Origin of the sequence: Pseudomonas sp. Leaf15 (assembly GCF_001421425.1) — a bacterium.
Taxonomy (GTDB): Bacteria; Pseudomonadota; Gammaproteobacteria; order Pseudomonadales; family Pseudomonadaceae; genus Aquipseudomonas; species Aquipseudomonas salomonii.
The window spans coordinates 1-178,875 of record NZ_LMKI01000015.1 but is presented as its reverse complement, the minus strand read 5'-3'; the positions used below and the strand labels follow the sequence as shown (position 1 = coordinate 178,875).

The following is a 178,875-nucleotide window of genomic DNA, read 5'->3' as shown; positions in this document are numbered from 1 at the left end:
TGCATGCGGATACTACTGATCAGACTAAATGCCATGCTGCGAGACGGTACAGAATGGCGCTGACGGACGGTAGGTTAAGACAGTTGCTCCCACATTTAGACTATGTTGCATCAGGTAGACAGGCTTTTGCTTTGCGCTTGATCTGGCTTTTGCTTCAACCACTCAGGTCGGCTTTCAGGCCGCCGTGCTGTAGATCTTGATCTTGATTTTGATCTGAGTCGCCCCGTCAACCACGATGGCCGAACGCAGGCTTGAATCCGTGGGAAACCCGGCAGGACGCCGGGTTAGCCGCGCTGGGCCAAGGATGGCCCATCGCGGCGGCCCACGGATTCAAGCCGGAGTGCGGGCATGCCGAGCCTAGGCGTTAGCCGCGCTGGGCCAAGGATGGCCCATCGCGGCGGCCCACGGATTCAAGCCGGAGTGCGGGCATGCCGAGCCTAGGCGAGGCACCGAGTGGTGGGGCGAAGACTTTTTGGTTACTTTTGTGTCTTTACAAAAGTGACCCGCCGTCAGGGCGGAACCCTAAGTAGCCATCACCGCAGCAACGGATATACACGCCAAAATCCCAGACAAACCAACTCCCACATCGCTTTTGCGTACGCTTGAAATACAGATCTTGTAATAGTTTTGCAGTGTGGGAAGTTTGAGTTTCGACTGTACGATTCAAGTCCTTTTCTCACTGCAGGACTTGCATGAACACCCTCTCGGAGCCTCCCAGTCGTCTTTCTCCAAGACATTCACTGTCGCCGTTCCTGCTCAAGCACCCCGTATTCCGACTGCTAACCTTGTCCCGGTCCACTGACCGCGCCTTGCCGTGCCCGGCATTCTGAAATCAACTACGAGACTTTTATAAATGGAATGGTTAGCGGATCCAACGGCCTGGCTCGGCCTGTTGACCTTGATTGTGCTGGAACTGGTGCTGGGCATCGACAACCTGGTGTTTATCGCGATTTTGGCGGACAAATTGCCGCCGGAGCAGCGCGACCGCGCGCGGTTGATCGGGCTGTCCCTGGCATTGCTGATGCGCCTGGGCTTGCTGGCGAGTATTTCGTGGATGGTAACGCTCACCCAGCCGTTGTTCGAAGTGTTCGGCAAAGGCTTCTCCGGGCGTGACCTGATCATGCTGTTCGGTGGTGTGTTCCTGCTGTTCAAGGCCACCATGGAATTGCATGAACGCCTTGAGGGGCATGTGGCGCAACGCACGGGCAATGCCACTTATGCGATGTTCTGGCCGATCGTCGCGCAGATCGTGGTGCTCGACGCGGTGTTCTCCCTGGATGCGGTGGTCACGGCCGTGGGCATGGTCGATGAGCTGGCGGTGATGATGATCGCCGTGGTCTTCTCCATCGGCCTGATGATCGTGGCGAGCAAGCCGCTGACGCGTTTCGTCAACTCGCACCCGACGGTGATCATGCTGTGCCTGAGCTTCCTGATGATGATCGGCCTGGTGCTGACCGCCGAAGGCTTGGGCTTCCATGTGCCTAAAGGCTATCTGTATGCGGCCATGGGCTTCTCGATTGTGGTGGAGTTGTTCAACCAGTTGGCGCGTGCGCGTCGCAAGAAGTCGGCGCAAGGCACCTTGCCAGTGCGCCAGCGCACCGCCCATGCGGTGATGCGTTTGCTCGGCGGCCGCAGTTTGGCGGTGGAGGGCGTGGATGATGACGTCGCTGACCTGCTGGGCGAACCGGATGCCGGCCAAGGCCCGCTGTTTGATCGACGTGAGCGCGTGATGATCAGCGGTGTATTGCAATTGGCCGAGCGGCCGATCCGTTCCTTGATGACGCCACGGGCCAAGGTCGACTGTATTGATCTGGCGGACGACGCCGACACCATCCGGCAAAAACTGATGCATTCGTCCTACTCGCGCCTGCCATTGATCCGCAACGGCGCTGTGGATGAGCCTTTAGGGTTTGTGCATAAAAAGGAGCTGCTCAAGGAATACCTGGCCGGTAACGAGCCGAACCTTGAGCACCTGGCGCGCCGGGCGGTCAATTTGCTGGAGAGCTTCTCAATCCTTAACGCCTTGGAGCAGATGCGCCAGGAGTCGACCCATATTGCCTTCGTGATCAACGAATTCGGTGACTTCATGGGCGTGTTGAGCATGACCGACATTCTCGAGTCCATCGCCGGTGAATTGCCCGATGCCAGTGAAATCGAAGGCCCGGATATTGTCGAGGAGGGCGAGGGGTTTCGCGTCAATGGCGCCTTGAACCTCAACCTGGTGTGCCAGCGCACCGGCTTCAAGGCTGCCGCGACCGAGGATTATCAAACCCTCGCCGGGTTGGTGATGAGCCTGCTCGACCGCCTGCCCGTGGTGGGTGATAGCCTGGAGCATGAGGGCTGGCGCCTGACCGTCGCGGCGGTTGAGGAGCGGCGGGTGACGCAGGTGTTGCTGGTGCGTAGTCGCTGAACACGCCCTCCAGGAATTCTTCCTGATATTGCGGCTCACCGATGCCCTTGAGGTTTTCAACCTCAAGGGCATTTTTGTACACCACCAGTGTGGGCGTGCCGTCTACGCCATTGATTTGGGGGGTTTGGGTCGTGTCCAACAGCAGGCTTTTCACGCGGCCGGCGTATTTGTCGGCAATGCGATTGAAGGGGCGGCCAGCTCCCATACACGCTTGGCAGTAAGGGGAAGTAAACAGCACGATAACCAGCGGGTGTGCTTTCAGGATGCGTTGGTATTCGTCAAGGTCATGAATAACCGTCTGTGCAGCGCCCATGATGATCTCCTAGTGTGCCCGGCCAACAGCTTGCGGGTACGCTAAAACGAGAGATCACCAGCGTCTACTGTCAACCTTCACAGGTAGACATGCTCACGCATCCTTGCCGCGCTCCACGCGCTCGCGGGCCTTGCGCGCCTGACTTGCACACTTCCTGTATTCCTCGTTATCCCTGGAAGCCTTGGCCCGGCGATAGCCGTGGTGGTTCTGGCTGGTGTAGTCAGTACCGAAGGCTTCCTTGAGCTTTTGCAGTTCTTCCTTGCATTCGTGCCGATCGTTGGCGGCCCAGGCGTTGCCGGCAGCCAGCAATGAAAGCAAAACCAGAGCGAGACTGAGCTTCATGGGCAAGGGCGTCCTTGTTGGCGTGGATGTGCAAAGGCTAGTCCAGTGTGAGGATTTATCCACGGCGCGCGCGCACTGCAAGGGGGCGCGGTAACACCGTTGGGGCGCACTCGATTGGGGCCTGTCACCGGTGTGTGGGGCCTTGGGTAGCAAGCCGATTCGCAATGCTGGCGTAGCGCCGCATCCTGACCTGTTAACTATCCACCTGATTTAAAACGAATTTATCCCGGTCATGTTTTTCTGTTACGGCGTGTGGCACACTTTCTGCTGTCTATTCCGTTGTTACATACTAAGTTCCGGTATAGCGGAATACACAACTCCTGGAGTGCTTGTCATGCATCACCGACCTTCCGTGTTTAAAGCGTGTGTTTTTCTCTTCGCCGCATCGGCTTCCCTCGCAAGCGTTGTGCACGCGGCGGACAGCAAGCTCGATGATGTGCTCAAACGTGGGCATCTCATCGTGGGTACAGGCAGTACCAATGCGCCGTGGCACTTCCAGGGAGCGGATGGCAAGTTGCAGGGTTTTGATATCGACATCGGCCGCATCGTGGCTAAAGGATTGTTCAACGACCCGAGCAAGGTCGAGTTTGTGGTGCAGTCCTCCGACGCACGTATTCCCAACCTGCTGACCGACAAGGTCGACATGAGTTGCCAGTTCATCACCGTCACCGCCAGCCGTGCGCAGCAGGTTGCCTTTACCCTGCCGTACTACCGCGAAGGCGTAGGCCTGCTGCTGCCGAACAACAGCAAATACAAGGAAATCGAAGACCTGCAAGCGGCGGGTGATGGCGTGACCGTGGCCGTGCTGCAAAACGTGTACGCCGAAGAGCTGGTGCACCAGGCCCTGCCAAAAGCCAAGGTTGACCAGTACGACAGCGTCGACCTGATGTACCAGGCGGTGAACTCCGGCCGTGCCGATGCCGCCGCCACCGACCAGTCCTCGGTCAAGTACCTGATGGTGCAAAACCCGGGCCGCTACCGCAGCCCGACCTACGCCTGGAGCCCGCAAACCTATGCGTGCGCGGTCAAGCGTGGCGATCAGGACTGGCTGAACTTCGTCAATACCGCGCTGCATGAAGCCATGACCGGTGTGGAATTCCCGGCCTACAAAGCCTCGTTCAAACAATGGTTCGGTGTGGATTTGCCGGAACCTGCGATCGGTTTCCCGGTTGAGTTCAAGTAAATCGTAAATCCTGGGGCGTCGCTGACGGCGCCCCGATCAGGTACTGCCGACCATGAACTATCAGTTGAATTTTGCCGCCGTGTGGCGTGATTTCCCCAGCTTGCTGGCGGGGCTCGGCCTGGGCCTTGAACTGGCCTTGCTGTCGATCGCCATCGGTTGCGTGATCGGCCTGATGATGGCATTTGCGATGCTGTCCAAACACCGCGCGTTGCGAATCTTTGCCTCGGTGTATGTGACGGTGATCCGCAATACGCCGATCCTCGTGCTGATCCTGTTGATCTACTTTGCACTGCCCTCGCTTGGGATTCGGCTCGACAAGATCCCCTCGTTCATCATCACCCTGTCGCTGTATGCCGGTGCTTACCTGACCGAAGTGTTCCGCGCCGGGCTGCTGAATATTCCCAAGGGCTTGCGTGAAGCCGGCTTGGCCATCGGTTTGGGTGAGTGGCGGATCCGCGCCTACATCACGGTGCCGGTGATGCTGCGCAACGTGTTGCCGGCGCTGTCGAACAACTTTATTTCGCTGTTCAAGGACACGTCGCTGGCGGCCGCGATTGCGGTGCCGGAGCTGACCTATTACGCCCGCAAGATCAACGTCGAAAGCTACCGGGTGATTGAAACCTGGATGGTCACGACCGCGCTCTACGTGGCGGCCTGTTACTTCATTGCCATGCTGCTCCGTTACCTGGAACAGCGTCTGGCGATCCGTCGTTAAGGAGGGTTTGCATGTACGAGTCCCCAAGCTGGCTGCATGAGTTGTGGATCGCCCGGGATACCCTCTGGGCGGGGTTTCAAACCAGTATTTATTGCTCGGTGCTGGCGATTATCTTTGGCACGCTGATCGGCATTTTTGCCGGGTTGATCCTCACCTACGGCAAGTTCTGGATGCGCGCGCCGTTTCGTCTGTACGTCGACCTGGTGCGCGGTACGCCGGTGTTTGTGCTGGTGCTGGCGTGTTTTTACATGCTGCCGGCGCTGGGTTGGCAGATCAGCGCGTTCCAGGCCGGTGCCGTCGGGTTGACGCTGTTCTGCGGCTCCCACGTGGCGGAAATCGTGCGCGGTGCGCTGCAAGCCATTCCCCGTGGGCAACTGGAAGCGGGCCGGGCGATTGGCCTGACGTTCAAACAGTCACTGACCTACGTGCTGCTGCCCCAGGCGTTGCGCCAGATCCTGCCGACCTGGGTCAATTCCTCCACCGAAATCGTCAAGGCCTCGACCTTGCTCTCGGTGATCGGCGTGGCCGAATTGCTGCTCAGCACCCAGCAAGTCATTGCACGTACCTTCATGACCCTGGAGTTCTACCTGTTCGCCGGGTTTCTGTTCTTTGTCATCAACTACGCCATCGAGTTATTCGGGCGCTACATTGAAAAGCGGGTGGCCTTGCCATGAACCAACCTCAAACCAACCAACCGCTGCTGAACATTCGGGGCCTGCGCAAACAATATGGCCAGGTCGAGGTGCTCAAGGGCGTCGACCTGTCCATGCAGCGCGGCAACGTGGTGACGTTGATCGGCTCCAGCGGCTCGGGCAAGACCACCTTGCTGCGTTGCGTCAACCTGCTCGAAGAGTTCCAGGGCGGGCAGATCAGCCTGGACGGCGAGTCCATCGGCTACAGCGAAATCGCCGGCAAGCGCGTGCGTCACCCCGAACGGGTGATTGCCCAGCACCGCGCTATGACTGGCATGGCCTTCCAGCAATTCAACCTGTTTCCGCATCTGACCGCGTTGCAAAATGTCACCCTCGGCCTGCTCAAGGTCAAGAAGATGGGCAAGGACGAGGCTGTGGCCCTGGCCGAAAAATGGCTGGACCGTGTGGGCCTGCTGGAGCGGCGCAATCACTTCCCCGGTCAACTTTCCGGCGGTCAGCAACAGCGTGTGGCGATTGCCCGCGCGATTGCCATGAACCCCAGCCTGATGCTCTTTGATGAAGTCACCTCGGCCCTCGACCCGGAACTGGTCGGGGAGGTGCTCAGTGTGATCAAGGGGCTGGCGGAAGAGGGCATGACCATGTTGCTGGTCACCCACGAAATGCGCTTTGCCTATGAAGTGTCGGACAAGATCGTCTTCATGAACCAGGGCCGCATTGAAGAGCAGGGCGCGCCGAAGGAAATCTTCGAACGCCCGCAATCGCCGCGCCTGGCGGAATTTTTGAAGAACATTCGTTTTTAATCAGGAGCAATTTTATGAGCATTACTCGTTACGGCGCCGGCAGCACCGCCGGTGGTGGCCAGCCGCGTCCTTTCGCCCGTGCCGTGGAAGCCGACGGCTGGCTCTACGTGTCGGGCCAGGTACCGGCGGTGGACGGTGAAATCATCACCGGCGGCATCATCGAGCAAACCCGCCAGACCCTGCGCAACGTGGTGGCGATTCTGGAAGAGGCCGGTTACGAACTCAAAGACGTGGTGCGCGTTGGTGTTTGGCTGGAAGACCCTCGGGACTTCTGGAGTTTCAACAAGGTATTCGGCGAGTACTTCACCCCCGAACACGCCCCGGCACGTGCCTGTGTGCAGGCCAACATGATGGTGGACTGCAAGGTCGAGATCGATTGCGTGGCCTACAAGAAAAAAGGCTAAATGATCGTTCCCACGCTCCGCGTGGGAACGCCGCCCTGGACGCTCTGCGTCCGCTTGTGTGACGCAGAGCGTCACGGTATGCATTCCCACGCAGAGCGTGGGAACGATCAATAGAGACCGACGACTGCCATGACCGAAGACACCATCAAACGCCGCGCCAAAGGATTGGACCGTGCATTCGATATCCTCGATTTTCTCAAGGAGATCGGCCAGCCCCTGCGCCCGAATGATATTGCCAGCGGCATCGGCAGCCCCAAGTCCACGGTCTATGAACTGGTTGCGTCGTTGCTGGAGCGGCGCATTCTGGAGACGGTGGGCAAGGACGGTCACGTCTACCTCGGCCGCCAGCTGTACTTTCTCGGCCAGGCGCACCTGCGCCATTTCGACCTGACCCGCGAGGCCGACCACGCCTTGCAGGAGATCGTCAGCCAGACCCATGAAACCGCGCAGATGTGCCTGCTCAACGGGCGCAAATACACGGTGGCGCTGATGCGCGAAGGCGAGCGGCATTTTCGAATTTCCTCGGACATCGGCGAAAACGCGCCAATCCCCTGGACCGCTTCCGGGCGCTTGTTGCTGGGGCACTTGAGCGACCAGCAGATCATCGACCTGATCGACCACGACGACTTCATTTTGCCGGACGGCCAGCGGCTGCCACTGGAAACCTTCCTGGCGCAAATTCGTCAGGCCACCCTCGATGGGTTTTTCTCCTTCGACAGCGTGGCCGACACCTTCACCCATTGCTTTGCCGCCCCGGTGCGGGACGCGCAGGGCATCAGCATCGCGACCTTGTGCATCGTTGCACCGCGCGCCGATGCGATTAAAAACTACAACGACTATCGCCGGGTGTTGATCGACAGCGCCAATAACCTGGCCCGACGTATCAACGAATAGGAGTACTTCATGTCTGCCCTCAATGCCGTTGAAAAAGGCGCCGCCGCCGTCGGTGCCCACCTGGTGCGCGACGTCAGCCTGCCGGCCCTGGTGCTGCACCGTGACGCCCTGGAACACAACATCCGCTGGATGCAGGCATTTGTCAGCAACAGCGGTGCAGAGCTCGCGCCCCACGGCAAAACCAGCATGATGCCGGCGCTGTTCCAGCGTCAGATCGAGGCGGGCGCCTGGGGCATCACCCTGGCCAATGCCGTGCAGACCCGCGCCGCCTATGCCGGTGGCGTGCGCCGCATGTTGATGGCCAACCAGTTGGTGGGCGCGCCGAACATGGCGCTGATCGCCGACCTGCTGGCCGACCCGGAGTTTGACTTTCACTGCATGGTCGATCACCCGGACAACGTCGCCGACCTGGGCCTGTTCTTCGCCGCCCGTGGCCTGCGCCTGAACGTGATGATCGAATACGGCGTGGTCGGCGGCCGTTGCGGGTGCCGCAGCGAGCAGCAAGTGCGCGAGTTGGCCAAGGCGATCAAGGCCCAACCGGCCCTGGCCCTGACCGGTATTGAAGGCTACGAAGGCGTGATCCACGGCGAACACGCCGTCAGCGGCATCCGTGACTTTGCCGCCAGCCTGGTACGCCTGGCCGTGGACCTGCAAAACAATGGCGCGTTCGACTTGCCCAAGCCGATCATCACCGCCTCGGGTTCGGCCTGGTACGACCTGATCGCCGAGTCGTTTGAAGCGCAAAACGCCGCCGGCCGCTTCCTCAGCGTGTTGCGCCCCGGCAGCTATGTGGCCCACGACCATGGCATCTACAAAGAGGCGCAATGCTGCGTGCTCGACCGTCGCAGCGACCTCAACGAAGGTCTGCGCCCGGCCCTGGAAGTCTGGGCCCACGTGCAATCGATGCCCGAGCCTGGCTTTGCGGTGGTTGCCCTGGGCAAGCGCGACGTGGCCTACGACGCCGGTTTGCCGGTGCCGCTCAAGCGCTACAAGGCCGGGATTGTGCCGGCCGAAGGCGATGATGTGACGGCGTGCAAAGTCACGGCGGTGATGGACCAGCATGCGTTCATGACGGTGGCGCCGGGGGTTGAGTTGCGTATCGGCGACATCATCTCCTTTGGCACTTCGCACCCGTGCCTGACCTTTGACAAGTGGCAAGTGGGCTGCCTGGTGGATGAGCGGTTGCAGGTCGTTGAATCCTTGCAGACCTGCTTCTAGACCGCGTCGTGGCTATCGCAGGCAAGCCAGCTCCCACAGTTGAAATGCATTCCAACTGTGGGAGCTGGCTTGCCTGCGATGAGGCCCTCCCACACACCCAGAGTCCCCAGGCATGAACACAACTCCCCGCATCGCCCTGATCGGCGAATGCATGATCGAACTGCAACACCGCGCCGATGGCAGCCTGCAACAGAGCTTCGGCGGCGACACCTTGAACGCGGCGGTGTACCTGCGCCGCGAGTTGGGCGCCGTCGGCACGGTCGACTACGTGACCGCACTGGGCGATGACAGTTTCAGCGATGCCATGTGCCAGCAATGGACCGCCGAAGGCCTCGGGCTGGGCATGGTCCAGCGCCTGCCCGGGCGTCTACCGGGGTTGTACTGCATCCAGACGGATGCCAAAGGCGAACGCAAATTTCTCTACTGGCGCAACGAAGCTGCTGTGCGCGACTGCTTCACCACATCGGCAGCCGAGCCGATCCTGGCGGCGTTGCCGCACTACGACGTGGTGTATTTCAGCGGCATCACTCTGGCGGTATTGGGTGAAGTCGGGCGTGAGCGCTTGCTGCAAACCCTGATCGAAACGCGCCGGCGCGGTGGCAAGGTGGTGTTCGACAACAACTATCGTCCGCGCCTGTGGGCGAGTGTCGACGCGGCGCGCGCGGCGTATCACCAGGTGCTGGCCGAGGTGGATATCGCCTTGCTGACCGAGGATGACGAGCGCGCATTGTTTGGTTATGCCGACAGCGAGCAGGTGTTCGCTGCGTACCCGGCGATTGCAGAAGTGGTGCTCAAGCGCGGTGCGGATGCGTGTTTGATCCGCTGTGATGGCGAGCGCTTTGCGGTGCCGGCGCTGACGGTCGAGAAGGTGGTGGACACCACGGCGGCGGGGGATTCGTTCAGCGCGGCGTATTTAGCCAGTCGGCTCACGGGCGGCTCGCCTGAACAGGCGGCGTTGGCTGGGCATCGGTTGGCGAGCCGGGTGATCCAGGTGCCGGGGGCTTTGATCCCTCGGTGAATGGCCGCCTGCGATAGCGGCCCTGAGCCAACCCCTCAGTCGCGGTAAAACACCTGCACCAGGTGATACCCGAACTTGCTCTTGATCGGCCCGTGCACCACCTTCACCGGCTTCTTGAAGATCACCGCATCAATCGCCCCCACCATCTGCCCAGGCCGCACTTCACCCAAATCACCGCCGCGCTTGCCGGACGGGCAGGTGGAGTACTTTTTGGCCAGCACATCAAACGCTTCGCCCTTGGCAATGCGCTGCTTGAGCTGTTCGGCTTCTTCACTGGTTTTCACCAGAATATGACGGGCTTGGGCTTTCATAACGTTCTACCAGGTGTGCGACGGCGCGCGATTATGCCTGAACTCATTCGTCAACGTTGATCATGCTGCGGATTTTAGTCGCCAGCAGGTCAATGGAAAACGGCTTGGCCACCATGTCCATGCCGTCCTCTAGGAAGCCCTGGCGCTCGGCAGCTTGTTCGGCGTAACCGGTCATGAACAATACGCGCAGGCCCGGCCGGTGCTGACGGGCGATTTCCGCCAACTGTCGGCCGTTCATGCCCGGCAGGCCGACATCGGTGACCAGCAGGTCCACGCGCAGGTCCGACTCCAGCAGCGGCAGCGCGGTGCGCGCATCCGCCGCCTGATGGGCGGTGTAGCCCAGCTCACCGAGCACGTTGACCACCAGCATGCGCACCGCCGGGTCATCCTCGACCACCACCACCGCTTCACCGGCGAGTGCCAGCGGCGCATCGCCCAAGTGCGGCGGCAAGCTGCTTTCCAATGCGGTGCCATGCAGGCGCGGCAAGTACAGGCGCACGCAGGTGCCCTGGCCGGGTTCGCTTTGAATGGTCACATGGCCGCCGGATTGCTGGGCGAAGCCGTAGATCATCGACAACCCCAGGCCGGTGCCCTGGCCGATGGGCTTGGTGGTGAAGAACGGGTCGAACGCCTTGGCCAGAATCTTCGGCGCCATGCCGGTGCCGTTGTCGCAGACGCCGAGCATCACGTAGTCGCCGGCCTTGACCGGCTCCAGGGTAGTGATATCGGTGCCGTCCAGGTAACTGTTGGCGGTTTCGATGCGCAATTGGCCGCCGTCGGGCATCGCGTCGCGGGCGTTGATCACCAGGTTGAGCAAGGCGTTTTCCAGCTGGCTGGCATCGGTGTTGACCGGCCAGATATCCTTGCCCAATTGCACCTTGAGCTCGATATGTGCGCCTTTGGTGCGGCGGAACAAATCTTCCAGGGACGCCACCAGCTCGTTCGGGTCCAGTGGCCGGCGGTCCAGCGACTGCCTGCGGGAGAACGCCAGCAGCCGGTGGGTGAGGGCGGCCGCGCGGTGCGCGGACGACACCGCCGCGTCGGTAAAGCGGCCGATTTCGTCGCTGCGCCCGGCGGCGATATAGCGCTGCATCAAGTCCAGGCTGCCGATGATGCCGGTGAGCATATTGTTGAAGTCATGGGCGATGCCCCCCGTGAGCTGGCCGACCGCCTCCATTTTTTGTGCATGGCGCAGTGCGTCTTCGGCGCGCTCACGCTCGAACATCTCGTTTTGCAGGCGCTGGTTGGCCTCGGCCAGTGCCTGGGTGCGCTGGGCCACGCGTTCTTCAAGGTTTTCGTTGAGGTGGCGCAGGGCTTCTTCGGTGAGTTTGCGTTCGGTCTCATCGATCACAAATATGTAGAAACCATTCACCGAGCCATCATTGCTGAAGCGCGGCAAGTACTTCATCAGCGCGTGGCGCGGCCGGCCATCGCGGTGCGGGGTGATGGTCATGAAACTGCAGGCCTTGCCGCGCAGCGCGGCGTCGATCTTGTCCACGCGCCCGGCATACACCTCGTCACCCAGCACTTCGCGGATGCTCTTGCCGTACAGCTCCTGGGGCGTCATGCCGTACCACTCCAGGTAGGCGCTGTTGTTGAGGCGAAAGCGCTGCTCATGGTCGACGTAGCCGATCAGCACCGGCATGGCGTTGATGATCAGTTGCAGCTCGGTCTGGCTTTGGCGCAGTGCCTGTTCGGTCTGTTTGCGCTCGGTCAGGTCCAGCGCGGCGCCCAGGAACCGCGCGGGGCGGCCTTGATGGTCCTTGTAGCAGCGGCCGCGGGCAAACACCCAGCGCACCTGGCCGTCGGCTTGCAGCAGGCGGTATTCCTCGGCGTATTCGGTGCCGAAGGTGATGCAATGCTTGATGCTGCGCGCGACCATGCCGCGGTCTTCGGGGTGAACGCCGTGCAGGTAGTCGCTGATTGGCAGCAGGCCGGCGTCTTGCGGGTCGACACCGTGCAAGTGGGCAAAGTGGGCGTCGGCAATAAAGCGGTCCTCACCAATGTCCCAGTCCCAGGTGCCCACCGCATCGGTTGCCGCCAGGGCCAGTTGCAGGCGTTGTTCGCTGTTGTGCTGGGCCTTGAGGCTGTCTTCGGAGCGCTGTTGCAGTTCGAGGGTTTTGCTGCGCCGCTCATTGGTCTCGATGGCGGTGACCAGGATCCCGGCCACGCTGCCGCCTTCATCGCGCACCGGGCTGTAGGTGAGGTCGAGCCAGATGTCGGTGTCGCGGTTATTGCGTTGCAGCACAAAGCGCTGTTCGCTGAAGGTGCGCACCTGGCCGCCGAACACCGCGTCATAGATCGGCGCAGTAAAACTTTCAAGCTCCGGCCAGGTGTCATGAGCCGGTTGGCCCAGCGCCTCAGGATGTTTGTTGCCCGCGAGCACCGCGAAGCTGTCGTTGTAGAGCTGGGTGAGCTGGCGGCCCCACAACAGCAGCATCGGCATCGGTGAATGGACGACGATATCGACGGCTGTGCGCAGGCTCTGCGGCCAGTCACCGGCCTCACCGAGCGGGCTTTGCGCCCAGTCCAGCCGCGCAATCAATGCGGCGGCTTCGCTACCGGTGGATGTTCCATTCATGAAAAAGCCCTGCACCTGACACTTTGAAATACGACAACAGCCGATTATCCCGCGAGACGGGAACGGCTGACTACCCCTCGAAAAATAGCATGCCTTGAGGGTTTGTCTTCAATTGCGTGCGTCAGAGCTGAAACCTTTCATCCGTCCGCCAGTTCAGGCCGGTTGCGAAACTGTTCCAGTGCCTGCGGATTGGCCAGGGCATCGGTGTTTTTGACCGGCTCACCATGCACCACATTGCGCACCGCCAGTTCGACGATCTTGCCGCTGATGGTGCGCGGTATATCGCTGACCGCGAGGATCTTCGCCGGAACATGGCGCGGCGTGGTGTTGGCGCGGATGACCTGGCGAATCTGCTGCTCCAGGGCGTCATCCAGCGTGATGCCGTCGTTGAGCCGCACAAACAGCACCACCCGCACATCGTCCTGCCAGCGTTGGCCGATGGCCAGGCTTTCCAGCACTTGCGGGACTTTTTCCACCTGGCGATAAATCTCTGCCGTGCCGATGCGCACACCGCCGGGGTTGAGCACCGCGTCGGAGCGCCCGTGAATCAGCAAGCTGCCATTGGCGCGCTGTTCGGCGTAGTCGCCCTGGGCCCACACGCCGGGAAACTGGCTGAAATACGAGGCGCGCAGTTTTTTCTGGTCGGGGTCATTCCACAGGCCAATCGGCATGGCCGGAAAATGCCGGGTACACACCAGTTCGCCTTTTTCCCCGATCAGCGGCCGGCCCTGGTCGTCCCACACTTCGATGGCCATGGCCAGGCTCTTGCACTGCATTTCGCCGCGCCGCACCGGCAGCACCGGGTTGCCGATCACAAAGCAGGAGACGATATCGGTGCCGCCCGACATGGACGACAGGCACAACTCGGCCTTGATCTCGCGGTACACATAGTCGTAACTCTGCGGCGACAGCGGCGAGCCGGTCGAGATCAGGCCTTTGAGGCTGCCCAAGTCGTGGCTCAGGCGCGGTTGCAGGCCGGCCTTTTCCAGGGTGGCGAGAAACTTGGGGCTGGTGCCGAACACGCTGATTTTTTCCGCGTCGATCAGGTCGATCAGCCGCTCGGGGCCGGGGTGAAACGGCGAGCCGTCATACAACACTGCCGTGGCGCCCAGGGCCAGCACCGACACCAGCCAGTTCCACATCATCCAGCCGCAGGTGGTGTAGTAGAACAGGCAGTCTTCGCGCGACAGGTCGGCGTGCAGGCCGTGTTCCTTGAGGTGGGTGAGCAACACGCCGCCGGTGCCGTGGATGATGCACTTGGGCACGCCGGTGGTGCCGCTGGAGTAAAGAATATACAGCGGATGATCGAACGGCACCGGGACAAATTCAGGCTCGCCGCCGGGTGAGTAGAAGTCGTTCCACAGTGCGACCCTGGCGTGGGTGCGGTAGTCCTCGCTGCGCGCCTGGGGCCGGGCATACGGCACGATGATCAACTGTTCCAGGGACGGCAGGCGTTCGAGGATTTCATTGAGTTTGGCGCTTTGGTCGATGTCCTTGCCGGCATAGCGGTAGCCCGCGCAGGTGATCAACACCTTGGGCTCTATCTGGCCGAAACGGTCGATCACGCCTTGGGTGCCGAAGTCCGGCGAGGAGCACGACCAGATTGCGCCCAGGCTGGTGGTGGCAAGCATGCCGACCAGGGTTTGCCAGGTGTTGGGCATGCACGCGGCCACGCGGTCGCCCCGGGTGACACCGGCTGCCCGCAAGCTGCGCTGCAAGCCTGCGACATGCAGGGCCAGTTCGGCATACGTCAGCTGTTCGCGCTGGCCGTCTTCACTGACCGCCACCACCGCCGGGTGGTCATCCCGACGGCGCAGCAGGTGTTCGGCAAAGTTCAGGGTTGCGCCTGGGAACCACTCGGCGCTGGGCATTGCCGCGCCTTCGATCAGCGTGGTGCTGGGCGGGCTGCGAAACTGCACCTCAAAAAATGAGACGATCGCCTGCCAGAAGTCGGCGCGCTGGTCGATGCTCCATTGGTGCAGGGCGGGGTAGTCGCGCAGCTGCAGGCTGTAGCGTTGGTTGATGTAGCGCCGGAACTGGTCCATTCGCGTGTTGGCGATGCGTTCGGGGGAGGGTTGCCAGAGGATCTCGGACATACAGTTGCCTCTTCTCGTTCCCATGCTCTGCGTGGGAATGCCTCTATGGACGCTCTGCGTCCGCTCTTGGGACGCGGAGCGTCCTGGGCTGCATTCCCACGCAGAGCGTGGGAACGATCATCTTCAGTGCCTGATTTACTGGGCCAGCCAGCCGCCATCGATGTTCCACGCGGCGCCGCGCACTTGGGCGCCAGCTTCACTGCACAGGAACAACACCAACTCACCCAGCTGCGGCGGCGTCACAAACTCCAGCGACGGCTGTTTTTCCGCGAGCAAATCATGCTGCGCCTGCTGCGGATCAATGCCCTTGGCCGCACGATCATCAATCTGCTTTTGCACCAGCGGCGTCAACACCCAGCCGGGGCAGATGGCGTTGCAAGTGACGTTACCGGTGGCGGTCTCCAGGCCCACCACCTTGGTCAGGCCGATGACACCGTGTTTGGCCGCCACATATGCGGCCTTGCCCACCGAGCCGACCAAGCCATGCACCGACGCGATATTGACGATGCGCCCCCAGCCCTTGGCCTTCATGCCCGGCAAACTCAGACGCGTGCTGTGGAACACCGACGACAGGTTGATCGCGATGATCGAATCCCAGCGCTCCACCGGAAAGTCTTCCACGGCCGCCACGTGCTGAATGCCGGCGTTGTTGACCAGAATGTCGACGCCGCCAAACTCGCGCTCGGCGTAGGCAAACATGTCGGCAATTTGCGCCGGGTCGCTGACGTCGGCCGGGTGATGCCCGACCTTGCCGCCAAACGCCTGCACCTGGGCGATCACCGCGCTGGCATCGCCAAAACCGTTGAGGATCAGGTTGGCACCGGCCTTGGCCAGGCTCAGTGCGATGCCCAAGCCAATGCCGCTGGTGGAGCCGGTAACCAGGGCGGTCTTGCCATTCAAAGTCGTCATGAAAACCTCACACAATGCCGGTGGCGTAGAAAGTACCGATCACCACGAACACCGCGAGGGTCTTGATGATCGTGATGCCGAAAATGTCCTTGTAGGCTTCGCGGTGGGTCAGCCCGGTGACCGCCAGCAGGGTGATCACCGCGCCGTTGTGGGGCAGGGTGTCCATGCCGCCGCTGGCCATCGCCGCGACCCGGTGCAGCACTTCAAGGGGGATATTGGCCGCATGGGCCGCCGAAATAAAGCTCTCGGACATTGCTGCCAGGGCGATGCTCATGCCGCCTGACGCGGAGCCGGTGATACCGGCCAGCAGGGTCACGGTAATCGCTTCGTTGACCAGCGGGTTGGGGATGCCCTTGAGCCAGTCCGCCAGCACCAGAAAGCCTGGCAGCGAGGCGATCACCGCGCCGAAGCCGTATTCCGAGGCGGTGTTCATGGCCGCCAGCAGCGCGCCGCTGACCGCGCTTTTACTGCCTTCGGCCAGCTTGCTTCTGATCGCCGACCAGCCGAACACCAGCACCATGACGATGCCCACCAGCAACGCCGCCTGCACCGCCCAAATCGCCGTGAGCTTGGCGATATCGGTGGTCACCGGCGTGCTCATGCCGGGCAGGCTGAGGCTGTGGGTCTTGCCATACCACTGCGGGATCCAGTGGGTGAACAGCAGGTTCATCACGCCCACCAGAATCAGCGGCGACAGCGCGACCCACGGGTTGGGCAGCGGCAGGTTGTCGGCGGTTTCCGGCTCGTTGCGCAGCTCGGTGCCATACCCTTCACCGGCGCGTTGTGCCTTGTTGCGCTGGCGCGCCAGGTAGAGCATGCCGGTGCAGAACACGAAGACCGTGCCGATCAAGCCCAGCCACGGCGCCGCCCAGGCGGTGGTGTTGAAGAAGGTGCTGGGGATGATGTTCTGGATCTGCGGCGTGCCGGGCAGGGCGTCCATGGTGAACGAGAATGCACCGAGGGCGATGGTTGCCGGAATCAGGCGCTTGGGAATGTTGCTCTGGCGGAACATCTCCGCCGCAAACGGGTACACCGCAAACACCACCACAAACAGCGACACGCCGCCGTAGGTGAGCAGGGCGCAGACCAGCACAATCACCAGCATCGCCTGGCGCGTGCCGAGCAAGCGGATGGCGGCAGCCACGATCGAGCGCGAAAAGCCCGACAGCTCAATCAGCTTGCCGAACACCGCGCCGAGCAGGAACACCGGGAAATACAGTTTGATAAAGCCGACCATTTTTTCCATGAACACCCCGGTAAACGCAGGGGCGACGGCGGACGGGTCGGTGAGCAGCACGGCGCCAAGGGCGGCGATGGGGGCAAACAGGATAACGCTGTAGCCACGGTAGGCAGCCAGCATCAGCAGCGCGAGGGCTGCCAGGGCAATGATCACACTCATGGTGTGTCTCCAGATCGAATTGTTATTTTTGTGGGGGTGGTGCGTTGGAGAGGGCTATAGCGAGATGTGTGCCAATTGGCTAAGCTGTTGAAATATATAGATATTATTATTTTGTGCGGGTGCAATTCTTGAGATTGTCTCTTTTTTGAGACTGACAAGGATCAAAAGTGGGAGCTGGCTTGCCTGCGATAGCGGTGGTTCAGTTCAATAGGTATTGACTGATGGTCCGCTATCGCAGGCAAGCCAGCTCCCACAGTGGACTGTCTTTGTTTGTGGAGTTGAGTCTATTTATTGAGACTCGCGCATGTCCAATGCCACCATTTTTTTGTACAGGGTCGATCTACCCAGCCCCAACCGCTGGGCCGCTTCCACCACATTGCCTTCACAGGCCTTGAGTGCCGCCGCAATCACCTGCCGATCAAAGCGCTCCCGCGCCGCCGCAAATGTCTCGCCCTCGACCGTCTCCACCCGCCCACGCGCCACCGGGCTGAACGTGCCGATTGCCGCGCGAATCTCTTCGGCATCGAGCACCAGGTCATCACTCAACAACGCCGCGCGTTCCAGTACGTTGCGCAGTTCACGGATATTCCCCGGCCACGCGTGCTGCGCCAGCAACGCCAGGGCTTCGCGGTCAAGCTCATGCTGGCTGCGCAACTCTTCAAGAATCGCCTCGCTCAACGCCGGAATATCTTCGAGGCGCTCACGCAACGGCGGCACCTGGATCGGCAGCACGTTCAGGCGGTAATACAAGTCTGCCCGGAATTCGCCGCGCTTGATCGCCGCTTCCAGGTCCATGGACGTGGCGGCAATCACCCGCACATCGCTGTGCACCATTTCGTTGGAGCCCACCGGCTCGTATTCCTTTTCCTGCAACACCCGCAGCAGTTTGCTTTGCAGCGGCAGTGGCATGTCGCCGATTTCATCGAGGAACAGCGTGCCGCCCTGGGCGATCTGCAATTTGCCGGGGCGGCCCTTGCGGTCGGCACCGGTGAAGGCGCCTGGCGCGGTGCCGAAGAACTCGGCTTCGAGCAAGTCGCCGGGAATGGCCGCGCTGTTGATGCTGACAAACGCTTTATGGGCGCGCGTTGATGCGCCGTGGATGGCCTGGGCCAGCAACTCTTTACCGGTGCCGGTTTCGCCCAGCAGCAACACTGGCGACTCCGCGCTCGCACTGCGTCGTGCCCGGCGTTTGACTTCCAGGCTGGCCGCGCTGGTGCCGATAAAATGCGCGAAGTTGTATTTGCTCTGCCGCGAGCGCAGCAGCGAACGCGTGGAGGCCAGTTCCTGCTGCATGCTCAGGTAGCGCTCGATCAGCGGCGACAAGTTGCGCAGCTCATCAAACAGCGCAAACCCGATCGCGCCGATCACCGCGCCTGCGTCATCGTGGATCGGCAGGCGCATCACCACCAACGGGCCTTTGGGCGTGTCCTGGATATCCAGCAGAATCGGTTGGTCGTTGCGCACCACCTGGCGTAGCAGGCTGTTGGAAATCACCTGCTCGCACGGCTGGCCGATGGCTTCATCGGCGCTTTTAAGGCCGAAACGCTTGGCGTAACGCTCGTTCATCCACACGATATTCGCGTCGCGATCGACAATCACCGTGCCTTCGCTGGACTGCTCGATGATCTCGAACAGCGACTGGATGGCCAGGCCGCGAACCTGCTGGTAGTCCTTGAGGCTGTCGCTGATGTTCATGTGTGCCGAATCCTGTGATGTGATCGTTCCCACGCTCTGCGTGGGAATGCCTCCCGTGACGCTCCGCGTCACTTGGCGAGCGGGACGCGGAGCGTCCCAGGCTGTGTTCCCACGCGGAGCGTGGGAACAATCTCATAAAGGGATGTGCGCCGCCGCCAGCAGCTCTTTGGTGTAAGGATGTTGCGGCGCATCGAACACCACATGGCTCGCGCCGCGCTCCACCACCTTGCCGTCCTTGATCACGATCATGTCATGGGCCATGGCCCGCACCACCGCCAGGTCGTGGCTGATAAACAGGTAGGTCAGGCCGTATTTTTCCTGCAGTTCACGCAACAGCGCCACTACTTGTTTCTGCACGGTGCGGTCGAGGGCCGAGGTGGGTTCATCCAGCAGCATCAGCGCCGGCTTGAGCACCAGGGCGCGGGCGATGGCGATGCGTTGGCGCTGACCGCCGGAAAATTCATGCGGGTAACGGTGGCGGCTTTCGGGGTCGAGCCCCACATCCTTGAGCACCTGGATCACTTGCGCATCACGCTCGGCCAGGCTGCACGGCGCATGCACTTCCAGGCCCTCGCTGATGATCTGCTGCACCGACATGCGCGGGCTGAGGCTGCCGAACGGGTCCTGGAATACCACCTGCATCTGTTTGCGCCACGGGCGCATCTGCTGGTTGTTCAGCGGGTCGAGGGCTTCACCCTGAAAACGGATGCTGCCGGTGGAATCGAGCAAGCGCAGGATCGCCTGGCCGAGGGTGGATTTGCCCGAGCCGGACTCGCCGACAATCCCCAGGGTCTTGCCACGTTGCACGCTAAGGCTGATGCCGTCGACTGCGCGCAACCAGGTTTTGCGCCGGAACAGCCCGCCGCCGAGGGGGAATTGCACGCTCAGGTCGTCGACTTGCAACACGGTTTCGCGTCCATCACTGCACAGCGCATCACCGGCCGGCTCGGCGTCCAGCAGCAGGCGGCTGTAAGGGTGTTGCGGCGCCGTGAACAGCGTCTCGCAGTCGGCCTGCTCGACAATTTCCCCGGCACGCATCACGCACACGCGCTGGGCAATGCTGCGCACCAGGTTGAGGTCGTGGCTGATCAGCAGCAGCGACATGCCCAGGCGCTGCTGCAAGGACTTGAGCAGCAGCAGGATTTTGCGCTGCACGGTCACGTCCAGCGCAGTGGTGGGCTCGTCGGCAATCAGCAGCTCCGGCTCGCAGGCCAGGGCCATGGCGATCATCACCCGTTGGCGCTGGCCGCCGGAGAGTTGATGCGGGTAAGCCTTGAGGCGCTCCTGGGGTTTCTGGATGCCCACCAGTTCGAGCAGTTCCAGAATGCGCGCCTGTGCCGCCTTGCCGCCCAGGCCCTTGTGCAGCAGCAGGGTTTCGCCGATCTGTTTTTCGATGCTGTGCAGCGGGTTGAGCGAGGTCATCGGCTCCTGGAAAATCATCGCAATGCGGTTGCCGCGCAGCTTTTGCAAGGTGGCCGCCGAGGCGCCGATCAGCTCCTGGCCGCGATACTTCACCGAGCCGGTGGTGTGCGTACCGGCCTCGGGCAGCAGTTGCAGAATCGAGTGGGCCGTCACCGACTTGCCCGAACCCGACTCGCCCACCAATGCCAGGCATTCGCCAGGGCGTACGTCCAGGCACAGCTTGCTCACTACGGTCTGGCCGCTGAAGGCGACGCTGAGGTCGCGGATCTCGATCAGGTTCATACGCAATTACTCATGAGCGTGGGTCGAAGGCATCACGCAATGCCTCGCCGATAAAGACCAGCAGCGACAGGATCAGCGCCAGGGTGAAAAACGCCGTCAGGCCCAGCCAGGGCGCTTGCAGGTTCTGCTTGCCCTGGGCGATCAGCTCGCCCAGGGAGGCACTGCCGGCGGGCATGCCGAACCCGAGAAAATCCAGGGCGCTAAGGGTCGAAATCGCCCCGGTCAGGATAAACGGCAGGTAGCTCAAGGTGGCGGTCATGGCATTGGGCAGGATATGCCGGCGAATGATCTTGCCGTCGCCCAGGCCCAGGGCGCGTGCGGCCTTGACGTATTCCAGGTTGCGCCCGCGCAGGAACTCCGCGCGCACCACGTCCACCAGGGCGAGCCAGGAAAACAACGCCATGATCCCCAATAGCCACCAGAAATTCGGCTCGACAAAACCCGACAGGATGATCAACAGGTACAGCACCGGCAGCCCGGACCACACTTCCAGAATGCGCTGGCCGAGCAGGTCGACCCAGCCGCCGTAGTAACCCTGCAAGGCGCCGGCGGCAATGCCGATGGCGGCGCTGATGGCCGTGAGCGCCAGGGCAAACAGGATCGACACCCGTGCGCCAAAGATCACGCGCGCCAGCACATCGCGGGATTGATCGTCAGTGCCCAGCCAGTTCACCGTCGAGGGCGGGCTGGGGGCAGGGCGGGTCAGTTCGTAGTTGGGCGTGTCGTCGCTGAACGGGATCGGCGGGAACAGCATCCAGCCGCCGTCCTGCTTGATCAGCTTTTGCACGTAGTCACTGCGGTAGTCGGCCTGGAACGGCAGCTGGCCGCCGAACTGCTGCTCGGTGTAGCGCTTGAACACCGGGAAATACAGTTCGTTCTTGAAGCTCAGCACCAAGGGTTTGTCATTGGCGATCAACTCGCCGCCCAGGGTCAGGATAAACAGGCCGATAAACAGCCACAGTGACCACCAGCCACGGCGGTTCTTCTTGAAGCGCTCGAAACGCCGACGGGCCACCGGAGACAGATTAAGCATCAGGCGTTCCTCGCGGCGAAGTCGATACGCGGGTCCACCAGGGTGTAGCAGAGGTCACCGATGAGTTTTATCAAGAGCCCGAACAGGGTGAAGATAAACAACGAACCAAAGACTACCGGGTAGTCGCGGGATACGGCGGCTTCGTAGCTCATGCGGCCCAGGCCATCGAGGGAAAAGATCACCTCGATCAGCAGGGAGCCGGCAAAAAACACGCTGATAAAGGCCTGGGGAATCCCCGAGATTACCAACAGCATGGCGTTGCGAAACACATGGCCGTAGAGCACACGGCGTTCACTCAAACCCTTGGCGCGGGCGGTGACCACGTACTGGCGTGTGATTTCATTGAGAAATGAGTTTTTGGTCAGGATGGTCAGCGTGGCGAAACCGCCGATCACCAACGCGCTGACAGGCAACACCAGGTGCCAGAAATAGTCGGCAATTTTGCCGATTGTGCTGAGTTCGTCGAAGTTCTCCGAGACCAGCCCACGCACCGGGAACCAGTTCAGCGAGGTGCCACCGGCGAACAGCACGATCAGGAACATCGCAAACAGGAAGGCCGGCATGGCATAGCCGATGACGATCGCGGTGCTGCTCCATACGTCAAAACTGCTGCCGTGGCGCACCGCCTTGCGAATCCCCAAGGGGATCGACACCAGGTAGGTGATCAGGGTGGCCCATAAACCGAGGGAAATGGTCACCGGCATTTTTTCCAGGATCAGGTCGATCACGCTTTTGCCGCGAAAGAAGCTGTTGCCGAAATCCAGCCGGGCGTAGTTCTTGAGCATCAGCCACAGGCGTTCCGGCGCGGGCTTGTCGAAGCCGTATTGCTTTTCGATGTCCTTGATCAATTTGGGGTCCAGGCCACGGCTGGCGCGCGAGCCGTTGACGGCTTCGCCGCCACCACCGCCGATGCCGCCGCCACCGATGCCTTGCAGGTGGGCAATGGCCTGTTCCACCGGGCCGCCGGGCGCGGCCTGCACGATCACGAAGTTGACCAGCAGGATGATCACCAGCGTGGGGATGATCAGCAGCAGGCGCCGCACGATATAGGCAAACATCAGCGGGCACCTCCACGTTTTTTCAGCTCGGCGTTCATCTGTTCATTGGTCAGTGGGGTGGGGCTGATTTCCCACCAGGTTTCCAGCGCTTCGTCGTTCTTGGCCTCGATGGCCGGGCGACCGAAACGGTTCCACCAGGCAGCGGAAGTGCCGGGCGGGTAATAGTTGGGGATCCACAGGTAGTTCCATTGCAGCACGCGGTCCAGGGCATGGGCATAGGTGAGCATCTGCGCCTGGGTGTTGGCTTTGACCAGCCCGCTGATCAGGCTGTCGACGGCGGGGTCTTTAAGCACCATGTAGTTGTTCGCGCCAGGGTCGTAGGCGGCCTGCGAGCCGAAGTAGTTATACAGCTCCATGCCCGGCGAGGTGGTGACCGGGAAGCCGATGACGATCATGTCGTAGTCGCGGGCCATGATGCGGTTGACGTACTGGGACGAGTCGATGCGGCGGATATTGAGGGTGATGCCGATCTGCGCCAGGTTGCGCTTGTACGGCAGCAACAGGCGCTCAAGGCCGGCCTGGGCGTTGAGGAAGGTGAACTCCAGTGGCTCGCCGTCGGCGTTGACCAGCTTGTCGCCCTTGGGTGTCCAGCCGGCGGCTTCCAGCAGTGCCAGGGCTTGCAGCTGTTTGTCGCGGATCATGCCGCTGCCGTCGGTGACCGGCGCCTTGAACACTTGGGTGAATACTTCGTCGGGCACCTGGCCGCGCAGTGGCTCAAGAATCGCCAGTTCGTCCTGGGTCGGCAGTTGGCTGGCGGCCAGCGGGCTGTTGGAGAAGAAGCTCTGCTGGCGGATGTACATATTGCGCATCATCTGCCGGTTGGCCCATTCGAAATCCCACAACATCGCCAGGGCCTGGCGCACGCGGCGGTCCTTGAACATCGGCTTTTGCACGTTGAACACATAGCCCTGGGCCGGTTGCGGCATCTCCTTGGCCAGGTGCGCACGTTGCAGGCGGCCATCGTCGAGGGCCGGGCCGTTGTAGCCGATGGAGTAGCCGGTGGCGGAGAACTCGCGGTTGAAGTCATAGGCGCCGCCACGCAGCACCTGGCGGGCCACCTCGGTGTCGCCGAAGTACTCCAGGCTCAGGTGATCGAAGTTGTACAGGCCACGGCTGACGGGCAAGTCCTTGCCCCACCAGTCGGGGTCGCGGGTGAAGGTGATGGTGCTGCCGGAGTCGATCTTGCTGATTTTATACGGGCCGCTGCCCAGCGGCGCTTCGTAGCCGCCACCGTTGGCGAAGTCGCGGGTTTTCCACCAGTGCTCGGGGAACACCGGCAGGGTGGCGATATCCAGCGGCAGGGTGCGGTTTTCATTGCTGGAAAAGTCGAAGCGCACTTGGCGTTCGCCTTCGACTTCGACGTGTTTGACGTCGGCGAACAGCGTGCGAAAGCGCAGGCTGCCTTGGGTCATCAGCAGGTCGAAGCTGTAGCGCACGTCTTCGGCGTTGATCGGCGTGCCATCGGCGAAACGTGCCTTGGGGTTGAGGTAGAAGCGCAACGACAGGCCGTCGTCGGCGCGTTCCATTTTTTCGGCGACCAGGCCGTAAACCGTGTAGGGCTCATCCAGGGAGCGCTGGGCCAGCGGGGCGTAGAGCCAGCCGTCGACCTGGGAGACGCCGATGCCTTTGTCTATGTACGGCAATACATGGTCGAAGCGCCCGATTTCGATGGCTGAGCGTCGCAGGCTGCCGCCTTTGGGCGCGCTGGGGTTGGCGTAGTCGAAATGGGTGAAGCCGGTGGGGTATTTGGCCGGTTCGCCGTAGACCGTGAGGTAGGTTTGCGGGGCCGCGATCACGGCGGTGCTGGCCAGTAGCAGGGCCAGGGTGGAGCTGAAGAGTTTTGTGGAAAAAACCAATCGCATTATCAGCCTTGAGCGCCGGGTGAACAGTAATAGGGGTTTGTACGTTAACGGCTTATGGGTTGCCAGTCACTTGATGCACAACGGCCCACCAAAAGGCGGGCCGTTGTTTATAGCATCAGCGCGGACGGGATCAGTCCTGGCGGCTGGTGACTTCCAGCAGGTGGTAGCCGAACTGGGTTTTTACCGGGCCTTGCACGGTGTTGACGGGGGCGCTGAAGACGACGGTGTCGAATTCCTTGACCATCTGGCCTGGACCGAACGAACCCAGGTTGCCACCGTCGCGGCTGGATGGGCAGCTGGAGTTGGCTTTGGCGATTTCTGCGAAATCGGCGCCGCCTTCGATCTGGGCCTTGAGTTCGTTGCACTTGTCTTCGGTGGAAACGAGGATGTGACGGGCGGTGGCTTTGGCCATGGGGGTAACTCCTTGAAGTAAAAAGGGTGAGCCTACCGGATTCAGGTGGTTTTTTGTTGGCAAAGTTCCATCTTGTGGTGGAGTAGGGTAATTGAGGTGATCTGCTTCTCTGTGGGAGCTGGCTTGCCTGCGATAGCATCAACTCGGTGTACCTGACACACCGAGGTGTCTGCATCGCAGGCAAGCCAGCTCCCACAGTTGATCGAGTATGGCTCTGCAGTTGCCGTTACCTAAATAACGGATATGTACACGATCAAACCACACCAGCAGGCACCAAAAACGCCGCTTCCAACAACTGCCGGGTATAAGCATGCTGCGGATCTGCAAAGATCCCCGCCGCGTCGCCCTGTTCCACCACTTGCCCCTGCTTGACCACCATCAACTGGTGACTCAACGCCTTCACCACCGCCAAATCATGGCTGATGAACAGGTAGGTCAGGTTGTATTTGGCCTGCAAGCCCCGCAGCAACTCCACCACTTGCCGCTGCACCGTGCGGTCGAGTGCGGATGTCGGTTCATCGAGCAGTATCAAGCGGGGCTTGAGCACCAAGGCGCGGGCGATGGCGATGCGTTGACGTTGCCCGCCGGAAAACTCATGGGGGTAACGATGCCGCGACTCCGGGTCCAGGCCGACTTCCTTGAGTGCTGCAATAATCGCCAGTTCCTGCTCGGCCGGCGTGCCCATTTTGTGGATACGCAAGCCTTCGCCAACAATCTCGCTCACACACATTCGCGGGCTCAAGCTGCCGAACGGGTCTTGAAACACCACCTGCATCTCCCGCCGCAGCGGGCGCACCTGTTGCTGAGTCAGGCGGTCGAGTTGCTGGCCTTCAAAGCGAATCCCGCCCTTGCTGGCGATCAGGCGCAAAATCGCCAGGCCCAGGGTGGATTTGCCCGAGCCGCTTTCACCGACAATGCCCAGCGTCTGGCCCTGGGGCAGGCTGAAGTTGATGCCGTCCACCGCCTTGACGTAATCGACGGTGTTGCGCAAAAAGCCCTTTTTGATCGGGAACCAGACCTTCAGGTCGTCGACTTCCAGGAGGGGCGGCCCGACCTCATTACTGGCTGGCCCACCGCTGGGCTCCGCAGCCAATAATTCCTGGGTGTAAGGGTGCTGGGGCGACTGAAACAGGGTCTCGCAATCAGCCTGTTCAACGATGCAACCCTGCTGCATCACACACACACGATGGGCGATGCGCCGCACCAGGTTCAGGTCATGGCTGATCAGCAGCAATGCCATGCCCAGCCGGGCCTGCAGCTCTTTGAGCAGCTCCAGGATCTTCAATTGCACGGTGACGTCGAGGGCCGTGGTCGGCTCGTCGGCGATCAGCAGTTCGGGCTCGTTGGCCAGGGCCATGGCGATCATCACCCGCTGGCGCTGGCCGCCGGACAGTTCGTGGGGCAGAGCCTTGAGGCGCTTGTGCGGCTCGGGGATGCCCACCAGTTCAAGCAGTTCCAGGGTGCGCCGGGTCGCGACTTTGCCGGTGAGGCCTTTGTGCAGGCCGAGCACTTCGTTGATCTGCTTCTCGATCGAATGCAGCGGGTTCAGCGAGGTCATTGGCTCCTGAAAGATCATCGCTATGCGGTTGCCGCGAATATGCCGGATGGTTTTCTCTTTGAGGGTCAGCAGATCATGCCCGGAATAGCTGATGGTGCCGGCCGGGTGCCGCGCCAGCGGGTAGGGCAGCAGGCGCAGGATCGAGTGGGCGGTCACCGATTTGCCCGAGCCGCTTTCGCCGACCAGCGCCAGGGTTTCGCCGCGCTTGATATCGAAGCTGATGTGGTTGACCACGCGGTGTTGGTGTTCGCCGGTGACGAACTCGACGCAGAGGTCGCGGACTTCGATCAGATTGTCCTGGTTCATCTCATTTCCTCGGGTCGAAGGCATCGCGAGCGGACTCGCCGATAAACACCAGCAAACTCAACATGATCGCCAGCACGGCAAAGGCACTCATGCCCAGCCACGGCGCTTGCAGGTTGGATTTGCCCTGGGCCACCAGTTCGCCCAGGGACGGCGAACCGGCTGGCAAGCCAAACCCAAGGAAGTCCAGGGCGGTGAGGGTGCCGATGGCGCCGGTAAGGATGAACGGCATGAAGGTCATGGTCGAGACCATCGCATTGGGCAGGATATGCCGGAACATGATCGCGCCGTTCTGCATGCCCAGCGCTCGGGCGGCACGCACGTATTCCAGGTTGCGCCCGCGCAGGAACTCGGCGCGCACCACGTCCACCAGGCTCATCCACGAAAACAGAAGCATGATGCCCAGCAGCCACCAGAAGTTGGGCTGCACAAAGCTGGCGAGGATGATCAGCAGGTACAGCACCGGCAGACCCGACCAGATCTCCAGGAAACGCTGGCCGGCCAGGTCGACCCAGCCGCCGTAGAAGCCCTGCAAGGCGCCGGCGATGACGCCGATGATCGAGCTGAGCACGGTCAGCGTCAGGGCAAACAGCACCGACACACGAAAGCCGTAGATCACCCGCGCCAGCACATCGCGGCCCTGGTCGTCGGTGCCCAGCAGGTTCACCGAAGACGGCGGCGCTGGCGCGGGGACTTTCAGGTCGTAGTTGATGCTCTGGTAGCTGAACGGGATGGGCGCCCACAGCGTCCAGGCGTCCTTGGCCTTGAGCAGTTCCTGGATATACGGGCTTTTGTAGTTGGCTTCCAGCGGGAATTCGCCGCCGAAGGTGGTCTCCGGGTAGCGTTTAAGCGCCGGGAAATACCAGCCACCGTCAAAGTGCACGGCCAGCGGTTTGTCGTTGGCGATCAACTCGGCGCCCAGGCTGAGCACGAACAGAATCAGGAACAGCCACAGCGACCACCAGCCACGCTTGTTGGCCTTGAAGCGCTCGAACCGGCGGCGATTGAGGGGGGACAGGTTCATCTCAATGCTCCCGGCTGGCGAAGTCGATGCGCGGATCGACCAGGGTGTAAGTGAGGTCGCCGATCAGTTTCACGATCAGCCCCAGCAGGGTGAAGATAAACAGCGTGCCGAACACCACCGGGTAATCGCGGTTGATCGCCGCTTCAAAGCTCATCAGGCCCAGGCCGTCGAGGGAAAAGATCACCTCGACCAGCAACGAGCCGGTGAAGAAGATCCCGATAAACGCCGAGGGGAAGCCGGCAATTACCAGCAGCATGGCGTTACGAAACACGTGGCCGTAAAGCACGCGGTGGTTGGTCAGGCCCTTGGCTTTGGCGGTGACCACATACTGTTTGTTGATTTCGTCGAGGAAGCTGTTTTTGGTCAGCAGGGTCATGGTTGCAAAGTTGCCGATCACCAACGCAGTGACGGGCAGGGCCAGGTGCCAGAAGTAATCGAGAATCTTGCCGCCCCAGCTCAGTTCTTCGAAGTTGTTGGAGGTCAGCCCGCGCAAGGGGAACCAGTCCAGGTAACTGCCGCCTGCAAACACCACGATCAGCAAAATCGCGAACAAAAACGCCGGGATGGCATAGCCGACGATGATCGCCGAGCTGGTCCACACGTCAAAGTGGCTGCCGTGCCGCGTGGCCTTGGCGATGCCCAGCGGGATCGACACCAGGTACATGATCAGCGTGCTCCATAACCCGAGGGAAATGGACACCGGCATCTTTTCCTTGATCAGGTCGATGACCTTGGCGTCGCGAAAGAAGCTGTCGCCAAAATCCAGTCGCGCATAGTTCTTGACCATGATCCACAAGCGTTCCGGCGCCGACTTGTCGAAGCCGTACATCTTTTCGATTTCCTTGATCAGCGCCGGGTCCAGGCCCTGGGCGCCGCGGTAGCTGGAACCGGCCACCGAGACCTCGGCGCCGCCACCGGCAATGCGGCTGGTGGCGCCGTCGAACCCTTCGAGCTTGGCGATCATCTGCTCCACCGGGCCACCGGGGGCGGCCTGGATGATGATGAAGTTGATCAGCAAGATCCCGAACAGTGTGGGGATGATCAGCAACAGGCGGCGAACAATATAGGCCAGCATTTAATCGCCTCCGCTCGCCGGATCGGCGCTCTGGACAGTGTCGACGGCAGGTTTGACTTCAGGTTTGGCCCACCAGGTGGCCGTGCCGACGTCGTAACGTGGCGGGACCTTGGGGTGGCCCAAGTGATCCCAGTACGCCACGCGGTAAGTCTTGATGTGCCAGTTGGGAATCACGTAGTAGCCAAACTGCAAGACCCGATCCAGCGCCTTGGCATGGTCGACCAGGCTTTGGCGCGAGTCGGCGTTGATCAGTTCTTCGACGAGCTGGTCGACCACCGGGTCCTTGAGGCCCATGTAGTTGCGGCTGCCGGATTTGTCGGCGGCGGCGGACGACCAGAATTCGCGCTGCTCGTTACCCGGCGAGGTGGACTGCGGGAAGCTGCCTACCAGCATGTCGAAGTCCCGTGAGCGCAGGCGGTTGATGTATTGCGAAACGTCAACACGGCGGATTACCAGGTTGATCCCAAGGTCTGCCAGGTTGCGCTTGAAGGGCAGCAGCACCCGTTCGAAATCGGTCTGGGTCAACAGAAACTCGATGTTTACCGGCTTGCCGGTGGTGTCGACCATCTTGTCGTCGACGATCTTCCAGCCAGCCTCCTGCAACAGCTGGTAAGCCTCACGCTGCTGGGTGCGGATCATGCCGCTGCCGTCGGTCTTGGCCGGCTCGAAGGCTTGGGTGAAGACTTCGGCAGGGATCTTGTCGCGAAACGGCGCCAGGATGGCGGTTTCCGCCGGGCCGGGCAGGCCAGTGGCGGCCATCTCCGAGTTTTCGAAGTAGCTGCGGGTGCGGGTGTAGGCGCCATTGAACAGCTGTTTGTTGCTCCACTCGAAATCCAACAGCAGGCTGATGGCCTTGCGTACCCGCACATCCTGGAACATCGGCTTGCGCGTATTGAACACAAACCCTTGCATGCCGGTGGGATTGCCGTTGGGAATTTCTTCCTTGATCAACCGGCCCTGGGCCACGGCCGGGATGTTGTAGGCGTTGGCCCAGTTCTTGGCGCTGAACTCCAGCCAATAGTCGAACTGCCCGGCTTTCAAGGCTTCCAGCGCCACGGTGCTATCACGGTAGTAGTCGGTGATGCGGTTATCGAAGTTGTAGAAGCCCTGGGTCACCGGCAGGTCTTTGGCCCAGTAATCCTTGACCCGCTCATAGCGCACCATGCGCCCCGGTTTGACCTCGGCAACCTTGTACGGGCCACTGCCCAGCGGTATTTCCAGGTTGCCCTTGGCAAAGTCGCGCGTTGCCCACCAATGCTTGGGCAATACCGGCAGTTGGCCGAGGATCAGCGGTAATTCACGGTTATTGGTGCGCTTGAACTTGAACAGCACACGCAGCGGGTCTTCGGCGACCACTTCGTCGACGTCGGCGTAGTAGTTGCGGTAGAGCGGCGAACCGTCCTTGATCAGCGCCTGGAAGGTGAATACCACGTCTTCGGCCCGGATCGGGTGGCCATCATGGAAGCGCGCTTCGGGGCGCAGGTAGAAGCGCACCCAACTGTTATCCGGAGCCTTTTCGATCTTGCCGGCCACCAGGCCGTACTCGGTGACGGGCTCGTCCAGGCTTTGCATAGCCAGGGTGTCGTAGATCAGCGGCAGGTTGTCTGCGGGCACGCCCTTGCTGATGTAAGGGTTGAGGCTGTCGAAGCCGCCCATGCTCGATTCACGGAAGGTGCCGCCCTTGGGCGCGTCGGGGTTTACGTAATCGAAATGCTTGAAGTTGGCGGGGTACTTGGGTGGCTCGCTGTACAGGGTCAGCGCATGTTGCGGCGCGGCGTTGGCCGCGCCGCACGCTAACAGCGCGCCAAACAGGGCGGTGCGCAAAGTCATCATTGGGCTTTCTCCGCAGCTTTCAGCCACCACGCACTCAAACCCAGGCTGTAGGGCGGCGTGGTGACAAAGGCGAACCGGTTGCGGTACGCCAAGCGATGATAGTTGAGGTACCAGTTGGGAATACTGTAGTGCTGCCACAGCAGCACCCGGTCGAGGGCGCGGCCGGCGGCCAATTGTTCTTCGCGGGTCTGCGCCGCCAGCAGTTGGTCGAGCAGGTGATCGACCACCGGGTTGGTGATGCCGGCGTAGTTTTTGCTGCCCTTGATGGCCGCCTGGCTGGAGTGGAAGTACTGCCACTGCTCAAGGCCGGGGCTCAAGGTCTGGTTGAGGGTGATCAGGACCATGTCGTAGTCGAACTGATCCAGGCGCTGCTTGTATTGCGCGCGGTCAACGGTGCGCAGGCGGGCGTCGATGCCGATGCTTTTAAGGTTCTCGACGTAGGGCTGCAGGATGCGTTCAAGGTTCGGGTTGACCAGCAGGATCTCGAAGCGCAGCGGTTGGCCCTTACTGTCCAGCAGGCGCTGGTCGGAGAGTTTCCAGCCGGCTTCGCCGAGCAGCGCCAGGGCGCGGCGCAGGGTCTCGCGGGGAATGCCCCGCCCGTCGGTCTGCGGCAGGCTGAAGGCTTGGGTGAACAGGTTGGGCGGCAACTGATCGCGGTAGGGCGAGAGCATCAGCCATTCATGCCCCACCGGTACGCCCGTCGCAGCAAACTCGCTGTTGGGGTAGTAACTGAGCGTGCGTTTATAGGCGTTGCTGAACAGGGTGCGGTTGGTCCATTCAAAATCGAACATCAGCCCCAGCGCCTCACGCACTTTGGTCTGGCTGAAGATCGGCCGCCGCGCGTTCATGAACAGGCCCTGGCTTTGGGTCGGGATCTGGTGGGCGATCTGCGCCTTGATCACGTCGCCGCGGTTAACCGCCGGAAAGTTGTAGCCGGTGGCCCAGTTCTTGGCCTGGTGTTCGATATAGATATCGAATTCACCGGCCTTGAAGGCTTCGAAGGCCACGTCGCTGTCGCGATAGAACTCCACTTCGACCTTGTCGTAGTTGTAGAACCCCTGGTTGACCGGCAGGTCTTTGCCCCAGTAATCCTTGACCCGCTCGAACATCAGTTGGCGGCCTGGGGTGACCTTGGTGATGCGATACGGCCCGCTGCCCAAGGGCGGCTCGAAGGTGGTGGCCTTGAAATCGCGGTTCTTCCAGTAATGCTGGGGCAATACCGGCAGTTCGCCCAGACGCAGGATCAGCAGTGGGTTGCCGGCGCGCTTGAACACAAAACGGATGCGATGGCGGTTGAGGATGTCGACCCGTGCGACTTCCTGCAGGTTGGTGCGGTACTGCGGGTGGCCTTCTGTGAGCAGGGTGCGATAGGAGAACGCCACGTCGTAGGCGGTGATCGGCTTGCCATCATGGAAACGCGCTTCCGGGCGCAGGTTGAACACCACCCAGCTGCGGTCCTCGCTGTACTCCACCGATTGGGCAATCAGCCCGTAGCTGGAGGTGGGTTCGTCACCGGACGGCGCATACTGGCCGGTGCCGACCATCAGCGGCTCGTTCAACTCGTTGACGCCGTATTGCAGGAAATTGGGCGTGGAAACCGGGCTGGTGCCCTTGAAGGTGTAGGGGTTGAGGGTATCGAAGGTGCCAAATGCCATGACCCGCAATGTCCCACCTTTGGGCGCTGCAGGGTTTACCCAATCGAAGTGGGTGAATTTGGCCGGGTACTTGAGTGTGCCGAACTGCGTGTAACCGTGGCTCTCGGTAATCGTCGCGTTCGCAGCAAAGCTCAAGGCCAGACTTATTAGTAGAAGGAGGGGACGCTTCAAGTCAGAGATCCGATCCAGGCGGCTTGGGCTTTATGATCGGTACAGTAACAGCTTGTTCCGGTTGGAAAAAGGTGGTTGAAACCACTGGGGTCAGGGTTGGGAAGGTATCGGATTGGGTGACGATCAAATGTGGGAGCTGGCTTGCCTGCGATAGCATCAACTCGGTGTGCCTGACACACCGAGGTGTTTGCATCGCAGGCAAGCCGGCTCCCACACAAGCCAGTCTCCACGGGACTTTATCTAGGCCCGGAAACCACCAGCATCTGCCCCGGCTTCAACGCCTGGCCAGTACGCGGGTTCCAACGCTTGAGATGTTGCATCTCAACGTTGAAGCGCTTGGCGACGATATACAGCGAGTCGCCTTTCTTGACCTTGTACTGCACCGGCTTCTTGCTGCTGGCCACCAGTTTGCGGGTGTCCTGCATCACCAGGGTCTGGCCGACCTTGAGGGCCTGGCCGTTGAGCTTGTTCCAGCGCTGCAGGTCATGCACATCGACCTTGTTCGCCTTGGCGATCAGCGTGAGGTTGTCGCCACTGCGCACCTTGTAGTTGCGGGTACGCCCGGCCACCCGTGTGCTCTCAACTTCGTCGAACACTTGCTTTTTAGGACGCATCGCCAGCAATTCTTCCGGCTTCATCGTCGAAAGGGTGCTGGTGAGCAACTGCGCCTTGGAGCTGGGCACCAGCAAATGTTGCGGGCCGTCCAGGGTGGTGCGTTGTTTCAGGGCCGGGTTGAGCTGGAACAGTTCGTCTTCGTCTATCTCGGCCAGCGCGGCAACCCGGGACAGGTCCATGCTTTGCTTGACTTCAACCACTTCGAAGTACGGCGTGTTGGCAATCGGGCTCAGGTTGACGCCGTAGGCCTCGGGGGCCAGCACCACTTGGGACAGCGCCAGGAACTTGGGCACGTAGTCCTTGGTTTCCTGGGGCAGGGGCAGGTTCCAGTAGTCGGTAGGCAGGCCGAGCTTTTCGTTGCGCTCGATCGCCCGGCTGACCGTGCCTTCGCCGGCATTGTAGGCCGCCAGGGCCAGCAGCCAGTCGCCGTTGAACATGTCATGCAGACGCGTCAGATAGTCCAGGGCGGCGGTGGTGGAGGCGGTGATATCGCGGCGGCCGTCGTAGGCGCGGGTCTGGCGCAGGTTGAAGTAGCGCCCGGTGGAGGGGATGAACTGCCACAAGCCGACCGCATCGCTGCGCGAATAGGCCATCGGGTTGTAGGCACTTTCGATCACTGGCAGCAGCGCCAGCTCCAGGGGCATATTGCGTTCTTCAAGGCGTTCGACGATGTAATGAATGTAGAGGCTGCCGCGTTCTCCGGCGTTCTCTAAAAAGGACGGGTTGCTGGCGAACCACAAGCGTTGTTGCTCGATGCGCGGGTTCACACCCAGGCCGTCCTGCAATTGAAAGCCCCGGCGCATGCGTTCCCAGACATCCTGGGGCACTTCGGGGCTAGGCTTCTCTGAGAGCCAAATAGGTTTTTGCTTGATCTTGGCAGCAAGATTCGGTTTGGGTTGCACGGTGGATTGTGCAGCGAAATTTGTCGATTGGCAGCCCGCCAGAGTCGCGGAAACGGCCACCGCCACGGCTTGAGCCAGGCGGGTCAATGCGTCTGAAGAAATGGATTTACGAATAGATGACGACATTGGCTGGAAGTAAGTTCCGGGCAAAAATGTCGGGCGATTCTAGAAAGCGCTTTGGTTCCGGTCAACCATTCAGAAATTCCGTATCAGATTGCATCCGCTTAGAACTTATCTTTCCAAGCCCTCAAGCTAGCAAACACCTCGGCCCCAGTGCGGTTGTCGCGACCATTCCGTTCGTCCGCTTTTTGTTTAACGGATGTTTCGGCGGTACGCAGAAAAGGGTTAGTACGTTTTTCCAGGGCCAGGTTGGACGGCAGCGTCATCTCGCCACGGGCGCGCAATTGCTTGACGCTTTCGACGCGTTCGGCAATATCGGCATTGTCCGGCTCCACGGCCTGGGCAAATTTAAGGTTACTTTGCGTGTACTCGTGGGTGCAGTACACCAGCGTGTCGGCCGGCAGGGCGGCCAGGCGCTCAAGGGAGGTGTGCATCTGTTGCGGGGTGCCTTCGAACAGGCGCCCGCAGCCGGCGGCAAACAGGGTGTCGCCACAAAACAGCACGCCCTGGTGGTAATAGGCGATATGGCCAAGGGTGTGGCCGGGCACGCTATAAATGTCGAAGTCCCAGCCGAGTGCGCTGATGCGCTCATTATCGTGCAGGGCCACGTCGCGCGCGGGGATCTTCTCGTTCGCCGGGCCGTAGACCGTGGCGTCAGTGACCTGTTTGAGCTGTTCGACGCCGCCGACATGATCAGCGTGATGGTGGGTGATCAGGATGTCGCTGAGCGTCCACCCGGGGTTTTGCTTGAGCCAGGCCAGCACCGGCGCGGCATCGCCGGGGTCGACCACGGCGCAGCGTTGGGTATCAGGGTCTTGTAACAACCAGATGTAGTTATCGGTGAAGGCGGGCAGGGCACTGATCTGTATCATTCTTCGATTCGCCAAGCTGAACACATTGGTGCATCTTAGAACGTCTAGGCGAATTGGAGAATGCAATGACTGATAAAGCGTTCGCCCAGGCCGATCCTGAATGGCTGGCCCTGATCAGCGCAGCCCGTGATTGGCTGTCCGGGCCGATCGGGCAATTTTTGCTGGATGAAGAGCGGCGCATGCTCGAAGACGAGCTGGGCCGGTTCTTTGGTGGCTACCTGGTGCACTACGGCCCGTCGGCGCAGACGCCGCCCGCTGCGCCGCAGGTGCAACGCAATGTGCGCCTGGGCGCGCCGTTGCCTGGCGTCGAGATCGTTTGCGAGGAACAGGCCTGGCCGCTGAGCGAACATGCCGCCGACGTGGTGGTGCTGCAGCATGGCCTGGATTTCTGCCTGTCGCCCCACGGTTTGCTGCGCGAGGCCGCCAGCAGCGTGCGCCCAGGTGGCCATTTGCTGATTATCGGCATCAACCCCTGGAGCAGTTGGGGCCTGCGCCATGTGTTCGCCCATGACGGCCTGCGCCAGGCGCGCTGCATCGCGCCGTCGCGAGTGGGCGACTGGTTGAACCTGCTGGGCTTCGCGCTGGAGAAACGCCGCTTCGGGTGCTATCGTCCGCCGCTTGCATCTGCCAAGTGGCAAGGTCGTCTGGCCGGCTGGGAACGCCGGGCGGGTGCCTGGCAACTGTCGGGCGGCGGCTTCTATTTATTGGTGGCGCGCAAGATCGTGGTCGGGCTGCGGCCGGTGCGCCAGGTCGCGCGTCAGCCCATGGGCAAGCTGGTGCCGATGCCGATGGCCAAGGTCAACCGCAAGCAAAGCGAACCGTAAAACCCTTTTTCCGATTGAAGACCGAGCAACTGATGACCGATACCGTAGAACTCTTCACCGATGGCGCCTGCAAGGGCAACCCTGGCCCCGGCGGCTGGGGCGCGTTGCTGGTGTGCAAAGGCGTGGAGAAGGAGCTGTGGGGCGGCGAAGCCAACACCACCAATAACCGCATGGAGCTGATGGGCGCCATTCGCGGCCTGGAAGAACTCAAGCGTCGCTGTGACGTGCTGTTGGTGACCGACTCGCAATACGTGATGAAGGGCATCAACGAGTGGATGGTCAACTGGAAGAAGCGCGGCTGGAAAACCGCGGCCAAGGAGCCGGTAAAGAATGCCGACCTGTGGCAACTGCTCGATGAGCAATGCAATCGCCATAACATCACCTGGAAATGGGTACGCGGGCATATCGGCCACCCTGGCAACGAGCGCGCCGACCAGTTGGCCAATCGTGGCGTGGATGAAGTGCGGGGCTACAAACAGAGCTGAGCCGGCTGACGTGTTAACATCGCGCACCTTGATTCACACCACACTGCACACCACCGTTGAGAGCTGAACCCTGATGGCCATCCGATCTGTTGTACTCGATACCGAAACCACCGGCATGCCGGTGACCGATGGTCACCGGATCATTGAAATCGGCTGTGTCGAATTGATGGGTCGCCGTCTCACCGGGCGTCACTTTCACGTCTACCTGCAACCAGATCGTGACAGTGACGAGGGCGCGATTGGCGTCCACGGTATCACTGATGAATTCCTCAAGGGCAAGCCGCGTTTCGCTGAAGTGGCGGACGAGTTTTTCGAGTTCATCAACGGCGCCCAGCTGATCATCCATAACGCGGCGTTCGACGTCGGCTTCATCAATAACGAATTTGCCCTGATGGGGCAGACCGAGCGTGCGGATATCTCCCGGCACTGCTCGATCCTCGATACCTTGATGATGGCCCGTGAGCGTCACCCCGGCCAGCGCAACAGCCTGGATGCCCTGTGCAAGCGTTACGGCGTCGACAACTCCGGCCGTGAACTGCACGGCGCCTTGCTCGACTCCGAGATTCTCGCCGACGTTTACCTGACCATGACCGGCGGGCAAACCAGCCTGTCCCTGGCCGGTAACGCTTCCGATGGCAGCGGCTCGGCGGAAGGCTCGGGCAACCGGCCTTCGGAAATCCGTCGTTTGGCGGCGGACCGCAAGCCGACTACCATCATCCGTGCCAGCGAGCAGGATCTGGCCGAGCATGCGGCGCGCCTGGAAGCGATTGCCAAGTCGGCGGGTGCGCCGGCGTTGTGGTCGCAATTGACTCAGCAATAGTCACGGCTGAACGCAATTAAACAATGTGGGAGCTGGCTTGCCTGCGATAGCGGTGTATCAGTCACAGCTGAGCCAGCTGACCCACCGCTATCGCAGGCAAGCCAGCTCCCACAGTCGATTTGCGTCGTCTGTAAAATCTTCATTCGCCACATCCGCTCCCAGCTTCTACCCTGAGTGCATAGCCCTCAGGACTCCAAGCACTCATGTACAAAGACCTGAAGTTCCCTGTTCTAATCGTGCACCGTGACATCAAGGCCGACACCGTTGCCGGTGATCGGGTCAGAGGCATCGCCAGGGAGTTGGAACAAGAGGGCTTCAGTATTTTTTCCGCGGTGGATTACGCCGAAGGCCGGTTGGTGGCCTCTACGCATCATGGGCTGGCGTGCATGTTGATCGCCGCCGAGGGCGCTGGCGAAAACACCCACCTGCTGCAAAACATGGTCGAGCTGATTCGCCTGGCGCGGGTGAGGGCGCCCAACCTGCCGATCTTTGCCCTGGGCGAGCAGGTCACCCTGGAAAACGCGCCGGCCGACGCCATGAGCGAGCTCAACCAACTGCGCGGCATTCTGTACCTGTTCGAAGACACCGTGCCGTTTCTGGCCCGCCAAGTCGCACGCGCCGCGCGCGCCTACCTTGATGGCTTGTTGCCGCCGTTCTTCAAGGCGCTGGTGCAGCATACGGCCGACTCCAACTATTCCTGGCACACCCCCGGCCATGGCGGCGGCGTGGCGTATCGCAAAAGCCCGGTGGGCCAGGCGTTTCACCAGTTCTTCGGTGAAAACACCCTGCGTTCGGACCTGTCCGTGTCGGTGCCGGAGTTGGGGTCGCTGCTCGACCATACTGGGCCCTTGGCCGAAGCCGAGGCCCGTGCGGCGCGTAACTTTGGTGCCGATCACACGTTCTTCGTGATCAATGGCACCTCGACTGCCAACAAGATCGTCTGGCACTCCATGGTGGCACGCGACGACTTGGTGTTGGTGGATCGAAACTGCCACAAGTCGGTGCTGCATTCGATCATCATGACCGGCGCCATCCCGCTGTATTTGTGCCCGGAGCGCAACGAGCTGGGGATTATCGGCCCGATCCCCTTAAGCGAATTCAGCCCTGAATCGATCCGCGCCAAAATCGACGCCAGCCCCTTGACCCGTGGCCGGCCGGCGAAAGTGAAGCTGGCGGTGGTCACCAACTCCACCTACGACGGCCTGTGCTACAACGCCGAGCTGATCAAGCAGCAATTGGGCAACAGTGTCGAGGTGTTGCACTTCGACGAGGCCTGGTACGCCTACGCGGCCTTTCACGAATTCTTCGCCGGGCGTTATGGCATGGGCACTTCGCGCACCCCGGACAGCCCGCTGGTGTTCACCACCCACTCGACGCACAAATTGCTCGCGGCCTTCAGCCAGGCTTCGATGATTCATGTGCAGGATGGCGGCGCGCGCCAGCTGGACCGCGACCGCTTCAACGAAGCCTTCATGATGCACATCTCCACGTCCCCGCAATACAGCATCATCGCCTCGCTGGACGTGGCCTCGGCGATGATGGAAGGCCCGGCCGGGCGCTCGCTGCTGCAGGAGATGTTCGACGAAGCCCTGAGCTTTCGCCGTGCGCTGGCCAACCTGCGCCAGCATATTGCCGCCGAAGACTGGTGGTTCTCGATCTGGCAGCCGCCGTCGGTGGCCGGCATCGACCGGGTCGCCACGGCGGATTGGCTGTTGCACCCGCAGGACGACTGGCACGGCTTTGGCGATGTGGCCGAAGACTACGTGTTGCTGGACCCGATCAAAGTCACCCTGGTGATGCCCGGACTTAACGCCGGTGGCGCCTTGAGCGACTGCGGGATTCCCGCCGCAGTGGTCAGCAAGTTCCTTTGGGAGCGCGGGCTGGTGGTGGAAAAGACCGGCTTGTATTCCTTCCTCGTGTTGTTTTCCATGGGCATCACCAAGGGCAAATGGAGCACCTTGCTCACCGAATTGCTCGAGTTCAAGCGCAACTACGACGCCAATGCCAGCCTGGCCAGCTGTTTGCCCTCGGTGTTCAAAGAGGGCCCGGCGCGCTATCAAGGCCTGGGTTTGCGTGACCTGTGCGACCAGTTGCATAGTTGTTACCGCAGCAACGCCACGGCCAAACACCTCAAGCGGATGTACACGGTGCTGCCGGACATTGCGATGAAACCGGCCGATGCCTACGACCATCTGGTCAGGGGGGAAGTCGAAGCCGTTTCCATTGATGCCTTGCCAGGACGCATCGCAGCCGTGATGCTGGTGCCTTATCCGCCGGGCATCCCGTTGATCATGCCGGGCGAGCGCTTTACCGAATCAACCCGTTCAATCATCGATTACCTGGCATTTGCCCGCACGTTCGATAGCAGTTTCCCCGGTTTTGTCGCTGATGTGCATGGGTTGCAGCACGAAGATGACGGCAGTGGTCGTTGTTACACCGTCGATTGCATCAAGGGTTAAGTATGTTTATGCAAGCTGTAATGAACCCGAAGTATCCGGGGCTCAGCGTTCGAGTCGCCGATGAAGGTTTTGACGCCTACGTGTGGGGCAATGACTTCAGCTTTGAGGTCGGCGCCTACGGCGTGCCGGAGATGGGCAAGCGCGTCGACCAATGGGTGGTGGAGCACATCCTGCCGTACCGCAAATGTTATGGCATCGACCCGCAAGAGTTCGCCAGTTTCCGCGATGTTCCCGACAGTGCGATTTTTATGGCGTATTTGGATGATCGCGCGGTGGGGCACGTTGTGGTCAGCACCAACTGGAACGGTTTTGCCCATGTCGACGAACTGGCGGTGGCCTTGCCTGCGCGGCGCCATGGGGTGGCCAAGGCGTTGCTGGATGTGGCGCAGTTCTGGGCGCGCAAGAAAAACCTGCCGGGCATGATGCTTGAAACCCAGAACAACAACCTCGGTGCCTGCCGCCTGTATGAGCGTTGCGGGTACGTGATGGGCGGGATCGATCAATTGCGCTATCGCGGGATAGATCCACAAACCCGCGAAGTGGCGATTTTCTGGTACCGGTTGTTCAAGTCGGAGTTGCAAATGGCCTGAACCCCCTCACGGCTGATGTTCAGGCCAAGTTGACGTGCGGCAGATCAGGTCAGGAATTGATCCACGAATGTTCGGCGCCGATGTTGATCTGTAACTGGTCACGGAGCGCGCGGTAGTGCGCCTTGGCCTGGGCCACACGCTGTTTGAGCCCATCCGGCTCAGCCAGGCCTTTATCGAGATAATACTGGCAAGTGTCATCTTCCAGTTTGAACGGCTCGCCGGGCAAGAACCTGTTATTGCGCGTTTGCATTTTTTCTTTGCTCATCCCATCAAAGCCGGCATCGTAAATGTCGGGTCGCTTGGTTTTCAGTACCTCGTCAAACATGCTCGGGCCGACGGTTTCAAAGACCTTGCCTTCGTATTCCAGAAAATCTTCGGTGTAGGTGAGTCCGCCGTTTGCCTCTCTGGAAAGTGTTGGGCGATTGGCCTCAAAGTACGCTTTGTTTTTAGTGAAGCGCCGGTTCATCTCGGCGATCATTTCGGTCACGACCGGGTTATCGGGTTGCGTGGCGAAGTTACTGGTATTGAAGAAGGGTTTGTAGTCGGTGATTTTGTGCGTGACCGGTTTGCTCAGCAGCATATCCGAGTCGCCCGCGTTCAAACCGGCGGTTCCCACGGCGCCTTTGATTGTGTCGTCGGTGTCGAGGTAAATACCGCCATATTTGTTCATCAACGGATAGCGAGCCACATCAGAAGTGGCGGCAAGGTTTTTTCCCTGGCCCCTGCGGAAGTAGGTGTACAGCTCGGTGTTTTTCAATGGCTGGAAAAAGTCTTCGTCATGCAAGTTCATGACCGTTACGCCGGGTGCATCCTTCTCCAGCTTGAGCTTGATGGCCTGGAGTAACTCTGGAGTGTCGGCGTCAACGTGCACAATGGATGTGAAGCCCGGCATTTTTTCCGCATTGGTCGCGATGTTCTTGACCAGCTTGTCGGGTATTTCGCCGCCGGCCCAGAAGTAGTGAATGTTGGTAGGGATGGGCTTGATATTACTGGGCATCTGCAAGATGGCCGGCGGGGTTATCTCGATGAACCTGAAATTGTGCTCGGGGATCTTCGGGGCTTTTTTAAGTTCATCCAGTGGTCCCATCTGCCACTTGTTCTTTGCGGTTCTCCAGAAGTATTGGGTGGTCGTTGCGTCGGCGCTGCCCGAACCGGCCTTCCAGGCGCCCGCCTTGGGATCAAAGGTGGTGATATAGTTCATGCCCCGGTAGTTGATCGTGTAGGGGGATGAAGGGCCCGGGCTTATTTTTACGTCGTCTACCGGCACGACGTAGGTGTTTTCGTTGAGTTTCCAGGGGGTGAGTGAGTTACCACCGAATAAGCGATTGGCGCTGGCGGCAGGCTCCCAACCGGCGCTGCCCAGGTCCTTGACCACAATGTCGTCGCGTGGCGCGCCGGGGTGTTGGATAACCCGCTGGCCGTCCTTGACGCTGGACTGATAGAGCTTGCCATCGACTTTTATATATTCTTTGTTGTTTGGGCCTATGTAGACATTGCCCTGCAGGCCTTTGACCTGCAATAAGTCGGGCGATACGGCGGCCTCATACTCGAGCAGAATGGGTTTGTTGAGGACTTTGACTTCGCCGTTCGCCGCTGCCACGGTGGGTTGGAAATTTTTCAGCGGCGCGCCATAGGGCACCCCCTTGGCTGCGTCGAAGGCGTGCCAGTTGCCGCCGCGAAATACCGCACCCATTTCCAGGTCGTGCCCGGCAACCTTTGAGGTACCCATGGCCACCAGCCCATGCTGTGTGCTGGCCGTTTTGAGCAGGTCGTAGCTGCCGCTGGCGCCCCTGAGTGCGTTGAATGCTTTGGTGCCCTTGGACCAGGCCCAGCGACTGATGCCTTTGAGCACGTCGCCCGCACCGCCCAACGGATTGAGTGCTTCGATCGCGACGGTCCCCAGGAACCGCGCCGTTCTCGCTGCGCCCTTCAGGCCGGTCAGGCCCTTGGTGAGCAATTTGCTGGCCTGAGCGGCCTTGCCTGCGCCCAGAGTCACCAGGCCCATCACATCCAGCCCGAGGTCAAGCAAACCATCGCCGATATTACCCTGCATGAAGTTAATGATTGCCGACCTGAAGGGGATCATATTCAGGAAAAATTCGCCGATCGCCTTGTCAGCGGCACGGGTGGTGTCATAGGCGGTGGTTCCGCGGGCATGTTCGAGCAGGTCGTCGCCGTGCAAATCCAGGCGCTTGGTGAGTACCTTGGCGATGTAGCGGGTGCGCTCGGAATCGAAGACCTGTGGCGTTTCACGGGTCGTCGGTTTTTCCTTGGCTTGCTCACTGTGCTCGTCTTCGAAGGGGTTGAATCGCACGGTTCTGTGCAGTGTGTTGGCGTCTCTGCTATCGAGCCTGGAGTAGGGCGGCGAGTAAATATTGCGCAAGTAGTCGTGTTTTGAAATGGTCCCGGCGCGCGTATCGATGCGGTAAATACTGACCTGGCCTTCACGGGTGATTTTTACATCCAGGGTATGGCCCTTTTGGGTCAGGGTTTTTGTCGAGAAGTCCAAACCGATGAGGTAGTCGTCGGTATGAAAAAATTCGAGTTTTCCGTATTCGAAATTTTTCCGATCCTCGGGTGGCAAGCTTGAGACAAGGTGCTGGGTCATGCCCGCATGGCCCTTCTCCAGCGCCGCGATGGCCGGCGTGTAGCGCTGCGTAAAGGTGTCTGCCACAGACAGTGCGCCGCTATCGGAAAGCGTGCAAAACTCAACGATGGGGATGCGCTTGTCACGGGTGACCCAATGTTCAAGGTCGTCATTTCTGACCTTATCGCCGTGCATCACCACATCCAGCATTGAATACGTTCCGGGGAAGCGGCCAGGCCGCCCGGGGAGCAACCAGGCTTTGGTGAGGTTTTTTGCCCGGAACACCTCGTCCGCAACGCCTGGAAATTTGGTCCTGAGCAATTCCATGCCCATCTCTTCACGCATCGGGATGGGGGTTGCGAGTGCCAGGGCGGTCGCCTGCAACGCTTCTTGCTGGGGGATAAAGGCGTCCTGCACGGTGCGCATTTGAGCCACGGTGGGCGTTGTGTCGGCCGTCAGGTGGCCATTGACTACTCCCCAGTTGTGCAAGGCTTCGCGTTGGATATGTTGCGCGAGCGAGGCGCCGACGTCGGTCGTATCCGCAGCGGCGAGTACTTCGCGATAGCTCATGGTGAGCACGCGGCCGGGTGATTCGACTTCCAGCTTGGCTGCAGCGATTGCCAGTTGGGTCCAGGGGACGCTGCCGTACGTCACGGTGGGCGGAATGTCTTTGACCAGGTATTCAGGCGCGTTGCGTGCCAGCAACATAAGGGCCGCCAGGTCTGCCGATGCTGCAGAGGCGCGGCCTTCCTTTACCAAGTGCTGGCCCAAACCCTTGATCACGACGTTGGCGGGTTGGTTCCAGTACTGTCGTTGACCAAGATCAAGGCCGGCCACGTGGTTGCGGGCAGGTGAGCCCGCAGACTCCGGGTTCAGCCCCAGATGAATCGCTGCCAGCAAGTAGTCGTTGACACTGGTATTCGTTGCAATGCCACCCAATCGGGTTTGAATGGCCTGGCCCAGCGCTTGCGCCTTGGCCGATCCGAGCAGCGTCTCGACTGCGCTGCTGGTGAATGTAAAGTCATTGGCGGACAGGCTGCAGGCGGACAACAGATAACCCAGTACGCTGGTTTTATCTGTCAGCGGCAGGTCCGGCAGGGCAGGGTCAGGCGCGTTCAACAGGTCGACGATGGCTTGTTTGTCCTGCGTCGACAGCGGAATCGGCCAGGACAGCGCGCCGCTGAAATCCCCCAGCGGCAGGGTCTGGAAGTGTCGGGTTGCCTCCTGATAAAGGGCAAGCAGCGCATCCAGGGTTTTGGGGACAGGCAAACCGCTGCCGCTGAGGAATGTGCCGAGTTTGACGATGCTGGTGGGTGCCAGGTTATGTTTCTGGTAATAGCTGGAGCCTTCGCAGACCGGCACTGAGGTGCTGTTCAAATGCGCTGCCAGTTGCGCTTCCAACAGGGTTTGCTGGCCGCTGGCGGTATCGTCAGGGAAGGCCGTGTGCAGCGTTTCAATAACCGTGCGCAGTTTTGTGGTGAGGGTTTCCCAGTTACAGTGCTCTGCAAAGGCTTTCTTAAGCGCCGCCGGGTTGTCGAGCTCATCAGGGGGCGCATCGTTGGCCGGGGTGGCAGTCAAAGGCGGTGGATTACTATTTAACGCACTGGCGTCCTGTGCCGGGAGCAAACTGATGGGGTTGAGTAACGGCGGTTGAGTCAGGGCGTGCTGGAGATGGGTCATAAAAAACGCTGTCCTTGATTAGAGTCTGTCGTCCGGCAGAAAGCGCGCGGCTGCGCTTTCTGCCTCTGTGAGTGCGACGTCTCTGGAGCAAGGTTCCACGCTGACTTTTTAGGAGTTGTGTCAGTGAAAGGGCCATACAAGGGCAGGATGCGCGATTATTCTGCCGGTGTACCCGGTGCTGTGCCGGTCAGCAAGGCTTGAGCCTTGTGTGCGACGATTTCCAGCAGTGCGTTCAGCGCTGAGTTGGGTTCAGATTCCTTCAGCGTCAGTGCGTAAAGGGCTACAGGCACAGGCGGCGATAACGGACACGCATCCAGCCCGGCTTCCCGTGCACCCAAGGCGGTGAACGGGTCGACAATCGCCAAGCCTTCCCCGGCTTCGACCATGCTGCGCATCATCTGATAAGTCTGTACCCGCGTCTGCACCACCGGCAGCGGGCGCAGGGCTTGCAGCTTGCTGTCCAGCAGACGGCTTAGCGGATCGTGGCCCTCCAGCCCGATCATCGATTGCCCGGCCAGATCCTGCAGCGCAATGTACTTTTGCTTGGGTTTGAGCCAGCCATGGGGCGCGAGCAGTTGCAGCTTGCCCTGGGCCAGTACGGTGCTCTGAATTTGCGGGTGTTGCGGGTCATGCAGGCTCAGGCCCACGTCGGCCTCGTGCAACAACAGGCTTCTGACGATCTCCCGGGTCGGCTGGCTCGACAGGTTGCACGGTGTGTCCTGGAAGCGTCGGCGCAGCAGCGCCAGGCTTTGTGGCAAAAGTTGATTGGCCAGCGGCGGTGTGCACAACGCGCGCAGGGTCGGCGCATGATGGTGTTTGAGGCGGCTGGCCAGGCGTTGCACCGGCTCCAGCGCCTCATAAAGCAGGGCAATATCGGCCTGCAACTCAAGGGTTTCGCGCGTCGCTTGCAAACGCCCGCGCACGCTGGCAAACAGCATGAAGCCCAGTTGCTGCTCGGCCTCCTTGAGCGTCGCGTCCACATCGCCCACGGAGAGTTGCAACCACTCGGCGGCCAAGCCAGGGTTTCCGGTCTGCAAAATGGCCTGAATCACTTCGATATGACGTAAACGCATCGCCGGAGTCTATGTTCAGTGCCGTGGGGTTTCAATGGCTGGGTAAAAAAGAGCACAGGCCTGGGTGCGTGTTGGCTACCGTCAGTGTGTATGTCACTGTCATGGCCAGGGTATACAAAGATTGTATCAATCGAGGGAAAGGGGGAGCCTCATCATGCCGGCAAGTCTTGTAACCGCAAAAATACCCACCCAGCGTGGCTTTACGCGCTGGGCCGTGCTGGTGGTGCTGGTCATCGTTGGCTTGTTGGCCCTGGCGCTGGGGCCACGCCTGTTCGGGGATGTGACGCTGGCAGAGATCGCTACCGCCAAGGCTCAGGTGGCTGAGCTGGGCAAGGCCGTCGAGCAGTTTCATCAGGACACCGGCCGCTACCCTACGGATGAGGAGGGCCTGGAGGTGTTGACCGCGCAATCTGCGCCGTCGGCCAACGGCAAAGGCCCCTATGTCAAGGAAGCGCTATTGACCGACCCGTGGGGCATCGCCTACCAGTACCACTACCCGGGGACCCAGCCCAACACCGCCTTCGATCTGTTTTCATTCGGCAAGGACCGGACCCTGGGCGGCGTCGGCGATAACAAGGATATTACCTACGGCGACCACTGAATCACCTGGCATTCCCCATCGACCCGATTAGAATGACGCAGCTGATCATCAACGACCAATGCCGCTCGCACGGCACTTAAAACAACAACAGGTCTGGTCTCACATGCCTCTACCCTCGACGTTTTTCGGGGTAAGGGCCAAACAACTGCTGGTCTTGGTGACCATTGGTTGCGTGGCTGCTTATCTCTTCAATAATCAAGACGAACGCACCCCGGAAAACCACGCCCTTGAGGCGTTTATCCGTTCCCAGGAACAGGTGAGCGAGCAGGTGGGGGCGGTGCTGGAGATTGCGCTGGTCAGGCAAGTGGTGGCGTATCCCGCCTACGGCACGCCAGGCTACAAGCGTTCGCTGTATGCCGTTGAAGGCGAACGGGGGCGGTTGCTGGTAACGCTCAAGCAACTGGACGGCGAGCAGGACGTGGAGGTGACGCAAATGCGCCGCCCGTGATCCCCCCCGGCCCAGTCAACGCCAGTAATGGCCAGGACTGAGCAGGTCGATAAGGCGGGATCTTATGAAGCGAGGATGGTTTGCGATTCGCGGGTGATGATGGTCCCCGACTGGATCAATTTGAATTCATCGCCTTCCAATTTCTCTACACGGTCGCCAATGGCCAGCTTGTAGGTGGTGGTAGGCAGCGAGCCAGCCTGGCTGTCCTGCGCCGGGTTGGATTCCTGGAACTCATGCACGGAATACACGCGTCCTTCCGCGTCTCTGGCATGGAACTGTCCGACAAGTACTGCAGCCATCTGTTTAGAACCTCTGGAGATAAACACTCGATTTGCGGTTCTGTAGACCGTCATGGAGCGGGGTAGTTTACCTATGGAAAAAAAATACTATTCTTTGATGTTTTCCGACGTTTCCTACGCTGGTGAGTGCGTGGCAAGCGGCGTTGTGATTTTCAAAACTCACTGGTGAAGCTGTCGTGAAGTCTCTATAACTACAAGCTCCTTTAGTCAGACGTCGGGAAAACCTCATGAGCAAGGTCTACACGATTGCCGTCCTGGTTGGCAGCCTTAGAAAAGACTCGATCAACCGTAAGGTCGCGTTGGCACTGGCCGAACTGGCCCCTGCCAATCTCAAGTTGAGCATTGTGGAAATTGGCGATTTGCCGCTCTACAACGAGGACATCGACGGTACCTCGCCGCCCGCAGCCTACAGTACTTTCCGTCAGCAAGTACGTTCATCCGACGCGGTGTTGTTTGTGACCCCGGAATACAACCGTTCCGTGCCCGCCCCGCTGAAGAATGCCATTGACGTTGGGTCGCGTCCTTATGGGCAGAGTGCCTATGGGGGTAAGCCTGGGGCGATCATCAGCGTGTCGCCGGGGGCCATTGGTGGGTTTGGTGCCAACCACCATCTGCGCCAGTCGCTGGTGTTTCTGGATGTGCCTTGTATGCAGCAGCCTGAGGCGTATCTGGGTGGGGCGGGGAGTGTGTTTGACGAGGCGGGTAAGGTGTCGGAGAAGACCCGGCCGTTTTTGCAGGCGTTTATTGATGGGTATGGTAAGTGGGTTGAGAAACAGTTGGGTTGATGGCTATGGGAGGGCGGTGTACATATCCGTTGCTGCGGTAACGGCTACTTAGGGTTCCGCCCTGACGGCGGGTCACTTTTGGCAAACGCCCCAAAAGTAACCAAAAGGTCTGTGCCCCACCACTTGGCACCTCGCTAATGCTCGGTGTGCCCTCACTCCGGCCATCGTGGTTGACGGGGCGCCTCAGATCAAAAGCAAGATCAAAAGCAGAGCACGGCGGCCTAGTAGCCGACCTGAGTGGTTAGATCAAAAGCGAAAAGCGGATTTGCATACACCTGGGATCTGCTTTTCTGTGGGAGCTGGCTTGCCTGCGATGCAGACACCGCGGTGTATCAGGCGCACCGAGTTGATGCCATCGCAGGCAAGCCAGCTCCCACAGTTGACCGAGTATGGCTTTGCTGTTGCTGTTGCTGTTGCTGTTGCTGTTGCTGTTGCTGTTGCTGTTGCTGTTGCTCCGGCTCTTACATCCTTTTCGATGACGAAGTCAGCGGTCTTTTGATCTGCGCTTTTGATCTTGATCTTGATCTGAAATCGCCCCGTCAAACACGATGGCCGGAATTCGACAGGGATTNCGATGACGAAGTCAGCGGTCTTTTGATCTGCGCTTTTGATCTTGATCTTGATCTGAAATCGCCCCGTCAAACACGATGGCCGGAATTCGACAGGGATTGCGGGCATGCCGAGCCATAGCGAGGCACCGAGTGTTGGGGCGAGGACCTTTTGGTTACTTTTGACTGGGCCGGCATTCCGGTCCTTGCAAAAGTGACCCGCCGTCAGGGCGGAACCNGAGGCACCGAGTGTTGGGGCGAGGACCTTTTGGTTACTTTTGACTGGGCCGGCATTCCGGTCCTTGCAAAAGTGACCCGCCGTCAGGGCGGAACCCTACTCAGCCATCACCCAAATAACGGATATACACTCAGCAGACCCTAACCCCCAACCAACCCCAATCGATCAGCAAGCTTCAGCGCCACCCCCACACTTTCAAGACGCGACACCTGATCCACCTCCGCCCCCAAAATAGTTTTTTCCACATAAAGCGAGTGCACATCGGTCACCCCGATAAACCCCAGCCAAGCCTCCATATAGGGCTTCTGAAAGTCCATCGCCTGCGCGCCAGGCGCAGAAAAATCCATCCCCCGGGCATACACATTCACCGCGATCTTGTTGTGCAGCAAGCCCCGCACCCCGTGCTCCGGGCTGAACTCAAACAGCACGTCCTTCTGCGACACCACGTCGATAAAGTGCTTGAGCTTGTAGGGAATCGCGAAATTCCACAACGGCACCGAGAACACCAGCACATCGGCCTGATGCAGGTGAGCCGCCAGCGCTTTGAGGGTGGTCCACGCCGCGCTTTGCTCATCGCTTAATGGCGTACCCGCAATGCCCGCGTATTTGGCGTCCATCACCGGCCCGGCAAACTCCGGCAAGTCCAGCGCCCATAAATCCAGGGTCACCACTTGGGTGTCCGGGGCGTTCTGCTGGTAGCGGGCAATAAACTGGCGAGCGATTTCCAGCGACGCGGAGCGCTGTTTGCGCGGCGAACATTCGATGTGCAGGAGCGTGGTCATGGCGGGGCCTCAGGGAAAGTTGACCTGGGCATTGCAACATAGCGCTCATTGAAATATAAATCGTATTTAAATCATCTATTGATCACCAATCAGAATATGTTCGACGCCTTGTTGCTCAAAACCTTTGTCGCTGTGGTCGATGAAGGCGGTTTCAGCCGCGCCGCAGAGCGCCTGCACCTGACGCAATCGGCCGTCAGCGGGCATTTGCGCCGCTTGGAAGAGCAGGTGGGCAAACCGTTGCTCACCCGCACCACGCGCTCCCAGCAATTGACGCCCGATGGCGAACGGCTGATGGCCTATGCCCGTGGCATCCTCGCCCTGAACCGGGACGCCTGGGCCGAGCTGACGCGTTCGGCGTTTGAAGGAAACCTGCGGGTAGGCGTGTCGGAAGAGTTCGCGGACGCGCGCCTGTTGCGTGAGCTGCAAAACGTCGCGGCGCAATACCCTGGCATGCATATCAGCGTGCAGGTGGGCATTCCCGGTTCGTTGTTGAGTTTGATGAAGCAGGGTGAGCTGGATGTGGTGGTCGGCTCGTTGTGCGAATCCAGTGAGCCAGGTTTGGCGCTGTGGCGTGAGCCATTAGTCTGGGCCTGGTCCGGGCAGCCGCTGGTGGCCTTGCCGAACCCGTTGCCACTGGCCTTGTTCCCTGAGCCTTGCCCTTACCGCGAGGCGGCGCTGAGCCGTCTGGCCCAGGCCGGCATCGCCCAGCGCAGCGCCATGCAGTGCAGCAGTTATGCGGCGCTGCATGCCGCCGCGTTGGCCGGGTTTGCGATTGCTCCGATGGCGCAGAGCCAAGTCGGGCCGGGCTTGACGGTACTCGGCGCTGAACACGGTTTACCCGCATTGCCCGATGCCGAGTTCCGCCTGTTCAGCGCCCCGGAGGCGGACCCGCGCCTGGTTGAGATAATCACCCAGGTGGTGGTCCGCTATGGCGCTGTTCGTCGCCACTGAGGCTCAGCGCAACCAGTTGGTGCGCGCCAGTTCGATCACTTCGTCGCCACGTCCGCTCATCACCGCCTTGAGCATGTACAGGCTGAAACCCTTGGCCTGTTCCAGCTTGATGGTCGGCGGCATCACCAGCTCCTGGGTGGCTGTGACCACGTCCACCAGCACCGGGCCGTCATGGGCCAGGGCGCGGCGCAAGGCCGGTTCCAGGTCTTCGGACTGTTCCACGCGAATGCCGAGGATGCCCATGGCGTTGGACATGGCGGCAAAGTCCGGGTTTTTCAGCTCGGTACCGGTATCCAGGTAACCGGCGGCCTTCATCTCCATGGCGACAAACCCGAGTGACGAGTTATCAAACACGATGACCTTCACCGGCAATTTCAACTGCGCCAGCGAGATGAAGTCGCCCATCAACATGGCAAAGCCGCCGTCGCCGGACATCGAGATCACCTGCCGACCGGGGAACGCGGCCTGCGCGCCAACCGCCTGAGGCATGGCATTGGCCATCGAGCCGTGGTTGAACGAGCCGATCAGGCGACGTTTGCCGTTCATCTTCAAATAGCGTGCAGCCCACACGGTGGGCGAGCCGACGTCGGCGGTGAAGATCGCATCGTCATCGGCCAGCTCGCAGAGCAAGCGCGCCACGTACTGTGGGTGAATCGGTCGATCGGCCTTCGATGGCTGCGCCAGGTCATCCAGACCTTGGCGGGCTTTCTCATAGTGCTTGAGCGAGGTGTCGAGGAAGCTGCGGTCGGTCTTGCGTGTCAGGCGTGGCAACAGCGCGTCGATGGTTTCGCTCACATCGGCGGCGATGCCCAGGTCCAGGGTGGCGCGACGGCCCAGCGCCTGCGGGTTGCGATCGACCTGGATGATCTTGGCATCGGTCGGGTAGAACTGGCGATACGGGAAGTCGGTGCCGAGCATGATCAGCGTGTCGCAGTTGAGCATCGCGTGGTAGCCGGAGCTGAAGCCGATCAGGCCGGTCATGCCCACGTCAAACGGGTTGTCCCATTCCACATGCTCCTTACCGCGCAAGGCGTGCACCACCGGCGCGCCCAGCGCATCGGCCAGGGCTACCACCTGGTCGTGGGCGCCGGCGCAGCCGCTGCCGCACAACAGGGTGACTTTCTCGCTGCTGTGCAGGATCTCGCTGAGGCGCTGCAGGTCTTGTTCGGCCGGCAAGGTGCGCGGCGCGTGCAGGGCCGGCCAGGGCTTGAGTTTGTCTTCCACTTCCAGCAGCGAGATATCGCCCGGGATCACCACCACCGCCACGCCACGGTTGAGGATCGCCGAGCGCATGGCGCGGTGCAGCACCTGGGGCATCTGCGCCGGGTTGGTGACCAGCTCGATAAAGTGGCTGCACTCTTTGAACAGTTCCTGCGGATGGGTTTCCTGAAAGTAGTTCAGGCCGATCTCGGAGGAGGGGATTTGCGCGGCGATGGCCAATACCGGTACATGGTTGCGATGGCAGTCGAACAGGCCATTGATCAAATGCAGGTTGCCCGGCCCGCAGCTGCCGGCACACACCGTCAACTCGCCGGTGGCAGCGGCCTCGGCGCCGGCGGCGAAGGCGGCCACTTCTTCGTGGCGCACGTGCATCCACTCGATGCTGTCCATGGTGCGCAGGGCGTCGGTCAGGCCATTGAGGCTGTCGCCGGTCAGGCCCCAGATGCGCTTGATGCCCGCCTGTTCAAGGGTGGTCGCCAACTGCTGGGCCAGGTTGATTTTCGCCATGAAGAACTCCAATCGTCAGTGAGGTTAAAGGCTGCTGATCAGTAGAGGACAGTTCGAACACCGCGGATGTTCACCCTTAAATGTGAAGATTGCGTCATGGGGCCGACTAAACGCCGCCCATAAAAAAACCCTGGCAAGCCAGGGTTTTTCACAGCAGCAGGCTCAGCGGCGACGGAACAGCGGCAACGGTTCATCCGTGGCGGCCTGGTACGTGACCGAGAAGTCCTTGAGGCTTTCCAGCGCTTCATACGGGTCTTTGTCGGCGCGCAAGGCGAAGGCATCGAACCCGCAACGGCGCAGGTAGAACAGCTGGTCGCGCAGCACATCGCCAATCGCGCGCAATTCGCCCTTGTAACCATAACGGTCACGCAGCAGGCGCGCGTTGGAGTAGTTGCGCCCGTCGGTGAAGGCCGGGAAGTTCAGGGCGATGACCTGGAAGTGCTGCACGTCGTCGCCGATCTCTTCGGCTTCCTCGTCGGCGTCCAGCCACACACCCAGGCCGCCGTCGCGGGCCTTGAGGGCGTGCCCGTGTTCGCGCCACAGGGCCAGCGGCACAATCAGGTCGTCGCAGTTGGAAATGCCGTCGAAGCTCGCGTCCTTGGGCAGCAGGTGCCAGGTTTCGTCGAGAACTTCGTTGTTCTTAATGATTCGCTGCATAGACGCGCTCCTTGAACAGGTCGATGCCAATACGCTGGTAGGTGTCGATGAAACGCTCATCTTCGGTGCGCTGTTCGATGTACACGTCGATCAGCTTGCCGATCACCTCGGGCATGGCTTCCTGGGCGAAGGACGGGCCGAGGATCTTGCCCAGGCTCGCATCGCGGCTGGCGCTGCCACCCAGGGACACTTGGTAGAATTCCTCGCCTTTCTTGTCCACGCCCAGGATGCCGATGTGGCCGACGTGGTGGTGACCACAGGCGTTCATGCAACCGGAGATGTTCAGGTCCAGCTCGCCGATGTCGAACAGGTAGTCCAGGTCGTCGAAACGGCGCTGGATCGATTCGGCAATCGGGATCGACTTGGCGTTGGCCAGGGAGCAGAAATCGCCGCCCGGGCAGCAGATGATGTCGGTCAGCAGGCCGATGTTCGGCGTGGCAAAACCGCCTTCGCGCAGCTCGCCCCACAGGGTGAACAGTTGGCTCTGCTCAACGTCCGCGAGGATGATGTTCTGCTCGTGGGAGGTGCGCAGTTGGCCATAGCTGTAGCGGTCGGCCAGGTCGGCGACGGCGTCCAGCTGCTTGTCGGTGATATCACCCGGTGCCACACCGGTGGGTTTCAGCGACAGGGTCACGGCCACATAGCCCGGCTTTTTGTGCGCCAGGGTGTTGCGGCCACGCCAGCGGGCAAAGCCTGGGTGCTCTTTATCCAGCGCTGCGAGCTCGGCATCCTGATTGCTCAGGGCTTTGTACTCAGGGTCGACGAAGTGCTTGGCCACACGGTGGACTTCGGCTTCGGTCAGGGTGGTCTGGCCGCCGCGCAGGTGTTCCATCTCGGCGTCGACTTTCTGGGCAAATACCTCAGGGGTCAGCGCCTTGACCAGGATCTTGATCCGGGCCTTGTACTTGTTGTCACGACGGCCGTAGCGGTTGTAGACCCGCAGGATGGCGTCGAGGTAGCTCAACAGGTCCTGCCATGGCAGGAACTCATTGATGAACGCACCGACCACTGGCGTACGGCCGAGGCCGCCACCCACCAGCACGCGGAAACCCAACTCGCCGGCGGCGTTGTGCACCGGCTCAAGGCCAATATCGTGCACTTCGATCGCTGCGCGGTCCGAGGTCGAGCCATTGATGGCGATCTTGAACTTGCGCGGCAGGTAGGCGAATTCCGGGTGGAAGGTGGTCCACTGGCGCACGATTTCGCACCACGGGCGTGGGTCGATCAGTTCGTCAGCGGCAACGCCGGCGAATTGGTCGGTGGTCACGTTGCGCAGGCAGTTACCGCTGGTCTGAATGGCGTGCATCTGCACGGTCGCCAGCTCAGCGAGGATGTCCGGCACGTCTTCCAGCGCCGGCCAGTTGAACTGTACGTTCTGGCGGGTACTGATGTGGGCGTAGCCTTTGTCGAAGTCGCGGGCGATCTTGGCCATCATGCGCGTCTGACGCGAGGTCAGTTGGCCATAAGGCACGGCAACCCGCAGCATCGGCGCAAAGCGCTGAACATAAAGGCCATTTTGCAGGCGCAGAGGGCGGAACTCTTCTTCGCTCAGTTCACCTGCTAGGTAGCGTCGGGTCTGATCACGGAACTGCTTGACGCGGTCCTCGATGATGCGCTGATCGTATTCGTCGTATACGTACATATAGGTCCTGTTCTCGGCAAATCTGCGCGCACGGCCGCGCACTCCCAACGGAGCCGGCGCACGATACCAGTTTGCGTTTATGCGCAAAAGTGATGTTTGAGTATATGTAAATAACCAAATTGACTAATGAGAACCGTTATCGCGATACCCACACTTGTCATGCGGGCAATCATCAACTTTACTGTGCTCGTGTCTTCGTGCAATCACCTATAAAACCGACAAGAGGCGATGCGATGAGCAACTCCACCAAAGCCCGTAAACCTGACAGTACCGTTGATGCCTGGGCCATTCTGTTTCTGATAATCCTGGTGGTTGGAACCGCCGTGTTCTGGGTTAGCCACCAATAAAGAAGGTTGATTGAACCTCGATTGACTGTCGCATTGCCACTATGATGGCGATCAATATTCGAGGCACAAACAACCATGTTGAAGGTTCTGATTGCGTGTGTGGGGTTGCTGGGGTCGGCTTACGGGGCGATGGCCCAGGCGACGTCAGTGGTGTTTCTCAACCCGGGCGCGTCCACGGAAACCTTTTGGGTCAGCTACGCGCAATTCATGCAGGCCGCCGCCAAGGACCTCGGCCTGGATTTGCGCGTGCGTTATTCCGAGCGCAGCGCAAATAACACGCTGGTTCATGCCCGTGAGGCGCTGCAAGGCGGCGAGCGGCCCGATTACCTGATGCTGGTGAACGAGCAATATGTCGCCCCGCAGATCCTGCGCATGGCCCAGGGCAGTGGGGTCAAGTTGCTGATCGTCAATAACGCGCTCACCGCTGACCAGCTGCAGTTGCTCGATGCGCATAAAGATGCCCAATGGATCGGCAGCCTGGTCGCCGACGACGAGCAGGCCGGTTACCTGATGCTCACCGACCTGCTGCAAAAGCACGGCCCGGTTGCCCCCGGCGAGTCACTCGACCTGCTGGCGTTTTCCGGCGCCAAGAACACCCCGGCTGCGCAACTGCGCGAACGAGGTTTGCACCGCGCCCTGGCCGAGCATCCCGAAGTGCGCCTGCGCCAATTGGTCTACGGTGAGTGGAATCGCCAGCGCGCGTTTGAACAGGCCACACAGCTGTTCAAGCGTTACCCGCACACCGCGCTGGTGTGGTCGGCCAACGATGAGATGGCGTTGGGGGCCATGCAGGCCCTGCAAGACAGCGGGCGAGTGCCGGGCAAGGACGCGTTGTTCAGTGCGGTCAACAGCTCGCCGACCATACTCAAGGCGCGCCTGGATGGGCGCCTGAGCACTTTGGTCGCGGGGCACTTCACCCTGGGCGGCTGGGCGATGGTGCTGATCAATGATGATGCCAGGGGCGTTGATATCGGCGCCTATGGCGGGCGCGACCGCCAGCTGGCGCTGTTCCAACTGATCGACGCCGCCCAGGCACAGCGCTTGCTCGGGCCTGCGCCATCGGTGGATTTTCGTGCACTGTCGGCCGCCGGCAAGCCTGCCACTTACCGTTACCCGTTCAGCCTGCAACTGCTGTTGCGTTAACGCCGAGGTAGGTATGCACCACCGCCCACCGGTTGAGCGGTGATGTGCTGTCACTCCCATTCACTGGAGTGACAGCATGTCTGATTTATCCTCGCAAAGCAGCGCTGCCAAGCCGCCAGCGGCTAGCTTGAGTATCCACGGCGATTTTCTTGAAAAGACCTTGCCCCAATGGCTGGTCGATGCCACGCCCGCGCGCCGATCGGCACTCAAACACGCCAAACCGGACTTGCCTGCGGTTTACCGGAACGCCACACCTGCCCAACGTAAAAACCTCAACGCAAGCGTCAAGGCCAGCGCTATCGCCCAGGTTGCGCTGGATACGGCCATGGCGACGTTCAAGGATGTCGATGCATTCGCCAGGCCGCTGTTGCTCAAAGCCTTGAAAGACCAGTACCAGGTCGACGTCGATGTCGACAAGACCTTGCTCTGCCTGCGGCGTACGCTGGCGGTCAGTGTTCTGGAGATTGAGGTCGACTCGTTCGAATTTCTGAAGCTGTCGATGCTGCAAGCGTGTTTGCATAACTTTGAAGACTGGGAGTGCAAGCCAGGTGCTTACCATAAGGCCTCCGGTTTTATGCGGGAGACGGCCACCGCCGGCACCTTTGAGTCAACGACCGTCAACCTGACGGTCAGCCAGTTCATGCGCTTGTGCCGCAGCCTCGACGTTGGCGCGCAGTATCAGACGTACCTGAAGTCATTCTTTGCAGCGGTCGATGCCAGCCCTGAACCGCCGCTTCGCCAACGTTTTATCGCCAGTCAGAAGGCGACCCTCAAAGCCGCCGCCGACTACGCGGTATTGACCGGGGATATCGAACCTGCGGATCACGCCATGGTTCTTTCGGTGGTCAACGGCAGTGTTTATCCCAGGCTGGGCGACAAGCGGGTGTGGCTGCTCGACATGAGCCTGATGAAAAAAAGGCTCACAGGCTGCGTCTATTTTGCAATCGATGGCTGGCAGGGTGATGAGTTGATTCTGTATGTCCCTCATTGCCCGGTTCACCCGCTCAAACGCTATACCAGGGCGCAGATGCCCAACGCGTTCAAGCGCCTGTTCACGGCACGCGAGGGCATGGCGGCTGACGATCCGGCGCCCACCGCCTATCAGCGGTTTTTCAGCCAGTTCGTGCCCTATGATCAGCGGCCCTACTATTTCAGCCAGTTCACGCAAAAGTCTGCCGACTCGCCGAGCAGCCCATTGAGTTCCCCTTGGCGAACGTTCGTGGAGATCCTGTTCGGTTTGTCGCCGGTGACCCAGGTCAAAGAACTGCCGCCTGCAACGCCTGCGAAGATGGCGCCGGTCAGCGACCCTTATCTGGCCCCCGGCAGCCTGATGCCCTATCGCGGTACAGGCACCTTTACCGGGCAGCTGGACCTGTGGCCTTACCTTTACGAAAAGCACCGTGACAAGGTGCTGGCCGATGCCCGCGCCCATGCGGTCGCCACTGCCGAGGTCGATGCCAAGGCGCGTGAGGCCAAACTGGCGCACTTGTTCGAAATTGGCATGCTGGCGCTCAACGCGGTGTCGATGTTCGTGCCCGTTCTGGGTGAAGTCATGCTGGCGGTGATGGCCGAGCAATTACTCGCCGAAACCGTGGAAGGCACGGTCGAGTGGGCCGAGGGCGACAAGCGTGCGGCCAAGGATCACTTGATCGATGTGGCAGAGAACCTGGCGCAGATTGCCGTGATGTCGGGCGTTGGGGCGGCGGTGGGCAAATATCGGGCGTTGAAGGCGCCGCCGTTGCTCGAAAACCTCAGCCCTGTGACCCTGCCCAACGGTGAAACCCGGCTGTGGAAGCCGGACCTCAAGGGTTATGAAAGCCCCGTGACGCTGGGGGCCGACGCAGTGCCCAACGCGCAGGGGCAATACTCGCTCGACGGCAAGACCTATATTCGCCTGGGTGGCCAGGTCTACGAGCAGGTATTTGACGAGACCCTCAAGCAATGGCGGATCAAGCACCCGACCCAGGCCGAGGTTTACCAACCCCTTCTGCAAAGCAACGGCCGGGGGGCCTGGCGTCACAGCCTTGAGCGGCCCGCCGAGTGGGACCGCCTGACCCTCTTGCGCCGCATTGGCCACGAAACCGAGAGCTTTACCGATACCCAGTTGCTCAAGGTGGCAGAGGTCAGTGGCGTCAGTGACAACGCTCTGCGCAAGATGCACATGGACCTCGCGGCGCCACCGCCGGAACTGCTGGATGCCCTGCGTCTGTTCAAGGCCGATGCAGGCTGCGAGCAGGTCATCGACCAATGGCGCGGCAGCCAGCCGATCGATGAGCGTTACCTGGCTGGATTGCCGCTGGTGGTGGACATGCCACGTTGGCCAACGACACGGGTGCTTGAGGTGTTCAGGGGCGCTGAGTTTTCCGGTGAGTCGATGCGCTACGGCGGCGGGCGCGTGCCTCGGGGCGGTACCGCGCAGGCGCCCATCCGCATCACCCGCGCGGATGTGCTGCAAGGGCGCTTGCCCGAGGTGATTCTGGCGGCCCTGGATGAATCGCAAGTCACTAGCTTGCTCGGCGCAGAGGGTGCGCGCGTGGCTGATACGAGGCTGCAAGCGTTTCGCAAGCAAATCGCCGATTATGCGCAGCTGCGTAAACCGACGATTTTCGACAGCCTTTACGCCGGCACCGAACCGGTCGACAGCGAGGTCAGGTTGCTGCAGCGCACCTGCCCCGGGCTCAGCGAAGCCGCCGCTCAGGAGGTTCTGGCCCACGCGTCCCCGGATGACCTCAAACGCCTGCAGGCAACGCGCCGTGTGCCGTTGACGCTGCTGGAGGAAGCGCGCTGGTACGCCGTTCAAGGTCGACAGGTTCGCGCGTATGCAGGTCTGCGCAGTGAGACCATGGCCACGGCGGGCAGTCGCCGGCTGGCACTGCGCGCCCTGGAAAAGCTGCCGGGTTGGCCCGACACGGTGCGCCTGGAAGTTCGTGAGGGCAGTGTCCAGGGGGCGTTGCTGGACAGCGTTGGCCGTGACACCGCGCCGGACAAGCATTACCTGGTCAAAAAAGGCCCGCGCTTTCAGGCGTTCGATGCGCGTGGGCAGGCACTCAGCCTGCCCAGCGAGGGCGATAGTTTTTATACTGCGCTGATGCACGCCATGCCCGATGGCGTGCGTCAAAGCCTGGGCGTGCCAGAGGTCAGTCAGAGCGCCGAACTGCAAGCGAAAATTATCGCGTGTGCAGACCGTTATCGCGGTGAAGCGCGGCAATGGCTGCAACCCCAACGTAAAGGGTTCAAGCCGCCGGTGCGGGTCAACGACCAGTTGGTGGGGTACTACGCCAGCGGACGTGCCCCGGCCGAGGGCGCCAATCTGGAGGCGCGCGCACAAGAACTCTACGGCCTTAACGAGGATCAAGCCCGCGAGTACATTTTGCAGTTGAAAACCCAGGGCAAGGACAACAAGGCAATCTTCACCCAACTGCAAAATCGCGCACGCGAATATGCCGCCATGGTGGCGGAACTTGATGAGTGGGCCGGGCCTGTAAACATTGCGACGGGTACTTACGCGGCCACCTATAAACACTACATCACGTCTCAGCTCAAGGCGGCCTGGCGGATGCAACCCCTGGCAGGGAAGCTGGCGAGCGCGGAGCGCTTGCACATGACTGTCGATGAACACTTGCCGCCATTGAGCGCTGATTTTTCGCATATTCGCGATTTGTCGTTGATCGGACGCAGGATGAGCGATGCCGACGTAGAGGCTTTTCTGGCACGCTTTCCCAATGTGCACACCCTGGCGATTGGCGACAGCGCCCGTTTTTGGGAGCCGACCCCGATTCGCAGCGGCTTGGCGCTGACAACGCTGCCACCTGCAGTGACCAGGATGGCCAGCCTCAAACGCTTGAGGTTTGGTACGGCAGCCGAGCAACTGGCCGCGGATTTTTCCTCAAGGCTCAACTCACTGACCTCGCTGGAGGAGCTGCACCTGGATTACCGCGGGTTTTCCGGCAACGTACTCAACGGGCTGGACCTGTCCGCGCTGGTGCAGTTGAAACGGCTGCAAATCGAGGCTGCAGGTGGCATGACGCAGTGGCCGGCCAGTGTTGAGCATCTTCCACTCCTGGAGCGTCTGGATTTGAGCCACACCGCGATCGCTGCGCTGCCCGCCAGGCTGTACAGCGGGCATGAAAAGCTGTGGGCGGGGCTGTCGCTGGACTGGTCAAGGTTTTCCCTCGAAGCGTTCAAGCCTGCCTATGAATACGTCAGGACCTATGTGGGTGAACGTGGGCACCTGGTTGATCTGCATGAGATGGTCAGCGGCTACACCAAGGGCAGGCTGGCGTCGCTGAACGTTTATTCAGGACTGGCCGATGCACTGCATGCGCAAATAATGATGACTGCGCAAACCGCCGAGGCACGGTTTGCTGTGATCGAGGCCCTTAGAGACGAGTATGCCGGCATCTTTTCGGCGTTTTACGCCTCGACTGCCGATGCGGCAAGGCCGTTCAGGTCACGTATGGTTGAATGGGAAACGGGGATGAATGCCCGCTTGATCACGACCCTTGAAGCCAATTGGTGGGCGGCGGTGGGCGAACGCTATGGCATAAGCGGCCAAGCGTCGGAGCTTGAAGTGCCTCAGTGGTTGTTTCAAGTGACCCTGCAATCCGCGCCGCGCATCACCCTGGAACTGCCCCGGTTACCCGCCGCAAGTTTTGCCCACGTACGCACATTGCGCTTGCGCAGTCCGGGCGTATCCACCGAGCAGACACGCGGGTTTATCCGCGCCTTCAGCGGTGTGCAAACCCTTGAGCTTAACGGGCTGGGCTTGAGCGAAATACCCATCGATGCGGGCGATCTTCCGGCCTTGAATCGGCTTGACCTTGCCAATAACAGCCTGGCGCTGCCGGCGCTCCAGGCGCAACTCAATGACTTGGGCAGCCTGCACGTGTTGGACTTGAGCCTTAACACCCAACCGCTCACGGCGCTGGATGTCAGCGCCTTGACGCAGCTCAAGGCGCTGAACCTGCGCGGGACAGGTTTGCAGGCCTGGCCGACCGGCGCCGAGCGCCTGCCGCACTTGGCCTGCCTGGACCTGCGGGACAATCAGCTGACGAGCTTGCCACCTCAAGTGCTGGCCAATGATGCAGCATTGATGGCAACCAACTTGGCGGGTAACCGTTTCAGTACGGCGGGTGAGGGGGACTTGCGAACAGCGCGCTACCGGGTCGAGTGCCTTTATGGCCTGCCAGAGCACGCGTTGGCTCGGTTCGAGCGGCAAAGTGTCTCGACCGTTTTCCCCCCGGCGCAAACGGGCCTTGGCATGGTCGATTATTTGCTGGCATTGCCTCAACCCATCGTGGCGGCCGAAGGCGCGGCGGGCTTTGTCAGGCGTTTGCAGCAACTGACCCCGAGGGTGACCGAGGAAAACGCGCTGCGGTGGTTCGAGCAACTGCGTGGCACCGGGATGACTGACCTGCAAATTGATACCCTGTTGACCAACTGGCACCAGGAGTACAGGGCCCTGATACGTGACCTCAACGGTTGGCTGTACACCATCGAGTTACCCGGGCCCGACCTAAGACGAGTGCACGACGAACGTCGGCTCGTCGCCCTCAATATCGTTGAGTGCTGGCAAACCGGCGTGTCGGCTGACGCCGGCTATGAACTGAGCCTGCACGGCCTGCAAACCGCCGATCTGCCGGAGTTGTCGGTGCAGTTCACCCAGGTCCACAGCCTGAATTTAACCGGTATGAAGTGCTCTGCAGCGGGTGCCGAAGGCTTTCTCAAAAGCTTTCCCGCGCTGCGCAAGCTGGTCTTGAGTGGTAATGAGCTGGCGAGCATCCCTGAGGCGGTAGGGCGCATGCCCGAGCTTGAAGAGCTGGTGCTCGACTCCAATGCCATTACCGAACCTGAACCGTTGTATCGTCTGCTGGGCGGGCATCGTTTGCGTCGGTTGAATCTGAGCAGAAACGGCCTGTTCAATTTCAATGCCCAAGCCTTCAGTCGGCTTGAGACCCTGGACCTGAGTTACAACAGCCTTGGGGAGTGGCCCAACGGTACGTTGCAAGCCAGGCACCTGCGAACCTTGAACCTGTGTGGCAATGACCTCGAAGAGTTGCCACTCGCGTTGTTCGATGGCAGGCACGACGCATTGGTGGAAGGCACAGACCTTTCGGAAAACATCGGGCTTACGCGCCAATCGTTTGAGCAGCTCAGGGACTATGGCCCGGGGACGGTGATGGGATGGAGCCGGGAAGCAATCGATAGCAACATCGCGAGTTTTGAGGAGAGCGGCCAGTCGGATTCGGACAGTGACGGTGACGACGATGATTCCGGTGCAGACGAACCCCTGGAAACTATTGCTGACGCGCAAGGGGATGCAGGAGCGTCGGAGCTCACCTCCTGGCTCGGGCGCTCAACTGGTGCCGAGGCTGCCACGCGGCGCCAGTGGTAGCAGCAATTGGCTCAGGAACCGGACCATGAACGGTTTTTCCATTTACTGGAACGACTGCGTGATACCAGTGAATACCGATTCAGCGCGGCAGACCTTACCCGGCGGGTATGGAGGGTGATCGAAAGCGCCGTCGGCAGCGCGCAGACGCGAGCATCGTTGTTTGCCGCCTCGGCAACCCACGGAACCTGCATCGACGGGCGCATCCTCACGTTCAGCTCAATGGAGGTGCTGGTGTTCGTCGAGCAGGTGCTGCGTGATGTTCCGGCGTATGCGCTCAGGCTCAAAGGTCAGCGTTTGCTTGAGCTGTCCCGGCAATTGTTCCGGTTGGAGCAGGTCGACACCCTGGCCATGCGCAATGCCAGAGGCCGAGACGAGGCCGAGGTGCGCCTGGAGTATCGGATTGGGCTGACCCGTGGCTGGCCTGACGGGCTGGAACTGCCTGGGCAACCCACACACATGGCCTATGGTAACCCGATCAGAGGGCAAACCTTGACGCGCGCGCGCAGTCAGGTGCTTGAGGCGGAAGCGTCCGAGGTGTTTTATGAACGCCTGGTTGCTCACGATTACTGGGTCGACTACTTGAAAGAGCGCTATCCCGATGAGTTCCTGGCGCTCGAGCGCGATGCTGCCCGACGCCACGAGACGGTAGAGGATGAATACGCGGACAGAGAGCCCGGCAGCGACACCGAGCAACGCTACAACGCCGCCATAATCCAATTGGAGGTGGAACGAGGCACTGCGCGGGCGCAGTTGCTGCTGACGTTGTCACGCAAGGAGGTGCAGGCGGCGGGTGCCGCTGAGGCGGCACACCCCAGGCCTGAATCGCCGCAGCCAGGCCCCTCGACGCGCCAGTAGTCAGCGCAAGGGAGCGGGCATGCCCGCTTCCTTGTTCAAGGTCGTTACGCTAAACCCCGGCCAGAAGCAGCACCAGCTTGACGATGCCAAATAACGTCAGGGCAAACACCGCAGTGAACAGAATGCCCAGCAGCACAAAGTGGCTGGGCTTGCCGTGGGTAAAGTCGCGGGCGCGATTCTTGCCGCTTTGCACGCCGAAGGCGGCCGCCATCACGCTGTGCAGCATTTGCCAGAAGGTGGGCGGCGTGTTGTTTGGATCGTCCATAGGTCCCTCGTGAGCCGAGTCATCCTACAGAGCATAGACACTCGTGGGGTTTACTGCCGTGAGCGTGCTGTCGTGGCGAACGGGCTTGCCCGCTCGCCACCAGGGAATGCGGCTGCGTTCCACACTGCGATGACAGGTCCGCAGCCTGAGCACGTACCTACGCGCCCGCACTCTCATCGCCTTCCAGACCCAAAAACAGTTTCTGGTCCAATGGCGCCTCGATCAACGCCTTGTCCAGATTCACCACCGCCCGGTTATTGGCCCTGGCCTGTTCGATCAACTCCTTGCGCGTGTATCGACGCTCTGCCTTGGTCTTCAGATGGCCGAAGGCCGGCGCAGAGGCGGGCGTTTCGACGTCTGGGTAATGGAAATGCGCGTACCACAGGTCGGCGTCTTCGCGCCTGATTCCAGGTTTGATCTGGCTTTTTTCACGAATGGCATATTCCGTCAGGTAATCCCCGGCTTTGAGGGGCACGCGTTTTTTCACCAGGTTGATGTCGACAAAACCGTGGGTCCAGAGATAGTCGACCTTGGCGGCCCTGGGACGTTGCAACAGGTAGCCCTCGGCGCAGGCTTCACGCGCCCGTTGGGTGGCGGCCTTGGCCTCGTCGTGGTAGCGGTTGCGCATGTCGATGGCGTTAGCCTCCACAGCGCCTTTGAGCTCATTGGCCAACCCTTCGAATTTCGCCGCATGCTGGCTCAGCATCACGTCCCAATCATGCGGGTCGACGTCCTCGCGCTGGCTGGGCTCCAGGAGTTTGCGCTGCTGGTAGCGAATACTCGCATCAATGCCGGCGCGCTCGGCTTTGATCGCCGCGGCATGCGCCCTGATGGTTTTCAACGAGCGCGCGGCTGGCGTAGGGGCTTTTATCGCCGGTGCCGCAGGCTCGACGATGCTCCAGACGCCTTCGCCGGCATGCTCGTGGTAGGTGGCGACGATGGCGCCGGTGAGTGTGTCGGTGATGTCGACGTACTGACCCGGTTCATCCGTCGTACCGGCACGCAGGTCTCCCACCAGGCTCTTTTTGTCGGCGGTCCTGATCACTTTGCGGTTAGCCGGCTTTTGCCGTTTGGCTTTGTCGGTGGCCGGGCGCGGGGCGATTTTTTCTTCCACCAGAATCAAGTTGGCCAGCTGTGCTTCAAGGCTTGCACGGGCCTCACCGAGTTGTGCCAGGAACGGCTCTCGGTATTGTTCGCGCAGGAGGGCGCAGCGCATCTCGGTGAGTGAGTGGACGGCGTTTTCCATTCGCCCATATTGCTCAAGCGCATCTTTGAGGACATGAATCTGCTCGCGCGGGGAATAGCCGGTGGTGGTGCTTATTTCAATATGTGAGTTGACGGTGGAATAGATCTGTCGATCGGCGAGCAGCTCAAGGTAAGGGCGCTGCTGCGGTATATCGGCGTCAATCGAGCGGTTGAGCAGCAGTTCAGCGAGTGATAACAGGATGCTTTGTTTGGTCGCCATCAAGGATACGGTTTTATTGGCTGGAATCTGTCTCAACAGGCTTTCGCGCAGGGCCGGCGCAGCCTGTTGCAGAATGGTTTCGCAGTGTTGGGCGTACTCCTGCACTTCGTTGAGTGCCTCCAACCGTTGCGTGGCGGCGTTCACGAACTCATCGTAGCCATCCGTTATATTGTCGGGAAGCTCTGTGTCGATACGGTTCAGTAGCTCAGTAAATGTTTCGCCGCGCAGGCTTTCGAGGGTGAATTGAATTTTTTGATGTTGGTTCGCGTACAGCACCAGCCAGTGTTTGAAGATGTTTTCCAGGGCGTTATCACGGGCTTTTCTGTATTCGCCCTCTGTCCTGTCCAGCGCCATCAGCTCGACAGCCATGGCTTCGGTCTTTTGCAGCCCGGTGATGAACCCCTGGGTGTTTTGCCGATAATTGTCTACGGCTATGCCCCACTGGGTCCTGGCCTGGGCGGTGGCGAGCTGTCTCTGCGCATGACGTTCAGCGATCCGGGGGCGCAACGCGGGCAGCAATTCGGGGTTATTGAGCCTTTCCCAATCTTCCCTGAGGGCCAGCTTGTTCTGCGTCACCTGGACTCGGGCGATCTCCACGGCGCCGTAAAACTGCTGGGTCTGGGCCGCCAGCGGAAGCATTTCCAGGGTGTGAATTTGCAGCTGGGGGGGGAGCTCCTTCAGGCGTTGTTTTTTACGCTCAGCCAATTCAGCCAGGCGCTGCCTGGGCATGCCGCCCTCCAGTCGCGCGCCCCGGTCCAGTCGCCAATGCCCTTGACCGTCGCTGATCAGTTTGAAACCTGGGTGCTCCGGGCGTTGCGGGTGCACCAGGTAAACCTCGCTGAAGCCGGGCACGATGCTGACTTGGAACAACAGGCCGCCAACGCTGGCGTGCCAGGTGCCATCAATGCGGTACAGCCCTTTAAGCGCACCGCTTGGCTGCGCCTGCGGCAACGGCTCGGGCCAGGGTACATGCACTTCAAGCAAGGCCTTGAGCAGGCGGGCGCCGGCTTTGGGGCTGGCAATCGAGTGGCTGAAGTCCAGCGCCGTGTGGCCGCTTGCGGGTGGTTCACCGGGCAACGCCACAGGGCCATGGCGCATCACCGGCGTGGCTTGCGCAGGCGCCAGCCCTGCCGGGCGCCGCCAGGCTTGCAGGTGCAGGGCGTGGTCTTGCGTGGCGCCTTCAGGCAGCGCCTGCCGCGCCGGGCTGGCCGCGTGCAACAAGACCATGGCGGTATTGAGCAACAGGTCGATCAGCGCTGCTTCACGGGTGAGCGGGTCGGTGCTGTCCAGGCCGGCCGTGTCCTGCTCCAGGCTGCTGACCAGCACCATGAACCAGCCCGCCAGCATGGCCGGGCCGCGCAGCACCGGCAACAGCAGCGTGTTGAACAGCAACCCGGCACCTTCCAGCACCGTCGCCCAGCGGCTTTCAAGGTTGGACACCGACGCCTGGTCCGCCAGGTCAACTAACGCCCGTGCGGTGCTGCCGAACAGGTGGTTAAGCAGTTGGCCGTTGATTTGTGATTGCAGCCATTCACCCGCGCCTTCATCGACCGCCAGGGTCGCAGGTACGGGCGTTTCCAGGCGTGGTCTGAACTCATCCCCGGGCACGAAGCGAATCAGGTGAGGCTCCTTGATACCGCCATGCTCATAAATCGCCCGGTCCTTGTCGCTCAGCCAGGTCAGCACGCTGTCTTGCAGCGCACCGGGGGTGGCCAGCGCATCAAGCAGCGCCTGGCGGGTCGGGTATTCATGCAGGGCATCGGCATACAGCGGCTGATACAGCAAGTGCGGGCCGACGCCGGCATCGCGCGGCTCGATGATGAACGCGTTGCTGACCTCATCCGGTGCGGCACCCGGTGTGCGACACAGGGCCAGTGGACGCAGAACGATCTCCTGCTCGTCGACGATTCGGTCCGAAGGCATTTCGCCCATCAACGCTTTCACATAGCGATAACCCGTGACCGTCACGCCGTGCTGCCCGCGGATCTTGTACTCCAGCGCCTGGGTCGGCAGCTTGACCTTGAGCTCGCGGGTAAACAGCGTTTCGCGCCGTCGTGCGTCAGCGGTATCGGACAACAGGGTGTCCTTGATCTTCTGCGGGTAGGTGGTGCCGATATCCACGCGCTGGATCAACCCGTTAGTGCCCAACAGGTAGGCTTCGTCCAGCCAGGCGGGCAGGGGCGTGGCATTTTTGGAGGAGAGCCTGAGGCTGCCTTTGGGCTTGCCGGCCAGGTTCTTCAGGGCCAGTTCGGTCAGCGTCATGCGCACGTGGCCGATGATGCCGGCGCCACCCGGGTAGCCGGCGGGCACGGAGAAATCCAATACCACCTGGTCCGGGTCGCAGTCAGCGTGGTCTGCCTGCATTTGCTGGCGCAAGGCGGCGCGGCTGAAGCTGTGGATGTTTTCAATGCCTTCGTTGAAGGCGTGGCCCTGGTTCTGTTGCAGCACGTGCGCCATGTCCTGCACATGCCGGTGGTAGGCGAAGCGGTCGGCCGCCGTGGCGTGTGCGAGCCATTCGGGCAGTTGGTCGCTGACCTTTTGCAGCACAGCGGCGGCGGGTGTCGACACGGGGGAGAAGAACAGCGCAGGATCGGTGATGTTCGCCAGGCGCCGGCCGAGGTTTTTTTCGTCCTGGCCCTGGAATGACAAGGTCGCCAGGTCTTGCAGCTGTTGATTGAGGATCAGGCCGGCCTGGTGTTCAAACACGTTGCCTTCAGGTTCGTTGCGCCGCCAGGTGAGGCTGTCGAACTGGTACCGCGCCTGCAACCTGGCAGTCCAGGCTTCACCGAATGCATCGATGTCGTCATAGGTGTGAATCTCCCCGGCGACGCTGTACAGCAGCACGTGTTTGTCGCGCACCAGCAGCAGGTCCGGCGTCAACAGGCGTGCGTCGCTGCCGTTGTGGGTGAGCGTGTTCTCAATCAAATACACATAGGTGGGGGCGGCGGCGTGGGGCAGGCGTTCGTGTTGGGTCGGCCACGTCGCGACAACCCTGAGCATGTCGCGCTGGGCTTGGCTCAAATGCGATTGCCCGGTTGCAGCGGCGCTCATCTGGCCGTTGAGCAACTCGCCCAGCCACTGCCAGCGGCTGTTGCCGTGGCTGTCGGCTGCGCTCCAGTACTCGGCCAGGTCATGTTGAAAATGCAGGGCAACCGACTCGGGCAGCGCGTCGATAATGCGCGCGATCACCTGCATGTCGATGAGGTCCGGGGGGTCGGGTTTAAGGGTCTTGGGAACCTGTTGAGTGAGGTAGTACGGCAGCTCGCGTTTTGAGTGCAGGTCCAGTGCCTGGGGGTTCAATACATGGGCGATGGCGACTTCCATCAACGAGCGGTAGGTGTACACGCCGTCAGGGCGCGGGGTGGCCAGTTTGACGCTGAGCAGGTCCAGCTTGAGCGTCGGGTAGTGTTCCAGGATGCCACTGCGCAGCGCATTGAACACCACGGAGTACAGCGCCGGGCGCGTGGCGAAATGTGCCTGGACAGCCTGGGCGGGAAGTTGGCTCAGGTTCGGGGTGGGAATCGGGACGGGCATGCAGAAATCCTTTACGGTTCAGATCGGTTGATCGGTAAGCCGTAGCTAAACGAATTTGCGTGCCGTCCAGGCGTTACAGAGATACCGCCGCCTGTGGCCGCGCCGCATATGCACCGCCCGGCAAGGCGGGCGCCGTGATGTGCTGTCAGTCCATTTCAAAGGAGTGACACGATGGCCGATCCAACCCTGCCTTCCTCGCCCGCTGTGCCGATCAGCGACACCACCGAGCATCTGAAACCCGAGGCCACACAGAGCCTGCACGGCGACTTTCTGGAGCAAGCCAGCCCGCGCTGGCTGATCGATGCACCGCCCGCCCGCAAGCAGGCACTCAAGGACGCCGGGACGCAGATGCCTGCCTGGCTGCAGCAAGCGACTCCCGTGCAGCGCAAAGCCGTGGCGAGCCACTTTCTCGAAAGCTTCACCGCCCAGACGCAGCTGGACAAAAGCATGTCCACCTTCCAGGACCTCGATGACTTCGCCCGGCCCTTGCTGCTCAAGGCGTTGAAGGATCAATACCAACTGGAAGTCGACGTCGACACCACCCTGTTGTGCCTGCGCCGCGCGCTGGCGGTGGGTATTGCAGAGGTCGAGGTGGCGGATTTCGAGGTTTTGAAGCTGTCGATGCTCGACGCGGCCTTGCACAACTTCGAAGCCTACGAGTGCGAGGAGGGCGCCTATCACAAGACCTCTGGGTTTGTGGTGGCGACCAGCACCCCCGGCACTTACCATTCGGTGACGGTCAACCTGAAGGTCAGTCAATTTCTGGGCCTGTGCCGCAGCCTGGATATCGGCGCGAAGTACCAGGCCTATCTACAGGCGTTTTTCTACCCGCAGGACGCCACGGTGCAAGCCACGTTGCGCGATCATTTCATCGCCAACCAGAAAGCGGCATTGAGGGCGGCCGCCGAGCAGGCGCTGCTGACAGGGGATATCGAGGCCGCCGACCACCGCATGCTCTTGTCGGTGATCAATGGTGAAATTCACCCGTGGATGGGCGAGCAGCAAGTCTGGTTCAGGACCTTGGGCCTGATGCGGCTGCGGATGACCGGTTGCATGGTCTTTCTGATCTGCAAAAAATACAGCTACCCCGACGAACTGATCATTTACATACCCCAGGACCCGGAGCATCCGCTCAAGCGCTACCGCTGGCGCGAAATGGAAGCCGAGTTCAAGCGCCTGTTCACTGCCCGCGAGCCTGGCAAGGCAAAAGACCCGTCACCGACGCCGTACCAGAAATTCTTCAGCCGCTTTGTGCCCTTCGAAAAAAGAGCCTTCTACTTCAGCCAGTTCACCCGAAAGGCGGCCGATTCGCCTACGGACATTTGGCGTTCGCCGTGGCGCAGAATTGTCGAGTTCACCACCCCGCACTTCATCACTGGCATCAAGGAATTACCGCCCGAGAAGCCGGCCAACCTTGAGCCCAATGACGAGCCTTTCCTCGAACCCTCGACGCGCCAACGGCGTGGCAAAGGCATCTGGGCGGCGAATATCGACCCCTGGCAGTACTTCTACGAGCAACACCGCGAGCAGCTGTTTGCCGACGCGCGCGCCCACGCAGTGCCCACGGCAGATGTCGACACCAAGGCCCGCGACGCCAAGCTCGCGCATCTGCTGGAAGTCGGCCTGTTGGGCTTGAACCTGGCCTCGATGTTCGTCCCGGTGCTGGGCGAAGCCATGATGGTGGTGATGGCTGGGCAACTGCTCTACGAAACCCTGGAGGGCGCAATCGAGTGGGGCGAGGGTGACCGCCAGGCCGCCAAGGCGCACCTGATCGACGTCGCCGAAAACCTCGCGCAGATTGCCCTGATGGCCGCTGTGGGCGCCGCCGTTGGCCGCTGGCAGGCAGCGCCGGCGACGCCTGTGATTGAGGCGTTGAGCCCGGTGACACGCGCGGATGGACAGGTGCGCCTGTGGCGACCGGGCCTGGGCGGTTATGAAGCCCCGGTGACCCTCGGGCAGGATCTGCACCCCAATGCCCTGGGGCAGTACGTGAAGGACGGCAAGACCTACATTCGCGAAGGCACTCAGGTCTACGAGCAATACTTTGATGAGTCGATCCGCCAATGGCGGATCAGGCACCCCACCGACGCCGAGGCCTACCAGCCGATTCTGCAGCACAACGGCCACGGCGCCTGGCAGCATACGCTGGAGCGCCCGCTGAGCTGGGATCGCCTGACGCTGTTGCGGCGCATGGGGCATGAAACGCAAGGGTTCACCGACCAGGAGCTGCTGAAGATCGCGGACGTCAGTGGCGTCAGTGACAACACCCTGCGCAAGATGCACGCCGATCACACCCCCGTGCCGCCCGAACTGGCGGACGCGATGCGCCTGTTCAAAGCGGATGCGCACGCGGCGCGGGTGATTGAACAGCTTGAAGGCAAAAAGCCGATCGATGACCTGTATCTGTACGCCTTGCCGCTGATCGTGGAAATGCCCGGATGGCCGCGTGGCAGGGTGCTGGAAGTGTTCGAAGGGGCCGGGTACGTTGGGCCGTCAGTCAAATATGGCGCCAGTGGAGTCCTCAAGGGTGCCAAGACCCAACCGGTGATCCAACTGGGCCGCGCCGATATGCTCGGCGGTGAAGTGCCCGCGCGCATTCTGCAGTCACTGGATGAGTCAGAGACAGATCAGTTGCTCGGCACCCACGCGGGCTGGGACAACGCGGCGAGGAAGGCGGCGTTCAACCAGCAACTGGTCGATTATGCCCGCCAGCGCCGGCCGGCGATTTTCGACAGCCTCTACGGCGGCACTGAAGCGGTGGGCATACGTGTCCGTCGACTGCAACGCACCTGCCCAGGGCTCAGCGAGGCGGCGGCGCGCACCGTGCTCGATCACGCCGCTGCCAACGAGCTGGAGCGGTTCGACGCAACCTTGCGCGTGCCTTTGAACATGCTTGAGGAAGCCCGCTGGTATGCCCGCCAAGGGCGCCTGGCGCGTGCCTACGCAGGGCTGCGCAGCGAGGTGATTGCGCCGGCGGACAGTCGCCGGCTGGCATTGCATACCTTGCAGACCCTGCCCGGTTGGCCGGACACATTGCGCCTGGAAGTGCGCAGCACCAACACCCGCGGGACGTTGCTTGACAGTATTGGTGCCGAAGACGCTGCGCAGAAAAAGTACCTGGTCAAACAGGGCCCGAGTTACCAGGCATTCGATGAACGCGAGGAAGCCCTCAACAGCCTGGCAGCGGACGGTGACAATTTTTTCGCTTCGCTGATGCATGCCTTGCCCGATGAGGCTCGCCAGAGCCTGGGCGTACCGCACGTCAGCCAGCACGCCGCCCTGCAACGCAAACTCATCGAGCAAGCCGACACCCAGCGCATGGCCGCGTCGGGTTGGCTCGAACCCGACACGCCATGGCTCAAGCCGCCGGTACGGGTCGGCGACACACTGGTGGGCTATTACGCCAGTGGGCGTGCGCCGAGTGTCAGCCCGACGCTCGCGCACCAGATACGCAGGATCTACCCTGACCTCAAGCCCGAGCAGATCAGTGCTTTTATGCTTGAACAGGTACGCGCAGGCAAAAATGCCAGGGCCATTGTCGAGCACCTCAAAGCGCTTATGACTGAACGTACGGAGCTGCACGCGACGATCGACCACTGGGTCCATCATTCACCTGCGCTCCAGCGTCAAGGCAACTTCGTGGCCGGGGAAACACTCAAGCGCAGTTGGCGAAGGGCATGCCTGGTCGGCCACGAAGCCGATGCCGATGTATTGGCATTGAACCTCACTGACCCATTACCGCCACTGACCGCAAACTTTGCCTATGTGCGTGAGTTGACGGTCAATGGCACGGCCCTGCACGACGGCAATGTGGATGTCTTTTTGGCGCAGTTTCCCAAGGTCGAAAGGCTCACGCTACAGGTGCCTTATTCCCCGGCAGTTGAATCTGCCGGGGGCTTGCGACTGACCAACGTGCCAGTGACACTCGAGCAACTGCAAGGGCTCAAGCACCTGTCGATGCACTTCGGTGCCCATCGACTGTCCGCGCAACTGCCGTCGCGGCTGGCCGCACTGACTCGCCTTGAACGGCTGGAAGTCAGCTACTACGGCTACCAGAGTGAGGTCCTTGCAAGCCTGGATTTAGCCCGCTTGCAACGCTTGCAAAGGCTGAAAATCATCGCACCCATTGTGACGTTGTCATGGCCTGCCTATGCCCAGAAGCTTGCGCTGCTTGAGCGTCTGGATTTGTCGAGAACCACCATTGATGCACTTCCCGATGAGCTGTACACCGGGCATGAGCGGCTATGGAGCGGGCTGTCGCTGGACTGGTCGACGTTCAGCTACGAGGCGTTCAAGCCGGCCTACGAGCACGTCAAGCACTACGCTGGGCCGTTCGGGCCGCACCTGGCTAATCTGGACGAGATGGTCAGGGGGTTCGCCCGTGGCGAACTGGGACTGCTGATGGGGGAGCGGAATATAGCGTATCGCATGACGGACGCGGTCATGGGCCTGTGGAACAGCCCCCATACCCGCATGAACGCTATAGAAGCCTTGCGTGCGGAGCACAGCGGCATCTTCGGCCAGTTCTATCGGCCGAGCCGTTTACCGGGCTTCAAGAATCGGTTCCGGGTCGAACGCTGGAGGACCGGGTATAACGCGGTGATCCTGCAGGCCCTGGAAGACAGCTGGAGTGGGGCGGTGAGCCGACGTTATGGCCTGGCGGTCGACCGCGATGTTGCGCTGTTGCAGTTGCCCGACCTCACCGCGCCCTCGGCAGCCGCGCTGATGCTGGAAAAAATCCGTGAGTTGCCGGTGTTGCCGGCCGGTACGTTCGCCCACGTGAAAACCTTGAAAGTGAAGTGGCTCGAAGGTGTGCCGGCAACTCAGGTCGGCGGCTTTCTGCAGGCTTTCAGTGGCGTGCAAACCCTTGAACTGCGCTTGAGCCAACTGACCGAAGTGCCGGTCGCAGCCAGCACGATGCCGGCGTTGACGCACCTGGATCTGTCCGATAACCACATTGTGGTGACGCCGGCGGTGCAGGCTCAATTCAACGGCCTGACCAACCTCCAAGTGCTGATTCTGCAGAATAATCGCCTGGGCAGCCTCGACGTCAGCGCGCTGAGCCAACTGACGGCCCTGAACCTGCGGGAAACCCTGCTGCAGGCGTGGCCGGCGGGCGCCGAAAACCTTGCGCAGTTGCACAGTCTGGATCTACGTGACAACCAGTTGATCCGCCTTGCGCCAGGCGCGCTCAATCACCCGGATGTGTTGATGCGCACCGAGCTGGCGGGCAACCCGTTAAGTGTTGACGGCCAGGCGGCGCTGAGTGCTGCGCGGCAGCGGATCGAGCAGGTCAAAGGGTTGCCCGAGGGCGCATTGAGTCGGTTCGCGCTGGGGCAGGAGCCCTGGATGTTTCCCCCTGAGCAGACCGCCGATTCGATAGCGGCCCATTTACTGCCGTTGCTCCAGAGTGCCGACGGCCTTGAGGGCGCCGCAGGGTTTGCCGAACGCATACAGCGATTAAGCCCAACCATGACCGATGAGCAAGCCTGGGAACGGGTCACTTCATTGCGTGATGCGACCCTGGAAGACGCAGAAATCGATGCACAGATCAGTCATTGGTATCAGGTGCATGAGGCACTCACGCGAACATTGAATGGCTGGTTATTCAGGCGCCCTATGGGTTTTTCAGACCGGCTTCTCACCTTGGAAGATCGAAAGGTGGCGGCAATGCGTATCCGCAATGCCTGGGCGGAGTATACCGCGAGGGGGTATAGCCTCGATCAGGGTGAAGAGTTGGACTTGCAGGGGCTGCAAACCGGCGATCTGCCTGCACTCGCCGTGCCGTTTCCCCATGTGCGTCGCCTGAATCTGACCGGGGTCAAGCTGACTGCCGAGGGCAGCAACAGCTTTCTGACCGCCTTCCCTCAGTTGCGCCATTTAATCCTCAGTGGTAACCCGTTGACGGCACTGCCCGAAGCTGTACAGCACATGAGCGAGCTTGAAAAGCTGGTATTGGCGTCCAACGCGTTTACGCACATGCCCGCTTTACCGGTGCAACTGAGTGAGCGCCTGCTTTGGCTGGACTTGAGCCACAATTCCCTGCAGGTGTTTGATGCGCGAGCATTCAGCCGTCTGCAGACACTGGACTTGAGTTACAACAGCCTTTCAAGTTGGCCCGAGGGTGTGCTGGGCAGCGAATCGCTGAGCAGGCTGAACCTGAGCGGCAATGCGCTGGAATCCTTGCCGCCAACGCTGCTGAGCGGTGAGTACGACGCCTTGGTATCAGCTACGGATGTGTCGGATAACCGAAACTTGACGGCGCAAACCCTTGAGCAAATGCGCAATTACGCCCGGGCGCAGGGGGTGGATGAAGTCATGGGGGTTTCGCGAGCCGAACTCGATCGCGCGCACAGACGCCACCACGAAGGACCCGACACCGATTCGGACGCAGGTTCCGACGCGGGTGCACATTCGGATTCGGATTCAGACGGTAATGACAGTGATCCTGACGCCGCCTACTCGCCACCGGAAAGTCTGGAAAATCCGCAACTGCATGTCGCACCGTTGGCGCTGGAGCCCTGGCTTGCCAATACCGCTGCAGCACTTTCGACACAACGAACGGCCCTGTGGAACCAACTGGCGCAGGCGCAAAATCATGAGCGTTTTTTTCATTTGATTTCGCAGCTGCGCCTGACCTCCGAATTCGACCTCAACCGCGCCAGCCTCACACAGCGGGTGTGGGACGTTGTGGCAGGCGCGGCGGAAAACGCCGAGCTGCGCGGCACCCTGTTCGTTGAAGCCGAAACCCATGGCACCTGTATCGACGGCCGGATCCTGACCTTCAGCGAGATGGAAGTGCGGGTCTTCGAATACCGCGCCCTGCGCGACATTCCGCAACAACGGCTCGACCTCAGAGGGCGGGCGTTGCTGGACCTGTCGCGGCAATTATTTCGCTTGAGCAACGTCGATCAACGGGCAGAGGCCGCCGCCGTAGGCCTGGACCGCGCCGAAGTGCGCCTGAGTTATCGGATCGGCTTGACCCGTGGCTGGCCCGACGGGCTTGAATTGCCTGGGCAGCCGAGCTACATGGCCTTTGCAAACCCGATCAGCGCAGAGGTGCAGGCGCGGGTTCGCACACAAATGCTGGCGGCCGAACGCACCGATGATTTTGTCGAAAGCCTGATTCAGCGAGAGTATTGGCTACGTTACCTGGAGACGCGTTACCCGGAGCAGTTCGACGCCCTTGAGCGCGAACTGGCCAGCCGTCATGAAGCCCTGGAGGATGAGCACAGCGATCGTGCGGATGCGCAGAGTACCGCGCGTTATGACGACGCCATAGGCCAGCTGGAAGTCGAGCGGGGCGCCGCCCGCACTCAGAAACGCATGGAACTGTCCCGCACCGAGATACAACGGCTGACGGGCACGGAGCCTGCCGAGCCGGCGCCGTCCTCACCGCAGCCTGGGCCCTCCTGGCGCCCGTGAGTCGGCGCTGAGGGCGCGCCGACTCTATGGGTGCCTGACCTCAGTTGTCATAACCCAGGTTCGGCGCCAGCCAGCGCTCCGTCACGCTGAGGTCCTGGCCTTTGCGCGCGGTGTAGCTCGCCACCTGGTCTTTGTCGATCTTGCCCACGGCAAAGTACTGCGCCTGCGGGTGGGCGAAGTACCAGCCGCTGACCGCTGCCGCCGGGAACATCGCGTAGTGCTCGGTCAGGAACACGCCGCTGCGCCCGGCGTGCATTTCGCGGGCCTCGGGGTCCAGCAGCTGGAACAACTGGGCTTTTTCGGTGTGGTCCGGGCACGCCGGGTAGCCTGGGGCAGGGCGGATGCCGCTGTATTGCTCTTTGATCAGCGCCTCGTTATCCAGCTGTTCGTCCTGGGCGTAACCCCAGTGTTCCTTACGCACTTGCTGGTGCAGCCATTCGGCGCAAGCCTCGGCCAGGCGGTCGGCCAGGGCCTTGACCATGATCGAGTTGTAGTCGTCGCCAGCGTCCTGATAGGCCTTGGCGACTTCTTCGGCACCGATGCCGGCGGTGGTGATAAAGCCACCGATATAGTCGGTCACGCCGCTGTCTTTAGGCGCAACGAAGTCGGCCAGGGAGAAGTTCGGCTTGCCGTCGGTCTTGATGATCTGCTGGCGCAGGTGGTGCAGCTTGGCAATCGGCTGGCCATCGTCGCCGTAGACTTCCAGGTCATCGTCCTGCACCTGGTTGCTCGGCCAGAAACCGAACACGGCGCGGGCGCTGATGAGCTTTTCGTCGATCAGCTTGTTGAGCATTTCCTGGGCATCGGCGTACAGCGCAGTGGCGGCTTCACCGACCACTTCGTCTTCAAGGATGCGCGGGAACTTGCCGGCCAGGTCCCAGGAGATAAAGAACGGCGTCCAGTCGATGTATTCGGCCAGCACCCGCAGATCGATATTGTCCAGCACCCTGGCGCCGGTAAACGTCGGTTTGACCGGGGTGTAGCTGCTCCAGTCGAACTGCGGCTTCTTGGCGATGGCGGCCGGGTAGCTCAGGCGCTCGGTGCGCGCACTGCGGTTGGCGGTGCGCTCGCGTACGTCGATGTATTCCAGGCGGGTTTTTTCGACAAAACCGGCTTTCAGTTCCTTGGACAGCAACTGCGTGGCCACACCCACGGCACGCGAGGCGTCGGTGACGTAGATCACCGCATCGTTGCTGTACTTGGGCTCGATTTTCACCGCCGTGTGCGCCTTGGAGGTGGTCGCGCCACCGATCATCAAGGGCAGGTGGAAGTCCTGGCGCTGCATCTCGCGGGCCACGTGCACCATTTCATCCAGGGACGGCGTGATCAGGCCGGACAGGCCAATGATGTCGCACTTCTGTTCCTTGGCCACCTGCAGGATTTTTTCCGCAGGCACCATTACACCCAGGTCCACGATGTCATAGCCGTTGCAACCGAGCACCACGCCGACAATGTTCTTGCCGATGTCATGCACGTCGCCTTTTACCGTGGCCATCAGGATCTTGCCTTTGGCTTCTGGTTTGTCGCCTTTTTCCAGCTCGATAAACGGGATCAAGTGGGCCACGGCCTGCTTCATCACGCGGGCGGACTTCACCACCTGAGGCAGGAACATCTTGCCGGCGCCAAACAGGTCGCCGACGATGTTCATGCCGGACATCAGCGGGCCTTCGATCACTTCGATCGGGCGTGCGAACGACTGCCGGGATTCTTCGGTGTCTTCGACGATATGGGTGGTGATGCCCTTGACCAGCGCGTGTTCCAGGCGCTTGTTGACGTCCCAGCCGCGCCATTCCTCGGTTTCGGCTTCCTTGACGCTGCCGTCGCCCTTGTACTTGTCGGCAATCGCCAGCAGGGCATCGGTGCCTTCCGGCGTGCGGTTAAGCACCACGTCTTCCACCGCGTCACGCAACTCGGCCGGGATCTGGTCGTAGATCTCCAGCTGGCCGGCGTTGACGATACCCATGGTCAGGCCGTTGCGGATCGCATACAGCAGGAACACCGAGTGGATCGCCTCACGCACCGGGTTGTTGCCGCGGAACGAGAACGACACGTTGGACACGCCACCGGAGGTCAGCGCATACGGCAGCTCGTCGCGGATATAGGCACAGGCGTTGATGAAATCGACGGCGTAGTTGTTGTGCTCTTCGATGCCGGTGGCGACCGCGAAGATGTTCGGGTCGAAGATGATGTCTTCCGGCGGGAAGCCGACTTCATTCACGAGGATGTCGTAGGAGCGTTTGCAGATCTCTTTTTTACGCGCTTCGGTGTCGGCCTGGCCGGCTTCGTCGAAGGCCATCACCACCACCGCCGCGCCGTAGCGCTTGCACAGTTTGGCGTGGTGAATGAACTGCTCGACGCCTTCCTTCATGCTGATCGAGTTGACGATGCCCTTGCCCTGGATGCACTTGAGGCCGGCTTCGATCACTTCCCACTTGGAGGAGTCGATCATGATCGGTACGCGGGAGATATCGGGCTCGCCGGCAATCAGATTGAGGAAGGTGACCATGGCCTTCTTCGAATCGAGCATGCCCTCGTCCATGTTGATGTCGATCACCTGCGCGCCGGCTTCCACCTGCTGCAGGGCGACTTCCAGGGCTTCGGTGTAGTTGTCTTCACGGATCAGACGGGCGAACTTGGCGGAACCGGTGATGTTGGTGCGCTCGCCGACGTTGACGAACAACGAGCTGCGATCAATGGTGAACGGCTCCAGGCCCGACAAGCGGCAGGCCTTGGGAATGTCCGGAATTTGGCGCGGCGCATACCCGGCCACCGCCTTGGCGATGGCCTCAATGTGGCCCGGCGTGGTGCCGCAGCAACCGCCGACGATGTTGAGGAAACCGCTCTGGGCGAACTCTTCGATGACCTTGGCGGTTTGTGACGGCAGTTCGTCGTACTCGCCGAACTCGTTGGGCAGGCCGGCGTTCGGGTGCGCCGACACATGGGTGTTGGCCTTGTTCGACAGTTCTTCCAGGTACGGGCGCAGTTCGCTGGCGCCCAAGGCGCAGTTGAGGCCCACCGAAATCGGCTTGGCGTGCGCCACCGAGTTCCAGAACGCTTCGGTGGTCTGGCCCGACAGGGTACGGCCGGAGGCGTCGGTGATGGTGCCGGAGATCATGATCGGCAGTTCGACGTTCAATTCCTCGAACACGCCTTGCACGGCGAAGATCGCGGCCTTGGCGTTGAGCGTGTCGAAGATGGTCTCGATCAGGATCAGGTCGGCGCCGCCTTCGATCAGGCCTTTGGTGGCCTCGGTGTAGTTTTCCACCAGTTCATCGAAGGTCACGTTGCGGTAGCCGGGGTTGTTCACATCCGGTGAAAGCGAGCAGGTGCGGCTGGTCGGGCCAAGCACGCCGGCGACGAACCGCGGCTTGGCCGGGTTCTCCAGGGTCTTGGCATCGGCGACCTTGCGTGCCAGACGTGCGCCTTCTACGTTCAGTTCATAGGCCAGTTCTTCCATGCCGTAATCGGCCATGGAGATGCGCGTGGCGTTGAAGGTGTTGGTTTCCAGAATGTCGGCGCCGGCATCCAGGTAGGCCTTTTCGATGCCGCCGATCACGTCCGGGCGGGTGAGAATCAGCAGGTCGTTATTGCCTTTGACGTCACTGGGCCAGTCAGCAAAGCGTTTGCCGCGATAATCCTGCTCTTCGAGCTTGTAGCTCTGGATCATCGTGCCCATACCGCCGTCGAGGATCAGGATTCGGTCCTTGAGGGCTTGATGAAGGGCTTGCAGACGAACGCTACGGTCGGACATGGGGCTACTCTGGTCAGGCATTTCGGAGGGCGTGAATCATAACAAACCTGTGCCGATTTAGAGCATGTCGTGGTTTTGCATGAATATCGTTCATGTTGGAGTGGGCCTTGGCCCGGTAGACTCGCCGGCACTTATTAGCGCACGCATTGAATCGGGACCGGATACATGTCACTTCGTCTACTCACCAGCGCCGTCCTGGCACTGGTCGCCTGCATTGCACAGGCCAACGGACCCGCCCCGGCGATTTCCTATACCCGCGACATCCAGCCGATCTTCACCGAAAAATGCGTGGCCTGCCATGCCTGCTACGACTCCGCGTGCCAATTGAACCTGGGCAGCGCCGAGGGCGCGGCCCGTGGTGCAAGCAAAACCCCGGTGTATGACGGCGAGCGCAGCCAGGCTACGTCGACCACGCGTTTGTTCTACGACGCCTTCGGCAAGCAGGCCTGGCAGCAAAAAGGCTTTTATTCGGTACTCGACGCCCAAGGCAGCCAGGCCGCATTGATGGCGCGCATGCTGGAGCTGGGGCATAACGCGCCGCTGCAACCCAATGCCAAGTTGCCCGATGAGATTGTGTTGGGCCTCAACCGGCAAAACCTGTGCGCCATGCCCGGCGAGTTCAATGCCTACGCCGGCAGCCATCCCAAGGAAGGCATGCCGCTGGCGGTCACCGGTTTGACCGACCAGCAATACCAGACTCTACAGCGCTGGCTTGCCTCCGGTGCGCCGATTGACGAGCAAGGCCTGGCGCCAAGTGCCAGGGAAGCCCTGCAAGTGCAGCAGTGGGAAAACCTGTTCAACCAGCCCGGCGCCCGCGAAAGCCTGGTGGCTCGCTGGTTGTACGAGCATTTATACCTGGCGCATATCTACTTCGAAAACGGTGAGCCGGGGCATTTCTTCCAGTGGGTGCGTTCGCGCACGCCAAGTGGCCAGCCCATCGACCTGATCGCCACCCGTCGCCCCAATGATGATCCCGGCACCCAGGTGTATTACCGCCTGTGGCCGGTGCAGGGCGTGATCGTGCATAAAACCCACATCACTTACCCGTTCAGCGCGGCGAAAATGGCGCGGATCAAAGACCTGTTCTATTCCGGCGACTGGCAGGTGAGTGCCTTGCCGGGCTATGGCCCTGGTCGTCGTGCCAACCCGTTCGAGACCTTCGAAGCCATCCCGGCCAAGGCCCGCTACCAGTTCATGCTCGATAACGCCGAGTATTTTGTGCGCACCTTTATACGCGGGCCGGTCTGCCGTGGGCAGATCGCCACGGACGTGATCCGCGACAACTTCTGGACCCTGTTCCAGGACCCGGACCACGACCTGTACATCACCGATGCACGCTATCGCGGCCAGGCCACGCCGCTGCTGGCGATGCCGGGGCAGAACGATGACGTGGGCAGCGTGCTCAGCCTGTGGCTGGCCTATCGCGACAAGCGCAACCAGTACGAAGCCTTGCGCCGAGACAGCTACGCGGACGTGCCGCCGCCGAGCTGGTCGACCTTGTGGGCGGGGAATGACAATGCCTTGCTGACGATTTTCCGGCATTTCGACAGTGCTGCGGTGACCAAAGGCTTGATTGGCGAAGTACCGCAGACGATGTGGTTGTTCGACTATCCGCTGCTGGAGCGCACCTATTACCAGTTGGCAGTGAATTTCGATGTGTTCGGCAATGTGTCGCACCAGGCCCAGACCCGGCTGTATTTCGACCTGATCCGCAACGGCGCCGAGCAGAACTTCCTGCGCCTGATGCCGGCCGATACCCGCGATGACTTTATGGATGACTGGTACCAGAACAGCGGCAAGCTCAAGCTGTGGCTGGACTACGAGGCGATTGACGACGACAAGCCAAGCGGCTTGCATCTGGATGAAAAAGACCCGAAACGTGACTTTGCCAACCAGTTATTGACGCGCTACGGCAATTTGAATGCCAGCCCGGATCCGATCAACCGTTGCACGGGGGCTTATTGCTCGCGGGACGGTATCGACCCGGGGTTGCAGGACGTGGAGCAGGCATTGAGCCGGCTGACATCGCGCCCGGCGGCGGGGCTCAAGGTGATTGATCAGTTGCCTGAGGCGACCATGCTGCGTATCGAGACCGCCAGCGGCAAGCGCGTGGTTTACAGCCTGCTGCGTAACCGCGCGCACAGCAATGTGGCGTTCCTGCTGGGCGAGGCTTATCGCTATCAGCCGGGGTTGGATACGGTGACGATCTATCCGGGTGTGCTTAGCAGCTATCCGAACTTCATCTTCAACCTCCCGGCGCAGGAAGTGCCGGCGTTTGTGGCGGCCATGGAAAACGCCAAGGATGCCAAGCGGTTCGAGAAGATTGTTGATCGGTGGGGTGTGCGGCGCAGTCATCCGCTGTTCTGGCAATACTTTCACGACCTGTCGCAGTACATCCGCGAGACGACGCCGGTGGAAGAGGGTGTGCTGGATATGAATCGCTATGAAAACCTTTGATGAGGGGGGTGGGTCTTTTCCGACAAAATTACTCGGACTTTGTACCTGCGTAATATTTTGGCGTAAACTGCCGGCAAGCCTGTGAGGAGTTTCCATGACTGCCATAACCATTACCGACGCCGCCCACGATTACCTGGCTGACCTGCTGTCCAAGCAGAACACCCCAGGCATTGGCATCCGCGTCTTTATTACCCAACCCGGCACCCAGTACGCCGAGACTTGCATCGCCTACTGCAAGCCTGGGGAAGAAAAACCTGAAGACACCGCCCTGGGGCTTAAAAGCTTCACCGCGTACATCGACAACTTCAGCGAAGCCTTTCTCGACGACGCCGTGGTCGACTACGCCACCGATCGCATGGGCGGCCAGTTGACCATCAAGGCGCCCAACGCCAAGGTGCCGAACGTCAACGCCGACAGCCCGGTCAACGAGCGCATCAACTACTACCTGCAAACCGAGATCAACCCGGGGCTGGCCAGCCACGGCGGTCAGGTCAGCCTGATCGATGTGGTCGAAGACGGTATTGCCGTGCTCAAGTTCGGCGGCGGCTGCCAAGGCTGCGGCCAGGCGGACGTGACCTTGCGTGAGGGCATCGAACGCACCTTGCTCGAACGTATCCCGGAGCTCAAGGGCGTACGTGACGTGACCGACCACACGCAGAAAGAAAACGCCTACTACTGAGTAAGGTGTTCACTGCGAATAAAAAAACGGCGCCCCGTGAGCGCCGTTTTTTTATGCTTAAAATTCAGTGTCTTGCGCTATTTGTCTAACAAAACAGATTAACTGTGGGAGCGGGCTTGCTCGCGAATGCGGTGGGTCAGTTACAGTTATGCTGACTGACCCACCGCATTCGCGAGCAAGCCCGCTCCCACAGTTTGACCGCGTTTCTTCAGGGGCGATACAGATGCGCATGGCCTGCCCGATACAGCGACGACTCGCTGAAGCCATCACTGGCCAGCACCCGACCCACCACAATCAACGCCGTACGCCGAAACCCTTTGGCCGCCACCTTCGCGGCAATATCCGCCAAGGTGCCCACCACCCAATCCTGATCCGGCCACGTGGCGCGGTGCACCACGGCAATCGGGCAGTCCGCGCCGTAGTGCGGCAGCAGCTCGGCGACGATCTTCTCCAGATGGTTGACCCCCAGGTGAATTGCCATGGTTGTGCCATGCTGCGCCAAACTGTCGAACGCCTCACCGGCCGGCATGCTGGTTTTATCCGCATAACGGGTCAGGATCACACTCTGGGCGATGTCCGGCAGGGTCAGCTCTGTCTCCAGCAGCGCCGCGCAAGCCGACACCGCCGTTACTCCGGGAATGATCTGGAAGGGGATGCCCAACTCACGCAAATAACGGATCTGCTCGCCAATCGCGCCATACAGGCTTGGGTCGCCGGAGTGCACGCGGGCCACATCCTGGCCGTTGGCGTGGGCTGTCTTGATCAGCTCAATGATCTGCTCCAGGTGCAATTCGGCGCTGTTGACCACCTGTTCGGCCTGATGACCTTGCAATACCGCCGCCGGCACCAGGGAGCCGGCGTAGATGATCACCGGGCAACTGCGGATCAGCCGCTGGCCCTTGACGGTGATCAATTCCGGGTCGCCGGGGCCTGCGCCGATAAAGTAGACGGTCATGGGAGTTCCTGTTGAAAAACGGGCGAGCATGAAAGTTGCTCATGATCGAGGCGCGCAATTATCGGGATTTTAGTCGGCGCACGCCAATGCAAACGTCGCCTGGGCGGTTTTTTTGCGCGTGATCAACAGGCGGGCAGGGCGTTGGGACAGCTGTTCAGCCAGGGCCAGGGCCGCGCTTTCGGCGATGCCGTAGCAACCGGTATGCGCAAAAGCGACGGCTGACTTGTGGCTCAAGCGGTCTTCATAACCCGCCAATTGTTCTGCACTGAAACACAGCAAGGGCAGTTCCAGCAGCCGGGCCAGGGCCAGCAGGCCGGGTTCAGCCTGTTTGCGATCAATACTTGCCAGCGCCGTGACGCGTTGGCGTTCAATGCCGCCGTCGGCGAGGGCTGCGTCAAACAGGCCAAGCAGGGTGTGAACATCACAGCCGCGCTGGCAACCCAGGCCGACCACCAGCGTCATGCCGAGTATTGGCCATCGCGGTTGCGGCGAAACAGCCACGCGCTGATCCAGCCCAAGGCCAGCCAGAAGGCGACGTTGGTCAGTTGCGAGGCGATCTTGAACTGCGCTTCCAGGGCTTCGGGTGCCAGCATCGAATGCACTTGCGGTTGCGGCGCGCCGATCACGTGGGGCACGGCCAGGATCGCCACGCCCAGTATTTTGAGCAGCCAGCTACGACCAAACACCAGCAGCGCGATACCCGCGGCGGTAGAGGCCGCGGTGCCGATCCACCAGATCTGCCGTTGCGCCAGGTCGGCGGCAGCCGTGCCCGGCAACTCCGGCGGCAGCCCCAGGGTCGGCGCCAGTACAAACGTCGCGTAACCGGCCAAACCCCAGAGCAACCCTTGAGCCGTGCGGGTCGGCGCGCGCAAGGTGTAGAGACCGGCCAGCATCAGCGCGAAACCCACCGCTACCACCAGGTTGCCACCGGTGGTCGACAGCACACGCTGCCAGCCGTTTTCCGGCTCCCAGGCTTCGGCGTCGTGGGTGTGGGCTGCGGCGCCGGCGGCGTGTTCGTGGGCGACTTCGGCAACCGGGGCCTTTTCAAAGGTTTCCGCCTGCAAAATCAGCGGGGCGACCCAGAAACTTTGCAGCAGGGTCAGCAACAGGGCGGCCAACAGGCCGGTGAAACCTGCGGTTTGCGCAATACGCTTGATCATGTCGGCAGGCCTCAGTGGCACGGGAACGCGGCGCTGTGGCGGGTATCGTGGGCGGCGTTGTGCACCGCTTCGATATGCGAGAAACCGGCGAAGTACACCAGGCACGCGCCGAGGATCGACGCGCCGATGGCGGCGCCCAGGCGTTGGCTCAAGGTAGCGGTGCTGCTGGCGGTGTGCGAAGTGCTGCTGATGATCGACATGGCGCGTCCCTTCAGGGGTTCAGGGTGGCGCAGGCGCATGAAAACCCCGCGAGCCAGGCACGCAGGGTTCTGAACAGCGCCCGCCCACCGCGGGTTTGTTATCTGATTTTTTTCGGGCCGGTCTCCGGGCTTGCGAGGGGCGCTCTTGGGAAAAGAGTTGGGCCGTATCAAGTGTCTCCTTCCCATGCCGTCGGCACAGTGGATCTGACACTTCGCTCGCTTACCGTTGCGGGGGCAGCACCGGACTTGTCATCACGCGATGACTCACCGGTTTCCCGTTTCACCCTGTGAAGGGCACCCGAAACAAGATGTGTAGGAAAACACGGGCGAGCGCGGGTCGTCAAATGGAGCGAGGCGTACGGGTTGTGATAAGTGAGCTGGGGGTTAGTGACGCTATAGGGCCATGTGCTTTGTTGGAAACCAGGCACAAATGAAATGTCCTACGGGCTGGCCGTCGCGCAGCTGATTTATTTTTGTTCTGGCTTATTGGAAGGTGCCCGTCCTGAACGCCATGCGTGATTCATTTGTTCAATGGGATATTTAATTGTGTCGTCAATATCGCCTACCCGTTCCAACGCTCATGTTTTTTTTGAAAGCATTAATCAGACACAGGCTGACCAGCAACATTCTCCAGGCACCCATGCTGCCGAGCCTGCCGCTGGCGTATTACGTGCAAACGATCCTTACGCTGGGGCAGGCTCCGGCAAACGCTCTTTGTCGACTGACGGGATCGCCGATCAAATTGATCGAAAAAAGCGCAAGTTGAACGATACCAACGGCGATAAGTCGTTACGCGTGGCTTATTATTTTAGTGATGTCAGGGCGGGTGAAAGTGGTTTTAACGAGGTGCAAAAACAGCAAGCCAGGCGCTCGCTGCAAGCGTGGTCGGATGTTGCAAATATTACCTTTGAGGAACAGGCAAGCCAGGCTGATGCTCGCCTGAGCCTGGTTAACAGCACAGTGCCGGCGGTGGCCGATGCAATGTTTTCATCGTCCTGGGGGCTGGTACGTGTGAACCCTAATTACTCCAATAGTCGCACACCGAAAGTCAATGGCTTTGGGCGGCATACACTCACCCATGAGATCGGGCATGCGTTGGGTGCTGCGCATACCGGCAACTATAACGGCGATGGCAAAAGTGGCCCCTTCACCTATAAGGAACATGCAACCTATGCCCAGGACAGCCGGGCCTATTCGGTAATGAGCTACTTCGAGGCCAGTCATACGCATCAGGATTTTAAAGGTAAATATGCCTCGTCACCGTTGATGGCGGATATCGCCTGGGCTCAGAAAGTCTACGGCGCCAACCACAAGACCCGTAATACCGACACGACGTATGGGTTTAACTCCAATACTCTCCGAGATGACCTTTCTTTTAGTTCATCGCGTGACGACGCTGTGTTTTGTGTCTGGGATGGCGGAGGTAACGATACATTGGACTTCTCCGGTTATGGTCAGAACCAGGTGATCAATTTACGCGCAGAATCGTTCTCCGATGTCGGCCCAATGAAGGGCAATGTCTCCATTGCCAAAGGCGTTACCGTGGAAAATGCCATTGGCGGTTCAGGCAGTGATGTCTTGATCGGCAACCCTGCCGACAATCGTCTGACGGGCGGCGGCGGGCCAGATCAGATGGCTGGTGGTGCAGGCAGGGACACATTTGCATACGCCGACGCCAGCGATTCAACGTTGTACGCCCCGGACCGGTTGATAGATTTTGTCAGCGGCGAAGACAAAATCGACGTCTCCAGCTTGCTACGCAAACACCAGATCAACGCGCTGACGTTTGTTAATAAGCTGACGGGTAAGGCGGGGGAGGCGGGAGTAGGGTATGACCCGCAAAAGAACGAGTCTTGGCTTGTCATGGATGTGACGGGCGACGGCCAGATTGATTTTTACCTTGAAAGCCTTGGTCAGATCAGGATTTCCGATATTGCCGGGAATGTTCCTGTCAATTACCGCTACGTTTGAGTGGCGTGCCCCAAGCTCCGCCTGGGGCTGCAACCTGCATGGCAGTGCGATCGCACAGCCAGCGAGCAAATCCCGGGTGTTGAACATTGACCGCTCGCCGTGCACTGCGTAGCCTTGCTCGTTCGAGGTTCTTCGGCCCACGCCGAAGCTAAGAAGGGAACGCGGTCCAAGCCGCGGCTGCCCCCGCAACTGTGAAGGGTTCAGCTGACTGCCACGCCACTGCCATAACGGCGGGAAGGCGCAGCCAGCGCGGGTCTCCCGACTCGCAAGCCCCAAGCCAGGAGACCTGCCTCGCAACTGATTTTCTACTTAACCGGGCGGGGTGATCCGGTGACGAAATCCGCTGCTGCGCGCCGTCGCAGGGCCTATCGTCCCGTATGCCCGCCCCAAAGGGCATCCGATGAAAACACTGGCCAAACTCCCCGTCACCATCGTTACCGGCTTCCTCGGCTCGGGTAAGACCACCTTGCTGCGCCATATGCTCGACAACGCCCAAGGCCGTCGCATTGCGGTGATCGTCAACGAGTTCGGCGAGCTGGGCATCGACGGTGAAATCCTCAAGCAGTGCTCCATCGGTTGCACCGAAGAAGAGGCCAACGGCCGCGTTTACGAACTGGCCAACGGCTGCCTGTGCTGCACTGTGCAGGAAGAGTTCTTCCCGGTGATGCGCGAGTTGGTGGCACGTCGCGGCGACCTCGACCATATCCTTATCGAAACTTCGGGCCTGGCCCTGCCAAAACCGCTGGTGCAAGCCTTCCAGTGGCCGGAAATCCGCAGCGCCTGCACGGTTGACGCAGTCATCACCGTGGTCGACAGCCCGGCCGTGGCCGCCGGCACCTTCGCCGCTTTCCCGGACCAGGTTGACGCCCAGCGCAAACTCGACCCGAACCTGGACCACGAATCGCCGCTGCACGAGCTATTCGCCGACCAACTGGCCAGCGCCGACCTGGTGATCCTCAACAAATCCGACCTGATCAGCGCCGAAGACCTGGCCCGCGTGCGCCTGGAAGTCGCCGAGGAACTGCCGCCGGCGGTGAAAATCGTCGAAGCCAGCAGCGGTCGCCTGCCACTGGACGTGCTGATCGGTCTGGGCGCCGGTTCCGAAGAACACATCGACGGCCGCCACAGCCACCACGATCATCACCATGACGGTGAAGACGATCATGACCACGATGCATTCGACTCCATCTCCATCGACCTGCCGCAAGCCGACGAAGCGCTGCTGCTCGACGCCCTGACCCAGTTGGTGGTGCAGCACGGCATCCTGCGCGTCAAAGGCTTTGCGGCGATCCCGAACAAGCCGATGCGCCTGCTGATCCAGGGTGTGGGCACGCGCTTCGACAAACATTTCGACCGCGCCTGGGGCGCCGACGAAGCGCGCATCACACGCCTGGTGCTGATCGGCCAGGAACTGGACGCGGCGGGCCTCGAAGCGCAATTGCGCGCAGCGCTCAGCGTTTAACCCATGCACCTGCTCAGGACTCAGCCGGGTGGTTTCGTTTCGGACGACAATATTGCCGACTTGGGCCAAACCCCCGCCGAGCTGGTGATCCTGTGCAGCGGTGACTCCAGCCTTGCGCTGTTGGCCGAGGCCGGCCAGCAGTTGCCCGACGACTACCCCAGCTTTCGCCTGGCCAACCCCATGCAGGTGCAAAACCATGCCTCGGTCGACCTTTACGTCGACGAGGTGCTGCGCCACGCCAAGGTCATCCTGATTTCGCTGCACGGCGGCATCGGTTATTGGCGTTACGGCATCGAGCGTCTGGTGGAGTTGGCCGAGCGCGGCGTGCAGTTGATTCTGGTGCCGGGCGACGATCGCCCCGACCCGGAACTCAGCGGCTTAAGCACCGTTGGCATGGCTGAGCGCGACCGCCTCTGGCACTTTCTGCGCCAGGGCGGTTTGGGCAATGCGCTGGATTTTTTTCGTTGCCTGGCCAGCAGCCACCTGGGCCGCGACTACGCCTGGGACGAGCCGCAAACCCTGGCGCGCACGGCCATTTACCACCCGCATAAACCCCACCCACGGCTGAACGACTGGCAGGCCGATTGGCGCGCCGACTGGCCGGTGGCGGCGGTGTTGTTCTACCGCTCGCACCTGCAGGCGGCCAATACCGGTTTTATCGACGTGTTCTGCCAACGCTTGCAGGCGGCGGGTCTTAACCCGCTGCCGATGGCGGTGGCCAGTTTAAAAGAGCCCGGCTGCCTGACGGTGGTCGAGGACCTGCTGGATGAAGTGCAGGCGGCGGTGATTTTGAACACCACCGGCTTTGCCCAATCCAGCCCGGAAGCCCCGCACCTGCGGCCGTTTCGCCGCAACATCGCGGTGATCCAGGCGATCTGCGCCCAGGACAATCAGCCCGGTTGGGAGGCCAGTGAACAGGGCCTTGGCCCGCGTGACCTGGCCATGCACATCGCCTTGCCGGAACTGGACGGGCGTATTATCAGCCGGCCGATCAGCTTTAAAGATTTGGCCTGGCGCAGCGAGCGCAGCCAATCCGACGTGGTGTGCTACCGCGCAGCGCCGGAGCGCATGGATTTTGTCGCTGAACTGGCGCGGCGTTGGGTCGAACTGGCGCGAGTACCCAATGCCGACAAACGCATTGCGCTGATCCTGGCCAATTACCCGACCCGCGACGGCCGCATCGGCAATGGTGTCGGCCTGGACACGCCGGCGGCGGCACTGAATATCCTGCGGGCGCTGCAAGCCGAAGGTTACCCGGTACCGAGTGAGTTGCCCGCCAGCGGCACGGCCTTGATCCATGAGTTGCTTGGCGGCGTCACCAACGACCTCGACAGCCTCGACCTGCGCCCGTGCCATCAAAGCCTGGGCCTGGACGACTACGAGTCGATGTTCCAGCGCTTGCCCGACGCCAATCGCCAGGCGGTGCTGGAACGCTGGGGCGTGCCGCACACCGACCCGATGTGCCGCGACGGGCGCATGATGATCGCCGGCCTGCGCCTGGGCCTGACCTTTGTCGGCATTCAGCCGGCACGCGGTTATCAGGTGGACCACAGCGCGGTGTACCACGACCCCGACCTGGTGCCGCCCCATGGCTACCTGGCGTTCTACTTCTGGTTGCGCCACACCTACGGCGCCCATGCCGTGATCCATGTGGGCAAGCATGGCAACCTTGAATGGCTGCCGGGCAAGGGTGTCGGGCTGTCGCAACAGTGCTGGCCGGACGCGCTGCTCGGGCCATTGCCGAATATTTACCCGTTTATTGTCAATGACCCAGGCGAGGGCGCCCAGGCCAAGCGCCGCACCCAGGCGGTGATCATCGACCACCTGATGCCGCCGCTGACCCGCGCCGAAACCTACGGCCCGCTGCGTAACCTGGAGCTGTTGGCAGACGAATATTACGAAGCGCAGTTGCTTGACCCACGCCGTGCCCTCGAGCTGCAAAAAGACATTCTCAAGCTGGTGCGCGAAACCCGTATCGACCAGGAACTGGAGCTGGACAACGACGCCGACGCAGCGGTGTGGCTGCCGCGCCTGGACACCTACCTGTGTGACTTGAAGGAGTCACAGATCCGCGACGGCCTGCATATCTTTGGCGAGTCGCCCGAAGGCCGCCTGCGCATCGACACCTTGCTGGCCTTGCTGCGTATTCCCCGTGGCGATGGGCGTGGCCCGCAATCGAGCCTGCTGCGGGTGTTGGCCAAAGCCTTCGAGCTGGGTTTCGACCCGCTCGATTGTGCCCTGTCCGAGCCCTGGACCGGGCGCCGTCCCGAGGTGTTACAGAAGATCGATGCGCAGCTGTGGCGCACCGCCGGTGACACCCGTGAACGTCTGGAGCTGTATGCCGCGCGGCTGATCGAGCAGGCGCTCGAAGGCCCGCTCGAACAGCTCGAAGAACCCGGTTGGGAGGACGTGAAGTCGGTCATCGAAGGCCTGCGCATTGTTGTCGCGCCGCGCCTGGACGCCTGCGGCCCCGCCGAAATGCGCGGCTTGCTGGATGCCCTCAGTGGTCGTTTCGTACCGGCTGGCCCCAGCGGTGCGCCAAGTCGTGGCCGCCTGGACGTGCTGCCCACCGGGCGTAATTTCTTCAGCGTGGACGTGCGCAACCTGCCCACCACCACGGCCTGGCGCATCGGCTTTCAATCCGCCAACCTGATCCTTGAGCGGCACTTGCAAGACCACGGCGACCATTTGCGCCAACTCGGTCTGTCTGTATGGGGCACCGCCACCATGCGCACCGGCGGCGACGATATCGCCCAGGCCATGGCGCTGATGGGCGTGCGCCCGGTATGGGCCACGGGCAGTCAGCGCGTGGATGATTTTGAAATCCTGCCGGTCAGCCTGTTGGATCGCCCTCGGGTGGATGTGACGCTGCGCGTGTCCGGGTTCTTCCGCGATGCCTTTGCCAACCTGATCCGCCTGTTCGACGCGGCGGTGCAGGCAGTGGCGGCGCTGGATGAACCGGACGACATGAACCCGCTGGCCGCCAAGGTGCGCAGTGAGCGTGAAGCGTTGCTCGAGTCGGGCCTGGACGAGGCGGCGGCTGCGAAGCAGGCGGGCTGGCGCATCTTTGGCGCCAAACCCGGTGCCTATGGCGCGGGCGTGCAGGGCGCGATTGACGGTCGCCTGTGGCAAAGCCGCGAAGACTTGGCCGAGGTCTACCTGAACTGGGGCGGCTACGCCTATGGGGGCGCCGATGAAGGCACCGCTGCCCGCGAACAATTCGCCCAGCGCTTGAGCCAGGTCCAGGCGGTTTTGCACAACCAGGACAACCGCGAACACGACTTGCTCGATTCCAACGATTACTACCAATTCCAGGGTGGCATGCTCGCCGCCGTGGAAACCCTGAGCGGCGACAAGGCCGCCAGCTACCATGGCGACCACAGCCAGCCGGACCTGCCGAAGATCCGCACCTTGAAGGAAGAGCTCAACCGGGTGATCCGCTCCCGCGCCGCCAACCCCAAGTGGATCGACGGCGTGAAACGCCACGGTTATAAAGGCGCGTTCGAGATGGCGGCCACGGTGGACAATTTGTTCGCATTCGACGCCACCACTGCGCTGATCGACGATCACCAATACGCCTTGCTTGCCGACGCTTACCTGCTCGACGCCGACACCCGCGCCTTTGTGCAGCAGCACAACCCCGCGGCATTGCGAGACATGACCGAACGCATGCTCGAAGCCCAGCAGCGCGGCATGTGGCAGGAGCCGGGCGCGTATCGTGAGGCGTTGGAAAACCTGTTGCTGGACATAGAAGAAGACACCTGATGACCGATATTCCCACACTGTGGCGAGCGGGCTTGCCCCGCGTTGGGCCGCGTAGCGGCCCCAATAAGGTCAACCTGGTTTTCCTGAAAGAACGCGGCGTTTGGATTTAGGGCTGCTTCGCAGCCCAACGCGGGGCAAGCCCGCTCGCCACAAGAAATAGCAGAATTTAAAGAGAGCAGGTATGACCGATATCCCCCATTTCCCGCTGTCCGCCGTGGTCGGCGCCGATGAGCTGAAACTGGCGCTGTGCCTGACCGCCATCGACCCGAAAATCGGCGGCGTGCTGATCGAAGGCCCACGCGGCATGGCCAAATCCACCCTGGCGCGTGGCCTCGCGGACCTGCTCGCCAGTGGCCAGTTCGTCACCCTGCCATTGGGCGCCACCGAAGAGCGCCTGGTCGGCACCCTGGACCTGGACGCCGCGCTGGGCGAGGGCCGCGCGCAATTCTCCCCGGGCGTATTGGCCAAGGCCGATGGCGGCGTGCTGTACGTCGATGAAGTCAACTTGCTTCCCGACCACCTGGTGGACCTGCTGCTGGATGTGGCTGCCAGCGGCACCAACCTGATCGAGCGCGACGGTATCTCCCATCGCCATTCGGCGCGTTTTGTGCTGATCGGCACCATGAACCCGGAGGAGGGCGAGTTGCGCCCGCAACTGCTCGACCGTTTCGGCTTCAATGTGGGGTTGAGCGGGCAGACCTTGCCCAGCGAACGCGGGCAAATCATCCGGCGCCGCCTGGATTTCGACAGCGACCCGGCGGCGTTCTGCCGCCAATGGGCCGAACCGCAGGCGGCGTTGCGTGAGCGCTGCACCCAGGCGCGCCAGCGGCTCGACAGCATTGAACTGGACGACCAGGCCCTGGCGCAGATCACCGAGCGGTGCTTTGCCGCCGGCGTCGATGGCTTGCGCGCCGACCTGGTCTGGTTGCGCGGCGCGCGCGCCCATGCCGCCTGGCGCGGCGCGGCTGCCATCGCCGAGGAAGATATCGAAGCGGTGGCCGAGTTCGCCTTGCGTCATCGCCGCCAACCGCAGTCGCCGTCGACAAGCCCGCCCGATCAAGGCCAGGCTGCAAAACCGTCTGACACCTCACCCGGCCAGGGCCAGTGGGGCGATATGCCCGCGCCCGCATTGCCCACGGGCGCCCGCCGGGAAGTACCCGCCTGGCCAAAAAAGCCCTAGGCATTCGCCCTCGACCTGACGCGGGGGCGGATGCCCGGCCCAAGGCAGGGCGACTGGAACACGGCAGGCACGGCAAGGCGCGCGGCGCCCAGCGTGGCGCCATCAATTGGCCGGGCACCTTGCTCGGTGGCCGCCCGCAGTGCCGTGAGGATCTGCTTTATCACCTGCGTAGCCGCACGCCTCATGAGCTGTGGCTGGTGATTGTCGATGCCTCGGCGTCCACCCGCCGCCATGGCGCGCTGAGCGACGCCAAAGGCCTGCTCGCCCAGCTGTTTGATGACGCGTATCGACAGCGGGCGCGCATGGCGTTATTGACCGCCAGCGGGCACGCGCCTAAATGGCAGGTGCAGGGGCTCAAGGCCGCCAAAGGCTTGACCGGCTGGTTGGCGCAACTGGGCGCCGGTGGCGGCACGCCGTTGCTGGCGGCGTTGTCCGAAGCCGGCCAATGGCTGCAAGCACGCCGCCAGCGTTACCCGGCAGAGCAGCAACGGCTGCTGGTGATTACCGATGGGCGACTCAAGGCTATCGCTGGGTTGCCTGTGCTCGATTGCCCTGGATTGCTGGTGGATATCGAGCGCGGCCCGATCAGGCTCGGCCGCGCGAAGCAGCTGGCGCTTGAGCTGCAACTGGACTATCGGCCTATCGATAGCCTGTAGGCTTAATAAAACTGAACCTTGCCTGATTCCCGCTTGTCCCCGCTTCCCATGTCACCCCCTGCCTGCCAAATCCCTTAATTTTCCAAGCCTGCCGGAAGCCACTCCAGGCCCCCGGCTGCGCCCGCGATTTTTTTCCGGCGCCAGCACACCCGCTTCAAACGGCAGCTGAATACGGACGTTCTCCTCAACCGTGACTTATCAGGCAGGTTACCCCATGCAGTTCAGTGAATTATTGGCAGCGATTTCCACCCATGCGATCCGTCTTCAATTGGAAGAAGGCGACCTGATTATCCTCGGCGACGACCAAGCCCTGGATGACGCGCTATGGGATCAACTGATCGCGCACAAACCCCAACTGCTTGCCTTTGTGGCTGAACACGGCGGTGACTGGCTAAGCCCGGCCTACCGCATTACCCCGGACATGCTGGCACTGGTCACGCTCGATCAGCCGGCCATCGACCGTATCGTCGCCACCATCCCCGGTGGCGCGGCGAATGTGCAGGATATCTACCCGCTGGCGCCGCTGCAGGAAGGCATGCTTTACCACCATCTTTCGGCGCAGCAGGGCGACCCCTACGTGCTGCATGCGCGATTTGTGTTCGACAGCCGTGCGCGCCTGGATGCGTTTGCCCAGGCGCTGCAATGGGTGATCGACCGCCACGATATCCTGCGCACGTCCATGGCCTGGGAGCGTCTGGACGAACCGCTGCAAGTGGTGTGGCGCACGGCGACCCTGGCCTGCGAAGAAGCGCATTTTGCCGACGGCGATCGCCTGGCCCAGTTGCTCGCCCGCTATGACGCCCGCGCCTACCGCATGGACCTTGGCCAGGCACCGTTGCTGCGCCTGGTGTTGGCCAATGACCCGGCCAACCAGCGCGTGGTGGCGATGCTGTTGTTCCACCACACCATCCTCGACCACACCGCGCTGGATGTGGTGCGCCATGAAATCCAGCTCTACCTGGCCGGTGAGCAAGCCCAGGCCGCCGAGCCAGTGGCGTTTCGCAGCTACATCGCCCAGGTGCGCCATGGCGTCAGTGAACAGGCGCATGAGGCGTTCTTTCGCGACATGCTGGCGGATATCGATGCGCCGACCTTGCCCTTCGGCCTGCAGGATGTGCATGGCGACGGGCACGGCATCGATGAAGTGCGTGTGCCCGTCGACAGCAGCCTGAGCCGCCGCCTGCGCAGCCTGGCACGGCCGTTGGGCGTCAGCGTGGCAAGCATCATGCACCTGGCCCTGGCGCGCGTGCTGGGCGTGGTGTCCGGGCGCGATGCCGTGGTGTTCGGCACCGTGATGCTTGGCCGCATGGGCGCCGGTGATGGCGGTGAACGCGCGCTGGGTATGTTTATCAACACCTTGCCGTTGCGCGTGGACGTGGGCGAGCAGGGCGTGCGCGTCGGGGTCAAGGCCACCCACGAGCGGTTGACCGCCTTGCTCAATCACGAGCACGCGTCCCTGGCGCTGGCCCAGCGTTGCAGCGGTGTGGCGGCGCCGACGCCGCTGTTCAGTGCGATGCTCAACTACCGGCACAGCGCCGCTACCGATATGGCGGCGGTGATCGAGGTGGCCGAAGGCATTCAGGTATTGGGCGCCGAAGAGCGCACCAACTACCCGCTGACGGTCAACGTCGACGACCTGGGCGAAGACTTTGCACTCACGGTAATGGTCGATGCGTCCATCGGCGCGCAACGCGTCGCCGGCTACCTGCACACGGCCCTGCACAGCCTGGCCGAGGCCCTGGAACAGCGACCGGATATGCCGCTCTGCGGCCTGAATATCCTGCCTGACACCGAACGTCACCATCTGCTGCACCGCCTCAATCAAAGCCCCGCGCACTACCGCGACACCGCCCTGATCCACGCGCAAGTCGAAGCCCATGCCGCCGCGCAACCCAATGCCATCGCCCTGCGTTTCGACACCCAGCGCATCACCTACCGCCAACTCAACGAACGCGCCAACCAGGTCGCCCACCGCCTGCTGGCCCAAGGCATTCGTCCCGATGATCGCGTGGCGATCTGTGTGGAGCGCGGGCCGGAAATGATCATCGGCCTGCTCGGCATCCTCAAGGCCGGCGCCGGTTATGTGCCCATCGACCCGGCTTACCCGCTGGAGCGCATCGCCTATACCCTGGCCGATAGCGCGCCAGTGGCGGTGTTGGTGCAAGCCGACACGCAGCATCTGGTCGGTGATTTGACCCGCATCGACCTCAACAACCTGCGCGCAGAATCCATCGTCAACCCGCGCGTTGCGCTCAGCCCGGCCCACCTCGCCTATGTGATCTACACCTCCGGCTCCACCGGCCTGCCCAAAGGCGTGATGATCGAACACCGCCAGGTGGCGCGGCTGTTCACCGCCACCGAGCATTGGTTTGGCTTTAACGCCAACGATGTGTGGGCGCTGTTCCATTCCTTCGCGTTCGACTTCTCGGTCTGGGAAATCTGGGGCGCGCTGATGCACGGCGGCCAGTTGCTGATCGTGCCGCAACTGGTCAGCCGCTCGCCGGATGAGTGTTACGCGCTGATCTGCGACGCCGGTGTGAGCATCCTCAACCAGACACCCAGTGCGTTTCGCCAGTTGATCGCGGCCCAGAGCGCCCAGGCGCATTCACTGCGCCAGGTGATTTTCGGCGGCGAAGCCCTGGAGCCGGGCATGCTCAAACCCTGGTACGCCCGCGCCATCAACGCCGGCACTCAATTGGTCAACATGTATGGCATCACCGAAACCACCGTGCACGTGACCTACCGCGCCCTGGAAGCGGCAGATGCGCAGTTGGTTGGCGTCAGCCCGATTGGCGTGCGCATTCCCGACCTGCAACTGTATGTGCTGGATGCGCGTCGCGAGCCGTTGCCGATGGGTGTGGTCGGCGAGTTGTATGTCGGCGGCGCCGGGGTGGCGCGCGGTTACCTCAACCGTGACGAGCTGAATGCCGAACGTTTCCTGGCCGACCCGGCCACCGGCCTGCGCATGTACAAGACCGGTGACCTCGGCCGCCTGCTGGCCGACGGCAGCGTCGACTACCTGGGCCGTAACGATGACCAGGTGAAGATCCGTGGTTTCCGCATTGAGTTGGGCGAAATCGAAGCCACGCTGACCAGCGCCGACGGCGTGCGCGACGCGGTGGTGATCGCCCGTGAAGACGAACCGGGTGATAAACGCCTGGTGGCCTACGTGATCGCCGAGCGCGAACTCGGCGCCGCCGAGCTGCGCGACCATCTGCTGCTGAGCCTGGCCGAATACATGGTGCCCAGCGCCTTCGTGCGGCTGGACCAGTTCCCGCTGACCACCAACGGCAAACTCGACCGCAAAGCCTTGCCCGCGCCGGATGCCGACGCCTTGGCGCGGCGTGACTATGCCGCCCCACAGGGCGCTGTAGAAAGCACCCTGGCCGGCATTTGGCAGTCGCTGTTGAAACTCGACAAAGTCGGCCGAGACGACAACTTCTTCGAGCTCGGCGGCCACTCGCTGCTGGCGGTCAAGCTGATCGAACGCATGCGCCAAGTGGAGTTGAGCTGCGACGTGCGCGTGCTGTTCGGCCAACCCACCTTGCGCGCACTCGCTGCGGCGGTGGGCGGGCAGCAGGAAGTGCAGGTGCCGGCGAATGTGATCACGGCGAGCAGCGCACACATCAGCCCCGACATGCTGCCACTGGTGACGCTGGACCAGGCGGCCATCGACCATATCCTCCAGCACGTGCCCGGCGGCATTGCCAACCTGCAGGATATCTACGGCCTGGCGCCGTTGCAGGCCGGCATTCTGTATCACCACCTGGCAACCACCGAGGGCGACCCCTACGTGTTGCAGGTGCAATTGAGTTTTGCCGACCAAGCCGCGGTGGACGCGTTTACCCACGCCTTGTACAGCGTGATCGAGCGTAACGATATCCTGCGCACCGGTATTCTGTGGGAAGGCCTGGATGAGCCGGTGCAAGTGGTGTTGCGTAAGGCGCAGCTGCAGGTGGAGCGCCTCGACGTGCCGGCTGATGATGCACTGGCACAGTTGCAGCAACGCTTTGATCCGCGCCATTTCCGCCTCGACCTGAGCCGTGCGTCGCTGATGCATTTCGGTTACGCGCAACAACAGGATGGTTTCGTCGGCATCCTGCTGCTGCACCATATCCTGCTCGACCACACCGCCCTGCAGGTGTTGGTGGAAGAGATGAGCGCCAGCCTGGCCGGCCACAGCGCACAGCTGCCGCCGGCGGTGCAATACCGCAATTACGTGGCCCAGGCGCGTCTGGGCGTGACCCAGGCGCAACACGAAGCCTTCTTCAGCGACATGCTTGGCGATATCGACGAACCCACGTTGGCGTTCGGTTTGCAGGATGTGAATGGCGACGGCAGCGGCATCGTCGAGGCGCATTTGCCGCTGGCCCCGGCACTGGGCCAAGGCCTGCGCGAGCAAGCGCGGCAACTGGGCGTCAGCAGCGCCAGCCTGGTGCACCTGGCCTGGGCGCAGGTGCTGGCCCAGGTCTCCGGCCAGCAGGAGGTGGTGTTCGGCACCGTGCTGCTGGGGCGCATGCAAGGCGGCGAGGGCGCTGACCGGGCGTTGGGTATGTTCATCAACACCTTGCCGTTGCGCGTCAGCCTCGGCGCCACCAGCGTGCAGGCCGGCGTGCGCGCCACCCATGCGCGTCTGGCGCAGTTGCTTGGGCACGAGCACGCTTCGCTGTCCCTGGCCCAGCGTTGCAGCGGTGTGCCGGGTTCGTTGCCGCTGTTCAGCACCTTGCTCAACTATCGCCACAGTGCCGCGGACGAGGCGCCGGGAGACAGCCCGTTTGCCGCGCACGGTATCGAGATTCTCAGTTCCCAGGAACGCAGCAACTACCCCTTGGTGCTCAACGTCGATGACCTCGGCACCGGCTTTGCGCTGACCGTACAAGGCGTGGCCAGCCTGGATGTGCAGCGCGTGGGCGAGTACATGCTCACCGCGCTCAGCCACCTGGTGACCGCGCTGCAACAAGCGCCGACTACCGCGTTGCAGGCGGTGTCGATTTTGCCGGCGGCCGAGCGCCACCAGCTGTTGGTCGAGTTTAACGCCACGGCCCGCCAATACCCGTCGCAGCAAACGGTGCACCAACTGTTCGAAGCCCAGGCACTGGCGCGTCCCGAAGCCGTGGCGGCGGTGCATGGCGGGTTGTCCTTGAGCTACCGCGACCTCAACCGCCGCGCCAACCGCCTGGCCCATCACCTGATCAACCAGGGCGTGCAACCGGGTGACAGCGTGGCGATTGCGCTGCCGCGCTCTCTGGATTTGCTGGTGAGCCAGCTGGCGATCCTCAAGTGCGCGGCGGTGTATGTGCCGCTGGACGTCAACGCGCCGCTCGAGCGCCAGGCCTTTATGGAGCAGGACAGCGGGGCGCGGCATGTGCTCCATACCCTGTCCGACCTCAACCTGGACAGCCTGTCGCCGCGCAACCCGGAGCTTGCGCAGTCTTCGGACGAAGTGGCGTACATCATGTACACCTCCGGCTCCACCGGCGCGCCCAAAGGTGTGCAAGTGCCGCACCGCGCCGTCTCGCGGCTGGTGCTCAACAACGGCTATGCCGACTTCAACGAGCGCGACCGCGTGGCCTTCGCCTCCAACCCGGCATTCGACGCCAGCACCCTCGATGTGTGGGCGCCGTTGCTCAATGGCGGTTGCGTGGTGGTGGTCGAGCACGCGGTGCTGCTGTCCCAGGCCGCATTTGCCGAACTGTTGCAGGAACAGGCCGTCAGCGTGCTGTGGATGACGGCGGGCTTGTTCCATCAATACGCCGACGCATTGCTGCCAGTATTGCGTCAGTTGCGTTACCTGATCGTCGGCGGCGACGTGCTCGACCCGCTGGTGATTGGCCGGGTGCTCAAGCACGGCAAGCCGCAACACCTGTTGAACGGCTACGGGCCGACCGAAGCCACTACGTTCTCGACCACGTTCGAGATCACCACACCAGGCGCGGGCGCGGTGCCAATCGGCCGGCCCATCGCGAATGCCCAGGCCTATGTGCTGGATGCGCGCCAGCAGCCGCTGCCGCTGGGTGTGGTCGGCGAGCTGTACATCGGCGGTGCAGGCGTGGCCAAGGGTTACTTGAACCAGCCGCAACTGACGGCCGAAAAATTCATTCCCAACCCGTTCGGCGAAGGCCTGTTGTACCGCACCGGCGACCTCGCCAGTTGGCAGGCCGACGGTACCTTGCTGTACCAGGGGCGCAATGACTTGCAGGTGAAGATCCGTGGTTTCCGCATCGAGCCCGGCGAAATCGAAACCTGCCTGGCGGCCTTCCCGGGCGTGCGCGACGCAGTGGTACTGGCCCGCGAAGACGAGCCCGGCGACAAGCGTCTGGTGGCGTACTACACGGCCCGGATCCCGTTGGAAATCGAAGCATTGCGCGCCCATCTGCAAGGCCAGTTGCCGGATTACATGGTGCCGTCGGCCTATGTGTGGCTGGAGCTGTTGCCGCTGACGGCCAACGGCAAGCTGGACCGCAAGGGCCTGCCGGTGCCGGATCAGAGTGCGCTGCTCAGCCGTGGCTACGAAGCCCCGGAAGGTGAAGTGGAAACCGTGCTGGCGCAGATCTGGCAGGACGTGCTCAAGCTCGAACGCGTCGGGCGCCATGATCATTTCTTTGAGTTGGGCGGGCATTCGTTGCTGGCGGTCAGCCTGATCGAACGCATGCGTCAGGTCGGCCTGAGCGCGGATGTACGTGTGCTGTTCAGCCAGCCGAGCCTGGCGGCACTCGCGGCGGCAGTCGGCAGCGGGCGTGAAATTGTGGTGCCGGCCAATGGCATTGCGCCGGGCTGCACGCAGATCACGCCGTCGATGCTGACCCTGGTGCAGCTTGACCAAACGGCCATCAAGCGCATCGTCGCCCATGTGCCCGGCGGTGCGGCCAATGTGCAGGATATCTACCCGCTGGCGCCGTTGCAGGAAGGCATTCTCTATCACCATATCAGCGCCGAACAGGGCGACCCGTATTTGCTGCAATCGCGCATGGCGTTCGACAGCCTGGCGCGTTTGCACGGCTTTATGGGCGCACTGCAACAGGTAGTGGCGCGGCATGACATCCTGCGCACCGGCGTGGTCTGGGAAGGCTTGGACAGCCCGGTGCAAGTGGTCTGGCGCGACGCGCAACTGAGTGTGCAGGAGGTGATCCTGGACCCGGCCGAGGGCGGCATCATCGAGCAATTGCACGCACGTTTCGATGCCCGTCACTACCGCCTGGAAATTACCCAGGCGCCATTGCTGCGCATGGTTTACGCCCAGGACCCGGCGAATAACCGAGTCGCAGCGATCCTGCTGTTCCACCACCTGGCGCTGGACCACACGGCCATGGAAGTGGTGGGCCAGGAGATGCGTGCGTTCCTGTTCAACCAGGCGGATGCGCTGCCCATGGCGGCGCCGTTTCGCAACTACGTGGCCCAGGCACGCCTGGGCGTGAGCGTGGCCGAGCATGAGCAGTTCTTCAGCGCCATGCTCGCCGATGTGGACGAGCCGACCTTGCCGTTTGGCGTGCAGGACGTGCAGGGCGATGGCCGCGATATCGAAGAGGCCGAGCAGCACCTGGACGCGGCGCTGGCCGTGCGCGTGCGCGAGCAGGCGCGGCAATTGGGCGTGAGTGCGGCGAGCCTGATGCACCTGGCCTGGGCGCAGGTGCTGGGGCTGGTGTCCGGGCGCGATGATGTGGTGTTCGGCACTGTATTGATGGGCCGTATGCAAGCGGGTGAGGGCGCCGACCGGGCGCTGGGCATGTTTATCAACACCTTGCCGCTGCGGGTGAATGTCGCGGCGGGTGCCGCCGTGGCGGTCAAGGCCACCCATTCACGTTTGAGCGCCTTGCTCGGGCACGAACACGCGTCCCTGGCGCTGGCCCAGCGTTGCAGCGGCGTGCCGACCAGCGTGCCGCTGTTCAGCGCCTTGCTCAATTTCCGCCACAGCCGCCCCGACGAAATGGCCCGCGATGGCCACGGTATCTGGGAAGGCGTGCAACTGCTGGGTGGTGAAGAACGCAGCAACTACCCGCTGACCTTGAGCGTGGATGATTTTGGCGCAGGCTTTGGCCTCAGCGTGCTGGCGCTGCCGCAGATTGGCGCCCAGCGCCTGTGCGGCTATATGCATAACGCTGTGGAGCAACTGGTCGAGGCCCTGGAAAACGCCGCCGATACCGCGCTCAACCGCCTGCCGATACTGCCGTCGGCCGAACGCGACACCCTGCTGCGCGAATTCAACGCAACGGCTGCGGATTTCCCCGTCGGGCACACCCTGCACGGTGCCTTCGAAGCCCAGGTCGAGCGCCAGCCCCACGCGATTGCGCTGCAGCAGGGCGCGCTGTCGCTGACCTACCAGCAGCTTAATCAGCGCGCCAATCAACTGGCCCATCACCTGCTCGCGCTCGGCGTACAGCCGGACGACCGCGTGGCGATCTGTTGCCGTCGTGGCCCGCAGATGCTGATCGGGCTGCTGGGCATTCTCAAGGCCGGCGCCGGTTATGTGCCAGTCGACCCGGCTTACCCTGCTGAGCGCATTGCTTATCTGTTGCAGGACAGTGCGCCGGTGGCCGTGCTCGCCGAAGCCAGTACTCAAGCGTTGCTGGGCACGTCCGCCACGGTGGACCTGCTGGGCGAAAGCTGGCAGCACCACGCCGTCAGCAATCCGCAGCTCGCAGCGCTGACCCCGGCGCACCTGGCCTACGTCATCTACACCTCCGGCTCCACCGGCCAGCCCAAAGGCGTGATGGTGGAACACCGCAACGTGGAAAACCTGGTGCACTGGCACTGCGAAGCCTTCGGCCTGGACGCGCGCAGCCATACCAGCAGTGTCGCCGGTTTTGGCTTTGATGCCATGGCCTGGGAAGTCTGGCCGGCGCTGTGTGCCGGTGCGACCCTGCACTTGCCGCCTGCCACGGTGGGCAATGAAAACATCGACGAACTGCTCGCCTGGTGGCTGGCGCAGCCGCTGGACGTCAGCTTCCTGCCCACGCCAGTGGCCGAATACGCCTTCAGCCAGCACCTGCACCACCCGACCTTGCGCATCCTGCTGATTGGCGGCGACCGCCTGCGCCAATTCACCCAGGAGCGACGTTTTGCGCTGATCAACAACTACGGGCCGACCGAGGCCACGGTGGTTGCTACCTCCGGCCGTGTTCGTGCCGGGCAGGCGCTGCATATCGGCCGTCCGGTGGCGAACGCCAGCACTTACTTGCTCGATGCACAGCTGCGCCCGGTACCGGTAGGCGTGGCCGGTGAGCTGTATGTGGGCGGCAGCGGCGTGGCGCGCGGTTACCTGAACCGGGCGGACCTGACCGCCGAACGCTTCCTGCAAGACCCGTTCAACCCTGGGCGCATGTACCGCACCGGCGACCTGGCGCGCTGGTTGCCCGACGGTAATATCGAGTACCTGGGCCGCAATGATGATCAGGTCAAAGTGCGTGGCGTACGCGTGGAGCTGGGCGAGATCGAAAGTCGCCTGACCGCACTGGAAGGCGTCGCCGAAGCGGTGGTGCTGGTGCGCGAAGGGCGCCTGATTGCCTGGTTCACTGAACACCACCCGCTGGCAATCGAAACCCTGCGCGCGCAATTGCAGGCGCAGTTGCCAGATGCGCTGGTGCCCGTCGCTTACGTGAGGCTCGACGCGTTACCCCTGACCGCCAACGGCAAACTGGATCGCGGGGCCTTGCCGGAACCTGATCAGGCGGCGTTGCTCTCCCGCGACTACGAAGCGCCCCAGGGCGCAGTGGAAACCACCCTGGCGCGGATCTGGGCCGAGGTGTTGCAGGTCGAACAGGTCGGCCGTCATGACCACTTCTTCGAACTCGGCGGCCATTCATTGCTGGCCGTGAGCTTGATCGAACGCATGCGTCAAGCGAACCTCAGCGCGGATGTCCGTGTGTTGTTCAGCCAGCCAACCCTGGCCGCGCTGGCGGCTGCCGTGGGCAGTGGCCGCGAAGTGCAGGTGCCGGCCAACCGGATTGCAGCGGATTGCGTGCGCATCACCGCTGACATGCTGCCCTTGGTTGATATCGACCAGTCGACCCTCGATCACGTCGTCAGCCGCATCCCCGGCGGCGCCGCCAATGTGCAGGATATCTATCCGCTGGCACCGTTGCAGGAGGGCATTCTTTACCACTACCTCACCGCCGAGCAGGGCGACCCGTACCTGCTGCAGTCGCACCTGGCCTTCGACAGCCTCGAGCGCCTGCAAGCCTTTGCCCAGGCGCTGCAACAGGTGATCAACCGCCATGACATCCTGCGCACCGGCGTGGTCTGGGAAGGCCTCGCGCAACCGCTGCAAGTGGTGTGGCGCCAGGCTCGATTGCCGCTTGAAGAGCTGCAGTTGCAGGGTGATGTGCTCGCCGGCCTGCATGAGCGTTTTGATGCGCGGCGTTATCGCCTGGACATCAGCCAGGCGCCGCTGATCTGCCTCAAATACGCCAAGGACCCGGCCAACCAGCGCGTGGTGGTGGTGTTGCTCTATCACCATATTGCGCTGGACCACACCGCGTTCGACGTGGTGCTGCGTGAGATGCAAGGGCACTTGCTGGGGCACGCCGCCCCGACGGCGGCGCCGATGCCGTACCGCAACTACGTGGCCCAGGCGCGATTGGGCGTCAGTGAGCAGGAGCACGAGGCGTTCTTCCGCGAGATGCTCGCCGATGTCGATGAGCCGACCTTGCCGTTCGGCTTGCAGGACGTGCGCGGCGACGGCAGCGCGATTGAGGAATACAGCCTGCACCTGGACAGCGACCTCAACCGCCGCCTGCGGGCCCAGGCACGTTTGCTCGGAGTAAGCACGGCGAGCCTGTTCCACCTGGCCTGGGGCCAAGTGCTGGCGGCCACTTCGGGGCGCCACAGCGTGGTGTTCGGCACCGTGCTGGTCGGCCGATTGCAAGGCGGCGAGGGCGCCGACCGCGCCCTTGGGGTGTTTATCAATACCTTGCCGCTGCGCCTGGATATCGACGCGCAAGGCGCACGCGATGCCGTGCGTGCCACCCACATGCGGCTCACTGCATTGCTCGGCCATGAGCACGCGTCCCTGGCCCTGGCCCAGCGTTGCAGTGGGGTGGCGGCCCCGGCGCCGTTGTTCAGCTCGATGCTCAACTATCGCCATCGCGGCGCCGCCACGCGCTCTGCCGAAGCGCAACACGCCTGGGAAGGCATGCAGACGCTGGCCAACGATGGCCGCACCAACTACCCGCTGACCCTCAACGTGGATGACTTGGGCGATGGTTACGATATCACCGCCCTGGCGCAGATTGACGCGCAACGGGTGTGTGGTTACCTGCAGAACGCCCTGGCCGGGCTGGTTCAGGCCTTGGAGCAGGCACCGCACCAGCCGCTCAATCGCCTGCCGATCCTGGGCGCCGAGGAACGCCAAAAACTGCTGGTAGCGTTCAACGCCACCGAGGTCGATTACAACCTCGACCAGACCCTGCACGGCCTGTTCGAGGCTCAGGTCGAACGCACCCCTGATGCGGTGGCGGTGAAGGCCGGTGACCAGCAGTTGACCTACCGGGCACTCAACGAACGCGCCAACCGCCTGGCCCATCATTTGCGCGAACTCGGCGTGCGGCCGGATTCGCGCGTGGGTATCTGCGTCGAGCGTGGCCTGGACATGGTGGTCGGCCTGTTTGCGATCCTTAAGGCGGGTGGCGGTTATGTGCCGCTGGACCCGGCGTATCCCCTCGAACGCATCGCTTACATGCTGCAAGACAGCGCGCCGGTGGTGGTGTTGGCGCAAGGCGCGACCCGCCAGTTGCTGGGCGATGTGCCGGTGCTGAACCTGGATCACGTCACTTGGCAACAGCAGAGCGCGAGCAACCCGCAGGTGCCAGGCCTGACCGCCCGGCACCAGGCCTATGTGATCTACACCTCCGGCTCCACCGGCCAGCCCAAAGGCGTGATCAACGAACACGCCGGCGTGGTCAACCGCTTGCTGTGGATGCAGGACGCCTATGGCCTGAAGGCCCATGACGCGGTGCTGCAGAAAACCCCGTTCAGCTTCGACGTGTCGGTGTGGGAATTCTTCTGGCCGCTGTTTACCGGCGCACGGCTGGTGATGGCGCGCCCCGGCGGGCACAAAGAACCGGCGTACCTGTGCGAGGTGATCGAGGCCGAGCAGATCACCACCTTGCACTTTGTGCCGTCGATGCTCGATGTGTTCCTGGCCCATGGCGATGTCAGCCAGGCTGCCCGGCTGGCGCGGGTGATGTGCAGCGGCGAAGCCTTGCCGGGCAGCCTGGTGCGGCGCTTCAAAGCGCAACTGCCGGGGGTTGGGCTGTACAACCTGTATGGCCCGACGGAAGCGGCGGTCGATGTCACCGCGTGGAACTGCGCACGGCCCGACGTGCCGGACAACACACCCATCGGAAAGCCGATTGCCAATACACGCCTGTACGTGCTGGACGCCCGGTTGCAGCCGGTGCCATTGGGGGTGGTGGGTGAGTTGTTCATCGGCGGCGTGCAAGTGGCGCGCGGGTATCTGAACCGCCCGGAACTGACCGCCGAACGCTTCCTCAAGGACCCGTTCACCGACGGGCGCATGTACCGCACCGGTGACGTCGGCCGTTACCTGCCCGACGGCAATATCGAGTACCTGGGCCGCAACGATGACCAGGTGAAGATCCGTGGCCTGCGCATCGAACTGGGCGAAATCCAGGCGCGCTTGCTGGAGCATCCACAGGTCAATGAGGCCGCCGTGGTCGCCCGTGAAGAGCGCCTGGTGGCGTACTACACCGGCGCACACACCGACATCGACCGCTTGCGCGCCCACCTGTTGCAGCACTTGCCGGACTTTATGGTGCCCGCGGTGTTTGTGCACCTCGACGCACTGCCACTGAGCCCCAACGGCAAGCTCGACCGCAAGGCGCTGCCGGTGCCGGGCATGGACGCACTGAGTGTGCGCGACTACGCGGCGCCCGAAGGCGACACCGAAATTCTCATGGCAGCGCTGTGGGCCGAGTTGCTCAACGTTGAGCGCGTTGGGCGCCATGACAACTTCTTTGAACTGGGCGGGCACTCGCTGTTGGCCGTGAGCTTGATCGGACGCCTTCGCCAGGAAGGCCTGGAAGCTGATGTACGGGCGCTGTTCGAACAGCCGAGCCTGGCCGGCTACGCCGCTATTACCGAACGAATGGAGATCGTCCTGTGAGCATTTCTGAGTTATTGAGCACGCTGAAAACCAAGGACGTGCAACTGGCGCTCAAGGGCGAGCAGTTGTCAGTACAAGGCAACAAACAAGCGCTGAGTGACCCAGCGATCCTGGCGGCGTTGCGTGAGCACAAGCCGGCCTTGATCGAACTGATCAAGGCCGGTGAATATTCGGCCTCCAAGGCCGGCGAAGTGCAGGTGCCGGCCAATGGCATCCCGACGGGGGCCGAGCACATCACCCCGGCCATGCTGACCCTGTCGACGTTGAGCCAGGACGAAATCGAGCGCATCGTGGCCACGGTCGATGGCGGTGTGGCGAATATCCAGGACATTTACCCGCTGGCGCCGTTGCAGGAAGGCATTCTGTTCCACCACGTCAGCGCCGAACAGGGCGACCCCTACGTGATGCAGTCGCAGTTTGCGTTCGACAGCCTGGAGCGTTTCGAGGCCTTCGCCCAGGCCTTGCAAAGCGTGATGGACCGCCACGATATTCTGCGCACCGGCGTGGTCTGGGACGGTTTGCAGCAACCCTCGCAAGTGGTGTGGCGTCAGGCACGCCTGCCGGTGCAGGCGCTGCAATTGAACCCGGCCGACGGCGATATTGCCACTCAACTGCATGGGCTGTTCGACGCTCGCCATTATCGTCTCGACGTGACCCAGGCGCCGCTGCTGCGCCTGGTACGGGCCGACGACCCGCTGAACCAGCGCATTGTCGCCACCTTGCTGTTCCACCATATGGCCCTCGACCACAGCGCCCTCGAAGTGGTGTGCCATGAAATGCAGGCGTGCCTGCTGGGCCAGGGCGCGGCGCTTGGCCAGGCCGTGCCGTTTCGCAACTATGTGGCGCAGGCACGCCTGGGCATCAGTGAGCCGGAACACGAAGGTTTCTTCCGCCAGATGCTCGGCGACATCAGCGAGCCGACCTTGCCTTACGGCTTGCAGGACGTGCAGGGCGATGCCCGTGGCATCAGCGAAGTCAGCCTGCCTTTGCCCGCAGCACTCAGCCAACGGTTGCGCGCGCAAGCCCGGCAACTGGGGGTGAGTGCCGCCAGCCTGTTCCATATGGGCTGGGCGCAGGTGTTGGCGGTGCTGGCCGGTAAAGAGCAGGTGGTGTTCGGCACCGTATTGATGGGGCGCATGCAAGGCAGCCATGCCACGGATCGGGCGCTGGGCATTTTCATCAACACCTTGCCCTTTCGCGTGGACGTAGATGCACAGGACGTGCGCGCCGGGGTCAAGGCCACCCACGCGCGGCTCACCACCTTGTTGCGCCATGAACACGCGCCGCTGGCCCTGGCCCAACGCTGCAGCGGGGTAGTGGCGCCGACGCCGCTGTTCAGTGCCTTGCTCAACTATCGCCACAGCGCCCCGGCCGCCAGCGCCGAAGCCGTGTCGGCCTGGCACGGGATCGCCGCGCTCAGCGCCGAAGAGCGCACCAACTACCCGCTGACCCTGAGTGTGGATGACCTGGGTGACGGTTTTGGCCTGAGCCTGCTGGCCAGCCAGCGGGTCGACCCGCAGCGTGTGTGCGGCTACCTGCAAACCGCCCTGGAAAACCTGGTGACGGCGCTGGAACAAACACCGCACACCACGCTTAATCAGCTGTCGGTGCTGCCCGCCGCCGAGCAACAGCTGCTGCTGGAACAGTTCAACGCCACCCAGGCCGATTTCCCTCACGGCAGCACCTTGCACGGGCGCGTCGAAGCCCAGGCCGCGCTCACGCCGGACGCGATCGCTGCCGTGCAGCAAGGCCGCCAACTGACCTACGCCGAACTCAACCAGCAAGCCAACCTGCTGGCCCATCACCTGTTGGCGCTGGGGGTCAAACCCGACGACCGCGTGGCCATCGTCGCGCGGCGTGGCCTGGACACCCTGGCCGGGTTGCTGGCCATCCTCAAGGCTGGCGCCTGCTATGTGCCGGTCGACCCGTCGCACCCGGCTGAGCGCCTGAGCTACCTGCTGAGCGACAGCGCCCCGGTGGCGGTGCTGACCCAGCAGGCACTGCTCGAGCGCTTGCCGGCGCTGGACGTGCCGGTGATTCAGCTGGACCGCTACACCTGGCAGCATCATTCAGCCAGCAATCCCAACGCTGGCGCCAACCCATCGAACCTCGCTTACGTGATCTACACCTCCGGCTCCACCGGCCTGCCCAAAGGGGTGATGGTGGAGCACCACACGGTGGCCAACCTGGTGGACTGGCATTGCCGAGCCTTCGACCTGTGCGCCGGGCGCCATACGGCCAGTGTGGCCGGCTTTGGTTTTGATGCGATGGCCTGGGAAGTCTGGCCGGCGCTGTGTGTCGGCGCGACCCTGCACCTGCCGCCGGCCACGGACGGCGCCGAAGCTATCGACGCGCTGCTGAGCTGGTGGTGCGCGCAGCCGCTGGACGTGTGCTTCCTGCCTACGCCGGTGGCCGAGTACGCGTTCAGCCAGCACATCGAACACCCTACTTTGCGCACCTTGCTCATCGGCGGTGACCGCCTGCGCCAGTTTACGCGGGCCCAGCGATTTGAGTTGATCAACAACTACGGCCCCACCGAAGCCACGGTGGTCGCCACCTCCGGCAAGGTCGAGGCGGGCCAGCCGTTGCATATCGGCAATCCGGTGGCCAATGCCACGGTGTATCTGCTCGATGAACAACAACGGCCAGTGCCGTTGGGTGTGGCCGGTGAGCTGTACGTGGGCGGCAAGGGCGTGGCGCGTGGTTACCTCAACCGCCCGGAGCTGACCGCCGAGCGCTTTCTGCAAGACCCGTTCAACCCGGGACGTATGTACCGCACCGGCGACCTGGCGCGCTGGTTGCCGGACGGTACGCTTGAATACCTGGGGCGCAATGATGATCAGGTGAAGATCCGTGGCATGCGTATCGAACTGGGCGAGATTGAAACCCAGCTCGGCCAACTGCCCGGGATTCAGGAAGCGGTGGTGCTGGTGCGCGAGGAGCGGCTGGTCGCCTATTTCACCGAGAATTTGCAACTCGACCCGCTGGCTGTGGGTGATATCCGCGCCCACCTGGTCGCGCATCTGCCGGACTACATGGTTCCGGTCGCCTATGTGAAGCTCGAGGCGCTGCCACTCACTGCTAACGGCAAGCTCGACCGCAAGGCCTTGCCGGCGCCGGACATGGCCGCGGTGTTTACCCGCGAATACGCCGCGCCCGAGGGCGAGATCGAAAGCGTGCTCGCGCAGATCTGGGCCGATGTGCTGCAGGTGCAGCGTGTCGGGCGGCACGACCATTTCTTCGAGCTGGGCGGGCACTCGTTGCTGGCGATGCGCATGGTGTCCCAAGTACGCCAGCGCCTGGGGGTGGAACTGGTGCTGGGCGACTTGTTTGCCAATGCAGAGCTGGCGGCGGTCGCTGAAGTGCTGGCGAAGTCGGCGCGCAGCACCTTGCCGGATATCCTGCCGGCCAATCGTGACGAACACGTGCCGCTGTCGTTTGCCCAGCAGCGCCTGTGGTTCCTGGCGCTGATGGAAGGCGCCAACACCGCCTACAACATTCCCATCGGCCTGCGTTTGCGTGGCCAGCTGCATGTCGAGGCGCTGCAACGCGCGCTGGCGCGTATCGTCGCGCGCCACGAAACCTTGCGCAGCCGCTTTGCCCAACAGGGCGACGAAGCCCAGGTGCTGATCGTAGCGGCTGAACACATGTTGCCCCTGCAAGTGCAGGATTTGCGCCGCCACCCGCAACCGCAGCAGGCGCTGGATGCCTTGATTCAGGGTGAAGCCTCGGCACCGTTCGACCTGGAGCGCGGCCCGTTGCTGCGCGGGCGCCTGGTGGTGATGGCCGACGATCACCATGTGCTGCTGCTGACCTTGCACCATATCGTCTCCGATGGCTGGTCGATGGGCGTGCTCACCCGCGAGCTGATGGCGCTGTACCAAGCCTTCAGCCACGGCATGCCTGACCCGTTGCCAAGCCTGCCGATCCAGTACGGCGACTTTGCGGTGTGGCAGCGTTTGTGGCTGAGCGGCGAAGTGCTGCAGCGCCAAAGCAGCTACTGGCAACAGGCCCTGGCCGGTGCGCCGGCCTTGCTCACGCTGCCCACCGACCGCCCACGCCCGGCGCAGCAGGACTACGCCGGCAGCAGCGTCGAAGTGCGTCTGGACGAACGCCTGACCGCCGGGCTCAAGGCCTTGAGCCAACGCCATGGCACCACGCTGTACATGACCTTGATGACGGCCTGGGCCTCACTGCTGGCGCGGCTGTCCGGGCAACAGGAGCTGGTGATCGGCACGCCGGTGGCCAACCGCACCCGCAGCGAGGTGGAAGAGCTGATCGGCCTGTTCGTCAACACCCTGGCGGTGCGCATCGACACCTCGGGCGAGCTGAGCACCGAGGCCTTGCTGGCGCGGGTCAAGGCGCTGACGCTGGCCGCCCAGGCGCATCAGGACTTGCCGTTCGAGCAGGTGGTGGAAATCACCCGGCCGGTGCGCAGCCTGGCCCACAGCCCAGTGTTCCAGACCTTGCTGAGCTGGCAGGACAGCAGCGCGCCGACCCTGGCCTTGGGCGACCTGGCGCTGGAAGGCATTGTCGAGAACAGCCACTTTGCCAAGTTCGACCTGTCGCTGAACCTGGGTGAAGTGCAGGGCAGCATTCTCGGCGCACTGGAATTTGCCGTGGCGCTGTTTGATGAGTCGACCGTGCAGCGTTACGCCGGCTATTTCACCCGCACCTTGCAGGCCATGGTCGATAATGACCAGGCGGTGCTGGAACATGCGCCGTTGGTGGATGAGCGTGAGCGTCAGCACCTGCTGGTCGATTTCAACGCCACCGCAGTGGACTACAACCTCGACCAGACCCTGCACGGGATGTTTGAAGCGCAGGTGACGCGCACGCCGAGCGCGATTGCAGTGAAAGCGGGCGAGCAGCAGCTGACCTACGCCGAACTGAATGCGCAGGCTAATCAGCTGGCCCATCACTTGTTGGCGCTGGGCGTACAGCCGGGTTCGCGGGTGGCGATCTGTGTTGAGCGCGGCCTTTCAATGGTCGTTGGCCTGTATGCGATCCTCAAGGCCGGCGCGGCGTATGTGCCGCTGGACCCGGCCTATCCGCAGGATCGCCTGGCGTACATGCTGCAAGACAGCGCGCCGCGGGTGGTGTTGGCCCAAGGCGCAACACGTGGGTTGCTCGGTGAGGTGGCGATAGTCGATCTGGACCAACCAACCTGGCAGCATCTGCCCGCAGGCAACCCTCATGCACAGGGCGTGAGCGCCTATGTGATCTACACCTCCGGCTCCACCGGCCAGCCCAAGGGCGTGATCAACGACCACGCCGGGGTGGTCAACCGCCTGCTGTGGATGCAGGACGAATACGGCCTGAACGCGCAGGATTCGGTGCTGCAGAAAACCCCGTTCAGCTTTGACGTCTCCGTGTGGGAATTCTTCTGGCCGCTGTTTACCGGCGCGCGCCTGGTGATGGCGCGCCCAGGCGGGCACAAAGAGCCCGAATACTTGTGCGAAGTGATCGAGGCCGAACAGATCACCACCTTGCACTTTGTGCCGTCGATGCTTGATGTGTTCCTGGCCCATGGCGATATCCGCCAGGTCGCCGGGCTGGTGCGGGTGATGTGCAGCGGCGAAGCCTTGCCGGGCAGCCTGGTGCGGCGCTTCAAGCAGCAACTGCCGGGCAGCGAGTTGCATAACCTGTACGGCCCGACCGAAGCGGCCGTCGACGTTACCGCCTGGAACTGTGCCGGCCCGGTCACCCCGGACAACACGCCGATCGGCAAACCCATCGCCAACACGCGCATGTACCTGCTCGACAGCCAATTGCAACCGGTGCCGCTGGGCGTGGTGGGCGAGTTGTTTATCGCGGGCGTACAAGTGGCGCGCGGCTATCTGAACCGGCCGGAGCTGACTGCCGAGCGTTTCCTTGACGACCCGTTCATGCCGGGGCGCATGTACCGCACCGGTGATGTCGGGCGTTACTTGCCGGACGGCAATATCGAGTACCTGGGGCGCAATGATGACCAGGTGAAGATCCGTGGTTTGCGCATCGAACTGGGTGAAATCCAGGCGCGGCTGCTCGAGCATTCGCAGGTCAACGAAGCCGCCGTGGTCGCCCGTGAAGAGCGGCTGGTGGCGTACTACACCGGCACGCCGAGCGACATCGACGTGCTGCGCGGCCACCTGCTGCGGCATCTGCCGGAGTTCATGGTGCCGGCGATATTCGTGCATCTGCAGGCGTTGCCGCTCAGCCCCAACGGCAAGCTCGACCGCAAGGCGCTGCCGGCGCCGGGCCTGGATTCGGTGGTGGTGCGCGCTTACGAGGCGCCCCAGGGCGATACCGAAATCGCCTTGGCCAGCCTGTGGGCCGAACTGCTCAATGTTGAGCGCGTGGGCCGTCACGACAACTTCTTCGAACTGGGCGGGCATTCGCTGCTGGCCGTCAGCTTGATGGGGCGCATGCGTCGCCTGGGCTTGTCGGCGGATGTGAAGGTGCTGTTCGGCCAGCCGACGCTCTCGGCCCTGGCGGCGGCGCTGGGCAGTGGGCGTGAAGTGGTGGTGCCGGCCAATGGCATTGTCGAAGGCTGCACCCGGATCACCCCTACGATGCTGCCCTTGATCCAGATGGACCAGGCTGCCATCGACCGCATCGTTGCGTGCATCCCCGTCGGTGCGGCAAATGTGCAGGATATCTACCCCCTGGCGCCGTTGCAGGCCGGCATTTTGTACCACCATCGGGCGGTGCTTGAAGGCGATGCTTACCTGTTGCGGGCGCAGTTTGCCTTCGACAACCGTCTGCGCCTGGACGCCTTTGCCCATGCCTTGCAGGCGGTGATCCAGCGGCACGACATCCTGCGTTCCTCCTTCCATTGGGAGGGCCTGGAAGAACCGGTGCAGGTGGTGTGGCGTGAGGCCTCGCTAAGCATTGAAACCGGTGCTGTGCCACAGCGCCTGAACCTTTCGCAAGCGCCGTTGATGCGTTTGATCTATACCGAGGAACCGCAACGTGTGGTGGCCACGTTGCTGTTCCATCATTTGGTGATGGACCATATCGCGCTGGACATTCTGCAACATGAAATGCAGGCGTTTCTGCTCGGTACTCAGCACACCCTGGGCGCGGCCGTGCCGTATCGCAACTATGTGGCCCAGACTCGCCTGGGCGTTGAGGAACACGAGGTTTTCTTCCGCGAAATGCTCGGTGAAGTCGAAGAACCAACCGACGTCCACTACATAGGCATCGATGAACATGCGGATTTGGCCGTCGACCTTCAGTTGAGCCAGCGCCTGCGCACCCAGGCCCGTCAGGCAGGCGTGAGTGCCGCCAGCCTGATGCACCTGGCCTGGGCGCAGGTGCTGGGCAAGGTCAGTGGCCGCGAACAGGTGGTATTCGGCACTGTAATGCTCGGGCGCCTGCAAGGCGGCGAAGGCGCCGAGCGCGCCATGGGCGTGTTTATCAACACCTTGCCGCTGCGCGTCGACCTGGGCGAACACTCGGTACGCGCCGCACTGCGCGCCACCCATGCGCGCCTGACCCAATTGCTCAGCCATGAGCACGCGCCGCTGGCCTTGGCCCAGCGCTGCAGCGGCGTGCCAGTGGGGACGCCGTTGTTCAACGTGCTGTTCAACTACCGCCACAGCGCGCCGCACACGGGTGGCGTGGCGGAGGCATGGCAGGGGATCGCGCTGCTCGGTGCCGAGGAGCAGACCAATTACGGGGTGTCGGTGAGTGTCGATGACCTTGGCGAGGGTTTCAGCCTCACCGCCATGGGGCAGGGCGCCCGGCGTTTGTGTGATTACCTGAACATTGCCCTTGAACAACTGGTTGAGGCGCTGGAGCGCCAGAGTGATGTAGGCATCAGCCGCTTGCCAATCCTGCCGGCAGCCGAGCGCCAACAGCTGGCGGACTTCAATGCCACGGCGCGCACCTTCCCCCGCGAGCACACGGTGCAGCGCTTGTTTGAAGCCCAGGCCCAGGCACGGCCCGACGCGGTGGCGGCGTTGCACGGTGACGCGGTGCTGAGCTACGGCGAACTCAACACCCGCGCCAACTGCCTGGCCCATCATCTGATGAGCCTGGGCGTGCGCCCGGCCGATAACGTCGCGATCCTGCTGCCGCGTTCCCTGGACCTGCTGGTCAGCCAACTGGCGATCCTCAAGTGCGCGGCGGCCTATGTACCGCTCGACATCAATGCGCCCGCCGAGCGCCAGGGCTTTATGTTGCAGGACAGCGGTGCGACCTTGCTGTTGACCCGCAGCGACGCGGCGCTGGAGCACCCGGCGCGGCGCCTGGACCTGGACACCCTGACCCTGGACCCGCAACCGAGCCATAACCCCGACCTGTCGCAGTCCTCGGACAGCGTCGCGTACATCATGTACACCTCCGGCTCCACGGGAACGCCCAAGGGCGTATTGGTGCCCCATCGTGGCATCACGCGCTTGGTGCTCAACAACGGTTACGCCGACTTCAACGCCGCCGACCGCGTGGCGTTTGCCTCCAACCCGGCGTTCGACGCCAGCACCATGGACGTGTGGGGCGCGCTGCTCAACGGCGGCCAGGTGCAGGTGATCGACCATTGCACCTTGCTCGACCGGGTTGCATTCGGCCGTGCGCTGCACGGTGCCACGGTGCTGTTCGTGACCACCGCGTTGTTCAATCAGTACGTGCAGATGATCCCCGAGGCCCTGGCTGGCTTGCGCATCTTGCTCTGCGGCGGCGAGCGTGCCGACCCTGCGGCGTTCCGCAGCCTGCTGGCGCAGGCGCCGGGCTTGCGCCTGGTGCATTGCTACGGGCCGACGGAAACCACCACCTACGCCACCACTTACGAGGTGCAGGCGATTGCCGCCGATGCGGACAGCGTGCCGGTGGGCCGACCAATCTCCAACACGCAAATCCACGTGCTGGATACGTACTTGCAGGCGCTGCCGGTGGGCGTGACAGGTGAAATCTGCATCGGCGGTGACGGCGTGGCCAAGGGCTATTTGAACCGGCCGGAGCTGACCGCCGAGAAGTTTGTCGACGACCCGTTCAACCCGGGCGCCTTGATGTACCGCACCGGCGACCTTGGCCGCTGGACAGCGGACGGTTTGCTGGAGTGCATCGGGCGTAACGACGACCAAGTGAAGATCCGCGGTTTCCGCATTGAACTGGGCGAGGTTGAAGCACGCCTGGCGACCTTCGCGAGTATCCAGGACGTGGTGGTGCTGGCCCGTGAAGACGTGCCGGGTGACAAGCGCCTGGTGGCGTATTTCACTTGGGCTGGCGAGCCTGTGGAGATCGACAGTGTGCGTGCGCACCTGCACGGGCAGTTGCCGGACTACATGCTGCCGTCGGCCTATGTGCCGCTGGCGCAGTTGCCGCTGACGGCCAATGGCAAGATCGATCGCAAAGCCTTGCCGGTTCCGGCATTGGAGGCCTTGCTCAGCCGCGACTTCGAGGCGCCGGCCGATGCCCTGGAGCAGTCGCTTGCAGGCCTGTGGGCCGAGGTGTTGAAACTTGAGCAGGTGGGTCGACATGACAGTTTCTTTGAACTGGGCGGCCATTCATTGCTGGCGATTCGACTGGTCAACCTGATGGAGGCAGCGGGCTTGCAGGTGTCGCTGGCCGAGCTGTTCCAGCACGTCAGCGTGGCCTCGGTGGCGGCGATGTTGCGCCAGCGTACCGGCGAGCCGGTGCGCGACACCTCACTGATTACCGTACGCAGCAGCGGCGCGCAGCCGCCATTGTTCCTGGTGCATGAGTTCAGCGGCATGGACGTATATTTCCCGGCGCTGGGCCAGCACTTGCCCGGCGACTATCCGATCTACGGCCTGCCGGGCGCGGCACTGGGTGAGGCGCACCTGAACACCATGGAAGGCTTGGCGGCGCGCATGGTCGGCCTGATCCGCCAGGTTCAGCCGCACGGGCCTTACCGCGTAGCGGGCTGGTCGTTTGGCGGCGTGCTGGCCTATGAAGTGGCGATGCAACTGCTGGGGCTGGATGAGCCGGTGGCGTTCCTCGGTTTGATCGACAGCTATGTGCCGCGCATGACCGATCAGGGCAAGGCGCGCTGGAGTGGGCCGGATGCCCTTAAACGGCATTTGCTGTTGCAGTGCACGGCGTATTGGAAAGCACAGGGAGGTGTGGATGAACTGGCGAGCCCTGAACAGCTTGAGGCAGGCATTGGACAGCTGGACTTTGCGGGTCTGCTGCAACGCTGTCGCGATCAAGGTCTGCTATACGCGCAAATGGCAGCGGCTACGGACGCGGACCTCTTGAGTTTTATCGAGCGGGAAGTCGGCCACGGGCATGCGCTGGCGCACTACAGCCTGTTTCCGCTGCCGGTGCCGGTGCATCTGTTCAGTGCCCGCGAGCGGCCGACCGAGCTGTCGCGGCGCAGTGAATCGCTGGGTTGGGAAGACGCCTTGGCGCCTGGGCAATTGCGCCGGGTCGAGGTGCCGGGCGATCACCAAAGCATGATGCAGGCGCCGCATATTCAAGGCCTGGGCGCGGCGATGGCGCAGGCCCTGGCCGTGAGTGCGCCGGTGACGCAAGCGCTGCATCAACCGGTGCTGCGCATTCAGAGCGGGCGTGCGGGGTTTGCGCCGGTGTTCTGCGTGCCGGGAGCGGGGGACAGTGTCACCGGGTTTGTGGGGTTGAGCGAGGCACTCGGGCGCGACTGGCCGCTGTTCGGCTTGCAGCCGCGTGGGCTGGATGGCGAGGCGGTGCCCCATAGCCAGGTGGAGGCGGCGGCGCAGTGTTACCTGGCGGCGCTGGCGCAGGAGTGCCCGCGTGGGCCGGTGCATCTGGTCGGGCATTCATTTGGTGGCTGGGTCGCGCTGGAGATGGCGCTGCGCTTGCAGGCGATGGGCCGCGAGGTGGCGTCGTTGACGGTGATCGACAGTGAGGCGCCGGGCGGTGCGGGCAAGCCGTATTCGACCACGGCCGCGTTGTTGCGCTTGATCGAGGCCATGCAGTTGTCGGCGGGCAAGTCGCTGGGCATTGACCGGGTGGAGTTTGCCGGGCGCGATGAGGTGGCGCAGCAGCAGTGGCTGCATGCGGGGATGGTGAGCGTGGGGTTGTTGCCGGGGCGTGCCAGTGTGGATGCGATGGCGGGGCCGGCGCGTACTTATGCGGCGGCGTTGCGCACGGTGTATCGGCCGCTTTCACGCTTCAACGGGGTGGTGCGGTTGGTGCTGGCGCAGGATCCGGCGTTGGATGCGGCGGGTAATCAGCGTGAGCAGGGGTTGATGGTGGAAGGGTGGCGGCGCCAGGGGAACGGGTTGCAGGTTTGGTATGGCGCGGGGAATCACTTTACGTTGCTTAAGGCGCCGAATGTTTTGGGGTTGGCGCGGTGGTGGCTTGAAGGGGTGGTGATTGGGGAGGTGGTGTCTTGAGGGGGGGGTGCCGGGTACATATCCGTTGTTTTTGTGATGGCCACTTAGGGTTCCGCCCTGACGGCGGGTCACTTTTGGCAAACGCCCGGAATGCCGGCCCAGCCAAAAGTAACCAAAAGGTCTGTGCCCCACCACTTGGCACCTCGCNGGTTCCGCCCTGACGGCGGGTCACTTTTGGCAAACGCCCGGAATGCCGGCCCAGCCAAAAGTAACCAAAAGGTCTGTGCCCCACCACTTGGCACCTCGCTTAGGCTCGGTGTGCCAGAACGAAGGCTTGAATCCGTGGGCCGCCGCGATGGGCCATCCTTGGCCCAGCGCGGCTAACCCGGCGTCCTGCCGGGTTACCCACGGATTCAAAAGCAGAGCACGGCGGCCTGAAAGCCGACCTGAGTGGTTAGATCAAAAGCGAAAAGCGGATTTGCATACACCTGGGATCTGCTTTTCTGTGGGAGCTGGACCGTGCCGTTGTAGGCCCTCTTCATCTTTTTATGGTCATTTATGGAAAAGTCAAAGATTCGCAAAATTGGAATGCTCGCGGTGTTGGCTGTTGCCATTGGCCTGGTGGTGTACACGGTGCAGGCACCCGCCGATGCGCCGCAGTACCTCACTGCCACGGCTGAGCGCGGTGATATTGAGAATGCGGTGTTGGCCACCGGTTTGCTCGAGGGCATCAAGCAGGTCGATGTCGGCGCGCAGGTGTCGGGGCAGTTGAAGTCGCTCAAGGTCAAGGTCGGCGACAAGGTCAAGAAGGGCCAGTGGTTGGCGGAGATCGACCCGCTGATTCTGCAGAACACCTTGCGCAAGGCCCAGGTGGATGAGGAAAACCTGCAGGCCCAGCGTCGGGCCACGGCGGCGCAGCTCAAGCAGGCCAAGTCGGTGTATGAGCGCTACAAGGGTTTGCAGGTGGATGAGTCGGTATCGCGCCAGGATTTTGAAGACGCCGAGTCGACCTTCCAGGTGCAACAGGCCAACCTGTTGTCCCTGGATGCGCAGATCAAAAGCGCGCATATCCAGATCGACACCGCCAAGGTCAACCTGGCGTATACGCGCATCGTCGCGCCCATCGACGGCGATGTGGTCGGCATCGTCACGCAGGAAGGCCAGACCGTGATCGCCAACCAGTTGGCGCCGGTGCTGCTCAAGCTGGCCGACCTGGACACCATGACCGTCAAGGCCCAGGTGTCGGAGGCCGATGTGATTCATATCAGCCCTGGCCAGCAGGTGTATTTCACCATCCTGGGTGAAGCCGACAAGCGCTACTACGCCAAGCTGCGCGGCACGGAGCCGGCGCCGCAGAACTTCCTCGAAACCCAGACCGCCGGTACGCCCAAGCAGAACACCGCGGTGTTTTACAACGCGCTGTTCGACGTGCCCAATCCGGACCATCGCCTGCGCATCGCCATGACCGCCCAGGTGCGCATCGTGCTCGACACCGCCCAGGCGGCGTTGATGGTGCCGGTGGCGGCGCTCGGTGCGCGCAATAACGACGGCACGTACCCGTTGCGGGTGCTGGACGCCAAGGGCAAGGCGCTGGCGCGGGATGTGAAGACCGGCATCAATAACAACGTCAAGGTGCAGATCCTGGAAGGCCTGGCCGAGGGTGACAAAGTCGTGATCGGCGATGCGACCCCAGCCGTGGCGGGGAACTGAGCCATGACCCAACCCCTGTTGGAGCTCAAGGGCATTACCCGCAGTTTCATGGCTGGCGAGCGCGAATTCATCGCACTCAAGGGCATCGACTTGACGATTCATGCCGGCGAAATGGTCGCGATCATCGGCGCCTCGGGCTCGGGTAAATCCACCCTGATGAATATCCTCGGCGGCCTGGACTACGCCACCGCCGGCAGCTACAAGATCAACGGCATCGAGACCCGCTCGCTGGGCGATGAACAGTTGGCGGAACTGCGCCGGGATTACTTCGGGTTTATCTTCCAGCGCTACCATTTGCTCGCGCACTTGAGCGCCTTGCACAACGTGGAAATGCCGGCGATCTACGCCGGCACGCCCGAAAGCCAACGGCACAGCCGCGCACACGACCTGCTCACGCGCCTGGGCCTGGCGGGGCACACCACCCACCGCCCGAGCCAGCTCTCCGGTGGCCAGCAACAGCGCGTGAGCATTGCCCGGGCGTTGATGAACGGCGGTGAAGTGATCCTCGCCGACGAGCCCACCGGCGCCCTCGACACCCACAGCGGCAAAGAGGTGATGCGCATCCTTGCCGAGCTGCACGCGGCCGGGCACACGGTGATCATCGTCACCCACGACCCCAAGGTGGCGGCGAACGCCCAGCGCATTGTCGAGGTGTGTGACGGCGAGATAGTGAGCGACGAGGCCAATGACAGTGTGGGTCTGGAGTTGCCCAGTGAGGCGCCCATCGAACCCAAACGAAGCGGCGCACGGCGTCTGGTGGCGAGCCTGGGGCTGTTCAAGGAAGCCTTCAATATGGCCTGGGTCGCGCTGATTTCCCATCGCATGCGCACCTTGCTGACCATGCTGGGTATCGTCATCGGCATCACCTCGGTGGTGTCGATTTCGGCGATCGGCGAGGGGGCCAAGCGTTATGTGCTCAAGGACATTCAGGCGATTGGCAGCAACACCATCGATATCTTTTCCGGCACCAGTTTCGGCGATAGCCGGGCGTCGGCCATCGAGACGTTGATGCCGTCGGATGTGGAGGCGTTGAACCAGCTGTATTACGTCGACAGCGCCACGCCGGTGGTGGGGCGCAACTTGTTGCTGCGTTTCGGCAATATCGACCTGGATGCGCAGGTGAACGGCGTCAGTGATCGGTATTTCAAGGTGAAGGGACTCAAGCTCGAAGCCGGGATTGCCTTCAGTGAAAGTGATGCGCGGCGTCAGGCGCAGGTGGTGGTGATTGACCACAACACGCGGCATCGCCTGTTCGGCCCGAATGTGGACCCGCTGGGGCAGGTGATCCTGGTCGGCAACCTGCCGTGTACGGTGATCGGGGTGACGGCTGACAATAAAAACATGTTCGCCGCCAGCAAGGCGTTGAACGTGTGGGTGCCTTATGAAACGGCGGCGGGGCGCTTGTTGGGGCAGCGGCATCTGGACAGCATTACTGTGCGTATCAAGGATGGGCAGCCGAGCAAGGTGGTGGAAGACAACGTTAACAAGCTGATGCTGCAGCGGCATGGGACCAAGGATTTTTTCACCAATAACCTTGATAGCATCATGCAGACGGTGCAGAAAACCAGCCGCTCCCTGGCGCTGCTGTTGTCGCTGATTGCGGTGATTTCGTTGCTGGTGGGTGGGATTGGGGTGATGAATATTATGCTGGTGTCGGTCACTGAGCGCACCCGTGAGATCGGGATTCGCATGGCGGTGGGGGCGCGGCAGTCGGATATTCGTCAGCAGTTTCTGGTGGAGGCGGTGATGGTGTGTTTGATCGGCGGGGTTATTGGGATTTCGTTGTCGTATGCCATTGGGTATCTGTTTTCGCTGTTTGTGAAGGAATGGGAGATGGTGTTTTCGGTGGGGTCGATTGTGACGGCGTTTGCGTGTTCAACGTTGATCGGGATTGTGTTTGGTTTTGTGCCGGCACGGAATGCGGCGCGGTTGGACCCGATTGAGGCGTTGGCTCGGGATTGATTGGTTTTGGTGGCGGTTTGTCGGTGTGTATATCCGTTATTTGGGTGATGGCGGCTTAGGGTTCCGCCCTGACGGCGGGTCACTTTTGGCAAACGCCCCAAAAGTAACCAAAAGGTCTTCGCCCCACCACTCGGCACCTCGCTAATGCTCGGTGTGCCCTCACTCCGGCTTGAATCCGTGGGCCGCCGCGATGGGCCATCCTTGGCCCAGCGCGGCTAACCCGGCGTCCTTCAAGCCTGCGTTCGGCCATCGTGGTTGACGGGGCGCCTCAGATCAAAATCAAAAGCAGATCAAAAGCAGAGCACGGCGGCCTAGTAGCCGACCTGAGTAGTTGAATCAAAAGCGAAAAGCGAATTTACATACACTGAAGAGCTGCTTTTCTGTGGGAGCTGGCTTGCCTGCGATGCAGACAACTCGGTACATCAGGTACACCGAGTTGATGCCATCGCAGGCAAGCCAGCTCCCACAGTTGACCGAGTATGGCTCTGCCGTTGCCGTTGCCGTTGCCGTTGCTGTTGCTGTTGCTCCGGCTCTTACATCCTTTTCGCTGACGAAGTCAGCGGTCTTTTGATCTGCGCTTTTGATCTTGATCTGACATCGCCCCGTCAAACACGATGGCCGGAATTCGACAGGGATTTGGGGGGTAAACCGGCAGGGATGCCGGTTTAGCCGCGCTGGGCCAAGGATGGCCCATCGCGGCGGCCCCCCAAATCACTGGCGGATTGCGGGCATGCCGAGCCACAGCGAGGCACCGAGTGTTGGGGCGAAGACTTTTTGGTTACTTTTGTGTCTTTACAAAAGTGAGCCGCCGTCAGGGCGGAACCCTAAGCCGCCATCACCCAAATAACGGATATGTACACCAACAAAAAACCACCAAACTGAGCGGTGATCTAGAAAGCCGTGGCGACGCCCTCGTCACCCGCATACATCCACCGCAACAACGAATGCCGCCCACTGATCCCCAGCTTGATCGCCGCCCGCTTGAGGTAGCTTTCAATGGTGTTGACCTTCAACGCCAACTGCTCCGCCAACTCCGGTGCAGTCCGCCCGGCCAGCAAGCCCACACACACTTCCAGCTCACGGTTGGACAAGGTCAACCCCGATTGCACCAGGCGCTCTTCAATACGCCGACGCAAGGTTTCAAGCCCCTGATTTTCCGTCACCACAGGCGACCCATCCTGGCGGCACGGCTGGATCGCAGTGATGTGCTTCTCGACCATGGGCAGAAGCAGCGTAGAAAAATCCTGCAGCATGCTGCGTTCCTGCGGCGAAAAACTTTCCGATTGATGCGAGCGATACACCGACAGCACATAACGCACATCGTCCTTGCGGCGCGTAAGGTGCAATTGGGCGGCGGGTTGTTCTTCGCCCAGCGCCACCGCCGAGTCGGTGTAGACCGGGCTGATCCGGCGCCGGGTATGCCCTTCGGCACTGACCTGCAGTTGGGTGATATGGGTGGCGTCCACTGCCAGTTGGGTCAGGATCAAGTCATGCAGCATGCGCGGGAAATGGCGGCTGCCGGTGCTGGCGATGACTTTGCCTATATGGGGGAACAGGTGTGAGTTCATCAGTTCGTCCATGAATGTCGAGTGCGGGTATTCATCCTTATAACGACGGGGTTTAACAAGGTAACCAAAGTGAATAACCTACAGTGATAATGCACCCGCCGAGCACCTATGCTAGTACAGCCAGGGAAAAGCAGGGGGATCCAATCGGCAAAAAAACCAGATTAAAACGCATAACGGCGGTCGGACCAGTCCGACCTCCGTCTGTAGGAAAGGATTACCTCAACCGTAGGCCTTATTTCACGGCGTGTTCTTCCACCACGGCGCGGCCCGGTGCCGCACGCGTGCATTTGGCCAGGGCCTGGTGGATATCGGCCAACAGGTCGGCGATGTCTTCAAGCCCGACCGACAAGCGCACCAGGCCTTCGCTGATACCGTGTTGTGCGCGTTCTTCGGGGGTGTAGGTCGAGTGGGTCATGCTCGCCGGGTGCTGGGCGAGCGACTCGGCGTCACCCAGGCTGACGGCGCGGGTGAACAGGTTGAGGGCATTCATGAAGCGCCGGCCGGTGTCGATGCCGCCCTTGAGTTCAAACGCGATCATGCCGCCGGACTGCTTCATCTGCCGCGCCGCCAGGGCGTATTGAGGGAAAGAGCGCAAGCCCGGGTAAGTGACCCACTGCACGGCAGGGTGGGCCTGCAAGGCTTCGGCCACCGCCTGGGCGTTGCTGCAATGGCGGTCCATGCGCAGGGCCAGGGTCTTGAGGCCGCGCATCAGCAAGGATGCGTCCTGCGGTGACATCACCGCGCCGGTCAGGTCCTTGAGGCCTTGCAGGCGAATACGTTGTGCCAGGGCCTGGTTGCTCACGGCGATACCGGCGGTGATATCGCCATGGCCGCTGAGGTACTTGGTGGCCGAGTGCACCACTACGTCGGCCCCCAGTTCCAGCGGCCGTTGCAGGTAGGGCGTGCAGTAGGTGTTGTCGACCACCATGGTGATATTCGGTTGTTGGTGCGCCAGCTCGGCCACGGCGGCGATGTCCACCAGGCGCAGATTGGGGTTGGCCGGGGTTTCGCAGTAGACCATGCGGGTGGCGGGGGACAATGCCGCGCGCAGGGCGGCCAGGTCGGTGAGGTCGACGTGTCGCACCCGGATGCCGAACTCGGCCAGGCCATGGTGCAGCAGGGCAAAGGTGCAGCCATACAGGGTCTGGCTGACGATCACTTCATCGCCCGGGCGCAGCAGGGTCCAGAACGTTGCGGCAATCGCACCCATGCCGGAGCTGAAGGCCACGGCGGCTTCGCCGTTTTCCAGGGTGGCCATGCGTGATTCCAGGAGTGCCAGGGTCGGGTTGGAAATGCGTGTGTAGAAGTGGCCGTTGGCGTCCCCGGCAAAACAGGCAGCGCCATATTCGGCAGTCGGGAACGCGAAGGTGGCCGATAAATAGATCGGCGGTACGAGGGCGCCGTGATGGTCCTTGGGGTCGTAACCGTGGTGGATGGCGCGGGTAGAAAAGCCGAATGTAGTATGTTTATTGTTCATGTCGGACGCTCCTTATTTCCTGCAATGCTATGCTCATAACCACAGTTGAACATTGCAAAAAAACCAGGAAAATCCCGGATTACGGGGCGAATCAGCGACAAAAACAACAAATAGAGGCACGTTATGCCCGTGAGTCTGGACCGCACCGACAAAGCCCTTTTAAACGCCTTGCAAGGCAATGCCCGCTTGACCGTGGCCGAGCTTGCCGACCGCGTGGCCCTGACCACTTCGCCGTGCTGGCGACGGGTGCGCAACCTGGAGGAGAGCGGGGTGATCAGCGGCTACCAGGCGATCCTGTCGCCCAAGGCGCTGGGGTATGGCGTGACGGCGTTTGTCAGCATCATGATGGAAAGCCACACCCAGGAAATCGCCCGGGCGTTCGAGCAACGGCTGCTGGAGATTCCCGAAGTGGTCGCCTGTCACAACGTGTCGGGGCGCTATGATTTTTTGCTCGAGGTGGTGGCCAAAGACCTGGAGTCGTTCGGCGAGTTTGCGCGTGAGGTGTTGCAGACGTTGCCCTGTGTTAAAGAAATCTACTCCAGCTTTTCCTATAAGTCGGTGCGGCCTTTGCGGGTGATTCCGCTACCGGGCTGACGCTGCCTCAAGCACGCCCTCAGTCAACCTTCAAATACCCGCGTGGCGTGCACCCGGTCATGCTTTTGAAGAAGGCGATCAACGCGCTGTCACTGGCAAAGCCCAACTCGAACGCGCAGTAGCCGAGGTTGCGCCCGATGGCCAGCAGTTCAATGGCCCGCATCAAGCGCCACTGCTGGCGCCATTGCTGATAACCAAGGCCGGTTTCCCGCAGGAATATCCGGCCGATGGTCTTGGTGCTGGCGCCTATCTGTTGCTCCAGGGCTTGCAGGGTCGGCGGCAACCTTTCCAGATCGGCGAGCAAGGGCGCCAGGCGTTTGTCATGGGGCAAGGGCAGGAGCATCGGTTGTGCGGTGGCCGCCTGGATTTCATCCAGGCACAGCGCGAGCAAATGCGCGTAGCGGCCCGTTTGCCAATCGGTGTCGAAGGGCGCCATCGCTATGGGTTCCAGCACTGCACGCAGCAACGGGCTGACCTCGATCACCCCGACCTGCGGGGGCAATTGATCGGCCAGTGCCGGGCTCAGATACACCGAGCGATAGTCCACGGTTTTGTGCATCACCGCGCGATGCGGCACGCCACACGGGATCCACGCGGCGCGCGAAGGCGGCAGCAGGCACAGTTGGTTGTCGAGGGTGATACGGGTGCACCCTCGGCGGGTGAACAGCAGTTGCCCGCGCTGGTGGCGGTGCAGGCCGGAGTCGTGATCACCGAGCAGGGCGGCGATGCCGATGACCGGCGCTGCCAGGTGGTCGGGATCGAAAGGGGCGTCGGCGGTGAGCCAGGCCATAGGTTGTCCGATTTGATGGGTAAATTGTCAAAGTCTGGATAATACCCCAATCCACAGTCCTTACACTTCTTGCGCTGTTTCAAGCAAAGGAGTTGGGGAATGAAGATTAGAATTTTTTTGCCACTGACGGTGGCCTTGCTGATGTTCCCGCAACTGGCCCAAACGCTTTACAGCCCCGCGCTGGGAGATATCGGCCGGGCCTTTGCGGTGGGGCCGGAGCGGGCCGGGCAGACCTTGTCGGTGTACTTTCTGGCGTTCGCTTTTGGCGTGGTGGTGTGGGGCCGACTGTGTGATCGTTGGGGACGGCGGCCGGTGATGCTGGCCGGATTGGCCCTGTATGTGGCGGCCACGGTACTGGCCCTGGGCATGACCAGCTTCAACGGTTTGCTGCTGGCCCAGGCGTTGGCGGCGTTTGGCGCGGCGGTCGGCTCGGTAGTGACGCAGACCGTGCTGCGTGACCGTTTCCAGGGCGTGCAATTGGCCCAGGTATTTTCGCTGATGGGCATTGCCCTGGCCGCCAGCCCGGCCGTGGGTTTGTTCACGGGCGCCAGCCTGGTGCAGTCCTTCGGTTATCGCGGGGTGCTCAGTGGCTTGTTGCTGCTCTCGCTGGCCTTGTGGGCCGTGTGCTTATGGGCGTTGCCGGAGACACGTCCAGCCTCGCTGCCGACGGCCGCGCTGGGCGAGACGTTGCGGTTGCTGCTCAGGGATGCGGGGGTTTGGCGTTCGGTGGGGTTGGTGGCGGCGTTCAATATTGCGCTGTTCAGCTATTACAGCGTGGGGCCATTCATCTTTTCGCGGCTGGGTTTGTCTGCCGCCGACTTCGGCTACAGCGGCGTGTTGCTGGCGCTGGGCTCTGGCTTTGGTGCGTGGCTGAACAAGCGGCTGCTCAAGAGTGGAATAAATGGCGAGCAATTAGTGCTGATCGCCGCCGGTGTCGCGGTGCTGGGCGGCTTGCTGGTCGTGCTGCTGCAACACAGCTGGATGTTTGTATGGCCGATGCTGCTGGTGGTGCTGGCGTTCGGCATGGCCATTCCCAATGTGCTGGGGGCCGCGCTGGTGGCTTATCAGGATCGCCTGGGCACGGCCGCCGCGCTGTTTGGCTTGTTGTATTACTTGGTGATCGGCGCCGGGTTGACCCTGGTCGCCTGGGCCCAGGACCTGGGTTGGAGCCTGTTGGTCTGTGGTTTGGCGGCGCTGTGGCTGGCAGCGCCGCGCGGGCTCAGAAGTTGACCGAAGCACTCAGGCGCGCGGTCAAGGGCGCGCCCTGGAACAGGTAATCATCGCCCATGTATTCGCCTGCATCGCGCCAGTAGCGTTTGTCGAACAGGTTGTCGACGCTGAGGCGGAATACGGTTTCATAGCCGTCGATTCTGGTGGTGTAGCGGCTGCCGACATTCACCACGGCGTAGTCGCCCACCTGCACATTGCCGGTGCGGTCGGCGTACTTCTTGGCGCTGTATTGCACGCCGCCCAGCACGGCCAGCCCATTCATCCACGGCAGGGCGTAATCGGCGTACAGGCTGGCGCGCAGTTTGGGTACGTTGATGGCCTGGTGGCCTTCGTAGTCCGGCGTGCCGCTGTTGGTCACCCGGGCGCGAATCGCCGCGACGCTGGTGGCGATCTGCAGGCGGTCGGTGGCCCAGCCGTTGGCGGAGAGTTCCAGGCCGGTGTTTTTTTGTTCGCCTTGTTGGGCGTAGGTGAAGTTACCGGCGCCATCCGGCTTGGAATACTGATAGGCCTGGCGGGTCTGGAATACGGCGGCGGCGAAGCTGATGCGGCGCCAGTCGTATTTCACGCCGGCTTCGATTTGCCGGGACACGGTTGGGGCCAGGGTGTCACCGGCGTTACTCGCGAACCATGGCGCCGTGCCGCCCAGGGACAGGCCTTTGCTGTAGCTGGTGTACAGCGAAATATTTTCCACCGGTTTGTAGATCAATGATGCCTGGGGCAGGAACACGTATTGCTGGGTGTGGCGATTTTCGTTTCCGGTTGCTTCATCGAACGCTTTTTCATCCAGACGCACTTCGCGCCCGCCAATGATGGTTTGCCATTGCTCGTTGAAGCGGATGCGGTCGGTGGCGAACAGGCCGTACTGACGGCTGTCGAGGTTGCGATGGCTGGGGTTCAGCGGCTTGTCGGTAGGCTCGAAGGTCGGTGCGTCTTGGTTGATATTACCGCTGCCGATGTATTCGTTGACGGACTTGCGCTTGTCGATCACCCGTCGAAACGCGCTGGTGCCGAAAGTCAGTTCATGGCCCAGGCTGCCTGTATCGAACAGGCCCGTCATTGCCGCCTGTACTTCATCATCACGACGGGTGTCGTCGGGGCTGCGGTAGTCGTAAATGTCGTAGTTGCCGTCCTGCGTGAAGTAATTGCCCATGCCGGTCGTGGCGCCACCCCAGGCAAACGAGCTGTAATCATCAATCACCACTTTGCTGTGGGCGGCACTGAGGCTGCCTTTCCACTGATCACTGAAGCGGTATTCAAACTTGCCATTGAGGTTCAGCGAATCGATGCCGACCTGATGGGAGCCACTCTGGTGCCCCAGCAATTTCTTCGGTGACGCGTCATGGGGCACTTCGGTGCCGCCCAGCAGTTGATAACCCGGCACGGAGCGCTGTTGCTTGTTCTGGTATTCCGCGTCCAGTTGCAGCACCGCGTCGGGGCTGATGTTCCAGTCGAAGGCCAGGGACACAAAGTCGCGCTGGCCATCGGCGTGCTCGACATACGAATTGAGGTCTTCGTAGGCAACGTTGGCGCGCAGGCCGAACTGTTGCTCGCTGCCAAACCAGCCACCCACGTCGGTGGCGACATAACCGCTGCCACGGTCGTCGGTAGATACGGTGACCGAACGCACATCCTCCGGGCGCTTGGTCACGTAGTTGATCACGCCGCTGGGTTCGGAAATACCGCTTTGCAAACCCGCCAGGCCCTTGAGCACCTCGACCTGCTGCTTGTTTTCGAGGGCGACGTTTTGCTCGCCGGTGATGGTGCGGCCGTTGATTTTGTAGCTGCTGGCGGCGTTCAGCGAGAAGCCGCGCACCACGAAGTTTTCGTAGTAGCCGATGGGCGCATAACTGTCGCCAACCGAGGCGTCGTTGCGCAGCACTTCGCTGAGCAGGCGCGCTTGCTGGTCCTTGATCAGTTCAGCGTTGATCACGGTGATCGATGCCGGAGTGTCCAGCAACGGCGCTTCGTTGAAGCCGCCGACCGAGGCGCTGTTGGTGCGATAGCCGGATTCGTCCTGGCCCTGGACGTTTACCGCCGGTAGTTCGATGTCAGCGGCCATGCTGTTGCCGAGGCTGCCGCTGAGTAACAGGCCGAGGGCGAAACGTGAGGTAACGACGGGACGAAAACGCACAACCATGGGGGTAGGGCCTTAATGCGCGGGGCGGGGGGCGCATAAGCTAGGGGGATGTGCCGGGATTTACAAGCTATTGAGAAGGGTGGTGTTGGGTTGTTTTGTGTAAAGCCGACCTGAGTGGTTGAATCAAGAGCCAGATCAAGTGCAAAGCAAAAGCCTATCTACCTGATGCAACACGGTCTAAATATGTGGGAGCGGGCTTGCTCGCGAATGCGGTGGGTCAGTTATAGATGAAGTGACTGACCCACCGCATTCGCGAGCAAGCCCGCTCCCACCTTTGACCGAGTATGGCTTTGCTGTTGCTGTTGCTCCGGCCCTTACATCCTTTCCAAGCGCCTGAGCGTCTCACTGGGCAGCTCCCGAAACAACGCCCGATAACTCTGCGAAAACCGCCCCAAATGCCAGAACGACCAGTTCATCGCCACCTCAGCCACCGTGGCCCGAGTCGAGCTCAATAACTCACGCCGCGCCCCGTTCAACCGGCGCAAGCGCAACCACTGCGCCGGGCTCATCCCGGTGTAGGTCTTGAAGCCTTGTTGCAGCTGTCGCAATGGCACGCCGGCAATCTGTGCCAGTTCCAGCAGGTTGACGGTTTCATCCGGCGCATCCGCCGCCCATTCGCCGATGCGCGCCATCAACCGGCGCTCTTCGCTGCGCCGTTGTAACGAGCTGCGGTCCAGGCACACAGAGGCGTGGTCGAGGATAAACAGGCAATCATCGAGCAGTTGCTGGGTCAGCGCGTCACGGCTGATTGGGTCACTGATGGCGGATAGCCGCGTCAGCGTGCCACTGAGCCATCGGCTGAACAGCGCGTTCTGCTGGCAGGTCAGCGGCGCCATGAACAACCCCTCGAGTTTCGCCACATCCAAACCATGGCGCTGCACAAACTGCGGGCCGAATACCACCGCCACTTCGCGGTAGTTTTCCGGGGTGATCCAGGTGTTGCGGCTTTCGCCATTGAGCATGTACAGCGCGTTGTCGCTGCCATCGAAACAGAACGCCAGCGAGCCCGGTGGCGCGTTGAAATGCTGTTCGACGCGCGTATTCATGCACTCTTCGTAGACCTCGACGCCGTGCAGGTCGAGGTAGCGAATCTGCCCGGAAAAATGCCCCGGAGACATCTGCTGGTACTGCTGCACCCAACCGGGTGTCGCACTGCATTGAGCGGCCACATCACCGGTGGTGAAGGCCTGTACGCGCAAAGCTGTTGCCTGTGTCATGGGTAACCTGGGCGCACTCTATTGGTGCGTTGTGGTTCGTGCAAAGTGGATAGATGCCGTTTGAAGGCTGGCCCAAGATAGACCTCAATGCGCCGGGAGTACAAGTCGGCGCAGCATCCAACCCATGACGAGGTCCTTATGAACGCCCCCTTCGATCAGCTGTCCGCCTGGCTGAAAGAACACAAGATTACCGAAGTCGAATGCGTGATCAGTGATTTGACTGGCATCGCACGCGGCAAGATTGCGCCCACCAACAAGTTCCTGCATGAGCGAGGCATGCGCCTGCCGGAAAGTGTGTTGCTGCAAACGGTGACCGGGGACTTTGTCGACGACGATATCTACTACGACCTGCTCGACCCTGCCGACATCGACATGATCTGCCGCCCGGTGTCCAACGCCACTTACGTGGTGCCGTGGGCGATCGAACCCACCGCGATCGTGATCCACGACACCTTCGACAAGCAGGGCAACCCCATCGAGTTGTCGCCGCGCAACGTGCTGAAAAAAGTCCTGCAGCTGTACACCGACAAAGGCTGGCAGCCGATTGTCGCGCCGGAAATGGAGTTCTACCTGACCCAGCGCTGCGAAGACCCGGACCTGCCGCTGAAAACCCCGGTGGGCCGTTCGGGCCGGGCCGAAACCGGGCGTCAGTCGTTTTCCATCGACGCCGCCAACGAATTCGACCCGCTGTTCGAAGACGTCTATGACTGGTGTGAACTGCAGGGGCTGGACCTCGACACACTGATCCACGAAGACGGCCCGGCGCAGATGGAAATCAACTTCCGCCATGGCGACGCCCTCGACCTGGCCGACCAGATCACCGTGTTCAAACGCACCCTGCGTGAAGCTGCGCTCAAGCACAATGTGGCCGCGACCTTTATGGCCAAGCCGGTGGCCGACGAGCCGGGCAGCGCCATGCACCTGCACCAGAGCGTGGTGGATATTGCCACCGGCAAACCGGTGTTCGTCGACGCCGACGGCAAGATGAGCCAGCTGTTCTTGCATCACATCGGCGGCCTGCAAAAGTACATCCCCAAGCTGCTGCCGATGTTTGCGCCCAACGTGAACTCGTTCCGCCGCTTTCTGCCGGACACCTCGGCGCCGGTCAACGTGGAGTGGGGCGAAGAAAACCGCACCGTCGGCCTGCGTGTACCGACCTCCAGCCCCGACGCGATGCGCGTGGAAAACCGCCTGCCGGGCGCGGATGCCAACCCCTACCTGGCGATTGCCGCGAGCTTGCTGTGCGGCTACCTGGGCATGATCGAGCAGATTGAGCCGAGCGCGCCGGTGGAAGGCCGTGCCTATGAGCGCCGCAACCTGCGCCTGCCGTTCACCCTCGAAGATGCCCTGGCGCGCATGGAGGACTGCGACACGGTCAAGCAGTACCTGGGCGACAAGTTCGTGCGTGGCTATGTGGCGGTCAAACGCGCCGAGCACGAGAATTTCAAGCGGGTGATCAGTTCCTGGGAACGTGAGTTCCTGCTGTTGAGCGTCTAAAAAACCAAAAAAGGGGTGTCGATATGCGTCTTGTGAAAAAGCTTCTCCCGCTGGCTCTTGTCGCGGCGTTCAGCAGCAGCGGCCAGGCCGCCCAGACGGTCAGCGTCTATAACTGGACCGACTACATTGGCGAGACCACCCTGGCCGATTTCCAGGCCAAGACCGGGATCAAGGTGATCTATGACGTGTTCGACTCCAACGAAACCCTGGAAGGCAAGTTGCTCGCCGGGCGCACCGGCTATGACGTGGTGGTGCCGTCCAACCACTTCCTGGCCCGCCAGGTAAAAGCCGGCGCGTTCTTGAAACTCGACCGCTCGCAGCTGCCCAACTTCAAGAACCTCGACCCCAAACTGCTCAAGCTACTGGAGAAAAACGACCCCGGCAACGCGCACTCGGTGCCGTACCTGTGGGGCACCAACGGCATCGGCTACAACGTCGACAAGGTCAAGCAAGTGCTGGGCATCGACCACATCGACTCATGGGCGGTGCTGTTTGAGCCGGAGAATATCAAGAAGCTCAACCAGTGCGGCGTAGCCTTCCTGGATTCGGCGGATGAGCTGTTCCCGGCGATCCTCAACTACATGGGCAAAGACCCGCGCAGCGAAAACCCCGAGGATTACAAACAGGCCGAAGCCAAGCTGCTGACGTTGCGCCCGTACATCACCTACTTCCATTCTTCCAAGTACATCTCCGACCTGGCCAACGGCGATATCTGTGTGGCCTTCGGCTATTCAGGCGACGTATTTCAAGCCGCCAACCGCGCCAAGGAAGCCAGGAACGGCGTGAATATCGCCTACTCGATTCCCAAGGAAGGCTCCAACCTGTGGTTCGACCTGCTGGCGATTCCTGCCGACGCCGGGAACCCGAAAGAGGCCCACGCCTTTATCAATTATTTGCTCGACCCAGAGGTGATCGCCAAGGTCAGTGCCGCGGTCGGCTATGCCAACGCCAACCCGGCGGCCAAGCCCTTTATGGCGCCGGAGCTGGTCAACAACCCTGAGGTGTACCCGCCCCAGGAAGTGCTCGACAAGCTCTATATTTCCACCACGCCGACCCCGGCGACCATGCGCCTGATGACCCGCGCCTGGAGCAAAGTGAAGACCAACAAATGATCCAGTCCAATGACCACGCCCGGTCCTACTACCGGGCTTCGGCCAATACCATGCCGGAGCGCCCGTCACTGGGCGCCGACCTGAGCGCCGATGTGTGCGTGATCGGCGGCGGGTTTACCGGCGTCAACACCGCGATTGAACTGGCCCAGCGCGGGCTCTCGGTGATCCTGCTGGAGGCCCGGCGCATCGGCTGGGGCGCCAGTGGGCGTAATGGCGGGCAACTGATTCGTGGTATCGGCCATGACGTGTCGGGGTTCGCCAAGTATGTGGGCGAGGAGGGCGTGCGTTACCTGGAGCGTGCCGGGATCGACTCGGTGGCGCTGGTGGGCGAGCGTATCGCCCAGCACAACATTGACTGTGATTTGCGTTGGGGCTTTTGCGAACTGGCCAACACCCCGGCGCAGTTTGCCGCGTTCAAGGGCGAGCAGGCGGGCCTGGCAGCGCTGGGTTATGCCCCTGAAACCCGTCTGGTCGGCCCGCAAGATATGGCGCAGGTGGTGGGCTCCAGCGTCTACGCTGGCGGCCTGGTGGACATGGGCTCCGGGCACTTGCACCCGTTGAACCTGGTGCTGGGCGAGGCGCAGGTGGCCGAGTCGCTCGGGGTGCGGATTTTCGAACAGTCCCCAGTCCTGGAGATTGTGCACGGCGAAACAGTGCAAGTGCGTTGCGCCGGCGGCACGGTGCGTGCGGCTAATCTGGTACTGGCCTGTAACGCGCATTTGGAGGAACTGGAACCGCGCTTGAGCGGCAAGGTGCTGCCGGCGGGCAGCTACATCATCGCCACCGAGCCGCTGTCGATCGAACTGGCCCTGCAGTTGATCCCGCAAAACCTTGCCCTGTGCGACCAGAAAGTCGGGCTCGATTACTACCGGCTCTCGGCTGACCGGCGCCTGCTGTTCGGCGGCGCCTGCCATTACTCGGGGCGTGACCCTGCGGATATTGCCGCGTATATGCAGCCCAAGCTGCTCAAGGTGTTCCCGCAATTGGCAGGCACCGCCATCGAGTTCCAGTGGGGCGGCAAGATCGGCATCACCGCCAACCGCTTTCCCCAGGTCGGGCGCCTCAAGCAGTACCCGAATGTGTTCTACGCCCAGGGCTATTCCGGGCATGGCCTGAACGTGACCCACTGGTGCGCGCGCCTGCTCGCCGAAGGCATTCACGCCGGTGCAAGCCACGGCCTGGATATCTTCAGCCAAGTGCCGCACATGACCTTCCCCGGCGGCAAGGCCCTGCGCTCGCCGCTGCTGGCGTTGGGGATGCTGTGGTATCGGTTGCGGGAAATGCTCTGACTGGCAGCCGCGTTTAACCGGATGAGCCTGAGGGGAAAAGATTGAGCTAAGGGCGACAGTGGCTGACATTGGACCGAGGATGGCCGGGGCGATGAGGTTACCCATTGCCCTGGCCCTTACGGGCTTTGCGTCAGCACCTTCCTGAACGTCTCCACCAGCGGCCGCAAATTAACTCGATGCCACGCCGCCCATAACGGTGTGGTGTAACTCAGCCAAGGCAACTCGCGCAACACCACGCCAGGCGGCGCATTGCGGCTCAACCCCTTTTGCACCATGGCCACACCCAACCCCGAGGCGACGAGGCCGAGGGCGGTAAACGGCTCACTGGCTTCCATGGGGATCTGCGGCGTAAACCCGGCACGAATGCACGCAGCGACAAAGTCATCCGCCGGGTTGGCGCCAGGTTTGCGTTGCACGCCGATCCACTCCTGATCAGCCAGATGCTCGGGTAGCAACGCGCTGTGGCGCGCCAATGCATGCTGCTCCGGCAGCGCCAGCAGCATCGGCTCGTCCAGCACCTGCAGCGCCGTCAGGTCCGGATCATCGGTAGCCGGTGGCTCGCCGACCAGGGCAATGTCGAGGCTGCGTTGACGCAAGCCTTCAAGCTGTTCCAGCGACGGCAAGTTGTACAGCTTGATATGCACGGTGGGCCGGTCATCGCGCAATACGCGCAACGCATTGGGCAGCACGCCGGCATGCATGGCGTTTTCGATGTAGCCGATGCACAAACCGCCTTCTTCGCCGCGTCCCAGGCGTTTGCCCAGGGATTCCAGGCGATTGGCGTGGGTCAACAGCGCCTTGGTTTCCGCCAGGAACGTCTGGCCGTCGCGGGTCAGGCGGATGCGCTGCTGGCTGCGTTCGAACAGGGTCAGGCCCAGGCGCTCTTCCAGCTGGGCGATCTGCCGGCTCAGCGGCGACTGCGAGATATGAAGGCGCTCGGCGGCACGGCCGACGTGTTCTTCTTCAGCGACCACTTCGAAGTAGCGCAGTTGGCGAATATCAATCATGTGTAAGACCTTGCAGGACTCAAGTTGGTCGCAGTATGTCTTGGACGGTCCGATCTCTGCAATCTAGGATCTGCTCAACGGTCAAAGCGACCCACAACCGATTGAGGATCCACCATGAGCTTGAAAGACAAATTGCCCGGCCCGCTGGGCTTTGGCACCGCACCGCTGGGCAATATGTTCCGAGCAATTGCTGAAGACGAAGCCCAGGCCACCGTCGAGGCCGCCTGGAACCACGGCGTGCGTTACTTCGACACCGCTCCCTTCTACGGCTCGGGCCTGTCGGAAATCCGCCTGGGCCAGGCGCTGTCGCAGTACAACCGCGATGATTTCGTGCTCAGCACCAAAGTGGGCCGGGTGATTCTCGATGAAGTCGAAGAAAGCGCCCGCGACCTCGGCGAAAAAAGTGGCGTGTTCGAACACGGTCGCCCTAACAAGATGCTCAACGACTACAGCGCCGACGCCACCTTGCGTTCCATCGAAGACAGCCTTGAGCGCCTGCAAACCGACCGCCTGGACATCGTGTGGATTCACGATATCGCCCAGGACTTCTACGGCGACCAATGGCTGGACTACTTCAACCAGGCGCGCACCGGCGCCTTCAAGGTGCTGACCCGCCTGCGTGAAGAAGGCGTGATCAAGGCCTGGGGCCTGGGCGTCAACCGCGTTGAACCCTGCGAGCTGACCCTTGACCTCAGCGAAGCCCAGCCCGATGGCTTCCTGCTGGCTGGCCGCTACACTTTGCTCGACCACGAACGTGCCTTGCAACGTTTGATGGACGCAGCCTTGGCGCAGAATGTCGAGATCGTCGTCGGCGGCCCTTACAGCTCGGGCATTCTGGCCGGTGGCGCGCACTTCGAATACCAGCAGGCGAGCCCCGCGATCATCGATAAAGTCGAGCAGATCAAGGCGATTGCCCAAGCGTTTGGGGTAAGTATAAAAGCCGCAGCCCTGCAATTTTCGCTGGCGCATCCGGCCGTGGCGGCGGTGATTCCAGGTGCCAGTCGTCCGGGGCGGCTTGCCGAAGACGTTGCGGCGTTGTCAGAGAAGATCCCGGCAGCCTTCTGGCAGGCGCTGCGCGAGGCCCGGTTGATTTCGGCTCGTGCGCCTCTGCCGCTCTAACTTCAGGAGTACCACCGATGAACATTGATGTAAGCGGCAAAGTAGCCATCGTCAGCGGCAGCACCGCCGGTATCGGCCTGGGCATCAGCCAGGCGCTGGCAGCCTGCAGCGCCACCGTGGTGGTGATCGGGCGCGAATCGGGCAAGGTCGACGACGCGCTGGCGAGCATTCGCCAGGCGGTGCCGGGCGCTGATCTGCGCGGGCTGGTGGCCGACCTCGGCACCGCCGCAGGCGCCGAGAAACTGTTCGCTGCCGAACCGCGTGCCGACATCCTGGTCAACAACCTTGGCATCTTCAACGATGTGGATTTCTTCGACGCACCCGACAGCGAGTGGACGCGCTTCTACGAGGTCAACGTGATCTCCGGCGTGCGCCTGGCACGGCATTACACGCCCGGCATGGTCGAGCAGGGCTGGGGGCGGGTGATCTTCCTGTCGTCGGAGTCCGGCGTGGCCACACCGGCCGACATGATCAACTACGGCGTGACCAAAAGCGCCAACCTCGCGGTTTCCCATGGCCTGGCCAAGCGCCTGGCGGGCACCGGCGTGACGGTTAACGCAGTGCTGCCGGGGCCGACTTTTACTGACGGCCTGGAGCAGATGCTCAAGGACGCCACGCAAAAGTCCGGGCGCAGTGCGCGGGACGAGGCCGACGTATTTGTGCGTAACGCACGGCCGACCTCGATCATCCAGCGCGCGGCAAATGTGGATGAAGTGGCGAACCTGGTGGCGTACATTGCTTCACCGCTGTCCTCTGCAACCACAGGCGCTGCGCTGCGGGTCGATGGTGGTGTGGTCGACAGCATGGCGATCTGAAATCTTATTTTTTCTGGAGTATTTAGTGTGGCGACAGCTTCTTCTGTAATTGAAATCCCGGTTTCGGCCGATCAGGTCTGGCAATTGGTCGGTGGCTTCAACGCGCTGCCGGATTGGCTGCCGTTGATCGTCAAGAGCGAGCCGAGCGAGGGCGGGCGCGTGCGCCACCTGCAAACCGCCGATGGTGGTGTGGTGGTCGAGCGTTTGCAGCGTTTTGATAACGTAGCGCGCAGCTACAGCTACACCATCGAGCAATCGCCGTTTCCGGTGAGTGCTTACCTTGCGACCTTGCAGGTTGAGGCGCTCACCGACAACTCGGCGAAAGTGACCTGGTCCGGCGTGTTCACCCCGGCAGCCGGGACCACGGATGCGGCGGTGGAAGCGTTGTTCACCGGTGTGTACGGCGGCGGCCTCGAGGCGTTGCGCGCCAACTTCTAACCTGCAAGGCCGATGATCGTTCCCACGCTCTGCGTGGGAATGCCTCTTGTGACGCTCCGCGTCACGCCGTGGGACGCAGAGCGTCCTGGGCTGCATTCCCACGCGGAGCGTGGGAACGATCAACGATCAACGATCAGGCTTCGGGCATCAACTGCTGCCGGCACTCCAGCACCAACCGCGCACCGCCGTTCTGGCTGCTGCCAACCTCCAGCTTGAACCCGTGCAAGTTGATGATCGCCGCCACAATCGACAGGCCCAAACCGAAGCCGCCTTGCTGGTCGCTTTCATCCACGCGATAAAAACGCTGGAACACCGCATCACGTTCCGCCGCCGGAATACCCGGCCCGGAGTCGTGCACTTCGATGCGCGTGCTGCCGCCATCATTCACACCACGCAAGATCACCTCGCCACCGGCGGGGGAGAACTTGATCGAGTTGCTCAGCAGGTTGGCCAAGGCTTCGAACAGCAGCGCACGGTCGCCGGTGATCCACGGCAGCGCTTCGGGCACTTCGAGGCGCAGCTGCAATTCGCCTTCTTCGGCCAACGGTAGATAAAAGTCATGCAGTTCGCGCAGCAGCGGCAGCGGGTCCATTACCAGGAAGCCGGAGCGGCGCTGGTGGTCTTCCAGCTCCGAGATGCGCAACAGCCCGCGAAAGCGTGCCATCAGCGTGTCGGTCTCGGCGATGGCGTCGTCGAGCTTCACCGCGTACACCGAGTTCTCCTCGGCTTCCTGCTTGATGCGGTACAGCTGCGCGCGCAAGCGTGTCAGCGGGGTGCGCAGGTCGTGGGCAATGTTGTCGCACACACCCTTGACCTCGTTCATCAGCTTCTCGATGCGGTCGAGCATGGCGTTGACGATGGCCGCGAGCATGTCCAGCTCATCACGCCGATTCGACAGCGGCAAACGGTGGGTCAGGTCGCCGGCAACGATGGCCTCGGCACTCGCCTGGATCCCGCGAATACGCCGCAACGGGCGGCGGCGCAACAAATGCCAGCCGGCCGCGCCCGGAATAATGGTCAGCGACAGCGCCCACAGCAGCGCATGCCAGATGATCCGGGTGACGCCGAACAGCGAACCGTTGGCCCGCACCAGCACCAGCCAGCGCCCGTCTTCGGTGTGGGTGGCGACGGCGTCGCAGCTGTCTTTGGGCAGTTTGGGGTCGTCGGACTCGACGCAATTGGCCAGCGCGTGGATCTTGCCGTCCAGCGGCAAATCCGGCGGCACGGCGCGAATCGGCCCGCTCAGGGGCCGAAATTGCTCATCGAACAGGCCATAGGCGTCCACGCCCTTCATGTCGAAGGTCATGCTGGTGGTCAGGGCTTCCACCAGTTCTTCGCCGTCGAAACGCTGAAACAAGTGCTGACGCTGCATCAACGAGTGGCGGGACAGGTCGCCCAGGTAACCCGACACTTCGAAATACAGCACCCCCATGAGGATGCAACTCCAGGCCACAAACAACGAACTGTAGAGCGCCAGCAAGCGGCTGCTGGAGGAGCGCCAGCCCTTAGAGGGGTTCAGCAATGACATAACCGGAACCTCGTACCGTGCGGATCAGCGGCGTGAGGCCCGGTGGGTCGATTTTCTTGCGCAGGCGACCGATGTGCACATCGATCAGGTTGGTGCCCGGGTCGAAGTGATAACCCCAGACTTCCTCGAAGATCATCATCCGCGACAGGATCTGCCCGGTGTTGCGCATCAGGAACTCAAGCAGTTTGTATTCGGTGGGCAGCAGGCTCAGCGGCTGCTCGGCGCGGCTGGCTTCGCGGCTGATCAGGTTCAGTTCCAGGTCGGCCACGCGCAGGGCAGTTTCGAATTCCTTGACCGTGCTTTTGCGCCGCAGCAGGACTTCGACACGGGCGGCCATTTCGTCGGAGGCGAACGGCTTGGTCAAGTAGTCATCGCCACCGGCCCGCAGGCCGCGCACGCGCTCGTCGACATCGGAGAGGGCGCTGATCATCAAGATCGGCGTCGACACCCCAATGGTGCGCAGGGTCGTGACGATGGCCAGGCCATCCAGCTCCGGCAGCATTCGGTCGAGGGTGATCAGATCGTAATCACCACTCACAGCGCGGACCAGGCCTTCGCGGCCGTTGTCCACCCAATCCACATCCAGTCCATGGCTACTCAGCTCGGCGACGATCTCGCGGGCTGTTACGGCGTCATCCTCGATGGTCAAAATACGGGTCATAGGATTACCTGGTGAGCGATTCACACTAGAAGTGGGGTCATTTTGCCAAGAAGTAGCTGAATGTTTCCTAAATTAAACTTCATCTTGGCAAAACCACCACAAATATCCGGGTTGCACACAATCATTGTGGGAGCTGGCTTGCCTGCGATAGCGGTGTGTCAGAGACAAAATATCAACCTGGAAAACCGCTATCGCAGGCAAGCCAGCTCCCACAGTGAGCGGGTTTGCAGGGAGATTGCATAAAGCACGCCCGCTACTGCTGTTTCTTGCAAGTTGCACGGTCCTGGGAAGTTCAAATTACTTAACTATTTGAAATAAAAGGACTTTAATTTTTGGCCCGGCTGGCATGCTGCCTGCACTGTCCCTTTTGAGACTTGTAACACTATTTTTCCTGCCGGGAGCAAAACAACAATGATCACATCGTCATCCACGCTGCAAGAGTCAAGCGCGCGCTCTGGGGTTTCCTGGGGCGCAATCTTTGCCGGGGCCGCTGCGGCGGCTGCACTGTCGCTTATCCTGGTGCTGCTGGGCTTCGGCCTGGGCTTTTCGGCGGTGTCGCCGTGGGCCGACAGTGGCATGAGCGCCAAGGGGCTGGGTATTTCCACGATTATCTGGCTGGCATTCACCCAAATCGTCGCTTCGGGCCTGGGCGGTTACATTGCCGGCCGGTTGCGTGTGAAGTGGGCGAATATGCATGGCGATGAAGTGTACTTTCGCGACACCGCCCATGGTTTCCTCGCCTGGGCCGTCGCAACCCTGGTCACCGCAGTACTGGTGGTCGGTTCGGTGAGCAGCGTGGTCAGCGGCGGCGTGAAAGCCGGTGCCAGTGTGGCGGCAGGCGCCGCCAGCGGCATCAGCCAGGCCGCCGGCAGCGCAACCAAGGGTGCCAACAGCGGCGACTTCGACTACTACGTCGACAGCCTGTTCCGCGATGACCGCCCAGCTGCCGTCGGCGATGACGCGGTACACGGCGTGGTTGCACGCATCCTCACCCGCACCCTGAGCAACGACGGCCAACTGGCACCGGAAGACCGTACCTACCTGGCCCAGTTGATCAGCCAGCGCACCAACCTCAGCCAGGCCGACGCCGAAGCGCGTATCGACAAGGTGTACGGCGAAGCCCGTAAAGCCATTGACGATGCCAAGCTCAAAGCCAAGCAAGCGGCCGATACTGCCGCCAAAGTCGCTGCCTACACCTCGTTGTGGACCTTTGTGGCCCTGTTGATCGGCGCGTTCTTTGCCAGCTTCGCAGCCACCTTCGGCGGTCGTCGTCGGGATGCTGTGGTGTACGTCGAAACCGAAAACTACGTTCGTTAATTCAAGGAGAACATCATGCGCTCATTACTACTGTGGTTCCTCGGCGTGCCGATTCCGGTGATCATCCTGATCGCGATCTTTATGCACTAAAACCTGAGCCAGGCTCGGTCCCCCTGTGGGAGCGGGCTTGCTCGCGAAGGCGTTCTGTCAGCTATTCATGAGTTGACTGATACACCGCTTTTGCGAGCAAGCCCGCTCCCACATTGGGTTTTTTGTAATGTCAGCCAACTGAGTGCCAGCAATGCACTGGCCGCTGCGGTCATGATTAACAAAGGCTGCGAGGTGCCATCCGACAACAACCCCGTCACCCAGCTGCTCACCGCCGTCAAAATCATCTGGATAAAAAAGAACAACCCCGACGCCGTCCCCGCAATCGCGCCATAGGGCTGCAGCACCGACAGCTGGCAGGCCGGAATCACCATCCCCTCCGACACCATGATCACCACCATCGGCAGCACAATCGCCAGCCATTCTCCCGGCAGCGTGAGCGTTGCCATCGCCAGCAAAAAGCTGCCCAGTACATTCAGGCCAATCCCAGCGTTGATCAAACGGTCGGGCTCGAAGCGCAATACCAAACGGCGAAACAGGTTCGCACCCAGCATGTAGCCGCTGATCGTCGCGGCAAATACCAGCGCGTATTCCGTGGCCGTCAGTTGGTAGCCGCGCTGCAACAGCGAAGACGACTCGCTGATAAACGGGAAATACGTGCTGTACACACAGCCGATGGCCAGGGCGTAGCGCAGGAAATAGCGGTCGCGCAGCAGTTGGCCATACACGCGCAGCAGGTTGCTCGGCGGCGCAGCGGCAACTTGCTGCGGGCGGGTTTCCGGCAGGCGGCGGTAAACCACCAGGCACAACGCGGCGCCGATCACACCCAATAGCACAAACAAACCACGCCAGTTGATCAAGGGCAGCATCAGGCTGCCGAGTACCGGCGCGGCCATCGGTGATATGGCCATGGCCATGGAGATCAAGCCCAGCAGGCGCGCCTGCTCGTGGCGGTCGAAGTAATCGCGCACGATCACCCGGCCGATCACCGTGGTACAGCAACCGCCGAGGGCCTGGAACAGCCGGGCGATTACCAGCACGCCAAGGCTGTCGGCCTGAGCGCAGGTCACGGTCGCCACCACGTACAGCAGCAGCCCGGCCAGCAATACCGGGCGCCGGCCAAAGCGGTCGGTCAACGGCCCGCTGACCAGCAGGGAAATCGCCGAACCCAGGGTGTACAGGGTGAGGGTCAGTTGCAGTTGGCTGTCGCTGCTGTGGAAGTAGTCGGCCATGGCGGGCAAGGCCGGCAGGTGCAGGTCGAGGGTGAGACGGGGCAGGGCGATCAGCACGGTCAGCAGGACCAGCCAGAACCCGGTGGAGAGGGCGCGTTGAGTCATGGGAAGCTTCTTCGCTAACGAGTAGAGCCTGAACTCTAACGACTTTGTGGTTTAATCCTTTGAGCCACTTATGGCTTAAAACACTGGACCACTTATGCGCCGAGGAAAAACCGCCGCCACCCTCGACCTGCCGCGCCCGGATACGTTGAACGCCGGCAAACAACAGGGCGCCTATGACGCTTTGCGCGCCGCCATCCTCAACCGGCAGTTGCCGGCGGGCAGCCGTTTGCCCTCGACCCGCAACCTGGCCGAGCGCTGGCTGGTGTCGCGTGGCACCCTGGAAGCGGCGTTCGAGCGCTTGCACAGCGAGGGTTATGTCGAGCGTGTGGCGGGCTCCGGCACGCGGGTGAGTGCGGTGATCCCCGAGCAATTTATTGCGGCCCCGGCGCCGAGCAGCCACCCACGCCGCCTGGCGGTGCCTGATCAGCCCGACGCCGGCGTGCAAAGCCACGTGCCCTTTGTGGCCCGGCGCCCGGATGCCGGCCTGTTCGACTTGAAAACCTGGGCACGCTGTATTTCCCGTGGCTTGCTGTCGGCGGCGCCGGGGGCCCTGGAGGCCGCGCACCCGGCCGGGTTGCCGGCGTTGCGCGAGCAAATCGCCGACTACCTGCGCAGTTATCGCGGCATGCGCTGCGAAGCGGATGAAGTAATTGTGACCACGGGCATTCGTCACGCCCTCGACCTGATCGCACGCACCTTGCTCAAACCCGGCGACACGGCATGCGTTGAAGACCCAGGCTATAAGCCCGCGCGGCGCTTGTTCAGCCTGGCCGGCGCGCAGGTTCAATCGATCCCGGTCACAGCCGACGGCCTCGACACCGACCAGCTCCCAGCCACGGCGCGGCTGGCTTACGTGTCGCCCGCGCACCAGGCGCCGTTGGGCATGACGCTGTCGGTCTCGCGCCGCCTGGCCTTGCTGGACTGGGCTGCCCGCGCTGACGCCTGGGTGGTCGAAGACGATTACGACAGTGAATACAACTACAACAGCGCGCCACTGGCCGCGCTCAAATCCCTCGACTCCGGCGACCGGGTGATCTACTGCGGCAGCTTCAACAAGAACCTGTTTCCCGGCTTGCGTGTGGGGTTCATGGTGGTGCCCAGGGCGCTGCGTCCGGCGTTATTGCGCACCGCACAATTGACCGGGCATTCGGTGGGCGCCACGGATCAGTTGGGCCTGGTCGAGTTCCTCGGCAGCGGGGCGTTCGTGCGGCATTTGCGCGCTTCACGCCAAGCCTATCAGGCACGCCGCGATGCATTACTCGCCTGCCTGCCGGAGGGCTGCACGGTCAGCGGCCAGCAGGCCGGTTTGCATTTTGTACTGTGGTTGCCGACGGGCGTCAGTGAGGCGGACTTTTGCAGCCGCGCTGCCGCCGTCGGCCTGACCTTGCAGCCGTTGGGCAAGTTCTGTGATGAGACCAACCTGCCGCCGGCGGTGATCATCGGCTACACCGCGTTGACCCTGGCGCAGATTCGCTTTCACGGTCGGGTTCTGGCGACATTGTTAAAGGCGGCTTAACCGGCGCTTGGCAGGGCTCGGTGTATCAGGCACACCGAGTTGATGCTATCGCAGGCAAGCCAGCTCCCACTGCTGAGTGTCAGTCGTCGAAACCGACCTGCTCGTGAATCTCATCCACCTTCAATTCCAACCGATACGCCACGGCAATAAACAACGCCTGGCACAGGCACAGCGTGGCGCTCAAGGAGCGGAAGGCAAACGAAGAACCCTCATTCACCAACAACACCGCGTTCGCCCGCTTGGCCAGGGGCGACAGGTTGCTGTCGGTGATGATCAGGGTCTTGGCCTGATGATGCTGGGCAATGCGCAGGCAATGCTGAGTCTCTTTACCGTAGGGCGTAAAGCTGATCGCGATCACCAGGTCGTTGGCGCGCACGCTGCGCATCTGCTCGCGATAGCTGCCGCCCAAACCCGAGATCAGGTGGATGCGCTTGTTGGTGTGCTGCAGGTTGTAGACCAGGTAATCGGCCACGGCAAACGAGCGGCGCACGCCGACCACATAAATATTGTCGGCATTGACCACCAGGTCCACCGCCTTCTCGAACGCCACATCATCCAGCTCCAGTCCCAGGCGCTCGATGCCGGAGAGGGTGGCATTCACGCACTCACGCGCCAGGTCGCCGCCACTGGCCTTCTGCGACTTGTTGGCGATCATGCTGCGGATGCGCTGCTGGTAGTTCTGCACCGGCGTGGTCTTGTGGGTGTAGGCCTCGCGAAACAGCGCCTGCATCTCGCTGAACCCACTGAAACCGAAGCGCTGGGAAAACCGCACGATGGCCGAAGGGTGTACTTCGCATTCGCGGGCGATGTCGCTGATGCGGTCGACCATGATGCGGTCGCTCTGCTGGCTCATGTAGCTGGCAATGCGTTTGAGCTGGCGCGGCAGGCTTTCGTATTCGTCCGTGATCAGCTGCAACAGGCGTTCGGCATTGATCGGAGGGCTGGCGATCGTATCTTCCAGGGTGGTCTCGGGATCGGTGCGGGACATGGGCAATCCTTCTGGCGTGTTCGTCTGATGCGCTGATGGGTGACGCAAGTCTACAGGGTAGGCGCAAAAAAATACCTCGGCATCACGGCGCCCGTGGGCTGCTGAAACGATGCACGGCGGCTGGCATGCCATTATGCTGGCTTATTGGAAAAAATATTCCACAAGAAATAATTATGGAATAAATATTGATTGCCGCCGCCGGACGTTCTAGTCTGCTTGCACCAAGAGCGTGTGCCGTCACCACGGCGGCACCACGCAGGCTGATAAAAATAACAGGAGCCAGCATGGGCCAGACTCGTTTTGCCAGTGGGCGTCAATTGGATCTGATTTGCCTCGGGCGCCTGGGCGTCGACCTCTATGCACAGCAAGTCGGTGCGCGGCTTGAGGACGTGTCCAGCTTTGCCAAGTACCTCGGCGGTTCCTCCGCCAATATCGCCTTCGGCACGGCGCGGCTGGGCCTCAAGTCGGCGATGTTGAGCCGCGTGGGCGATGACCATATGGGCCGGTTCCTGCTCGAATCCCTGGCCCGTGAAGGCTGTGATGTGAGCGGTATCAAGGTCGATCCGGAGCGCCTCACCGCCCTGGTATTGCTGGGGCTTAAAGACCGCGAAACCTTCCCGCTGGTGTTCTACCGCGAAAACTGCGCCGACATGGCCCTGCGCGCCGAAGACATCAGCGAGGCCTTTATCGCCTCCAGCAAAGCCTTGCTGATCACCGGCACACATTTCTCCACCGACGGCGTGTACAAGGCCAGCATCCAGGCGCTGGATTACGCCGCCAAGCACAACGTCAAGCGCGTGCTGGATATCGACTACCGCCCGGTGCTGTGGGGCCTGGCGGGCAAGGCGGATGGCGAAACGCGGTTTGTTGCCGACCAGAACGTCAGCCAGCATGTGCAGAAGATCCTGCCGCGTTTCGACTTGATCGTCGGCACTGAAGAAGAGTTCTTGATCGCCGGTGGCAGTGAAGACCTGCTGACGGCGTTGCGCACCGTGCGTGAACTGACCCCGGCGACCTTGGTGGTCAAACTCGGCCCGCAAGGCTGCACGGTGATCCACGGCGCCATCCCGGCGCGCCTGGAAGACGGCGCGATTTACCCCGGCGTGCGGGTTGAAGTGCTGAATGTGCTGGGTGCCGGTGATGCCTTCATGTCCGGCTTCCTCAGCGGCTGGATCAATGACGCCAGCGATGAGCGTTGCAGCCAGTTGGCCAACGCCTGCGGCGGCCTGGTCGTGTCCCGCCACGCTTGCGCGCCGGCCATGCCGACGCCCGCCGAACTGGATTACCTGTTCAACAGCCCGGTGCCCATCACCCGGCCGGACCAGGACGTGACCCTGCAACGCCTGCACCGCGTCACGGTGCCGCGCAAAACCTGGAAGCAGTTGTTTGTGTTTGCCTTCGACCACCGCTGGCAACTGGTGGACCTGGCGCAAAAAGGCGGCCAGGACCTGACCCGCATCAGCGACATCAAGCAGCTGTTTATCCAGGCCATCGAACGTGTGGAAACCAAGCTGGCGCAGCAGGGCATCGAAGCCGATGTGGGCCTGCTGGCCGACCAGCGCTTCGGCCAGGACGCATTGAATGCCGCCAGCGGCCGTGGCTGGTGGATCGCCCGCCCGGTGGAGGTGCAGAACTCACGGCCATTGGCGTTTGAACATGGCCGCTCGGTGGGCAGCAACCTGATTGCCTGGCCCCAGGAGCAAATCATCAAGTGCCTGGTGCAGTTCCACCCGGACGACGAGCCGATGCTGCGTCTGGAGCAAGAGGCGCAACTCAAGGCGGTGTACGAGGCGTCCCTGGTCAGCGGCCATGAACTGCTGCTGGAAGTCGTGCCGCCCAAGGATCACCCGTCGACCTATCCCGATGTGCTCTATCGCAGCCTCAAGCGCCTGTACAACCTGGGCATTTACCCGGCGTGGTGGAAGATCGAGGCGCAGTCGGCCGAAGACTGGAAAAAGCTCGACGAACTGATCCACGAGCGTGACCCGTACTGCCGTGGCGTGGTGCTGCTGGGCCTGAATGCTTCGGCGCAGTTTCTGGCCGATGGCTTTCAGCAAGCCAGCCAAAGCACCACCTGCCGTGGGTTCGCCGTGGGCCGTACGATCTTCCAGGAGCCAAGCCGTGCGTGGATGGCGGGGGAGATTGATGATGAAGGATTGATTGAGCAGGTGCAGGCCACGTTCGAGCAGCTCATCAATGCCTGGCGCAGTTCCAGAAATTAAACACAGTCAAATGTGGGAGCTGGCTTTTTGTGGGAGCAGGCAAGCCATCTCCCACACAAGCCAGCTCCCACATTAAGCAGATCTAACCAGGCTTAAGTCAGATAAAAACAAAAGGTGCAGCCATGCCCGCAATCCGAATTGGCATCAACCCGATCTCCTGGAGCAACGACGACCTGCCGGCCCTGGGCGGTGAAACGCCGCTGAGCACCGCGCTCAGTGAAGGCAAGGACATCGGCTACGAAGGGTTTGAACTCAACGGCAAGTTCCCCAAAGACGCCAAGGGCGTCGGTGATGTGTTGCGCCCTTATGACCTGGCGCTGGTCTCCGGCTGGTATTCCAGCCGCCTGGCGCGCCGTTCGGTGGCCGAAGAAATCGAAGCCATCGCCGGGCATGTCGAGCTGCTTAAACTCAATGGCGCCAACGTGCTGGTGTACGGTGAAGTCGCGGACTCGATCCAGGGCTCGAAGGTGCGCCTGATCGAACGCCCGCGTTTTCACAGCGCGCACGCCTGGCAGGACTACGCCGACAAGCTCACGGAGCTGGCGCGTTTCACCCTGTCCCAAGGCGTGCGCCTGGCGTATCACCACCATATGGGCGCCTATGTCGAATCCCCTGAAGACATTGACCAGTTGATGACACGAACGGGCCCGGAAGTCGGCCTGCTGTTCGATTCCGGCCATTGCTACATGGGCGGCGGCGAACCCCTCGAGGTCCTGCGCAAACACATCGACCGCGTCTGCCACGTGCATTTCAAGGACGTGCGCAAGCCGGTGGTGCAACTGGCGCGCAACCAGATGTGGAGCTTCCCTGACTGCATCGTCAACGGCACGTTCACCGTGCCCGGCGATGGCGACATCGATTTTGCCGAGTTGCTCGATGTGCTGCTGGCTGCCCACTACAAGGGCTGGCTGGTGGTGGAAGCCGAGCAGGACCCGGCTGTGGCGCCCAGCTATATCTATGCCAAAAAAGGCTACGACACCTTGCGCGCGCTGCTCAACGAGAGGACTAAGTGATGAGCTTGTTGGTCAAAAGCAGCAAACGCGGGCAAACCATGGTGGCCCTGGAAGCAGGGCGCCTGGAGTACGTGGGTTTTTCCGCCTATCGACTGAGCCTGGGCGAAACCTTGCCGGTCACCGCCGGGGATCAAGAGCTGTGCCTGGTGCTGCTCAGCGGTCGCGTCAATATCGAAGGCGAAGGCTTTAACTGGCAGAACCTTGGCGACCGCCAGTCGGTGTTCGAAGACAAATCCCCGTTCGCCGCGTACCTGCCGCCCGGCACCGATGCGCAGATTACCGCCTTGAGCGACGTGCAGATTGCCGTCTGCGCCGCGCCCGGTGCGCCTGGCTTTGAACCGCGGCTGATTCGCCCCGAGCAGTGCAAACGCAGCGTGCGCGGCAAAGGCGCCAACACCCGCTACGTGTGCGACATCCTGCCCGACAGCGAGCCGGCCCATTCGCTGCTGGTGGTGGAAGTACGCACACCCTCCGGGCACTCGTCGAGCTACCCGCCGCACAAGCACGACACCGACGACCTGCCGCACCAGAGCTTTCTGGAAGAAACCTACTATCACCAGATCAACCCGCCGCAGGGCTTCGTGTTCCAGCGCGTGTACACCGACGACCGCAGCATCGACCAGGCCATGGCCGTGGAAAACAGCGACCTGGTGGTGGTGCCCAAGGGTTATCACCCGGTCAGCGTGCCGTATGGCTATGAATCGTATTACCTCAACGTGATGGCCGGGCCAAAACGCGCCTGGCATTTCCATAACGACCCGCAGCACAGCTGGCTGCTGGACCTCTAAACGGTTTTGGACGGAGAACAACAACAATGAAGTCGCCGCTACGTTTTGCCCTTAACCGCATGGTCGCCCCCAACCTGTCCCTGCCGGACTTTATCCAGTTGGCCGCGGCCCTCAAGTGCGATGCCATCGAGATTCGCAACGACCTTAAAGGCCATGAAATCGAATACGGCACCCCGGCCAGCCGCGTGCGTGAATTGTGCGCGGTGCAGGGCATCACGGTGCTGTCGATCAATGCGCTGTACCCCTTTGATGTGTGGAATGACGAGCGCCGGGCCCAGGCAATCAAGCTCGCCACCTACGCCCGTGAATGCGGCGCGCAGGGCCTGGTGATGTGCCCGCTCAATGAGCGCGGCGATACGCGCAACGAAGCCCAGCGTGCCGCCGGTTTGCGCACGGCGCTGAGCGAGCTGGCGCCGATATTGCGCGAGTACGGCATTCTCGGGTTTATCGAGCCGCTGGGCTTTGAAGAATGTGCCCTGCGCCGCAAGCGCTTGGCGGTGGACGCCATTCAGTCGATTGGCGGCCTGGATGTGTTCCGGCTGGTGCATGACACCTTTCACCACCACCTGGCCAGCGAGCAGGAGTTCTTCCCGCAACTGACGGGCCTGGTGCATATCTCTGGCGTAGAAGACGCTGAAGCGCCGCTCAATTCGATTCGTGACGGCCACCGCGTGCTGGTGGGCGAGGGCGACATCCTCGGCAATGCCGCGCAGATCGATACCTTGCTCAGCAGCGGGTACGGCGGTTACCTGTCGTTTGAGCCGTTTGCCGAGAGTGTGCATGGGTTGGCGGATATCCAGCAGGCCATCGGGGCCAGTATCGCCCACCTGCAAAACCCCCGAACCTGACGCCGATTAACCTGTGGGAGCAAGCCAGCCAGCTCCCACATTGAAGCAGTGTTAATCAACCCAATTGCATTCACACAAGGTGCAAGTGATGACCACAACAAGACTGACCATGGCCCAGGCTCTGGTGAAGTTCCTGGATAACCAATACATCGAAGTCGACGGCGTGCAGAGCAAGTTTGTCGCCGGTGTGTTCACGATTTTCGGCCACGGCAATGTGCTCGGCCTGGGCCAGGCGCTGGAGCAGGACAGCGGCGACCTGGTGGTGCATCAGGGCCGTAACGAGCAGGGCATGGCCCATGCCGCCATCGGTTTCGCCAAGCAGCATTTGCGTCGCAAGATCTACGCATGCACCGCCTCGGTAGGCCCCGGCGCGGCGAATATGCTCACCGCTGCGGCCACCGCCACGGCCAACCGGATCCCCCTGCTGCTGTTGCCCGGTGATGTGTACGCCAGCCGCCAGCCGGACCCGGTGTTGCAACAGATCGAGCAATTCCACGACCTGAGCATCAGCACCAACGATGCGTTTCGCTCGGTGAGCAAATACTGGGACCGTATCAACCGCCCTGAGCAACTGATGACGGCGGCGATCCATGCCATGCGCGTGCTCACTGACCCGGCGGAAACCGGCGCCGTGACCCTGGCGCTGCCGCAGGACGTGCAGGCCGAAGCCTGGGACTATCCGGATTATTTCCTGCAAAAACGCGTGCACCGTATCGAACGTCGGCCGGCCACGGCGGCGATGATCAGCGATGCGCTGGCGGCCTTCCGGGGCAAGCGCAAGCCGCTGATCATCTGTGGCGGCGGGGTGAAGTACTCCGGCGCGAATGCGGCCCTGCAAGCGTTTGCCGAGCGTTTTGAGATTCCCTTCGCCGAAACCCAGGCGGGCAAGAGTGCGGTGGTGTCCAGCCATCCGCTGAACGTCGGTGGCATCGGTGAAACCGGCTGCCTGGCGGCGAACCTGCTGGCGCCCGAGGCGGACCTGATCATCGGCATCGGCACGCGTTATACCGATTTCACCACCTCGTCCAAGTCGCTGTTCAAGCATGCCGAGGTGAAGTTTCTCAACCTCAATATCAGCCCGTGCGATGCGTTGAAACTCGACGGCGTGCAAGTGCTGGCCGATGCGCAGGTTGCTCTCGACGCGTTGGCCGATGCCTTGGGCGACTACCGTGCCGGCTGGGGCGAGCAGGTCCGCGACGCCAAGGCGCAGCTGGACGCGGAAGTGGATCGCGTGCATCAGGTGCAATACCACGGCGACGATTTTGTGCCCGAGGTGGATGACCACCTGGACCGCGCCGTATTGCGCGAGTTTATCGAGTTGACCGGTTCGTGCCTGACCCAGAGCCGCGTACTCGGCGTGTTGAACGACAGCCTGGCAGACGATGCGATCATCGTCGCGGCCGCCGGCAGTCTGCCCGGCGACTTGCAACGCGCCTGGCGCAGCAAGGGCGTCAACACCTACCACGTCGAATACGGCTATTCGTGCATGGGCTACGAGATCAACGCCGCCCTCGGTGTGAAGCTGGCCGAGCCGAGCAAGGAAGTGTATGCGCTGGTCGGCGACGGCTCCTACATGATGCTGCACTCGGAGTTGGCCACCTCGATCCAGGAGCGACGCAAGATCAACGTGATACTGCTCGACAACATGGCGTTCGGCTGCATCAACAACCTGCAGATCGGCAACGGCATGGACAGCTTCGGCACCGAATTCCGTTTCCGTAACCCCGAGAGCGGCAAGCTCGACGGCGGCCTGGTGCCGGTGGATTTCGCCATGAGCGCGGCAGCCTATGGCTGCAAGACCTACAAGGTCAGCAGCGTGGAGCAGCTCCAGGCGGCCCTGGCCGATGCGCGCACGCAAACGGTGTCCACGCTGATTGATATCAAGGTACTGCCCAAAACCATGGTGCACGGCTACCTGTCGTGGTGGCGCGTGGGCGTGGCGCAAGTGTCCACCAGTGAACGCACGAATGCCGCCGCGAAAAAACTCAATGAACAGCTGGCCAAGGCCCGGCAGTACTAATAACAAGAGGAGTTGTGTATGTCGTTAAAGCTTGGAGTGATTGGCACTGGCGCTATCGGCCGTGACCATATCCGTCGTTGCAGCCAGACCTTGCTCAATAGCCAGGTGGTGGCGGTGACCGACATCAACCTTGAGCAAGCCGCCAAGGTCGTCGCTGATTTGAAGCTTGCCGCCGAGGTTTACGCCGATGGCCATGCGCTGATCAACTCGCCACAGGTCGAAGCCATTCTCGTCACGTCCTGGGGGCCGAGCCACGAAGAGTTCGTACTGGCCGCCATCGCCGCCGGCAAGCCGGTGTTCTGCGAAAAACCGCTGGCGGTGACGGCGCAAGGTTGCCGCAAGATCGTCGACGCTGAACTGGCCTATGGCAAGCGCCTGGTGCAAGTGGGCTTTATGCGCCCGTACGACGAAGGTTATCGCGCCCTCAAGGCCGTGATCGACAGCGGCCAGATCGGCGAGCCGCTGATGCTGCATTGCGCGCACCGCAACCCGACGGTGGGCGAGAACTACAAGACCGATATGGCGATCACCGACACCTTGATCCACGAGCTGGATGTGTTGCGTTGGTTGCTCAACGATGACTATGTGTCGGTGCAGGTGGTGTTCCCGCGCAAATCGAGCAAAGCCCTGGCCCACCTGCGCGACCCGCAGATCGTGCTGCTGGAAACCGCCAAGGGCACGCGCATCGATGTGGAAGTGTTTGTGAACTGCCAGTACGGCTACGACATCCAGTGTGAAGTGGTGGGCGAGACTGGCATTGCCAAGCTGCCGGAGCCTTCGCAGGTGCAAATGCGCAGTGGTGCGAAGCTGTCGAATGCCATTTTGATGGACTGGAAGGACCGGTTTATCGGGGCTTACGACGTGGAATTGCAGGCGTTTATCGACAGCGTGCGTGCGGGCCAGGTCGGCGGGCCTTCGGCCTGGGACGGGTTTGCGGCGGCAGTGGCGGCGGATGCGTGCATCGAGGCGCAGAACAGTGAGCAGATCGTGAAGGTGAGCTTGCCGGAGCGTCCGCACTTTTACGGCTAATCACAATCTGCCAGGTGGAATGCAGTCAGTGTGGGAGCTGGCTTGCCTGCGATAGCGGTCTATCAGTGACAGCTTCATCGACTGACACGACGCTATCGCAGGCAAGCCAGCTCCCACACTTGATTGGGTTTGCACTTCATATTAAGGAGTGAACTATGCGAATCGGACTAGTCGGCTACGGCCACGGAGGGCGTTTCTTTCATGCACCGCTGATTGCAACCTTGCCCGGCGCGACCTTTGTTGGCGTGGTGACCCGTTCAGCGGAGCGCCGCCAGCAATTGAGTAGCGACCTTCCGGGTGTAAAGGCCTTTGACAGCATCGGCCAGATCGTCGAGGCCGGCGTGGATGCGCTGGTGATCTCCACAACCCTCAAAGGGCGCCCGGCGCTGGTGCTGGAAGCCATCGAGCACGGCGTGGCGGTGGTCAGCGACAAACCCTTCGCCAGCAACGCCGAACAGGCCCAGGCGCTGATCACCGCCGCCGAGCGCCAGGGCTCGCTGCTCAGCGTCTACCAGAACCGCCGCTGGGATTCGGATTACCTGACCCTGCGCAAGCTGATCGACGCCGGTGCCCTGGGTGAAATAACGCGCTTTGAATCCCGCGTCGAACGCTACAGCCCGCAAGCGGTGGGCAATGCCAGTGGCGGCGGCTGGCTGCGTGACCTGGGCAGCCACTTGGTAGACCAGGCGCTGCAATTGTTCGGCCCGGTGGATCGGGTATTCGCGCAATTGCAGTTCAGCCCCGAACACCCAACCCTCGACCACGGTTTTTTTGTCTCCCTGACCCACGCCAATGGGGTGGTTTCCCATTTGTGGGGCAGCGCCCTGCAAAACAGCCAGGCCCCGCGTTTTCGGGTCAGTGGTACGTTGGGTTGTTACACCGTTGACGGTCTGGACGGCCAGGAGGAGGCATTGATGGCCGGCAAGTCACCGAAAACCGAAGGCGAGCACTGGGGCGCCGAGGAACATCGACGCTGGGGCTGGTTTGAGCAAGGCGAAGAGCGTGAGCGCGTGCCGTCCGAGAAGGGCTGCTGGACGCAGTTCTATCGCCAGTTGCAACTGGCCGTGCAAGGGCAGGGGCCACTGCCGGTCAGCGCCTATGATGCGCTGGAAACCACCCGTATATTGGACGCCGCACGCCTCAGCGCCGAGCGCCAGCAGGTGGTTTCGACAAAAATAGAATAAAATTCTAAAACAAGTTGATATGGAAATTATTTTCTAATACAGTCTTTTCCAGGTTGCATAAAGTACGTTCGAACTCGATTCGCGCGACTCAACAAAAACAAGATCAAAAACAACCAGGTACCGTCAGATGAAAATCTTCAACGCTGTACTGCGAGTTTTACGCCCTGCCTCAGCGCCACGCGGTCTGCCCCGCGCCCGGCCGTTCTACTTCTCCTTCCTTAATGTGCTGTGTGTCGAAAACCACGGCGCGCTGGTTTGCTGCATCCCGGGGGCACCGGTGGTTCGATTGCCTGCCGAACGCTGATAAACGCAACGTCCAAAAAACCAACAAGAAAGTGGAGACAGACCGTTCATGAAGACCCCGATCCGTTTTACCGCGCTGGCCCTGTCCATGTTGCTGGCCAGTGGTGTTGCCTCGGCCGCCGACCTCAAGATTGGCGTGACCATGTCCGCCTTCGATGACACCTTCCTGACCTACCTGCGTGAAGACATGGACAAGCAAGCCAAGTCCTACCCCAAGGGCGATGGTGTGCAATTGCAGTTTGAAGACGCCCGCGCCGACGTGGTCAAGCAACTGAGCCAGGTCGAGAACTTCATCAGCCAGAAGGTCGACGCGATTATCGTCAACCCGGTGGACACCGCATCGACCGCCAACATCATCAAGGCCGCCACCGCGGCGAAAATCCCGCTGGTGTTCGTCAACCGCCGCCCGGATAGCCCGACCCTGGCCCCGGGCGTGGCAGCGGTGGTCTCCGATGACGTTGAGGCTGGCAAACTGCAGATGCAATACATCGCCGAAAAACTCGGCGGCAAGGGCAACATTGTGATTCTGCTGGGCGACCTGGCGAACAACTCCACCACCAACCGCACCAAGGGCGTGAAGGAAGTCCTGACCAAGTACCCGGGCATCAAGATCGAACAGGAACAGACCGGCATCTGGTTGCGTGACAAGGGCATGACCCTGGTCAACGACTGGCTGACCCAGGGCCGCGATTTTGACGCGGTACTGGCCAACAATGACGAGATGGCCATTGGTGCATCCATGGCGCTGAAGTCGGCGGGCAAAAAAGGCGTGTTGATCGCCGGCGTCGACGGCACGCCGGACGGCCTCAATGCGATCACCAAGGGTGACATGACCGTGTCGGCCTTCCAGGACGCCAAAGGCCAGGCCGACAAGTCGGTGGAGACCGCGCGCAAGATGGCTAAAAACGAGCCCATCGAGCAGAACGTGGTGATCCCGTTCCAGTTGATCACGCCGGACAACGTCAAAGACTTCAAGTAGCCCGCACACAACAACAATAAGCCGGCAGGGCGGCCACGGTCGCCCTGCAGTCGAGGTACTTTTCTATGCTCGCTCAAGCCACTGTCTCGCAGCCCCCCGGTCTCCAGCCCGCGCTGCTGGAAGAACCCTACCTGCTGGAAATCGTCAACATCAGCAAAGGCTTTCCCGGCGTCGTGGCCCTGGCCGATGTGCAACTGCGCGTGCGCCCAGGCTCTGTGCTGGCGCTGATGGGCGAGAACGGTGCGGGCAAGTCGACGTTGATGAAAATCATCGCCGGCATCTACCAGCCCGACGCCGGTGAAATCCGCCTGCGCGGCAAGCCAATCGTGTTTGAAACACCGCTGGCGGCGCAGAAGGCCGGGATCGCGATGATCCACCAGGAACTCAACCTGATGCCGCACATGAGCATCGCCGAGAACATCTGGATCGGCCGCGAGCAGCTCAACAGCCTGCACATGGTCAACCACCGCGAAATGCACCGCTGCACCGCCGAGTTACTGGCCCGTTTGCGCATCAACCTGGACCCGGAAGAACAGGTCGGCAACCTCAGCATCGCCGAGCGGCAGATGGTCGAGATTGCCAAGGCGGTGTCCTACGACTCCGACATCCTGATCATGGATGAACCGACTTCGGCCATTACCGAAAAGGAAGTGGCCCACCTGTTTTCGATCATTGCCGACCTCAAGTCGCAGGGCAAAGGCATCGTCTACATCACGCACAAAATGAACGAAGTGTTTGCCATCGCCGACGAAGTGGCGGTGTTCCGAGACGGCCAGTACATCGGCCTGCAGTGCGCCGACAGCATGAACAGCGACAGCCTGATCTCGATGATGGTCGGCCGCGAACTGAGCCAGTTGTTCCCGGTGCGCGAGACGCCCATCGGCGACTTGCTGCTGTCGGTGCGCGACTTGAGCCTGGATGGCGTGTTCAAGGACGTGTCGTTCGACCTGCATGCCGGTGAAATTCTCGGCATCGCCGGGTTGATGGGCTCGGGGCGAACCAACGTGGCAGAGACCATTTTTGGTATCACTCCTAGCTCCGGCGGCCAGATCACCCTTGACGGCAAAGCCGTGCGCATCACCGATCCGCACATGGCCATCGAGAAGGGCTTTGCGCTGTTGACCGAGGACCGCAAGCTCAGCGGCCTGTTCCCGTGCCTGTCGGTGCTGGAGAACATGGAGATGGCCGTGTTGCCGCATTATTCGGGTAACGGCTTTATCCAGCAGAAAGCCCTTCGCGCGCTGTGCGAAGACATGTGCAAGAAGCTGCGGGTGAAAACCCCGTCACTGGAGCAGTGCATCGACACCCTGTCCGGCGGCAACCAGCAAAAAGCCCTGTTGGCGCGCTGGCTGATGACCAACCCGCGCTTGCTGATCCTTGATGAGCCGACCCGTGGCATCGATGTGGGCGCCAAGGCCGAGATCTATCGCTTGATTTCCTTCCTCGCCAGCGAAGGCATGGCGGTGATCATGATTTCCTCGGAGCTGCCGGAAGTGCTGGGCATGAGCGACCGGGTGATGGTGATGCACGAAGGCGAACTGATGGGCACCCTGGACCGCGCCGATGCGACCCAGGAAAAAGTCATGCAGCTGGCTTCCGGTATGACCGTAGTCCACTGACGAACCGCACAGAATAAGAAGGTGATTGGCTATGAACGCAATAACAGACAACAAGCCTGCCACGGCACCGGTCAAGCACCGTCGGCGTTTACCCACCGAGCTGAGTATCTTCCTGGTGTTGATCGGCATCGGCCTGGTGTTTGAACTGTTCGGCTGGATCGTGCGCGACCAGAGCTTCCTGATGAACTCCCAGCGTCTGGTGCTGATGATCCTGCAAGTGTCGATCATCGGCCTGCTGGCGATTGGCGTGACCCAGGTGATCATCACCACCGGTATCGACTTGTCGTCCGGCTCGGTGTTGGCGTTATCGGCGATGATCGCCGCCAGCTTGGCGCAAACCTCGGACTTTTCCCGGGCGGTGTTTCCCAGCCTGACCGACTTGCCGGTGTGGATTCCGGTGGCCATGGGCCTGGGTGTCGGGCTGCTGGCGGGGGCAATCAACGGCAGTATCATCGCAGTGACCGGCATTCCGCCGTTTATTGCGACCCTGGGCATGATGGTCTCGGCCCGTGGCCTGGCGCGCTACTACACCGAAGGCCAGCCGGTGAGCATGCTCTCGGATTCGTACACGGCCATCGGCCATGGTGCGATGCCGGTGATTATCTTCCTGGTGGTGGCGGTGATCTTCCATATCGCCCTGCGCTATACCAAGTACGGTAAGTACACCTACGCCATCGGCGGCAATATGCAGGCGGCGCGCACCTCGGGCATCAACGTCAAGCGCCACCTGATCATCGTCTACAGCATCGCCGGTCTGCTGGCGGGCCTGGCCGGTGTGGTGGCTTCGGCACGGGCGGCCACCGGCCAGGCCGGCATGGGCATGTCCTATGAACTGGATGCGATTGCGGCGGCCGTGATCGGCGGCACCAGCCTGGCGGGCGGGGTAGGGCGCATCACCGGCACCGTGATCGGCGCGCTGATCCTCGGGGTGATGGCCAGCGGGTTTACCTTTGTGGGGGTGGATGCGTATATCCAGGACATCATCAAGGGCCTGATCATCGTGATTGCGGTGGTAATCGACCAGTACCGCAACAAGCGCAAGCTCAAGCGCTGATACCGATTAACGGGCAACACCCATCCAATGTGGGAGCTGGCTTGTTGTGGCGAGCAGGCTTGCCCTGCGTTGGGCTGCGCAGCAGCCCCACTGGATCTTCAGTGAACCTGATGGGTGTATTCCCACTTACCACCATCAGTTCTAACCGTTTGTCTTCTATATAGCTCCACAGTACTGAATTTCTTGCTATAAACGCACTCCGATGACCGTTCGCCAAGCCCGTCCTGGTGCCTTTGGGGGTTAATTGGGAAAAATTGCCTGTCTTTTCAGTTGCTGAGCCCTCAAGTCGGCCTTAGACTGCCGCCCCTCGTAAATTGAGTGCCGGGTGGCGCTTGAAATGGACGGCGCCTTTCCGAGGCCTGCGAAGGTCTGCCGGAACGCTCCCTTATTCGCCTTAATGCACGTATTTTTTATAGAGAAATCAATGACAAAGGAAAAGTTGCTGGCCATGCCGGCGGATGACTACATGAATGCCGAACAGCACGCTTTTTTCGAGAAGTTGCTGCAAGACATGAAAGTGGAACACCACGAGCGCATTGAGCAGAACCGCATCGCCATCGAAAGCCTGGACACCCCGGCGGATCCGGCTGACGCTGCCTCTGTGGAAGAAGAGCGCACCTGGCTGGTAAACGCCATCGACCGCGACCAGCGCATGCTGCCGCAGCTTGAGCGTGCCCTGGAACGCATCAAGGAAGATTCTTTTGGCTGGTGCGATGACAGCGGCGAGCCTATCGGCCTCAAGCGCCTGCTGATCAGCCCGACCACCAAATACTGCATCGAAGCGCAAGAGCGCCACGAGCAGATCGACAAGCACCAGCGCCAGGCCTGATCCGCTGAAGTCGGGCATCGCAGCTGTGATGCCCGAAGAAACACCGGTTACGCCCCCGTCTATTGATCTGCTGCAAGCCCCCCACGAAAGGCCCATGGATAATGGCTCTATAGTGGCGTTTAATGCAGCAACAATAACGACAAACAGTGGGGTGACGACGATGGCTGGAGACGGATCTCTGATGGGCGCAGCAGCGCCACCACAAACGGCGGTGCGTGTGCTGCCCGGCTGGCTGACGCCGCTTATGCAGAGCACCGCGCTGGTGCTGGTTTTGCTGGGCCTCTCGTTTGCCGGTTTGCCGCTGTACCTGTGCCTGCCACTGGCTTTGCTGGTGATCTGGCTGCCTGCGCTCAAAGCCCGAGTGCCGCGTGTAGCGCCTGCCCAGGCGATTGATACGCTGGGTGAACTGACTCGCGATCTTTCCTACACCACCAGTCATAACGCGCTTTCTGCTGCCGGCGTGGCCTATTCGGTCAAGCAACTGGCCGCGCGCGTGCAATCGCAATTAGGCGCCGCCAAGCAAATTGTCAGCAGTGCCGAAGTGATGATCGGCACCGAGCAAGTCACCTCTCAACTCAGCCGGCAGGCCTTGGGCGCGGCCAGCCAGGCGCACCAGCGCAGCACTGAAGGGCGCGAAGTGTTGGCCCAATCGATCACCCGCATGCACCAATTGCGTCTGCGCGCCAATAACAGCCGAGAGTTGATCGAAGCGCTGAGCCAGCGCAGTGAAGAGATCCAGCGCGTGACCCTGGTGATCCAGTCCATTGCCAGCCAGACCAACTTGCTCGCGCTGAACGCCGCTATTGAGGCGGCGCGCGCCGGTGAGCACGGGCGCGGCTTTGCCGTAGTGGCCGATGAAGTGCGTGGCCTGGCCGGGCGTACGGCCACGGCGACGGATGAGGTCGGTGTGATGGTCGCCGATATTCAACAACGCACCGCCCAGGTGGTGGAGCAGATTCGTCAACTGTCCGCCGACTTGCACATCGGCGTTGAGCAGGTAGAGCAGGCGGGTGAGCAACTGGAAAATATCGCCAGCCTGGCCGCCGACGTAGAAGGGCAGGTCAACGAGATCGCCCAAGGCACCGACACCAACCGCGTGCAACTCGACAGCCTGTTTCATGCGGTAGAGCAGATGCGCAGCGATCTATCGGTGAGCGACCAGCAGACGCGGCAACTGGCCGAGGTCGCGGTGCAGATGGAAGGGCAGGCAGAAACCATCAGTGAACGCCTGGCTGAAGTCGGGCTGGATGACTATCACCAGCGCATCTACGACCTGGCCCGTGAAGGGGCGAGCCGTATTGGTGCGCAGTTCGAGGCTGACATCCTGCAAAACCGCATCAGCATGGAAGACCTTTTCGACCGCAGCTACACCCCCATCCCTAACACCCGACCGAGCAAATACCACACGCGCTTTGATGGCTACACCGACCAAGTGCTGCCGGCGATCCAGGAAGCATTGCTGCCGCGTCATGAGGGGCTGGTGTTCGCGATTGCCTGCACACCGCAGGGTTATGTGCCCACGCATAACAAGGCGTTCTCCCACGCCCTGACCGGCGATGCACAGGTTGACGCCGTGCAGAACCGTACCAAACGCAAGTTCGACGACCGTACCGGCATTCGTTGTGGCAGCCATCAACAAGCAGTGCTGTTGCAGACCTATACCCGCGACACGGGCGAGCTGGTGCACGATTTGTCGGTGCCGGTCATGGTCAAGGGGCGGCACTGGGGTGGCTTGCGCCTGGGCTATAAACCGGAAGGGGCCAAGGCTGGGCAGTAGGATTGTTACTGTTTATGCAATGGAGCTATTCCGGGGATAGCTTTTTCCAACTGGAATAAAACCGTAGCATGGCCAACATTGTTAGGTAGCTAACTAATGTGGCGGAGAAGCTCCATGCAAAACAAGGTCGATGTCGCCGTAATGATCGGCAGCGGTGTTCCCGAAACCCTGCGTGCGCTGGGCCAGAAAGCCTGCTGGGTGGTGTTGCTCAATGGCGAGCAACGCGGCACGGCATTCGCCAGCCGCAGTGAAGCCGAGGAGTGCAGGGCTGCCTGGCAGGCACTGATGCACCTGGAACAGTCAGACAGCCTGCATTGAGGCGTGTTATTGGGGCTGGTGCAGGCGCTGGTTCAGCTCATCCACCGGTATTGCCCATTCGGCGTCGTCGCGCAGTTCTTCCTTGAGAAATGCCGCTTGTTGTGGCGACCAGAAGGGTGCGTCGATCAGTTTCACGTCTTCGGACAGCGGATGCGCGACGATAAACGCGTCGATGGCTTCGGGTGTCGAGTCCAGGCCGAGTTGTTCAAACAGGGTTTCAAGCGTTGGGATTGGCGCGTCCATGGTGGGTTCTCCATGCAAGGTGAGGGATGTTGTGCATGTGAGGCCGGGGACGCGACAGAGTTCAGGATTTACACAGGTCAGGAATTGAGTGCACCTGAATCCACGGCGGACTTCAGCGCCTTGGCGGCATCTTTGCCGGCAATGGCCGCAGCGTCGACGGTTTTGAACCAACGATCTTTTTCGACCTGATGCGTGGTAACCGTGGTCAGCGGTGGTTTGGCCCGCATAATGATCACCGCTTGAAACTCACCGTCTACTTCCCGCGCATCGCCATGGATGAAAAATTCGCCAATATCAAATTCCGTCACGTATCGCCTTCCCTTCAAGTTAACTGCATCAAGGTCACTGCACTGATGAATTCTGACCCGCAAGGGACACATTTCAATGGGCGGCTCAGTATGGCAGTAGTTGAAGGGCGGCGGCGCAGTAAAGTCACCCGGGGGACGAAACCATCGCGCCGTGAATTGCATTCAGGCTGGCTTCGAGCTGTTTGGCCAATTCACAGGCCTTCGAGTGCGTGCTGCGAAAGCCTTTGATCCTGCCGCTGGTCACTTCCAGGATATGAAAGAAATTACGCCCGGCCGGTACTACTTGGTAAAGAACGCAATTGGAGTACCCGTTGGGGTTATGTAAGCAGTAGTATTGGCGCTCGTCGGGACATGATGAACGAGTGCGGGACGACATAACGGCGTGTTGACGTGGTTGCATGCTCAGCTCCTGTCGATCGATCTTGTGGACTTACCAGCAGCGTTTCGAGTGGTTTTGAACCGGGTTGCTGTTTTAGTATTGTCGTTGGCAGCCGATGCCTGGTTCCATTCCGGGTGTTATGTAATGTGTAGGCTGTCGGAAATCGCGTTTTTAACCGGGTTATTCTCTGAAGTGGGTCGGTCCGAGTTCTCGGGCGGCTGAACCTGTGATTTGCTGTGTCGCCTGATGACCTTGCATAAGGTCCATCGTGCATCTCTGTACTAGTCTTATGGCGTGGCAGCAGGTTTCTTCAGTTTTTTACGAATGTGTGATCGAGCCGTAACGGCACGTTTTTTTGTGCTGCCCGCTCCGGCGGTCAGTGCCTTTTTTGATGTGGGGGCGTTTCCTTGGCAGTCAGTAATCTGGATATGCACGCGTTATTCGTGCTGGGTGATTTGCGCGCAAAGTTGGTCAAGCAGTTTCAATCCCGTTTCGTTTACATCACTGAACAGACGCCGGAAGGCATTTACATCGCCGAGATCGATACCGAATCGGCGCTGGTCGTGGATGACAAGCCGCGCCTGGAACTCAAGGTCGGTGACCATTTTCGTGCCGCGGTATTGCCGAGCCGCGAAGGTGGCAAGTTCGAATTGAAGTTTCGCGACATCAAGTTGACCGTGTATGGCTTGGGCGATTACGCCTTTGTTTCGTCGACCGAAGGCCAGGGCATCGTGTTCAAGGAAGGCCACAGCGTGATGCTGGTGTTCGCCGCCAATGAACAGTTGCAGGAAGGCTTGACCAAAACCCTCAAGGCCGTGACCGGCAAGGCCGCCAAATGGCGCAAGGGTGAACTGGTGACGTTCAAGGCCAGTGAATAACTGCTAAACGCCACGTGTATTCTTGCTCCTCCGGAACCTCTACTACAGTTGAGTTGACTTAACTATTCAGAGGCTTCGCGCATCCGCAGCAAAGCCGCCCGCTATGGCTGTGAAAATGCGAGGTGCAAAGGCATGAAAGGATTGAGAACCCGGGTGATTGCGGCCGCGGCTGCGGTGCTGACGAGCGTGAGTCTGTCGTTGCCGGTATCGGCTGCGCAAACGCCGGTGCACTTTGCCGACCTGAACTGGGAAAGCGGCAGCCTGATCACCGAAGTGCTGCGCTTTATCGTCGAAAAGGGTTATGACCTGCCCACCGATACGTTACCCGGTACCACCATCACCCTGGAAACCGCGCTGGCGAAAAATGACATCCAGGTGATCGGCGAAGAATGGGCCGGCCGCAGCCCGGTGTGGATCAAGGCCGAAGCCGAAGGCAAAGTCATCGGCCTGGGCGATACGGTCAAAGGTGCCACCGAGGGTTGGTGGGTGCCGGAATACGTGGTCAAGGGCGACCCGGCCAAAGGCCTCAAGCCGCTGGCGCCGGACCTCAAGACCGTGCAGGACCTGGCGCGTTACAAGGACGTGTTCAAAGACCCGGAGTCGCCCGGCAAAGGGCGCTTTCTCAACAGCCCGATCGGCTGGACCTCGGAAGTGGTCAATGCGCAGAAGCTCAAGGCTTATGGCCTGAACGACAGCTATGTGAATTTCCGCAGCGGCTCGGGTGCGGCGCTGGATGCGGAGATTGCGTCGTCGATTCGCCGGGGCAAGCCGGTGCTGTTCTACTACTGGTCGCCGACGCCCTTGATGGGCCGCTACAAGTTGATCCAGTTGGAAGAACCGCCATTTGACGCCGATGCCTGGAAGACCCTGACCGATGCAGACAACCCCAACCCACGGCCGACACGCTCGTTGGCGTCCAAGCTGAGCATCGGCGTGTCGACACCGTTCCAGCAGGCGCAGCCGCAGATTGCCGAGTTCTTTACCAAGGTGCAGTTTCCGATCGAGCCGTTGAATAAAGCCTTGGCGGCGATGAGTGAAAATCACACGGCGCCGCGTGAAGTGGCGCAGGTGTTCCTCAAGGAACACCCTGAAGTGTGGAAGGCGTGGTTGACGCCGGATGTGGCGCAGAAGGTTGAGGCGAGCCTGAAGTAACCGCAGCTCTTTCTATCGTATAAAGATCCAAATGTGGGAGCGGGCTTGCTCGCGAATGCGGTGGTTCAGTCAATCTATCCAGTGACTGACACACCGCATTCGCGAGCAAGCCCGCTCCCACATTTTTTATTGCATTGCAGGTTTAGAACCTGGTTTGTACCGCCAACTCAAACGTCCTCGGCGAGCCCAAATAGTAAGCCGGCGACACATGCGCAAACTCGGCATACACCTCATTGGTCAGGTTGCGCACCCGCCCGGTCACCGAGGTATGGGAATCGACTTTGTAACGCAGAAACGTGCCGAACAGCGTATAGGCCGGCACCGTTTGGGTGTTGGCATTGTCGGCATACACCTGGGCCACATACCGCGCGTCCACACCGCCTTGCCAGTCCTCGGCAAAGTCATACGTCAGCCACAGGTTGCCCACACGCTTGGGCACGTTGGTGGGCGTATTGCCTTTGCGCGAGACCACCGCGCCGCTGGCGATTTTCTCGTTGAAGTCATCGTACTCGGCGTTCACCCAGGCAACGTTGCCTTCGGCCAGCAGCCGTGGCGTGATGCGTAACGAGCTGGCCAGCTCGATGCCCTTGGAGGTCTGCGCGCCCACCGGGATGCTGTTGTTCGGGTCGAGCGGGTCGGTGACGGCAAAGTCCTTGCGCTCGATCCTGTAGGCGGCGACGGTGGCCGAACCGCGCCCGTCGAGGTAGTCGAACTTGCTGCCGACTTCCCACTGTTTGCCGGTCGACACGTCAAACACTTGAGTGGTGGTGGAAGGCTGCTCGGCCGCGGTGCTGTATTGCACGTACACATTGGCCGACGGAATGAACTGATACGTCAGGCCCACACGGCCGGTGACCGGTTCCCAGCTGCGCTTGAAGTGCCGTGGGTTGGTGGCGGTGATCACGCGATGGTTCGTCACGTCCAGGTCGATGGCGTCGTAACGCAGTCCCGTGAGCAGCGAGAGCTTATCGGTGAGGCCCAGGCGGTTTTCCACAAACAGGGCTTTGGTGGTGACCTCGTTGGTCTTGTCTTTGATAAAACCTGGCTTGGTGCCCGGAATGTCGTAGAAGTGCCCGGGGTTGTAAGCGTTCGGGTCCACCGTGCTGTTGCCTGGCACATTCAACGGGTTATTGGTGGTGCTGTTGACCTTGTATTCGAAACCACCGGACCAGGTGGTCGACAGGCCGAACACGCTGTCGTCATGGCGCAGCTCGAACTGGTTGCCGTGCTGCTCGCCCTGATGGCGCACCTGGTAGGCGGTCGAGCGTTTCACCGCGCTGTTGTCGGCGTTGTACTGGTAGGTTTCCAGGTTGCGATAGTCGCGCTGGCTGTCGAGGTGATACAGGGTGTTTTTCAGTGTGGTGCTGTCGTTGATCCGGTAGTCGATGATCGAGCGCATCCAGATCGTGCGTTGCTCGTAACGACCGTCGGCGACGTTGTAGTTGTTGAAGCGGTTGTGCTTGTCGATTTTCAACTCACCCGCCTTGGGATTGAGCACCGGCGTGCCCCAATACGGGCTGTCTTCATGCTCATCCTGGTATTCCAGGGCCAGGGTGTGGGACAGGTTGGGGGTGAAGTCGCTGAGCAAGGATAACGCCAGGCTCCAGGCATCGCGCTGGTCGCGGTCGATGTAACTGTGGTTGGTGTTGCGGCTCACATCCAGGCGGGCGTAGTGCTGCACCTCGGCGCCGGGTTCGGTCAGAGCATGGTTGAGGCCAAAGGCCATGCCGGCAGTGTCGTAGCTGCCATAGCTGAGCTGGCCTTCGGCGGCTTGTTCCTCACGGGTGGCCAGCTTGGTCCCGTAGTTGAGCGAGCCGCCTACGGAGCCGGCGCCGTTGATCAGGGAGGAGGGGCCGCCGACCAGCTCCACTCGGTCATAGATCCACGCATCCACCGGCCGCGCCAGGCCGGTGGCGACGTTGATGCCGTTGAACATCTGGGTGATCTGGCTGCTGGTAAAGCCACGATAGGACACAAACCCGCCAAACCCCGGCGGCGCACTGGCGTTGACGCCGGGCAAGGTGTTGGCCGCATCGCGGAAGGTCTTGGCGCCATGGCGCTCGATGTCGTTGCGGTTGGCAATGGCCACCGACGCCGGGGTTTCGCGCACGCTTAAACCCAGGCGTGATGCCGTGCCGCTGGATTGGTCCAGGGCCAGGCCCGGTTCGCTGGTTTGTTCGCCATCAATGGTGGTGGGGGCCAGCTCGAGCGCCCAGGCACAGACAGGCAGGCAGCCGAACAGGCCCGCCAACAAGGGTAAATGTTTCATGGTTGAATCCTGAAAATCTTGGCTTGAAAACAACGCACAGCCGTACGTATTCCCGGTTGGGAACGTTGGCCGATGCAGATCAGAAAGCGCAGGGATCAGGCGAAAGCGGGAGGCGCGCGCGGGTTGGCTGTGGGCCAGGTGAAGCGGGCAGGAATATCAGCAGCGTGCACCACTGCCGGCGGTGGCGCGTGGGGTTGCGGCAACACCGCCACATTGAGGCTGGAACTGAGTGCCGGGCCCATGCCGCCGGTCGAACACAACGGGCAGCCAAACGCTTTGGACAGCGTCGGCAGGTTCTCGTCGGTGGAGTTGTTCTGCGCAGGCGCCTGGGTGCGCGGGTCGACCGTACAAAACTGGCCGCCGATGCCGTTGAGCTGCATGCCCAGCATCTGCCCATGACCAATGCTGCACGCGAACACATTGAACAGGACGCAGCAATACAGCATCCAGGCAATGAGTGAGCGGTCGGCACGGGCGATTTTCATGGGGCGGCACTTTACCATCAGCCGCCGACGAAATGCCTACAAAAAATCTCAGGACGACTATCCTCATTCGCACCTTTGAGGGAGCGCCTGCCATGAGCTTTTTCGTCGCACGCTGGATCGTCGCGATTTTTACCTGCATCAGCATGGTGCATCTGTACTGGGCCGCCGGCGGCAAGCTGGGCAGCCTGGCCGCCATCCCCGAATTGCCCGGCGAGTTTGCCCAGGGGCCGCGGCCGGCGTTCAAACCGTCGGCATTGGGCACCTTTCTGGTGGCGATGGGATTGGTGGCGATTGCGTTGCTGGTGTGCCTGCGGGCCGGGTTGTATTTTTCGCCGGTGTCCCACGGTGCTCTGCAATGGGGCATCAGTGCGATCGCCTTGGTGATGTTCGCGAGGGCAATTGGCGATTCGGAACTGGTGGGCTTTTTCAAGAAGGTGAGCGGGTCCAGATTTGCCCGTTTGGATACCTACTTCTACTCACCCCTGTGCCTGGTATTGGGGGCGGGCTTGTTGATCGTGGCGTGGAATTGATAACAAATCACACAAAAACCACATACTCAACAAAACCCACTTGACACGCCCCCAGGCGCGAGCGTTTATTGACGTACCCACCGGACTCATGTGCAGACGGACCAGGATACTCAATGAACACAGACCTCTTGATGCCCACTGTGATCGACGCTGCCGAGGCCATTCGGGCGGGCACGCTGTCTGCTGTACACCTGGTCGAGCAAAGCCTGCACGCAATCGAAACCCACAATCCCACACTCAATGCGTTTGGCGACGTATACGCCAACTCGGCATTGGCGCAAGCGCAAGTGCTGACCGAAGAGGCCAGGGCAGGGCAGTTGCGTGGCCCGCTGCATGGCGTGCCCTTTGGGATCAAAGACCTGTTTTCCACCGCCGGCCTGCGCACCACCCGAGGCTCGTTGACCGGCCTTGAGCATGTGCCCAGCCAGGATGCGCCGATCATTCGCCGCCTCAAGGACGCCGGTGCAATCATCCTCGGCAAAACCGCCACCACTGAATTCGGCTGGACCGGCGCCAGTACCTCGCGTGTGTTCGGCAACGGGCGCAATCCCTGGAACCCACAGCTCACCAGTGGCGGTTCCAGCTCCGGCTCGGCGATTGCCGTGGCGGCACGCATGGTGCCGGGCACGCTGGGCTCCGATGGCGGTGGGTCGGTGCGCATTCCGGCCGCGTTCTGCGGAGCGTTCGCGATGAAGGGCTCCCTGGGCCGCATTCCGACCTGGCCATGGTCGGCCACCGAAATGCTCAGCCATGCCGGGCCGATCACGCGCACGGTGCGCGACAGCGCCTTATTATTCGACATTCTTTCCGGGCCTGACCCGCTGGATCACCAGGCCTTGCCGGCCCTGACCGAATCCTGCCTGGCACGCTGCGACCAGCCACTTGGGCCGCTGCGGGTGGCGTATTGCCCGACATTGTTCAACACCCCGGTCGACCCGGTCATTGCCGCTGGCGTCGAGGCCGCCGTGTACAACCTGGCGGAACGTTTGCCGGTCACCGTGACCACCCTGGAAGTGGACTGGCAGGACCCGCTCGCCACGTTCGAAACCTTGTGGGTCGGCGGGCGCGGCATTGCCTACGGCAAAGCCCTGGCCGATCGCCTCGACCAACTGGACCCAGGCTTTGCTGCGCTGATCCAGCGCGCGGGCGACTACGACCTTAGTGACTACCTCAAGGCCGTGCAACAGCGGGCGCAGTTCGCCAACCAGGTGCACGCGCTGTTTAACGATTACGACGTGTTGCTACTGCCGACGCTGCCAACCCTGCCGTTCGCCGCCGACCAGGTGGCGCCCGACGGCTGGCCAGGCGCAGACGGCGCGGTGCCCTGGGCACGTTGGACACCCTTTACCTACCCGTTCAATATCACCGGCAACCCCGCCGCCAGCCTGCCTTGCGGCTTCAGCCCGAGCGGCTTGCCGATTGGGTTGCAAGTGGTCGGCCCGCGCTTTGCCGACGCCCAGGTGTTGCAGTTCTGCGCCGCCTTAGAAGCCCTTGCGCCTTGGGACCAGTACCTGCCTGCGCTGTTGTTGTAGTGACTGATTGCCCCGTGGAGCCGGCTCGTTAGAGGCCTGCCCTGGACAGATCCTTTTGTAGTGTTTCTGCCCTTTCACACCTTGATGAGTGAGAGGTACCCGTGACCCGATCAACCGCCGTCAATCGTCCTTTGCCCCCCGCCGGACCGGTGCATGCCGCGTACCGTGGTGGGCGCAAAGCGCGCAATACTGGCGGCTCGAATTTGCCTTGGAATGCACCCTTTATGCTCAATCAGCCACGTCTCGACGAAATCATGCTCATGCTCACCCAACATCAGCGCGTCAAGGCGTCGGACCTGGCGCAAGCGCTGTTTGTCAGCGAAGAAACCATTCGCCGCGACTTCAAATACCTGGAGGAGGCCGGCAAGTTGCGCCGCATCCATGGCGGCGCGATCTTGCCCAGGCTGAACGAAGAACAACCGCTGCAAGTGCGCACCCGCATCAAGGCCCAGGCCAAGACGCGCATGGCAGTCTGTGCTGCCAAACTGGTCAGCGAGGGCATGGTGTTGTTTCTCGATACCGGCACTTCGACCTTGGCCCTGGCCCAGCAATTGATTGGTTTCAGCCAGTTGCGGATCATCACCAACTCGCTGGACATCGCGCAGTTGATCACCCAGCAAAGCAGCAACCAGGTGCTGGTGGTGCCCGGTGATGTGCGCCGTAATGACAATGCGCTGATCGGCGCCCACACCCTGGAATTTGTCCGGCAGTTTCACTACGACATCGCCTTCATGGGCATCGGCGCGGTGGACTTGCAGCTGGGCTTCATGGACTACCAGGAGCCCGAGGCGCTGCTGCGCCGCACCCTGACCCAACACTGCCTGCGCAGCGTCATCCTCGCGGACGACGCCAAGTTCGGCCATCGCACGTTCATCAACACTCTGCCGTTCAGCGCCATCACCACTTTGGTCACCAATCGCCCTCCGTCTGCGGAGTTTGCGACCTGCCTGGAGCACGCCCATGTCGACATCCTTTACCCCTGAGTGGCTGTCTCCCAGCGAGGCGGACATCGAGGCGTTCGAGACGCTGTTTCGCGACAGCTCGGCCATCGGCGCGACACCGGCAGGTGGCTTGCACCGCCTGGCCGCGTCGGCCGAAGACGGCGCGGTGCGTGACCTGTTCAGTGCGTGGCTGCGCGAACGCGGCTTCGAAGTGCGGGTAGACGCCATCGGCAATCTGTTCGGGCTGATCACCTTCAACCCGGACGCTCCCTATGTGCTGTGCGGGTCACACTTGGACAGCCAGCCCAGTGCAGGGCGTTTCGACGGTATCTATGGGGTCTTGGCCGGCGCAGTTGCCGTCGCCAGCCTGGCGCGCCAACTGCACGCGCGCGGCGAAACCCCGGCGTGCAACCTGGCGGTGGTCAACTGGACCAACGAAGAAGGCGCGCGCTTTCAACCCAGCCTGATCGGCAGCAGTGTGTTTACCGGCGACCTGGCGCTGCACGACGCCTGGGAATGCCGCGACGGCGACGGCATTCGCCTCAAGGATGCGCTGCAAGCAATCGGCTATCTGGGCGACGGCCTGGTTGAATTGAAGGTGGCCGGTTACGTGGAAATCCACGTTGAACAAAGTGATGGGCTCGAAAGCCAGGGCCTGGACATTGGTGTAGTGCGGGAAACCTGGGCAGCGCTCAAGCAGCGTATCCGTTTCGACGGCGAACAGAACCACACCGGCCCAACCCCCATGGCCGCCCGCAAGGATGCCTTGCTCGCGGCGGCGCATGCGATAACCACCGTGCGCGCCGAAGCGGACGTGCACGGGTTGCAGTTTCACAGCTCGGTAGGGCGCCTGGAAATTTACCCCAACTCGCCGAACGTGGTGCCGTCGCGCGTCACCTTGCATGTGGAATACCGCTCGCCGGACACGGCATTGCTGGCGGTGGCCGGTTATCGGCTGGATGCCAGCCTCAAGGCCGTCGCCGCCTCGACCGCCACCACTTACGAAGTCGAAAGCCGCGCCCTGCGTGCGCCGATCGCGTTGCACCCTGGTTTTGCCGATTTGGCCTACAGCGTTGGTCGGCAGATGGGGCTGGCAGTCGGCAACAGCGTCACGGTCTCCGGCCACGACGCCATCAGCCTCGGCCGGCATTACCCGGCGTGCCTGTTGTTCATTCCGAGCAGCAACGGCGTGTCCCATAACGAGGCGGAGTTCACCCATGACCGCGACATGCGCACCGGCCTGCAGATGCTGACGGCGCTGCTGCATTGCGCCTGTACTTCCCCCAACGCTTACCGGTGAGGGACGCCATGTCCAACCGTACTGATGCACTGTCGCGCCTGATGGGCGCCCTTGAATCCGCCGGCCTGTCCGCCCATGTCGAGGTCACGGACGGCACTGCCGGTATCGCCTCGCCGATACGCCTGGCCACCGAGTGGACCGGCTTTCACCTCACGGCGCCCTGGGGCCGGTGCTACGCCAAAGTGCTGCACGACGACATGCGCGCGCTGATCGACATCGAGCGCACCGGCCGCGCCACCCAACTGGCGGCTGACTGTGACGTAACCCCCGGCGTGCGCCTGGTGGATGCGGCCGCCGGTGTGCTGCTGCTGGATGCGTTGCCGGCCCACGAGTGGCGTTGGGCACGGCTCGATGAGTTGCTGCAACCCCAGCGCCTGCAAGCGTTGTGGACCTTGAAACGGCAGTTGCACGTCGGCACCTCACCGGGCTTCAACCGCTCGCCGCTGCAGGATATCCAGCACCTGCGTGAGCTGTGCAGCCGTGATGGCGTGGGCTTGCCCGGTGATCATGGGTGGATTGAAACCTGCATCGATCTGGCCTGGACCGCGCTGCAATTGAGCCCTGGCACCTGCGTGCCCTTGCACGGCGATGGGCTGGCGAGCAATGTGATGATCGGCCCCGGCGGCGCGCTGCAATTGATCGACTTCGATTACGCGGGCTGCTTTGACCCGTGGTACGACGTGGCCGTGAGCCTCAACGAGTTGTATGCCTTCGAAAGCCAGTGGCGTGACGGCATCAAGGCGTGGGCCGGTAAGTGTCGCGAGTGCGACTACGCCCGCTGCCGCCTCTATGCGCTGATCAATGATTGGTACTGGACGTTGTGGGGCTTGTGGGTCGGCGCGACTTCGACGCGGCCTTTGGAGTTTTCCAAGGTGGGGCAGTGGACCTTGCTGCGTTGCCGGCAAAGCCTGCAAGACCCGCGATTTGAAAGTTGGTTACGGCAGGTACAGGAGGGGCAGGCATGAAAGCAATGGGTGAGGCCTGTACGCCTCAGGAATGCCAATTGGAGGCCGCCGTGCGCGGCGTGCGCGATTGGGGCGGTTCGGGCATTCGTTACGAGCCGGTCAGCGGCGGGATCTCCAACAGCAACTGGCGGGTCGAGGTCAGCGGGCTCGACACCGCCTACTTCTTCAAAGTACCCGGTGCCGGCACCGAGATGTTTATCGACCGGCGCACCGCCCATGACGCCAGCGTCAAGGCCGCGCAAACCGGCTATGGCGCGCCGGTGTTCGCCTTCCTCGAAGAGTTCGGCGTTGAGGTCTTCGAGTTTATGGAAGGCTGGCGAGCCTCTTCGAATCAGGACTTTCTCGACCGCGATGTGCGCCATAACGCCTTGCATGCGCTGAAGGCGTTCAACGACCAGGCGCCGCTGTGCCAGACCAAAACCGTGTTCGACATGATTGCCGAGCATCAGCGCCAGGTCGAAGAACTGCACGGCTGCACGCCCAGTGATGACGCCTGGCTGCGCCGCCAGTGCGACCGCGCGCGTGGCGCGTTGCAAGCATCGGGCATCGACCTGGCGCCGTGCATGAACGACACGCTGGCGGGCAATTTCATGCTCAATGACCGCCGCCAGATTCGCCTGGTGGACTTTGAGTACGCTTCCAACAACGACCGCCATTACGAACTGGCGCTGTGGTTTGGCGAGATGTTCTTCACCGACGAGATGGAACTGGCGCTGATTGAAGACTATTTCGGCCAGGTCACCCCGCAACGGCTGGCGCGGATCAAATTGCACAAGGCCCTGGCCGACATCAAATGGTCGACCTGGGCGATGGTCCAGCACGCGGTGTCGCAGCTGGATTTCGACTTCTACAAATACGGTGCCTGGAAGCACATGCGCGCCCGTAGCGTGATCAATGATTCGCAATGGGAAACCTGGCTAAGACAGGCCTGAGCCTGCGCCAGCACATTAACGACGATTCACCCTGTAGCTCTTTTGGCGCTGGTTTGCGCTGACGTTTCACTGCTTGATTTTTTGATTGATCACACAACAAACCGATCCAGAAATTCAAGGAGCACCCTCCATCATGAAACCTGCAAGCGCGTCACCCGCACGCCTGAGAAACCAGATCTTTGGCGCCTACTTTTTCCTGTTGTTGATGCTGGCGTTATTCCCGCCGTTTTACTTGAGCGTGAGTGGCAGCCGCGCCTTGGTGGTGGGCATCCCGTTGCCGATCTTCTATTGGATCGCCATTGCCGTACTCGCCGCCCTTGGGGTGTGGGCGTTGTATCTGGCCGAACTCAAGGCCGGTGACATTCCTGACGAGGAGGGCGTGTGATGATCAGCACCAGCAGCGATGCCCACTTGTTGATTACCTTCGGTGTGATCGGCCTGTTCCTGGCCGGGATGATCGCCGTGCTCTACGCCACCAACCGCGAAAGCACCAGTTTTTCCGATTACGCCGTTGGCGGGCGCTCTTATGGGCCGTGGTATATCGCCATGTGCTACACCAACTCCTGGTGGCCGGGCTCGACCTTCACCGCGTTTTTTGCCCTGAGCGTCGGCGGCGCCCTGGGTTTCTACGGCATGGTCTATGCGACCCTGGGCGTGACCGCGATGTACCTGATGGCCAGTCGCGCCTGGACCTGGGGCAAACGCTTCAACCTGCGCACCCAGCCGGACCTGCTGGGCATGCGCTTCGACAGCCCGGCGGTCAAACGGGTCGCCTCGATTATCGGCATCATCTCGGTGTTTCCATGGGTGGTGATGGGCATCCAGGCCCTGGCGATGCTGTTCCAGTTCGCCAGCTTTGGCCGTTGGGGCGTCACCACCTGCCTGTTCGCGGGCGTGGCGGTGGTACTGATCCGCCAATACTGGACCGTGAGCATGGGCATGCGCGGGTTGATCATGACCGACATGTTCCAGGGCCTTATCGCGTACGTGGTGTGCGCCGGCGTCTGCGTGTTCCTGCTGTTCGGCGATCAGGCAGCGTTTTCCAACCTCGCGCAATTACCGGAAAAAATGCTGCAAATCCCCGGCGCCACCGGCAGCGGTTATGGCCCGATGTACATGTTCAGCCTGATCTTCACCGGCGTGATCGGCTCGATGTGCTGGCCCATGAGCTTCCAGCGCATCTACACCGCCAGCGGCGTGCGCGCGGTGAAAAAGGGCACGCTGTACACCATGCTGCTGGTGGGCGGGTTCTACGGCATCCTTATGCTGTTCGCCGCCGCCATCAGCCAGGACCCCAACGTGCTGGCCCACCCGCAACAAGGCTGGTTCCTCTCGCTGTTCGACATTGGCGGGCCCTGGCTGCTGGCGCTCGCCATTGTCATCGTACTGGCCGCCAGCATCGGCCACGTCGACGGCTGCGTACAGGTCTGCGGCACCCAGTTCGCCAACGACCTGGCTACCTGGAACACCCCGCGCACCGACCGTCAACTCACCGTACTGGCCAAGGCCGGCATGGTGGTGTTTATCGTCGCCGCCTCGGTGCTTGCCTACCTGACCTTCGATTATTCCCGCCTGCAATTACTCGCGCAGATCTCCTACCAGGGCATCATTCAACTGGCCGTGCCACTGTTCTTCGGCATCTTCAGCCGCCGGGGCAACAAACAGGGCGCGATTGCCGGCATGTTGGCGGGGATCGTAGTGGCGATTGTGCTGACCACACTGTACCCGGATGACATTCCCGCGCTGGGGTCGTTGACCAGCGGGATTGTGGGGCTGGTGGTGAATGCTGCGATTTTTGTGGTGTGTGCGCTGGTGATCAAGCCGAGCGCGGTGGACCAAGCGCGGGTGGAGGGGTTGTTTGAGATGGCGGCTGGTGGGCGTGGGGTGCAGGTGGAGGGTGCGCCGGTTATGAGTTGAGAATGGATCGGGGCTGCGGGTTGTGGCCCCGGTTTGAGCGCTTGACTTAGGTGGACTCAAATATGTGTTGGGTAAAGTTGAATTGCGGTAGCGCTGAGCTCAACAATTCCTGATTTCTGAGGTATGGGACCATCCAACTCAATTAGGATTATTGAATCGCCGAGTTTTAATGCTGCACATCCGTCTTCGTCAGCTTGGACCAACTCGGCGGTTATTTGGATGAGGCTATCTTTCATTTTGATTTTTGAAGATTTTTCAGAGGTTGGCTTCATGTTTATATTCCATGAGAAAATCTCCTCAAAATCAAACTCAGCGTCGATAATTTCACCGATTTTTGGCGCAGTATCGCTCCATAGTGCAGTGCCATCTCCGAAGGGTGAATGGAATTTTACGTGCAATACGTTCAGATAGGAAAATGTATCGATCACTACAATTTTCATATTTTTTCCGAGTGGGAGATTGCCGGTTTTCGTGTGAGTGTTTGGTAATGAGTCGATTTTCTTGCATTCGGCATCAACCATGTCTGTTTAGCGCTGTAGTCGTTTGCAGTTAAGATAAAAATGGGTTCGTCATAAAAATAAAGCTGTTACTAGCGCTGTTTGCAGTTTGGTTGTGCTACTACCTGTGCCAATACATTTGATGGTTTAAAAAAAGAAATACAGTCCGGTGTTGTTGTCAATTGCCAGTTTCGTTTGGTCGACAGGGGCAACGCTCCTGATGCAACTAATTGTTTTTATAATTTGAATTTACTAGGGTTGGTTTAGAATTGACCCTGAGAAAAATTTGCAAAAATCCAAGTGCCCCTCAAATGAAATGCAGGCAATCCAGTTGAAATCCTCCGATACAATATAGGTGTGTTGTGGGAACTCGGAGAGAACTTTGAGTGTTCGGTTTAAGTGCTCTGGGCTTATTGAGTAAGCGTGGTCACAGGCGGAATCACTGATGATAATCAAGTCGTTGTCAGAAACTTTGCAGATTTCCGCCGCAATGAGCGAAATCGCCAAGGTTGAAGATGCAGAGCCGAAGTTAATGCTGCTCCCCAAACGACTCCAATCGATTTGATTTCCGCTAAAAGGAATGCGCTCATTAATTCTACTGACCATCGAGTCTTGTTCTGTCTGAGAAATGACATTGAAGTTGATGTCGAGTTTTTTCAGATCCGTGATTAGTTCTTCGTCAAAATAACTCATTTTTTTACAAACCTTTTAGTCAGTTGAAGCACCATTTTTTCATTGCCATCAAAAAGATAATGTGGTCCTTTTTTCTTACCTGACCATACATTTATATGGGCGCCACTCCTTTGGTCATGTTCAACCCTATAGCCTGTTTTGCCGTCATATGTTTGCATTCCGACCGGCTCTCCTTTGCGCGGGCCAAATCTTCCCGGTGTTGGTTTTTCTGCGCGAAAGTCATTTTCAAGTAACCATTTTAACGCTTTATTTGAAGCTTGCTCGTAAGTAGAAGACCGTATGGAATGGCTTGTCTCAGGAGGCTTTTCTTCATGGCCTTGCGCTGATGCCTTGTCTTTTTGTCCCGGACAGGTCCCTGGCTTGCAACTCAGTCCTAACGGATCCACCCATCCCGTAGGGTTGGGAGCGTACTGGTACACGTTAATCCCACCCGCCAGCTTCACCGGATCCGGCGTCAGGTAGCGACCAATATCCGGATTGTAGTAGCGATGGCGGTTGTAGTGCAGCCCGCTTTCCGCATCAAAATATTGGCCCTGAAAACGCAGCGGATTGTCGATTTTTCTGACGTCGAGGCGGGCGATTTCCCCGTAGGCGCGGTAGTGCGCGGACCAGACGATTTCGCCTTCGGGGTTTGTCAGTTCCTGCGGCGTGCCGAGGTGGTCGAGTTGGTAGTGAAAGGGCTTTGTTTCTTGTGGGCCAAAGCCTTCCAGCAGTGCCAACGGGCGAAAACTGTCTGGTTCGTAGAGGTAGCTGCGTTGCCGATCCGCGTGGTGTTCAGCTACCAGCTTGTCGCCTTGCCAGAAAAACTCCGTGGTTTTACCGTCCACCGTTTTGCTGATCCGCCGCCCAAACGGGTCATAGCGATAGCTGGCGGTTTGCCCGTTAGGCTGAGTAATACCAATCAACCGATGCTGGCAGTCGTAACGGTACTCGGTGACGAGCTGACGGCCCTTGCCACGTCGCTGGCGGATCAAATTGCCGAAGGCGTCGTAGTCGTAATGATGATCGCCTTGGATCATCAACCTGTTCCCCGCCACGATGTCCGGGCCGGGGCGGTCTTGCATGAGCAGGTTGCCGGCCGGGTCGTGGCCGAAGCGTTCCTGTAGGTCTTGCGAGTGGTCGGCGCGGGTCAGGCGGGCGAGGGGGTCGTAGTGGTAGTGGTGTTCGCCTTTGCGGGTGTCGAGCAGGCGGGTGAGGTTGCCGGTGGTGTCGTAGTCGTATTGGCGTTGATAGAGCGTGTGTTGCTGTTGGCTGACGGCGTGGGCGTGCAGGCGGTTTTGGTCGTCGTAGTGGTAGTGGCTGAGGAGTTGGCCTTGTTGGCGTTGGTGTTCGCGGCCGGTTTTGAACAGGTGGGAGGTGAGGGTTTCGCCGTTCAGTTCCTTTGTCGTGGTTAAAGGTGAGGCGGTTGTTGTCCGGCAGGCGCAGGTTTTTAAGTTGGCCGCAGGCATCGTAGCCATAGCGCAAAGTGCCCCAGCCCTGGTGTTCGGCGGTGAGGCGGTTTTGTGGGTCGTATTCGTAGGCCAGCGCCCAGTGGCCGTCGTCGACGCTGAGGAGATTGCCCTGGCGGTCGTAGGCATACTCGACAACATTGCCGTCTGGCAGGGTTTTTCTTACGAGGCGGCCGGCGTGGTCTCGCTTGTAGCGGGTAACGAGCTGACTGCCGTCGTCGCCGTGTTCGGTTTTCTCCGCCAGGTTGCCGTTGAGGTCATACACGTAAGCCGTGCGCTGGCCGTCAAAACCGATTTCCTGCTGGATCAGGCCGTTGGGGTGGTAATCGAGCCGGTAGGTTTCGCCTGCCTCGTTTTCGATCGAGGTCAGCAGCAGGCGCGGATTGTCGTAGCNCCTGCTGGATCAGGCCGTTGGGGTGGTAATCGAGCCGGTAGGTTTCGCCTGCCTCGTTTTCGATCGAGGTCAGCAGCAGGCGCGGATTGTCGTAGCGGTACTTAACGTGGCTGCCGTCGGCGTTGATACGACGGCTGATCAGGTGCAGGCCGTCGGCGTATTCGTAGCGTGTGACGTGGCCGAGTTCGTCGTGTTCGGCGGTGATTTTTCCGTAAGCGTTGTAGCTGTATTCGCGCGTCGCGCCGCCTGGAAGTACGACACGAATCAACCGACCCACGCTGTCCCACTGATA

118 protein-coding genes, 2 pseudogenes and 2 riboswitches are annotated in these 178,875 nt (G+C 61.5%); of the genes and pseudogenes, 66 read left to right on the top strand and 54 right to left on the bottom strand.

Translation table 11 applies throughout. From position 1 onward, the window contains the following. The first annotated feature begins 853 nt into the window (after positions 1-853). Positions 854-2,410 carry a TerC family protein gene (locus ASE80_RS14460; RefSeq protein ID WP_056859513.1) on the top strand — a complete coding sequence of 519 codons (1,557 nt, stop codon included), beginning with the start codon at positions 854-856 and terminating at the stop codon, positions 2,408-2,410. A gap of 100 nt (positions 2,411-2,510) precedes the next feature. Here ASE80_RS14460 and ASE80_RS31840 read toward each other — a convergent pair. Together ASE80_RS31840 and ASE80_RS14450 are read right to left on the bottom strand one after the other, a co-directional pair. Beyond that, positions 2,511-2,723, bottom strand: a pseudogene (locus tag ASE80_RS31840) (thioredoxin domain-containing protein); the annotation flags it as partial. Positions 2,724-2,816: 93 nt separating this feature from the next. Next, on the bottom strand, positions 2,817-3,065 hold the full coding sequence (locus ASE80_RS14450; protein WP_056859511.1) for a hypothetical protein: 249 nt from the start codon (positions 3,063-3,065) through the stop codon (positions 2,817-2,819). A 334-nt stretch (positions 3,066-3,399) separates the two neighbouring features. On the opposite strand from ASE80_RS14450, the gene ASE80_RS14445 reads away from it, so the two are divergent. From ASE80_RS14445 to ASE80_RS14410, 8 genes are all read left to right on the top strand, one after another. Then, positions 3,400-4,248 carry a transporter substrate-binding domain-containing protein gene (locus ASE80_RS14445; RefSeq protein WP_017135917.1) on the top strand — a complete coding sequence of 283 codons (849 nt, stop codon included), beginning with the start codon at positions 3,400-3,402 and terminating at the stop codon, positions 4,246-4,248. 52 nt (positions 4,249-4,300) lie between these two features. Further along, positions 4,301-4,963 (top strand): amino acid ABC transporter permease, encoded by a 663-nt coding sequence (locus ASE80_RS14440; protein WP_056859510.1) that lies wholly within the window; start codon positions 4,301-4,303, stop codon positions 4,961-4,963. Between the two features lie 11 nt (positions 4,964-4,974). Further along, positions 4,975-5,637, top strand: coding sequence for an amino acid ABC transporter permease (locus tag ASE80_RS14435; protein WP_056859509.1), 663 nt, complete (start codon positions 4,975-4,977; stop codon positions 5,635-5,637). Continuing rightward, positions 5,634-6,416, top strand: coding sequence for an amino acid ABC transporter ATP-binding protein (locus ASE80_RS14430; RefSeq protein ID WP_056859508.1), 783 nt, complete (start codon positions 5,634-5,636; stop codon positions 6,414-6,416). The genes ASE80_RS14435 and ASE80_RS14430 overlap by 4 nt, the downstream gene beginning before the upstream one ends. 14 nt (positions 6,417-6,430) lie before the next feature. Further along, positions 6,431-6,820, top strand: a complete 390-nt coding sequence (locus tag ASE80_RS14425; protein ID WP_012723821.1) for a RidA family protein — start codon at positions 6,431-6,433, stop codon at positions 6,818-6,820. Positions 6,821-6,949: 129 nt separating this feature from the next. Beyond that, positions 6,950-7,714: an IclR family transcriptional regulator gene (locus ASE80_RS14420; protein WP_056859507.1), complete on the top strand. Its 765-nt coding sequence runs from the start codon at positions 6,950-6,952 to the stop codon at positions 7,712-7,714. 9 nt (positions 7,715-7,723) lie between these two features. Further along, positions 7,724-8,932, top strand: a complete 1,209-nt coding sequence (locus ASE80_RS14415; protein ID WP_056859506.1) for an amino acid deaminase — start codon at positions 7,724-7,726, stop codon at positions 8,930-8,932. Positions 8,933-9,044: 112 nt separating this feature from the next. Continuing rightward, positions 9,045-9,950 (top strand): sugar kinase, encoded by a 906-nt coding sequence (locus tag ASE80_RS14410; RefSeq protein WP_056859505.1) that lies wholly within the window; start codon positions 9,045-9,047, stop codon positions 9,948-9,950. 35 nt (positions 9,951-9,985) lie between these two features. Here ASE80_RS14410 and ASE80_RS14405 read toward each other — a convergent pair whose 3' ends face one another. From ASE80_RS14405 to gloB, 18 genes are all read right to left on the bottom strand, one after another. Next, the gene (locus ASE80_RS14405; protein ID WP_003174397.1) at positions 9,986-10,261 is read right to left on the bottom strand and encodes a peptidylprolyl isomerase; all 276 of its coding nucleotides are present in this window, start codon (positions 10,259-10,261) and stop codon (positions 9,986-9,988) included. Between the two features lie 43 nt (positions 10,262-10,304). Then, positions 10,305-12,842, bottom strand: a complete 2,538-nt coding sequence (locus tag ASE80_RS14400) for a PAS domain-containing hybrid sensor histidine kinase/response regulator (protein WP_056859504.1) — start codon at positions 12,840-12,842, stop codon at positions 10,305-10,307. A 137-nt stretch (positions 12,843-12,979) separates the two neighbouring features. Further along, positions 12,980-14,938: an acetoacetate--CoA ligase gene (locus tag ASE80_RS14395; protein ID WP_056859503.1), complete on the bottom strand. Its 1,959-nt coding sequence runs from the start codon at positions 14,936-14,938 to the stop codon at positions 12,980-12,982. A 135-nt stretch (positions 14,939-15,073) separates the two neighbouring features. Further along, positions 15,074-15,847, bottom strand: coding sequence for a 3-hydroxybutyrate dehydrogenase (gene hbdH / locus ASE80_RS14390; RefSeq protein WP_056859502.1), 774 nt, complete (start codon positions 15,845-15,847; stop codon positions 15,074-15,076). 7 nt (positions 15,848-15,854) lie between these two features. After that, entirely contained in the window at positions 15,855-17,246 is a 1,392-nt protein-coding gene (locus ASE80_RS14385) for a GntP family permease (protein WP_056859501.1), read from the bottom strand. Between the two features lie 288 nt (positions 17,247-17,534). Beyond that, positions 17,535-18,941, bottom strand: coding sequence for a sigma-54 interaction domain-containing protein (locus ASE80_RS14380; RefSeq protein ID WP_056859500.1), 1,407 nt, complete (start codon positions 18,939-18,941; stop codon positions 17,535-17,537). Positions 18,942-19,073: 132 nt separating this feature from the next. Continuing rightward, complete coding sequence (locus ASE80_RS14375; protein WP_056859499.1) at positions 19,074-20,645, bottom strand: ABC transporter ATP-binding protein; 1,572 nt, start codon at positions 20,643-20,645, stop codon at positions 19,074-19,076. 10 nt (positions 20,646-20,655) lie between these two features. Then, positions 20,656-21,678, bottom strand: a complete 1,023-nt coding sequence (locus tag ASE80_RS14370; protein WP_056859498.1) for an ABC transporter permease — start codon at positions 21,676-21,678, stop codon at positions 20,656-20,658. After that, the gene (locus ASE80_RS14365) at positions 21,678-22,736 is read right to left on the bottom strand and encodes a microcin C ABC transporter permease YejB (RefSeq protein ID WP_056859497.1); all 1,059 of its coding nucleotides are present in this window, start codon (positions 22,734-22,736) and stop codon (positions 21,678-21,680) included. The genes ASE80_RS14370 and ASE80_RS14365 overlap by 1 nt, the downstream gene beginning before the upstream one ends. Further along, positions 22,736-24,598 (bottom strand): extracellular solute-binding protein, encoded by a 1,863-nt coding sequence (locus tag ASE80_RS14360; RefSeq protein WP_056859496.1) that lies wholly within the window; start codon positions 24,596-24,598, stop codon positions 22,736-22,738. Before ASE80_RS14360 ends, ASE80_RS14365 begins: the two co-directional genes overlap by 1 nt. Positions 24,599-24,728: 130 nt before the next feature. Further along, positions 24,729-25,010: a peptidylprolyl isomerase gene (locus tag ASE80_RS14355; RefSeq protein WP_010210937.1), complete on the bottom strand. Its 282-nt coding sequence runs from the start codon at positions 25,008-25,010 to the stop codon at positions 24,729-24,731. Positions 25,011-25,263: 253 nt separating this feature from the next. Further along, on the bottom strand, positions 25,264-26,874 hold the full coding sequence (locus tag ASE80_RS14350) for an ABC transporter ATP-binding protein (RefSeq protein WP_056859495.1): 1,611 nt from the start codon (positions 26,872-26,874) through the stop codon (positions 25,264-25,266). 1 nt (position 26,875) lies between these two features. After that, positions 26,876-27,895, bottom strand: a complete 1,020-nt coding sequence (locus ASE80_RS14345) for an ABC transporter permease (RefSeq protein ID WP_016972786.1) — start codon at positions 27,893-27,895, stop codon at positions 26,876-26,878. Between the two features lies 1 nt (position 27,896). Next, positions 27,897-28,970: a microcin C ABC transporter permease YejB gene (locus ASE80_RS14340; protein WP_056859494.1), complete on the bottom strand. Its 1,074-nt coding sequence runs from the start codon at positions 28,968-28,970 to the stop codon at positions 27,897-27,899. Further along, entirely contained in the window at positions 28,971-30,803 is a 1,833-nt protein-coding gene (locus tag ASE80_RS14335) for an extracellular solute-binding protein (RefSeq protein WP_056859493.1), read from the bottom strand. After that, positions 30,800-32,629 carry an extracellular solute-binding protein gene (locus ASE80_RS14330; RefSeq protein ID WP_056859492.1) on the bottom strand — a complete coding sequence of 610 codons (1,830 nt, stop codon included), beginning with the start codon at positions 32,627-32,629 and terminating at the stop codon, positions 30,800-30,802. The genes ASE80_RS14335 and ASE80_RS14330 overlap by 4 nt, the downstream gene beginning before the upstream one ends. Positions 32,630-32,865: 236 nt before the next feature. Next, complete coding sequence (locus ASE80_RS14325; RefSeq protein ID WP_056859491.1) at positions 32,866-34,272, bottom strand: transglycosylase SLT domain-containing protein; 1,407 nt, start codon at positions 34,270-34,272, stop codon at positions 32,866-32,868. A 98-nt stretch (positions 34,273-34,370) separates the two neighbouring features. Beyond that, on the bottom strand, positions 34,371-35,138 hold the full coding sequence (gloB, locus tag ASE80_RS14320; RefSeq protein WP_056859490.1) for a hydroxyacylglutathione hydrolase: 768 nt from the start codon (positions 35,136-35,138) through the stop codon (positions 34,371-34,373). A 65-nt stretch (positions 35,139-35,203) separates the two neighbouring features. Here gloB and ASE80_RS14315 point away from each other — a divergent pair, with 65 nt between their 5' ends. The 5 genes from ASE80_RS14315 to ASE80_RS14295 all read left to right on the top strand — a co-directional run bounded on the left by ASE80_RS14315 (position 35,204) and on the right by ASE80_RS14295 (position 40,316). After that, positions 35,204-35,962, top strand: a complete 759-nt coding sequence (locus ASE80_RS14315) for a class I SAM-dependent methyltransferase (protein WP_017136933.1) — start codon at positions 35,204-35,206, stop codon at positions 35,960-35,962. A gap of 32 nt (positions 35,963-35,994) precedes the next feature. Further along, on the top strand, positions 35,995-36,447 hold the full coding sequence (gene rnhA / locus ASE80_RS14310) for a ribonuclease HI (protein ID WP_003207474.1): 453 nt from the start codon (positions 35,995-35,997) through the stop codon (positions 36,445-36,447). A 79-nt stretch (positions 36,448-36,526) separates the two neighbouring features. Next, positions 36,527-37,267: a DNA polymerase III subunit epsilon gene (gene dnaQ / locus ASE80_RS14305; protein ID WP_163005484.1), complete on the top strand. Its 741-nt coding sequence runs from the start codon at positions 36,527-36,529 to the stop codon at positions 37,265-37,267. 203 nt (positions 37,268-37,470) lie between these two features. Then, positions 37,471-39,726: an Orn/Lys/Arg decarboxylase N-terminal domain-containing protein gene (locus ASE80_RS14300; protein ID WP_056859488.1), complete on the top strand. Its 2,256-nt coding sequence runs from the start codon at positions 37,471-37,473 to the stop codon at positions 39,724-39,726. An 8-nt stretch (positions 39,727-39,734) separates the two neighbouring features. Continuing rightward, a complete protein-coding gene (locus ASE80_RS14295; protein WP_056859518.1) occupies positions 39,735-40,316 on the top strand; it encodes a GNAT family N-acetyltransferase in 582 nt (193 codons plus the stop codon). A 49-nt stretch (positions 40,317-40,365) separates the two neighbouring features. Here the strand turns inward: ASE80_RS14295 and ASE80_RS14290 are convergent, their stop codons facing one another. Further along, a complete protein-coding gene (locus ASE80_RS14290; RefSeq protein WP_056859487.1) occupies positions 40,366-44,583 on the bottom strand; it encodes a glycosyltransferase in 4,218 nt (1,405 codons plus the stop codon). Positions 44,584-44,738: 155 nt separating this feature from the next. After that, positions 44,739-45,656 carry a LysR substrate-binding domain-containing protein gene (locus ASE80_RS14285; protein ID WP_056859486.1) on the bottom strand — a complete coding sequence of 306 codons (918 nt, stop codon included), beginning with the start codon at positions 45,654-45,656 and terminating at the stop codon, positions 44,739-44,741. A 154-nt stretch (positions 45,657-45,810) separates the two neighbouring features. Here ASE80_RS14285 and gspG point away from each other — a divergent pair, with 154 nt between their 5' ends. Together gspG and ASE80_RS14275 are read left to right on the top strand one after the other, a co-directional pair. Beyond that, entirely contained in the window at positions 45,811-46,257 is a 447-nt protein-coding gene (gspG, locus tag ASE80_RS14280) for a type II secretion system major pseudopilin GspG (protein ID WP_056859485.1), read from the top strand. A gap of 103 nt (positions 46,258-46,360) precedes the next feature. Continuing rightward, positions 46,361-46,705, top strand: a complete 345-nt coding sequence (locus ASE80_RS14275; RefSeq protein WP_056859484.1) for a hypothetical protein — start codon at positions 46,361-46,363, stop codon at positions 46,703-46,705. 62 nt (positions 46,706-46,767) lie between these two features. On the opposite strand, the gene ASE80_RS14270 is transcribed toward ASE80_RS14275, so the two are convergent. Then, a complete protein-coding gene (locus ASE80_RS14270; RefSeq protein WP_056859483.1) occupies positions 46,768-47,004 on the bottom strand; it encodes a hypothetical protein in 237 nt (78 codons plus the stop codon). A gap of 227 nt (positions 47,005-47,231) precedes the next feature. On the opposite strand from ASE80_RS14270, the gene ASE80_RS14265 reads away from it, so the two are divergent. After that, entirely contained in the window at positions 47,232-47,789 is a 558-nt protein-coding gene (locus tag ASE80_RS14265) for an NADPH-dependent FMN reductase (RefSeq protein WP_056859482.1), read from the top strand. A 926-nt stretch (positions 47,790-48,715) separates the two neighbouring features. Here ASE80_RS14265 and ASE80_RS14260 read toward each other — a convergent pair. After that, entirely contained in the window at positions 48,716-49,357 is a 642-nt protein-coding gene (locus tag ASE80_RS14260) for an FMN-dependent NADH-azoreductase (RefSeq protein ID WP_056859481.1), read from the bottom strand. A 96-nt stretch (positions 49,358-49,453) separates the two neighbouring features. Between ASE80_RS14260 and ASE80_RS14255 the strand changes: the two genes are divergently transcribed. Next, complete coding sequence (locus tag ASE80_RS14255) at positions 49,454-50,308, top strand: LysR family transcriptional regulator (RefSeq protein ID WP_056859517.1); 855 nt, start codon at positions 49,454-49,456, stop codon at positions 50,306-50,308. Positions 50,309-50,311: 3 nt separating this feature from the next. Here the strand turns inward: ASE80_RS14255 and poxB are convergent, their stop codons facing one another. The 3 genes from poxB to ASE80_RS14240 form a co-directional block, all read right to left on the bottom strand. Continuing rightward, the gene (poxB, locus tag ASE80_RS14250) at positions 50,312-52,036 is read right to left on the bottom strand and encodes a ubiquinone-dependent pyruvate dehydrogenase (RefSeq protein ID WP_056859480.1); all 1,725 of its coding nucleotides are present in this window, start codon (positions 52,034-52,036) and stop codon (positions 50,312-50,314) included. A 162-nt stretch (positions 52,037-52,198) separates the two neighbouring features. Then, positions 52,199-52,693 (bottom strand): DUF934 domain-containing protein, encoded by a 495-nt coding sequence (locus ASE80_RS14245; protein WP_017136920.1) that lies wholly within the window; start codon positions 52,691-52,693, stop codon positions 52,199-52,201. Continuing rightward, positions 52,677-54,335, bottom strand: a complete 1,659-nt coding sequence (locus ASE80_RS14240) for a nitrite/sulfite reductase (RefSeq protein WP_056859479.1) — start codon at positions 54,333-54,335, stop codon at positions 52,677-52,679. Before ASE80_RS14240 ends, ASE80_RS14245 begins: the two co-directional genes overlap by 17 nt. A 422-nt stretch (positions 54,336-54,757) precedes the next feature. On the opposite strand from ASE80_RS14240, the gene ASE80_RS14235 reads away from it, so the two are divergent. The 3 genes from ASE80_RS14235 (at position 54,758) to ASE80_RS30755 (ending at position 63,074) form a co-directional block, all read left to right on the top strand. After that, the gene (locus ASE80_RS14235) at positions 54,758-55,825 is read left to right on the top strand and encodes an ABC transporter substrate-binding protein (RefSeq protein ID WP_056859478.1); all 1,068 of its coding nucleotides are present in this window, start codon (positions 54,758-54,760) and stop codon (positions 55,823-55,825) included. Between the two features lie 76 nt (positions 55,826-55,901). Further along, positions 55,902-62,219, top strand: coding sequence for a leucine-rich repeat domain-containing protein (locus tag ASE80_RS14230; protein WP_056859477.1), 6,318 nt, complete (start codon positions 55,902-55,904; stop codon positions 62,217-62,219). A 6-nt stretch (positions 62,220-62,225) separates the two neighbouring features. Further along, the gene (locus ASE80_RS30755) at positions 62,226-63,074 is read left to right on the top strand and encodes an NEL-type E3 ubiquitin ligase domain-containing protein (RefSeq protein WP_111452816.1); all 849 of its coding nucleotides are present in this window, start codon (positions 62,226-62,228) and stop codon (positions 63,072-63,074) included. Positions 63,075-63,123: 49 nt separating this feature from the next. Here ASE80_RS30755 and ASE80_RS14220 read toward each other — a convergent pair whose 3' ends face one another. Both ASE80_RS14220 and ASE80_RS14215 read right to left on the bottom strand, forming a co-directional pair. Continuing rightward, on the bottom strand, positions 63,124-63,339 hold the full coding sequence (locus tag ASE80_RS14220) for a DUF2970 domain-containing protein (protein WP_056859475.1): 216 nt from the start codon (positions 63,337-63,339) through the stop codon (positions 63,124-63,126). Between the two features lie 157 nt (positions 63,340-63,496). Beyond that, positions 63,497-68,338 carry a dermonecrotic toxin domain-containing protein gene (locus tag ASE80_RS14215; RefSeq protein ID WP_056859474.1) on the bottom strand — a complete coding sequence of 1,614 codons (4,842 nt, stop codon included), beginning with the start codon at positions 68,336-68,338 and terminating at the stop codon, positions 63,497-63,499. A gap of 171 nt (positions 68,339-68,509) precedes the next feature. Between ASE80_RS14215 and ASE80_RS14210 the strand changes: the two genes are divergently transcribed. Further along, positions 68,510-75,763, top strand: coding sequence for an NEL-type E3 ubiquitin ligase domain-containing protein (locus tag ASE80_RS14210; protein WP_082463620.1), 7,254 nt, complete (start codon positions 68,510-68,512; stop codon positions 75,761-75,763). A gap of 40 nt (positions 75,764-75,803) precedes the next feature. Here the strand turns inward: ASE80_RS14210 and metH are convergent, their stop codons facing one another. Next, on the bottom strand, positions 75,804-79,514 hold the full coding sequence (metH, locus tag ASE80_RS14205; RefSeq protein ID WP_056859473.1) for a methionine synthase: 3,711 nt from the start codon (positions 79,512-79,514) through the stop codon (positions 75,804-75,806). A gap of 165 nt (positions 79,515-79,679) precedes the next feature. Between metH and ASE80_RS14200 the strand changes: the two genes are divergently transcribed. Next, positions 79,680-81,971, top strand: coding sequence for a fatty acid cis/trans isomerase (locus ASE80_RS14200; protein ID WP_056859472.1), 2,292 nt, complete (start codon positions 79,680-79,682; stop codon positions 81,969-81,971). A 94-nt stretch (positions 81,972-82,065) separates the two neighbouring features. Then, positions 82,066-82,650 (top strand): Fe-S biogenesis protein NfuA, encoded by a 585-nt coding sequence (gene nfuA / locus ASE80_RS14195; RefSeq protein WP_017136914.1) that lies wholly within the window; start codon positions 82,066-82,068, stop codon positions 82,648-82,650. Positions 82,651-82,858: 208 nt separating this feature from the next. On the opposite strand, the gene cobM is transcribed toward nfuA, so the two are convergent. The 4 genes from cobM to ASE80_RS14175 all read right to left on the bottom strand — a co-directional run bounded on the left by cobM (position 82,859) and on the right by ASE80_RS14175 (position 84,965). After that, complete coding sequence (gene cobM, locus ASE80_RS14190) at positions 82,859-83,605, bottom strand: precorrin-4 C(11)-methyltransferase (protein ID WP_056859471.1); 747 nt, start codon at positions 83,603-83,605, stop codon at positions 82,859-82,861. 69 nt (positions 83,606-83,674) lie between these two features. Next, positions 83,675-84,067, bottom strand: coding sequence for a cobalamin biosynthesis protein (locus ASE80_RS14185; RefSeq protein WP_056859470.1), 393 nt, complete (start codon positions 84,065-84,067; stop codon positions 83,675-83,677). Then, positions 84,064-84,765, bottom strand: a complete 702-nt coding sequence (locus ASE80_RS14180; RefSeq protein WP_056859469.1) for a CbtA family protein — start codon at positions 84,763-84,765, stop codon at positions 84,064-84,066. The genes ASE80_RS14185 and ASE80_RS14180 overlap by 4 nt, the downstream gene beginning before the upstream one ends. Before the next feature lie 11 nt (positions 84,766-84,776). Then, positions 84,777-84,965: a CbtB domain-containing protein gene (locus ASE80_RS14175; RefSeq protein WP_056859468.1), complete on the bottom strand. Its 189-nt coding sequence runs from the start codon at positions 84,963-84,965 to the stop codon at positions 84,777-84,779. Between the two features lie 98 nt (positions 84,966-85,063). After that, positions 85,064-85,282, bottom strand: a riboswitch (cobalamin riboswitch). Between the two features lie 214 nt (positions 85,283-85,496). Here ASE80_RS14175 and ASE80_RS14170 point away from each other — a divergent pair. From ASE80_RS14170 to ASE80_RS14130, 9 genes are all read left to right on the top strand, one after another. Continuing rightward, positions 85,497-86,936, top strand: a complete 1,440-nt coding sequence (locus ASE80_RS14170) for a M10 family metallopeptidase C-terminal domain-containing protein (protein ID WP_156376411.1) — start codon at positions 85,497-85,499, stop codon at positions 86,934-86,936. Positions 86,937-87,044: 108 nt separating this feature from the next. Then, positions 87,045-87,244: riboswitch (cobalamin riboswitch) on the top strand. 92 nt (positions 87,245-87,336) lie between these two features. Then, positions 87,337-88,398 (top strand): cobalamin biosynthesis protein CobW, encoded by a 1,062-nt coding sequence (gene cobW, locus ASE80_RS14165; RefSeq protein WP_056859467.1) that lies wholly within the window; start codon positions 87,337-87,339, stop codon positions 88,396-88,398. Between the two features lie 3 nt (positions 88,399-88,401). Then, on the top strand, positions 88,402-92,163 hold the full coding sequence (cobN, locus tag ASE80_RS14160; protein ID WP_056859466.1) for a cobaltochelatase subunit CobN: 3,762 nt from the start codon (positions 88,402-88,404) through the stop codon (positions 92,161-92,163). A gap of 181 nt (positions 92,164-92,344) precedes the next feature. Continuing rightward, positions 92,345-93,343 (top strand): ATP-binding protein, encoded by a 999-nt coding sequence (locus ASE80_RS14155; RefSeq protein WP_056859465.1) that lies wholly within the window; start codon positions 92,345-92,347, stop codon positions 93,341-93,343. A gap of 53 nt (positions 93,344-93,396) precedes the next feature. Further along, the gene (locus ASE80_RS14150; protein WP_056859514.1) at positions 93,397-93,999 is read left to right on the top strand and encodes a vWA domain-containing protein; all 603 of its coding nucleotides are present in this window, start codon (positions 93,397-93,399) and stop codon (positions 93,997-93,999) included. 214 nt (positions 94,000-94,213) lie between these two features. Continuing rightward, positions 94,214-107,119, top strand: a complete 12,906-nt coding sequence (locus tag ASE80_RS14145; protein WP_056859464.1) for a non-ribosomal peptide synthetase — start codon at positions 94,214-94,216, stop codon at positions 107,117-107,119. Further along, entirely contained in the window at positions 107,116-118,440 is an 11,325-nt protein-coding gene (locus ASE80_RS14140) for a non-ribosomal peptide synthetase (protein WP_056859463.1), read from the top strand. The genes ASE80_RS14145 and ASE80_RS14140 overlap by 4 nt, the downstream gene beginning before the upstream one ends. Before the next feature lie 498 nt (positions 118,441-118,938). After that, entirely contained in the window at positions 118,939-120,090 is a 1,152-nt protein-coding gene (gene macA, locus ASE80_RS14135) for a macrolide transporter subunit MacA (RefSeq protein ID WP_056859462.1), read from the top strand. A 3-nt stretch (positions 120,091-120,093) separates the two neighbouring features. Next, on the top strand, positions 120,094-122,052 hold the full coding sequence (locus tag ASE80_RS14130) for a MacB family efflux pump subunit (RefSeq protein WP_056859461.1): 1,959 nt from the start codon (positions 120,094-120,096) through the stop codon (positions 122,050-122,052). Positions 122,053-122,942: 890 nt separating this feature from the next. On the opposite strand, the gene ASE80_RS14125 is transcribed toward ASE80_RS14130, so the two are convergent. Both ASE80_RS14125 and ASE80_RS14120 read right to left on the bottom strand, forming a co-directional pair. After that, a complete protein-coding gene (locus ASE80_RS14125; protein WP_177336522.1) occupies positions 122,943-123,620 on the bottom strand; it encodes a helix-turn-helix transcriptional regulator in 678 nt (225 codons plus the stop codon). 232 nt (positions 123,621-123,852) lie between these two features. Beyond that, on the bottom strand, positions 123,853-125,097 hold the full coding sequence (locus ASE80_RS14120; RefSeq protein ID WP_056859459.1) for a methionine gamma-lyase: 1,245 nt from the start codon (positions 125,095-125,097) through the stop codon (positions 123,853-123,855). A gap of 123 nt (positions 125,098-125,220) precedes the next feature. Between ASE80_RS14120 and ASE80_RS14115 the strand changes: the two genes are divergently transcribed. Further along, positions 125,221-125,691, top strand: a complete 471-nt coding sequence (locus tag ASE80_RS14115; RefSeq protein ID WP_017136655.1) for an Lrp/AsnC family transcriptional regulator — start codon at positions 125,221-125,223, stop codon at positions 125,689-125,691. 19 nt (positions 125,692-125,710) lie between these two features. Here ASE80_RS14115 and ASE80_RS14110 read toward each other — a convergent pair whose 3' ends face one another. Next, positions 125,711-126,481 (bottom strand): AraC family transcriptional regulator, encoded by a 771-nt coding sequence (locus ASE80_RS14110; protein WP_056859458.1) that lies wholly within the window; start codon positions 126,479-126,481, stop codon positions 125,711-125,713. 99 nt (positions 126,482-126,580) lie between these two features. Here ASE80_RS14110 and ASE80_RS14105 point away from each other — a divergent pair, with 99 nt between their 5' ends. Further along, complete coding sequence (locus ASE80_RS14105; protein ID WP_056859457.1) at positions 126,581-127,711, top strand: MFS transporter; 1,131 nt, start codon at positions 126,581-126,583, stop codon at positions 127,709-127,711. On the opposite strand, the gene ASE80_RS14100 is transcribed toward ASE80_RS14105, so the two are convergent. Both ASE80_RS14100 and ASE80_RS14095 read right to left on the bottom strand, forming a co-directional pair. Further along, positions 127,701-129,848 carry a TonB-dependent siderophore receptor gene (locus tag ASE80_RS14100; protein ID WP_056859456.1) on the bottom strand — a complete coding sequence of 716 codons (2,148 nt, stop codon included), beginning with the start codon at positions 129,846-129,848 and terminating at the stop codon, positions 127,701-127,703. The genes ASE80_RS14105 and ASE80_RS14100 overlap by 11 nt on opposite strands. Positions 129,849-130,162: 314 nt before the next feature. Beyond that, positions 130,163-131,065, bottom strand: coding sequence for a helix-turn-helix domain-containing protein (locus ASE80_RS14095; RefSeq protein WP_056859455.1), 903 nt, complete (start codon positions 131,063-131,065; stop codon positions 130,163-130,165). A 138-nt stretch (positions 131,066-131,203) separates the two neighbouring features. On the opposite strand from ASE80_RS14095, the gene ASE80_RS14090 reads away from it, so the two are divergent. From ASE80_RS14090 to ASE80_RS14080, 3 genes are read left to right on the top strand one after another with little or no spacing between them, the layout of a single operon-like run. Further along, on the top strand, positions 131,204-132,562 hold the full coding sequence (locus ASE80_RS14090) for a glutamine synthetase family protein (protein WP_056859454.1): 1,359 nt from the start codon (positions 131,204-131,206) through the stop codon (positions 132,560-132,562). A 23-nt stretch (positions 132,563-132,585) separates the two neighbouring features. Continuing rightward, complete coding sequence (locus ASE80_RS14085) at positions 132,586-133,674, top strand: polyamine ABC transporter substrate-binding protein (protein WP_056859453.1); 1,089 nt, start codon at positions 132,586-132,588, stop codon at positions 133,672-133,674. Then, positions 133,671-134,963: an NAD(P)/FAD-dependent oxidoreductase gene (locus ASE80_RS14080; protein WP_056859452.1), complete on the top strand. Its 1,293-nt coding sequence runs from the start codon at positions 133,671-133,673 to the stop codon at positions 134,961-134,963. The genes ASE80_RS14085 and ASE80_RS14080 overlap by 4 nt, the downstream gene beginning before the upstream one ends. 116 nt (positions 134,964-135,079) lie before the next feature. On the opposite strand, the gene ASE80_RS14075 is transcribed toward ASE80_RS14080, so the two are convergent. Next, complete coding sequence (locus ASE80_RS14075) at positions 135,080-135,970, bottom strand: LysR substrate-binding domain-containing protein (protein WP_056859451.1); 891 nt, start codon at positions 135,968-135,970, stop codon at positions 135,080-135,082. A gap of 114 nt (positions 135,971-136,084) precedes the next feature. Here ASE80_RS14075 and ASE80_RS14070 point away from each other — a divergent pair, with 114 nt between their 5' ends. From ASE80_RS14070 to ASE80_RS14060, 3 genes are read left to right on the top strand one after another with little or no spacing between them, the layout of a single operon-like run. After that, complete coding sequence (locus ASE80_RS14070) at positions 136,085-137,089, top strand: aldo/keto reductase (RefSeq protein WP_056859450.1); 1,005 nt, start codon at positions 136,085-136,087, stop codon at positions 137,087-137,089. A 17-nt stretch (positions 137,090-137,106) separates the two neighbouring features. Then, a complete protein-coding gene (locus tag ASE80_RS14065; RefSeq protein ID WP_056859449.1) occupies positions 137,107-137,904 on the top strand; it encodes an SDR family NAD(P)-dependent oxidoreductase in 798 nt (265 codons plus the stop codon). A gap of 27 nt (positions 137,905-137,931) precedes the next feature. Next, entirely contained in the window at positions 137,932-138,342 is a 411-nt protein-coding gene (locus ASE80_RS14060; protein WP_056859448.1) for an SRPBCC family protein, read from the top strand. Between the two features lie 133 nt (positions 138,343-138,475). On the opposite strand, the gene ASE80_RS14055 is transcribed toward ASE80_RS14060, so the two are convergent. Both ASE80_RS14055 and ASE80_RS14050 read right to left on the bottom strand, forming a co-directional pair. After that, complete coding sequence (locus tag ASE80_RS14055) at positions 138,476-139,870, bottom strand: sensor histidine kinase (protein WP_056859447.1); 1,395 nt, start codon at positions 139,868-139,870, stop codon at positions 138,476-138,478. Next, positions 139,848-140,531, bottom strand: coding sequence for a response regulator transcription factor (locus tag ASE80_RS14050; protein ID WP_003219726.1), 684 nt, complete (start codon positions 140,529-140,531; stop codon positions 139,848-139,850). The genes ASE80_RS14055 and ASE80_RS14050 overlap by 23 nt, the downstream gene beginning before the upstream one ends. A 411-nt stretch (positions 140,532-140,942) precedes the next feature. Between ASE80_RS14050 and ASE80_RS14045 the strand changes: the two genes are divergently transcribed. Beyond that, positions 140,943-141,848, top strand: a complete 906-nt coding sequence (locus ASE80_RS14045; protein ID WP_056859446.1) for a hypothetical protein — start codon at positions 140,943-140,945, stop codon at positions 141,846-141,848. 155 nt (positions 141,849-142,003) lie between these two features. On the opposite strand, the gene ASE80_RS14040 is transcribed toward ASE80_RS14045, so the two are convergent. Beyond that, positions 142,004-143,233, bottom strand: coding sequence for a multidrug effflux MFS transporter (locus tag ASE80_RS14040; RefSeq protein WP_056859445.1), 1,230 nt, complete (start codon positions 143,231-143,233; stop codon positions 142,004-142,006). Positions 143,234-143,327: 94 nt separating this feature from the next. Here ASE80_RS14040 and pdxR point away from each other — a divergent pair, with 94 nt between their 5' ends. After that, entirely contained in the window at positions 143,328-144,749 is a 1,422-nt protein-coding gene (gene pdxR, locus ASE80_RS14035; RefSeq protein ID WP_056859444.1) for a MocR-like pyridoxine biosynthesis transcription factor PdxR, read from the top strand. A gap of 79 nt (positions 144,750-144,828) precedes the next feature. On the opposite strand, the gene ASE80_RS14030 is transcribed toward pdxR, so the two are convergent. Further along, positions 144,829-145,737 carry a MurR/RpiR family transcriptional regulator gene (locus ASE80_RS14030; RefSeq protein WP_017136418.1) on the bottom strand — a complete coding sequence of 303 codons (909 nt, stop codon included), beginning with the start codon at positions 145,735-145,737 and terminating at the stop codon, positions 144,829-144,831. Between the two features lie 82 nt (positions 145,738-145,819). Then, the gene (locus tag ASE80_RS30750) at positions 145,820-146,023 is read right to left on the bottom strand and encodes a hypothetical protein (RefSeq protein WP_133257327.1); all 204 of its coding nucleotides are present in this window, start codon (positions 146,021-146,023) and stop codon (positions 145,820-145,822) included. Between ASE80_RS30750 and ASE80_RS14025 the strand changes: the two genes are divergently transcribed. From ASE80_RS14025 to ASE80_RS13965, 13 genes are all read left to right on the top strand, one after another. Next, positions 146,022-147,959 (top strand): bifunctional 5-dehydro-2-deoxygluconokinase/5-dehydro-2-deoxyphosphogluconate aldolase, encoded by a 1,938-nt coding sequence (locus ASE80_RS14025; protein WP_056859443.1) that lies wholly within the window; start codon positions 146,022-146,024, stop codon positions 147,957-147,959. The genes ASE80_RS30750 and ASE80_RS14025 overlap by 2 nt on opposite strands. Positions 147,960-148,081: 122 nt before the next feature. Next, a complete protein-coding gene (gene iolE / locus ASE80_RS14020) occupies positions 148,082-148,972 on the top strand; it encodes a myo-inosose-2 dehydratase (RefSeq protein WP_056859442.1) in 891 nt (296 codons plus the stop codon). Then, positions 148,972-149,760, top strand: a complete 789-nt coding sequence (iolB, locus tag ASE80_RS14015; protein WP_017136421.1) for a 5-deoxy-glucuronate isomerase — start codon at positions 148,972-148,974, stop codon at positions 149,758-149,760. The genes iolE and iolB overlap by 1 nt, the downstream gene beginning before the upstream one ends. Before the next feature lie 26 nt (positions 149,761-149,786). After that, a complete protein-coding gene (locus ASE80_RS14010) occupies positions 149,787-150,608 on the top strand; it encodes a TIM barrel protein (protein WP_056859441.1) in 822 nt (273 codons plus the stop codon). Positions 150,609-150,696: 88 nt separating this feature from the next. Continuing rightward, positions 150,697-152,628 (top strand): 3D-(3,5/4)-trihydroxycyclohexane-1,2-dione acylhydrolase (decyclizing), encoded by a 1,932-nt coding sequence (gene iolD / locus ASE80_RS14005; RefSeq protein ID WP_056859440.1) that lies wholly within the window; start codon positions 150,697-150,699, stop codon positions 152,626-152,628. 18 nt (positions 152,629-152,646) lie between these two features. Then, the gene (locus tag ASE80_RS14000; protein ID WP_056859439.1) at positions 152,647-153,657 is read left to right on the top strand and encodes a Gfo/Idh/MocA family protein; all 1,011 of its coding nucleotides are present in this window, start codon (positions 152,647-152,649) and stop codon (positions 153,655-153,657) included. A gap of 155 nt (positions 153,658-153,812) precedes the next feature. Continuing rightward, positions 153,813-154,841 (top strand): Gfo/Idh/MocA family protein, encoded by a 1,029-nt coding sequence (locus ASE80_RS13995; protein ID WP_056859438.1) that lies wholly within the window; start codon positions 153,813-153,815, stop codon positions 154,839-154,841. A gap of 352 nt (positions 154,842-155,193) precedes the next feature. After that, on the top strand, positions 155,194-156,123 hold the full coding sequence (locus ASE80_RS13990) for a sugar ABC transporter substrate-binding protein (protein WP_056859437.1): 930 nt from the start codon (positions 155,194-155,196) through the stop codon (positions 156,121-156,123). A 65-nt stretch (positions 156,124-156,188) separates the two neighbouring features. Continuing rightward, positions 156,189-157,742 carry a sugar ABC transporter ATP-binding protein gene (locus tag ASE80_RS13985; RefSeq protein ID WP_056859436.1) on the top strand — a complete coding sequence of 518 codons (1,554 nt, stop codon included), beginning with the start codon at positions 156,189-156,191 and terminating at the stop codon, positions 157,740-157,742. A gap of 31 nt (positions 157,743-157,773) precedes the next feature. Beyond that, positions 157,774-158,796 carry an ABC transporter permease gene (locus ASE80_RS13980; protein WP_026013640.1) on the top strand — a complete coding sequence of 341 codons (1,023 nt, stop codon included), beginning with the start codon at positions 157,774-157,776 and terminating at the stop codon, positions 158,794-158,796. Between the two features lie 424 nt (positions 158,797-159,220). Continuing rightward, positions 159,221-159,625: a TraR/DksA family transcriptional regulator gene (locus tag ASE80_RS13975; RefSeq protein ID WP_003191666.1), complete on the top strand. Its 405-nt coding sequence runs from the start codon at positions 159,221-159,223 to the stop codon at positions 159,623-159,625. Positions 159,626-159,653: 28 nt separating this feature from the next. After that, positions 159,654-161,402, top strand: a complete 1,749-nt coding sequence (locus ASE80_RS13970) for a methyl-accepting chemotaxis protein (protein ID WP_442962908.1) — start codon at positions 159,654-159,656, stop codon at positions 161,400-161,402. Between the two features lie 114 nt (positions 161,403-161,516). Beyond that, the gene (locus ASE80_RS13965) at positions 161,517-161,720 is read left to right on the top strand and encodes a hypothetical protein (RefSeq protein WP_017136429.1); all 204 of its coding nucleotides are present in this window, start codon (positions 161,517-161,519) and stop codon (positions 161,718-161,720) included. Between the two features lie 6 nt (positions 161,721-161,726). On the opposite strand, the gene ASE80_RS13960 is transcribed toward ASE80_RS13965, so the two are convergent. The 3 genes from ASE80_RS13960 to ASE80_RS13950 all read right to left on the bottom strand — a co-directional run bounded on the left by ASE80_RS13960 (position 161,727) and on the right by ASE80_RS13950 (position 162,671). Beyond that, a complete protein-coding gene (locus ASE80_RS13960) occupies positions 161,727-161,963 on the bottom strand; it encodes a DUF2789 domain-containing protein (RefSeq protein WP_056859434.1) in 237 nt (78 codons plus the stop codon). Between the two features lie 77 nt (positions 161,964-162,040). Further along, complete coding sequence (locus ASE80_RS13955; protein WP_056859433.1) at positions 162,041-162,271, bottom strand: hypothetical protein; 231 nt, start codon at positions 162,269-162,271, stop codon at positions 162,041-162,043. Positions 162,272-162,395: 124 nt separating this feature from the next. Beyond that, on the bottom strand, positions 162,396-162,671 hold the full coding sequence (locus ASE80_RS13950; RefSeq protein ID WP_056859432.1) for a hypothetical protein: 276 nt from the start codon (positions 162,669-162,671) through the stop codon (positions 162,396-162,398). A 407-nt stretch (positions 162,672-163,078) separates the two neighbouring features. Between ASE80_RS13950 and ASE80_RS13945 the strand changes: the two genes are divergently transcribed. Next, positions 163,079-163,528 carry a hypothetical protein gene (locus tag ASE80_RS13945; RefSeq protein WP_050547738.1) on the top strand — a complete coding sequence of 150 codons (450 nt, stop codon included), beginning with the start codon at positions 163,079-163,081 and terminating at the stop codon, positions 163,526-163,528. Positions 163,529-163,660: 132 nt separating this feature from the next. Continuing rightward, positions 163,661-164,680, top strand: coding sequence for an ABC transporter substrate-binding protein (locus ASE80_RS13940; RefSeq protein ID WP_056859431.1), 1,020 nt, complete (start codon positions 163,661-163,663; stop codon positions 164,678-164,680). A 142-nt stretch (positions 164,681-164,822) separates the two neighbouring features. Here the strand turns inward: ASE80_RS13940 and ASE80_RS13935 are convergent, their stop codons facing one another. Together ASE80_RS13935 and ASE80_RS13930 are read right to left on the bottom strand one after the other, a co-directional pair. Beyond that, positions 164,823-166,949 carry a TonB-dependent receptor gene (locus ASE80_RS13935; RefSeq protein ID WP_056859430.1) on the bottom strand — a complete coding sequence of 709 codons (2,127 nt, stop codon included), beginning with the start codon at positions 166,947-166,949 and terminating at the stop codon, positions 164,823-164,825. A gap of 95 nt (positions 166,950-167,044) precedes the next feature. Further along, a complete protein-coding gene (locus ASE80_RS13930) occupies positions 167,045-167,434 on the bottom strand; it encodes a DUF2946 domain-containing protein (protein WP_056859429.1) in 390 nt (129 codons plus the stop codon). 92 nt (positions 167,435-167,526) lie between these two features. Between ASE80_RS13930 and ASE80_RS13925 the strand changes: the two genes are divergently transcribed. The 8 genes from ASE80_RS13925 to ASE80_RS13890 all read left to right on the top strand — a co-directional run bounded on the left by ASE80_RS13925 (position 167,527) and on the right by ASE80_RS13890 (position 175,551). Further along, on the top strand, positions 167,527-167,964 hold the full coding sequence (locus ASE80_RS13925; RefSeq protein WP_017134614.1) for a DUF3995 domain-containing protein: 438 nt from the start codon (positions 167,527-167,529) through the stop codon (positions 167,962-167,964). A 131-nt stretch (positions 167,965-168,095) separates the two neighbouring features. Further along, positions 168,096-169,496: an amidase gene (locus ASE80_RS13920; RefSeq protein WP_111452818.1), complete on the top strand. Its 1,401-nt coding sequence runs from the start codon at positions 168,096-168,098 to the stop codon at positions 169,494-169,496. A gap of 224 nt (positions 169,497-169,720) precedes the next feature. Further along, on the top strand, positions 169,721-170,479 hold the full coding sequence (locus tag ASE80_RS13915; protein WP_017134612.1) for a DeoR/GlpR family DNA-binding transcription regulator: 759 nt from the start codon (positions 169,721-169,723) through the stop codon (positions 170,477-170,479). Further along, a complete protein-coding gene (locus tag ASE80_RS13910; RefSeq protein ID WP_056859427.1) occupies positions 170,457-171,737 on the top strand; it encodes a Zn-dependent hydrolase in 1,281 nt (426 codons plus the stop codon). The genes ASE80_RS13915 and ASE80_RS13910 overlap by 23 nt, the downstream gene beginning before the upstream one ends. Positions 171,738-171,745: 8 nt before the next feature. Further along, the gene (locus tag ASE80_RS13905) at positions 171,746-172,702 is read left to right on the top strand and encodes an aminoglycoside phosphotransferase family protein (RefSeq protein ID WP_056859426.1); all 957 of its coding nucleotides are present in this window, start codon (positions 171,746-171,748) and stop codon (positions 172,700-172,702) included. Then, a complete protein-coding gene (locus ASE80_RS13900; RefSeq protein WP_056859425.1) occupies positions 172,699-173,634 on the top strand; it encodes a choline kinase family protein in 936 nt (311 codons plus the stop codon). Before ASE80_RS13905 ends, ASE80_RS13900 begins: the two co-directional genes overlap by 4 nt. A gap of 133 nt (positions 173,635-173,767) precedes the next feature. Continuing rightward, a complete protein-coding gene (locus ASE80_RS13895; RefSeq protein WP_056859424.1) occupies positions 173,768-174,019 on the top strand; it encodes a hypothetical protein in 252 nt (83 codons plus the stop codon). Further along, positions 174,019-175,551 (top strand): sodium:solute symporter family protein, encoded by a 1,533-nt coding sequence (locus ASE80_RS13890; protein WP_056859423.1) that lies wholly within the window; start codon positions 174,019-174,021, stop codon positions 175,549-175,551. Before ASE80_RS13895 ends, ASE80_RS13890 begins: the two co-directional genes overlap by 1 nt. Before the next feature lie 56 nt (positions 175,552-175,607). On the opposite strand, the gene ASE80_RS13885 is transcribed toward ASE80_RS13890, so the two are convergent. From ASE80_RS13885 to ASE80_RS31425, 4 genes and pseudogenes are all read right to left on the bottom strand, one after another. Further along, positions 175,608-176,072 (bottom strand): hypothetical protein, encoded by a 465-nt coding sequence (locus tag ASE80_RS13885; RefSeq protein WP_133257328.1) that lies wholly within the window; start codon positions 176,070-176,072, stop codon positions 175,608-175,610. Between the two features lie 228 nt (positions 176,073-176,300). Next, positions 176,301-176,741, bottom strand: a complete 441-nt coding sequence (locus tag ASE80_RS13880; RefSeq protein ID WP_056859421.1) for a hypothetical protein — start codon at positions 176,739-176,741, stop codon at positions 176,301-176,303. After that, positions 176,738-178,582 (bottom strand): annotated as a pseudogene (locus ASE80_RS30140) (RHS repeat domain-containing protein); the annotation flags it as partial. The gene ASE80_RS13880 and the pseudogene ASE80_RS30140, both read right to left, overlap by 4 nt. A 1-nt stretch (position 178,583) precedes the next feature. Beyond that, positions 178,584-178,875, bottom strand: a 292-nt coding sequence (locus ASE80_RS31425) for an RHS repeat domain-containing protein (protein ID WP_442962907.1), incomplete at both ends; no start/stop codon positions are given.

Bases quoted from the DNA above. Each gene is read 5' to 3' on its own strand.
- ASE80_RS14460 (WP_056859513.1), top strand. From the start codon at position 854: ATGGAATGGTTAGCGGATCCAACGGCCTGGCTCGGCCTGTTGACCTTG.
- ASE80_RS14450 (WP_056859511.1), bottom strand. From the start codon at position 3,065: ATGAAGCTCAGTCTCGCTCTGGTTTTGCTTTCATTGCTGGCTGCCGGC.
- ASE80_RS14445 (WP_017135917.1), top strand. From the start codon at position 3,400: ATGCATCACCGACCTTCCGTGTTTAAAGCGTGTGTTTTTCTCTTCGCC.
- ASE80_RS14440 (WP_056859510.1), top strand. From the start codon at position 4,301: ATGAACTATCAGTTGAATTTTGCCGCCGTGTGGCGTGATTTCCCCAGC.
- ASE80_RS14435 (WP_056859509.1), top strand. From the start codon at position 4,975: ATGTACGAGTCCCCAAGCTGGCTGCATGAGTTGTGGATCGCCCGGGAT.
- ASE80_RS14430 (WP_056859508.1), top strand. From the start codon at position 5,634: ATGAACCAACCTCAAACCAACCAACCGCTGCTGAACATTCGGGGCCTG.
- ASE80_RS14425 (WP_012723821.1), top strand. From the start codon at position 6,431: ATGAGCATTACTCGTTACGGCGCCGGCAGCACCGCCGGTGGTGGCCAG.
- ASE80_RS14420 (WP_056859507.1), top strand. From the start codon at position 6,950: ATGACCGAAGACACCATCAAACGCCGCGCCAAAGGATTGGACCGTGCA.
- ASE80_RS14415 (WP_056859506.1), top strand. From the start codon at position 7,724: ATGTCTGCCCTCAATGCCGTTGAAAAAGGCGCCGCCGCCGTCGGTGCC.
- ASE80_RS14410 (WP_056859505.1), top strand. From the start codon at position 9,045: ATGAACACAACTCCCCGCATCGCCCTGATCGGCGAATGCATGATCGAA.
- ASE80_RS14405 (WP_003174397.1), bottom strand. From the start codon at position 10,261: ATGAAAGCCCAAGCCCGTCATATTCTGGTGAAAACCAGTGAAGAAGCC.
- ASE80_RS14400 (WP_056859504.1), bottom strand. From the start codon at position 12,842: ATGAATGGAACATCCACCGGTAGCGAAGCCGCCGCATTGATTGCGCGG.
- ASE80_RS14395 (WP_056859503.1), bottom strand. From the start codon at position 14,938: ATGTCCGAGATCCTCTGGCAACCCTCCCCCGAACGCATCGCCAACACG.
- hbdH (WP_056859502.1), bottom strand. From the start codon at position 15,847: ATGACGACTTTGAATGGCAAGACCGCCCTGGTTACCGGCTCCACCAGC.
- ASE80_RS14385 (WP_056859501.1), bottom strand. From the start codon at position 17,246: ATGAGTGTGATCATTGCCCTGGCAGCCCTCGCGCTGCTGATGCTGGCT.
- ASE80_RS14380 (WP_056859500.1), bottom strand. From the start codon at position 18,941: ATGAACATCAGCGACAGCCTCAAGGACTACCAGCAGGTTCGCGGCCTG.
- ASE80_RS14375 (WP_056859499.1), bottom strand. From the start codon at position 20,645: ATGAACCTGATCGAGATCCGCGACCTCAGCGTCGCCTTCAGCGGCCAG.
- ASE80_RS14370 (WP_056859498.1), bottom strand. From the start codon at position 21,678: ATGCTTAATCTGTCTCCGGTGGCCCGTCGGCGTTTCGAGCGCTTCAAG.
- ASE80_RS14365 (WP_056859497.1), bottom strand. From the start codon at position 22,736: ATGTTTGCCTATATCGTGCGGCGCCTGCTGCTGATCATCCCCACGCTG.
- ASE80_RS14360 (WP_056859496.1), bottom strand. From the start codon at position 24,598: ATGCGATTGGTTTTTTCCACAAAACTCTTCAGCTCCACCCTGGCCCTG.
- ASE80_RS14355 (WP_010210937.1), bottom strand. From the start codon at position 25,010: ATGGCCAAAGCCACCGCCCGTCACATCCTCGTTTCCACCGAAGACAAG.
- ASE80_RS14350 (WP_056859495.1), bottom strand. From the start codon at position 26,874: ATGAACCAGGACAATCTGATCGAAGTCCGCGACCTCTGCGTCGAGTTC.
- ASE80_RS14345 (WP_016972786.1), bottom strand. From the start codon at position 27,895: ATGAACCTGTCCCCCCTCAATCGCCGCCGGTTCGAGCGCTTCAAGGCC.
- ASE80_RS14340 (WP_056859494.1), bottom strand. From the start codon at position 28,970: ATGCTGGCCTATATTGTTCGCCGCCTGTTGCTGATCATCCCCACACTG.
- ASE80_RS14335 (WP_056859493.1), bottom strand. From the start codon at position 30,803: ATGATGACTTTGCGCACCGCCCTGTTTGGCGCGCTGTTAGCGTGCGGC.
- ASE80_RS14325 (WP_056859491.1), bottom strand. From the start codon at position 34,272: ATGTCGTCATCTATTCGTAAATCCATTTCTTCAGACGCATTGACCCGC.
- gloB (WP_056859490.1), bottom strand. From the start codon at position 35,138: ATGATACAGATCAGTGCCCTGCCCGCCTTCACCGATAACTACATCTGG.
- ASE80_RS14315 (WP_017136933.1), top strand. From the start codon at position 35,204: ATGACTGATAAAGCGTTCGCCCAGGCCGATCCTGAATGGCTGGCCCTG.
- rnhA (WP_003207474.1), top strand. From the start codon at position 35,995: ATGACCGATACCGTAGAACTCTTCACCGATGGCGCCTGCAAGGGCAAC.
- ASE80_RS14300 (WP_056859488.1), top strand. From the start codon at position 37,471: ATGTACAAAGACCTGAAGTTCCCTGTTCTAATCGTGCACCGTGACATC.
- ASE80_RS14295 (WP_056859518.1), top strand. From the start codon at position 39,735: ATGCAAGCTGTAATGAACCCGAAGTATCCGGGGCTCAGCGTTCGAGTC.
- ASE80_RS14290 (WP_056859487.1), bottom strand. From the start codon at position 44,583: ATGACCCATCTCCAGCACGCCCTGACTCAACCGCCGTTACTCAACCCC.
- ASE80_RS14285 (WP_056859486.1), bottom strand. From the start codon at position 45,656: ATGCGTTTACGTCATATCGAAGTGATTCAGGCCATTTTGCAGACCGGA.
- gspG (WP_056859485.1), top strand. From the start codon at position 45,811: ATGCCGGCAAGTCTTGTAACCGCAAAAATACCCACCCAGCGTGGCTTT.
- ASE80_RS14275 (WP_056859484.1), top strand. From the start codon at position 46,361: ATGCCTCTACCCTCGACGTTTTTCGGGGTAAGGGCCAAACAACTGCTG.
- ASE80_RS14270 (WP_056859483.1), bottom strand. From the start codon at position 47,004: ATGGCTGCAGTACTTGTCGGACAGTTCCATGCCAGAGACGCGGAAGGA.
- ASE80_RS14265 (WP_056859482.1), top strand. From the start codon at position 47,232: ATGAGCAAGGTCTACACGATTGCCGTCCTGGTTGGCAGCCTTAGAAAA.
- ASE80_RS14260 (WP_056859481.1), bottom strand. From the start codon at position 49,357: ATGACCACGCTCCTGCACATCGAATGTTCGCCGCGCAAACAGCGCTCC.
- ASE80_RS14255 (WP_056859517.1), top strand. From the start codon at position 49,454: ATGTTCGACGCCTTGTTGCTCAAAACCTTTGTCGCTGTGGTCGATGAA.
- poxB (WP_056859480.1), bottom strand. From the start codon at position 52,036: ATGGCGAAAATCAACCTGGCCCAGCAGTTGGCGACCACCCTTGAACAG.
- ASE80_RS14245 (WP_017136920.1), bottom strand. From the start codon at position 52,693: ATGCAGCGAATCATTAAGAACAACGAAGTTCTCGACGAAACCTGGCAC.
- ASE80_RS14240 (WP_056859479.1), bottom strand. From the start codon at position 54,335: ATGTACGTATACGACGAATACGATCAGCGCATCATCGAGGACCGCGTC.
- ASE80_RS14235 (WP_056859478.1), top strand. From the start codon at position 54,758: ATGTTGAAGGTTCTGATTGCGTGTGTGGGGTTGCTGGGGTCGGCTTAC.
- ASE80_RS14230 (WP_056859477.1), top strand. From the start codon at position 55,902: ATGTCTGATTTATCCTCGCAAAGCAGCGCTGCCAAGCCGCCAGCGGCT.
- ASE80_RS14220 (WP_056859475.1), bottom strand. From the start codon at position 63,339: ATGGACGATCCAAACAACACGCCGCCCACCTTCTGGCAAATGCTGCAC.
- ASE80_RS14215 (WP_056859474.1), bottom strand. From the start codon at position 68,338: ATGCCCGTCCCGATTCCCACCCCGAACCTGAGCCAACTTCCCGCCCAG.
- ASE80_RS14210 (WP_082463620.1), top strand. From the start codon at position 68,510: ATGGCCGATCCAACCCTGCCTTCCTCGCCCGCTGTGCCGATCAGCGAC.
- metH (WP_056859473.1), bottom strand. From the start codon at position 79,514: ATGTCCGACCGTAGCGTTCGTCTGCAAGCCCTTCATCAAGCCCTCAAG.
- ASE80_RS14200 (WP_056859472.1), top strand. From the start codon at position 79,680: ATGTCACTTCGTCTACTCACCAGCGCCGTCCTGGCACTGGTCGCCTGC.
- nfuA (WP_017136914.1), top strand. From the start codon at position 82,066: ATGACTGCCATAACCATTACCGACGCCGCCCACGATTACCTGGCTGAC.
- cobM (WP_056859471.1), bottom strand. From the start codon at position 83,605: ATGACCGTCTACTTTATCGGCGCAGGCCCCGGCGACCCGGAATTGATC.
- ASE80_RS14185 (WP_056859470.1), bottom strand. From the start codon at position 84,067: ATGACGCTGGTGGTCGGCCTGGGTTGCCAGCGCGGCTGTGATGTTCAC.
- ASE80_RS14180 (WP_056859469.1), bottom strand. From the start codon at position 84,765: ATGATCAAGCGTATTGCGCAAACCGCAGGTTTCACCGGCCTGTTGGCC.
- ASE80_RS14175 (WP_056859468.1), bottom strand. From the start codon at position 84,965: ATGTCGATCATCAGCAGCACTTCGCACACCGCCAGCAGCACCGCTACC.
- ASE80_RS14170 (WP_156376411.1), top strand. From the start codon at position 85,497: ATGGGATATTTAATTGTGTCGTCAATATCGCCTACCCGTTCCAACGCT.
- cobW (WP_056859467.1), top strand. From the start codon at position 87,337: ATGAAAACACTGGCCAAACTCCCCGTCACCATCGTTACCGGCTTCCTC.
- cobN (WP_056859466.1), top strand. From the start codon at position 88,402: ATGCACCTGCTCAGGACTCAGCCGGGTGGTTTCGTTTCGGACGACAAT.
- ASE80_RS14155 (WP_056859465.1), top strand. From the start codon at position 92,345: ATGACCGATATCCCCCATTTCCCGCTGTCCGCCGTGGTCGGCGCCGAT.
- ASE80_RS14145 (WP_056859464.1), top strand. From the start codon at position 94,214: ATGCAGTTCAGTGAATTATTGGCAGCGATTTCCACCCATGCGATCCGT.
- macA (WP_056859462.1), top strand. From the start codon at position 118,939: ATGGAAAAGTCAAAGATTCGCAAAATTGGAATGCTCGCGGTGTTGGCT.
- ASE80_RS14130 (WP_056859461.1), top strand. From the start codon at position 120,094: ATGACCCAACCCCTGTTGGAGCTCAAGGGCATTACCCGCAGTTTCATG.
- ASE80_RS14125 (WP_177336522.1), bottom strand. From the start codon at position 123,620: ATGAACTCACACCTGTTCCCCCATATAGGCAAAGTCATCGCCAGCACC.
- ASE80_RS14120 (WP_056859459.1), bottom strand. From the start codon at position 125,097: ATGAACAATAAACATACTACATTCGGCTTTTCTACCCGCGCCATCCAC.
- ASE80_RS14115 (WP_017136655.1), top strand. From the start codon at position 125,221: ATGCCCGTGAGTCTGGACCGCACCGACAAAGCCCTTTTAAACGCCTTG.
- ASE80_RS14110 (WP_056859458.1), bottom strand. From the start codon at position 126,481: ATGGCCTGGCTCACCGCCGACGCCCCTTTCGATCCCGACCACCTGGCA.
- ASE80_RS14105 (WP_056859457.1), top strand. From the start codon at position 126,581: ATGAAGATTAGAATTTTTTTGCCACTGACGGTGGCCTTGCTGATGTTC.
- ASE80_RS14100 (WP_056859456.1), bottom strand. From the start codon at position 129,848: ATGGTTGTGCGTTTTCGTCCCGTCGTTACCTCACGTTTCGCCCTCGGC.
- ASE80_RS14095 (WP_056859455.1), bottom strand. From the start codon at position 131,065: ATGACACAGGCAACAGCTTTGCGCGTACAGGCCTTCACCACCGGTGAT.
- ASE80_RS14090 (WP_056859454.1), top strand. From the start codon at position 131,204: ATGAACGCCCCCTTCGATCAGCTGTCCGCCTGGCTGAAAGAACACAAG.
- ASE80_RS14085 (WP_056859453.1), top strand. From the start codon at position 132,586: ATGCGTCTTGTGAAAAAGCTTCTCCCGCTGGCTCTTGTCGCGGCGTTC.
- ASE80_RS14080 (WP_056859452.1), top strand. From the start codon at position 133,671: ATGATCCAGTCCAATGACCACGCCCGGTCCTACTACCGGGCTTCGGCC.
- ASE80_RS14075 (WP_056859451.1), bottom strand. From the start codon at position 135,970: ATGATTGATATTCGCCAACTGCGCTACTTCGAAGTGGTCGCTGAAGAA.
- ASE80_RS14070 (WP_056859450.1), top strand. From the start codon at position 136,085: ATGAGCTTGAAAGACAAATTGCCCGGCCCGCTGGGCTTTGGCACCGCA.
- ASE80_RS14065 (WP_056859449.1), top strand. From the start codon at position 137,107: ATGAACATTGATGTAAGCGGCAAAGTAGCCATCGTCAGCGGCAGCACC.
- ASE80_RS14055 (WP_056859447.1), bottom strand. From the start codon at position 139,870: ATGTCATTGCTGAACCCCTCTAAGGGCTGGCGCTCCTCCAGCAGCCGC.
- ASE80_RS14050 (WP_003219726.1), bottom strand. From the start codon at position 140,531: ATGACCCGTATTTTGACCATCGAGGATGACGCCGTAACAGCCCGCGAG.
- ASE80_RS14045 (WP_056859446.1), top strand. From the start codon at position 140,943: ATGATCACATCGTCATCCACGCTGCAAGAGTCAAGCGCGCGCTCTGGG.
- ASE80_RS14040 (WP_056859445.1), bottom strand. From the start codon at position 143,233: ATGACTCAACGCGCCCTCTCCACCGGGTTCTGGCTGGTCCTGCTGACC.
- pdxR (WP_056859444.1), top strand. From the start codon at position 143,328: ATGCGCCGAGGAAAAACCGCCGCCACCCTCGACCTGCCGCGCCCGGAT.
- ASE80_RS14030 (WP_017136418.1), bottom strand. From the start codon at position 145,737: ATGTCCCGCACCGATCCCGAGACCACCCTGGAAGATACGATCGCCAGC.
- ASE80_RS14025 (WP_056859443.1), top strand. From the start codon at position 146,022: ATGGGCCAGACTCGTTTTGCCAGTGGGCGTCAATTGGATCTGATTTGC.
- ASE80_RS30750 (WP_133257327.1), bottom strand. From the start codon at position 146,023: ATGCTGGCTCCTGTTATTTTTATCAGCCTGCGTGGTGCCGCCGTGGTG.
- iolE (WP_056859442.1), top strand. From the start codon at position 148,082: ATGCCCGCAATCCGAATTGGCATCAACCCGATCTCCTGGAGCAACGAC.
- iolB (WP_017136421.1), top strand. From the start codon at position 148,972: ATGAGCTTGTTGGTCAAAAGCAGCAAACGCGGGCAAACCATGGTGGCC.
- ASE80_RS14010 (WP_056859441.1), top strand. From the start codon at position 149,787: ATGAAGTCGCCGCTACGTTTTGCCCTTAACCGCATGGTCGCCCCCAAC.
- iolD (WP_056859440.1), top strand. From the start codon at position 150,697: ATGACCACAACAAGACTGACCATGGCCCAGGCTCTGGTGAAGTTCCTG.
- ASE80_RS14000 (WP_056859439.1), top strand. From the start codon at position 152,647: ATGTCGTTAAAGCTTGGAGTGATTGGCACTGGCGCTATCGGCCGTGAC.
- ASE80_RS13995 (WP_056859438.1), top strand. From the start codon at position 153,813: ATGCGAATCGGACTAGTCGGCTACGGCCACGGAGGGCGTTTCTTTCAT.
- ASE80_RS13990 (WP_056859437.1), top strand. From the start codon at position 155,194: ATGAAGACCCCGATCCGTTTTACCGCGCTGGCCCTGTCCATGTTGCTG.
- ASE80_RS13985 (WP_056859436.1), top strand. From the start codon at position 156,189: ATGCTCGCTCAAGCCACTGTCTCGCAGCCCCCCGGTCTCCAGCCCGCG.
- ASE80_RS13980 (WP_026013640.1), top strand. From the start codon at position 157,774: ATGAACGCAATAACAGACAACAAGCCTGCCACGGCACCGGTCAAGCAC.
- ASE80_RS13975 (WP_003191666.1), top strand. From the start codon at position 159,221: ATGACAAAGGAAAAGTTGCTGGCCATGCCGGCGGATGACTACATGAAT.
- ASE80_RS13970 (WP_442962908.1), top strand. From the start codon at position 159,654: ATGCCCGAAGAAACACCGGTTACGCCCCCGTCTATTGATCTGCTGCAA.
- ASE80_RS13965 (WP_017136429.1), top strand. From the start codon at position 161,517: ATGCAAAACAAGGTCGATGTCGCCGTAATGATCGGCAGCGGTGTTCCC.
- ASE80_RS13960 (WP_056859434.1), bottom strand. From the start codon at position 161,963: ATGGACGCGCCAATCCCAACGCTTGAAACCCTGTTTGAACAACTCGGC.
- ASE80_RS13950 (WP_056859432.1), bottom strand. From the start codon at position 162,671: ATGCAACCACGTCAACACGCCGTTATGTCGTCCCGCACTCGTTCATCA.
- ASE80_RS13945 (WP_050547738.1), top strand. From the start codon at position 163,079: ATGCACGCGTTATTCGTGCTGGGTGATTTGCGCGCAAAGTTGGTCAAG.
- ASE80_RS13940 (WP_056859431.1), top strand. From the start codon at position 163,661: ATGAAAGGATTGAGAACCCGGGTGATTGCGGCCGCGGCTGCGGTGCTG.
- ASE80_RS13935 (WP_056859430.1), bottom strand. From the start codon at position 166,949: ATGAAACATTTACCCTTGTTGGCGGGCCTGTTCGGCTGCCTGCCTGTC.
- ASE80_RS13930 (WP_056859429.1), bottom strand. From the start codon at position 167,434: ATGAAAATCGCCCGTGCCGACCGCTCACTCATTGCCTGGATGCTGTAT.
- ASE80_RS13925 (WP_017134614.1), top strand. From the start codon at position 167,527: ATGAGCTTTTTCGTCGCACGCTGGATCGTCGCGATTTTTACCTGCATC.
- ASE80_RS13920 (WP_111452818.1), top strand. From the start codon at position 168,096: ATGCCCACTGTGATCGACGCTGCCGAGGCCATTCGGGCGGGCACGCTG.
- ASE80_RS13915 (WP_017134612.1), top strand. From the start codon at position 169,721: ATGCTCAATCAGCCACGTCTCGACGAAATCATGCTCATGCTCACCCAA.
- ASE80_RS13910 (WP_056859427.1), top strand. From the start codon at position 170,457: ATGTCGACATCCTTTACCCCTGAGTGGCTGTCTCCCAGCGAGGCGGAC.
- ASE80_RS13905 (WP_056859426.1), top strand. From the start codon at position 171,746: ATGTCCAACCGTACTGATGCACTGTCGCGCCTGATGGGCGCCCTTGAA.
- ASE80_RS13900 (WP_056859425.1), top strand. From the start codon at position 172,699: ATGAAAGCAATGGGTGAGGCCTGTACGCCTCAGGAATGCCAATTGGAG.
- ASE80_RS13895 (WP_056859424.1), top strand. From the start codon at position 173,768: ATGAAACCTGCAAGCGCGTCACCCGCACGCCTGAGAAACCAGATCTTT.
- ASE80_RS13890 (WP_056859423.1), top strand. From the start codon at position 174,019: ATGATCAGCACCAGCAGCGATGCCCACTTGTTGATTACCTTCGGTGTG.
- ASE80_RS13885 (WP_133257328.1), bottom strand. From the start codon at position 176,072: ATGGTTGATGCCGAATGCAAGAAAATCGACTCATTACCAAACACTCAC.
- ASE80_RS13880 (WP_056859421.1), bottom strand. From the start codon at position 176,741: ATGAGTTATTTTGACGAAGAACTAATCACGGATCTGAAAAAACTCGAC.